Origin of the sequence: Mesorhizobium sp. C120A, from assembly GCF_030323105.1 — a bacterium.
GTDB lineage: Bacteria > Pseudomonadota > Alphaproteobacteria > Rhizobiales > Rhizobiaceae > Mesorhizobium.
Map to the genome: position 1 here is coordinate 3,237,679 of NZ_CP100476.1, position 230,686 is coordinate 3,468,364.

Consider the following 230,686-nt stretch of genomic DNA (forward strand, 5'->3'; position numbering starts at 1 on the left):
TCATCGCGCTTGTGACCGAACCCCTCTCGCAGGAGTTGGGTGTGTCTCTCCCCCTTGAGCGACGGGCGCCCGCTGCTGTGGCGCGCCACCCGCCAGATCGTCGCCTCTCTGATCGCTACCATCTTTACTCAACCTTCCTTGGCGGCCCTGCGCCAAAATCTCCATGCCTTGCGATATCGCTGGCGCGAACCACCACGAAAGCGCAAGTTTCAGTCCATGCCAAAGCTATCTTAGCGCCTATGCCCTTGCGGGGGAGATGGCCGGCAGGCCAGAGGGGGGCGCTGTCCCGCTGGCATTTCAGTTGACTAAAGTTTGCCCGGGTTGGACTGAGAGGGTGAGCTTGTTTGACCGAAAGGTCGCGTTTCTTCGCGCCCCCCTCTGGCTTGCCGGCCATCTCCCCCTCAAGGGGGGAGATTAGCTCACATCCATCAGTTCTCGGTGAGTTCCGCCGGCGCCGCTCTGTGTACCGGCATCGAGATCGGCGTGACGTGCAGATGCGGCTTCATCGTGCTGTCGGGGCAGCTGTCGCCGATCTTGGTCCATGAGGTGTTGTTGAGCACCAAGTCGCAGCGGGCCATATGGCTCTTGTCTGAAACCGTCAGGCAGGTGACCTGGCCGACCTGGTAGGACTTGCCATTGGCCAGGCACTGCTGGTCGGCAAGTGCCGCTGCAGGGGAGGCCATGGCAAATGCCAGGCCGATTGGACAAAGGAGGAATCGTAGTGCCATGGAACCCCAGCCGCCATGCTGATCTCTGACTGAATGGCGCGATTGTGGCGACATCAGGGTTTCGGCTGATATCAAGCCGGCAGCAGCGCCAGATCGATCGCCACCGGCACGTGGTCGGAAGGCTTTTCCCAGGCGCGCACATGCTTTTCGATCGAGGCCGAGGAAAAGCGGTTGGCCGCTTCGGGTGACAACAGCAGATGGTCGATGCGGATGCCGTTGTTCTTCTGCCAGGCGCCGGCCTGGTAATCCCAGAAGGTGTAGACGTCGGCGGCATCGGTGACGGCGCGCACCGCCTCGGTAAAGCCGAGATTCTTCAGTCGCCGGAAGGCCTGCCGGGTCTGCGGCTGGAACAGCGCATCGCCAAGCCAGTTCTCGGGGAAGCGCGCATCGACCGGCTCGGGGATGACATTGTAGTCGCCGGCCAGCACCAGCGCCTCCTCCAGAAGCAGCCGCTGCTCGGCCCAGCGATGCAGCCGCTCCATCCAGGCCAGCTTGTAAGGAAATTTCTTCTCGTCATCGATGGGATTGCCGTTGGGCAGATAGAGCGAGGCGACGCGCAGCGCGCCCTGGTCGGTCGAGAACACGCCCTCGATGAAGCGCGCCTGCTCGTCGGCGTCATCACCGGGCAGGCCTCTGATAACCTCGTCGAACGGAAGTTTCGACAGTAGGGCGACGCCGTTAAAGCCCTTCTGGCCATGGGTTTCCACGTTGTAGCCAAGCGCCTCGATCTCGGCGCGCGGGAACTGCTCGTCGACCGACTTGATCTCCTGCAGGCAGACGATGTCGGGCTGGCTTTCGCTCAGCCAGTGGGTGAGGTTGCCGATGCGGGCGCGAATGCCGTTTATGTTCCAGGTAACGATTTTCATGGGCGGCCTCAGGGATGTTCGGGCGAAAGACGTTCGACAAGCCCGATCGTATTGCCTGCCGGGTCCTTTAGAAAGGCCATCCACTCGCTTTCCCCCGCCGTTCCGAACGTGCCTTCGGTGTCGTTGTGGACGAGCGCCGGCGGTGCGGTGAAGGGAACGCCGGACGCTTTCGCCTCGGCGTGGAAGGCTTCGAGCCCGGCTATATCGAGATAGACGGTGCCGGCCGGAACGCCATCGGTGAACAGCAACCTGATATCACCGGCCATGATGAAGGCGATGCCCGGCGGATCGTAGCGGGCGTGAACGTTGAGGCCGAGCACATCGCGCCAGAAGGCCAGCGTCACGTCGAGATCGCGCCCGGCCGACAGTGCGACCTGACGGACCGCGCCGACGCCGGACATCTGCCTAGATGGAGAAACTGGTGCCGCAGCCGCAGGAGGCGACTGCATTGGGGTTGCGGATCTGGAACGATTGGCCCATCAGATCGTCGACGAAGTCGATCACCGAGCCGCCCATATAGACCAGCGACAAATCGTCGATCAGCACGGTGGCGCCGTCCTTTTCGATGGCGACGTCGTCGTCGTTGCGCGTATTGACCAGGTCGAACTTGTAGGAAAAGCCGGAGCAGCCGCCGCCCTCTACGGAGACGCGCAGCGCCGTCTTGCCGGCCTCGCCAGAGACGATTTTCGCGATCCGCCTGGCGGCGGACTCGGTCATCTCGACTTTCATGGCAGTCTTGGCATCAGCGCCCATGGGCGTCACCTTGCTTTCAGTTTCACATGATAGGTATGAAGCGGGAAGGGGCAAGTCAACTGCGGCGGCATCAGCCATGACAAATGAGCTTGGCGACATTGGGTTCGGCTATCGGCCGCGCGCGGCCTATGCCAGCGACCCAGCCAGGTCGCGCGGGCGGCTCTATGACGAGGTCGAGAGCCCGACTCGCACGCCATTCCAGCGCGACCGTGACCGTATCATTCATTCGACTGCCTTCCGCCGCCTGAAGCACAAGACGCAGGTGTTCGTCGCCCATGAAGGAGATCACTACCGCACCCGGCTGACGCATTCGATCGAGGTGGCGCAGATTGCGCGGGCTCTGGCGCGAGCGCTGCGCGGCGACGAGGATCTGGCCGAGGCGGTCGCCTTGGTGCACGATTTCGGTCACACGCCGTTCGGCCATACCGGCGAGGACGCGCTGAACGAGCGGATGGCCCAATGGGGCGGCTTCGACCACAATGCGCAGTCGCTGCGCGTGGTGACGCGGCTGGAGCGGCGCTATGCCGAGTTCGACGGGCTGAACCTGACCTGGGAAACGCTGGAAGGCCTGGTGAAGCACAATGGCCCGCTGACCGACGCCAAGGGAAAAGGGCTCAAAGGCCCGGTGCCGCAGGCGATCCGCGACTATTCCGAGTTGCACGACCTCGAACTCGACCATTTCGCCGGCATCGAGGCGCAATGTGCTGCGATCGCCGACGATATCGCCTACAACACCCATGACATCGACGACGGCCTGCGCTCCGGCTTCCTGACCTTGGACATGCTGGAAACGGTGGCGCTGCCGGGATCGATCCTGGCAAGCGTGCGCGCGCGCTATCCGGGCCTGGACGATGTGCGCACCGGCCATGAGCTGATGCGCCGGCAGATCACGATGATGGTCGAGGATGTCATTGTTTCCACCACCGCCAATCTTGAGCGCATCAAGCCTGACAGCGCCGAAGCGGTGCGGGCGGCGGGCGAAACGATGGTGACCTTTTCCGCTGACGTGGCGGCGACCGAGAAGGAATTGAAGACCTTTCTCTACAAGCATCTCTACCGGCATGACGAGGTGATGCGCGTGCGCACTCAGGCCGAGCAGATCGTGCGCGACCTGTTCGATGTCTATTACGCCGATCCGCGCGCCATGCCGGACGGCTGGCGGGAGGGGCTCGACCGGGCGGAGGACCGCATCAAGGCGCGCAGCGTCGCCGATTTCCTCGCGGGGATGACGGATACCTACGCCTTGAAGGAACACCGCCGTCTGTTTGACCATACGCCCGATTTAAGCTAGGGCGGGCGCGATTTGCCGGCCAATGAGCCGGTTCCCCTGCACAGTCCGCCAGAGCAAGACCCATGAACATCTTCGCCGATTTCAGCGCGCGAATCACAAAAGCCGTCGAAGCGCTTGATTTGAAAGACAGTAATGGCGTTTCGCCCGACCTGTCGCGCATCGCCGTCGAGCCGCCGCGCGACGCCAGCCATGGCGATCTCGCCACCAATGCGGCGATGGTACTGGCCAAGCCGACAGGGCACAACCCGCGGGCGCTGGCCGAGCGGCTGGTGGAAGTGCTGCGCAGCGACGCCGATGTTGCCGAAGCCGACGTCGCCGGTCCCGGCTTCGTCAATCTCCGGCTCAAGGACGCTTTCTGGCAGGCACATCTGACCGCGGTGCTCGGCGAGGGGCAAAACTACGGCCGCTCGACCATTGGTGGCGGCAAGAAGACCAATGTCGAATATGTCTCGGCCAATCCGACCGGGCCGATGCATGTCGGCCATTGCCGGGGCGCGGTTGTCGGCGACACGCTCGCCAATCTGATGGCCTTCGCCGGCTATGACGTCACCAAGGAATACATCATCAACGACGCCGGCGCGCAGATCGACGTGCTCGGGCGTTCGGCCTTCCTGCGCTACCGCGAAGCGCTGGGCGACGACATTGGCGAGATACCGGCCGGTCTCTATCCCGGCGACTATCTTGTGCCGGTCGGTCAGGCGCTGGCTGCCGAATTTGGCCGCAAGCTCTTGCAGATGCCCGACGATCAGTCGCTGGCAATCGTCAAGGACCGCACGATCGACGCCATGATGGTGATGATCCGCGAGGATCTGGCGTTGCTCAATGTGCATCACGACGTTTTCTTCTCCGAGCGCACGCTGCATGCCGACAATGCCAAAAAAATCCGCTCGGCGATCAACGATCTGACGCTGAAAGGCCATATCTACAAGGGCAAGCTACCGCCGCCCAAGGGCGAGAAGCCGGACGACTGGGAAGACCGCGAGCAGACGCTGTTTCGCTCGACGGCGGTCGGCGACGACATGGACCGGGCGCTGGTCAAGTCCGACGGCTCGTTCACCTATTTCGCCGCCGACGTCGCCTATCTCAAGGACAAGGTCGACCGCGGTTTCGTCGGCCTGATCTATGTGCTGGGCGCCGACCATGGCGGCTACGTCAAGCGGCTGGAAGCGCTGGCGCGGGCGATTGCAGGCGATGATCTGAAGCTGCAACTCACGGTGCTGCTGTGCAATCTGGTGAAGCTGTTTCGCGATGGCGAACCGGTTCGGATGTCGAAGCGGTCGGGCGACTTCGTGACCTTGCGCGAAGCGGTGGAGGAGGTGGGCCGCGATGCGATCCGCTTCATGATGCTCTACCGCAAGAGCGACGCGCCGCTCGACTTCGATTTCGCCAAGGTCACCGAACAGTCCAAGGACAATCCCGTGTTCTACGTGCAGTACGCTTCGGCGCGCTGTCATTCGGTGTTCCGGCAGGCGAGCGAGCAACTGGGCGAGGCCAATTTCGACCGCAACAGCCTGGCCGCGGCCTCGGCGTCGCTCACCGACGAGGGCGAGATCGGCCTGATCCGGAAGCTGGCTGAATATCCCCGGCTGGTCGAATCTGCGGCCCTTGCGCTGGAGCCGCACCGGCTGGCATTCTACCTCTACGATCTGGCTTCCAGCTTCCATGGACACTGGAATCGGGGCACCGAGAATGCCGACTTACGTTTTGTTAAGGTTAACGACCGACAATTGACTCATGCCAGACTAGGGCTGGTGCAGGCTGTTTCGGATGTTTTGACCTCCGGCCTGACGCTGATTGGGGCTGATGCGCCCACTGAGATGCGTTAGGTTTAACTAAAACACCTGTCACCATTTGCCCACATTGCGCTGGTAAGGGCCAACCCTACGCGACGTCCATGGCGTCCGAATGAGTGCGAGTTCGGGAACAATAATGGCAGACAGAACCCAGCTGAGAGTAGCCGACAACAACGACATCGCCGAAGATGATCCGTTCGCTGAACTGACCAGGATCATGGGTTTCGATCCGCGCCAGCCGGTCAAGCCGCAGGCGCCAGCCGTCGAGACGGCTGCGGACGAGGGCGATTTCGACATCGACCTCGAGAAGGAGTTGATGGGCGAATTCGGCGATGAAGTCGGTTCCATGGAGGCCAGCCAGCCAGCTCCCGAGGTTCACCAGCCTGCCGCTGAGCCCTACGAACCTGCTGCCGAGATTCGCGAGCCGGCTTTCGAAACCACCGATGCCGCGATGGACGATGCGCTGGCTGCTTCGCTGGAATATGATTTCGTCTTCGACGATGCCGCCGATCTGGATTTCGGCGCTGCCCCGCAGGCTGCGGCTGCTCCCGTTGAACCCTCGGTTGCCGAACCTTGGTTTGCCGAGCCCGCATTCGACGAAGCTGCATTCGATGACGATTTCGACAATGCCGTGGCCAGTTCACTGGAAAACGTATCGCCGCTCGAAGACGACCTGCCGATTGATGACGAGCTTGCCGCTTCGCTCGAGCAGGGGTTGCTGCTCGATGACGATGCGACCGTCGCCCATGCCGCAGATGTAGCCCAGGTTGCTGCTGCGCCCGCCGACGATGTCGCGTTCGACGATGATTTCGACAATGCCGTCTCGATGTCGCTGGAAGACGAGCTGACGCTGGACGGTCCTGCGCCGGCGCAGGACCAGTATGCCGCGCCAGTAGCCGAGGCGCCGGTCGTCGGAGTCGCCGACCACACTGTTGCCGACGAGGATTTTGCGGGTCATTTCGATGACGCGATGGCCGATGTCGACATGGACTTTGCGGCCCAGGATTTTGCAGCCCAGGATTTTGCGGCCGAGCATTTCGAGCCTCAGGCTTTCGAGGCTCAGCCTGTTGAGGCCGAGGATCCGGAAGAGCGCGATCTGGATGTCAGCGATCTGCAGGCCAGCGCGCCGGTTGAGATGGATGCGCCGGAAGTGAACGAGACGCCGGCCTGGACTGTGGAGGCCAGCCCCTCTCATGAGACTGCGCACGAAGCATTCGACGATTTCGATCTGAGCATCGATGATGCGCTTGCCGATCACGAGCCGGTTGCCGAGATCGCACCCACTCCGGTTCAGCCAACTCCGGTCGCACCAGCCTATGTGGCGCCTACCAATATGGCGACCCCGGCCGCTCCGGTCGCTGACGAACGGACGTTGGAAGATGAACTCAACGCGCTGCTTGGCGCCATGACCACACCACGCCCGGCGCCAGTCGCGCCGATTCCGGTCGTCACCGAGCCCACCAGGGCTGCCGCCATCGAGCCCGCCAGGACTTATGAGCCGGTTGCCCCGGTGCAGCGGTCCGTCGCAACGCCGGTCGCTCCGGTCGATAATCTCGACTGGGACCTGGACGAACACGCGCCGGCTCCTCAGGAGGCCCGGGCGGACGATGCCGATTTCGACGATCTGCTTGCCGGCGAACTCGAGGGCCATGAGCCCGAGATCGAGTTCGATGATCATGCCTTCGATGCGGCGCTCGCCAAGGGCATCGATCTCGGTAATGACACGGCAGCACCGGTCGCTGGCGATTGGCGCTCGACGCCGCCGGAGCCGGCGCGTTCGTGGAGCCGCGTGACTCCCACCCCGGCCCAGCCTTCCTTTGCAGCGCAGCCGCAACCTTCTTTTGCAGAAAAGCCGTCCATGCCGCCGGCGGCAGCGCCAAGCTATCGCGACCAGCCGGTTGCAGCTGCTGCCTATGTGGCGCCGACGCCATCGCGCCAGGCGCCGCCTCAGGCCTATGACGAGATGCCGGATGTCGAGACGGTCGATGTGCCGGAGCGTGTGGTGGCGATTGCCGACGACCTCGACATTCCAGAACTCAGCTTCGAGCAAGACGAGCCGGCCGCCTATGACGACATCGACGCCGAATTCGCCGGCATGCTCAACGAGATGAACGCGGTGGAAGTGGCGCCGCCCACTGCCGCACGCAGTGCCGGCTATGATGACGATTCCTACAGTTCCGGCTTCAGTTCGGGCCACGAGCTCGACCAGCGCGCCTATGCGGCGCGGCCAGCCGAAGTGCTTGCAGCCACGCAAGCTCACCACGCCGATGCCGCCGGCGGCTTCGACATGGACGATCTGCCCGGCAGCCAGCCGGTTTCGCAGGCCGACGATTTCGCGGTCGACGAACTCGACTACGATCCGGATCTGGACGAGGCAATGGCGGTGCCGGGCCTCGCCGAGCAGGAAGCCGCACGGCCGCGCAGGAGCGGCCTGCTGGTCGCGGGGGTCGTTGCTGCGGTTGCGATTGCCGGCGGCCTTGGCGCCTTCGCCTTGTCGTTCGGCGGAAAGGGCGGCAGCGATGCGCCGGTCATTGTCAAAGCCGACAACAGGCCGATCAAGGTCAAGCCCGAAAATCCGGGCGGCGCCGTGGTGCCGAACCAGGACAACAAGGTTTATGATGCGGTCGCCAAGGGCACCAAGCCGGCCGAGCCGGTTCAGGAGAAGCTGGTCACCAACACCGAAGAGCCGGTCGATGTGAAGGCGCAGGAGCCTGAAAGCCGCGTCGTCGATCTGTCGCCCGACGATACTGCCCCAGGCCCCAACGCTGCCGGCAACCCCGAAGCTGCCGTCAACCCCGAAGCTGCCGTCAACCCCGACGCGGCTGTCGCGCCGGCGCCAAAGTCCGAGGACCGCATCGCTCAGGTGCTGCAGGAAGCCGACAAGAACCCCGATACCGTCGCCGTTGCCCCGCGCAAGGTGCGGACCATGGTGGTCAAGCCCGACGGCTCGTTGGTGGCCCGCGAGGACTCGACGCCGGCCGCGCCACAGGTTGCGGCGACTGAGCCGCTTGACCCGGCGCCGCAGCACGTCGCCCCTTCGGCCGATGCCGAGCAGACCGGCACCGTGGCGCCTGCCGATCAGGCAAATAGCGACCAGGCAAGTGCCGAGACCGCCAAGCCGGTCAAGCCGGTGAAGCCGGCGGCCACGCCGAAGGCTGAGACCCAGTCCGCCAACACGCCGCAGACGGTTGCCGTAGCGCCGCAGCGCCCGTCCGACCAGCCGGTCGACGTGGTCGGCGAGGTCAAGCCCGACCAGGTTGCCTCCATCCCGGCGACGGCTTCGACATCGGGCGGTTCGTGGTCGATGCAGATCGCTTCGCAGCCGACGGTCGAAAGCGCCCAGGCCAACTACGCCGACCTGCAGCGCCGCTATGGAAATGTGCTCGCCGGTCGCACCGCCAACATCGTCAAGGCGGAGATCGCCGGCAAGGGCACCTTCTACCGTGTCCGGGTGCCTGCGCAATCGCGCAACGATGCGATCAATCTGTGCACCAGCTACAAGGCTGCCGGCGGCAACTGCTTCGTGTCTCGGTAAGGCCGGATCCAATTATCAGAGCCGGTGCGTTCCCAACGGTCGCGCCGGCTTTTTCATGTGGATGGGCGAGAGGTTGAGGCGCTTGCCGTCCGGGGAGATTCCCTTTGCCGGCGCGAAGCCCTAAACTGGTGGAATGACCGAATCAAAATCCATGATCCTCGGCTGTGCCGGGAAATCGCTGACCCGCGAAGAAATCCGTTTCTATCGCAATGAATGCCCGTGGGGCTTCATCCTGTTTGCGCGCAACATCGGCGAAACCGAGCAGATCCGCGATCTGGTCGCCGAAATGCGCGACTGTATCGGGCGCCCCGATGCGCTGGTGTTCATCGACCAGGAAGGTGGCCGGGTGCAGCGCCTGCGGCCCCCGCTGGCGCCGAACTATCCCGCCGGCGGCGCGCTCGGTGCATTGTGGCGCAAGGACCATGATGCCGGCACCCGCGCTGCCTGGCTGATGGCGCGGCTGCATGCCTTCGACCTGTTACGCTACGGTATCTCTGCCGATTGCCTGCCGGTGCTGGACGTGCCGATCGAGGGCGCCAGCGACGTCATCGGCGCGCGCGCCTATGGCAAGGAGCCGCGCCCGGTCATCGAACTCGGCCGCGCGGCGGCGGAAGGGCTGATGTCGGGCGGCGTGCTGCCGGTCATGAAGCACATTCCGGGTCACGGGCGCGCCTTTGCCGACACGCATTTCGAACTGCCTGTGGTCGATGCCTCGCTGAGCGACCTGCAGCGGCATGATTTCGCCCCGTTCCGCGAGCTTAGCCATCTGCCGATGGCGATGACGGCGCATGTCGTCTACAGCGCCATCGATCCGAACAACCCAGCGACCACCTCAGGCAAGGTCATCGACGAGATCATCCGCCGCGAGATCGGCTTCGACGGGCTGTTGATGAGCGATGACACCTCGATGAAGGCACTTTCTGGGGATTTCCCGACAAAGGCGGCCTCGATCCTTGCGGCGGGCTGCGATCTGGTCCTTCACTGCAATGGCGTTTTCGAGGAGATGGCAGGCATCGCATCGCGAACCACGGGACTTGAAGGGACGTCGCTGGAGCGCGCCAACCGGGCGCTGACCTATATAAGGGATCGCGACCGGGCCGACGAAACCGAGATACGCGCCGAGTTTGCCACCTATTTCGATGCGGTGGCCTAGAGACGGATGATTTCAGGTCTGTTCGACCTGAAATCTGAATCCGTCTCTAAATTAGATAGAGAGAGCATGATGTCGTCCGAAAACCGTTTCACACTTTTCGGCATCATGCTCTAACCAGAGGTAAAGGAACAAGTGGCGGAAACATTGGACAGCAAGGCTGCGAAGGCCGCACCGATGGACCGTCTGTGGGCCGAGAACGACGATTCACGGGTCACCGGCGACCCGTCGCTTGTCGTCGACGTCGCCGGGTTCGAAGGTCCGCTCGATCTCTTGCTGCATCTCGCCCGCAACCAAAAGGTCGATCTGTCGCGGATTTCCATCTTGGCGCTGGTCGAGCAGTATCTGACCTTCGTCGAGACGGCGAGGGCGCTAAGGCTTGAGCTTGCCGCCGACTACCTGGTGATGGCGGCGTGGCTGGCCTTCCTCAAGTCGAAGCTCCTCATCCCCAAGCAGCCCGGCGAAGAAGGCGAAAGCGGCGAGGAACTGGCCGCGGTGCTGCAGTTCCGGCTGAAGCGTCTGGAGGCCATGCGCGACGCCTCGGCAAGGCTGGTCAACCGCAACCGGCTCGGCCGCGACGTGTTTGCACGCGGCATGCCTGAGATGGTCATCGTCGAGAAGCGTAACGCCTATTCGGCCTCGCTCTACGATTTGCTCACCGCCTATGCGCAGCAGCGCCAGAAACAGGCGATCACCAATGTGACAATTGCCCGGCGTGGCGTGTGGTCGCTCAAGGATGCGCGCGATATCCTGACCCGGCTGATCGGCTCGCTGCGCGACTGGACGGCGCTGGACAGCTATCTGATCAATTACCTGACCAGCCCGGACGAACGGCGTACCGCGATTGCCAGCTCGTTTGCGGCGTCGCTGGAACTGGTGCGCGAAGGCAGCATCGAGATGCGACAGGACCAGGTGTTCGCGCCGCTCTATCTGCGCGGCCGCGCGCAACCAATCAAGGCAGTCGAGGTGGCATCATGAGCGAACGCGCCAACGCTTCGGTCATTCCGTTCAAGGTCGAAGAAGAGACCGAGGAGGGCATTATCGCCCAGGACCCGATTGATACCCTGCTTCTGAATCCTGGCGAACGGCTGCATATGGCCGAAGCCATACGCATGGCCGAGGCGATCGTGTTCGCCAGCGCCGAGCCGGTCAGCGAAAAGCAGCTCGCAGCCAGATTGCCCGATGGCATCAGCATTGCCGCTGCCATGGCTGAGCTGCAGCAGATCTATGCGCGGCGCGGCGTCAATCTGGTCCGGGTCGGCGATGCCTGGGCTTTCCGTACCGCCGGCGATCTCGCCTTCCTGATGAGCCGCGACACGGTGCAGCAGCGCAAGCTGTCGCGCGCGGCGCTCGAAGTGCTGGCGATCATCGCCTACCACCAGCCGGTGACGCGCGCCGAGATCGAGGACATCAGAGGCGTCGAGACCTCGAAGGGCACGCTGGATACGCTGCTCGAAACGGAATGGGTGCGCATGCGCGGCCGCCGCCGCACGCCCGGCCGTCCCGTCACCTACGGCACGACAGACACTTTCCTCGACCATTTCGCACTGGAGGATATCCGCGATCTTCCCGGCATGGACGAACTGAAGGGGGCAGGGCTGCTTTCCGGCCGAATGCCGTCGAATTTCGCCATCCCGTTGCCGCCGGCCGATCCGGACGCGCTGACCGAGGACGAGGATGCGTTGACCGACATCGATCTCGAGGAACTCGGCCTGCTGACGCCGCGCGTCACGGAAGATTGACCGCAAGCGGCTGTCAAAAAGCTGCATTGCTGCGGTAGATGCGCCGATTGGTAGCGGGCAGCTTTGCCGAAAATGCGTGACATAAGCCGCGCCTTCATAAACTTTGTCGCTGTTGTGTTTGAATCCCAACGCGAAAACGCATAGATCATCGCCAGGGAAAACATTCGAGAGAGAGTTACAATGGGTTCATTTTCGATTTGGCACTGGATGATCGTGCTGGTGATCGTGCTGCTGGTGTTCGGCCGCGGCAAGATACCCGAGCTGATGGGCGACATGGCCAAGGGCATCAAGAGCTTCAAGAAGGGCATGGCCGACGACGATACCGCCGAAGACAAGCGCACCGTCGAGCACCGCCCGGACGAGACCGTTTCGGCAGTGAAGGAAAAGGCCAGCAAGAGCTGAGCCGAAGGTTTGTTGCTTTTGCAAGTCGTTGCCCCAAACCGCTTCGCACTTTTGGGCGACAAGCACTAGTCGGAACTGATTGCCATGTTTGAAGTCGGCTGGACCGAAATGCTGGTGATCGCGATCGTCATGATCGTGGTCGTCGGACCCAAGGATTTGCCCAATATGCTGCGCACCTTCGGCCGCACGACGGCGAAGCTGCGTGCCATGGCCTCCGACTTCCAGAAGCAGTTCAACGAGGCGCTGAAGGAAGCCGAGCTCGACGACGTCAAGAAGTCGGTCGATACGCTGCGCGGCCTCAATCCGGCGGCCGAGATCCGCAAGCAGCTCAATCCGTTCGAACAGGCGGCAGCCGAGGTTCGCTCCGGCGTCGATGCGGTTATGAAGCCGAAGCCCGCCGTCGACCCCTCAACGCCGGCGGCAGAAACACCACAGGCGGCCGAGCCGCTCAAGAACGGCGCAACGGTGATGCCGGGTGTCAACGGACCGGAAACAGCGCCGGCGGCGCCGATCCTTCCGGCGATGACCGACGAGGCGGTGGTGACACCGGCTGCAGCAACGGCAGCGCCACGAAACGCGCGCGCCAAGGGGGCTGCGATATCAAAGGCCCCGGCAACCAAAACAACGGCAGCCAAGGCAGCACCGGCAAAGCCGGCGCCTGCGGCGAAGGTTGCGGCCAAGCCGTCAGCGGCGCCCGCCAAGGCTGCACCCGGAAAAGCCGCCACCAAGCCCGCTGCGGCACCGAAGGCAGTCGCAAAGGCTGAGCCGAAGCCTGCGCCGGCCACGAAGCCCGCGTCCAAGAAGACGGCGGGGGCCGCCAAGTGAGCATTACGGACAGCGAAAAGGACGAGATCGAGAAGTCGTCGGCTCCGCTGATGGAGCATCTGATCGAACTGCGCCGGCGGCTGATCTGGTCGATCGGCGGTTTCTTCGTCGCCTTCCTCGTCTGCTTCTTCTTTGCCAAGAAGCTGTTCAATCTTTTGGTCGTTCCGTTCAAGTGGGCCACGCAGTGGGCCGGGCTCGATCCGCACAAGGTCGAGCTGATCTATACGGCGCCGCAGGAATTCTTCTTCACCCAGGTCAAGCTCGCCATGTTCGGCGGCATGGTCATCGCCTTTCCGCTGATCGCCACGCAGATCTACAAATTCATCGCGCCAGGCCTCTACAAGAACGAACGCAACGCGTTCCTGCCGTTCCTTATCGCATCGCCGATCCTGTTCCTGATGGGAGCGTCGCTGGTCTATTTCTTCTTCACGCCGATGGTGATGTGGTTCTTCCTCGCCATGCAGCAGGCCGGCACCGACGACCAGGTGCAGATTTCGCTGCTGCCGAAAGTGTCGGAATATCTCAGCCTGATCATGACGCTGATCTTCTCCTTCGGCCTGGTGTTCCAGCTGCCGGTGGTGACCAGCCTGATGACGCGCGTCGGCATGCTGTCGTCGAAGGCGCTGGCCGAGAAGCGCAAATGGGCGATCGTCATCGCCTTCGTCGTCGCGGCGGTCCTGACGCCGCCTGATCCGATGAGCCAGATCGGTTTGGCCATCCCGACCATCCTGCTCTACGAGGTGTCGATCTGGGCGGCCCGGCTGATCGAGCGCGATCAGGTCAAGCAGAAGCTGGCGCGCGAGAAGCAGGAAGCCGCCGAAGCCGTGGCCGAAAAGGCGGCGGACGCGTCCTCAAAGCAGGCTCGTTCATAGGCTGTCGCGTTCGGGTATCCGCGTTAGCGGAAAAACGCGACAGCCGCTGACCCTCATCTTGCATCGATGAAGGATGCGGTTTACCCCCTCAGCCTTATTCTGAGGACGAACCAACCATGCTTGATATCAAATGGATTCGCGACAACCCGAAGGCCCTTGTCGAGGCGCTGGCCAAGCGCTCGTGGTCGGCTGACGAGGCGCAGTCCACGGCCGATGAGCTGATCAAGAAGGACGAAGCGCGGCGCGAGCACGTCACCGAGCTGCAGACCAAGCAGGAACGCCGCAACGCCGCCTCGAAGGAGATCGGCAACGCCATGCGTTCGGGCGACACGGCACTTGCCGAAAAGCTCAAGGCCGAAGTCGGCGATATCAAGACCTTCATCCAGAATGGCGAGGCGCGCGAGCGCGAGCTCGACAAGGCGCTGAACGATGCGCTGGCGGTGCTGCCGAATGTGCCGCTCGACGACGTGCCGGTCGGCAAGGACGAGCACGACAATGTCGTCAAGCATATCGTCGGCGAGGTGCCGACTCGGCCGAACTGGGTGAAGGAGCATTTCGAGATCGGCGAAGCGCTCGGCATGATGGATTTCGAGCGGGCGGCAAAGCTGTCGGGATCACGCTTCACCGTGCTGAAGAGCGGGCTGGCGCGGATGGAGCGCGCCATCGGCCAGTTCATGCTCGATCTGCACACGACCGAGCATGGCTATGAAGAAGTCATCCCGCCACTGATGGTGCGCGACGAAGTGCTTTTCGGGACCAACCAGCTGCCGAAATTCGAGGACGACCTGTTCTTCGTGCAGCATGGCGATGGCCGGCTCGGGTTGATTCCAACCGCCGAGGTCCCGCTCACCAACCTGGTGCGCGAAGAAATCACGGCCCATGAAAAGCTGCCGCTGCGCTATACGGCGCTGACGCCGTGTTTCCGCTCGGAAGCGGGCTCCGCCGGCCGCGACACGCGCGGCATGTTGCGCCAGCACCAGTTCTACAAGGTCGAGCTGGTCTCGGTCACCGACCAGGAGTCTTCGCTCGCCGAGCACGAGCGGATGACGCAGTGCGCGGAAGAGGTGCTGAAGCGACTGGAGCTGCCGTTCCGCACCATGGTCCTGTGCACGGGCGACATGGGGTTTGGCGCGCGCAAGACCTACGACATCGAGGTCTGGCTGCCGGGACAGAACGCCTATCGCGAAATCTCGTCCTGCTCGGTCTGCGGCGACTTCCAGGCCAGGCGCATGGATGCCCGCTACAAGGACCAGGATGGCAAGGGCAACCGCTTTGTGCACACGCTGAACGGTTCGGGCACCGCTGTCGGCCGTGCGCTGATTGCCGTCATCGAAAACTACCAGAATGAGGATGGCAGCGTAACCATTCCTGAAGTGCTGCGGCCTTATATGGGCGGTCTGGCGAAGATCGAATCGAAGTAATGCGCATCCTCCTGACCAATGATGACGGCATCCATGCCGAGGGCCTGGCGTCGCTCGAACGCATCGCCCGCACGCTGTCGGACGATGTCTGGGTCGTGGCGCCGGAGCAGGACCAGTCCGGCTACGCGCACTCGCTGTCGATCTCGGAGCCGCTCCGGCTGCGCAAGATCGGCGAGAAACACTACGCCGTGCGCGGCACGCCGACCGACTGCGTCATCATGGGCGTCAAGAAGATCCTGCCTGGCGCGCCGGACCTGATCCTGTCCGGTGTCAATTCCGGCGCCAACATCGCCGACGACGTCACCTATTCCGGCACCGTCGCCGGCGCCATGGAAGGCGCGCTGCTCGGCATCCGCTCGATCGCACTCAGCCAGGGTTATTCCTATGTCGGCGAGGACCGCGTCGTTCCCTATGAGACCACCGAGGCGCTGGCGCCGGCGTTGCTGAAAAAGCTCGTCGCCATGCCGCTGCCGGACGGCGTGCTGCTCAACGCCAACTTTCCCAACTGCCTGCCTGACGAGGTTGCCGGCACCGTCGTGACGTCGCAGGGCAAGCTGGTGCACAGCCTTTGGGTCGACGAGCGCCGCGACGGGCGCGGCCTGCCTTATTACTGGCTGCGCTTCGGCCGCGAGCCGGTCGAGGGCAAGCAAGGCACCGATCTCCATGCTCTGCACAACCGGCTCGTGTCTGTGACGCCGCTGCAGCTTGACCTCACCGCGCATGAAATCCGTGACCAACTGACCAAGGCGCTGTCTGAATAAGGTGTTCGCATGAAGAAGGTTCTGGCATGAACTTGCCGCTCGACGATCGCGAGGGTTTTGCCGCTTTCCTGCTGCGCCTGCGCGGCCAAGGCGCGGTGCCGAAGGCGCTGATCGCAGCCTTCGAGGCGACGCCGCGGCGCGGCTTCCTCAACGGCCAGTTCCATTCGATCGCCTGGTCGGACGGGATGCTGCCGATCGAGTGCGGCGAGGCGATCGAGGGCGCCGACCTGCAGGCGGCGGTGATTGCGGCCCTGGCAATAGAGCCCGGCAACCGGGTGCTCGAGATCGGCACCGGCTCGGGCTACACGGCAGCGGTGATGTCGCGGCTCGCGGCTCGCATCGTCAGCGTCGACCGCTACAGGACGCTGGCCGAGCAGGCCAGGCAACGCTTCGAGGCGCTCGGCATCGGCAATGTCATCGTGCGCCAGGCCGATGGTTCCAACGGCCTTGCCAACGAAGCGCCGTTCGACCGCATCGTAGCCTGGGCGGCTTTCGACAGCCTGCCGCGCTTCCTGCTCGACCAATTGTCGAGCGGCGGCATCGTCATTGCCCCGATCGGGCCGGAGGAGGGCGAGCAGGTGCTGGCCAAGCTGACCAAGGTCGGCAGCCGCTTCGAGCGCGAGGATATCGGCACCGTGCGCCTGCAGCCGATCCTGCGCAGCGTTGCGGCGGTTATTTAGGTGCACTGAAATCCAGGTGAGGCCGGCCTGCAAATGGCAGGTTCCTGCGCATCCGATGCTCACGTGTTTGAGTACGCTCCGCTCCGGCCTTCGCCGGCCGAAGCCGTCATAAATGCCTCCGCTCTATGAAGGCTACGGCCGGCGTAGGTTCTCAGAACCTGTCATTTTCGACTCGGGCCGATCTGAATCAACGCAGCTTCGGCGCATTCGAAAATGTTTTAAGAAAATTTGCGTCTGATTCTACGGGGTTAACCCGCCAGTAACATTAACGCGCTTTAATCATGACCAGTGTGTACCGGGTCTGTGCGGGTTAGTGCGATGCAATTCAGTGTTTTGAAGGCAAACGGGCGTACTCTGTCGCGGGGCTGCGCTGTCCTCATGCTAGCCGGAGTGGCGGCGGGGTGTAGCTCCCAAGTCTCGCGGTTCAATGGTGTCGACGACGTCTTCACCTCCTCGACCAACAATCAGCGCGCCATCATCGACAAGCAGAGCACCGCGCAGCCCTATCCGGGCGATGTGGCGGCCGAGCCGATCGCTGCGGCACCTGTCGATGGCAGCCATAACCAGTCGGTCAGCCGCTCCAGCCTGGAGCCAGTCACCGTCCAGCAGCAGCCGCCGCCGCCGAGCGCGCCCAAAGCTGCTCCGATGCGCACCGCTTCCGCGCCGGCGCTTGCACCGGCACCGCATGTCGACAGAACGACCACCGGCACCGTCCAGCCGGCGAGGCCGTTCAAGAATGCCGGTGACTCCGATCCGAAACCAGTTGCGGCTGGTACGCCGCATGCGACCGAGATCGTGGTCAGCGACGGCGAGACCATTTCCGGCATCGCTCATCGCTATCATGTGCCGGCCGACGTGATCATGAAGGTCAACGGCTTGAGCGCCACCAAGGGGCTGAAGACCGGTCAGAAACTGGTCATCCCGGCCTATGCCTATTCAAGCAAGGGGACGGAGCCGAAACTTGCCGACGGCAAGCCGTCAAACAGCCCCAAGGCGCCGGCGCCGGAGAAGGTCGCCGTACTGCCGCAGCAACCGAAACTCAAGGACGGCAAGTCCGCCGCGCAGGTTGACGCTTCGGCAGCGAACAAGCCGAAGACCGACAAGCCGGCGCAGACTGCCTCGGCCGCGCCAAAGGCCGGCGCGGGCACCTACACGGTCCAGTCGGGCGACACCATGTCCTCCATCGCCAGGAAGACCGGCGTCGGCGTCGTGGCGCTGAAGCAGGCGAACGGCATGCAGGACGGCCTGCTCAAGATCGGCCAGACGCTGAAGGTTCCGGCAGGTGGCACCGCAACGGTCGCCAGCGCCAAGCCGGCCAAAGTTGATCCGGTGACGACCGCGACCACCCAACCGGCGGCAAAGCCGACGGAGACACTCGCCACCTACACGCCGCCGAAGAAGGACGCCAAGGTTATCCAGCAGGCCGAGGACGACGATGCTGTTGCGCCCGATGCCACCGGCATCGGCAAGATGCGTTGGCCGGTGCGTGGCCGCGTCATCTCCAATTTTGGTGGCGGCAAGGATGGTGTCGACATCGCCGTGCCTGAGGGGACGCCGGTCAAGGCGGCCGAGAACGGCGTGGTCATCTATGCCGGCGACGGCCTCAAGGAATTCGGCAATACGGTGCTGGTGCGCCACGAAAACGGGCTGGTCACCGTCTATGGCCACGCCAGGTCGATCGAGGTGCAGCGCGGCCAGAAGGTCAAGCGCGGCCAGGAAATCGCGCTGTCGGGCATGAGCGGCACCACCGACTCGCCGAAACTGCACTTCGAAGTGCGCAAGAACTCGGCACCGGTCGACCCCTCTGGCTATCTCGAATAGTCGGGCGAATAGAACAATAAACGTTTTGCAGGCCGTCTGACCTCCAGTCCGGCCCGCCGGCTCAGCCCGCTCCGCAAGGGGCGGGCTTTTTCAGTGACCTGACGGAAATCAATCAGTCGTTCAGCGGCTTGCCGAGCCGGCCGGCCAAATCCTGGGTGAATTGCCAGGCGACGCGACCCGAGCGGCTGCCGCGTGTCGTTGCCCATTCCAGGGCGTCGGCGCGCAGCCGCTCCGGGTCGATGGTAAGCCCGTGATGGCTGGCATAGCTGTTGACCATGTCGAGATATTCGTCCTGCGAACATTTGTGGAAGCCGAGCCACAGGCCGAAACGGTCGGACAGCGAAACCTTTTCCTCGACCGCCTCGGACGGGTTGATGGCGGTCGAGCGCTCATTGTCGATCATGTCGCGCGGCAACAGGTGCCGGCGGTTCGACGTGGCGTAGAAGATGACATTGGCCGGGCGGCCCTCGACGCCGCCTTCAAGGGCTGCCTTCAGCGACTTGTAGGAGGTGTCGTCATGGTCGAAGGAGAGGTCGTCGCAAAACAGGATGAAGCGAAACGGCGCCGCCTTCAGCAGGCCCATCAGCCTGGGCAGCGTGTCGATATCCTCGCGATGGATCTCGATCAGCTTGAGCGGCAGGTCGGATTTGGCCTGGGCGTTGATCTGCGCATGCACGGCCTTGACCAGCGAGGATTTGCCCATGCCGCGCGCACCCCACAACAACACATTGTTGGCGGCATGGCCGGCGGCGAAACGTTCCGTGTTTTCGACCAGAATGTCGCGCACGCGGTCGACGCCGCGGATCAGGCCGATGTCGACGCGGTTGACCTTGCGCACCGGCTCGAGATAGCCGGGGTCGGCCTGCCAGACGAAGCAATCGGCAACCGCAAGATCGGTTTGCGGCACCGGCGGCGGGGCGAGGCGGGTGACCGCCTCGATCAGGCGGTCGAGCTTTTGGTTCAGGGCCTCGATGGTGCTGTCGGTCATGTCTCGTCTTTTATGTTTCCGCACGAACGTGCGTAGGGGCCGAAATCGTCTTGATCCGGGCGAGATAGAAACTGGTTCCAAGCTTTTGTTTGGGCATGATCTTTTGCGAAAACCACGCTCGTATTCCGGGAGCATGCTCTAACACGGGTCAACCGGCCGGAAAAGCAGCTGAAAGCCCGGCCGCGCAGTTGCATTGGTAACTTTACCCACTATATTCCGGCCAAATTTGGCGAGGCCGCCCTACGGCCTTCTTCGTAACCAGGAGTTCTTGATGTTCGTCACACCGGCATACGCCCAAGCTACCGGAACTCCGCTTGGTCCGTTCGGGGATATCGGCATGATACTCCCGTTCGTTCTGATCTTCGTGATCATGTATTTCCTCATCATCCGGCCGCAGCGCGCCCAGTTGAAGAAGCGCCAGGAGATGATCTCGGCCGTGCGCCGTGGCGACACGGTCATCACCGGCGGCGGCTTCGTCGGCAAGGTGACCAAGGTGATCGACGACAATGAGCTTGAGATCGACCTTGGCGGCGGCACCAAGGTGACGGCGCTGCGCTCGACGATCGCCGATGTTCGGGTCAAGGGCGAGCCGGTGGCCAACCAGAACGCCAAGAAGTAAGCCAGTTTCCCAAGCGGAGCGATCCGCGGGCAGAGCTCTGACAAAAGACGGCGTATGGTCCATTTTTCGCGCCTGAAAATGATCCTGATCTGGCTTGCTATGGCCACAATGCTCGTCGACGCGCCCAGTCTTCACGCTGCCGGCGCGGACGTGCTGCTTCGATTGGACGCGACCGATGTGATCGATCGCCGGTTGGAGGCGACGCGTGACGAAATCAGGACGCTGCTGCGCGATGCAAGGATCGGCTATACTGGTCTTGCTAAGTCGGGTCGGGCCGTTCAGGTGCATATCACCGACGCCGCTCAGGTCGGCGCGGCCAAGATGGCATTGGAGGCGGTGACTGATCCTGTCCTTGGCAGCGCTGGTCCGGTCCAGGAAGTGATCCTGGATGATACCGGAGCAGCGTTGCTCAAGTTCACGGTAACAGACACAGGTATCAAGTATCGGATGTCGATCGCGCTTGCGCAGTCGATCGTGGTCATTAAGAATCGCCTGCGTGATCTTGGTGTAGCCGACCCAGTAGTGCGGCCAGAGGGCGAAGACGGTATGCTGGTCCGGACCTCGGGCGTTGCGGATTTGCAAAGGCTGAGGAGAATTCTCACCCGAACCGGAATGCTGACTTTTCAGTGGGTTGATGAGTCGATGCCGGTCGCTGATGCGATCAATGGCCGGACGCCCGCTGGCTCGGTGGTGGTTTATTCGAAGGACGATCCACCGGTTCCCTATCTGGTTGAGAGCCGAACGATCGTTTCCAGTGACGACATTGTCAATGCTCAGGCGACTCCCAACTCCGTCACAAATGAGCCGGCGGTTTCGTTCACCTTCGATTCCAGGGCAACGGCACGCGTTGCGCAGGCGACCTCGCAGAATGTCGGCAAGCTATTTGCGATGATCCTCGACAACCAAGTGCTTTCGGTGCCAGTCGTCCGCGAGCCAATTCTTAACGGCCGCGGCCAGATATCGGGCAACCTTACAAAGGAGAACGCCGATGATCTGGCCTTGCTTTTGCGTTCCGGACCGATGCCTGCACAATTGAAAATAGTCGAGTAGCGCACGATAGCGCCCGGCGGTGATCAGAATTAGAATGGAACCGACAGAGGCGATTGACGCCGAAACCGCTGCCGGCGGCAGCGCCAAATTGACCTCAGCGCGCTCGACAATCGGCGAAGTGCGGGTTAAGGGCGAGCCGGTGGCAAATAAGAACGCCAAGAAATAACCGAATTGTCGGCGGAACGATCCGCCAGTACGCCCTGACGGACAACGCCATATGCTGTATTTTTCGCGCCTGAAGATGATCCTGATCTGGATCGCCGTGGCCGTCACATTCATCCTTGCCGCGCCAAATCTCTTCCCGGCCAGCACATTGGCGCAATTGCCCAACTGGGTGCCGAAGCGGCAGATGACGCTTGGTCTCGATCTGCAGGGCGGTTCGCACATCCTCTTGCAGATGGACCAGAACGACCTGGTCAAGGCGCAGCTGGAAACGACGCGCGACGAGATCCGCACGCTGCTGCGCGATGCCAAGGTGGGCTATACCGGCCTTGGCGGCACCGGCAGGACCGTACTAGTGCGCATCACCGATCCAACCCAGATCGATGCCGCCAAGGCGGCGCTTAAGCCGCTGACCGATCCGGTCGCCGCCGGCCTGTTCACCGGTGGCTCCATCCAGGAAATGTCCCTGGATGATTCCGAAGCCGGGCTGCTCAAATTCACCGTCACCGACGCCGGCATCAAATACCGCACCTCAGCCGCATTGGCGCAGTCGATCGAAGTCGTCGAGCGTCGCGTCAACGAACTCGGCACCACCGAGCCGATCGTGCAGCGGCAGGGCGACGACCGTGTGCTCGTCCAGGTGCCGGGCCTGCAGGATCCGCAAAGGCTGAAGGAGATCATCGGCCAGACCGCCAAGATGACCTTCCAGATGGTCGATACCTCGATGTCGGTGCAGGATGCGCTGAACGGCCGCCCGCCGGCAGGCTCCTCGGTGCTTTATTCGCAGGACGATCCGCCGGTTCCGTATCTGGTGGAAAATCGCGTCATCGTGTCCGGCGAGGATCTTGCCAAGGCCACCGCAACTTATGATTCCCGAAACAACGAGCCAGTGGTTTCGTTCGTCTTCAACTCGCGCGGTGCGACACGGTTCGGCCAGGCGACGCAGCAGAATGTCGGCAAGCCGTTCGCCATCATCCTCGACAATCAGGTGATTTCGGCGCCGGTGATCCGCGAACCGATCCTCGGCGGCAGCGGCCAGATTTCAGGCAATTTCACCGCCGAAAGCGCCAACGACCTCGCCGTGCTGCTGCGCGCCGGTGCGTTGCCGGCAAAGCTGACCGTGATCGAAGAACGCACGGTGGGCCCGGGCCTCGGCCAGGATTCGATCCATGCCGGCAAGGTCGCCGGCATCATCGGCTCCATTCTCGTCGTCGCCTTCATGTTCGTCGCGTACGGACTTCTCGGCTTCCTCGCCAACATTGCGCTCGCCGTGCACGTGGCGATGATCGTCGGGGTTTTGTCGCTGCTTGGCGCGACGCTGACCTTGCCCGGCATTGCCGGTATCGTGCTGACCATCGGCATGGCGGTCGATTCCAACGTGCTGATCTATGAGCGCATCCGCGAGGAGCGACGGGCCGGCCGTTCGGTCATCCAGTCGATCGACACCGGCTTCACCAAGGCGTTGGCGACCATCGTGGATTCCAACGTGACGTCGCTGATTGCCACGGTCGTGCTGTTCTATCTCGGCACCGGACCGGTGAAGGGCTTCGCCATCACCTATGCCATCGGCATCCTGACCACGGTGTTCACCGCCTTCACCTTCACCCGTCTGCTGGTGTCGATCTGGCTGCGCCGCGCGCGTCCGAAGGAATTGCCGCGTGCGCCGGTGACCTTCGTTCCGGCCGGCACGAAAATCCCGTTCATGGGCATCCGCCGCTGGACCTTCGCACTGTCCAGCCTGCTGTCTGTCCTCTCGGTCGTGCTGTTCATGACCGTCGACATCAATTACGGCATCGACTTCAAGGGCGGCTCGATCATCGAGGTGCAGTCCAAGCAAGGCGACGCCGATATTGGCGATATCAGAAGCCGGCTGTCGGAGCTAAACATCGGTGAAGTGCAGGTCCAGCAATTCGGCGCGCCGAACGACGTGCTGATCCGCGTCGGCACCCAGGATGGCGGCGAGAACGCCGAGCAGACCGTCATCGACAAGGTGCGCGGCGAGCTCCAGGACAATTACGATTTTCGCCGCGTCGAGGTGGTGGGTCCCACCGTTTCGGGCGAGTTGGCCAAGCAAGGCACGATCGCCATGATCATCGCGCTGATCGGCATCCTGGTCTATGTCTGGTTCCGCTTCGAATGGCAGTTCGCGGTCGGCGCGATCGTGGCGACGGTGCACGATGTGGTGATGACGCTGGGCTTCTTCGTCATCACCGGGCTCGAATTCAACCAGTCTTCGCTGGCTGCGATCCTGACCATTATCGGCTATTCGCTCAACGACACGATCGTCGTCTATGACCGTGTTCGAGAAGATTTGCGAAAATACAAACGAATGCCGCTGCCGCAATTGTTGAACAACGCCATCAACGAGACGCTTTCGAGAACGACGCTGACTTCGGTGACGACCATCCTGGCGCTGCTGGCGCTGGTGTTGTTCGGCGGCGAGGTGATCCGCTCGTTCACCATGGCGATGCTGTTCGGCGTCGTCTTCGGCACCTATTCGTCGATCTTCATCGCAGCGCCCTTGCTGATCCTGTTCAGGCTCAGGCCGCAGGGAGCGAGCGCCGATGAGGAGAAGCCGGTTGGTGGCGGCAAGGCCATGGCGACCTGACGGCTGCGCTGGTGGCAAAAGGCATCGTCATACGCGAGGCGCATTTCCCCGGACGGGCGCCGATCGAAGCCTACGGCAATGGCGGCTTCCGCTTCGCCGACATGTCGCATCGCGGCTCGCTTCTTTGCCTGCCCTCCGGCATCCATGGCTGGGAGCCGGCCGATCCGCTGGCCCTGACGGCGGCGGACTTTGACCTGCTGCTGGCCGAGGCCGACAAGGTCGAGATCCTGCTGGTCGGCACAGGCAAGGATTTGCGGCCCTTGCCGGCAGCACTTCGGGCGGCGCTGAAGGCGGCTGGCATTGGCTCCGACCCGATGTCGACGGGGGCAGCGGTGCGGACCTACAATGTGCTGCTTGCCGAAGACCGCGCCGTGGCCGCGGCGCTCATCGCCGTCGACTGACGTGACCGATACAGCTGACATCGTCATGGAGGCGGTGCGCGCCGGCGACCATGACCGCTATGTCAGCGCACTCTATGCACCGGCCGACAAGCGCGCGGCGCTGTTTTCGCTTTACGCCTTCAATGCCGAGATCGCGTCTGTCCGCGACCGCATCCACGAGGCATTGCCGGGCGAAGTGAGGCTGCAATGGTGGCGCGATGTCATCGCTGCTGAAGCCGCAGCCACAGGCAACCCGCTCGCCGATGCGCTGAAGGCGACGATTTCTGCCCATGGCCTGCCCAAAACTGCCTTCGACAACATGCTCGAGGCCCGCATCTTCGACCTCTATGACGATCCGATGCCGTCGCGCACCGATCTCGAGGGCTATTGCGGCGAGACGGCGGCCGCGCTGATCCAGCTGGCGGCGATGGTGCTCGATCCCAATCAGGCGCCGCGCTTTGCCGAACTGGCGGGCAGGGCCGGCTGCGCCCAGGCGATGACCGGCCTGTTGCTGCTGTTGCCGCTGCATCGCCGACGCGGGCAATGCTTCGTGCCGGCGGATATCCTTGCAGCGGCCGGCTCGTCGCCGGAGGAGTTCGTAAGCGGCGACGGCGGCCCCGGCGCTCAGCGCGCGGTGGCTGCGATGATTGCATTGGCGCAGGAGCATCTCCGCGCTTTCGAGCAAGGGGCGTCCGCACTTCCGGAAACGCTGCGTCCGGCGTTCCTGCCGCTGGCGCTGACCAGCGCCTATCTCGGCAAGATGGCCAATGGCCGCTCGCCGCTTGGTGGCGCAGCCCGGCTTTCGGCTCTGCGCCGGCATTGGCTGTTGCTCAGGCGCGCAACGCGGGGTTGGCCAGCGAGTTGACGTAAACGTCAATCGCGTTAGGACTCTGAGACTTGGCTATTCAGCAGCTTCCGATGTTTGCGCCGGCAGCCCTAGCCACTCCCGACAATCTGCCCGCGCGCGTGAGGTGATCGCGTGGCGCTTGGCCACCGTCTTGTCCTTGCCGCGCAGGCGTTTGCCTTCGGTCTTCGGTGCTTCCACCGGCGGGAACAGGCCGAAATTGACGTTCATCGGCTGGAACGAGCGTTTGCCCGGCTCGTCGTCGGAAACGATGTGGCCGCCGGTGATGTGGTTGAGCAAGGCGCCGAAGGCGGTGGTGAGCGGTGGCAGCGATGGCGCGTGGCCGAGCCGCTCGGCGGCGGCGAAGCGGCCGGCGAGCAGGCCGATCGCCGCGCTCTCGACATAGCCCTCGCAGCCGGTGATCTGGCCGGCAAAGCGCAGGCCCGGCCGCGACTTCAGCTGCAGCGAGGCGTCGAGCAAGGTCGGCGAATTGATGTAGGTGTTGCGGTGCAGGCCGCCGAGACGGGCGAACTCGGCGTTTTCCAGGCCCGGAATGGTGCGGAAGACGCGCACCTGCTCGGCATGCTTCAGCTTGGTCTGGAAACCGACCATGTTGTAGAGCGTTCCCAGCGCATTGTCCTGGCGCAGCTGCACCACGGCATAGGCTTTTACCGTCGGATTGTGGGCATTGGTCAGCCCCATCGGCTTCATCGGCCCGTAGCGCAGCGTCTCGACGCCGCGCTCGGCCATGATTTCGATCGGCAGGCAGCCGTCGAAATAGGGCGTGCCTTCCCACTGCTTGAATTCGGTCTTCTGGCCGTCGACCAGCGCCTGTACGAAGGCGAGATACTGGTCCTTGTCCATCGGGCAATTGATGTAGTCCTTGCCGGTGCCGCCGGGCCCAACCTTGTCGTAGCGCGACTGGAACCAGCAGGTGTCCATGTCGATCGTGTCGAAATGGATGATCGGGGCGATGGCGTCGAAGAAGGCCAGCGCGTCGGCGCCGGTTGCCTCGGCGATCGACTGGGCGAGCGACGGCGCGGTCAACGGGCCGGTGGCGATGATCGCCTGGTCCCATTCCGCCGGCGGCAAGCCCGGCACTTCCTCCCGCTCGATGGTGATCAGCGGGTGCGTTTCGAGCCTTTTCGTCACCGCGTCGGAGAAGCCGTCGCGATCGACGGCCAGCGCGCCGCCGGCCGGCACCTGATTGGCGTCGCCGGCGCTCATGATCAGCGAGCCGGCCAGTCGCATTTCGGCATGCAGCAGGCCGACGGCATTGTTCTCGGCATCGTCGGAGCGGAAGGAATTGGAACAGACGAGTTCGGCCAGCCCATCGGTCTTGTGCGCATCGGTGCCGCGCACTGGGCGCATCTCATGCAAAATGACGGGAACGCCGGCTTGTGCTGCCTGCCATGCGGCTTCGGAGCCGGCGAGGCCGCCGCCGACGATGTGGATAGGATTTTTGCTCATGAGCGCCGGAATAATCGCTTGGCGCGCCGTTTGCAATTGGCCGGTGCGAGCGTGGGTCATTGTCGTGCAACGACGGAGCTCGACTTTCTTATGTCCGCGGCGACGCTCTGATGGCGGCGTAAAGCGCCTCGATCGACTGCATGCGCAATTGAAAAGCCTGCCCAAAAACAACAACACCCGCCGCGGGAGGAGGTGCGGCGGGTGTCGTTTTTGGGGCCGATCCTCGGGAGGAGGTGGGGATCGGCCGTATTCGTCATCGCCGGGGAGGAGGTCGGCTTTGACGAAATTCTTTTCGCCGGATCGAGGGAGGCGAAATCCCTGGAAGGCGAACTGCGTTCACTTTGGAGACGAACTGCGTTCGGTTTGGAAACAGCGCCCGCCGCGGGAGGAGGTGCGGCGGGCGCCGTTTTGGTGGTCAACCCTCGGGAGGAGGTGAAGGCTGACCGTATCCGTCAGGGTCGGGGAGGAGGTCGACCCTGGCGAAATTCTGGTTAGATCGTCGCCCTGCGGGCGATGATCTTGATCTCGTCGCGGACGATGCCGAGATCATGGAGCTGACGGTTCGAAAGGCGACCCAGCTCGGTAACGGTGTCGCGGTAAACGCGCCAGTTACGATAGTTGCGGATCAGGTTCATTGTCGTTCTCTTTTTCAAAACTGGTTCGGACCATTTGCGATCCGAAGAGGATTAGACCGCCTTGCGGGCGACGTAGTGGATGTCGCTGCGGCTGATGCCGAGGTCGGTCAGTTCACGGTTCGACAGGCGGCTCAGCTCGGAGACGGTGTCCCGGTAGCGGCGCCAGTTGCGGTAGTTGCGGATCAGGTTCATGGTAGTGCTCGTTTCGTCTTTCTTCGGATCATTCCGTTTGTGTACGAACAGTAAATAGGCTGGGTTATATCGATTTAAAAGTGCTGTTGGCGCATGGCAGCAATGCAAATTGTGCAATGCAACATTAACGCGCGTTCACGGCTTCGTCATGAAGAAACCCGAATCGGAAAATGACGTTGCGTCAACGATTTGAGCGGATCGGCTGTCAGAAAGACCAAGCTGGGGGAGAAGCGGCATGGCGAGTTATTCGTCACGGGCGAGGGCCGATATCGGGCGGTGGCTGCAGGCTGGCCTGATCGACGCGAAGACGGCCGATGCGCTTAAGCGCGACATCGACGCAAACGAGCGCAAATCGCTGAGCTTCGGCACTATATTGGCCATGATGGCAGCGCTGCTGTTCGGCGCCGCGATCCTGCTCTTCGTCGCCGCCAACTGGGACGCGATCCCGCGGCTGGTGCGGGTCGCGGCGCTGTTTGCCGTCATTCTCGCCGGCTATGTCGGCGGCGCGGTGTTGAAGATGCGCGACCATGCGGCGATCGGCGAGGCGCTGTGGATCGTGGCCGCCGCGGCCTTCGGCGGATCGATCGCGCTGATCGGCCAGATGTACCATCTCACGGGTGACGAAGCCTCGGCCATCGTCACCTGGGGCATCGGCACGGCATTAGCCGCGGTGGCGTTGCGCTCGAACCCGCTGACGGTCGCTGCCGTCGGCATATCCGTTGCCTGGCTGTTCGTGCGCGCGTTCGACTTTTATGACCGCCCCGTATTTCCGGATTTCTTCGTTATCATGGCGCCGGTGCTTTTTGTCGTCTCGTTGTGGACGCGCAGCCAGCCGGCACGCCACCTGATCATTCTCTCGGTCATTTTCTATATCGCGGTGCGCGGCCTGGACCAGAACACGCTCGCCCTGGCTATTCCTCTCGTCGTGGTGTCGGCGCTGCTGTTTGCGGTTTCGATCTTCGCCGCTGGGCCGGCCGACCGGATCTTGCAGCTCGGCGGGCGGTTGCCTTTGCACGCCTTGATCGGCTTTCTCACCGGGCTGGCGATGATGCAGATCGAACTGGGCGATGACAACGCCTTCAGCAACGGCTTTGCCATTGCGTCGGTCATCGCACTGGCCGGCATTGCCGCGGCGATCATGCTGGGCGGGCGCGAGAGCAGGGGGCTGCGCTGGGTTGCCTATGCCGGCTTTGCCTTCGAGCTCGCCATTATCTATGTCGTGACCTTGCAGACGATGCTCGGCACGGCCGGCTTCTTCCTGGCTGCCGCAGTGCTGTTCGGCATCCTGGCTCTCGTCATCATCCGTGTGGAAAAACGCATGAAGGCCCCGGAAGGAGCGGCAGCATGATGTCGGGAAAGAAACTTGTCATCTCGGCGCTGGTCCTGGCGCTCGTCCAGATCGGCTTCCTGAGCTGGATCATCGCCGGCCGCGCGGCGATCCTGCGCAACGGCAAGGAGGTCTTGCTGAAAGTCGAGCCGGTCGATCCGCGCGATCTGCTGCGCGGCGACTATATTATCCTCGGCTATGAAATATCGCGCTTGCCGGTGAAGCTGATCGCCAACATCCCGGCCGGCCAGCTCGTGAGCGAGAACACGCCGATCGTGGTCCGGCTGAAGCCGGGTGCCGACGGCTATTGGCATGCGACCACGGCCTGGTTCGGCAAGGCTCCGACGCCGGCGACCGCCGACGAAGCCGATATTGTCGGCCAGGTCGCGCCGGGCTGGACGCTTGATCCTGAATCCACGATCGCACCGCAATACGGCATCGACCGCTTCTACCTACCTGAGGGCCAGGGCATGGCGATCCAGAACGACATGCGGGTGCGGCCATTCGGCGTGCGCATCGCGCTCGCCGCCAGTGGCCAGGCACAGATCAAGGCGCTGATGGACGGCGACAAGACATTGTTTGAGGAACCGCTCTACTAGAAGACATTACCCAGGGCATGGATTTCGGCAACGATCGATCGCTTCGCCCTCATGCAAACCAGACGGGCGAAGACAATGCCGATTACGGTGACGACGCGCGAAGATATCAATCTCGATGCCGTTTTGCGCGTCGCCTGGAGAAACGACACGGTCGAAATCGGCGACAAGGCCTTGCAACGCATTGCCGAATGCCGCGCCTCGTTCCTGAAACTCATTGAGTCCGATCCGCCGCCGGTCATCTACGGCGTCACCACCGCGATGGGCGAGCTGGCAAGCCGCAAGCTCGAACTTGACGAGCGCGACCGCCATGCGCGCATCAAGGCTTTTGCTGCCGCGACATCGTTCGGTGAGCCATTGCCTGAGCGCGTCGTAAGGGCGATCGTGTTGGCGCGGCTGACCAACTTTATCGAAGGCAATGCCGCGACCACGCCGCGCATGGCGCTGGCCGTTGCTGCAATGCTAGACGGCGGACCGATGCCGGTGGTGCCGTCGCAGGGGCAGGGCGGCGCCGGCGAGATCCTGGCGCTCTATCCGCTGTTTGCCGAGCTTACCGCTGGCCTGGAGCTCGAAGTGAAGGAGCGGGGCTCGCTGATCAACGGCTCGCCCTGCGCTGCCGCCCTTGTGGCGGACGCAGCACTTGCCGCGCGTCGTCGCCTCGCCATGGCGCACAAGGTGTTTGCGCTGTCGATCGAAGCCTTTCGTGCGCCGCTCGAGCATTATGATGCCGCGCTCGACGGGCTGTGGGGCGACGCGCACGAAGCGGCCGCCTTGCAAGGGTTGCGGCAATACCTGGTTGGCGCCGGCGACGGCCGGCGCAACTATCAGGCGCCGGTCAGCTACCGCATCGTGCCGCGCGTGCTCGGCCATGCGCACCGGGCGCTGACCGGCGCCGAGCAGGCGGCCACCGTCTCGCTTGCCTCGATCTCGGATAATCCGGTCTATATCCCGCCCGACGCGGCGCACCCGCTGGGGCGCTGCATCTCGACCGGCGGCTATCACAATGCCATGGCGACGCCGGCGCTCGACGATCTGGCGGCGATCTGGGCCGATCTCTGCCTGCTCTGCGACCGCCACGCCTCAAAGCTGCTGAACGGCAAGGTGTCGCTGCTGCCCGACCTGTTGATGACCGGGCGGCATTGGGCCGACAGCGACGGGCACGGCAATGTCGGCTATGTGCCGATGGCGATCACCGGCTATCTCGAACAGGCCAAACTCGCGGCGCAGCGCACCTTCATTCCGGGCACCGAATCGGCCGGCGCCGGCCAGGACGACGTCGCCACCACCGCATTCTTCGCCTGGACCAAGGAAGCGACGGCCGGCCGCTGCCTCGATGCGGCAATGGCGATGCTGGCGATGATCGCCTCGCAGGCCCTGTACGTGACTGAACGCGCCGCGCCGCCGGCATTGCAGGATTTTGTCGCGGATATCAGGAAGATCGTGCCGCCGGTCGACGCCGACCGGGTGCTGGGGCCGGAGCTGGCGAAATTGGCGGAGTGGTTTACCGGTCAAGTGTTTGAAGTGTAGGCCGTCGCCGCCAGTCCTCCTACGCCACGGCTTCGGAGGACACCCTTCGCTTTATCAAGCTCCTGGGTGGCCTGCCACCCGAAGCTCGATAGAGCGAAGGGTGGTGCGGATGAAGGGACTCGAACCCCCACGCCTTTCGGCACTGGAACCTAAATCCAGGGCGTCTACCAGTTCCGCCACATCCGCATTTGTCGGCAATCCCATGTAGCCATCATTCTGTCAATGTCGGGGCGAAAATGTCTGCCGTTGGGGCGGTCATTCGCTGCAACGCGAAGATGGTTGAAAATTGGCCTCGCCTGTGACAAAAGGCGTGTCAAATGTGACGGGACGCGCCGATCCGCTTCTGCAGAATGTGATAAGAAGTAGGAAAAACAAGAACTTATTCACATCTTGGAACGCAGTTTGGAAGAATTTGAGCCGTAATTTCGGTCAAATCGCCAGGTTCCGTACCAAAAGCCATTCCCGGCAAGATTGTACCGGCAGGCTGTGAACGGCAAGACGCCGTGGCAGCCTCTTTGGTGAAGATAAAGGTTTTACGATGCAGGTCACCGAAACGCTCAACTCCGGTCTCAAGCGCGAGATCAAGATCACCGTGCCGGCCGGTGATATGGAAGCCAAGCTGATGGCGCGGCTGTCCGACGCCAGGAACAAGGTCCGCATCAACGGCTTCCGTCCCGGCAAGGTGCCTGTGCAGCATTTGCGCAAGGTCTACGGCAAGTCGTTCATGGCCGAAGTGGTCAATGAGATCCTCAACGATTCGACCCGTTCGATCATCACGGGGCGCGGCGAAAAGGCCGCCATGCAACCTGAAGTGATCATGACGGAAGATGAGAAAGAGGCCGAGAAGATCCTGGCCGGCGGCGCCGACTTCGAATTCCGCCTCAACTACGAGGTCATCCCGGCGATCGAGATCAAGGATTTCTCCGACATCAAGGTGACGCGCCAGGTATTCGAAGTGCCGGACAGCGAGATCGACGAGCAGGTCCAGCGCGTTGCCGAATCGGCGCGCAGCTTCGAGCCGAAGACCGGCAAGGCCGCCGAAGGCGACCGCGTTTTGATCGACTATCTCGGCAAGATCGACGGCGAGGCCTTTTCCGGCGGCGCCGGCACCGACCAGCCGCTGGTTCTGGGTTCCAAGGAATTCATCCCGGGCTTCGAGGACCAGCTGATCGGCGCCAAGGCCGGCGACGAGAAGCAGGTCACGGTCACTTTCCCGGAAAACTACCAGGCAGCGCATCTGGCCGGCAAGGAAGCCACCTTCGACGTCACCGTCAAGGAAGTGTCCAAGCCCGGCGCGCTGGAAATCAACGACGAGATGGCCAAGAACCTCGGCCTGGAATCGCTGGAGCGCCTGCGCGACGTGGTGCGCGGCCAGATCGAGAACCAGTTCGGTTCGATGACCCGCCAGAAGGTCAAGCGCCAGCTGCTCGACCAGCTTGACGCGGCCTATTCGTTCGAGGCGCCGTCGAAGCTCGTCGATGCCGAGTTCAACAACATCTGGACCCAGGTCAACCGCGATCTCGAAGCCGCCGGCCGTACCTTCGCCGACGAGGAGACGACGGAAGAAGAGGCACGCGCCGAATATCTGCGGCTTGCCGAGCGCCGCGTGCGTCTCGGCCTGGTTTTGGCCGAGATCGGCGAGAAGGCCGGCGTCACCGTTTCCGACGAGGAACTGCAGCGCGGCCTGTTCGAGCAGGTGCGCCGCTACCCGGCCAACCAGCAGCAGGAAGCCTTCGAGTTCTATCGCAGCAATCCGGAAGCCCTGAACACGCTGCGCGCGCCGATGTTCGAGGAGAAGGTCGTCGACCATCTGCTCAGCCAGATCTCGGTCACCGACGTCAAGGTCAGCAAGGAAGAGCTGATGGCTGACGACGAAGAGGGCGATACCGCCAAGGCCAAGCCGGCGAAGAAGGCCGCTGCCAAGAAGGCCGACAAGGCTGAAAAGGCCGACGACGCGGAAGAGCCGAAGAAGAAGGCAGCCCCGAAGAAGAAGGCCGCCAAGGACGCCGAATAAGCGTCTGACGACAAGATCAGAAAAGGCCGCCCTCGAGGCGGCCTTTTTCGTTGTGGCGGATGTGCCTTGAGCCACCGCAGCCCACCTGAACCTTTGTACGGTCGACCTGTTCTACCTACCGGCCAGATTCTGTGGTACACAGGTGGCGCAATTCCATCTGGGGAGGAGCGGAGAATCTATTCTGCCGTGCAGGGCGCATGCTGGTGCTACCGGCATGTGCAGACCGTCTGAGGAAAATTTGACGATCAGGGAGGAATGCCATGCGCTTGGTTGCGTTTTTCGCCGTCGTTTCCGTTGCAACTTTCATCGCCAATCCATCGCGGGCACAGGACGCCGCGGCGGGCGAGAAGGTCTTCACCAAATGCAAGGTCTGCCACGTCGCAGACCAAGACACCAACAAGATAGGCCCTTCGTTGCATGGCGTTATCGGCCGGACGGCCGGCACGCATCCGGATTTTAAATATTCCGAAGCCATGATCGCGGCCGGCACATCCGGCGTCAAATGGGATGAGCCGACACTGACGACGTATCTTCACGACCCCAAGGCAATGGTCAAAGGGACGAAGATGGCGTTTCCCGGCCTCAAGAAGGACGAGGACGTCGCCAACGTCATCGCCTATCTGAAGCAATTTTCCCCGTAACCTGGCTCTTCGGCCGGCCAGAGCGTTTCACCGTTTCACGGAAACGGCGATCCGCTCGATCTCTTTGTTCTTACGCAATTCCGGGCGGAACCCCATACACTTTCCTGGAATTGCTCTAGGCTGCCCGGTTTCCATCGATGGTCGTCTCAAATGTCGGTCAAGGAAAGCCTCAAGGATACCGGCGTCCGCCTCTCGGAAGCGACGGCCAGTGATTTCTTTGCGCTCTTGAAGCCTCGGGTCATGGCCCTTGCCGTGTTTACCGCCTTCGTCGGTCTGATGGTGGCGCCCGGCGCGATGAACCCGGTCATCGCCGTGATCGCCATAGGTGCGATTGCGGTTGGAGCGGGAGCGGCCGGCGCGCTCAACATGTGGTACGACGCCGACATCGACGCGCTGATGTCGCGCACGTCAAAGCGGCCGGTTCCGTCGGGCCGCGTCACGGCCGGCGAAGCGCTCGGCTTCGGCCTGGTGCTTTCCGCACTTTCGGTCATGACGCTCGGCGTGCTGGTGGGCTGGCTTGCCGCGTCACTGCTGGCCTTCACAATCTTTTTCTACGTCGTCATCTATACGATGTGGCTGAAGCGCTCGACGCCGCAGAACATCGTCATCGGCGGCGCAGCGGGTGCCCTTCCTCCGATGATCGGCTGGGCGGCGGCCACCGGCGCCATCGGCATTGAAAGCCTGATCCTGTTCCTGATCATTTTCCTGTGGACGCCGCCGCATTTCTGGGCGCTCGCACTGTTCAAGGCCGGCGACTATGCCGCTGCCGGCATCCCGATGATGCCGAACGTGGCCGGCCAGGCCTCGACCAGAAGGCAGATCTTCGCCTATTCACTGCTTCTGGCACCGATCGGAGTGCTGCCCTGGGCGTTCGAATTTACGAGCGGGGTCTATGGGATTGTTTCGGCTGCGTTGGGCGCGGGTTTCATGTGGCATGCCTGGAACGCCCTGGTCATCCTCGACAAGGAGATGAAGCCGGCCAAGGCGCTGTTTGCCTATTCGATCTTCTATCTTTTCGCGATCTTTGCCGTGCTGCTTGCCGATACCATCGCGATGCGCGCGTTCATGTCAGCCGGAGGGTGACGGCATGACGCTGTGTTCGGAAACTTCGCCTTCCGGGAGCCTTTTGTAAGAACGGGCGACAAGCTCCAGTCAATGGAGTATATTGATTGCGGTGCAGGTCGCGGTTCGCGTGGCCAGTCATGCAGAACGGCAGCACCGTGAAACCGCGACCTTGCCGGACCTGGTCTGGAGGAACGGGCATGACAAGTTTTCACGTGATTGCAGGCGCCAGCGAAACGCTGGAACACACCAAAATCCGAAAAATCAGTGTTTCCGATCTTTTCGATGCGCTCAAGCGCGGTGTTGACGATTTTATGGTCAAACCGTCGCACATCGTCTTTCTCTGCCTGATCTATCCGCTTGTCGGCGTGGTGCTCGCTGCCTGGACTTCGGGCGCCAATGCGTTGCCGATGTTGTTTCCGCTGGTGTCCGGCTTTGCGCTGATAGGCCCATTCGCGGCGATCGGCCTCTATGAGATCAGCCGCAGACGAGAAGCCGGGCTCGACACCTCCTGGACGCACGCTTTCGAGGTCAGGAATTCTCCGGCCCTGCCAGCCATCGCCGCAGTCGGGATCATGCTGGTTGCAATCTTCATCGCCTGGCTTTTGGCGGCGCAGGTGTTCTACGAATATCTCTTCGGCCCGGCTCCGCCTGTATCGATTTCGGGCTTCATCAATGAAATATTTGCCACCGGACGCGGCTGGTCTCTGATTGTCCTGGGGCACGCCATCGGCTTCGTCTTCGCCGCGGTGGTGTTGTGCACGACGGTTGTCGCCTTCCCATTGCTGCTCGACCGCGACGTCGGCGCCTACGAAGCCATCCACACATCGGTGCGAGCGGTGCTGGCGAACCCGATCCCCATGGCTGTCTGGGGACTGATTGTCGCCGTCGCCCTGATCATAGGCTCGCTGCCGGTGTTTGCCGGGCTGGCGGTCGTGCTGCCGATCCTGGGTCACGCCACCTGGCATGTCTACCGCAAGGTTGTGGAGCCGCCATCGTCCCCGACGCGGGTCGGCCTCTGACCCTGCAGATCAGCTGATGGGAAGCTTCATCTCCGGTCTTTGACCGGAGATGAAGCTGTGCGTTAGGGCCCCGGTCCGAAGAAGGACAACCGGGTGAGAAGCGTGTAGTCCGCTTCGAAGAGCATCATCGCCACGAACACCAATATCAGAAGCGGCGGCAGGATGATCGCATAGGTCAGGGCCAGCCGCTCCCAGGCCATGTGCATGAACACGGCGACGATCAGCCCGGCCTTGAGGATCATGAAGATCAGGATCAGAGACCATCTGAGATAGCCGTGGATGCCGAGATAATCGACCATGTAGGAGCAGGCGCTGAGGATGAACAGCCATGCCCAGACCACCAGATAGAGCTTGATCGGATGTTCCTGATGAACCTCCGCGACGCCGGTCGATGGCCCTTCATGCGCATGATCAGAGTGCAGCGCGTGTTGCCCGAGGCCGTTTGCGGTTGCTTCAGCCATGTCAGCCTCTCACCAAAGATAGAAGAATGCGAAAATGAACACCCAGACCAGGTCGACGAAATGCCAGTAGAGCCCCATGATTTCGACGTTCTCGTAGCGACCCCTGCGGCTGGTGAAGAAGCCGGGACGACCGACGTCGTAGTCTCCACGCCAGACCTTTCGCGCCACGATGATGAGGAAGATCACCCCGATCGTCACATGCGTGCCGTGGAAGCCGGTGATCATGAAGAAAGTCGAGCCGAATTGTGCCGCGCCCCAGGGATTGCCCCACGGCCGTACCCCTTCGGTAATCAGCTTGGTCCATTCGAAGGCTTGCATGCCGACGAAGGTGGCTCCTAGCGCTGCCGTCAGAAGCATGAGGATTGCGGTTTTGCGGCGGTCGCGGCGATAGCCGAAATTGACCGCCATGGCCATCGTTCCGCTGCTCGATATCAGCACGAAGGTCATGATGGCAATCAGGATCAGTGGAATGTCCGAACCGCCGATGCGAAGCGCAAAGACCTCGCTCGGATTGGGCCACGGCACACGTGTGGAGACGCGCGCGGTCATGTAGGAGAGCAGGAAGCAGCCGAAGATGAAGGTGTCGCTGAGCAGGAAGATCCACATCATGGCCTTGCCCCAAGACACGTTCTTGAACGCGCGCTGATCCGAGGACCAATCGGCGGCGATGCCTTGCCAGCCTGCGGGCCGCGTCTCCGTTTGGCCGGTATGCGTCAGTGTCGTTTCTGCCATGCTCCTCGACCTCCTAGGTCAGCAACTGCCGGCAAATATCGATGAACGTCGCGGCCCAGCCGGCTAAAAGAGCGAAGATGGCGAGCCAGACGAAAAGCAGGAAATGCCAGTACATGGCGCATAATTCGACGCTGAGGCGAAGCCGTTCCGGCCGTGCCCCGTTCCAGGCGCCGGCGGTTGTCCTGCCCAGGCCCACCAGCCCTCCCACTATATGCAGGCCGTGCATCCCGGTTATCAGGTAGAAAAAACTGTTGGCCGGATTGGAGGCCAGAAAATAGCCATCGGCGGTCAGGTCCCGCCATGCCATGAGCTGCCCGATGAGGAAGGCGATCGCGGTGAGCCCAGCCGCGGCAAGGCCGAGCCTGACCGTGTCCATCCGGCGCTTGCGCGCCGCGATCGAGGCGCATTGCAGCGCAACGCTGCTCAGCACCAGCATGCCGGTGTTGAGCCAGAGCAGGCGTGGGATGGGCAGCGGCTGCCAGTCCGACAGCGCCATACGCATGAAGTAGGCGCTGGTGAACAGCGCAAACAGGCAGCCGACGACGGCGAGGAAGACACCGAGGCCGATCTTGGCGGTGGGCAGGCTCGATCGGTCGAAGGCGACAAAATCTCCTGCCACACCTTGCTCGAGCCATGGTTTCGCCATCAGCCGCTGATGCGAGAGCCACCAGCCGGCAAAACCGGCGATCACGAGCAGGAAGACCAGGATGACGCTCATGCCGGCTCCCTGGAGGGGCCGAACGTGCCCGGCATGTTTTGCGGAATGAAGTCCTCCTTCGCGCCCGGCACGCTGTAGTCATAGGCCCATCGATAGACGATCGGCAGATCCTTGCCGAAATTGCCATGCGCCGGTGGCGTCTGCGGTGTTTGCCATTCGAGTGTCGTGGCTCGCCATGGATTGCCACCGGCCTCGCGCCCATGGCGGATGCTCCAGATAAGATTGAACAGGAACACGATCTGGGCGAAGCCGACGATGAACGCCATGATGCTGATGAACGAGTTGAGGTGATGCGCCGACTCCGTCATGACCGTCACGTCGGTCAGTTCGGCATAGCGCCGCGGCACGCCCATCAGGCCGATGTAATGCATGGGAAAGAAGATCAGGTAGGCGCCGAGGAAAGTGACCCAGAAATGGAACCGGCCGAGCGTCTCGTTCAGCATCCGGCCGGTGACCTTCGGGTACCAGTGGTAGATCGCGCCGAAGATGACGACGATCGGAGCAACACCCATGACCATATGGAAGTGAGCGACGACGAACATCGTGTCCGACAGCGGGACGTCGACGACGACGTTGCCGAGAAACAGCCCGGTCAACCCGCCATTGACGAAGGTGACGATGAAAGCCATGGCAAACAGCATCGGTATGGTGAGGTGGATGTCGCCCCGCCACAGCGTCAGCACCCAATTGTAGACCTTGATCGCTGTCGGGATGGCAATGATCAATGTCGTGGTGGCGAAGAAGAAGCCGAAATAGGGGTGCATGCCGCTGACATACATGTGGTGCGCCCAGACCACGAAGCTCAGCGCGCCGATGCCAACGATGGCCCAGACCATCATCCGGTAGCCAAAAATGTTCTTGCGCGCATGCGTGCTGATCAGATCGGAGACGATGCCGAAGGCCGGCAGCGCCACGATGTAGACTTCCGGGTGGCCGAAGAACCAGAACAGATGCTGGAACAGGATCGGGCTGCCGCCATTGTGCTGTAGCTGTTCCCCCATCTCGACGACCGCGGGCATGAAAAAGGAGGTTCCAAGCGCGCGGTCAAGCAGCATCATCACGCAGGCGACGAACAGCGCCGGAAAGGCGAGCAGCGCCATGACGGTGGCGGTGAAGATGCCCCAGACGGTCAGCGGCAGGCGCATCATCGTCATGCCGCGCGTGCGGGCCTGCAGCACCGTCACGACATAGTTCAGACCGCCCATGGTGAAGCCGATGATGAACAGGATCAGCGAGACGAGCATCAGGATGATGCCCCATTCCTGGCCGCCAGGTGTGCCGGTCATGATGGCTTGCGGCGGATAGAGCGTCCAGCCGGCGCCGGTCGGTCCGCCGGGCGCAAAGAAGCTCGACACCAGCACCAGCACGGCAAGGAGGTAGATCCAGTAGCTCAGCATGTTGACATAGGGAAAGACCATGTCGCGGGCGCCGACCATCAGCGGGATCAGGTAGTTGCCGAAGCCGCCGAGGAAGAGTGCCGTGAGCAGGTAGATCACCATGATCATGCCGTGCATGGTGATGAACTGGTAGTAGGCCTCGGGGGTGATGAAATCGAACGTGCCGGGGAAGCCGAGCTGCAGCCGCATCAGCCAGGACAGCACCAGCGCGACCAGGCCGATGGCCGTTGCGGTCGCCGAATACTGGATGGCGATGACCTTGGCGTCCTGCGAGAAGACATACTTCGTCCACCAGCTGTGCGGATGGTAAAGCTCCATTTCCGCGACTTCGGCGGGCGGGACGGCATCTGCAGGCGTGATATCGACCATAGGCGGAGCACCTCCGTGCCCTTCAGCGGGACCCGACAGTTTCGAGTTTTGCCGCAACTTCTAGAGCTGACGCCGTCGCGTTGCCCGGCGCCTGTTCCACCGAGCCCGTCTGCTGCGGCGCCGACAACTGCGCGAACGTCTGCTGCTGGTCGAGCCAGGCCACATAGTCCTGCTCGGTATCGACCATGACGATGCCATGCATCATCGGGTGCCCCTGGCCGCACAGTTCGGCGCACAGAACCTGGAAGGTCCCGGTCTTGGTGGGGGTGAACCAGAAATAGGTGACCGAGCCCGGTATCATGTCCATCTTGGCGCGGAATTCCGGAACGTAGAAATCGTGCAACACATCGATCGAGCGCAGCAGCATCTTGACCGGCTTGCCGACCGGCAGATGCAGGTCGGCCGCTTCGACCACGACGTCGTCCTGGCCGCTGGGATCCTTGGCGATCACGCCCAGCGGATTTTCAGCGGTGACGTCGCGGGTGTCGGATGTGCCGAGTTTGCCGTCCTTGCCGGGCAAGCGGAAGCTCCACTGCCATTGCTGGCCGACGACTTCGACCACGGTTGCGTCGCTTGGAACGTTGACGAACCGGCTCCAGACAAACAGGCCGGGAACCAGCATGGCGGTAACACCCACTCCGGTGACGATCGTCAGCCACCATTCGAGCCGCTTGTTCTCCGGTTCGTAGGCCGCCTGGTTGCCTTCGCGGTGACGGAAGCGGAAAACGCAATAGGCCATGAATAGGACGACTGCGGCGAAGACGACGCCGGTAATCCAAAAGGTGATGATGATGGTGTTGTCGATATAGTCCCAATTCGAGGCAATCGGAGTCCACCACCATGGGCTCAGGAAGTGGAACAACACCGAGCCCACGACGATCAAAACGAGTACAACCACTATGGGCATGTCCCGTTCCTCCCGGTATTTCAGGGGGCGCGAAGCCGTCCCGGGAAAATACCAAGTGCATCATGCGTGATTTGCGATCGAAATTCTAGAGCCGGTTGTGGAAGGAGCGAAAAATTGCTTCTGCGGCGCCCGGACCTTGCTTCGTTGGTGACGCCGGAGCGACACCTGACCCCCAAATCAGGGAGGGCAGGGACTGGTTTGATTCGGCTTGCCTTGTTCCAGCGGGATCAAAGCGCCTTGATGATGATGCAGCCGGCCAAAAGCAGCACGACGCCGGCGAGCCGCATGCCGGAGACAAGCCGCTGCGGCAGGCGGAACCAGCCGAAGGTGTCGACGAAGATGCCGGCGACCTGCTGGCCGGCCACCGTCAGGCTGACGGCAGCTGCCGCTCCGATGACGGGGATGGCGGTGAACACGGTCGTGACATAGGTGGCGCCGGCAAAACCTCCGAGCCAGCCCCACCAGGGCATCGACGACAGGCCGGCGAGGCGAGGGCGGGGCGTCTTCGTCAGGGCAAGCGCGATCAGAAGCACCGCGGCCATGGCCAGCATCGCCACCAGGAACGAGATGGTGCCGACCGCAAACGGCGCGCCGCCAAGGTCGTGCCGAAGCAAGGCGTTTACAGCGCCTTGCACCGGAAGCACGGCGCCTGCCAGCAGCGCCAGTCCGATCCACCCTGGTCTTGAGGATGCGGTATTGTCGGCCGCGCCCTTCTGTCCCAGAACGATGAGGGCAGCCCCGGCAAGCAAGGCGAGCATGCCGAAGGCAGGCCCGGCTCGCAGTCCGGCGTCGGGGATCCCGAGCCAGCCGAACGTGTCGAGGGCGAAGGATGCAAGCATCTGCCCAGCGATGAAGAGCCCGACGGACACGACGGCGCCAAGGCGAGGGAACAGAAGAATGGTCGAAACAACGTAGAAGGCCGAAGCAATGCCGCCGATCGCATGCCACCATTCGGCTTGCCGAACGGCAAGCAGAGCCGGTGTCGTTCCGGTGAGGGCCGTGATCGACAACAGCACGATGGCGCCGACCGCGAGCTGAAGCGTGGTCGCGGCAAAGGGAGAGCCGACCGCCTTTGAAAGTTGGGCGTTGGCGCCAGCCTGCACTGCGAGCAGGCCACCGGCGACAAGCGCCAGAGGGATGAAGAGGATTTCCACGATCGTTTTCCTTGAATGCGGGGTGCGGCGGCTAGGGCATGATCCCAAAAAGTGGGTGCCGGGTTTTGGAAAAGATCATGCTCCAACAAAGGGTTAGGTCATGATGAGATTTCAACCAAATCTCATCACGATCTAAGCGGCAGCCGATGCTTCGGGCAGGGCGGGAACGGCAATGCCTCTGACAACTGCGGAGCGTCGGCCTATGGCGGCATACCAACGCGCCAGGTCTGGCGCGTCATCGAGGCTGAGGCCGAGCCTGGTGACGGCCGCGTTGATCCATGGCCATGTCATCACATCGGCGATGCCGTAGCTTTTGCCGACAATGTGCTCATGGTGCTTTAGCCGGCTATCGAGAACGCGGAAGACACGTCCGGTTTCGCGCTCAAAACGCTCGATCACGTAAGGGATTTTTTCCGGCGCGAAGACTTTGTAATTCCACAATTGGCCAAGCGTCGGGCCGACATGGGCCGCCTGGAACAAGGTCCAGGTCAGCGTATCGTCCGCTTCCTGCGCGCCCACCGGCTGAAGCTTGCCCGACCGTCGCGCCAGGTAGTGCAGGATGGCGCCGGATTCGAAGACCGTGCGGCGGGCGTCCCGGTCGACGATCACCGGGATCTTGTTGTTGGGATTGAGCGCCAGGAAATCAGGCTTGGTCTGGTCGCCCTTTTCGATGTCGACCAAGCGGACCGAGTAGGGCAGGCCGACCTCTTCCAGCATGATCGAGGCCTTGTGCCCGTTGGGTGTCTGGCAGGTGTAGAGTTCTATCGGCGTCATGGCTCTTCTCCGCGACCGTTCTTTCGTCGTCGGACTCCATATGGCGTGCGCGCATGCGCAGATCGACATGCCGATTCGCCCGCTTGCTCTGCGTTTTTGCACAGTGAAGCGTCATTTGACTCGCAGAGCGCAACGTTTTCTCTTATCTTTCTGCAAGAATGCACAGCTCACGCGATATCGACTGGGAAGATCTGCGCATGGTGCTGGCCGTCGCCGATGGCGCTTCGCTGGCGGCGGCGGCTCGGATCCTGGGCGTGAACCACACGACTGTGCTGCGGCGCGTCAACGCCTTCGAGGCGCGGCTGGGTATCCGCCTTTTCGATCGGTTGCCGACTGGTTATGCCCTCACCCCGGGCGGCGAGGAACTGCTGGGCGCGGCACGCACAATGGCCGAGACGGTCAATGAACTGGCGCGCAAACTGTCGGGGCAGGATCTCAGGTTCGAAGGCAGGTTGCGGGTCACCACCACCGACACGCTGATGGCGTCGGTGCTGCCGCCGATCCTGGCGGCGTTTCATAAGCTCCATCCCGGCATACGGGTCGAGGCGATGACGCAGAATTCCATCGCCAACCTGACGCAAAGGGATGCAGACGTGGCGATCAGGCCGGTGTCGCAACCGCAGGAAATCCTGGTGGGCCGGCGCATTTCGGGCGTCGCCTTCGCCGCCTACGCGACACGTTCCTACGCCGAAAAGCTACCCCCGGAGCCGAGACTGGGTGCGCTGCGCTGGATCGCGCCCGACGACAGCCTGGCCAACACCGGCGTCGCCCGCTGGATGCGGTCGTCGCTGCCCGATGTCGAGATCGCCATGCGCGCCGATTCCCTGGTGACGATGTCGCATGCGGCGGGCGCCGGAATCGGGGTTGCGGCGCTGCCCTGTTATCTCGGCGACAGCCTGCCCGGGCTTGTAAGGGTCGGAGGGCTGATCGAGGAGATCGGCTCGGCGCTATGGGTGCTGGTGCACGACGATTTGCGCCGCACGGCGCGCGTCCACGCCTTCACCAAATTCGTCTCCGGCGAATTGCAGCAGCGGCGCGACCTTCTTGAGGGCAGACTCGGCGCCGGAGCTTGAGACGCACGCCAGCTGACGCGCGGGCTCAGCTCCGCAAGAGGTTCCCAAGCTCGGCAACCGTCATCACGCGCCCGAACACCTTGCCTATGATGTCGAGGGTTGCATTGTGCGATGCCTCGTCCAGTCCGCCATTGGCGTCGCTGATGAAAGCCACCTTGTAGTCGCGCATGAAGGCGCTCCGCGCGGTGGATTCGCAGCAGACGCTGGTCACGGTGCCGATGATGATCACCGTGTCGACCCGGCCTGCGCCACGGATGTTGCGCAACACGGTCTCGAGCTGCGTGTTGTGGAAGGCATCGTAGCGGTGCTTTTTGATGACGACATCCCCAGGCAAGGGCGCAAGCGCGGCGACGATTTCGGCGCCGGCGCTGCCTTCCCGCATGCCTTTGGTTTTCAGCTTCGGCTGATAGCTGGTTCCAGCGGCGAGATATCGAAATGGTCGCTGAGCACATGCTGGGTGTAGATCACCGGGACGCCTTGCGCGCGGCAAAGCTCGACCACCTGCCGCATCGCCGGAATGCGATGGCGGGCCATGGCCACTTCCATGACGGCGCCCTCATCGACGAAGTCGCTTTGCATGTCGATGACCAGGAGGGCTGCGCGTGGCTTGTCGAACGGCCATGGTTCGTCGCCGGGCTGGGGCATTGCGTGTTTCCTGTTTCCGACGTTGATCAGGTGAGCAGCAGGCTCTTCATCGAGACATCGCAATTCCTGCCGATGACGATGTGATCGTGGATGGATGGAGAGATCAAGGTCGTGGCAATCTCGCAGCGAGTTCCGGGATTTGGTTTGGGCGACTTGACGCGTCCTCGCTTGGCCTACGGGTCGATGACCGCGATCGCATCGATCTCTATCAGGTAGCCGGGAGACATCACCGCTATCCCGACCACTACGTTTGCCGGCTTGTGATCGCCGAACAGCTCGATCTGGGCCGCTTCGATGATCGGCACGTGTTCGTCGCGTTTGTAATCGACGATGTAGATCGTGATCTTGCAGACTTGCTCGGGCCGAGCGCCGGCGGCAGCAAGCGCACGGCCAAGATTCCCGAACGCCAGGCGCGCCTGGACTGCGAAATCACCATGGCCAACGAGCTTGCCGTGTATGTCTTCTGGCTGCTGGCCCGAGACGAACACCAGCTTGCTTCCTGTCGCAACGACGACCTGGGAGTACATTTCCGGAATCGGCAGATCATTTGGATTTATGCATTCGAGCGTCATTGAATAGATCTCCTGCAATGGCTGACGGGAACTGGCTGCTTCGTATTCGCGAGTCTACGACATTGTCGCCGAAGCGGGCGCTTCCGTCACAATATCACTTCTACACCGCAAGCGTGGGCGTTTGAGCCAAGCCGGAATGTTGCTGATTGGCTCGCGAGCGGTGGCGTTTGGGTTGACGGCGCCGGCGAGCGTCGGGCTCAGATCAGCAGCAGGCCCTTCATCGAGGCATTGCCTTTCTTGCCGATGATGATGTGGTCGTGGACGGCGATGCCGAGCGGCTTGGCGCTGTCGATGATCTGCTTGGTCATTTCGATGTCCGCACGCGATGGTGTCGGATCGCCGGAAGGGTGGTTATGCAACTTCCTCTCGTTGTAAGTTATCTTATTGATATATATTGAAAAAACCCATATTTCCGAGAACGTTAGGAGCGGCGTCTGGGGGCGGTATTGGATGCCCCTCCGTCGCTAACCACGCTCACTCACCGCCGTTCATGCTGAATCGCTTTGACGCACGGCACGCCACTGTATGCTTTTGATCCCACATCTCGAGTTCCTCAATTGGGTACAATACCGCTTTGCCAAGTTTGACGTACGCGGGTCCAATCCTCTTGGCTCGCCAATTTCGCAGCGTTCCAAGAGAGATGCTGCCGCGATAGCGTTCCGACACTTCCTCAGCTGTTAAAAACTTCCTGTTGTCCATCAAGCTCTCCAAATGTCCGACGTCAGGAGCATATGAGCAGGCTCAAGCACGCTCCCAAGCGTTGGATCATGCCGTTGCGCGGCCATGGGTGGGTATGTGCGTCGGAAATGGAAGGTGCTGAGCGAAGGAGTAGAAGCAGCGGATATGGCTGGATAGAAATCGGATCAAGTGCCAACACGGTGTGAAGGTCGGTCGACCCGGGTCAGCGGGAAATGACGAGGGCTGTCTCCGTCACCTGCGGCCTCGACGCGTTCGTGCTTGGGTTAGACGTGCAAGTCGACGGGCTGGAATGAGGCATCGATACTTAAGGCGTTTTCAGACGCTTGTCGAAACTACGGAGACCGTGGAGCGCTGGCGGCCATATGTGGCGTTGGCACTTTGATGTGACGCTGGTTCCCCTGGGCCGAATGAACCGCGAACTACGAGCTGCCGATCCCCCTCGAAACTACGCCAGGACCTTCCGTCAAGACTCGCAAGCGTGGCCGAGAGCGCGCGGTGCGCATCGAATTGGCCGGCGGCCCTAAACCACCCCTCCGAGACTGCGCTGTCGCATTCGCGCGTGAAAAGGGTGAAGTGCGAACGCGCAAGCTGACTTAGATCGGAATTCCCCGCTGCTATCTCGCCCGCATGTGCGACGAGGGGCTGCTCATCAAGGTTGGCTATAGCATCTATCGCGTCATCGATCGAGCCAGTATGAGAGCATTGCTGACTTGTCAGCACTCGCTGGGCGTGAACGTAAGCACGAACGACGAATGCTGAAAATGCTGAACATTTTCAGGAAGCCGAGGGTGGAGACGGCTCTCCAATCTCGACGCCAAGCTGCGCGTCCAGATGCGCACCGAGGTCAAGGCAACACTGCATCAACGGCTCCGCTCGACGATCGTCTATGTCACCACGACCAGATCGGGGCTATGACGATGGCCGACAAGATCGTCGTCATGCACAACGGCGCAATCGAGCAGATCGGCGCGCCGCTCGAAGTCTACGATCGGCCGGCGAACCCGTTCGTCGCTCAATTTATCGGGAGCCCGGCCATGAACATCTTCCGGGGCAGGATGGATTCGCAAGGCCGATCGGTGGTCGAGACAGCCGAAGGGATCAGCTTGCCGGTGGCGAACGCGCCCGCCGGTCTGAGGGGACGCCAGGTCGTCTATGGCATTCGTCCGGAACACATTTCGCTTGACCCTAAAGGGCTGGGCGCGGAGATCGTCGTCGTCGAACCTACCGGGCCGGAAACGCAAGTGACGCTTCGCATGAGTGTGACCTGCCACTAAGTTTTTCCTCCCACATGGAGTTAGAGTCCGGCCTCGATTGAAGGACGGGCAGATGAAGCGGAAGCGATTTACGGAAGAGCAGATCATTGCGGTTCTGCGCGAGCATGAGGCTGGTGCCAAGGCGGGTGATCTGGCTCGCAAGCACCGGGTCTCCGAGGCGACACTGTGTAACTGGAAGGCGAAGTATGGCGGCATGGACGTGTCCGACGCCAAGGGCCTGAAGGCTCTGGAAGACGAGAACGTGAAGCTGAAAAAGCTGCTTGCCGATCAGATGCTGGAAGCATCGGCACTTCGTGAGCTTCTGTCAAAAAAATGGTAGGGCCCGCCGCCAAGCGCGAAGCCGTCGCGCATCTGCAGGCCGTCATGGGCCTCTCGGAGCGTCGGGCCTGTTCCTTCGTCGGCGCTGATCGGAAGATGGTCCGCTACCGGTCCCGGCGCCCACCGGAGACGGAGTTGCGCGTCAGGTTGCGCGACCTCGCCAACGAGCGCCGGCGCTTCGGCTATCGGCGGCTGTTCATCCTGCTGCGGCGGGGGCGAGCCGTCTGGCACCAACCGCATCTATCGGCTTTACCGGGAGGAAGGCCTGACGGTGCGCAAGCGAAGGGCACGACGCCGGGCGGTTGGAACACGCCCTCCGATCCTGATCGAGGCAAGGGCAAATGCGCGGTGGTCACTGGACTTCGTGCATTACCAGTTCGCCTGCGGCCGACGCTTCCGCGTGCTCAACATCGTCGACGACGTGACCCGCGAATGCCTTGCCGCGATCCCGGACACATCGATCTCCGGTCGCCGCGTTGCTCGCGAACTGACGGACCTCATCGTCCTGCGCGGCAAGCCGGACATGATCGTCTCCGACCACGGCACCGAGTTCACCTCGAACGCGATCCTCGCCTGGTCGAAGGATCATCGCGTCGAATGGCACTACATAGCGCCGGGCAAGCCCATGCAAAACGGCTACGTCGAATCTTTCAACGGGCGGATGCGCGACGAGCTGTTGAACGAGAGCCTGTTCTTCGGCCTCGACCACGCCCGCAGTGCCATTGCCGAATGGAGGGAGGACTTCAACACCGCGAGGCCGCACTCCTCGCTCGGCTACCAGACCCCGGCGGCTTTCGCCGGAACCCTCGCCGCAACCGGCTCCGACGCTTCGCTCTATGAGGGCTTCGCGTCTCCACCGGTTGCTCAACCCGCGCCCTACGGCGTAACAGAAACAGCCGAGGCTCTAATCGCCGCTGGATGACACTTCAGTGGCAGGTCAGGTGCAACCGAGTTCGTCGCCATCTTTCGCGAGCGGATAACGGCCGGCCCTGGCGACACCATCCTGGTCAAGCCGGACCCGCGGCTCTGTCGTCTCTTCGACGGCGAGACCGGCGAACGGCTGGCCTTGCACTGAGCCGGAGCCTCGGGGCAAATTCTGACGTGTAGTATCTAAAGCCTATTCGAATTCGGTCGATGCGAGACACACGAAACGCAAAAAAGGCCACCAACGGCCCGGGCAAGGGGATACCGCGCAGGATTGCCGCAATAGACGGCTGGGGCGAGGTGGCGGCGATCGGGTTGAAGATGGCGGGCGTTATCTGAACTATGCGCCAGGCTTGTCGTCGCCAGAGAACTGCACCATACCTCCTCCAGCGGCGGCGATCTGCATCATATCGGCAGTTTGGCGAAGCTTCATGCCTCGTATAAATAGCCGAGCGCCACTTTGCTTTGCTGCGGCTGCTAGCTGGATCAGGTCAAGCGTTGGTCGCAGAGAGGCGTCTATAACTAGGCCGCCGCCTACAGAGACAATCTTCACGAGTTCACTGGTTGGCCGTAGTTCAAAAGACATCGTGCGCTGCTCCCTGTGCGGCTTTAAGAATGACGGTCTTCCGACTGCTCTCTTTCGATGGTGACGCGCTGCTCTTCGCGCCTTGGGTCAAATAGGAGACGTTGCCCCGTCGATTTTGCTGGGGCCAGGTCCAAAAGCTTGTTTGAGGCACGCAAGAAAAACAGGAAATAAGGATCGGTGATAGTTAGCGCATCGCCATCCCATGAAAGCGGGCTGCTGCCGAGCTCGCCGGAAGCTGCGATTCCCTGCATTTGTTCAAGCGCCGATGTAATGCTCGAGCCCACTGGCGGCTCGGTCAGGCAAACTTCCCTCACGCGGGCAAGAATTTTGTCATAAGGGAGCGCAAGCTCGGCCGGATCCTTTGCAATCGCCAATAAGATTGATCGGTAGACGTCGCCCTTTGAGCCGTCGATGAAGTCGTGCTCTTTCCGCTCGGTGCCCCTTATTCTCGGGCCGGTGTGAAGAGATGTTAGCATTGTCGAAAAGTCAGTGAGAGACGAAGTGCGAAGCAGTGTTTCGTCCAAGAGCGTCGCGCCAACATCGACTCGCTTCAGGTCCTCTCTTGTCTCTCTCACATCCATCTCGAAACCTAAATTAAGGCAAATTGCTTGCATCAACTGAGGCGAACCGAACGCTTCAGCCGCCAAATGTCGCTCCACCTTCGGGGCGAGTTCGACGTTGAGAGCAGAAAAGCCCTTCTGCGCAATTTGCTGCAGTTCGTTTTGCGTCCAGTAAGCCAAATCAATCGCTGCGACACGCCCGCGTAACTCAGGGTTGCTTCGAACGACGTCGTCGGCGCGATGGGGAACCGACGCCGTAACTATATGTACGCCACTCTCGGCCGCAGCTTTTATCTGTCTGCCGATCTCGTCCCGAAACGCGGGATTAATATAATGAAAATCGTCGATGAAGACGGCGAAGCTGCTCCCCGCAATTTCCTTGATAACCTGCTGGAGGCCGTTGCGAGCGTAAGTTTTGGAATTGTCGCTACCCCAGCCGCGACTGCCCCCAAAGTCGGCCTGTCCACCGCCCTCGGCCACGAACGGGACCTTCAGCTTTCCGCCAGCACTGACAGAACTAGAAATTTCGTTGGACGTGCTATCGGACACGGTAGTTTCCGAGGCCGCGCCCATCCAGCTCAAGACCTTTTCCCACAAATCGTCCGGTGAGTTTATCGTGGCCCCGTTCACCGAAATCAGTTCCTCTTCCGGAATGACCTTTTTGACCAGAACCGTTTTGCCCGATTTTGAGGGTCCGGACACGGATATGATCATATTCGGCGTGTTGAAATTATCTCGGAGCTTTTGCTCCAATTTGTGGTCAGCGCGATCGACGTAAGTAACGGTAGGGATGTCGTTTGGAGTGAAGACCTGTTGAATTTTCATATTACGTTCTCCACGACCCAAAGTGGCGTCCGAGAAGGACGCTCGCATCTATATCTACCTGACGGGCGGCCCGATGAGGCTGCCTAATCCTTTGTGAAATTGAAGGCTGCCGGAGTGCATAAGCGAGCTGAGCTCAGCAACAAAAAGATCCGGCTTTTTGGAGAAACTCGCCAAGAGGATTGCGTAAACGGTGGCATAGTGTCGGTCGGTCTCAACAACGAAGACGTTCATGTCTGCCGGCACGATTTTGCCAATCCGTCGCAAAGCTGCCATGGATTTACGGCGACCAACATCGTCCCTTAGGGCCGGCTCAGAAAGATATACGAGGTATGAATACACGACACCTTCGGAAACGGATGCCGATAGGATGTCGTCCACAGTCGGTCTGGGAGCGGGCGGGGTGCTGTCTTGCAGCATCTGAAGCTGGCCAATCATTCCGAATAGGACCCGAAGGCCCGGTTCCGCGCCACCCATTTTTCTCTCCTCAAATCGCTTTGCAAAGGATGTCGAAAACGCCGTAGCCGGAGTACTCAATGACGTCTGGCACAAACGCCAATTTCAACTTATACTCGATCGCAAATGTACCCATGAACCGCTCGCCGTTGATGAAGCCGACCGCCTCAGTCGACGCTGACCAGTCGAGGTCGACGGGGAGTTTCGTCGCAACCGTAGTCTGCCCTGGGATAGGGGGGATCAGTGTTCCTGCCGGAACACGAGCATCAAGATAGTTCTGAAAGATCGTGGGAGAATTCTTGTCCTTTGAAATGAACTGGTCGGCCGTCCGGAATGTGTAGCCCTCGACGCCGCCAAGACGGTTCAAGAGGTCCCAGAGTTCAGTTGGCCCGGCGAGTGTCAACCGGCCCTCAATAAACCCATCTGCGGTTCGGGAAACCTTGTCGCCTACGACGGTGGCTCGGGCGCCCCTGTAGTGTTCCGGAACAACAAATCGCGGATCCTTGGAAACATGGTCTTCGTAAGTGACGAAACCGCCGACCACCTGCATTTCTGAAGGCATCCCCTCCGCAAGCGGTTGTCCGACATCGGGCTTTGTCACGCGAGAAATCCTCTTGATGCCATCAGGCCCCAAAATGTTGCGAAGAGTGAGCATCTTTCCAGCCATTTCGGCATGCTGCCACTCCAGGTCGGGAGTATCGGGTCTGCTTGTGCGGTAGAGCCGGAAAGTCCGCCCATTGGTCACCACGAAGTATATTGCCGCGATCTCGGGGTGAGCGGCGTATGTGTGCGCCTGTTCTGCGACATCAATTGTGAGCTCGGTCTGGGGAGACTTAACTTCCAGCACCCACCGCCCAAATGACGTCACTTGGCAGATATAGTCAGCCCTACCTTCCACCGCGCGGTCTTTCCCGGGCTTCTTTCGACCAAGGAAATTGTAGCCATAGCGAAGGGTCTTCTCTGTAATGATGGTGTTTTGAGTGCCATGGCGATAGCCAAGATCATGTAGAAATGGCCGCACGATCTCTTCGCGCACGTCCGTTTCATTCATGCTGTCAAAGTCAGGATTCAATGGAATAGCCCCCGCTAATCTTTGAATACACTGGTCCGTATTGATGGCGTTTGCCAGAGCACATCAGCTCTTTCCACTGGCAAATCGTGTCTTTGTTCTCGGTCGCCCGCGACCTTCACGGTTCTATTCGCCAAAGATCGACATGCCCGTCGTACACTTTGAAATGGTATCGCCAGTAGAGGCTGGCGATGAACGTCAGAAAGCCCACCGTAATTGGGTGACTTGCAACCGCCTTCATTTCCTAACCATCACACGCACAGCCGGGCGCCTTGTGGCATCGCTTCTGTCTCGAGATGCAACTATCGCCGCATGCCTTGCCGGCCGAGCACGTTTTGCAGCAGCCCTCGACCGGGATGGTCGACCAAGGAACATCTGTTGAAGGGTCCGGGCGCCTGGTGATCAACGCCGGATCAGCCGGCATCAAAATGCCGGCGATCGCCAACGCGGCGATGATACGAAACATAAGTGCTCCCCTCCCAAGGAAGCAAGATCAAAGCATTGGAATCGTCCTGTGTCGAGGTATTGGCCCGCTCTTTGCCTTTTTACAGAATTCTTCGGTGCGGTTGTTTGACACGATGAACTTCATGATTTCTCGGGAGCGCACATCCGCCATCTGAGCCGCTGCGTCGACGCTGACCCTAAGCTCTGCTGCAGCAAGCATTACGAAGTGCACCAAGCTGCCCGGGCCGGTGCCGAAATTGATGTCGCAGATGTTCTCGGCGACGTTCATCTTCGCAGCGATCTCAATGTTAAGATTGTTTATTGTTCGCGCGTCGCCAGCGCTTACGTCTAGCTGCGAGGAAGCCAAAACCGATGCTAGCAGGGCCTTTGCCCATACTCGTTTCATTATGTGGTTCCCTGAATTCTAAGCAGTGCTCCGGCTACGCGTAGCGTCAATCCATGTTGCGTCTCATGTGGATTCGCCGACAGTCAGAGGAAACCGGTGGAAATCACCGGAAAGCGATTGCAACACGCGCGACGGGAAGTTGAGCGAAAATCGCGCTGTGGGTCGAGTAATAAGCTATTGATTATACACTATAACGTGATGGTAGCGGGAGACCGCTACGTCGTGAGACCCACTATCCAGGAGGCGTTCTTTTGCTATCGTCGACATGCGGCGTGACAGCAAGTCGGAGCAATTTGTCCGAGGTAGTAGGGCGGGTCGTCCATAAAATCAGATAGTTACGGAAGACCGTGTGCAAAAATCGCACACGAAAGCTCTGCTTCTCTTCTTTTTTCGTCCCCACGACGTAGCCGCCCACAGCCCCGCTTCGGACGCTCGTTTGCCGACGATCGACCGCTCCAATACGGATGTTCCGCGGGATATCCTGGGTCGGCCCCGGCGTCTAGTCTGCCCGTATTCTTGAAGGCTTTCCGCAGGTTCTAATCGACCATCCGACTAAGGCCCCCGCCCCACGGCCCTCCTGGGCTAACTGAAGAATTCCATAGTCGGCCCCACTGAACCTTCCGAGGCCACGCTGCAAGGGCTTGGTACATCGGACAGCGGCCTGTGTTCTGGGGACCGGGCCAACCACGCTGCTGTCGACTGCTGGCGCTGTAGTGCTGAATCATAGGCGGCACTGAAGACGTTCGCTCGGCGGGCAATGGTATCACATCGTTTCCAGCTAATATAAGGGATAGCCGAAAATTTTCTTCGCACGTTAGTTGCGCCCGATATTGAACTGTAGCAAAGATAAGAAAGGCAACATCCTCATACTTACCGGGGGGTAAGTGAATTCCGTGACGCCGATAGTCGTCGGGCTGGACAGCGGCGTCATTTGCTTGACGCTGATGACGCAGTATTTGCGTCAGCCGGCCGACCCCGACGCCATTCGCCACGACCTTGGTCTGGGCGAGCGGGTCGCCGACCGCGTCGACATCGTGCGGGCGGCAAAGCGGCTGAAGCTTAAGGCCAGGATCGCCAGGCCGTCGCCAAAGCGGCTGGACCGGCTGCCGCTGCCGGCGATCATCGAAAAGACCGATGGCAGCTTCGCCATTCTGGCGGCACTGTCGCCCGGCAAGGTCTTGCTCCAGGATCCGCATACGGGAGCGCCGCAGGAACTGGGGCGGGCCGACTTCGAGGCGCTGTGGAGCGGCTATGTCGTCCTCGTCACCAGCCGCGCCTTCGCGCAAGGGTTTTCGCGCCGTTTCGATTTCTCCTGGTTCATTCCCGAAATCATCCGCTACCGCTGGATTTTCGCCGAGGTATTGCTCGCCTCGTTCTTCGTGCAACTGCTCGGCCTGATCTCGCCAATCTTCTTCCAGCTGGTGATCGACAAGGTGCTGGTCCACAACGGGATGACAACGCTGGAGGTGTTGATCATCGGCCTGTCGGCGGTGTCGATGTTCGAGGTGCTGCTCACCGGGCTTCGCACCTACACCACCATCCACACCACCAGCCGCATCGACGTGGCGCTGGGCGCCAAGCTGTTCCACCATCTGCTTGGCCTGCCGATCGCCTATTTCGAAGCCAGGCAGACCGGCCAGACCGTGGCGCGCGTGCATGAGCTGGAAAACATCCGCGCCTTCCTCACCGGCTCGGCGCTCACGGTTTTGCTCGACGTGCTGTTCCTGTTCGTCTTCCTCGCCGTCATGTATCTCTACAGCCCGTGGCTGACGCTGATCGTCATCTGTTCGATCCCGGCTTACGTCATCCTGTCGATGGCGGTGACGCCGGAGTTTCGCCGCCGCATCGAGGAAAAGTTCAACCGCGGCGCCGAGAACCAGACGTTTCTGGTCGAGTCCATCGTCGGTGTCGAAACGCTGAAGGCGATGGCGGTGGAGCCGCAGATGCAGCGCCGCTGGGAGGACCAGCTCGCCGGCTATGTCGGCGCCGGCTTCCGTACCGCCAGGCTCGCCAACTTCGCCTCCAATACTGCCCAACTCATATCCAAGGCGGTGATTGTCGCCACCATGTGGTTCGGCGCGCGCGCCGTAGTGTCAGGCGACATGACGGTCGGCCAGCTGGTCGCCTTCAACATCATGGCAGGGCGTGTTTCCGGCCCGGTGCTGCGGCTGGCGCAGCTGTGGCAGGATTTGCAGCAGGTGCGCATTTCCGTCGACCGTCTGGGCGACATCCTCAACGCGCCGGTCGAGATAGCAGGCGGCGGCGGACAGGGCTCGCTGCGCAAGATATCGGGCCATGCCGCCTTCGATCACGTCACGTTTCGGTACCGGCCGGGCGAGCGCGAGATCTTGAGCGACGTCTCGTTCCAGACCACGCCCGGCGAGATCATCGGCATTGTCGGTCCGTCCGGCTCCGGCAAGAGCACGGTGGCCAAGCTGTTGCAGCGGCTGCATGTGCCGGAGCGCGGCCGCGTGCTGATCGACGGTGTCGACCTGGCGCTGATCGATCCGCGCAGTCTGCGCCGCCAGATCGGCGTCGTGCTGCAGGAAAACATCCTTTTCCGCCGCACCGTGCGCGAGAACATCGCGCTGGCCGACCCGGCGCTGCCGCTGGAGCGGGTGATCCAGGCGGCAAAGCTGTCGGGTGCGCACGACTTCATCCTGCAGCTCAAATCCGGCTACGACACGGTGCTGGAAGAGCGCGGCTCCAACCTTTCCGGCGGTCAGCGCCAGCGCATCGCCATTGCCCGCGCACTCGTCACCAATCCGCGCATCCTGTTGTTCGACGAGGCGACGAGCGCGCTCGACTACGAGTCCGAATATGTTATCCAGCAGAACATGCGGCTGATGGCCAAGGGCCGCACCGTGTTCATCATCGCGCACCGGCTGGCGGCCCTGCGCGACGCCACCCGCATCATCACCATCGAGGCCGGCCGCATCACCGAGCAGGGCACGCATGACGAGCTGCTGCTGCTCAACGGCCGCTATGCCCAGCTCTACCGGCTGCAGGCCCAGCAGCGCCCGGCAGCCGAGGCGGCGGAGTAGGCGATGGGCCGCTATTGGCAAGCCATCAGGGAAGGCGTGGCCCGCGAGGCGGGAGACAAGCGCCGCCCCACGCTCAACCGCGACGAGCGCGCCTTCCAGGCAGCGGCGATCGAGATACTGGAAACACCGGCCTCGCCGGCCGCGCGCATCTTCTCGGCGCTGATCATGCTGTTTGCCGTCGCAGCACTTGCCTGGTCGTGGTTTGGCCGCATCGACACCTACGCCGTGATCCAGGGCAAGCTGATCCCGATCGGTAAGGTGCAGGTGATCGAGCCGCTGATCACCGGCACGGTCAAGGCGCTGCATGTCAAAGCGGGCGACCATGTCGCGGCGGGCGACGTGCTGGTCGAGCTGGAGCCGGCCGAATACGCCGCCGAGCGGCAGAAGAACGCCGGCAACCTCGCCGCGGCCGAAGTGTCCAAGGCGCGGCTGGAGGCGCTGGTCGAGGCGGTGGCCGACGGCACGCCGGCGACGGAATCTGCGTTTGTCGTGCCGGCAAATGCGCCGGCGCCGCTTGTCGCGCTGCAGCGCCTGCAGATGCACCAGTCGCTTGCCGCCTACCAGTCGGAGCAGGAAAGCCTCGAAGCCGAGATGGCGCAGAAGCGCATCGAGATCGAGCGCGCCGACAAGACGCTGGTCGAGCGGCGCAAGCTGGTCGCGCTCGCCGGCGACCGGCTGGATGTCTACAAGGAACTGGAGAAGCGCAAGGTCGGCATCAAGACCAGCACGATCGAGGCGCGGCAGGGCGAGCAGGACCAGTTGATGGCGACGGTGGCCGATGAGGGCCACATCGCCGAACTCGAAGCGACGCTCAGAACGCTCGCCGCGCAAAAGCGCGCCCGCCGCGACGCCTATCTCGACAAGGTCGCCACCGAGCTGATCGAGGTCGACCGCTCGATCGGCGTGCTTCAACAGGATCTTGCCAAGGCCGAACTGTTCGAACGCGCAAGCCGGCTGAAATCGCCGGTCGCCGGCCGCATCCAGCAGCTGGAGGTCAACACGCTTGGCGAAGTGGTGCAGACCGGCCAGAAGCTGATGGTGGTGGTGCCCGACGGCACGAAGCTCGAGATCGAGGCGATGCTGCTCAACCGCGACAAGGGTTTTGTGCATGAGGGGCAGGACGTCAGGGTGAAGCTGGAAGCCTTCCCCTTCACCCGCTACGGCACGCTCGACGGCAAGGTGCTGACCGTCTCCAACGACGCCATCCCCGCCGGCGCGCCGCAGATGCCGGCGGCCAGCGCCGACATAGCTCGTGACGCCTCCGGCCCGCTGGTGTTTCCGGTGCGCATTACGCTCAACGAGACGTCGATAAGGGTCGAGGGCAACGACGTGCTGCTGACGCCGGGCATGTCGGTGACGGCGGAGGTCAAGACCGGCAACAAACGGGTGCTGGAGTATCTGCTCGATCCGCTGATGGAAATGACGGACGAGGCGTTTCATGAGCGGTGAGGCGGAGACTTTGAAGCAAGCCGAAGGCGCAAAGCGGAGCCCTAAGCCGAGCATCGTTCATGTGCGGCTGCCTGAAGATGGAGACTGGGCGGCGGTACGGTCCCTTGTTCGCCAATTTCATCAGCGAACCATCTTTGCCGCTTTCCCGTTTTCCGAGAGCAAGTTCGACGAGCTTGAAAAGCAGGTCAGGAGTTCGCCGCCCAACGAGTGCGTGATCGTGGCCGAGGCAAGGGGCGAACTGGTCGGCCTGGCATGGTTTTCGGCCGGCGAATACATAATCGGCGAAGGCGGATTGATGACCACGACACACCTCATCGCCGTCGACACGCAACGCTGCAGCCGCTTCCTGTCGGCCAAAGTGTTCACGCGTCTGGTGCGCGGCATCGTGCTGTGGTCGAAAAGCCGCAACGCCAAGCACGTCCTTATCCATGTCACAACGGGCACGGCGATCAAGGAGACGGACCGCCTGTTGCGAGCCGGTGGTGCGAGGGTGCTGGGAGGTGGATATGTCATTGATGTGTAGCGCAAAAGACTGCGGGGGGCTGTCCGCCCCGTGCGTCGATGCAAGAATCCTCGAGAGTATAAGTCCGATCTATTGACTTGAGGTCGCATCGGGCCTTAGCCTGTACATGACAACGTCGCGCACTTAAGTCTCTCGGGAGGAGGAGACTTGGTTTATACGGCGCATTGGAGCTATCTGATGTATATCCGGCTAGCGGACGTTTCGTGTTTATCCATGGGCAGGGGGGGATGATGCGCGAGTCCCGGGGTGGTTGTTGCCAATGCGTTTTGTATTGAACGAGACATCGATCCATTTGGCGGGGCGAGATCTGCTGAGGTCTGTATCAGGGAAGGTCGAGGCTAAGACTGGCTGCCTGCGGTGGGTGCTGGACTTTCTGCTCGATCGCCATTGGCGATCGAGCATTCCATAAGCGGTGAACGTTGTAATTGCGTTTGGCCTGATCCACGTTTGTGACAGTGCGGCACTGTCGAATGGCGGCCGAAGCATCGTGCTATCTCGACTGAGGGGCTTCCCATGTTCGTTTGGGTTTCAGTCGAGTTTCAATCAAACGGACACGCGAGGGCTGCGGCTCTTGTTTGGCATCCATCTAATTCTGATCGTATCAGCTAGAGCAGGAAATTTTGCACAGATCATGACAAGAAAATCTAACGGCATAATGGTATTACTATTCATGTTGTGTATGGCTGTTAGCATGACTATTTCTGTGCTAAAATTGTACGAATCTCAATACTCAGACTGGTATAAACTTATATTTTACACCTCTGGATTCACTGCAATTGCCATTTTTCCTTTCAGTATAGGGAGCTTTCTCATTTCCGTCGCGTCGAGGTTTTTATTAAAAGATGCATCTTACAGACACATATTAATGAATAGCCCTATTTATAGGTTAATATGGAAAGAAATAAGGACAAAATACGAAAATGAAAGTTGAACGAATTAAATCTGGCGGAGGCATCTATGGCAGAGAAGACATTTAAGTCCTTTCAGGCACAAGAATTTGGTTTTTACGCGCAGGGATTAACTGTTGGGCTTAGTGTAGGATATAATGCTAACAGCGGGCTGTCCGTTAGCGCAATCCACTCCGTGTCTGCTGGTGTAGCTGCGTATTCTTCCGTTGGATTCACTGTTGGGTTTACGAGCGGGCTCCATTTTCAAAAAAATGTTGGCGTCGGTTTTGGTGTCCCGACTGGAGCGCCTTCCCCTGTCGATGTGGGAGGATTTTACAATTTTGTTGACAAGAGCGTCACTGGACAAATCGGACTCGGTCTACCTGACTACGCCACGATAGGATTTTACGGCATAGCCAAAGAAGAAGATATACCGTACGCGCCTGAGGTTCCAGCGGCGCGCGTTTCGTCGGCGCTATTGATTGATCGTAGTCCTACCGTGCCACTTGGGTATGAGACTAATATGCTTGACGCTTTGTCGGTGGTTCCGGGAGGCTATAACGTTGTTGGGCAGGGTTTACTAGATCGGTACAACGCTTCAAATGCGGCGCGTGCTGCAAATGCGGCAAAAGCCGAAGCGCAAGCTGCACATAGTCTGGACGCGCGCGATGATGCGGCTGCCGCGCGTGCAGCGGGCATCGCGGCCACCACCAACGTTTCCGGCTTTGCGAGTTACAGGGGCGAAGCCGCTATCAGCGAGGCGTCGCGGCGCGCGGCTGCGAGCGTTGCCGCCACGAGCAACGTTTCCGGCTTCGCGGGCTACAGGGGCGAAGCCGCGATCAGCGAGGCGTCGCAGCGCGCGGCAGCGGGCGTTGCCGCCACGACCAACGTTTCCGGCTTCGCGGGCTACAGGGGCGAGGCCGCTATCGGCGAAGCGTCGCAGCGCGCCGCAGCGGGCGTTGCCGCCACGACCAACGCTTCCGGCTTCGCGGGCTACAGGGGCGAGGCCGCTATCGGCGAGGCGTCGCAGCGCGCGGCAGCGGGCGTTGCCGCCACGACCAACGTTTCCGGCTTCGCGGGCTACAGGGGCGAGGCCGCTATCGGCGAAGCGTCGCGGCGTGACGCCCTAGGCCAACAGGCAGCCTTGGGTCGCGTACACGACGCGCGCGAGGACCGGGATGCAGCGCGAATGGCGGCTGACGACCGTGACGCGCGGGCGCCGGATAGAGTGGCCACACCTGGCACTTCTGCCAAACCGACTTACAGTCCGACGCCCCACAAAGTTAGTTATGAGCCCCCGGCGTATTCTCCGTATTCTCCTGATTTTCTTGGAGGTGTGCCGCTTGGAACGATAGCCTATACGCCAACCCCGGTTGTTGATCTGGCGACCGGGGTGCTTGCTATGCCGACTCCGGACTATACTCCAGTTACACCGACCACAATTCTCAATTACATCTATACTCCATCTGCTGTGGCGAAGCCTCGCGCAAAGCGCGCGCCTGCCACAAAACCGGCCGCACGCCGTGTGGCCCCTCCCATAGTTGCCCCTGCACTGATTTACGTCCCCGGCATGGGCTACACAGACCGCTCCGCCCCGATTGACAAAGTCGGCGCGGTTGCTCAGCAGGCATTGGCGGATGGATTGTCGCCTGCGGCAGCTCGGGCGAAGGCTCTAACATACGCAGCTCAGCAAAATTATAATGTAAACGACCCGAACTTGAACAAGCGGGTTACCAATGTAACTGGCGTAGGCAAGTCCGATCATACGAGCAATGCGAGCCCCGGCGGCAAAGGAAGCGGCGTTGATAACTCCGGTGGCTATAATACCACTGGCAATGACCGTCACGGCAATTACAGCAGCAGCGCAGCCAGCCACGCCGGGGCGGGTGGCCGAGCCGGCAAACCCGTTCTGCTCGATCTGTCCGGCAATGGTCTGTCTGTCGACACGCTTTCGACCTCCTCGCAGTTCCTCGATCTCGATGGTGATGGCTATCAGCACCGCACTGCCTGGGCGGGCGACGGGAATGGTGTGCTGGTGCTCGACGCCGATGGCGACGGCAAGGTCAGCCGCTCCAGCGAATTTGCCTTCACTGAATGGGACCCCACGGCGGCGAGCGATCTCGACGCGCTGAAGAGCGTCTTCGACACCAATCACAACGGCCTGCTCGACGCCGGCGACGCCCGCTGGTCGGATTTCAAGGTGGTGGTCAATGGCCAGCTTGTCTCGCTGGCTTCGCTGGGCATTGCCTCGATCGGGCTGACGGCGACCGGCAGCGGCCAGAATTTTGCCGATGGCTCGTCCATCACCGGTACGGCGACCTATACGAAGACTGATGGCAGCACGGGCGCTGTCGGCAATGCCATTCTGGCGTCGGACGCCAATGGCTACATCCTCCAGAGCACCACCGTCACCAATGGCGACGGCTCGAAGACCACCACGCTTGGCGGCTATGACAAGGACGGCACGCTGGCGTTCCGGAACCGCATCACGGTGAGCGCCGATGGCCTGTCGAAAACGACGCAGTTCGACAATGACGGCAACGGCACCTATGAGACCTCGCAGACCGATGTCACGACCGTTACGGCGGGCGTGCGGCAGCGCGTCGTCACCGATTTCAACACCGACGGTTCGGTCGCTGAGCGCACGACAACGACAACCAGCGCCGACAAGATGACGGTGACGACTGCGCTCGACCAGGATGGCGACGGCACCGCCGACCAGACGCAAGTCTATGTCAGGAGTGCCAACGGCTCGACGGGAACCACGGTTTCAGAAAACAGCGTTAACGGCACTTTGCTTCGCAAGGTGGTGACATCGGCGTCGGCCGATGGCCTCACCAAGACAGTGCAGAGCGATTCCACCGGTAGCGGCGTTTTTGATCTGACCAGTACCGAGACAACGGTTATTGCCGGCGACGGCACGCGCACCAAGACAGTTGCTGAAACCAGCAGCGGCGGTACGCTCATCGACAAGGAGCAGACCGTCACCAGCGCCGATGGCCGCACACGCACTGTCTCGCACGACCGCGACGGCAGCGGCACCTATGAAACCCGAGATGTCACCGCCATCACTAATGGCGCTGGTGGCGCTTCGGTCACCACGGTTTCCACCTACAGTTCGACCAATGCGCTGCTCGGCAAGACGGTCGTTACCACCACCGCCGACGGCCTGAGCAAGACGGCCTCGACCGATCTCAATGGCGATGCGCTGAATGACAGCGTCTCGTCGGATGTGACGGTGGTTGGCAGCGGCGGCAGCCTGGCGCAAACGCAGCAGGTCAAAGGCCGCGACGGCACCTTGCTGTCCAGCACCATCACCAACACGAGCGCCGACCGCAAGACGATCTCCATCGTTTCGGATGCTGATGGCGATGGCCACAACGATGCCGTCAAGACCATCGAGGTCGATGGCGCCGGCGTAACCACGTCAATCGTCAGCATGTACAATGCGGATGGTTCGCTGGTCGGCAAGACCTTCGATCAGGTCTCGGCTGATGGCCTGTCGCTGACCAGCAAGGCCGATATAGACGGCGACGGAACCTACGACAAGGTCGTCACCGACGTAACGACCACAGATGGTTCCGGCAATCGCACGCGCACCGTCACGACCAGGAGCGCCAATGGCACGTTGATCGGCAGTTCGGCCATCACCACCAGCGCCGACAGCCTGACGCAGACGACGAAGGACGACATCAACGCCGACGGCATCGTCGACCGCACCACGGTGCAGGCCACGGTGCTTGGCGGCGATGGTAGCCGCACGGTGACCGCGACGACGACCAGCACCAGCGGCGCTGTTCTGGCCAAGACCGAGGCGAAGACAAGCGCCGACCGGAAGACGGTCACCACCAAGATCGATGCCGATGGCGACACCAAGATTGACCGCACGCAGATTGCCACCACCAACAGCGATGGCAGTCAGATCGTCACCATGTCCGACACCGACAGCAACGGCGTGCAGCACGCCAAGTCGGAAACGACGGTTTCCGCCGATGGCCTGACCGTAATCGACAAGCAGGACGTCAATGGCGACGGCGTCTACGACGATATCACTCAGGCCGTCACCGTCATCGGGTCGAATGGCACCCGCACCACGACAACGTCGGAGACGTCAAGCAACGGCACGCTGGTGTCGAAGACGATCGGCGCCGCTTCGGCAAATGGTCTGGTCGTCGATATCCAGGTCGATTCCGATGGGAATGGCACCGTCGATGGCAAGGCGAACGACACCACCGTGCTCAATGCCGACGGCTCGAGGACACGCACCGTGTCGTCGCTGGCCGGCAACGGCGCCCTGATCGGCAAAACAACCACCACCACCAGCGCCGACGGCCTGACCAAGACGGTCTCGACCGACCTGAATGGCGATGGACTGTATGATATCGTCTCTTCGGATATGACGGTTATCGGCGCCAGCGGCAGCACGTCGCAAACCCAGCAGCTCAAAAGCCGCGACGGCACGTTGCTGTCCAGCGCAACCGCCAGCACCAGTGCTGACCGCAACACCGTTTCGATCTCCACCGACGCTGATGGCGACGGTCACGTCGATACGCTCAAGACCATCGTGGTCGGCAGCGATGGCGTCACGCGATCGACCGTCAACATGTTCAATGCCAACGGCTCGCTCAGGGGCAAGCAGGTCGACGTGATTTCTGACGATCGCCTTTCGCGGAGCAGCTATGTCGACCTCGACGGCGACGAGAACGCCACCCAGTCGGGTAACTATGAGGTGACGACAAACGATGTGACGACACTGGATGCGTCCGGCAACCGGACGCGCACCGTGTCGGCTTTCGATGTCGCCGGCGCGGCGGTCGCAAAGACGGCCACGACGACGAGCGCAGATGGCCTGGCCCAGACGGTGCGCGAGTATATCGACAATGATCTAACAGCGGACCGAACAACGGTGAGGGCGACCGTGCTTGGGGCGGATGGCAGCCGTACGGTCACGGCCACGGAAACCAGCGCCAATGGCGCCCTGCTTGCCAAGACCGAAGTGAAGATCAGCGCCGATCGCAAGACGGTAACGACCAAGATCGATGCCGACGGCGACACCAAGATCGACCAGACGCAAATCGATGTCGTCAATGCTGATGGCAGCATGGTTACCACCGTGTCCGACACCGACAGCAACGGCGTACAGCATGGCAAGCGGGAGACCACAATTTCGGCCGACGGCCTGACCGTGACCGACAAGCAAGACGCCAATGGCGACGGCGTCTATGATGCAATCAGCCAGGCTGTGACCGTTATCGGCGCAAACGGGACGCGCACGACGACCACCACCCAGACATCGGCCAATGGCACATTGCTGGCCAGGACCGTCTCCGCCGTATCGGCGAACGGCCTGAGCATCGACGTGCAGATCGACGCTGATGGCAACGGCATTGTCGAAGGCAGATCCAGCGACGTCGTTGTTCTCAATGCGGATGGTTCGAAAACCCGGACGGTCTCGGAGCTGACTGGCACCGGCGCGTTGGTCGACAAGACAACGACCACCACCAGCGCCAATGGGCAGGTGGTGACGGTGTCGACCGATCTCGATGGCGACGGACTTGTCGACATCGTGTCGTCCAATGTGAAGCTCCTCGGATCCGGCGGCAGCACGAGTGAGACGCTGCAGGTGAAAACCCGTGATGGTTCGCTGCTGTCTTCCTCCACCACCAGCACTAGTGCCGACCACAGGACGATTACGGTCGCCACCGATGCTGATGGCGATGGCCATCTGGATTCTGTCAAGACCATCGTCGTCGATGGCGCGGGCGTCACGACATCGACCACCAGCCTGTTCAATCCGGACGGCTCGCTTGTCGGCAAAACCCTCGACCAGATCTCGCCCAGCGGCGCGTCAGTGACCAGCAAGACGGATCTGGACGGAGATGGCATTTATGACGTCGTGGTCACCGATGTGACGGCATATAACGCCAATCATACGCGCACACTGACGACAAGGAGTGCTAACGGTACGCTGATCGCCAGCACCACGACTGTGGCCAGCGCCAACGGACTGACCAAAACAGCGGCTGACGACATCGATGGCGATGGGTTGGCCGACCGCTCTACAACGACGGCGACCGTACTCGGTCCGGATGGCAGCACAACGGTCACCACATCGACCGCGGCCCGTAGCGGCGCACTGCTTGCCAAGGCGGAAGAAACGACCAGTGGCGACAGCAAGACGACCACGACCAAAATCGACTTCAATGGTGACACCAAGATCGACCAGACACAGATCGACGTGCTGAATGCCGACGGCAGCCAGGTCACCACCATATCCGACACGGATCGCAATGGCGTCCAGCATGCCAAATCGGAGACGACAATTTCGGCCGACGGCCTGACAGTAACCGACAAGCAGGATGTCGATGGCGACGGCGTCTACGATTCGATCACCCAGGCGGTGACGGTCATTGCCTCGACGGGCACCCGCACCACGACGACGTCGGAGGCGTCAAACAACGGCACGCTGCTGTCGAAGACAATCGTCGCCAAATCCGCGAACGGATTGAGCACCGATGTCCAGGTCGATGCCGATGGCAACGGTACCGTCGAGAGCAAGTCCAGCGACGTCACCGTCCTCAGTGCGGATGGTTCGAGGACCAGGTCTGTCTCGGCGCTTGGTGGCACAGGCGCCTTGATTGGCAAGACCGTTGTAACGACTGCCGCCAATGCCCTGTCGTCGTCAACCCAGGTCGATAGTGATGGCAACGGCAGCATCGACCGGACCACGATCGCTGCCTCGGCTCTAGGGGCAGATGGGTCGAAGACAGACTCTACTCTGGTCAAGAATGCCAACAACGCCACAATTTCGACCGTAGTGCGGATCACCAGCGGGGACGGCAACACGATCAACACCGCAACCGACCTCAACGGCAACGGAACCACCGACGAAACCAGCCTGATCGTCCTCAACGCCAATGGCTCCACCACACAGACTGACCGCACCTATGCAGTCGGCATTCTGACCTCATCGGCAACGCTGACAATCAGTGCCAATGGTTTGTCCAGCACGCTGGCAGCCGATCTCGACGGCAACGGCACGATCGACCAGTCCACCATCGATGTCGTCGTGCTTAACGCCGACGGCAGCAAGACCGAGACCATCACGGATATCGACGCTGCCGGCGCCGTGAAAGACAGGACCATCGTCGTCACCAGCGCCAATGGTCTCTCGAAGACAGTGACCTGGGCAGGTGCCGGCACGACCACCAGCCGCTCCAAGACCGACGTCACCGTGCTCAACGCCAATGGCAGCACGACCGAGACTGTCGACTACAAGAAGGCGAACGGTTCGCTTGAAAGCCGGACTGTCACCACGGTGAGCTCCGACAAACTGACGACGACGGTTACCAGGGACGTGAACGGGGATGGCGCGGTCGATCTGACGACCACTTCTGTCGAGGCTGCAGACGGCAGCGTGACGATAACGACAATCGGGCCGGACACGACGACCAATGCGTTTGGGACCGGCGCCTACACGACGGCGCCGTCCACCACTAGCAAGACGACAACGATCAGCGCCGACGGGTTGAGCACCGTAACACAATACGGGTCGACCTCAGTCGACTACATGCCGCTGGCCTCGGACAAGACCACCAGTGATACAGCAATCGGGATCGACGGATCGACGATCCAGACGATCAAAACCTATCAAGCGGGTTCAGGGTGGATGGGCCAACCTCTTCCGCTTGTTCTGAGCGACCAGACCAAAGTAACGACCGCCGGGAACAGGCTTTCGGTGACCAAAGAGTGGGACTTGAACGGTGATGCAACCTACGACCGAAAGGAAACTGACGTCGCGGTTTTGAACGCCGATGGTTCAACGGTTTCTACCGTCAGCAAATTCGAGGGTGCCACGCTGGCCAGCACCTTGGTCACGACGGCGAGCGCCAACGGTCTGTCGGTCACGACGAACTGGGACATTTTCGGAGCAGATCCGTTCAGCCAGGATGCGACCGATGTGACCACGGTCAATGCCGACGGCACGAAGACGCGCACCGTCACCAACCTCAAGGCCGATGGTTCGCTGCTCTCCAAATTTGTCACCTCGACAGGTGTCGATGGGAGGGTTGCGACCACCCAGGAAGACATCGACGGCGTGGTTGGCTTCGATCGCACCACGATAGATGACGTCAGGAAAATGGCCGATGGAGGAATTGTCGAAACCGTTAGCAGGCTCACCACCGCGGGAGTGCTGCTGGACCGCGAGATCACGACGACGAGCGGCGATGGCAGGACGATTACGACCAGCCGCGATGCGGATGGAGACGGCACCGTCGATCAGACGGAGGTCACGACGAAGGCAGTCGACGGCTCGGCAACGACCACAATCACCGATTTCAGCGCGGCAAATCACAAGACGAGCATAACCAAGATCTCGACCAGCGCGGACGGATTGCTGACGACATCGGAGTGGGATTTCGATGGCAACGGAACCGTTGACCAGAAACGCCAGGTGAATCGCGCCAATCTTGGAAATGGCATAGCCGAGACCAAGACCATCGATGTGGTCACGCCTGCCAATACGTTCATCAACAAGACGACGACCTATGCCAGTGAGGATGGCCGCACTAGTTGGACTGGCGTGGACTATGACGCCACCGGCGGCGGCTTCGACAATCTGCACAGCACGATTGTTGCGGCGGACGGATCCATGACGGACGGCTTTTACAACAGGCGAAACGACGTCGCTTTTCTTATTACGGGCGTCGTCTACTACAAGCAGGCAATCGCCAAGCAGATTATCGTTCAGACCAGCGCGGATGGGCTGACGACGAAATATTACTACGACTACAATGAAAGCGGCGCCAGTCCGGTAAACGTGGCCGCTCCAAATGTCGCGGGCTACGAAACCACCGCTATTTCGCATCAGCAAATCGATGGCTCGGTCGTCACTGAGATTCTGGACCATACGCAATGGAACGGAGCTGTCACCGGCAAGGGCACCATCACCGTCAGTGCTGACGGCCTGACCACAACGCTGCTCAAGGACGCCGATAACAACGGCACCTATGAACACCGGGAAACGGCTGTCACCCGCATCGACGGATCGATCCGCAAGGTCGTCACCGACTACAACGCCAGCGGCGTCGTTACGCAGACCGTGACCACGGATGTCAGCGCCGATGGCCAATCGACCTCGGTGGTAACGGCGAACGCCACCACCGGGACGGGCACCGTCACGGGTCCATCAGGCGTCCAGTTTATGGCGACCGGCACGACCAACGACACCATTACCGGCAGCGTCGGCGACGACTACATCCAGGGCGGTGCGGGCACTGACACGCTCAATGGCGGTGCGGGCGACGATCTTCTCGATGGCGGCACCGGCGCCGACACGATGAATGGCGGCGCGGGCAACGACACCTACATTGTCGACAATGTAGGTGATCAGGTTGTCGAGGCAGCGAGCCAAGGCACGGATACGGTGCTGAGTTCCGTCACCTACACGATCTCCGACGCGGATGTAGAGAATCTCACGTTGATCGGCACGGATGCCATCAATGGCACGGGCAATAACTCGGCCAACGTGCTGACCGGCAATTCCGCCAACAATATCCTCAATGGCGGAGCTGGCAATGACACGTTCTATGGTGGCGCGGGCCATGATGCCTTCGTTGGTGCTGCCGGCAATGACATTTTCTATGGCGGCACCGGAAATGACTATGAGAACGGCGGCGCCAACGACGACACGTATATCTTTCAACGTGGCGACGGCAGTGACACGATCGACGACGAAGACCATATCGCGACGTCCTTGCAATCCGATGTCAATGCAGCGTTAGCGCTAGGCGTCGACGCCAACCACACTGTCAACACATGGGTCGGCGGCTATTATTGGCAAACCAGCACGAGCCTCCTTCTGAAGCGCATCGAGACCGGCAGCGACACGTTGGTCCTGCAGGGCGTGGGCGCCGGCGATTTGTCGTTTTCCTGGACTGGTTCGGACAGCGGCAATCTCCTGATCAGCATCGCGGGTGGCCCCGCGGGCGACAGCATTAATCTCATTCAGCAGCGTTTCGCCGGTCATGTCGAAAAGCTGACGCTCGACGGCCTCAGCACCATGAATCTCAACGTGGCTGTGTCGGCGGGTGCCACCGTCAACGCCGGCACCGGCTCCAACATCATTTTCGGTCTATCCGGGAATGAGACGTTGATCGGCAACTCCGGAGCGGACAGGGTCTATGGCGGTGCTGGCAATGACGTTCTCGCGGGCGCTGCAGGAGACGACACACTCGTTGGCGGTCTTGGCAGCGACTTGATGGACGGCGGCGACGGCAGCGATCAGATGATCTTCCGCCGTGGCGATGGAGCCGACACGGTGATTGATTTCAACATGGTGGTAACAACCGCCCAAGCAGATAAAGATGCCGCGCAGGCGCTTGGCATCTATCAAGGCGGCATCATGGGCACCTGGATCGGGGGCTATGCCTGGGATACCGGCAGCAGCAGCTTGCTGAAGCTCGTCGCGTCGTCCGGGACCGACACACTGGTGCTCCAAGGCGGCATCAAGGCCGAGGATCTTTCCTTCTCCTGGATCGGGGCTACCAATGAAAATCTCTACATCACCATAGCGGGTGGCCCCGCGGGCGACGCCATACAGATCGCCGAGCAGGCCCTTTCCGTTTCGAAGATCGAAAAGATCACGCTCGACGGGCTCGGCACGATGAACCTAAACGTCGCCTCGGGCGCCGGCGCAACGCTCAATGCCGGCACCGGTTCCAACCTCATCTTCGGTCTCGGTGGCGGCGAACAGCTGTGGGGCAATTCCGGGACTGACGTCATTTACGGCGGCGCTGGTAACGATTCCCTCTTGGGAATGGATGGCGACGACACGCTGGTTGGAGGGGCCGGCAGCGACTATCAAAACGGTGTGGCCGGCAGCGACCGCTACGTGTTCCGGCGCGGTGACGGGAACGACACCATCGAAGACTTCAGCATGGTCGCAACGAGCGCGGCAGCCGACACCGCCGCGGCGCAAGCTTTGGGTGTTTCCCTCAACGGCGTCAACGGCTACACCAATACATGGATAGGGGGCTATCTCTGGCAAACGAGCACCAGCAGCCTGCTGAAACTGGTGGCATCTTCCGGCAGTGATACACTTGTCCTCGAAGGCGGTATCAAAGTCAGCGACATTGCCTTCTCTTGGACAGGCGTAGGCAACGATAACCTGCTCATGAGCATCGCCGGTGGGGACAGCATTCAGCTGAACCAGCAAAAGACCGATGCCGCCAAAATCGAAAAGATTTCCATTGAGGGTGTCGGCACGCTGAACCTTTTTGTCGCCGGTGCACTCGGCGCGACGGTCAACGGCAGCGGAGAGGCCGATATTATTTTCGGTCTCGCTGGCGGCAACGAAACGCTCAACGGCAATGCCGGCAACGATGTCTTTTACGGGCGCACCGGAAACGACAGCATGGTCGGCGGGACCGGCAACGACGTTTACAATTTTGGCGGGGGCGGAGGCGCAGACACGATCACCGAATCCGGCGCCTATAATGACAATGACGAGCTGGATTTCGGCACTGGCATCGACTGGAACGAGCTCTGGTTCAGCCAGCAGGGTAACAACCTGGTTGTCTCGGTGTTGGGCACAACCGACAAGGTGACAGTCAACGGCTGGTTCGCCGGTCCGGGAAATGTCGTCGAGACGATCAAATCGGGCGACGGCAAGGTGCTAAGCCATTCCGACGTGGCAACATTGGTCGCCGCCATGGCAAGCTTCGATCCGGCCACGTCGCCGACGGGGTCGGGTATCCAGCCCGGTGATCCGCGGCTCGGCGATCCGAACCAGATCGGTACCGTTGCGTCAGCTATGCAGCACTCCTGGATGGCAGCTTGAGACGCAGAGAGAGGTGTGTTGGTGCTTGGGGAGATATGTCGGTAAGGCACGCGTTGTAAGTGACATGTTGCCTGTGGTAGGCGAGCATACTCCCTGTATGCTCGCCTAGACATGTCGACGGCGATCGGCAACATGTCATTGACTCCGGAGTCCCGCGCGCCGTTGAAATGCGGTTCGGATTGTCCCTTGATGTAGGTCTTCTGAACTTGCGGTGTCGTTTTGCAGCCTGAAAATGAAGGACGCCGGTTTCGGCCCGAAATACAGGGGTTGCGCGGACTGGCCGTCGGTCTGGTGGTCGTCTTTCACCTGTGGCCCCATGCTCTTCCCGGCGGATATATCGGCGTCGACGTCTTTTTCGTCATCTCGGGCTATCTGATCACCGGCCTGCTGGCGCAGATGGCGTTGCGCGACGGCCGGATTTCACTGATCGAATTCTACTCGCGACGGGTGCGACGGTTGTTGCCGGCAGCAACCCTGGTGCTGCTGGTCGCATTGCTGGGCACGCTGCTTTTCATCTCAAAGGCGCGCTGGGAGGAAATAGGCAACCAGATCGTGGCGAGCGCTCTTTATGTCGAGAACTGGCGGCTGGCCTCGATTGCGGTCAGCTATCTCGAGGCCGACACCTTGCCGAGCCCGGTGCAACACTACTGGTCGCTTTCCATCGAAGAGCAGTTCTACATCGCCTGGCCGTTGGTGATGATCGGCGTGATCTGGCTGGCGCGCCGCCGTGACCTTCCGCTGAGGGCCTGCTTGATCGGGGCGTTGTCGCTCATTTTCGCGGCATCACTTGTTGCCTCTGTCGTTTTGACGGCGACGGATCCGGCCCAGGCCTATTTCGTCAGCCATACCCGCCTGTGGGAATTGGCGCTGGGTGGTCTGCTGGTGCTGACCGAACACCAGTTTCGACTGGCGGCACTCACTAGACAGTGGCTGGCGATTGCCGGCATCCTGGGCATCGTTGCGTCCGCCTTGCTGTTTTCCGCTGCAACTCCATTTCCCGGCGTCAGTGCGTTGTTGCCGACCTTGGCCACAGTGCTGGTCATCCTGGCTGGCGAGGTTGAAGTCGGCCGGTTTCGTGGGCTCGATTCGTTGCCACTTCGTTTCATCGGCGATCGCTCCTACTCGGTCTATCTATGGCATTGGCCGCTGATCACCATCTCCCAGGCGCAGGGTCATTCGCTGACCCTTGCCGGCGGTTTCGGCCTGATTGCGGCGACCCTGCTTCTATCGGATCTGTCCTATCGATATGTTGAGCAGCGCTACCGGCAAGCCCGGGGCGGCGCCTGGTGGAAGCCGCTGGGATACGGCACCGCGGCGGTTCTCACATGCGTGGCCGCATCCGGCAGCCTGCTGCTCTTTCTGAAGACCGAACGCATCGACACCGCGCTGATCGGCACGCCTTCCTACCCTGGGCCCGCCGCTCTCGTCTCCGGCGCCGTGGTCCCGGACGGTGTGAACCTTCTGCCGCCGCTGGCCCGGCTGAGGCGGGACGTGCCGGTCGTGTATGCAAGGAAGTGCCACCAGGAGGAAAGCTCGGAGCCCAAACGATGCTCTCTAGGCGATCCCACGGGTGCGAAAACAATGGTTCTGGTGGGAGATTCTCATGCAGCCCAGTGGGTGCCGGCACTGGACAAGATCGCAAAGGACCGCAACTTCAAACTGGTTACCTTTACAAAATCCGCCTGCCCATTCACCCGCGTGGCCATCACGGCGGATGGCAAACCCAACGTCTTATGCGCGCAGTGGCACGAAAAGGTGCTGGCCGAGATCCTAAAGCTGAAACCGGATCTGATCTTCACCAGCCAGTCCAATTACGGAGCGGTTCAGCAAGACGTGATGATCGAGGGGCTGCGAAGTCTCTGGAGCGGGCTGACGGACGCCGGCTCGCAAATCGTTGCCATCCGCAACACGCCCTTTATGAAATTCGACCCGGGCGATTGCCTGAGTTCGACGCCAACGAAATGCGTCACCAAACTGAGCGATATAGAGCGGAGCAACGTGTTGGCGCTGGCCGCGGAGGGACAGAAAAATGTGGGCGCTATCGATATGGTCGATGCCATTTGCGGGCCGCAACTATGCCCGGCAGTTGTCGGCAACATCATTGTTTGGCGGGACAGTCATCATCTGACCGCCAGCTACTCGCTTGCCCTGGCACCCTATCTCGCAGCGAAGGCGGGGCTTTGAGAGAAGTCTCGCGGTCTCGGATCGGAATAGTGGCTGGTGATGGTGGGCTGGGCAAATTAGTAAGCAAAATTAAATAATCGCATGTACAAAAATCGCACACCAAAGTTCTGCTTCTGTTTTTTGGTTGTGCTCACGACTTAGCCTTCGACAGCTCTTTTGGGACGATCTCCTGCCGACGATATTGGCCGCCCCCAATGCGGATGATCGAAGCCCTCACCTGGGCATTCGAGTCGGAAGAGCGCTACATCGCAAGACCGACTATTGAGGAGGCGTTCTTTTGCTATCGTCGGCATGCGGCGTGACAGCAAGTTGGAGCCATTGTCAGGGGCAATGATGGATGGGCGGATAGATAAGTAATATCAGATAGTTGCGGGAGACCGTGTGCAAAAATCGCACACGGAAGTTCTGCTTCTCTTCTTTTTCGTTCCCAGGACGGCGCCGCCGACAGACCCATTCGGACGTTCTTTTGCCAACGATATTGTGTCGCAATAGTCGTTTGAGTACAAACAACCCGACAGGTTCATGTCGCATGCTTTATACGTTAAGGGATTCTTGGATCAGCTGCAGCAGACCCAGATCCTCGAAGGAGTCGATGCCATCAGATCCGGTCTTGCCTCGGCATTTACCCGGGTTTTCCTGCCAATGTTGGTTTTGCGCTCATCCTTTCCTGCGCACGTCGATGCGGCCTTGCCGGGCGCCGCGCATCCGCTTCTCTCCAGGCGGCTGGCAGGTCCCCAGCATGTCCTCGATGTGCCGCGAACGAGCGGCGGCCGCCAGCAAAGGTCGAAGCGATTCTAAGAAGCATTTGCGCAGCAGTTATCTCAGGGTAAGGTTTGGAAGGAATACGACTTCACCCAAGCCCTTGGCCGCTCGCGGGCGTTGTAGATGAGTGCGGATCTCGTCGGGGGCGCGTTCGCCAGGCTCCCGAGCAGGTCGTCGAGACCTTGCGCGCCTTGTGTGTCGCCGGCGCGCGTGCGCACGCCGACCTGTTCGAGGAAGCTCAGGTCCGCCTGCGGCGAACTGGGGTCGACCTCTCGCGCGACGACGATCACCTGCCGCGGACCGAAGCTGTTGGCCCGCAACCCCGATGATCGGTGTTGGCGGCAGTTTCTCCATGGACTGGAACCGGTTTCCCATCATATGTCGGATCGAATAATCTGGTCCAATAAGCAAGACGTCGACATCGACCGGGCGCGCACCGAGGTTTTCGACAGCGATATCGATCGTCGCGCCCGGCTTGAGGATCGGTGCATTGAACGGCGCAAGTGTGCGTTGACCCTCGCCGCTGACCGAGAAAGTGACGTCGGCGGCGCCTCCGCCTAATGGCGACGCCTCCGTGAGGCGAGACAGGCTCGTGGCGCGGAACACTGCTGCAATGTTGGACTTTATCTGCGAAAGCCTGTCGTCCGGGATGCCACCCTCAAGACCGATTGAGTGCGGCTTCAAGCGAGGATCGGACGAGATGCGGCCATCGGCGCCTAGGAACCAGAGCCGGGGTGCAGTGCCAGTCAGTGTGCCGGGGTATAGTTCGGACTCCGAGGCAACGAGCAACCTGAGCGCACCTTCCTCGCCTGGCGAGACAAGGTTCAAGTTCAACGGCAGAGACTTGTCTTCAACGATTTTTGTTATCTCTGCCTTCGCCGTCTCGTTCGCAGCGGCAAAGGCCGGCGCCGCGGATGGCTGAAAGGCGATCGATGATTCGAACTCTATCGGCATTTCGATCGGCCGCGCGAATGTGCCTGGACCGAGCGCGGCCAAATCTATCGCCGGGAGTCCGGCGTGCTCGATGGGCGTGAGTTCCGCATTTAGTGTCGAGGCCTGCGTTACGCGCAGATAACCGATGGCCGTTTCTGTGCCGGCATTCGGGTCCGGCAGGACGGCAAGCACCGCGTCACGTTCCAGCCCTTGCAGCCTTCCGGCGGCAACCGTCGCCACATCATCGGCCACCCGGATCTGCCACTGCTGGATGCGCGATTGCGCCACCGTCCCAAAAACTGTTCGGTCGAGATCGCCTTCGAACAAGGGGGTCGGTCGTTGGCGATTGGATACAGCGTAGAAATGCATCACCCCTTCAGCCAGCTGGCGATAGGTGATGCCGGGGTTCTTGGCCAGCACATCGACAATTGCGTATGTAAAAAGACCATAGGTCTTCATCCCCGGCGCACGCGTGGGGAGTTGCAATTCCGGTGTCGGCTCGACTGTCTGCGCAGCGAAAAACGCCGCCATGCCGCCGCTGGTCGCGGTTGTGGCGCCGAATTCCGCGCTGCCGATCGGTTGCTCCCGCTCTGGGGAAGGCGATCCGTTCGTATCGACCACCGGTTCAGGCAGCCAGCGTTCCTGTTCGTCGGCCGATCCGCCGGGGCCGCTGCGCGTTGCGCTGCTGGACTGACACGAATCGAAGACGACGAACACAAATGCACCAGCGCGACGGATCCTGTCGATGTGCTGGCCGATCTCATCGTCGATCACGGCGTTCGGATACCGTCCGTCCTTCGGCGGCTGCGTGTCGGCCGGAAGAAATACCTCATCGCGCTGGTCAGGCTCGGTCGTGTCGATGCCCACCCGCTGGCGCGAGCCATGGCCGGAAAAATGGAGATAAACGAAATCGTCGGGCTTTACTTCATCCGCCAGCCTGTCCATGGCCGACAGGATTACTTGACGCTCGGGAAGGCCATCGGCCGCAGGCACGCCGTTGGCGAGAACGACGATATTCTCGCGGATGAACCCTAACCCCGGTGTGCCGAGCAGGTAGTCGCGCAACAGTGCCACGTCGTTGGCGGGGCCTTTGAGTGATTTTTTAGGGCCGAGCCCTGGATAGTCGCTCACGCCGATGAGCAGCGCACGGTTGATGCCGGCTGCGCCGGCAGCGGGGGAAAGCAGTCCACCAATCAGCACCAGAACCGCTAAGAGGAAACCCGAACGGCGTTGCCTGTCATGCATTGGATCGCTCCCGCTCAATTGGGTCGCACGATGGCGACGTCGCCATCGAGTACATAGTGCTTGATATGGTCTTGCTCGAAGCGCACCCACTGCTTGTCGCCAATCTTTGCCACCTGGAATCGGACTTTGGCGCCGACCGCTGGAAAGTTCTCGCGGCTACGCAACGAGTACTTTTTTCCCCGACACTTGGCGGTTCATGGATATAGACAGGCGCTGGGTCCGCCCCAACTGCGATCTGCGTGCCTTCGGCCAGGTCGCGCCACTCGATCTGTTCGTCGACGATGTTTGGATCATTGTCGGGGTCTTCCTTTGGGGTAGGTACCCCACCGGGCATCACGAAGAAAAGCTCACCTTGCTCGAAGTTGTAGCCGCCCACATCGATGCCAGCAGCCACGTCATTGGATTTTGCGTTGGCCGATGGCAACTTGCCAAATTGTGGCTTTTGCACCGGGGTTTCTGCAGCCTGCGAGAGAAAATATCCAAGTTCGGTTCCCGACAAATAGCCGTCGCCATTGGAGTCCGCCGTCTTGCCTTCATATCTCGCCTTGCCGGTGATCGCCTCGGCAAAGAGCTGAGCGAATTTGCCGTCGTCGGCCACCTTCTGGCCGACGCCTCCGGAGGTGATGATCTCTCGGGTAGGATTCTCCATCTCAATGCTGCGCGCTCTCGTCGCGCCGGACCTGGTGTCTGCGAAGATCGTGGCGGCAAAACAGCTGTCCAGCACCAACATGACGTGGTGCGAACGCATCTCGCGCAGAATCGTACCGAAGGATCGTATCGGCATGGCCGCTCCGTAGAAGTCGCGCAACGTCGCGTTCAACGTCGTCTTGACGTCCAGATTGATTACAGGGGCGTCCTTGCCGAGGAGATAGCCTTCGCCGTTGATGGTTACCCCGTGGCCGGCAAACCAGATGACGACACGGGCGTCTTCCTGGTATCCGTACTTGTCGACGAACGCCTGGACCCGTTCGCGTAGCGCTTTGCCGCTCAGATTGTGGTCGATCTGGTCGATCTGGAACCCCTGTTGCGCCAGCGCAGCGCTCACAATGTCGGCGTCAGCCGATACTTTGGGCAGGTCTGTCTGGAAATCATAGTCCCCGTTGCCGATAATCAGGGCATAGCTGTTCTGGTAGATTCCAATCGGCTTTGTCTTGTCGGGAAAAAGTTTTACATCCTGAGCATTTGCAGTCGATGCAATGAGCAAAGCCCCCAACAACACAGACAGTGTTGCGGCAAGAAATTTTTGCATCTTACCCCGCCCTCATCAAGACCTTCGCCCGTACGGCTCTTGCGACGGACGCAAAACGGCAGCATCATTCCAGTTGAGGGTAGAACAGTCAACAACTGGGGTGCATTGATGACGACCGGGAGGTATTTTGCAGCCGCGCTTGTGATGGCGATTTTCCATTTTTCAATTCTCGGCCTTATCTTGGCCATACCAGCGGCAGCGCAGGAACAATGCGGCGAGGCAACAGTTGGCAAATGTTTTCCTGAGTATTCCGCAATAGCCACGCTCACTGCGATCGACCATGGCTACGCAGCCATAGCGGCGAGGGGCATCGAACTCAGTCTGCTGCGCATCGATGCGAGTGGACTGAACGTCGAGGCGAGCTCTCTGCCGCGGCCGCGTTGGTTGACGTCGGCGGCCGACGCCCCCACGATCAACCGTCTCGTCGCGGGGCCTAACGGCAGTGCGTTGGCGGTGGGCTGGGCCGCAATCGGGTCATCCGAAGATCTGCGCCAAGTGGGCGTGTTGGGACTGATCGCGTCGAACGGCAGCGTGACATGGTCGGAGCCAGTGAGCCTGGATCAGGAGGGCGCGACGATCCTGCATTCGGCAACCTATGACGCCGCTGCGAAACGGTTTGTGATCGTCGGCAGGGTAACCAACGGCAATGACAGCGGCACCTGCGAGAAATGGGCGCAAGCAATCGTCTTTTCTGTTGCGGACACATCGGCGACGACCGTTCCCGCAACCATTAAACGCTTCGGCAGCACCTCCGCTGGGCCGCATAATCGAATAGCCCTGCTCGACATAGTGGCGGGGGCGAACCCTGGAGAATTTGTCGGGGTCGGATTCGCCGCCGACAAGGCCGAGGAAGGCGCCGGCTGCCAGGACAATGCGATCGCCGTGAAGATAAAGGATGCGGGCGGAACATGGCAGATCAGCAAACCCTACGTCCTTTCCGGCAGCAGCGCGGGGGAGGTCGCGAACGCCGTCGCGCCCGCAGGACCACGACAATACGTCTATGCCGGCAGCGGGTTCGACATGGCCGCCAAGGCAAAGGCCGCAATGGTCGGCACGTTCGGGTTCGGCAACGAAGACAGCTGGATCGAGATGCATCCCTATCGCGATCGCAAGGATACGCGCGGCGGCGACCGCTATCGCGCAGTCGTTCCGATGCGCTGGCCCGGCAAGGTGCTGGTCGCAGGGTCGGCTTCGTTCAGCAAGGATGGTCGCAACCAGGGTCTGTGGCGCGTGATTTCGATCGACCAGAAGCCGGCTGGTGATGCGCAGTATCTAACCGAGGATGACGGATCGGACATCCTGGCAGTGGCGCGCGGCCGCGACGGCCGTATCTTGGCGGCCGGCACCCATGGCGGCGGCGATGATAAGATCGGCTGGCTGGGCATGGTCGTCGACGAGCAATTTGCAGCGTCGCGGCGAGAGCCGGACAAGTCGTTGAAGCTCGTCAGCGACAGCGATGTTGCCGCACACTCGGTAGCGATCGGAGAGCGAGACATAGCATCAGGAACCGGCTTCCGGCAGAAAGGAGCCAAAGCCGGTTTGGCGATGGATACGCACCTTAACTTTACCCGCGAGGTGGATTTGACGGCGTCGGCTTTGCCCGTTGGAGGGAACGTCGATCTGGCCTTGATCGACAGCCAGGGCAAACCGATCGCGCAGTCAATGAACCTCAACGACGCAGGCGAGTATTTGCACGCCCACCTGACACCGGGCGACTACCGCCTGATCGCACTCGCCTCCACCAACGTCGACGAGTATGAGGTGCGCCTGTCGCAAGCCAGCATCGAGGGCGAGGTGTTGAGCGAGCTTACGGCGCTCGATCCCGACACACGAACGGCCCTGAGCGACGAGCTCGAAGGCGCGGGCTATGGCGTTGCCGCCAATCCCGCGATCACGCTCGGTGGGGACACGGTTCGGGCCTTGCTTGCGTATTTTAATACATTCCAGACCGATCTTGAGCCGGGCGCGATCAATCAATTTATCGCCGACGCAACAGCCGGCCCTGACGGCCAGAATTGAAGGCATCGGCCGGTTAGTCGAGCCAGAATGATGCCTGGTCCTGCTTGCCATCTGCGTCGCGGACGAGGACCTCGATCTGTCCGCGTTGCGCGATCGCAGCCTGAAGTTCGCCAGTGCGCGTCGCCGCATGCACCTCGCCCTCGATCGTCCAGTCATAAGGGGGGCGTCCGCCGGAGACGCGCATTGGCAAGGTTGCAGTACCATCGGCTCCCCGCTGTCCAACGATTTCCGTTCCCGTCTTGGGAAATTCAATCCGAACGGTTGACGATGCCACTGAGGCCAGCGGCGGCCCAAATCTGCGAAGACGTGGGGGCAAGTCGCGCGGGCTGGCGAGGGCGCCAAGTGGCTTTCTTCCGGCGCCTGCTCCGGTAGCCGGCACCGGAAGCTCCTCGAAGACGCGCATAACCAGAGGCGCCGCAACCGTCACGCCATAGGCGCCAAGCAAAGGGGCGCCATCCGGCCTGCCGATCCACACGCCGACGGTATGCAACCTGTCCGAAACCAACCGTCCAAGCATCGCGAAACCCATAAGACGTCCCCGTCTTGAAGCCGACCCGCCGCGATCCGTCGCGCGCTTCGAGGCGAGGGCGGCCGGCCGGTGGCGGTACGTCGGCAAGAATGTCGGCTACGGCATTGGCAGCTGCCGGCTCGAAGAGATCGCCCAGCGTAACCTCCGGGTCTGTCGTGGCAAACCGCAGACGCTTCAGTTCTCCCTCATTGGCGAAGGCGGAGAACATCCAGACGAGTTGCTCCAGCGAGACGCCAACGCCACCCAGTGCGACAGCCAGGCCGGCCTCGGAGTCCGATGCACCGAGGCGCAGTGGCGAACCCACCGTGCGGAAGCGGGCCAGAAAGGCGGGAACGCCGATCTTGTCCATCAACAACACAGGCACCGTGTTTTTCGACAACAAAAGCGCCTGCCGGATGGAGATGTCGCCTGCATATTCCCCATCCGCATTTGCTGGGCGGTATCCGGCGATGTCGATTGGCTGATCGGCTACGATCGTATCGGGATGCACGAGAAGCTTCTCAAACGCCATCGCATAGATGAAGGGTTTGAGCGCCGAACCGGGCGAGCGGATCGACCGGACCAAGTCTACATGGCCTTGGCGGCTCTCGTTTGTCTGGTCACCCGACCCGACATAGCAAATCACCGCGCCATCGCTGTTGCGCATGACTATGATGGCGATGTTCACCCCAGGCTCCCAATCGCGCAGCGCCGTCCTTGCTACCTGCTCCAGGGCAGTTTGTAGATGTTTGTCGAGAAGCGTGGATATCCCGGCGTCGGTTGTCAACGTTGGCTTCAGCCGCAGTGCGAGATGGGGTGCCAGTCGCGGCAGGCCTTCCGCGCGTACGCCAAGAGGCTGCGCGGCGGCGGCCAGGCGCGCCGCTTTCGGCGACGACCGAACGTCGCGCAAGCGTCGACAGCACGTGGTTGCGCGCGGCGAGCGCGGCCTTGGGCGCGCGATCGGGTCGCCGGGTTTCCGGAGCCTGCGGCAATGCCACCAGAAGCGCCGACTGTTCCAGGGTGAGTTCTGTCGGCTCCTTCCCGAAATAGGTCAGTGACGCGGCGCGGATGCCCTCCAGATTGCCACCATAGGGCGCTAGCGTGAGGTACGCGTCGAGAATCTGTTCCTTGGACAGCACACGCTCGAGCTTGATGGCTCTCAGGCTCTCGCGCAGCTTGGAGCTGACCGTCCGCGGGCTTGGGTCGAGCAGGCGAACGAGTTGCATGGTAAGCGTGGAGCCGCCGGAGACGACGCGGCCTTCGCGCAACGTGAGCAGACCGGCGCGCGCCAGCGCGAGAAAATCAACGCCGCGATGCGCGTAGAAGTTCTGATCTTCGTAAGCCAGAAGCCGTTCCAGGTGACGAGGATCGACAGCGCTTGACCTGGCGTATAGTCGCCACTTGTCGTCTTGTGATTGGAAGCCGTTCAGCAGCTCGCCGTCGGCCGCGTAGACAAGACTTGAACGATCGTCGAGCTTGCTCAGCGAGGGCAGCGTGACGCTGCGAACCGACAGCTCTAATGCCGTCAGCAGGCACACCACCGCAAAGATGCCGTTGGCGAAAACGCGGGCGAGAGTGCGTAGCGCTCTCATCTGGCTGTGCCGGGGCCATCGACCTCAAAGCGCAACTGCTGGCTGATCAGGGTATCGCCGGGGAGGTCGAGCCGCTCGATTGTCGTCGGGTGGAAACAGGAACGACCCCGCGGCGGCGACGCTGACAATGAACCCCTGGCGAAGCACGATCGTGTTTGGAGCGACCTCTGGCGCGACCTCTGTTTCGCTGCCGCTGATGTCGGCACCATCCTGTTCCGGGCCGGCGGCGGCTTCACCATCTTCTTCGACTTCGGACTCGTCCGCGTCATCTGCGGCAGCGTCGTCGGCAGGTGCGTCCTGGCCGACGGTCGGCTTGCCCAGGTCAGGCACGACAATGGACTTCCACCCCTGCGGCTGTGCATCCATGGATCGGACAGATCCGAGCATTTCGAGTTTGCGCAGATCGCCGTTCAGAACGATACCGGACAGGTCGGGGGATACCATCGTGAACGCGCTTGGCAGCAAAGCTTCCAACATCAGTGGATTGTCGCTGGCGCCGAGATCACCGCTCGCCTTCAGATCGCCGAGCACCGAAGCGTTCGCCTCGACCACAACGACGATCCGCTCGCCCACGCTCAGATGGTCGTGGCTGATGTCAATTTCCTTTCCCGTCTTCTGCCGGAAGAAGCGGCGGCGCAGACTCTCGGGGGCAGGGCGCTGCCATCGGCGTCGATGAGGTTGCCGCTCAATGTAAAAAACGCCTGCGAGTCCGGACCTGAGATCCTCGCGACCGTAATGTCGTGCAGATCACTATAAGCGACTGGATCGCTTTCCAGAATGCCGTCGCCGCGCTCCTTGATCGTGACCACATTGTCTTCGCTCAATTCGAGGTCGGCGACTTTCAACGGCTGCGGGTCCGTCGCCTTCAGGTCGGCGATCGAGCGGGCAAGCCAGCCTCGCGTCTTGAGATCGAGTGGCTTGTCTCGCTTCAAGAAAGACTCTGCCACCGGTTTCAGCAACGCAGCGTCCGCATCCGCGTTTGCCAGCATGCTGAGCGCGACGGCCTTGCGATAGTCGTCGAGATCGCCCAGATAGTCGCTAGGCTTGGCATAGGCCGTCGTCAGGGTCTCGGCGGGATTGACTTTTTTGCCATACTGCGACTGCACCGCCAGCGTGACCAGTTGCGAGAACACGCCCTCGGACGGGGGATCGTCAGCACTATCGGCGCCACCGCAGCCGCCAATCTCCTCCAACTGGGAACTGTCGAGCCTGTCCTCTTGCGCGAGTAGCAGCATCGCATAGCGGGCTTCGAAAGAGCAGATGATGGTGAGATCGTCATCGAGCGACTTTTTGCGGATCGCATCTGCAATACGCGCACTGATATAAGCGAGCGAATTACGGATGGCGTCCTCCGACACCGCATATCCCTTGCCTTGAGCGCGGATCAGGAAGTCAAGCGCCGAGGCGTTGCGCAGCAGCCCGTTGCGACCGGCATATTGGGACTTCTTGCTGTCGAACCCAAGTTCGGTCGGAAGAAATTCGCCATCCGTGCGATAGGGTACAAAAACACCATCAACCATCTGCAAGGCCTGGATGCCCTCGATGTCGGCTTGGACGCGTTGTTTGGCTGCCGCATCGACGTCACCGGCCGATGTCTGCAGGCCGACCATTCCGAGCCACGTCAATTTGTCGAGCACCGGTTCGGCATCGGCTGGATCGGGTGAGCCTGAACTTGCGAGACGCAATTCGTCCCCCTTGCTCGCCATGCGCATGACGACTTGCACCGTCGCCGGATCGTAACGTCCGTTGACCACGCCCTCAAGCTTGCGCTGGATATCTTCTGGACTGGAGCCGAGCGGGAACGGTGGCAAGGTCTCCTGTGCGACGATCGCACTCGGGCGCACGTCAAGTGTCCACGTTCGACGCCGCTCTTCAGGGGGCAGCGCATCGGGCTGCCCAACGGCGGCTATGTCCAGGGCGAGTTCCATGAGCCGCCTTTCGACGTCTGCGGGATCTCAAGGCGCAAGGACAGGTCTTTCGGGTGTCCCTGCGGCGCGCTGACAAGGAACGCACCTGCCGCATCCTTAGGGAGCGGCGTGCCGGTCGAGCGCCGTGATGTTTGCCGCTATGCCCCCTTCGCCCCTTCAGCGTCAGAGCATAGTCGCCCGGGATTGTTGGCCACGCCGAGGTTTTCAATGCCGTAGCGGCAGGATGGGTTTGTCACCGGACAACAGGAACTCAGGCGTACCGAGGCTGGTGACGAGAAGATTGCGCACCGCCACGGTATGTACAGCCGTGGAAATACGGTTGGTGGACCAGGCTACGACGTAGACTTTGAGCGAACCCGTCTGCAACTGCGTGCTGGCGAAGGTGAAGGACGCACGCCCATTCTCGAACTTCACCGGACCCATGCCCGCCGCTACGATGTGCCTGGAACTGTAATTGGACAGCGCCTGTCGGCCCGGCCTGTCGCCGCCTTCCCTCAGCAGGCGCCCATAATTGTCCATGATGCGCAGCGACATCTTCTCGCGACCGAAGAAGGCTGTCGCGATGGCGTCAAAACGCGCCGCGTGGTTGGTGAGACCCAGCAGGCCTTCGTCGACGACGAATGCCACCGCGAATGCCTCCTGTCCCTCCGGCTGTACACAGTCGCCATTCTGCCCGGACAAGCAGGCCTCAAAGGTCAGCGGCTCGCCGGGCCGGATGTAGTCGTTCTCCAACGGCACGTCGCGCCGAATGGACACACCGAAAACAGCGCTTGCGTTGGCGACTTCAAAATAGGTCGCGCCGATGGCGCGCGCCGGGCCGATCTGGCGGAGCTGGCCTCCAGGTTCGGCCCTGAAGGCCGTGGCAAGTGCGTGCAGCCCTTTGCCGGCCCATTCGGGCTTCGCCTTGATTGTGACCTTACCAGCAGTCAGATCGTGCTCGGACCAATCCAAGACATCGCCATCGGCGATGGCGATCAGAACTTTGCCGGACTCGAACGGCCTGTCCACCAGCAGTTCGATGTCTTCGCCCGGCTCGTAGCGTTCCTTGGTCGCGGACAGCACGAAGAGGTTCGGTTCCAGGTCTTCGACCGAAGTCTGTGCCACACCTGTGTTGAAACGCACGGAAGCCGATGCGGACGACGACTTGTCCTTTACCGATACGATGTAGCGGCCGTCGGAAAGGCCTGGCGCAAGATTTTCCAGCACAACGTGGCCGGCACACCCATTCCGTGCGCCGAAAACTTTTGCCGTCTGCTCTATCCTTATCTCACGCGTCGCAACCGGCTCGCGCGGACGGGACACGACATGTTGCCAGACGCCGTCGACATTTTCCCATGAATAGGATTCACGCTCGCGCCAGACGGTGACAACGAGATCGCGGCCGAGGACCAGCGAGCCATCTCGACCTACGATCGCCAGATCCAGGTCGAGCTTGTAGCTGTTTGTCGTTGTCGGGGTCACGCGCGGCAATGCCGAAATGCCAAGCGTCACGTCCGACGGAGGGACGGGCACGGGAAACTGGCCTGAGGCCAGCGGCCCTGAACTGTCAAACAGCGTAACCTCGACATTGGCAGCCAATGGCTTCGTCGAAATCGGCAGAGTCACCCGGTCGAGCGACAATGCCAGCACGCCATTCTCATCTGTATAGTCGATGAAGCTTCTTGAGACTGTCGGTAGTCCTTTGTCATCGAATTCACCGAAACTCAAATCGCCATGGCAGGCGCCGGGCGGCGTTTGCTGCGGCGATACACGGACCATGACCTCCGCCTTCAATCCCGCCGCCATCCCCTGGTTCGTACCTTCGGAACCGTAGAGATACTGGGCCCGTACCTGGCCCTCAATCCGCGCCTTACCCTTATCGGCCGCGGTCACCCTCAGCGAGGTTGCGCTATCGCTTCCGAAGTCCAGCCGTACACGATCCGGTTTGATCGGGCCGATTTCTATGCGGCTTTCAGCAAGGCGTTGGTCTCCCGACATCAAGGCGATCATCGCGGGACCAGGTTTGGCGGCGGCGGGAATTTTGATCGGCGCCATGAACGCTCCAGCCGCCCATTGGGAAGGTTCGATCTTTTCCGACAAGACCGGATAATCTGAGATTTCCAGGCGCAACTCGGAGGCGACATTGGCCGGATTGGCGACCGTGCGGTCCCGCAGCAGACTGAATACTTGCGCTTGCTCGCCAGGCTGGTAGATGCCGCGATCGGTATAGATGAATGCAGCTTCCCGGCCCTGTTCGAGCGTGTTGCCGACATTGAGCCGCGACAGGTCGAGCCGTTCCGAACCGAATTGAAGGAAATTGAAGTCTTTATCGGTGTCGGCAAGAATCGCCACGAGCGCGTTGCTGCTCGTGCCGCGAGTCAGACTTACCGGAAAGTGCACCACACCAAACTCGTCGGTCTTCGCCTCCGCAAGCAGCCGATTGCTTTGAGCGACCAATTGGACCGTGGCGCCTTCGACGGCTTCGCCAGTCTTCAGCGATCGCGCCACAACGCTGAAATCGTGTTGCCCCTCGTAGAACGACAGGCCAATATCGGAAATCACAAACCACTGCGCGGTATAGACTTCGCAATGGGTGTCATCCGGGTCGGTGCAATGAAATTTCTTTTCCGGACCTTCGCTGTCTATAGGCGCGACAAGTGCATAAACGCCCGGCACGTAAAGCTGCGATGTGTAGGAATCGGTATCGAACGCACCCGCCAGGTAGGTGCCGTTGATCGACAATAGAGGGTCGGACAGATCAGCGACCGGCTGCAGGGGCGGTATGGAGCTGATCCCTGCGGCATCCGTCGTGCTCTTGCGTGCTGGATCTCTCAGCCAAAGATCACGGTCGTCGAGAATGCGGCGGACCGGCACAAAAGTCTGCACGGTCGTGTTCCGTTCGTCAGGCTTGATCTTGCGCTTGGCCATGCCCGTCCACAAAACCTCGGAGAAGGTCTTCAGCAATGCCTGGTATTCCCGGTTCGGGATGCCGTTGCGAATATGGCCGAGCGCCAGATGCCGGTAGAGCGATCGGTCCACCAACCGGTGGATCTCGATCGGAAATTCTTCTTCAATGTTGGTCAGCGACACGGGCAATTCCCCGCGGCCGCTTCGGGGCAAGATGAACTCCCCATCGCCGAATCCGATGCGTTGTGGCAGCTCGGGAAGCTGGATGCTGAGGGCCTCGACAGGTCCCAATCTGGAGCCATCCGCTGCCGCCAGTTCGGGCAACAGCTGGACCGAGTAGGTTTTCCCGGCCCTCAGGCGCAAAAGGCACAGCATCGACCCTTCGGCGCGTGCGTCGAAGGATTCAGCGGGCAGCGCGTCCGAATCCAGAGAAAGTTTCACCGCGGCGCTATACTCGCGGCTGTTTTCGTTGAGGGCACGATCGAATCGGATGCAAACTCGTATGTCCGCGCCTTCGATCTGGTAGTCGACCGGGCTATTGCGTTCTGGGTACACGAGCGGGCGGAAATTCAAGCGCTTGTCACCGCCTTTCAGGTCGGCCTTGGCAAGCGGCGGCACGGTAGTCTGTATCTCACGATACACATCGTCCAAAAATGCGGCTGTTTCGGCCACATCCTTGCTGATGGCCGTCATGTCTGCTTCGGCTTGCTCACGTGTGCGCTGCAGCGTCTGGATACGGCCATTGGGCTTGTTCGGATCCGGCGCGACGAAGTCATCATCATCGGTCCCCAGCCGCGAAGCCTGCTCCAGCAGAAGCCGCGCCTCGTCTTGCTTTACCTTTGCCGCATCGAAGAGAGCCCGCTCGCGCTCCAGGCGGCTTCGCAGGTTCGATGATGCCAGCAGAAGGGCTTCGATCTTGTCGCCGTCGCTTTTGGCCAATTGCGAGCTCCGCACGGCGGCGGCCAGTCCGTTGCTGGCGGCCGAGTCCGAGCTGGCCCAGGCTTTGGCCAAAGCAAGCCAAGACTGCCCGTTGTCCTTGTCGAGCGATGTCAGTGATTCACTCAATCGAACGATCGCAGCGACATTGCCGGTCTTGCGCGCCTGGCTGAGTTCAGCCAGCAGGTCTACAACGGTCTCGCTCGGCTCGGCAGGCTTCAACGAGCGCATATACCCAGAGGCAAGTTCTACTAGGTCGGGATTTGTTATCTCCGCGTTGGCGCGGCCAGTAAGACCCAAGACTAAGGCAAATAACCAACATCCAAACCTGGTCATCGTCGTACTCCCACCCGCGTTATACGAGCCACCAAAGCGTGAAAGTGTCAACCGAAATGGCGAAGCGGGCGCGCTCGCAACGATTTGCAATGGTGCGCCGCTGGCCTATCGCCGCCGCGTCGAGGAGGATTTGGACGTGCTGCCGTTGCGTGGCCATGCGTCTTGCACCATCGACGGTCCCTATGACAGTTCCAATCGAACGGGGTGCGGCTGCAAATATCGCGGCTTGCATTGCAACTGGCAACGGCGCTTTTTATAGAGCAACGACGCCCCTTCAAAGGTCGAAAAATTGGAAATCTGAAAAACCACGTTGCTCCGCAACTACTTCGTGGTACCATAAAATTCATTGACATAAATTTACGGGCGTCAGCATTTGTGCACTGACGAGTGATGGAATCCGCAGGACACAGAGTTATCACGTTGTACAAGAGAAAATATATGTCTATCTCGTTTAACGAGTTTTGATGTTGTCAGCTATGCTTGGATCCGCCGGGGGGTCGAAATGCCAGGGTACCAAGTTAGACGAATAATTTTGATCGTATCAACTTTGTGCGGTGGAGTTCTATATTTCGGATGGTCAGGCGCGCAAACGCGGGACTACAAGGTTGATGAACGTCCCGCTCTCCCGTTCCCGCCGGGGGTCTCAGTCGAGTCTCAGTGCGGGGACGTAAATCACCTTCAAGACGTTGAACGGTATGACGGTTCACTCGGTGTGTCGCAGGACTACGTTCGCGCAAATGAGCCATCGACTGTTCAGCTGCAGTGGTTGAATGAGACATCGATTAGGTCCCGCCTTCCCAACGATTTTCCAGGAAACGTTTCCGGCCAGCGTTGGTGCACAGGCACTCTTATTACAGATACTTTGGTTTTAACCGCAGGGCACTGTTTCGAAATACAGGACAAATATGGTTGGACCTCTCCCTACAAGCGCGGGATCAACCATGAACGCATCTATGCGGAGCCGTCGGTCATTGCCACGTTGTTCGTGGCCAATTTCGAGTATCAGGTTGACAAGGACACCGGCCAGATCAGGACACCGAAGGTTTTTCCGGTCGTGCGGCTTGTTGAGCTTGAGCAGGGCAAATTGGACTACTCAATCGTCGAGCTCGGTCGCGACCCTGAGGGCAAATTGCCCGGTGATCGCATTGCGCCGGCCTCTTTGTCTCAGCAGGCGCCTCAAGAAGGCGACGTCGTGGGCATAATTCAACATCCTCAAGGCGAACCGAAGAAAATTGAAGCCGGCCGGCTGTTGAGCGCAGCAGGTAATACGTTGCTCTACGATGACATCGACACATGGGGCGGGTCTTCCGGAGCAGGCATCCGCGATGGAAGCGGTAAACTGATCGGCGTACATACCAATGCCGGGTGTACATCCACCAAGAACCACAGTGAGGGCGCCAACAAAGGCGTCAAAATTCGAGCGCTTGCAGCCGTGTCGGATCAGTTTTGACATAGCGAATGGCCGATCAATCCTCGGAGGCACCTTATGCGCAGTAAATACGTGAAGGGTATCGCTCTGTTTTTGTATTCTTCCGCCGTCGTTTTGTGCCCCGGGATGGCCGCGGCTGACGACAATGCGCTTTGGCAGCTGCGCGGCGTCGCCAACATCGCGCCAACATTGCAGATCGAGCTAGCCAAAGCTGGGGAGCCAATCTGGAAGACAATCGAGACAAAGGGCGGGGCGAGTCTTCGGCGGGTCGTGACGGAGACTTGTGGCGATCAACCACCTGCGGTTTCGGACTTTCTTCTGGCGGAAAGCGTGCGACTGAACGTGGCGAGCAATCCGGATACATTGGTGGCGGAGGGGAGTGCGGTAGCCGTGCCGTTCTGTCTGAAGGTGGAAAGGAATGTCGAGGTCACGATTGCCAAAGGGGATACTCCAGAGAAAATCATGAAAGACAATTACGGTGTTTTCGGAAGGAAGACACTGGACCGGTTCTATGACTTGAACGGTCCCAAATTCGGAGCAAACAGCTTTCATGAGTTTGCGCAGAAGCTGCCCATCGGCGAGACGGTAACCGTGCCTTGGGCATCGCAGATCAGAGTGTTCGCCGAACGCCCAGAATCGACACGAAGTCTGCCGGACCTTTTGAACGCGGCCCAGGACGCTACATCGGTCCTTCCGCAAATTGAAAACACGTTGGCGCCTGCGGTAGAGACGCAGAACCGGGAAGCATACCAATTCAGTGTCGTCAATTCGGTTGAATTCGAAAGTTCCACGCAGAGCTGCTCCACTGGCAACGGTGCCGCGTCGGCGGTGGACTTGGACTTACTGGCACAGCGATTTGCTATCCAAAAGGCGCAAAGCGATGCATTCAACTCATCGACGGCCAAATCGGCGACAGTCGGGATAATCGACACCGGCATCAGCGAGATCGGCGATAGTTTTTTCAAACTGGCGTTTTTCTCACCCAATCCTCGGGAGCTTGTCGGGACGCAAGATACTGACGACGACGTGCCGCAAAACAACTTTGTAGACGATATCTACGGTATCAATTTCAACTCGCGCAGTGGAGATGTCAGACCCTATCCGGACGATAGCGAGATCAGATCTCACGGCACTAAAATGTCAGCGATCATTCTTGGCGGCCCGAGAATTGCCACCGAATGGACAGGCAAGCCGACCGTGCCATTGATCAGGCTGAAAGTTGTGAATTTTGAGTCAGCGAGAGATCCGGGTGCGACCGTTGGAGCCGAAAACCTAGCTGGCGCAATCGGTTATCTGGCCGATCAAGGTGCAGACGTTATCAATATGAGCCTTTCCAGCGGCCAGAATATTTTTCCCGTTTCTCAGATGATCACTGCAAAACAGAATGTGCTTTTTGTTGTCGCCGCCGGGAACGCGAAATCAGGAGAAGGTCGAAATATCGACTTCAGTCCCCTGGTGTTTCCAGCTCGCTACGGCGGGCGGAGCGGTGATCATAAACGGACTGTCGTCACTGTTGGCGCTCACGATCTCCAGGGGGAAAAGGCCGCATTCTCCAACTATTCATCACAGTTCGTGGATCTGCTAGCGCCAGGTTGCTCAGTCCCGACACGCGACGATCAGGGTAACCCGGTAGAAGACAATGGGACGTCCCCCGCCGCCGCATCGGTTTCCTTCGTCGCCGCACTGCTGAATACGCTGGGCTTTGCCGACCCCGGCAGCGTGAAAAATCGGCTGTTGACCTCCGTCGATTTCAACGAAAAGCTCAAGGACACCGTATGGTCGTCTGGACGGCTTAACGTAATAAAGGCAATTAGTGTCTGGGATGATGTTATTCAGACAACGGATATGAAGTACAAGTTTGTGAAGATTAAAGACAGAGCATCTCTAAATAGATATTGCTCGGAATCGTCGTTGCGACCCGATATTGGCAGGGTAAGAAAAATAGTTCCGAATATCTCGACTGCCGCTGGCATCAAAATAGAATATTGGGTCGAGAACGACAACCTCATTTCGCGATTGCGCTGCCCTCAGATAGACATCCCTGCGGGTGACAGCATTGGCGATATCGGCGGCGAGGCAGGTCCGAGCCTGTCCGATGTCCAAGACATCACGTTCTCGGCTTTCAGCCCGGTCCATTGATGCCACTGCGGTTGACAAAAGCGCAACACCGGCCACGCCAGTGCAATGGGACTTGGCATCTGGTTCGAGCCGTGGGAGCCGGCGTGACTTGGCTGCTCGCGATTTCAATGGGTGCGTCATGGGCTCAAGAAGCCGAGCAGCCAAAGACCAGAATGAACGGTGAATACTTCCTTCAGCAACAAGGCGCGACCGCGCCGAGCGAACCCTACGATCCCCACAAAGCATTCAGCGCCTACAGGGTCACAAACGGAACAGAGGTCTTCGAAGGCACGCCTGTTATATTGCCGGAGGTTGTCAAAATTGTCTTCAAGGCTGAGGACGGATCGCCAGCTTTTTGCACCGGAGTGGCGGTCGCTGCCGATCGAATCTTGACAGCAGGCCATTGCGGCTGTGGTATCCCGGAAAGCTATAGTGTGCGATTTTTGAGCGCCCCCAATCTGAGCTCCGAGGATATAACGCTTGATCGCGCTCCCGTCGTTTTCCCGGGGTTCGATTGTATTCGCGAACTTGAACCGCAACCTGGCCGCGATCTTGCGGTGCTTTATCTCCAGATAGCTGGGGAAGACATCAAGCCGCCACCGATCGCGCAGATGACATTGCCTTTCGAGGGCACGACCGCTCGGCGCGCATTCATCGCGGGTTACGGCCGTACAGAAACTGGCGCGTTTCCAAACGGCTTGCTCGGCGCGTTCACGCCCATCAAGGACTATTTTTGCATCAGAGGCGGCTATGCCGGATCGCCTTGCGCCAGTTTTCGTGAGTTCGTGCTTTCAGACCTCATTTCTTCAGCAGTTCCGGGGGTTGATAGCTGCGATGGCGACAGCGGCGGCCCCGTATATTGGTTTGGAAAGACTATGGGACACGATGGCATTGAAGAGGTTCACAGATTTCTGATCGGCATAACCTCCCGCGGGCTATCGGGTGTACCGCAGTACGGCGCGACATCATGTGGCGGCGGCGGCATTTATTCCGTCGTCGGCCATGTCGATGTCCTGGCCTGGCTCAGCGTGAACGGCGCAACTTCAAGTGTCGGGCTCAATGCCCGCCACTTCGCTGAGGACGATGCAAGTCCAGCAGAGCAATAAGGCCAGCCGAAAAGAGTTTTGGAGAGCAACCAGTCTAGTCCGATCACTGTCCCGCACTCGCCTCGAGGCCAGCACAAAATGATTCCGGATTTGTCGGATGCATCAGAACAGAATTTCGCATGCAGGCATCGTAAGAGACGGAGCCATAGCCTGTATCGGCATCGGGAGAGGCGAATCTGGAGCTTGAGCGCTGGGGAGACGCGTTGCCGTCGGAATTGTTACCACCCGCCTGCTTTTCGACCTCAGCGTTGTAAGCACGAAGCGTGGCCAAAAGCTCAGCTTGCGCCGCGATCAACATTGTTTTGTTCTCGGCATCGGTTTTCCCGATCACCAGTGCCCGAACAGGGATGGAAATGACCACTTGAGCTGTTCGCAACACAAAATCGGCCAGTGCATTGGCCTCACTCGGCTTGCTAACGCTGACGGATTGCAGGCTGCCATCCTCGAATTTGATTTTCATGCTGCGAGTCACAAACGCTGAACGCTTGATCTCAAGCATCATGGCAGGGGCGGCGTTTGCCATGGTTACGCGTTGCGAGCCAAACAATTGCCACGCCGGACCGACAGGATCGCGATTGCGTTTCATGGTGACGAGCTTGTGAGTAAGAAGCGGCTTATAGAGAACGCCCTTGATGCCGTCAGACTTCGGTGGCGGATTTCGGTCTATGATATCGAGTCCATAATAGGGAAATTCCTTTTTGGCCTGAGGACGATATCCGGAACACAAATCGTTCTCCCACTTTGGGACGTACGGATCGTTGGCGGGCTCCAGAAACAGGCAATAGTCAAGGTCACGGAGCGCGGCGTTCACGCGTAGCATTTGCGTGCGATCGAACGGATCGACCTCAAAGCGAGCTGTCACCAATTTCTTATCAATGACGTCGACAGCCCCTCTCGTTCCTGCAGCCGCAGCAACAGTTGCCGCCGCGTCGACGATCTGGTTGGCAATGTCGAGGGTCTGGTCATGGTTCGATGTGGAAATTTGCTCCAAAAGCAGTCCGCCGCGCTTGTCTGGCCCCGTGTCACGCTGGATGTTGACCTTGTCCTCAGCCCAGGCTGACGCAAGAAAATCCAGACAGTAAATCCGTGTCGGGTCAGGCTGCGCCACAATCTCGACAGCTCCAATGTCGTATCGGGCTGGGGTGCCTTTTGCCGGGTCGGGGTCGGCTTCAGTGTAAGTCACGTCGAATTTCAAAACATGTTTCGGCAGCGCGTAGGCGCCAGCACTATTTTGGCAGGCGAAGCCGTTTTCACTTTTGTGATTTCCCTGTTCGAACGAAGTCGTTGTCAAAACTGGCTGACAGCCCGCCAACGACATAAACGCTGGGCCAATGGCCATCGATATGAAGCACCGAAGGACGCGAGCCAGTCGGTTGCGAATAGCTGTCATCTGGGCAACTCCCCGGCGATGTCATCGCAAACGCCCGGCGAGATAAACGCTGCCTCTCCCGATTGGTCGGTGATTGTAGGGGAGGGGAGCAGCCGCCCGTACCGCAGCCCGTAGTGCCAGTAATAATGGCCCCTGTGCCTTTGCTGATATTAGGCTTCGCCGCCCCTTTGTTCTTCTCGAACTCGATAAATTGGCCCTGCGCGACAAGCAACTTGTCTTCAGCATCCAAAAGCAGCTGGGATTTGCTGGCGCGGTCTATTTCCGCCTTGATCGTGACGCTTGGCAGCGAAACGACGCCATAGACAATATCAAGTGGGATCTCGACTATTCCTCGGACGGAGCCGGACCTTGCGAGGCAGAAGTTCTTCAGGACGCCGTTGTCGAACTCAAGGCCAATCCTGCTCTTGGCAAAGGCGACGCGATTCAGGCCCAGCGAAACGATAGGTGAAAGGTTCTCCAGATAGACGGTCTTCGTCTCTCGAAGCTGCCAGGTTCCAGGCCCGCCGGCGTCATCCTTGGTGTAGACGGAAAGTCCGTAGGGCAGACGGGGCCGATACAGAATTCCCCCACGGTCGGGCTTTTCCCGAAGCCATCTTTTTTGCCTGGTATGGGCAAGCTTCTGCGAGGGGAAGTTCGACGATATTCGATGAGGGTTGCTGCAGTAGGCTTCTGGAGAGGTTTCCTTCATCTCGAAACTGTAGTCATCGAGAACGAGGCAGAAGCCGAACGATTTGATCCGGTCGTTGACGGCCGCCATCTCTTCGGCATCGAGCGGATCGACCTCGAATCTTCCAAGCAGAACCGGATCGCCAGTTTGGACCGCTGCCCTTGGATTGAAATCCGGACTGCGGGAAAGCACCACGAAGATAGCCCGGATCAGCTTCCGGATAACGGTGGCAGATTGGTCAACTGCGTAAGATGCGACATAGTTGAGCATGCCGGAAGCTGAAGGCGTAGCCGCCGGACCTGTCGCATAGCTCACAGAGAGCGTGTCGTCAGCGAAGGCATTTGCAACATAGTCCAGACAGTAGGTGAAATGAGTGTCGGGATGCGAAATCGGAGTGAGATTGTCAAGGAAGGGTGCAGAGGCCGGATATTTGGAAATCTCGAATTGCCAAGTGGTCATGGATAGGGAGTACGATCCAGCCTCTGTGCTGCATCTGACTGTGTCAGATGTTTGCTTGTTCGCAGTTTCTCCTGGAACCAAGGACACGCGATAGGATTCTGCCACGTTGCAGCCAGCCAGAAAGCCAAACATAACAATCATGCAAATCGCGAGCGGAATGCCCAATCGTAGCTTTGCTCGAGCGGTCATCAAGGCGCCGTGCAATAGATTGTTTGTTTGTCGTTCCACAGCGAGACCGAAAAGCTGGTCCTCTCGTCAGCGGGAACGAAAACATTCTCGAGGCCAGGATTTGCGGTCGCGCCAGACCAATTTTCGGGCACGTTTGAGTCGAGGCAACGGTAGAAAACGACGGCGGTCTTGTACTGTGGCGATACAAATGGCACCGGATCGTAACCGCACAAGCTGGTCGAGACACCGGCTGGAGCGGTGCACGAAGCCTTGTTTTCGCACTGGGTGCGCATAGCTGCAGTGGCATTGCACCAACGGTCTAGCGATCCAGGGGCTTTCGCCTTGCCACGTGCCAGGACCTTGCCGATGGCGCGGCGGTCGCCGTAGATTGCCGACACGATATGGACACGCTTTTGCGCGGCCACAGCGACCGGCATAAGAAGAGCATACAACCCGGCGACAGCAGTGCGGGCATCCCGGTCATTTTTGATTGTTTGCAGATTGGTATCCGCGACCTTGTCAACGCCAATTGCGTCCGTGATGGCCTGCACATGGGTTTGCATCTTTCCGAGCAGATCGGGCGGCCATGACTTTGTGAACAGCGCTAGCAAATTCGTGAGCGACTTGCGGACATTTTCATCAGTCTTTGGCGCTGCGGCGACCGCCGCGACCATTTTCGCATCGAGACGCAATAGAGAGGCTGCCGCGTTCTTTCTTGTGAGCAGTTCGTCCGCTTGGTTCGCGGCCAGTATCAGCGCATCGGCATAGGCATCACCGGGCAGGGTCGCGCCGGCCTTATTGAATTCCTTGAGCTGAGCGGTCAGTTTGTCGACCAGCTCCTTGTCCGGATCCGGTCGGCTTTGCGCCTTGGCAAGCGCCTGGAGGACGTCAATAAGCATCGTCAACTGGGTGCTGCTAATGCCATCGGCAGCACCATCCACTTGGAGAGCTTTCGTCAGCTCGACCAGCTTCTTGGCAACCTCGGATGGTGGTTGCGTATCGCCGCTGCTGGGAGGACTTTCCGTTGGTGTTGAAGTCGGCGCCACAACGGGCGTGCCTGGCGGAGACACATTTCGCAAATTCGTTTGCGCCCACAAGGCCAAGGAACTCATATTCAACATCACCGTTGCAAGAACGATGGCAGTAAAAGTTCGACCGATTCGCATCCCACCCTCGAATCAACTAAGGGCAGAGCGTATTCTCGTGGGAGGTGAAAAAATCCACCACACTATAAAATCCACAGATAAATCATATTTTGACGAGGCCGGCAGAAATCTAGCCCTGCGACTGCGCCCTCGAAAATTGCGCAGTGTAAAATTCCGACCAATTGATTCCGACAAATCGAAAAACCTTAGAATATTTTCTGCGACGATTTAAAACAAACCCCGATTTTTCGACGGTCTCGGTGATGGCAACTCGCTGGCAGAAGACCTCGCGCGAGGGCCGCGACTATTACTCCGTCAAGCTCGACGGTCCCAGCTTCCCCGCTGCGGTCTATGCGAGCTTGGTCGAGGCCGACACCGAGGGCGACTTCTCGCTCATCTGGTCCCGCCGCACCGCAGAGTGATCCGACAAAACACGAAGCCCCGCCGCAAGGCGGGGCTTCGCCATGTTCAGGTCAGGCGCAGCCTAGGCCTCTGTCAGATGCAGCAGGTTACGCTTTGGCTCGCGCCTTGCGCGCCTTCGTCACGGGCGACTTGATTGCCACCGCAGTGGTTCTCGCTGCCGCTGCACGCACGGCCGGTTTGCGTTTTTCTGCCGCGGCAGACGTGGGCGTCGCCGCCTTGCGCCCGAGCCCTATTGATTTCGCCAGGGCCGAGCGGGTGGCCGCGTAGTTCGGCGCGACCATTGGATAGTCGGACGGCAGGTTCCACTTCTGCCGATATTGGTCGGGGGTCAGATCAAAATGCTGGAGATGCCGCTTGAGCGATTTGAATTTCTTTCCGTCTTCCAGGCAGATGATGAAGTCGGGCGTTACCGATTTCTTGATCGAAACTGCCGGCTCCTGTTTTACCGCAGGTTCTACCGCCGGCGTGCCGATGCCATTCAGGGCGGCATGGATGTCGCCGATTAGTTTCGGCAACTCGCCAACCGGTACTGGATTGTTCGATACATACGCCGCGACAATGTCAGCCGTTATCGATACGGGTATTCAGTTTGTTGCCTTGCTCCAGAGCAGTGGTCATATAATTTCCCTTTTTTGTCTCGGATGAATTGAGCGACGTTTGATCTTTCTGCCCTGCCCACGACGCAAATAGTACGTTTCTTCGTAAAATCCACCTCTCTTGTGCAACGTGACAAGAGTAAGTTTCGCTTCTGTCGTTCCATCGGCTGGGTGCCCTCGCCGATCTCATCTAAAGCGTGGAGATTCCCTCGCTTTCCCGCCCGTTCCAGCTGTGCCGAGCAGTGCCGCTGGCTCGCACCCTCGCTATAGAGTTTCTATCAACGCGCGGTGCATGATCGCAACCTGGGGGCGGGAAGGTTTCGAGGGGAACACGATCTGGCGTTTGAAGTTTGCTCATAAGGCAGCGCCTGCTTTGGCGAGCTTCGCCAACTCAAGCCTTGCGCCCTTCATCATCAGGATCAAGGCCTCGGCGAAGGAAGATTGTCGGTAGCGACGAAGAACGCGAAACCCGCCTGCGCAAGCGCTTGACTGCGGCGTCGGCGCTGGCGCACCGGCGGTAGTCTGCTGTTCGGGCTGTGTGCCGGCCGCTGCTCGCGCCAACTGTGGCTAGGTTCGCCGGCCCATCCGCTATTCACGTCGTTCAGCATCGAACGCCTGCCGACCCTTTGCAGACCACAATCTTTTTGCTTGTTCGCCTTCATCGCTTTGCAGCTTGGCGGCGATCCAAAGCATCGCGCCGTAGATGGTAGCGCGATCGTCATTGGTGAGCTCGACAATGCCTGCCTTGACGACGAGCCCGCCGAGCTCGATGAGCTGCCGTGTGCGCTTGCGACGCTCGACCTGCCAGGCGCGCATGTCATTGCGAGCCAGAGCCGCTTGCCGGCGATTGTGAGCTGCCTTGTTGCGCTGGAGCGCCGCGAGGGTTGCGCTGAGATGCCAGAGCAGTTCGCCGGGAGCCGCTCTCGAAAAACATCACCCCACGCTTTGCCCATGCCTCACGCTTTGAGGTGTCTTTCGTCTCGGTGATTGCGACCAGTGCGCCGGCCAGTTCGTCGGTGCTGAGCTGATCGGCACCGGTGGCGATCACCAGTTCGCCAAGTTGCTGCACCTTTCGCGTTTTGAGCTCTCGCGCTTTTTCTTCCAGCGCCTTCAGTTCGGCGTCGAAGTCTCGTGGTTTGCGCATGGCTGTCTCCATCTGACGTCAATGGGGCAATGATAGGCGAGCGCCTGCCGGAAGGCTTCAGCGTTGCCGAGACAGCCCGGGACGGGCTGGTCCATCCCGAGATTTTTTCGAGGGAGGGCGCGCTTATACGTCGTGCCGACGTGCGCTTTGCCGTGCAAATGATCTGGTCGCGATGGCGATCTATCATCTTCACGTCAAGGTCATTGGCCGCAAGGCAGGCTCAAGCGTTGTGGCGTCGGCCGCCTACCGCTCGGCTTCGCGGCTGCGTGACGAGCGCATCGAACGCAGCCATGATTTTTCAGCCAAGTGTGGCGTCGTTCATTGCGAGGTGATGCTGCCTGCGGATGCACCCGAAGCCTGGCGCGACCGCGAGAGGCTGTGGAACGATGTCGAGGCGTTCGAGATGCGCAAGGATGCCCAGCTTGCCCGCGAGGTCGAGTTTGCACTGCCGCGTGAACTCAGCCAGGCGCAAGGCATCGAACTGGCGCGCGACTTTGTTCAGGCCGAGTTTGTCAGCAAGGGCATGGTCGCTGATCTCAATGTGCATTGGGACAGTGCAGAGGATGGCAGTCCAAAACCGCATGCCCATGTCATGCTCACCATGCGGTCGGTCGACGAGAATGGCTTTGGCGCGAAGGTTCGAGACTGGAATGCTACCCAGTTGGTCGAGCGCTGGCGCGAGCGGTGGGCGGAACTGGCCAATGAACGCCTGGCCGAACTCGACATTGACGCCCGCATCGATCATCGCAGTCTGGAAGCGCAGGGCATTGCGCTGGAGCCGCAGACCCAGATTGGTGCACCGGCGCAACGCATCGAGGGCAGCGGCCTTGCTGCTGGTGACACTGAAGCAGATCGCGCCGACCTGCATCGCGAGATCGCGCGCAACAATGGTGTGCGCATCATTGCGGACCCATTTGTGGCGCTCGACGCCATCACGCATCAGCAATCGACCTTCACCCGAAAAGACATTGCGAAGTTCGCGCATCGGCACAGTGACGGAATCGAGCAGTTCAACGAGGTTGCGCGAGCCATCACCAACGCACCCGATCTGGTCGAGCTCGGCAAAGACGGACGCGGCGAAGACCGCTTCACCACCCGGCAGATGATCGATACCGAACAGCGCCTTCACCGCGCGGCGGAATTGATGGCGGGACAAGATCGTCATGCTGTGAGTGATACACATCGCGAAGCCGCACTGGCGCGCGCAGTGCAGCGCGGGCCTATTCTGTCAGGCGAGCAGGCCGATGCGCTTGCGCACATCACCGATGGTCACGGTCTTGGTGTCGTCGTCGGCTTTGCCGGAACCGGAAAGAGCGCCATGCTGGGCGTTGCACGCCAGGCTTGGGCAGCAGCAGGCTACGAGGTTCGAGGCGCCGCACTCTCCGGCATTGCAGCCGAGAATCTCGAAGGCGGATCAGGCATCTCGTCACGCACCATCGCCAGTATGGAACATGGCTGGGGACAGGGCAGGGATATGCTCACAGCGCGTGATGTCCTGGTGATCGATGAGGTCGGCATGGTCGGCTCGCGCCAGTTGGAGCGCGTGCTCTCCCATGCGGCCAACGTTGGCGCTAAAGTCGTCCTCGTCGGCGATCCGCAACAGCTACAGGCAATCGAAGCGGGCGCCGCATTCCGTTCGATCCATGAGCGTCATGGCGGCGTCGAAATCGGCCAGGTGCGCCGTCAGCGCGAGGACTGGCAGCGCGATGCCACGCGCGATCTGGCAACCGGCAGGATCAATGCTGCGATCAGCGCCTACGACGCGCAAGGCATGGTGCATCAGGCTGCAACGCGCGACGAAGCGCGAGGTGAACTCGTCGAGCGCTGGGATCGCGACAGGCAGGCGCATCCAGAGGCAAGCCGGATTATTCTCGCCCACACAAACGACGAGGTGCGCGCCCTGAACCAGGCAGCGCGCGAGCGGCTGCGCGTTGCTGGAGAACTCGGCGACGAAATGCAAGTGACTGTCGAACGCGGCCCAAGAAACTTCGCCAGCGGCGACCGTGTCATGTTCCTGCGCAACGAGCGCGGGCTCGGCGTCAAGAACGGCACGCTCGGCGTGATCGAAGAGGTCAACATACGAAGGATGACGGTTCGCACCGATGACGACAGATCGGTTCGCTTCGACCTGAAAGACTACGCGCACATCGACCACGGCTACGCCGCGACCATTCACAAGGCGCAGGGCATGACCGTCGACCGGACCCATGTGCTCGCCACGCCGGGCATGGATGCACATGGCAGCTATGTCGCCCTGTCGCGTCATCGGGACGGGATGGACCTGCATTACGGCAGCGATGATTTTGCCACACGCGACCGGCTCATCCGCACGCTGTCACGCGACCGCGCCAAGGACATGGCATCCGACTATGAGCAAGCCGATCCAGCTCAGAGCTATGCCGAGCGGCGCGGCATCACATTCCGCGAGCGCGTGGTCGAGATCGTGCGCCGGATCGTTCCAGAGAAGCTGCGCGTTAGGATCGGCGGACTGCTGGACGGGTTGCGCTCGCCCGGAGACGGCGAGCCCAGGCAGGAACGTGGGCCTGGGCCGGGAAGGGAGAGTGTTGGGATGCAGATCGGAGATGCAGGTCCGACGCCCGCCAGAGGAAATCTTGCCACCGGAGTGCCGCGCGACACGAATGTGCCGGTTGACGCGGAAGCGGCGTTGCGCAGCGCTCGTACGAAGGCGCTTGTTCGTCACGCGCGCGCTCTCGACGCGATATCGCACAACGGAGATGCGGACGGGAAGGGCAGTCCCGTCCAGATGCGCGAATTGAGGGATGCGCGCAGCGCTTTCGAGAAGGTTCGGCCTCATGGCTGGCGCGATGCCGAAGCGGCTTATGTGAAAAATCCCGAGCTGGTTCGTGAAGCAGGTGCCGGCCGCGTCAATCGAATCGTGCTTGCTCTCCAGCTTGAAACGGAAATCCGCACCGGGCTGGACATCGATCCCGGCCGCCGGGCCGACCGTTTCGTCGAAGGTTGGCAAAAGCTCGACCGGACGGGACGGCAGCAATATCAGGCCGGCGACATGTCCGGCTACAAGTCAACCCGCTTGGCCATGTCCGATATGGCCAAGAGCCTCGAACGCGACCCGCAACTTGAATCCTTACTGGCAAACCGCAAACGCGAGCTTGGCATCAACGTGGATCTGGGTCGCCGCCTGGGCGCGGAACTGGCCTTCAGCCATGGCATCGGTAAGGGGCGGGGGATTGGGATCTAAGGCATGCCGATTTGCCGTCGTTTCCACGCCGCAGACGGCTGAAGCGGCAAACCTGATTGCCTGCGGCATGAGTTCGTCCAGTCTGCCCCGCAGATATCAGCAAGGACCAGTGAGGTGCAGGAAAGCCATGTCCGAGCCGGATCGTATTATACGCCTCAAAACCGTCCTTGCCAGGACCGGCCTGTCCCGCTCGACCATCTATCGCAAGATCGCCGAAGGCACGTTCCCCGCTCAGATCAAGATTAGCATTAACGGGGCGGGCTGGCGGGAATCCGATGTCAATCGATGGATTGCTGATCCCATCGCATGGCGAAAACAGCGTCAGTTCTGATTGCGCGACAAACGAACGCCAGGACCGCCGCCGTTCTCCGGGATGAACTCTATTCCCGCTGCTTCGAATGTGTTCCGTAGTGCAGAAACGGTCGTCCCCTTTAGTTGTTCTCCCCGTTCAAAGCGGGCAACAGTATCAGGTGAGACCCCGGCATTTCGAGCCAAGTCTCTCGTCCCCCACCCAAGGGCAACGCGCGCCATCTTGCACTGGACGACGTTCATTTCGTAACGTCGATACGATTTGCGTTGATCTGCATCGTCACTTGAGATATCGTAACCCTGATACGATTATGGGAGTCGCTTACTGCGGCTGCTGATGGTGTTACGACCACCCTCAGCAGCCTTGCCACGCCCCAAGCTGTTAGGAGCTCGGATCATGACTGATTCCGACAATAGCACGACTTTGCCTTCCGTCACGACCAGTCGCCGCGATCGGCAGAACGCAAGTGAGCCTGGACATTTGGAGGATACAGACCCAGCAATTCTGCTGATGCGAGGCTGGTCGCGGGCACAGCACGTTTCGCACGTCCTTTGCCGACTTCAGCAGCGCCTAGAGAGGCGCGTTCTCGACGCTGCAGACCCAGAAGGGATAGATGAGAAGGTCGGTTATTCAATCGCTTGCCAAGCGGAGGTAGAGGCCACAACTGCGGCTCTAAAGCTTCAGGACAAACTCCCCCACATACAGGCGCGGTCGCTTCTTGGCGTCGTCGCCAAGCTTGAAATCATTGCCGGCGCAGATCGCGACATCGACGACCCCACAGACTTTCCCTGGCCGCATATTGCGTCGGCCCTCGAGGACCTGAAGGAAATAGCCGGGAGCCTGCCACTCGAACAGCCTCAGCGATCTGTCGTTCACGCGGACTGCAGGCATTATCAGGCGATAGCGGCCGGCTTCGTCGGTCTGCAAATGCATTGCGCTAGCCTGTGGTTGGGGCAGGGGCCTGCGTTGGGACAACATGGACCAGAATAAACTCATGCGTTGAAGGCGGCTGTGCGTCACTGAACGCGGGCTTGAAACATAAAGCTAGGCGATCTCTTTCGTGCCGATGCGCGATTCACGAAGCAATCTTGAACGAACGACCCGATTTGATCGATCCCCGGACGGGGCAGCTCTGCTGTAGCAAGATGCAGGGCAAATCGCCGGCCATTTGAGCAGCTCTTCATAACTCGGCCGAATGTAAGCGGACAGAGGTGGCGCCCCAACTAACGACCGGCACCGCAGGTTTACCCTAAACTGCCCGCGTAGAAGTTCCCGTCAAAACCAAGAAGGAACTCCCTCCATTGACTGAAGCGGCTAAGCGGGGGGGAGCGGCGCGAGTTGGAGGCGCGGTGGCGCTCGACCGGTCAAGCGCAGCCGCCACTGGCACGTTCACTTCACCTCAACCCTCGGCATCCTGGATCAACCAACTCGAGCGCTTCTTCGGTTTGCTCACCGAGCGCCAAATACGTCGCGGCGTGCACCGATCCACTGCAGAGATCGAAGTCGCTATCCACGCCTACCTTGAGGCTCACAATGCCAATCCGAAACCCTTCCGGTGGGGCAAGGCTGCCGATGACATAACCGCTACCGTCGACCGCTTCTGTAGCCGCACACTCCAAACAACCGCTACTTTGCGGCGAACTTCGGATTTAGGACAAAAATCTAGCGGCTGGCCGATTGGCGGCCAGGCGAATGAGGCTGTGATACTTCAGTCTGACCTGAGCGCCGTTGGCGTCATTATTTCTTGATGCAGATGAACTGCCTCCAAATATGGCCGACGCATCCACCTGACGATATGTGGAATGGTTTCATTTTCACAAGGTCGTAACCCTTCTGGCATGGTGCCTTAGTCCAGGGGTCCCACTTAGCCTCCGGAACGGCTTTATCCCCCCAGTCATAGGTGCACCCCATGGCATGAAAGCCTTCGCTGTTCCCGAGGGGCGGTTTGTCCCCGCGATAAACCGTGATCGCATAGGCACGAACCGTATCGAGTCGAGATTGAAGTGCACCAGCTAGCGCCGTGCTGTTGCTCAGATCTTGCTTCAGCACGGCGATGGCTTTGTCACGCGCCTCGATTTCTGCTGCTGCCTCACTCGAGAGCTGAGGGCTAAGAGCGGCGTCAGGCTGTAGGAACAGTCGAAAGGGGTATTTGGAGCGAGCGAGCGTGATCGTCAAATAGTCTGTATCAAAGATAAACTTCCCATCCACTATCTCACCGTGGCGACGACAATCGATGGTGAAGCTCGTTGCCGACACGTATTGCTGTCCATACTTAAGCGGTTGACCTCCCATTTGGGGACTGACGCACACAAGGTTTGGGGAGGAATTGATACTGGTGAGGGTGATTGGGTCACTGTCGGTCTTGTCCACCCGGATCGTCGCGGCGCTTGCAGAAACGACTGTCGGACGAATTGTCACTTGATGCTCGGCCAGTTCCATACAGGCATTGAAGTTCCCCAAGGCCGAAGTAACGACCTCACGGGAGAACGAATCGACCGCGAAGAACGACTGTGTTAACGATCCGTAACTTGAGCAGAAGAGTTTTGCCTTCTGGTATTTGTCTGTGACTCCGGTATCGGAGCCGAGTGGGATACCCTCAAAGAGAATATCGACCTTGGAGGTAAAGTTGAAATCGTTTTTGACGTTCGAGCCATCGCACATTTCTGTGCGAAGCTTCTCATATTGAGCGCTCCGCTGCTGTTCGTATGAAAGATTGGCTGTCGAAACCCTATATACATCCACGCATCCAGATGCGATGTCAGTTTGAGCAAACGCTTGGGTTGCAAAAACTGGAAGTAACGCCGTCACGATCCACTTGACCATATTCTCCCCCGAATTGCAAAAATGCACGTCTGCATACTAGCATAGGTTGTCGAGAATGACAGGCCGGATAACAATAAGGCCGCTTGTGGCAAATCCGCGTTGTAGGATCGAGCGACTGGAATAAGTATGGCCCATCTGCGATCTTTTCAACAAGCGATAGCGTGTCTATGAACACGTCGGGCATATGCCACGGAGTTCTTCGAGAACGGCAAACGATTAATCTCCTGCCGGCATGCTTTCAACAATTGGCTAGTGTGGGCGTCTCAGGCTAATGGTAACCGCCCCGTGGAAACACTATCGCCGCCGATGATCCTGTATACCAAGGACCGAAAGGTCGTCTATAATTCGGCGACCGTTCCACCCAACGACTTACTGAAATGCACTTTTCTGAATACCGACGCTCGGATCAATGTCGAGGATTTCGGCAAGCCGAACTCAATATCGAAAGCTTGGCTCGCCTATTTACACTCCGACGTCACCTGGCTTGAGCCAACTCCGAGCTCGTCCCTGGGCAACCTATCTCCTACAGCGTGGATTTTTCCAAGTGTTCAATTGGCGACACGGTGGATATCGCCGGCTATCCTGGGAAGACCCATTACTTCAGCGATGGTAGAGGAGATACGTCGGGCGGAAAATTGGTCGTGTCGGCTGGCAAATTAATTCGACTGAGTGAGGCACAGATGGCCGTCGAGACCTCAAATCTTTCCAAGACTGGGAGTAGCGGAAGCCCGCTTTTCACTGAGGATGGGCGTATTATGGGATTACATTGCAATGGGAGCGCACTGCCGAAGTTAGATGATCCGGAAACGGCGCGCACGATTTCATTCATACTGAATCATGATGGGCTCAAGAAAGTATGGGCCGCATTTCCGTTTTAGGTTGTCGGCGACCCGGCCGAAACTCCGAAGGAAGGAGTCATGCGTTCGAATCGCGTCGGGTGCACCCGACAAGATTCGAACCTGTGACCTCTGCCTTCGGAGGTCTGTTCCCAAGTTAAGTTCTCAACCTCTGCCAGCGATTACAGATCTGATGCCGGCGAGGAATAGAAATCGTCAGGCGGCTTCTTTGAATGCAGCTCTACGCTTCTTCTTCACCAGGATGTCGCGCACAAACTTGTCCCAGCGCGCCATGGCGGCACGCTTTTCCGGCATGTAATTCCAGCGATCGTAGCTCTTGGAACTAACATCCTGCAGGGTATGGTTCTGTAATCGGTCTCGGATCTCCTTCGAGAGCCCTGCCTTTCCGGCAAGCGTCTTCCAGGTTCGCCGGAGATCGCGGTTTGTGACGACGGGAATGACCTCTCGATCGCGTTGGCGCCACATGAACGAATAGAGCGTGCCATGGCTGACCGGCTTGGAGGGGTCGGTTGCCGATGGAAAAAACCAGCCAAATTCATTCGGCCTGATCGACCCGATTAGCTCGGCCGCGATCTTGGGAACGGGAATGGCGTGAGGCTTTCCATTCTTAGTATTGGACCAATCGATGATGCGTTCGGCCGCATCCCATTGATCGACGTGTAGCCGAGCGATCTCCTCGACGCGCTGGCCGGTCAGCATGAGAATTCTTACGGCACGTGTGTAAGGGGGGTGGACCGGCGCATCGGGAGATTCGAGCCAACGATAGAGACGGAAAAATTCCTCTTCGTCCAACCAGCGCGTTCCAACTTTTTTCGGTTCGGTTGGAATACCTGCAGCTGGATTGTAGACGAGACGAAAGCGACGGACCGAGGTTGAGCGGTAATCATGCTCGGATTTCAGCCCCCAACTGTAGGCCGATCGAATATAGCTGCGAACATGATCCGCCATGGACCGTTTGCCTCGCTGATAAATCGGGCGAATGAGGTCCCTGATCTCATCAGGCTCGACGTCGCGGGCAGGGCGGTTGCGACCGAGCGAATCGGCGATCTTGTTCAAGCCCTTTTCGGCCTCCTTCCATGAAGGTTTTGCATCTGCCTTGAGCGACGCGACGTAGGCCTCGAACAGATCCGCGACCGTGCCGGGTCTCGTGTCGCCCGCAATCTTAATGCTGCGTCCCTTCTGGATCATATCGGCGAAGTCGCGTTTGAAAATCTCCCGGGCCTGACCGAGGCCCATTGACGGATACGAGCCGAGCTTTTTCTTGAGACGCTTTTGGTCTCGCCACTGCTGGGCCATCCAGTCCGCCGTTACGCGAGTCGGCATTGGCTTTATCACTAAAACGAGGCGGCCTGTTCCGTGGCCCTCGCCATCGACAAGGTTCTGCTGCTTTCCAGTCTCCTCGACCTGCTTCAAAGCGCGGCGAATCTCTCCATCGGTAAGGCTTGGCACTGGGGTCTCCCGTAGGCTTTCGAGTGGGATCGGCTGACGGGTAGTAGGGGTCTGTGATTGGGATCAAAACGAGCATCGATCCCCCTAAAACCGACCCCAATATGTCACAATGTCCGACTCTGCGACAAGTCAAAAAAGCAATAGGTATCAACATGCTGCAGCGTGATCGTGCGTGATCGAAAAGATACGAGTGGGATGATTATGCACCAGGATGACGGCGCTGGCCGACAGTTCCAGCGCGCGCTTGATCACTTCGCGCGGATAGACCGGCGTGTGGTCCACGGTGCCGACCTGCTGTACCTCGTCGGCGATCAGCACGTTCTTCTTGTCGAGGAACAGGATGCGGAAATGTTCGCGGTTCTCGAACGCCATCGCCGAGCGGCAGTACGCAAGAAGCTGCGTCCAGTTGGACAGCACCTCGCGGTCGCGAACCTCGGTCCGCGCCATGCGCTGCGCGGCAGCGGCAATCACCTTCAGGTCGACCGCCACGGCGGGGCCGATGCCCTTCACCTCCTGCAGCAGCGCCACCGGTGCGCCAAGCACTTCGCCAAAAGTGCCGAAGCGCGCCAAAAGCGCCTTGGCGATCGGCTTGGTGTCGACGCGCGGGATCAGGCGAAACAGCAGCAGTTCGAGAAGTTCGTAGTCGGGCAGGGCGTCCGCGCCGCCGGCAACGAAGCGCTCGCGCAAGCGGTCGCGATGGCCGTGATAGTGTGGCTTGTCCGTCGATTTGTCTCTTGGTGCCTTGTCCTTCGCCGGTGGTTCAAGCCACCGCTCGGAGAAGAACCCCCGTTCGTCGTCACCGCTGTTCCCCATCGACCCCCCACACTCCCCGAAGGCTTCGACGGCAGATTAGAGCGGTAAGCAGCGCGCGGTCGAGTTTTTTCGGCGACGGCCTCAAAGCCGCGGCTTGAGGCGATCTTGTTTTCAGCTGACCGGCGGCAGGCCGGGGCGGTCGAGCTTGTTTGGCGACAGGGTGAAAATCTCGCAGCCAGTTTCGGTGACGCCGATCGTGTGTTCGTACTGCGCCGACAGCGAGCGGTCGCGCGTCACCGCCGTCCAGCCGTCCGACAGCACTTTCACATGCGGCCGGCCAAGATTGATCATGGGCTCGATGGTGAAGATCATGCCCGGCCGCATCTCGACGCCTTCCGAGGCGGTGCCATAGTGCAGGATGTTGGGTGCGTCGTGGAACAGCTGGCCAACGCCGTGGCCGCAGAAATCGCGCACCACCGAGCAGCGCTCTGCCTCGGCATAGGTCTGGATGGCGGCGCCGATGGCGCCGGTGCGGGCGCCGGGCCGGACCGCCGCGATGCCGCGCATCAGGCACTCGTGGGTGACTTCGAGCAGGCGTTCGGCGGCGCGCTTGATGGTGCCGACGGGATACATGCGCGAGGAATCCCCGTGCCAGCCGTCGAGGATGTAGGTGACATCGATGTTGACGATGTCGCCATCCTTCAACGGCTTGTTGTCTGGAATGCCGTGGCAAACGACGTGGTTGATCGAGGTGCAGGACGATTTGGTGTAGCCGCGGTAGTTGAGCGTCGCCGGTAGCGCGCCTTGGTCCATGCCGAATTCGAAGACGAAACGGTCGATGGTCTCGGTGGTGACACCCGGCTGGACCATCGGCACCAGTTCATCGAGGCAGCGCGCGGTGAGATCGCAGGCCTTGCGCATGCCGGCAAATCCTTCTTCGGCATAGAGGCGGATCTGGCCGGTATTCCTGAGGGGTGCCGTGGCGGCGTCGAGATAGGTGACCATAGTGTCCGTTTGCCTGTAAGCGGGCGGCGCATACCAGCCCGTTAGAAAATTTCCTCAGATTTGGCACTGCAAGCCGCAAGGTTCAAGGAAGAACTGCCGGCAATGGACTGATACTGGCGATATTCCTAGCTTGCGCGGCCGCTCAGATGACATCCAGGTGCGCGATCTCCTCCGAATGCCGAGATCGCACTGACGACACATTTTCGCGCAAAAGCAGCCAAAGCAACTTTTGACGACGAACGGCGTTGCTGTGGTCGACGCCAGTTCGGGAGATATAGAATGGACAGATTGCAATTCGAGGTGCCGGTGCGCATCGCGCCCGCGCCCGGGCTGCCGGTAGAGGAAATATACAGCGTCGAACAGGCGCTGGATATCCTGCATGACTGGCCAAAGAAGCGACAGGGCAAGGTCTATGAGGCGGCGTTCAATGCCTGCTTCGGGGCCACGGTGGATGTGGTCAAGACTGAGGATGCCTGGCGCGCCTTCATGGCGTTTTGCCGGGTCAGTGGCCTGCTGGCCAGGGATATGATGGTTACGGCCAAGCGCGCCGGCGAGGCGAGGGGCCTGAGGGTCTAGAGTTCTGCTTGGCCTGGAGGCCGGCCAACCGACTCGTTCCAATCGGCGCGGACTCCGCGGCGTTAAGGTTCCGTTTCCGACTTCACAGCTAGGCATGAGCCATAGAGCAGCGTCTGATTCGTTGCGTCGGTTTCATGGTGCAGAACATGTCTTCAGCCAATGTGCGTACCTTCCCGCTAGATCGGCAGACCGTGCTGGTGCGCGAGGTCGCCGCAAGGCTGGGCAGACTGCACGGCGACACGGCCACGTCGTTCTGGAAGGCCACGGCGCGCGAACTCCTCGACAAGGCGGTCGCGGCCGGCTGCGATGCGGCTTCGGCGGCCAACGATGTCCGCCGGTTTTTTGCCGCGGTCCAGGACGAGATGCATTTCAAGGCGGACGATGCCGCACCAGGGCAGCGCCGGACGCGCACCCGCCCCTAGCCTCAAAACACACGCGCTCATCATTGTGTGGCCAACCGTGGACCGGTCTTGGCGTCGACGGATCTCGGGTCCTACGCTGTCGATTGTGCCGTCCCAGCCACGGCGAGCGCCTTGTTGAACGCGAGACAGGCGATGAAATACTGGTCGCGCTCGGCCCTGGCGACGTCGGTCATCGCCAAGGAAATCGTCGAGCGCTATGGCGGGACTATCATGCCGGAGAACCTGCCTGACGGATGGCTTTTGCAGATGGTGGGATCGACGCGGTTTAGCGCAAGGCGTCGGCCTCTCGGCCATCCCTGTGCCGACCCGATCCGAATCGGCTATGCCTGCGCGATGCAGGAAACGTCTCTCTACATCCCGGTGAAGCGGTTTCTCGAGAGCCTGGAGTTCACGGTCAAGGGCGAAGTCGGCGACTGCGATATCGTGGCGGTGCGCGACGGCGAGCCGCCTGTGCTGGTCATCTGCGAACTGAAATTGCAGTTCAACCTCGAACTGGTGCTGCAAGGTGTCGATCGCGCCGCGGCATGCGACGAAGTGTGGCTGGCGGCGCGCATGTCGGCGCGTGGCAAGGGCCGCGAGCACGACCGCCGTTTTCGCGCGCTGTGCCGGCGGCTCGGCTTCGGGCTTCTGGCTGTCAGCGGCAAGGGGGAGGTCGAATTGCTGCTCAGCCCGGCGGCTCTGCCGCCGCGCCGCGATCCGAAGCGCCGCTCCCGGCTGATGGAGGAACACCGGCGCCGGCGCGGCGATCCGGTGGTCGGCGGCGGTTCGCGCGCGCCGATCATGACCGCCTACCGGCAGGATGCGCTGGCCTGCGCCGCAGCCATGACCGACGGGCCGAAACGCCCGCGCGATCTGAAAGCGATTTCGCCACGCGCGCCCAGCATCCTCTTGGACAATGTCTATGGCTGGTTCGCCAGGGCCGAGCGCGGCGTCTACGCGCTGACCGAGGGTGGCCACGCGGCGTTACAGCGCTGGCCGCAGGTAGCGCACGACCAAGGGTGAGTGCCGGAGATTGCCGCGAGCAGGCGCCGAGGGAAACCTCGGCACGGCAGCCGCTGTTCGCCGTTTCAACCGATTCGCCGCGCCACCGTTCCAGCCGCTGCTAGTTCGGCGGCTGCCGCGAGGCTTCTTGTTTTCCTGAAAGATCTGGTACGCCCAAGGGGAATCGAACCCCTGTTACCGCCGTGAAAGGGCGGTGTCCTAACCGCTAGACGATGGGCGCGCTCAGACGAAGCGGCTTATAATTGCGTTGTTGCCAACCGGCAACCCATCAGCCGCCAGATGCCAAAACTTTTTTCAAGAGGGGCGAAAACGGCCAGTTTGGTGAGCCAGCCCAGGTTTTCTGCCCTCGCGTCATTGCACATCTTTGGAGATTAGCCTGAACGCCCCGCGCAGTCGTCATCCTATGGTCTGCGCTGCGTCGCTGCGCGCCTTGCTTCGCCATAGGATGACGAAGTCGCGGGTGCCTCGGCTAATCTCGAACGTCGCTGATAGCTAATCGGGAAAAACGGCAGGCTGCTAACGGCCCCTCGGCCCGTTTGCCGAATGGGGATGCTAACCCCGCCGGCGGCAGCGCCAATTCCAGTCGCGCTCGGGGCCGACGTCGACGTGAACGGATTCGGTATGGCAGTAGGTGCCGACGCCGCCGCGGCCGGGCATGGTTCGGATGTAGCTCGCCAGTTCCCATTTGGAGACGCCGGGAACCTGGATGTCGGCGGCGGCGCAATACATGTGCAGCGAATTCTTGGCGCCGTTGGCGCGCCGGTTGCGGGCCGGGTCGCGGTAGCCTGATGTGACCATCATCTTGCGGCCGTAATGGCCTTCGATGGTCTTCAGCACACGCACCAGCGACGGCTTCAGGCAGGCGACGTCGACGCTCTCGTTTTGCTTCAACAGGCCATTGGGCGCCAGCCGGGCGAGGCCGGCGGCGGAGGCCACCTGATAGGCGCCGCCCGAACCCTCGTCCTCGTTCAGGTCGACGTCGCTTTCGTCGTCGAGGCCGGATTTGCGCTTGATCTCGAACAGCGCCGTCTGGCGCACCCCGGGCAAGGCATCGCTGCCGGTGATGTGGTTGCTCTCGTTGCCAAGCGAGGCAAGCTGCAAGGGCTTGTCGGCGGAATTGGCTGACGCTAGCGTGATGATCGGCTTTGCCGGGACGGCCTTCTGGGAAGCAACCGCAGGCTGTTCGCCCGAGCGCGAGTTGACCAGCGGAGCAGGTGCCGCGGAGGTTGGCGTGGTGCTGAACAGTGAGGCCAGGAAGCCCTTCTTCGGCGTGTCGATCTGCTGGGGCGCGGCGGTCACGTAGACCTCGTTGGTCGCGGGTGCCGCTGCCGTCGCTTTCGGTGCGGTCACGCCGGCATCGGCGGCGGCGATCTTCTGCGCCACGGCGTCCGTTGCGGCCGCGGTCTGTGCTGACTGCTGCAGCGACTGCGGCGTCTGGCCGACAATGGTTTCGGAGCCGGCGGGAACATTGACCGGGAAGCCGGTGCCGGGCTTGGCCACCGGCACATAGGCGACCTGCTCGGGCAGTGTCGCATCGCCCGCTGCCGTCATCATCATCTGCGGCCCGGTGGATGTGACCTGCACGGTCGAATCGCCCGGCGCCGCAGGGCTGGCGCCGGAAGCCGCGGCGATGTCAGAAGCGGTCGCGTTGTAGCCAGGCATGCCGACGGACATTGTGGGGTCGCCAGCGGAGGTGCAGGACGCCAGAAGCACGGAGAAAAGCGCTGCCGCTATAGTGCGACCTTCTCTCCCCGCGAGACGCGATCCTGCTGATTTCAAAACTAAATTCCCCCTCGGTGTCCGGTCGGCCTGCTATTGGTGCGGCGTCGAAACGTTCACATCCAATAACCTTGTGTTCCCAAACCGGAAACGAGACTTGTGTCAATTCTGCAAGCCTCTGAATTATTTGCTCGTTGGAGGCCAATTGAGGCTTCTTGAAGGTTGACGACACCATTTCGCCCCGTTTTGCCGGCTCGTCAACTCACCAGACATTACATTCCGTTACACACAGGCACCTGCAAAAGGTGCCGGCCGTTACACGCGCACCTTCACATAGGTGCCGGGGGCATCACCCAGGGTTTTCATATGCTTGCCCGGTTTGCGGGCCGGAACGAGGGTGTCGTCCTGGGTTTCAATCCAGTGCTGCCAGTGCGTCCACCAGGAGCCGGGATGCTCCACCGCCGAGGCGAGCCACTGGCCAAAATCGCCTGTCGGTTTGCCGCCGGTCCAGTACTGGTATTTCTTGGCTGCCGGCGGGTTGACCACACCGGCAATGTGGCCGGAACCAGCCATCACAAACTCGACGTCGCCGCCGAAATATTGCGAGCCGAGAAACACCGAAAGGGCCGGCGCGATGTGATCTTCCTTCGACGCCAGGTTGTAAACCGGGATGGTGACGTCGGCCAGCGACACAGTGCGGCCGGCGAGTTCCATCACGCCACGAGTCAGATTGTTCTCGAGATAACAGTTGCGCAGGTAGAAGGAGTGGTTTGCAGCCGCCATGCGGGTGGAATCGGCGTTCCAGTAGAGCAGGTCGAAGGGCAGGGGATCCTTGCCGCGCATGTAATTGTTGATGACATAAGGCCAGATCAGGTCGCCCGAGCGCAGCATGTTGAAGGCGGTCGCCATCTTGGTGCCGTCGAGGTAGCCCTTTTCGTTCATCGATTTCTCGACCGCTGCCACCTGGTCCTCATCGACGAAGACTTTCAGGTCGCCGGCATGGGTGAAGTCGACCTGCGTGGTGAAGAAGGTCGCCGATTTGATGCGGTTGTCGCCTTCCTGTGCCAGCAGTGCGAGTGCGGCCGCCAGCAGCGTGCCGCCGACGCAATAGCCGATGGCGTTGACCTCTTTCTCGCCGGTCGCCTTCTCGATCATGTCGAGGCCGTATTGCAGGCCTTCCCGTATGTAAGCTTCCCAGCCCTTGGCGCCGTGCCGCTCGTCGGGATTGATCCAGGAGATGACGAACACGGTATGGCCTTGCTCGATCGCCCAGCGGATGAAGGACTTTTGCGGGTTGAGATCGAGGATGTAGAACTTGTTGATCCAGGGCGGGCAGATCAGCAGCGGGCGCTTGAGCACCGTCTCCGTCGTCGGATCGTACTGGATGATTTCGGCGACATCGCTGCGCCCGACCACCTTGCCGGGAGATGTCGCGACGTTCTTGCCGATCTCGAAGGGCGAATAGTCAGCTTGTCTCAGCTTCAGGTCGCCCTTGCCGGCGGCGATGTCTTCGGCCAGCATCTTCATGCCGCGCACCAGGTTTTCGCCATTCGAGGCAACGGTTTCTCGAAACAGCTCCGGATTGGTCAGGATGAAGTTCGACGGCGAGATGGCATTGGACACCTGCTTGACGTAGAAGCTGGCCTTATGGCGGGTGTGATCGTCGAGGCCTTCGGCGTGCTCGACCAGGTCGGCCGCCCACCGCGAGGTGACGAGATAGGCCTGTTTGAGGAAATCGAAGAAAGCGTTGCGACCCCATTCGGGGTCTTGAAAACGCTTGTCGCCGCGCTCGGGCTTGACCGCATCGTCGGGCGCCTCGGCATTCGGGCTAACCTTCTGGATGGCGTTGCCCCAGACCGTCATGTAGCCGGCGAACAGTCGCGTCTGCGCTTCCAGCGCGCGTTGCGGGTCGGCCAGCCAATATTCGCTGAGCTTGGAAAAGGTTTTTACCATGTCGACCACGGGTTCGGCGACATGATCGCGCACCTCGCCCTTTTCGCGCGGCTCGGCCCAGGCGGAGGCGGCTTTGCCGGCCTGCTCGACCATGCGCGCCATGTTCAACGCGAAGCGTTCCGGGTCTTTCACCAGATATTGCTCGACGGTCGAAGATTGATCATCTTCCGCTTTGCTCGAATCAGGTGTTTTGGACATGGCTCGCGGGGTTCCTCCCGAGGCGTTTTCTTGACATATTATCATGGGACATCTGACCGGGTCCAATGCGCTGTACCCCGGCTGCCAGGAAAACAATATGACGATTAACACCGGCGAGACCATTTTTTCGGGGGCAGGCCGCTTTTGCCGCATCGCGGTTGCAATCGCCTGTCTGGCGCCAGGGCTGCTGGCGGCAAGTGGCTGCACGAGCGCCAACACCGGCAACGGGATGAATGTCGGCCTGACCCAGGGCGCGCAGGACACCGGCTCTTATCCCAATCTCAACATCCCACCGCAGGTGGCGGCAAAGCAACTCACCCCTGAGGAGACGCAGGCCAAGCTTGCCCAGTTGAAGGGCGAACAGCAGGGGCAAGTGGCCAAGGGCGGCGGCGGTGCCCCGTCCACCAGCCCGGCGGCGCTGAATTCGCTGGCGAAGAACCATGGCAAGGACACGCTGAAGCAGATCGAAGCCAAATGCGATCCCGCCCTCGACCCTACCTGCAAATAAGGCTATATCGCGCGCCGAAAGCGGTCTTTGCCAAGGGCGCCTAGCCAAGCCAACTGTGCTGAAGCCAATCTTAAATCGTCTGGAACTGACATGGAAGAATTTCACAAGGTCCGCCGGCTTCCGCCCTACGTGTTCGAGCAGGTCAACCGGCTGAAGGCCAGCGCCCGTTCGCGCGGCGCTGACATTATCGACCTTGGCATGGGCAATCCCGACCTGCCGACTCCGAAGGCGATCGTCGACAAATTGTGCGAAGTGGTGCGCGATCCGCGCACGCATCGCTATTCCTCCTCGCGCGGCATCCCAGGTCTGCGCCGCGCCCAGGCCGCCTATTATCAGCGCCGTTTCGGCGTGAAGCTCAATCCCGACACGCAGGTGGTGGCGACGCTCGGTTCGAAGGAAGGCTTCGCCAATATGGCGCAGGCGATCACCGCGCCGGGCGACGTGATCCTGTGCCCCAACCCGACCTATCCGATCCATGCTTTCGGCTTCATCATGTCGGGCGGCGTCATCCGTTCGCTGCAGGTCGAGCCGGATGACGGCTTCATCCCGGCGCTCGAGCGCGGTGTCCGTCATTCGATCCCGAAGCCACTGGCATTGATCCTCAACTATCCGTCTAACCCGACGGCGCTGGTCGCCTCGCTCGATTTCTACAAGGACGTGGTCGCCTTCGCCAAGAAGAACGACATCATCATCCTGTCGGACCTTGCCTATTCGGAGATCTATTTCGACGGCAATCCGCCGCCTTCGGTGCTGCAAGTGCCGGGCGCCATCGATGTCTGCGTCGAGTTCACCTCGATGTCGAAGACCTTCTCCATGCCCGGCTGGCGCATGGGCTTTGCCGTCGGCAATGAGCGGCTGATCTCGGCGTTGACGCGGGTGAAGTCCTATCTCGACTACGGCGCCTTCACGCCGATCCAGGTGGCGGCGGCGCATGCGCTGAATGGCGACGGCGCCGACATCGCCGAAGTGCGCGAGGTCTATTTGAAGCGCCGCGACGTCATGGTCGATGCCTTCAGCCGCGCCGGCTGGACCATTCCGGCACCGGCTGCCTCGATGTTCGCCTGGGCGCCGATCCCGGAGCCGTTCAAGCATCTCGGCTCGCTTGAGTTTTCCAAGCTCCTGATCGAGCACGCCGACGTGGCGGTGGCGCCGGGCATCGGCTTTGGCGAGCATGGCGACGATCACGTCCGCATCGCGCTGGTCGAGAACGAGCACCGGATCCGGCAGGCGGCGCGCAACATCAAGCGCTTCCTGGCGTCCAGCGCCAAGCAGCCGAACAATGTGGTGCCGCTCGCCGCGCATCGCTAAAGTCGCCGCACATCTTATTCGAGTAGATTTTTGAGGGGCGTCGCCGGGCATGGCTGAAGCGTTGCGTGTTGGAATTGCGGGTCTGGGTACGGTCGGCGCCTCGGTGGCGCGCGTGCTGCGCGACAAGGCAGCGGAGCTGACGCGCCAGTGCGGACGCGATGTCATCGTCACGACCGTTTCCGCGCGCGATCCCAAGCGCGACCGTGGCGTCGACCTCAGCGCCGCCAAATGGTTCGACGATCCGATCAAGATGGCGCAGGCCGCCGATATCGACGTCTTCGTCGAACTGATCGGCGGCGACGAAGGGGCAGCGCGCGCGTCGGTCAAGGCAGCACTTGAAGCCGGACGTCATGTCGTCACCGCCAACAAGGCGCTGTTGGCCAAGCACGGCGTGGCGCTTGCCGAAATCGCCGAGAAGAGGGGCGTGCTGCTCAACTACGAGGCGGCAGTTGCCGGCGGCATCCCGGTCATCAAGACGATGCGCGAGGCGATGGCCGGCAATTCGGTCACCCGCGTTTTCGGTATCCTCAACGGCACCTGCAACTACATCCTGACCCGCATGGAGGCCGAGGGCATCTCCTTCGACGAGTGCCTGAAGGACGCGCAACGGCTGGGCTACGCCGAAGCCGATCCGACTTTCGATATCGAGGGCCATGACACGGCGCATAAATTGTCGATCCTGACCAGCCTGGCCTTCGGCACCAGGATCGCCGCCAACGACATCTACATGGAAGGCATTTCCAATATCAGCCAGGCCGATATCCGCGCCGCGGGCGACCTTGGCTACCGGATAAAATTGCTCGGCGTCGCGCAGCGCACCGACAGCGGCATCGAACAGCGTGTGCACCCGACCATGGTGCCGACCGCGTCGGTGATCGCACAGGTGCATGGCGTGACCAATGCGGTGGCCATCGACACCGACATTCTGGGCGAGCTGCTGCTCTCCGGCCCCGGCGCCGGCGGCAACGCCACCGCGTCCGCCGTGGTCGGCGATATCGCCGACATTGCCAAGAGCCGGCCGGGCTTCCAGCACGGTCCGGTGTTCGGCCTGCCGGCCAAGGAACTGCGGCCCTACAAGAAGGCGCAGATGCGCAGCCATGCCGGCGGCTATTTCATCCGACTGACCGTGCATGATCGCATCGGCGTCTTTGCCGCGATCGCCAAGCGCATGGCCGACAACGACATTTCGCTGGAATCGATCGTCCAGCATGCCGTCAGCGGTGAGACCGACGCGCAAAAGACGGTGATCCTGGTCACCCACGAGACGACGGAAGCAGCGGTGCGCAAGGCTGTCGACGGCATCACCAAGGACGGCCACCTCACAGACAAGCCGCAGGTTATCCGCATCGAGCGTGCGGGCTAGGCCAAGTCATTTTTCTCCTTTAACCGATTGATGCTGCTGCTGAAAAGTGGTTTCAGACGCCATAATGCTCTATCTCTTTGATTTGGAGCCGGATTGAGATTTCAGGTCGAACCCACCAATCATCATCGGGCTCTGGCGGAGGCGTGAGTCGCGAGATCAAGGCGTCACCAGGATGTGGAAAAGTTTTGAGACTTTCCTGTTTAGCCGTCGCATATTGCCGGAAATGACAATCTATAGATTACGCCTCCTATGACGGGCGACAAACGCTTCTTCCTCGATGTCAGGCAGTCGGCGACCGGTGTTTCCTGGGAACACCGGTTGAGCGAGCGGCAGGACATGACTGCGCTCGCCATAGCGCAGGGCCACGGCGTGCCCGACATTGTGGCGCGCGTGCTCGCCGGGCGCGGCGTGACCGCGGACCAGGCCGAGCGCTTCCTCGATCCGACGATCCGCAATCTGTTGCCGGATCCGGCTTCGCTGACCGACATGGGCAAGGCTGCGACCCGCATCGCCGAAGCGGTCATGGCCAAGGAGAAGGTGGCAGTCTTCGGCGACTACGATGTCGACGGCGCCGCCTCTTCGGCGTTGCTCAAACGCTTCCTGACGCATTTCTTGGTGCCTTCGGAGATCTACATTCCCGACCGCATCTTCGAGGGCTACGGCCCCAATCCGGAGGCTATGCGCGAACTGGTCTCGCGCGGCGCGACGCTGATCGTCACCGTCGATTGCGGCACCAACAGCGCTGTCTCCATTGATGCCGCCAAGGCCGCAGGCGCCGATGTGGTGGTGCTCGACCACCATCAGGTCGGCGGCCCGCTGCCGGAGGCGACCGCGGTCGTCAATCCCAATCGCGAGGACGACCTTTCCGGGCAAGGCCATCTGTGCGCCGCCGGTGTCGTCTTCCTCACTCTGGTGCAGACGGCGAGGGTCCTGCGCAGCCGATTGCCCGACGCAGCGCCACCGGACCTGTTGTCGTTGCTCGACTTGGCGGCGCTGGCCACGGTTTGCGATGTGGTGCCGCTCATCGGCGTGAACCGCGCTTTCGTCGTCAAGGGACTACAGATGGCGCGGCAGCAGAAGAATGAGGGGCTCGCCACACTGGCGCGGGTGTCCCGCATTGGTGAGCCGATAAGCACCTTTCATCTCGCCTATCTGATTGGGCCGCGCATCAATGCCGGCGGCCGCATCGGCGATGCAGCACTTGGCAGCCGGCTGCTCGCCACCGACGATCCGGTTGAGGCCAGGACCATTGCCGAGACACTCGACCGGCTCAACCAGGAACGCCAGCAGATGGAGCTGGAGATGCTGGCAGCGGCGCGCGCCGAGGCTGACGCCGAACTTGCCGGCGGCAACGGGCCGGCCATCATCGTCACCGCCAGCACCAATTGGCATCCCGGCATTGTCGGCTTGATCGCCTCGCGGCTGAAGGACCATGCGCGGCGGCCGGCCTTCGCCATCGCCTTCAACGCCAATGGCATCGGCACCGGATCCGGCCGTTCGGTGTCGGGCTTCGATCTCGGACGGCTGGTGCGCGCAGCCGCCGATGCCGGGCTGATCGTCAAGGGCGGCGGCCACGGCATGGCCGCCGGCATCACGGTGGAACGCGCCAAGCTCGGCGAACTCCGTGCTTTCTTCGAGGAGCGCGCGGCGGCCGAAGTGTTCCGGCTGCAGGACGAAGAAAGTCTGGCCGTCGACGGCGCGCTCGCCGCCGAGGGCGCGACGATTGCTTTGCTCGATGCACTGGAAAAGGCCGGGCCTTTCGGCGCCGGCCATGTCGCGCCGGTGTTCGCGCTGCCGCGCCATCGGCTGGCCGACGCGCGGGCCGTCGGCACCAACCACATCCGGGCCGATCTGCAGTCGGAAAGCGGCGGCCGCATCCAGGGCATCGCCTTTCGATCCGTCGATACCGCGCTGGGCGAATTCCTGTTCAAGAACAGGGGCAACACGATCCATGTAGCCGGCTCGCTGTCGGGGAATTATTGGAACGGCAACCGCACGGTGCAGTTCCGCATCACCGATGCAGCCAAAGCCTGACATTGCCGAATTGGTTTAAGCGAGAACCGTCTGCAGCCGCTTCAACTCGCTGATCTGCGCCATCGTCGCCTGGTAACCGACGCTGATCGCCTCATCCGCGCGGTGGAATTCGGTCAAGCCGATATGGCTGAGTTTCGGTTGCAGCGACATGTCGGGCGGATCGCCCGCCAGCCTTGCGCGTGAAATCCGGTCCTGGATGATGTTGAAAGCTTCGACCATGACGCCGGTGATGCCGAGACGGCTCTGGTGCGGCTGGTGGTCGGGGCTGGCCTGGCCTGGCCGGGGCGCGTCCTTCTCGATGAGCAGTTCGCCGGCGCTGTGCTTGATGACGGCGGCGCGGCCGAACAGATCGTAGTGAAGGTTGACCGCGACGACCAGCGGCTGCTCGTAGGCGCGGCAGACCGAAACCGGAACCGGGTTGACCAGCGCGCCGTCGACCAGAATGCGGCCGTTGCAATTCACCGGTTCGAACACGCCGGGCAGCGCATAGGAAGCCCGCATCGCGGTGATCAGCGAACCGCTGGACAGCCAGATCTCATGGCCGGTGCGAATTTCGGCGCCAACGGCGACGAAGGGTTTCGTCAGATCCTCGAAGCGGATGCCTGCCATGTGCTCGCGCAGCCTGACGTCCAGTTTCATGCCGCCGAACAGGCCGCTGCCGCGCAGATTGAGATCGAGCAGGCCGAAGATGCGCCGCTTGGTCAGGCTGCGGGCGAACTCCTCGAGTTCGTCCAGCTTGCCGGCGAGATAGCAGCCGCCAACCAGCGCGCCGATCGAGGTGCCGGCGATCATTGAGACTTCGATGCCGGCTTCGTCGAGCGCGCGCAGCACGCCAATGTGCGCCCAGCCGCGTGCGCAGCCGCCGCCCAGCGCGAGCGAAATGCCTGTCTTGCCCGCGGGTTGCGGGTCAGGCACCCCGCCGGACGATGAGGGGCCATTGGCCTCCCGCACGTCCGGTCTGCTACGCAATGACGCCCACTCGAGCATCATGATCTCCCTTGTCCCGCGTCCGTTCTACAGGAAGGACGTTTGAGAATAGTGAATATGAGTGGTTTGCGACTGTTGAATGGTTCACGCGGGCTTCCGATACGTTTTTTCCGCATCGAACAGCGGCGTGCTGCCATCGCCGGCAAGCGTTGCCTTGCCGCCGATTAGCCCCACCGTCCGATAAAAACATGAACGCCGGCCGGTGTGACAAGTTGCGTCGTGGCCCAACACTTTGACGCGCAACCATATGGCGTCCTGGTCACAATCCGTGAGCATCTCGACGACGGTCTGAAAATTGCCTGATGTTTCGCCCTTCTTCCACAGCGTGCTGCGCGAGCGCGACCAGTAGTGCGCGATGCCGGTTTCGAGCGTCAGCGCCAGCGCCTCGGCATTCATATGCGCGACCATCAGCAGCATACCGTCAGCGGCGTCGGTGACGACGACGGTGACCAGCCCGGCAGCATCGAAGCGCGGGGAAAACACCGCGCCTTCTTCGAGAGCCTTCTTGTCTGATGGAGCCTTGGGAAATGTTAGTGCCGACATCGCCGGTCCTTGATCTAGCGATGCCGGCGAGGGGCTTACGCCCCGAGGCCGCGCACCATGGTGACGAAACGGACCTGTTCCTCGGGCGTGTCCTTGAACACGCCGGTGAAGGTCGAGGTCAGCGTGGTGGAGCCCTGCTTGCGGATGCCGCGCATGGCCATGCACATATGCTCGGCCTCGATCATGACGGCGACACCGCGCGGATTGAGCACGTCCTGGATGACGCCGGCGATCTGTGCGGTCATGGCCTCCTGAGTCTGCAGGCGATGGGCGAAGATATCGACGACGCGCGCGATCTTGGACAGGCCGACGACCTTGCCATCCGGGAGGTAGCCGACATGCGCCTTGCCGATGATCGGCACCATGTGGTGCTCGCAATGCGAGTGGAACTGGATGTCCCTGACGATGACGAGATCGTCATAGCCGGCGACTTCCTCGAAGGTGCGGCCGAGTTCTTCGGCCGGGCACATGTCATAGCCGTTGAACATTTCGAGAAAGGCCTTGGTGACGCGCTTGGGCGTGTCGATCAGGCCCTCGCGGTCCGGATTGTCGCCGGTCCAGCGCAACAGCGTGCGCACGGCGGCCTCGACCTCGGCTTCGCTCGGCCTGTCGGTGACCGGCTTGTCCAGATAGTCGGAAGGGGGCATTATTTTCTTGATGACGGCATCCATAAAGGCGTCTCCCGTAGTTCCTCTCTCAGGAGGAACGAGTTGAACGGACCACAACCTTTCGAGTGCTGAAAACTCGCCCTGTTTCCAGCCCGCAAGCGGCGTGAACGAAATGGGCAAGGACGATGGCTTTGCGTTGCCTTGTCGATACCCGACTGCCAGCATTATATATGGTCGTGCGCAGCGAATGAAAGACGCTACAGCGGCAATCGCTGTTCGCTTGGCGGCGACGGATTGGAAAAATATGATTGACGACGTCTACAATGCGAAAATTCTGGGTTTTGCCGGAAATATCGCGCGCATCGGCCGCCTCGATCATCCGGATGCGAGCGCCAAGGCGCATTCCAAACTGTGCGGCTCGACTGTGACCGTTGACCTCAAGATGAACAATGGCGTCGTCACCGATTTCGCCCATGACGTGAAGGCCTGCGCGCTCGGCCAGGCCTCGTCCTCGATCATGGCTCAACATGTCATCGGCGCCAGCGCCGACGAATTGCGCGCGGTGCGCGAGACCATGCTGAAGATGCTGAAGGAAAACGGCGCGCCGCCGCAAGGCCGCTTTGCCGATTTGAAATATCTGGAGCCGGTGCGCGACTACAAGGCGCGTCATGCCTCGACCATGCTGACCTTCGATGCGGTCGTCGATGCCATAGGCCAGATCGAGAAGAAGCGCGCGGAAGAAGCGGTGTGACATAGCGCAGACTTCGCGCAGGCCATGACGGAGGAAGTGCTTGCATTGGTTGATGGTGGCTTTGGGCGTTGCGGTTTCGCTGGTGACGAGTGGCTATGCTGCCGGAGAAGAAAGCGCTTCGCAGCAGAAGGCCGCCACCTATCTCTTTGACAAGCTGGCTGGCTGCTGGAATATCACAGTCGGCGACGGATCAGTGATCACGATCACGCGCGTCCAAATCAGCCTGAACCGGGATGGTTCGCTGGCGGGACCGCCAAAGGTACTCAACCCCGCGACAGAGCCACAGGGCAAGATGTTCAATCAAAGCGCAGCTCGGGCAATTGCCCGTTGTGCGCCCTTCACTGGCCTTGCCGCTTATGTCGACAGCTACCAGGCTTGGCGCGAGATCACTGTCAATTTCGACGCCCGAGACATGTCATCCACCCCGCAGCAGAAATAGAAGCCGGACGCTAAGATTACGCCGGCTTAGGTCTGCAGTGTCTGCGCCCGTCTGCTTTCGGCAAATTCGCTTCTCACCCAGTCGGCAAACGCCTTGACCGGTTCCGGCAGTCCTTCAAACTCTTGGCGACCAGCCAGTAGGCGCCGGATGCGACATCAATGTCGAACGGCTTGATCAGCGCGCCGGATGCAATCTCCTCGCCGATCTGCAACAGGTCGCCCAGTGCCACGCCGTGGCCGAGCAGGGCGGCCTGCTTCGACAGCGACACATCCGCCAGCATAGGGCCGCGCGCCGGAATGGCGTCGGCGGCGACGCCGGCTGCCTCGAACCAGCGCGCCCAGCCTTGACGATTCTCCTCGTGCAACAGCGTGTAGCGGGCAAGGTCGAGCGGCTTTTCGAGGGCAGGGCCCGATGCCAGCAAGGTGGGCGACAGGACCGGTGAATCGACGGTCGAGGCTAGCCATTCGGCCTCGCTGCGCGGCCATGAGGTGGCGCGCGCGCTGAAGCGCAAGGCGAGTTCGGGCTGATCGCTGCGGAACTCGATCGGCCTTGGGTCGACTTCGAGGGAAACGTCGATATCGGGCCGCAACTGGCTGAAGCGGTTGAGCCGCGGCAACAGCCATACCGAGGCCAGCGACGGCTCGACACTGACGCGGACCACCGACTGCGCCGGGGCAGCCACCAGGTCCGAAACCAGCCTGTCGATGTCATCGAAACTCCTGACCAACTGATCGAGCAGGCGCTGGCCGGCCTCGGTCAACTCGACGCGGCGGTGATGGCGGTGGAACAAGGGCTGGCGCAGGAACTGCTCGAGTTCGCGGATCTGCCGACTGATGGCGGCCTGCGAGACGAACAGCTCCTCGGCGGCCCGGCTAAAGCTCAATTGCCGACCGGCTGCCTCGAAACTTCGCAACGCCGTCAGGGGCAACCGTCCGCGCTTCAATTCGCATAACCCGAAGTTATCCGAACCGGAAATTATACTCGTTTGAAGGCGAAGGCCAGCGGGCGTCTAATCCGCTCTTAGAGGAGACACGGACATGATCCAGTTTCTGGAAATCTTTGGCGATGTGATGCGGATCGCGACGTTTCAATGGCGTGGCGACAGGCAGCATCATGTGCAGCGCACCGAGCAAAGGCCGGCCACCCGCTGGGCGGCTCCAGCGGAGCGGCATCCCTTTCGCCGCTCGCGACCCTGAAGCCGACAAAGAGGCGAGTGAGTGAAGAGGATTGCGTTTGCCGGCCGAAGCTCACATCTATCGGTTTGGAAACGCAAGCTGACCCGGAAGCCGGTTTCGGGTCGCGTTCGGAAAGAGACTGCGGTGGGCGACCAGCATCGGCATGTGCATGCCGCCGGACGGACCCGGCGCGGGCGCAACTGGCCCGGTCCGTGGCGCAAAACACCCGGCCGCATTTTCGGCACGTCGCTGGTGCGCCTCTATCAACTGACGCTGTCCGGATTTGTCGGCAATTCCTGCCGGCATCTGCCGACCTGTTCCGAATACGCGCATGAGGCGATCGCCCGCCATGGTCTGTGGGCCGGCGGCTTCATGGGGCTGTTCCGCGTGCTGCGCTGCGGCCCTTTCGGTTCGCATGGCATCGATCGCGTGCCGGAGGTACTCGATCAGCGCTATGTCTGGTTCATGCCATGGCGTTATTGGCAGATCGGCAGGAAGCGCGGCGAGGCCTGACGGCGGGCGCGCTGGTCCCTGATCCAGATCGCCAGCGCGGCATTTCTTTACAATCCGGTAAGGTTAACAACGGGCTGCACAAAGACTGCGCATTTGAGTCAAAATCGAGCCAAGACACTTGGCTAAGCGCCTCCTGTTCATTCCCAGGAGAGCCCACATGCGTCGGATCGAAACCCATCCCTTCATCACTGCCGCGGTCCTCTTCCTGCTGGCCTGGTTTCTGGGATTTCCGATGCGGGCGCAATCGGCTCCGCTTGGCGATGTCGCCTGCACGCTTATCCAGGACGCGGCGAGCGGCGAGACGCTCTATCAAAGCGGCGTCTGCGACCAACGCGTCAGCCCGGCGTCGACCTTCAAGGTGCCGCTGGCGCTGATCGGCTACGACAGCGGTATCCTGAGCGATGCGCATACGCCGACCTGGGACTACAAGCCTGAATTCAGGGCCGTGAGCCGCGACCACAAAGCCGTCGACCCGACGATCTGGGAGCGCGACTCGATCGTATGGTATTCGCGCGAGATCGTGCGCCGGCTCGGCGCAAAAAGCTTTGCCGGCTACGTCTCGAAATTCGGCTACGGCAACATGGATGTCTCGGGCGATGCCGACAAGGACAACGGGCTCACGCAATCCTGGATAAATTCCTCGCTTGAGATATCGCCGGTCGAACAGACAGCCTTCCTGCGCCAGCTGCTCGCCGGCAAGATGCCGGTTTCTGCCAAGGCGCATGAGATGACCCGAGCCATCCTGCCGACTTTCCAGGCCGGCGGCTGGACGGTGCGGGGCAAGACCGGCAGCACCAGGCTGGGAAACAGCAAGGACAAGCGCGCGCTGGGCTGGTTCGTCGGCTGGGCCGAAAAGGGCGGCCGCCCGATCGTCTTCGCCCGGCTGGTCGTCGACACCAAGCCGATCGACATGCCGAAAGGCCCGGCGACACGCGCGGCGTTACTGAGGGAGTTGCCGCAACTGGTGAAGTGAACTTGCTTTAGCTTCAAGTGCTCCGGCGGGCACGAAGGATGTGGCCGCCGGAATTCCTTGTCTCCGCCTTTGGCGTCTGGAGAAGCGGCCGGCGATGTCGCTGCTTTCCAGATCTTCGATCTCATCGAAGCCGAGCTCGCGCAGCGATTGCGCCAGTGCCGCGGGCACGAAGAAGCTGATCCAGGGCTCTCCGGCAGCGGCGACGCGCGCCGCATGGAAAGAGAGGGCAGCCTGTCCAGCCGCATCGCGGTTCTCGGCCGGCTCGCTGTAGTCGAAGACGACCTCCGAACCGGGCATGCCGGCAATCCAGGACAGGGTGCTGAAGATTGCGTCCTGGCTCAGATACGGAACGACACCCAGCCAGATGAAGAAACTGGGCTCGGTCTGCCGCAAACCGGCCGATGCCAGTTCATCCGCGGGGCGCTGGCGTTCGAAGTTGACCGGCACGAACATGGTGGCCCGCGGTTCGGCAAGACCAGCATCGGCGATGCATTTCCGTTTCCAGGCCTGTGTCGCCGGGTGATCGACTTCGAACACCGCGACATCAGGGTACGGATTGCGCAGCGAGAAAGTGTCGAGGCCGGCGCCGAGCACCACCACTTGCTGGACGCCCCGGCGCACCGCCGCAGCCAGCCAGTCCTCGGCGAGGCGAGCGCGCGCTGCCACGAACAGGCGCATGCGCCGGCTGCGCTCATCTTCCTGCTCGAGCTCCTGCACCGTCGGTGCGGCATCGCCCAGTATCGCACTCGCATATGGGTCGCGAAACAGCGCCGCCTGCTGCGAGAACTGGTGGAGGGCCCGCATGCGCGCGACGCCCAAGGCGGTTCGGCTGGGTTTTGCGTCTTCCATGCCGGGGATTCCAACCTCGTGTCGGGGAAATTCGCAAGCCTGTGCGACTGGCCTGCGACATCTGTCGCGCCATTTCCTGACAGCTGCGCCAACGACGGCTCTTTACCTGATGCCGCGTGGCCTCTAAAACCCGCCCGCTGCCGGATGCCTCCGGCTTCACACCACGACCACCCGCGCTCGTTTGCGGGACTGGATAGGAGATACAAATGCTGAATTCCGTTTCCCTGACATTTCCCGATGGCTCCGTTCGCGACTATGACGCGGCGATGACCGGTGCAGGCCTCGCCGAATCGATCTCGAAGTCGCTGGCCAAGAAAGCCGTCGCCTATGCCATCGACGGCACCGTTCGCGATCTTTCCGACCCGCTTGGCAAGTCCGGCAAGGTCGAGATCATCACCCGCACCGATCCGCGCGCGCTGGAGCTCATCCGTCATGATGCAGCACACGTGCTGGCGGAGGCAGTGCAGGAACTGTGGCCGGGAACGCAAGTGACCATCGGGCCGGTAATCGAGAACGGATTCTATTACGACTTCGCCCGCAACGAGCCGTTCACGCCTGACGATTTCCCGGTGATCGAAAAGAAGATGCGCGAGATCATTGCGCGCAACAAGCCGTTCACCAAGGAAGTCTGGTCGCGCGACAAGGCGAAAAAGGTCTTTGCCGAGAAGGGCGAGCGCTACAAGCTCGAGCTGATCGACACCATTCCCGAAGACCAGGATCTCAAGATCTATTCCCAGGGCGAATGGTTCGACCTCTGCCGCGGCCCGCACATGGCCTCGACCGGCCAGATCGGCAACGCCTTCAAGCTGATGAAGGTGGCCGGCGCCTATTGGCGCGGCGATTCGAACAACCCGATGCTGACCCGCATCTACGGCACGGCATGGGCCGAGCAGGCTGAACTCGATGCCTACCAGACGATGCTGGAAGAGGCCGAGAAGCGCGACCACCGCAAGCTCGGCCGCGAGATGGACCTGTTCCATTTCCAGGAAGAGGGGCCGGGCGTCGTCTTCTGGCACGCCAAGGGCTGGAAGATGTTCCAGAATCTGGTCAACTACATGCGCCGCCGCCTCGACGAGCAAGGCTACCAGGAGGTCAACGCACCGCAGGTTCTCGACAAGAGCCTGTGGGAGACGTCGGGCCACTGGGGCTGGTATCGCGATGCCATGTTCAAGGTGACGGTGGCCGGCGACGACACCGACGACGACCGCGTGTTCGCGCTAAAGCCGATGAATTGTCCGGGCCACGTGCAGATATTCAAGCATGGGTTGAAATCCTATCGCGATCTTCCCGTAAAGCTTGCGGAATTCGGCAATGTGCATCGTTACGAACCGTCCGGCGCCTTGCACGGGCTGATGCGCGTGCGCGGCTTCACGCAGGACGATGCGCACATCTTCTGCACCGAGGAGCAGCTGGCCGCGGAATGCCTGCGCATCAACGATCTAATCCTGTCGACGTACGCCGATTTCGGCTTCGACGATGTCAGCGTGAAGCTGTCGACGCGGCCGGATAAGCGCGTCGGCACCGACGAGGCCTGGGATCATGCCGAGGCGATCATGGGCAACGTGCTGGATACAATCAGGACGCGCTCGGGAAACCGCATCAAGACCTCGATCAATCCGGGCGAGGGCGCTTTCTACGGGCCGAAATTCGAATATGTGCTGAAGGACGCCATCGGCCGCGAATGGCAGTGCGGCACCACGCAGGTCGACTTCAATCTGCCGGAACGCTTTGGCGCCTTCTACATCGGTTCGGATTCGGAAAAGAAGCAGCCGGTGATGGTGCATCGCGCCATCTGCGGTTCGATGGAACGCTTTCTCGGCATCCTGATCGAGCATTATTCCGGTCATTTCCCGCTGTGGTTCGCGCCGCTGCAGGTGGTTGTGGCGACGATCACCTCGGATGCTGACGACTATGCGCGAAAGGTCGTCGCACAGTTGAAGGCGGCAGGACTTTTGGCCGAACCGGATCTGCGCAACGAGAAGATCAACTACAAGGTGCGTGAGCATTCGCTGGCCAAGGTTCCTGTGATCCTCGTATGCGGCAAGCGCGAGGCGGAAGAGGAGACGGTCAACATCCGCCGGCTCGGCTCGCGCGATCAGGAATCGCTCAAGCTGGCCGACGCGCTGAAGCTGCTTTCCGACGAGGCTGTTTCGCCCGACCGCAGGCGCAGCGCGGCCTGAGCAATCAATATTTCGGAGAAATGGCGGTGGAGCGATCCACCGCCATTTTCACATGCCTGTCACGCCAACCTTGTAACGAGCCCCCATGCTCAAGCTGAAGATACGGGAAAGGCCGTTTCCCGAACTCTCCTACGCCAATGCGAGCCAGCCGGCGCTGACGCGCTGGTTCATCCATTCCATTGAAGGTCTGTCGGGGCGCGACCGGTATGCCGCGCTCTATGATTTCTGGCGCCGCCAGGTGGCGCCGACCGGCGAGCGGGTGTTCAGCCGCATGCTGCAGCTGATCGACGTCAAGGTCCGCAGCACCGATCAGTGGCCGCCGGCAAAGCTGCCGGACACACCGCTGGTGATCGTAGCCAACCACCCGTTCGGCATTGGCGACGGCATTGCAGTGCTGTCGCTGGTCGAGCAGCTCGGGCGTCCGTTCCGCGTCATGATCCACAAGGATCTGCTGAAGGTCCGCGAAATGGAACCGTACTCGCTGCCGATCGACTTTTCCGAGACCAAGGACGCGGTGAAGAACAACATGGCGGTGCGCCACGAGGCAGTGCGGCTGTTGAAAGAGGGCGTCACCATAGTGGTATTTCCGGCCGGCGGCGTCGCCACCGCGCCGAGAGGCTTTGGCCGGGCGCGCGACCTGCCGTGGAAGATGTTTCCGGCGCGCCTCGTGCAGGACGCCAAGGCGTCGGTGGTGCCGATGCATTTTTCCGGGCAGAACGGCCGGCTGTTCCATCTGGTCAGCGGCCCGATGAACATGGGGGAGCGCGAAGGAAGGCTGGCGAAATTCGTCGGCAAGGCGTCGCTGACGTTGCGCCTTTCAATGCTCATCCGCGAATTCGCGCGGCTGTCCGGCAAAGCGATCGACGTTCGCGTCGGCAACGTACTGCGCTGGGATGAGCTGGAGCCGCTGCGCGACCGCAAGACCTTGCTTGATCGCCTTCATCGCGGCGTCTTCGATCTGGCGCCCGACGCACCGCGCAGCCGCGTCCACTTCCTGCAGCGCCGCCTGCGCAAGGCCGCCTGACGTAGCCCTGAACTACCACTTCAACTGAGAGCCAAACCGAGGCCAATGGGCGCGCCGGTCAGTCGGCGCCTTCCTCGGGATCGATGGCCGAGGCTTCGGTGGCCAGGACCTCGATCTCCTGGTTCTGTCCGGCAACGACGGTGAAATCCTTCTGGTAGATGCGGTCGCGGTTCTTGGCGATGATGGTGTATTGGCCCTCGGCCAAGACCATCGAGGCGAAGGCGCCGACGGCCTCCTTGATCGGATCGCCGGATTCGTTGAGCAGCGACCAGGATGTATCAGCGATGGCCTCGCCGCCGGTCTCGCGCACCAGCTTCATGGTCTCCTCCGCCGCGCGATGCTCGACGGTGGCTTCGGTCAGCTTGCCGGCCTCGACGCGGATGTCGGAGCGAATGACGGCATTGACCGCGCCATAGGTGGAGACGACATGGTAGACACCGGCGTTGAGCCGGACGACGCTGTTCGGCTCGACATCGGGAATGATCAAAGCGCGGTCGCCATTGGCCTCGGCGGTGCCCTCATAAATGGAGAAGCGCAGTTTTTTCGGCGGAATACGCACGCCGCCCGACAGCACCGCGTCGAGCTTGAGGCCGCCGGCATCGAGCACCAGGCTTTCGCGCCTGGCGTCCTTGCCGACGGTGATGCGCTTGGTGGCGCCGGCGCGTCCGTATGAGGCGTGGACCAGATAGCTGCCGGGTTCGAGCTGGAACACGGCGCTGCCGCCATGCGCGGAAGCCACCATCGGCAGCTTGCCGTCGCCGGCGGCCTCGGGCTTGAAGACGCGCCAGACGATGCCGCGCGTGATGTCGGCGCCCTTGTCGGTCAACTGCGCCGACAGCGTTATGGCACCGCCGCCACCGAGTGCCAGCGGCGTCTCGCCCTTGGGCGGTGCATAGCTCGAAATATCGGGGAGTTTCAGATTGCCGATGCCGTCGGCATTCTGCGCCATGGCCATCGAGGCCGGCGCAAACAGCGCTACGGCGAGCCAAATCAGGAAAAGGCGCGATGTCCCCTCAAACATGCCTTGCGTTGAAGCCCAAGGCGGTGGCAATTTCAAGGCTTAAGAGTCCGACCGCCTTGGCAACAGGTTCTTTCGTCGGCGCGCCCGCGCCAATGCCCGAGCCGCCCCGATCCGCAATGGCGCGCTTCAGCTCAAAATCGAGTGCTTTAGGAGACCTGGCCCCCATGGCGTCGCCGATCATCGACTTCCTGCTGACCCGAAACTCCGCACCGATTCCTGAATTGAAGGAACCGGCGCCCAGCGATGGCGATATCGCGACCATGATCGCGGCTGCAAGCCGGGTGCCCGATCACGGCCGGCTGGAGCCGTGGCGCTTCATCCTTTATCGCGGCGAGGCGCGCGTCGAGATCGGCAGGAAGCTGGCGGCGCTCGCCGAACAGCGCGAAGGACCGCTGCCGGAAAACCGCCGCAACCAGGAACTGGCTCGGTTTTCGCGTGCGCCGCTGGTGATCGGCGTGGTCTCGAGCCCGAAGGACAATCCAAAAATCCCGCAATGGGAAATGTTCCTGTCCGGCGGCATGGCGGCGATGAACCTGATGATCGCAGCCAATGCGCTGGGCTACGGCACCAACATGATCAGCAACTGGTATTCCGACGTGGCGGAGGGCAGGGCGCTGCTGGGAGTGGCGCCACAGGAACGTGTTGTCGGCTTCGTCCATATCGGCTGCTATCAGGGACCGGCGCCGGAACGGCCGCGGCCCGATCCGGCAAAGCTCTATGCCGATTATGCGGGGCCGTGGAACGGCTGACACCCGAAAGCGATTCCCCTTTATTTAAACACAGGCTAAGACAGCGGCTTCGGCGATGCGTTGGGGGTTGGCGCATCGACCATGGGGATTTTTTGGGGGTCGCCGGCGACATGAAGAAACGAGACTCGCTGCGAACCCGGCTGCGCTATGGGTTTGACAAGAGCATGGCGGCCGGGCTGATCGGCTGGCTCGCCGTCGCTTCGCTGCTGATCATCATCGCCGCCGCGGCTTTTCTTGCGGTGACCCGCATCGCGCCGGAGGGCGGCGAACCACTGAACTTCTTCGAAGCATTCTGGGAATCGCTGATGCGCACGCTCGATTCCGGCACGATGGGCGGCGACACCGGCTGGGCCTTTCGTCTCGTCATGCTCTTTGTCACGCTCGCCGGCATCTTCGTCGTGTCGGCCCTCATCGGCGTGCTCAGCGCCGGCGTCGACAGCAAGCTCGATGAATTGCGCAAGGGCCGTTCGCGGGTGCTGGAGAGCGACCACACCATCATCCTCAACTGGTCGCCGTCGATCTTCGACGTCATCTCCGAACTCGTCATTGCCAATGCCAGCCGCCGCCATCCGCGCATTGTCGTCATGGCCAATATGGACAAGGTGGCGATGGAGGACGAGATCGCCGCCAAAGTCGGCAGACTGGGCAATACACGCATCGTCTGCCGCAGCGGCGACCCGACCGACCTCTACGATCTGGCCATCGTCAACCCGCAGACCTCGCGCTCGATCATCGTGCTGTCGCCGGACGGCGACGACCCGGATTCGCAGGTGATCAAGACGGTGCTGGCGCTGGCCAACGACCCGAACCGGCGCACGGCGCCCTATAACATCGCCGCCGAGATCCGCGACGGAAAGAACGCCGAGGTTGCCCGCGTCGTCGGCGGGGCCGAGGTACAGCTTGTCCTGGCCGACCAGCTGATCTCGCGCATCGTCGTGCATTCGAGCCGGCAGTCGGGTCTCAGCGGCGTCTATTCGGAGTTGCTCGATTTCGACGGCTGCGAAATCTACACGACAGGACAGGCGGACCTCACCGGCAAGACCTTCGGCGAGGCGGTGATGGCTTATGAGCATTGCGCGCTGATCGGGCTCTGCGACCAAACCGGGCGCGTCAATCTCAACCCACCGTCGGAGCTGGTGATCGGCAAGGACATGCGCGCCATCATCATTGCCGAGGACGATGCCGCCATCAAGCTGGGAAGCGCGGCGGCCAAGATCGATACCGCGGCGATTCTTCGCCATCAGCCCATTGAGGCGAAGCCGGAGCGCACGCTGATCCTTGGCTGGAACCGGCGCGGTCCGATCATAACCTATGAACTGTCGCGCTATGTCGCGCCTGGTTCGATCCTGACCATCGCCGCCGATACGCCAGGCCTCGAACAGGAAGTTGCCGGGCTGCCGGTCGTCGGCGACAATCTGTCGGTTTCCTGCCGGATCACCGACACGTCGAGCAGCACAGCACTGGCAAGCCTGGACGTGCCTTCCTACGACCACGTGCTCGTCCTCGGCTACAGCGAGACCATGGCAGCGCAGCCCGCCGATACGCGCACGCTGGTGACGCTGCTGCATTTGCGCAAAATCGCAGACGATGCCGGCACGCATATCTCGATTGTCAGCGAAATGATCGACGTGCGCAACCGCGAGTTGGCGGCGGTGACCAAGGCCGATGACTTCGTCGTCAGCAACCGGCTGGTCAGCCTGATGCTGGCGCAGGCATCGGAGAACCAGAATCTCGCCGCGATCTTCGATGACCTGCTCGACGAGGAGGGCTCCGAAATCTACATGCGTCCGGTCGGCCACTATGTCGCCATCGATCAGCCGGTGACGTTCTGGACGATCGCGGAATCGGCGCGGCTGCGCGGCGAGATCGCCATCGGACATAGGCGCGTTCGCGCTGCGCAGAGTGATGAGCGGGCTCTGGGCGGCGTCACCGTCAACCCGTTGAAGTCGCAAGCGCTGGCCTACCTGCCTGAGGACCGGGTCATCGTGCTGGCGCGGGACTAAACCCCGACTGCCTTGGCGCGAGCCAGAAGCCGTTCGGCGAGCCTGAGATGCGGCCGGTCATACATCTTGCCGTCAATGCCGACCACGCCGGGATTTCCGGCCGCCTCGAAGGCCGCGACGATGGCCTGCGAGCGTTGCACTGCCTCCGCCGATGGCGTGAAGGCGGCGTTGATGACCGGCACTTGCGCCGGATGGATCGCCATCTTGCCGGTAAAGCCGTCACGCTCGGCCTCCGTGCATTCGGCTTCGAAGGCGGCCATGTCGCGAAAGGCGGGGAAAACCGTGTCGATCGCCGCGACTTCAGCTGCGCCGGCGGCAAGGATGGTCATGGTGCGGGCAAGGCGGAAGACATCGGTGTAGCGGCCGTTGTCGTCGCGCGCAGCCTGCGCGCCGATCGCCGCCGACAGATCTTCGGCACCCCAGGTGAGGCCGGCAAGCCTGGCGCTTGCCCCGGCATAGGTCGCGGCGGCCAGCAACCCAGCAGCGGTCTCGGTAATGATCGGCAGGATCTTGATCGCGCCATCCGGCAATCCGTTTTCGGCCTCATGTACGCGGAGCTTTACGGATAGCTGCTGGACATCCTGGCCGCTGTTCGACTTCGGCAGCATGATGCCGTCGGGTTTGACCGGAACCAGGGCGGCCAGATCATCGTCGGTCAACCCGGTCGATAGGTCGTTGACTCTGATATAGATGGCGGAGCTTGTCTGCTGCCTGTTGCCGGCAATAAAGCGTGCTGCGATGTCGCGTGCCGACGGCTTGTTTTGTGGCGCCACGGAATCCTCAAGGTCGACGATGACCACGTCGGCGCCGGCGCCAAAACCCTTCTCCAGTTTCTTTTTGGAATCCCCGGGCACAAACAGCAGCGAGCGCATCAGGCCGCCTTTTTCATCATCATCGCCTGGCGCGTGCATTTGGCAACGAGCACATCGTTCTGATTGTAGGCGTGATGCTCGAACTCGACGATGCCGCGGTCCGGCTTCGATTTCGAGTCCCTGACTGAGAGCACCGTCGTTTCGACACGGATGGTGTCGCCGTGGAAGACCGGGTGCGGAAACACCGTCTCCTTCATGCCGAGATTGGCAATTGTGGTGCCGACGGTGATGTCATTGACGGAAATGCCGATCATCAGGCCGAGCGTGAACAGCGAATTGACCAGCGGTCTGCCCCATTCGCTCTTGGCGGCGAAGTCGAAGTCGATGTGCAGCGGCTGCGGGTTCAGCGTCATCACCGAGAACAGCATGTTATCGCTTTCGGTGACGGTCTTGCGCAGCGTGTGCCGAAAGACATGTCCGACGACGAACTCTTCGAGATAAAGCCCGGGCATCGTTTTTCTCCTCCGCTGCCTGACGGTTGATAGGCGCTGCCCATGCCACCCGCAAGCCAGTTAATAAACATGGTGAACCGTTCGTAAACCATTTCTGCCTAGGGTCATTCCTGGGGCCGGAAGCTTTCCGGCAAGGGGCGTAGCAGGCAGTATGGTTGTCTCGCATTTTCTCAAATGGATCTACACCGCGAGAGTTTCGGAGCGCGCCGCGGCGGCGAGCGCGCTGGCCCGCGCCTACGTCAATTCCGACCTGCCTTTCGAAGACCGTTGCGCGGCCGAAGCGGCGCTGACGCTGCTGCTCGACGACGCCTCGTCGAAGGTGCGGCTGGCTATGGCCGAAGCGCTGTCGATGAGCCATCACGCGCCGCTGCAGATCATCAGCGCGCTTGCCTCCGATCAGCCGGAAGTGGCAGCCCTGGTGCTGGCGCGCTCCCCGCTGCTGACGGACGCCGACCTGATCGACCGCGTCGCGGCCGGGCACAAGGCGACGCAAAAACTGATCGCCGACCGGCCGGTCGTTTCGATGGCGGTTGCCGCGGCGATCGCCGAGATCGGCGAACCGGAAGCGTGTGCGGCGCTGCTCGCCAATGACGGCGCCGATATCGCGTCGCTCAGCTTCCGCCGCATGGCCGAGCGGCATGGCCATATCGCTCATTTGCGCGAGGCAATGGTCACGGATGTGCGGCTGCCGGCCGACTGCCGGCACATGCTGCTGGTCAAGCTCGGCGAAACGCTTAAGGCTTCGCCGCTGGTGATGGCGCTGATGGGGGCGGCCAGAGCCGAGCGGGTCACGCGCGATGCTTGCGTCAAGGCTTCGGTGCGGCTGGTCGAAGGCACGCGCACTGAGGAACATGCGGCACTTATCGAACATCTGCGCCTGCGCGGCGACCTGACCGCAAGTTTCATCATCCGTGCCATTGCCCACGGCAAGGTCGACTTTTTCGGCTCGGCCCTGGTTGCGCTCAGCCAGCAGTCGGAGCAGCGGGTGCGGGCCTTGCTCGCAGGCGGCCAGGACGTTGCGTTGCAGGCGCTCTTCCGCAGCGCCGGCCTTGCCGCTTCCACCCATGGCATCATGCTGCGCGCGCTCAAGATCTGGCGCGAAGTCGCCAACGGCAAGCGCCTCGCCGGCGTGCAGGAAGTCAGCTGGCTGATGCTGAAGGAACTCGGAGGTCAATCCACTGAGGGCGATCTCGCCGGCCTGGTCAAGTCGATCCATCTCGACGCGCTGCGGGAAAACGCGCGCGGGCATGCGCTGGCGATAGCCGCGGCCTGACGCCCTAGCCACGATCCCTGGTGAAGAAATCCGGGAAATCCTCGATCGCGGCGGCGATGATGCGCAGCGAGGCTGCGATCTGCAGCATATCCGCACCGCCGCTGCGCTCTGAAAGGCTGGCTGCATATTGCCGGGCCACAGTGACAGTTGCTGTCTGTGGATCGCCGGTTGCGCGAAAGAGCAGTTCACGCGCGAGGCCGCGCAGGAAATTGGCGATCGAGAGCGCGGTGTCGGTAGGAGTGGACGGCCTCTGCTGCGCGGCGCGCAGGCGCAGGATTTCGAGGCCGACGGTAACGGCGGCGACCCCGCCGCCCAGGATCGCATCGCCTTTCCTGCCGGCATTCTGCAAGAGCGGCATCAGCTGGTTGATGCGGTCATAGGCCAGGCTCTCGAAGGCCGAACGCCGCGGTACCCGCTCGTGCAGACACAGCCGCGCCAGATCCTCGCGCATGGCGCGCACGATGCGGTTGGCCGCGCGCCATGGATCGACCGGCAGCACCACGATGAAGACGCCGATGGCCAGCAGGATGCCGACCAGCACCGACGCCGAGCCGGCGAAGAACGGGCCTGGGGCATAGGTCATCGCCTGATGCGGGCTGAGGAAGGCGAGGAAATTGATTGCAAACGCCGTCGCCACGCCGACGGTGCGTGGATTGGCCATGCCCAGCGCCGTCGGTACCAGGATCGGCACGACAAACAGCGTGAACCAGCCGAAGCCGGGCAGGGCAGGCAGCGCGACCTGGCCGACAAGGAAGGCAAAGGGCAAAGCCAGCAGCGTTCCCTTGAAGAAGCCCCAGGACACCCGCACCGGGTCAGGCCGCGCGGCGAAAAGACTGGAGACGACGGCAACGAGGATGACGGTGCCGGCCGCGTCGGACCATTTCGTCGTCAGCCAGAAGGCGGCGACCGCCAACGTGGCAAGGCCGGCGCGTATGGCATTGCGCGAAGCCCCGGGATAATCGCGGTGCACCACCAGCGCAGGCGGCTGCCTGTTGCTCCGGCTGGGGCCCGTCACCGGTGCGCGCAGGGCGTCGAGGCCGCGCAGCACCTGCTTGAAGGCTTCGGCGAAATCGGCGGCGATGGTGAGGCGGGTTATGGTGCCGACCCTGTCGTCGCCCTGATCGGTCGAGGCGTCGGGCATTTGCCGGGCCTTGCCGGCAATCGCGTCGAGCCGCGTCACCCAGGGCGACGTGTCGTCCAGCGCCTCGGGCGTCGCTGCCAGCTCGCTGACCAACGACTGCAGTTCGGAGCGTACCGGAATGAGCGCTGCGTTTTTCGGCGCGGCATGCGAATGCAGCGCGCGCGCCGCCGACAGCGCCGAGAGAAGCTGACCGATGGTTAGGCGGACCGGATGGGCGCGGGTGGCGAAGCTCGGTGCTTCGAGCCGGGCATAGGCGCGCATCTCGGCCAGCATCTGGGCGTCGGTGATCAGCTTGCGGTGCAGGCCGGCCAGCGTCGCCGGGTCGCCACCGGAAAAAGCGCCGCCTGCATAGGTTGCAAGGTCGAGGATGCTGCGCTTCAGCCTGGAGATGATGGCGTCAGCGGCCAGCTTGGGCAGGATCAGCCGGCTGGTCAGGCCGGCGCAGACGATGCCGAGCACGATCTCGGCGCAGCGCGCGACAGCGAGATCGACGACCACGTGCGGCTGGCCGAAAGCCGGCAGCCCAATGATCATCGCGGTATAGCCGGCAAGTGCGGCGCCATAGGCTTCCGGATTGCGCAGCAGCGACGAAACCAGCGTGCACAGCCCAATCCAGACGGATAGCGCCGTGACCAGCAGCCAGGGATTGGTGCCGAAAACCGAGGTGATGCCGATCGCCGCAAGTCCACCGGCCAGCGTGCCGAGCAGCCGGTAAAAACCTTTCGCCAGCACCATGCCGGCGACCGGCTGGGCGACGATGAAGACCGTCATCATCGCCCATTGCGGGTGGTGGAGTTTCAACGCGTAAGCAGCGAGAAGCGCGATCAGACCGGCCGAAACCGTGCGCAGGGCGAAAATCCAATCCGAGCGCGTCGGCTGCGTCAGGCCCGCCAAACTGGTTTCGAAGTAGCTCTTCAGCCGCGCCCGGATCACAAGCTGGTCTCCGTATCGGAAGTGCAGGCTAGAGCAATTCCAGGAAAAGTTTGAAACGGTTTTCCGCCCGGAACTGCGTCAAAACGAAGAGTCGGCCGGCGCTCAGATATCCAGCACTTCCGTCGCGGCGAATTCGGCGCGTTCCTGGATGAAGCGGAAGCGGGCTTCCGGCTTGGTGCCCATCAGCGCGTCGACAGCATCCTTGGTCGCCGCCACGGCGTCGATGACATCGACCCGGAGCAGCGTGCGCTTCCTCGGGTCCATGGTGGTTTCCTTGAGCTGCGCGGCCATCATTTCGCCCAAGCCCTTGAAACGGCCGATCTCGACCTTGGCGCGGCCGGTGAATTCGGTGCGCAACAGCTCGTCCTTGTGCGCATCGTCCCTGGCATAGGCAACCTTGCCGCCTTGCCGGATCGAATAGAGCGGCGGCACCGCCAGATAGAGATGGCCGCCATTCACCAGGTTCGGCATTTCCTGGTAGAAGAAGGTGATCAGCAGCGAGGCTATGTGAGCGCCGTCGACGTCGGCGTCGGTCATGATGATCACGCGGTCGTAGCGCAAATCCTCGTCGCGGTATTTCGAGCGCGTGCCGCAACCGAGCGCCTGAATCAGGTCCGAAATCTGCTGATTGGCGGCTAGCTTGTCGTTGCCGGCGCTGGCGACGTTGAGGATTTTTCCGCGCAGCGGCAGCACCGCCTGGCTGGCGCGGTCGCGCGCCTGCTTGGCCGAGCCGCCGGCCGAGTCGCCTTCGACGATGAACAGTTCGGCGCCCGCGGCGGCATTCTGCGTGCAGTCGGCGAGCTTGCCGGGAAGGCGCAGCTTGCGCACCGCGCTCTTGCGCGACACTTCCTTTTCCTGGCGCCGGCGCACCCGCTCGTCGGCGCGCGCAATCACCCATTCCAGCAGCTTGGAGGCTTCCTGCGGATTGTCGGCCAGCCAGTGGTCGAAGGGATCGCGGATGGCGGTCTCGACAATGCGAATGGCTTCGATCGTTGCCAGCCTGTCCTTGGTCTGGCCGACGAATTCCGGCTCGCGAATAAACACCGACAGCATGCCTGCCGCCGAGATCATCACGTCTTCGGAGGTGACGATCGAGGCGCGCTTGTTGCCGACCAGGTCGGCATAGGCCCGAAGCCCGCGCGTCAGCACATTGCGAAAGCCGGCCTCATGCGTGCCGCCTTCGCCGGTCGGGATGGTGTTGCAGTAGGAGTTGACGAAGCCGTCACCGCCGAACCAGGTCACCGCCCATTCCAGCGAACCGTGGCCGCCCTGCTTCTCGCTCTTGCCGGCGAAGATTTCGCGGGTCACCTGGAAATCATCGCCGAGCGATGCCTTGAGATAGTCCTTCAAGCCGCCGGGGAAATGGAACTCCGCCTTGGCCGGCGTCTGGTCCTTTTCCTTGATCAGCGATGGGTCGCAGCTCCAGCGGATCTCGACGCCGCCGAACAGATAGGCTTTCGAGCGGGTCATGCGATAGAGCCGCGCCGGCTCGAAGGCGGCGCCCTTGCCGAAAATCTGCTCGTCGGGATGGAAGCGGATTTTGGTGCCGCGCCGGTTGTGCACTTCGCCGAGCTGCTCCAGCCCGCTCACCGGAACGCCGCGCGAGAACCTTTGACGGTAAAGCTGGCGACCGCGCGCGACTTCGACTTCGAGATGGTCCGACAGCGCATTGACGACCGAGACGCCGACACCGTGCAGACCGCCGGAGGTCTCATAGACCTTGCTATCGAACTTGCCGCCCGAATGCAGCGTCGTCATGATGACTTCGAGCGCCGGCTTCTTGAATTTCGGATGCGGATCGACCGGGATGCCGCGGCCATTGTCGGTAACGGTCAGAAACCCGTCGGCCGACAGCTCGACATCGATGAAGGTGGCATGGCCGGCGACCGCCTCGTCCATCGAATTATCGATGACCTCGGCAAACAGATGGTGCATCGCCTTGTCGTCGGTGCCGCCAATATACATGCCGGGACGGCGCCGCACCGGCTCCAGCCCCTCCAGCACCTCGATGTCGGCGGCGCTATAGCCCTCGCTGCCGTCCTTGGTCGCGGCAGGACGCTTCGTGGCCTGCACCAGCGGGTCGGTCGGGCGCGAAGGTGTCCGAGCCGGTTGGGGCTGCTTTTCCAGATTGCCGAAAAGATCGTTGTTGTCGTCCATGCCTACCATAGAATCCGTGCCGCGAATCACCCGTCGATACTGCCACGCTTTTCGGCGCCAAGCGACGGAAGTTCCTGTTACGTTCGGGGATTAAACCCTTCTTATCCTAAAACCTTTCGATAACCAAGCCGGCGGAAATAGGTCCGTGCGGAGCGGCCGCGATTCCTGAATCTTTAACAAAGCGGCCTAGCGTCGCTCCAACAAAACAAAAGACCACGAATGTCAGGGGTTGGTTGTGAGGGGCAAGGCCATAACGATGATTGGCATCGCTGCCGTCTTCGGCGCGATTTCAATCTTTGCCGCGGATTTCTGGGTGAAAAGCCAGGCCAAGGCCGGTGCCGAAGAGAAAACGGCGTCGATCCCGGCGCCCGCCGTCCCCAAGGTCGTCTTCAAGACCATAGTGGTGGCCAACGCGCCGCTGCGTTACGGCATGGAGCTTGACCGGGCGCAGCTCAGCGAAATCCCATGGTCCGAGGATTCGGTGCCGCAGGGCGCGTTCACCACAGTCAATGCATTGCTCGCCGAAGGCAGCCGCGTGGTATTGTCGCCGATCGAGGTCAACGAGCCGGTGCTGATCAGCAAATTGTCGGGGCCGAACGGCCGCGCGACGCTATCAAACATGATGACGCCCGGCATGCGGGCGGTGACAATCCGCACCGACGAGATCGCCGGTGTCGGCGGCTTCGTCATGCCGGGCGACCGGGTCGACGTGGTGCTGACACGCGATGCGGGCGAAATCCAGGAAGTGGCCAAGAACGCGCAGGGCGCTGCCGGATCGACCGTTACCTCCGAGATTGTCGTCTCCGACGCCAAGGTGCTGACCGTGGGGCAGGGCGCCGACGAGCGCCAGACCACACCGCAGATCGCCAATTCCGTCACCATCGAGGTGACGACCGAAGGCGCGCAGAAAGTGGCGCTTGCCCGCACCGTCGGCACCTTGTCGCTGTCGCTCCGCTCGGCCGCAGACGGAGGGGCCGCCAGGGACGGCGTCACCACCATCTCGTCCTTCGGCGGATCGGTCGCCTCCGGCGTCCAGGCCGCTGCCGGCGCGCTGTTCACTGCCGCGACCAAGGAGCCTGAGAAGCCGAAATTCAAGACGATCATCGTGACGCGCGGCACGCAGGTCGAAGAATACCAGGTTCCTGCGCGGGACCAGCAATAACTGCCGGTGGGGACCGGGCGAGGGACGGGACAGATGTCGGGACTTCATGCATTTCGAACTACGAAAGGGCTGCGCCCAATGCGGGCGCTTGCGGTGGGGGCTTGCCTGGCCGCGGCCGCAATGCTCGGCCTCAGTGCGCCAGCCAAGGCCGACAACGATATCGTCCATGTCTCGTCGACAACGAATGCGTCGATCAAGGTAGCCAAGGGCAAGCCGAAGACGGTCATGACCAATGCCGCCTTCTACCAGATCGTCATCGGCGATCCGGAGATCGCCAACGTCAATCCGCTGACCGACAAATCCTTCTATGTGCTGGGCAACAATCTCGGCACCACCGGCATCGCGCTGTTCGACGAGAACAAGCAGCTGGTCGGCACCGTCGACATCGAGGTGACGCTGGACACCGACCAGCTGGCCAGCACCATTCGCGCCAGCGTGCCGGACGCAAAGATCAAGGTCGGCTCGGCCAATGGCCGCGTCGTGCTGTCGGGCGAGGCCGATGACGCGGTCGCCGCCGAGAAGGCAAGCAAGATCGCCAGCCGCTTCTCCGGCAATGAAGAAGTGATCAATTCGGTCAACATCTCGTCCTCGCAGCAGGTTCAGCTCAACGTTCGCTTCGTCGAGATCAATCGCCAGGCCGGACAGGATCTCGGCGCCAAATACAGCGCCAATTTCGCTTACGGCATTGGCGGGCGCGACGTCACCCTCGATCCTGGCACGGTGCCGGGAGCCGGCAATGGCGAGATCATCGGCCGGCTGCTGTCCAACGGCCTGTCGATCGACGTCGCCATCAAGGCGCTGGAGGAACGTGGTCTCGCCAGGCGGCTGGCCGAGCCGAACCTGATCGCCCGCTCGGGCCAGACGGCAAGCTTCCTCGCCGGCGGCGAGTTCCCGATCCCGGTCTCCGAGGACAATGGCAAGATTTCCGTCAGCTACAAGAAATACGGCGTCAGCCTCGACTTCACGCCGACGGTTCTCAAGGACGGGCTGGTGAGCCTCGACATCGCGCCGGAAGTGTCCTCGATCGACGCTTCGGCCTCCTACAATATCGGCAATATCTCGGTCCCGGGCTTTATCGTGCGCCGCGCCAAAACATCCGTCGACCTGAAGAATGGCCAGAGCTTCATGATCGCCGGCCTGCTGCAGTCACAGAACGACATTACCACATCGCGTCTTCCCGGCCTCGGCAAGCTGCCGGTGCTCGGCTCGCTGTTCTCCTCCAAATCCTATCAGCGGCGCGAGACCGATCTGGTGATCATCGTCACCCCCTATCTGGTCAAGCCGGTCGACCCGTCGAAGAAGCTGCTCGAGCCGACCGACGGCACGCAGCCGGCCAGCAATGTCGACTATTTCCTCAACAACACCGAGGAAGTGAAATCGTCCGAAGCCAATCGTGCAGTGGCAATGGCCAGCGGCAGTACGGCACAGCCGGCCGCGGTCACCACCGTCGGGCATTTCCTCGACCTGCCGAAGGATTGAAGCCATGCGCGTGGAATCATGCATCGCCCTGCTGATCGCCGGCCTCGCCGGCGGCTGCACCAGCGACGACTATGTCCGCTCCGAGGGACCGACGATTGCCGCCGGCAACGCACAGGCCGCCAATACGGCCATGCAGATGGTCGATCCCTGGAAATACGGCGTCCAGAACACCAGGCTGCTGGTGCCGGCGCAGCGCAGTGAGGCGGCGGTCAACGCCGCCGACCAGGCTGCTGCCGCCAAGGCCGTGCAACCGACAGCGACAACCGATTGATTTGCCCGGTGATTTGACCGGGAATGACCTGACAGGCTGACAAAATGGCAAGCGGCATAAAGACCAAGAAAATCCTGCTGGTGTCCAGCGACCGGACCTTTGTGCAGGATACGCGCACCGCGTTCGCGGCCTCGGAGGTGATCCAGCTTTCGACCGTCGAGAAGAACATTACCGAACTGCGCGGCGAGGTCCAGGAAGCCGATTTCGGCGCGCTCATCGTCGACATGGATGCGGCAAAGCTGGAAGAGATCGAGTCGCTGCAGCGCATCATGCGCCGGCTTGAAGGCCGCGTTCCGGTGGTCGTCGTCACCCAGGAATTCAACGCAGCCGCAGTGCGTATCCTGGTGCAGCTCCAGGTCGCCGATTTCCTGGTCAAGCCGATCACCACCGCCGATCTGGTGCGGTCGGTCGTGCGCGCGCTGCAAGGGCCGGGGCGCGAAGAAAACACCGAGTCGCAGATCTATACCTTCATGCCGGCCGCCGGCGGCGTCGGCACCACGACGCTGGCGCTGCAGACCGCTTTCCAGCTGCATCATTCGGTGACGCGCGGCGCGTCGACCTGCGTGGTCGACCTCAACTTCCAGCAAGGCGCCTGCGCCGAATATCTCGACCTCGAGCCGCGCTTCGACATCACCGAAATCGAGAACCAGCCCGAGCGCCTCGACCGTCAGCTGCTGGACGTGATGCTGTCCAAGCATGCGAGCGGGCTCTGCGTGCTGGCGGCGCCAACGCATCCGTCGGAAATGCGCTCGTTCAAGACCGATGTCGTGGTGCGCATGCTCGATCTCGTTTCGGCCTATTTCGACAACGTCGTCATCGACATGCCGCGCACCTGGTTTCCGTGGACGGAAACGGTGCTGCTCGGCTCCAACAAGCTTTACATCGTCGCCGAAATGACGGTGCCGTGCCTGCGCCATACGCAGCGGCTGATCCAGGCGGTCTACGAGACGGCAGGCAAGGAAGTGAAGCCGAACGTGATCGTCAACCGTTTCGAGCAGAAGATGTTCGACAACGGCATAAAGCAGGCGGATGTCCAGGAAATCCTCGGCGAGCATTTCGTCGGCGGCATCTCCAACAATTACCGGCTTGTGCGTGAAGCGGTCGACCGCGGCGTGCCGCTGCATGAGATCGACCCGAACGCCAATGTCGTCAACGATCTGAAGAGGATCATCCTGCCGGAAGAAGCCGTGGTGACGCCGGAGAAATCGCGCTCGCTGTTCGGCATCGGCAGGGGCCTCCTGAAGAGGAAAGCCGGATGACCAGCCGCTTCTCGACCCTGCAGAACCGTGACGTCCGCGCGCTGAAGCCGGCCGAGGCGGCGCCGGTCGCGCATCACGCCGTGGTCATCCCGACGAACCGCAAGGCCTTGCCGCCGAAGCCGGAGACAACACCGGGAAAAAGCGCCAACAAGGTGCTCGATGCCCGCGTGCGCATCCACCGGCTGCTGCTCGAGGAAATCAACCTGGTCGCGCTGGAGCGCCTGCCCAAGGATGAGATGCGCCGGCAGGTGCAGGAGTTCGTGTCGGAAAAGACCCGCCAGGAGCGTATGGCGATCAACACCGTCGAACTTGAAGCGCTGGTCGATGACATCGTCGATGAGATGGTCGGCCTCGGCCCGCTGGAACCGCTGCTCAAGGACCCCGACATCAACGACATCCTGATCAACGGCCACCAGAACTGCTTCGTCGAAAAACGGGGCAAGCTGCAGCAGGTCCATATCCCGTTCAAGGACGAGGCGCACCTGTTGCGCATCGTCAACAAGATCGTCGCCGCCGTCGGCCGCCGGGTCGACGAATCGCAGCCGATGGTCGATGCCCGCATGCTCGACGGCTCGCGCTTCAACGCCGCCATTCGCCCGGTCGCCGTCGACGGGCCGCTGGTGTCGATCCGCAAGTTTTCAAAGAACAAGCTCGGCCTGCACAAGCTGGTCGAGTTCGGCGCCATCACCCAGAACATGGCCGAGGTGCTGGCGGCTGCAGTCCACGCCCGCAAAACGACCATCATCTCGGGCGGTACCGGCACCGGCAAGACGACGATGCTCAACGCATTGTCAGCCTTTATTCCGGAAGACGAACGGTTGATCACCATCGAGGACGCGGCCGAACTGCAGCTGCAGCAGCCGCATGTCGCGCGCATGGAAACGCGCCCCGCCAACATCGAAGGTCATGGCGAGCTGAAGCAGCGCGACCTGGTCAAGAACGCGCTGCGCATGCGTCCCGACCGCGTCATCCTCGGCGAGTGCCGCGGCGAGGAGGCCTTCGACATGCTGCAGGCGATGAACACCGGACATGAAGGCTCGATGGCGACCATCCACGCCAACACGCCTCGCGACGCCATTTCGCGCCTCGAGCAGATGCTGGGCATGACCGGCATGCCGATGACGGTGCAGTCGATCCGCAGCCAGATCGCCAGCGCGCTCGACCTTATCGTCCAGCTGACGCGACTGTCGGACGGCAAGCGCAAGGTGACCAGCGTCGCCGAGGTGACCGGCATGGAAGGCGACGTCATCCAGATGCAGGAGATATTCCGCTTCGTGCGCACCGGCATGGAGGCCGACGGCAAGATCCTCGGTCACTACGAGGCGACCGGCATTCGCCCGCGTTTCCTCGAGGACCTGCGCAATATGGGCATTGAATTCCCCGGCAAATATTTCGAACCCGGCCGGCCGCAGGAGTAGCCTTGTGTTCGAGAATTTCAGTCCGATCTATGTCGTCTATGCCGCGGCAGCGCTGACCGGCATCATGATCGCCGAAGGCTGCTATCTGCTCTATGCCGGCCGCAGCGACAAGCGCCTGGCTATCAACCGGCGCATGAAGCTGCAGGAAAACAAGATCAGCCAGGAACAGGTGCTGATCCAGCTGCGCAAGGAACGCGGCCTCGATTCCGGCACGTCATTCTTCTCGCCCGACCGTTTTCGCGCGCTGCGCACGCAGTCGGGCATGGTGATGCCCTTGCCGAAATTCCTGACGATGACGACGGGCGTGGCGCTGGCGATGATGCTCGTCGCGCTCTGGTACGGCCTGCCGCTGTTGCTCGCCATTTTGCTGTTTGTGGTGCTGACAGCGCTGCTGCCGGTAATTGTGCTGCGTTCCAAGCGTGCCCGGCGGGTGAAGCGTTTCGGCGTGCAGTTGCCGGAGGCGCTGGAATTGATCACGCGCGGCTTGAAGGCCGGGCATCCGGTTCCGGTGGCGATCTCGATGGTGTCGCGCGAGATGCCCGATCCGATCGGCACCGAATTCGGCGTTATCTCCGACGAGGTGACTTATGGTTCCGACCTGGTTTCGGCGTTGAATTCACTGTTTGATCGCGTCGGCCAGGAGGATCTGCCGCTGTTCGTCACCGCGGTTTCCATCCAGACGAGTTCGGGCGGCAATCTGCGCGAGATCCTCGACGGGCTGTCGACGACGATCCGCGAACGCGGCAAGCTGCGCCGCAAGGTGCGCGCCATTTCGACCGAGGGTCGTATGTCGGCCTATATTCTGACGGCGGTGCCGGCGCTGCTGTTCGCCGCCATCATGGTGATGATGCCGCAATTTTATCAAAGCGTCTGGGATGTGCCGAAGACCTGGTATCTGCTGGGCGGTTCGGTGACATGGCTGATGCTGGGCAACATCATCATGTTCAAGATGTCGAACTTCCGGTTCTGAGATGGAGCAGGCGATCCAGTTTCTTGCCTCGCTGGCGCCGACGTCGCTGATGCCGGTAGCCGCGCTGCTGCTGGCATTGGGCGGCAGCGCGGTGGCATGGCCGCTGGTGGTGGCCAAAGGCGACCGCAACGATCTCAAGCGCCGGCTCAAGATCGACGACAGCAAGACTCCCCAACAGGCCGAGGTGGCGCCGAAGAAGAACCAGAGCGTCGTGCGCGAGAAGGCGGTGAAGCGGGCGCAGGAATTCTACGCCAAGAGCGATCCGGAAAATGTCGCCCGGTTGCGTATGAAGCTGATCCAGGCGGGCTATATGGAGCCGCGCGCGGTCGGCACATTCTTCCTGATCCGCTTCGCCTGCCTGGTGGGCGCAGCGATCGGCGCGTTCCTGGTCAACCATTGGATGGGCAGCGCCGATTCCACCGCGACCAGCCGCTGGACCTTCATCATCCTGTCGGGAGCCGCCGGCTATTTCGTGCCCGGCCTGGTGCTCAGCCAGAAGGTGCGGGAAAAGATGCGCGAATACCGCAACGGCTTTCCCGACTTCATGGATTTGATGATCGTCTGCTCCGATGCCGGCATGAGCATGGAGGCCGGCATCGAGCGCGTCTCGAAGGAACTGGCCAAGACCTATCCGTCGCTGAGCCAGAATCTGCAGCTGGTGTCGCTGGAACTCAGGGCCGGCCGCAGCCTCGACGATGCATTGAAGGCGCTCGCCGACCGCCTCAGCCTGGACGAGGTGCGCTCCTTCGCCACGCTCTTGCAGCAGTCGAAGGAACTCGGCACCAGCCTCGCCGGGGCGCTGCGCGTGTTCTCTGACGAAATGCGCCACAAGCGCATGTCGTTGGCCGAGGAGAAGGCACATGCCTTGCCGGCCAAGATGTCGGTGCCGGTGGTGGTGTGCATCCTGCCGGTGGTGCTGATGATCGCCGTCATCCCGATCATCGTCAAAATGACGGCGGTTCAGTAGATACCAAGGCAGTAGATACCAAGTGGCCGCCCGGCGGCTTTCTGCGGTTACTCACTTCAACTACGCTTCGCCTGGATGTCATATCCGGCCGGTTTGGCCGCTCTCCTTCGGCAAAATCCGCAAAAAGCAAAATGAGTGAGCCGTCCATGCGAATAGTCTTGTGCACCGCCTTCCTCGGCCTCGCCGCGGCCAGTCTGTCGCCGGCCTCGGCCGCGGCCGACGATTGCGGCGACGCTGCCGCTCTGGTGCAGCAGGCATATCCCAAGGCCCAAAAGAGTGCCGATGGCGCCTCCTTCACGCTCGAACCTCATACCAGCATCGCCCAGACGCTTTGGGATGGCGATGCGCCATTCGGCGTGGTCTGCAAGATCTGGCCCGCCCATGACGACCTGTTGTTGGTCGCCGTGCCGCTGATCGACAGCTCCCAATCCAGCGACGACGGGCATGTCGGCGATGTCGAGCTTCTGGTCGTCGACAGGAAGACCCGGCAGGTGCGCCAGCGCGTGCTCCAGCCCGGGCTGATGACCGATGATGCCGTCGGCATCCGCGAGATCGACTTCGATACCGGGCGCTACAGATTGGCGCCCGATGTCGGCGCCTTCGGCCTGCGCATCGACATGGCAAGCCATTCGCAGCCGAATCCTTTCAGTGAAACCGACCTGCGGCTCTATGCCCTTGACGGCGGTGCTCTGCGCCTGGTGCTCGACGGCATCATCGTGGCCGGCTTTGGCGGCGAAGGCGACACCAATTGCGCGGGATCCTTTCAATCCAGCCGGGTCAGCCTGGCGATGAGCCCGGCGAGACATCACGGCTATCACGACATCACAGTGTTCGAGCGGTTGGACACCGACAATCCGTCTGTCGACAAGAATGGCGAGTGCCAGTCCCATCCCGGCAGGTTCATGAAACGAACCTACCGGCTGCGCTACGACGGCAGGCGCTATCAGTTTCCGGCGGGGCTCAAGGCGCTGGAGCCGGAATAGGCTTCGGTTGGTTAATGGCTTCTGTGCCCGAAACCAAATTTTAGGCGCGTTTCCGCACTGAAGTTTAATCGCCCTATTGTAGTCTGCTTCCTCAGAGAACGACCCGGTAAATCGGGCGATTGGGGCCAGGGGCATGCGTCACAGAAGTTTCACGGCAATGGCCGCGCTAGCGGCGGTCTTGATGGTCGGCGGCTGCACGACCGACAACGTCGACAAAACCAAGACCACATCGATCCAACCGGTGGCAAAAGACGTCAGCACCTCCGACCTTGCGCAAGGCAAGGCGCAGTTCCGCGAGGCCAATTACGGCCTTGCCGAACAGCATTTCCGCAAGGCCGTGGAACTGAAGGCCGACAGTGCCGAGGGATGGATGGGGCTTGCCGCCACCTATGACGAACTCGGCCGCTTCGACTTCGCCGACCGCGCCTACGACCAGCTTTTGAAGGTTGCCGGGCGCAAGCCGCAGATTGTCAACAATATGGGCTATTCGCAGCTGCTGCGCGGCAACAAGAAGAAGGCGAGGGCGCTGCTCATGGAAGCAAGGGCCGGAATGGCCGACCCGAGCGTGATCAACGCCAATCTGGTGCTGCTCAACAAGGGCTGAGACTCTTCGCGGGGGCGGCAGTCGACGCTTTGTAAACCCTGTCGGCAGCTTGCTTTGAAACCGGCAGAAAACCGGTATCTCCGGCCGGTTGCATGCCTATGATGCGCCACAAATCGAAGATCCCGAAGGTTGCCGCTCATCCATGCTGGATTTCAGTTCGCTATTGCTGGCGGCTGCGCTGTCGGGCACATGCCTGAGCGTCACCATGTTTGTGATCTGGTTCACGGCGCCGCGTGCACGCTTCGTGCTGACGGTTGCGTGCGGCATTCTCGTCCTTGTCGCCCACGTCATCGTCTTCTGGCGCTACACGAGGGAGCCCAGTCCGTTGCTTTGTCAGGCAGCGTTGGCGCTGCTCAGCCTCGGTTTCCTGGCGCTTTCACTTTCGGCCATGCAATATCTTGGTGTGCGCAATTACAGCCGCGCTGTCCTGCCGGCCATGCTCGCGATCGCTGTCTGCGCCGGCGTGACCTATCTCGGTTTCGATGGTGTCGGCTTCATCCTCACCTATGCGACGGTAACAGTGCTGCTCGCCTCGATCGGGATGATGTTCTGGATCAAGGGCGGTCATGATCGCGGCATTCTGCTGGTCGTTTCGGCGCTAAGCGGCGTCTGCGGCGTATCCTTCGGGCTCTGCGGCGCTGTGCTTCTGGTCAAGGGCCAGTGGGTGCTCGGCGTCGCGCCCGACAATTGGGCCGAGCGGTTGAATTCGGTCGTGGCGGTCGCCTGCATGACGGCTCTCGGCGCGCTGACGCTGTCGCTGCATCATCTGCAGGCACAGATCGAACTGAAGGCCGAGACCCTGACCGACCCGTTGACCGGTCTGATGAACCGGCGGGCTTTGAACTCGCTTTATCGCGAGCGCGTCTTCGGCCCGTTCATGTCGGTCGCCATGTTCGACCTCGACCACTTCAAGCGAACCAACGACGTCTATGGCCATCCCGTCGGCGATCGGGTGCTCTGCCGTTTCGCCGCAGTCATCAAGAAGTATGACAGGGTTGGCGTCGACGCCTTCCGGCTGGGCGGCGAGGAGTTCGCGTTGGTCATGTCTCGGATGACCGAAGACAAGGCCTACGATCTCGCCAGCAGGATCGGCGTAGCCTTCGGCACGGAAGTGGTGCCCACGCCGCGTGGGCCGTTGCGCAGCAGCGTCAGCGGCGGCATTGGCTTTGGCAAGGAGGACGGCAGCAGCCTCGAGGACGTCCTGGCCGAGGCCGACAAAGCGCTTTACGCGGCCAAGCACGCGGGGCGGAACCGCGTGCTTGTTCTGAACCGGGTAAGCAAGGCCGATGGGCCGGCCTTGCGTTCAGCTTGATCGGCTAAGCTTTATTCGGCGGCGCCGAGATATTCCGACAGCGGCGGGCAGGAGCAGACGAGGTTGCGGTCGCCGGCGACATTGTCGATGCGCGAGACCGGCGGCCAGTATTTGGCCGCTGTATCGACATCGTCGGCGGGGTAGGCCGCTTCCAGCCGCGAATAGGGGTGGGTCCACTGGCCGGCAAGGGTTTCGGCCGCCGTGTGCGGGGCATTGACCAGCGGGTTGTCCTCGAGCGGCCATTCGCCCTTCGCCACTTTCGCTGCCTCGCCGGCGATGGCAATCATCGCCTCGCAGAACCGGTCGAGTTCGCGCTTGGGCTCGGACTCTGTGGGCTCGACCATCAGCGTGCCGGCGACAGGGAACGACATGGTCGGCGCGTGAAAGCCGTAGTCGATCAGCCGCTTGGCGATATCATCGACGCTGATGCCGGCGCTCTCCTTGAGGACGCGCGTGTCGAGGATGCATTCATGCGCGATGCGATCGTGCCTGCCCTTGTAGAGAAGCGGGAAGTGCGGCGCGAGCCGCGTCGCCACATAGTTGGCCGAGATGATCGCCGTCTCCGTCGCCTGCTTCAGGCCGGCGGCGCCCATCATGCGGATGTACATCCAGGTGATGGGCAGGATGGAAGCGCTGCCGAACGGTGCGGCCGACACGGCATGCGCCGAGCCTTCGGTGACATGACCAGGCAGATAGGGTTTCAGATGCGCCCTGACGCCGATCGGACCGACGCCCGGACCGCCGCCGCCATGCGGGATGCAGAAGGTCTTGTGCAGGTTCATGTGGCAGACATCGGCGCCGATATCGGCGGGCCGCGCCAGCGCGACCAGCGCGTTAAGGTTGGCGCCGTCGAAATAGACCTGGCCGCCATGTTCGTGGATGAGAGCGCACAGGTGGCGCGCGCCTTCCTCGTAGACGCCGTGCGTCGAGGGATAGGTGAACATCAGAGCTGCGAGATTCTTGGAATGCTCGTTGGCCTTGGCTCGCATATCGTCCATGTCGATATTGCCGTCCTCCAGGCAACGCACGACGACGACGCTCATGCCGGCCATCGCCGCACTCGCCGGATTGGTGCCATGCGCGGACTGGGGGATCAGGCAGATGGTGCGATGGCCTTCACCGCGCGCGCGGTGATAGGCGCGGATGGCGAGCAGGCCGGCATATTCGCCTTGGCTGCCGGCATTGGGCTGCAGGCTGACGGCGTCGAAGCCGGTGATCTCCGCCAGCCAGCCTTCCAGCTCGCCGACCATGGCGCGATAGCCGGCCGAATGGCTGGCCGGCGCGAAGGGATGGAGGTTGGCGACAACAGGCCAGCTGACCGGCATCATTTCGGCCGCCGCGTTGAGCTTCATGGTGCAGGAGCCCAACGGGATCATGGTGCGGTCGAGCGCCAAATCCTTGTCGGCTAGCCTGCGCAGCAGGCGCATCATGTCGGTCTCGGAGTGGTTTTCGCGGAAAACCGGCTGGGTCAGAAACTCCTTGCCGCGCGGCTTGCCGGGCATCGCGCCGGCCTCAGTAGCGCCGGACTTGGCGCCGAACAGGGCGGCGATAGCCTCGAGATCCGCCTCGGTCGAGGTTTCGTCGAAGGCGATGCTGATGCGGTCGGCATCGATGACGCGCAGCAGCCGGCCACCTTTTTCAGCGGCAGCGGCGATCGAAGCTGCCTTGCCCTTCACTTCGGCCGTCACCGTGTCGAAACGGCTTGAGCCGAGCACGGAAACACCAGCGGTTTTCAGGCCTGCTGCGAGGCCGTTGGCGAGCTCATGAATTCGGGCTGCGATCGCCTGCAAACCAGTAGGCCCGTGCCAGATCGCGTATGCGGTCGCCATGTTGGCAAGCAGCGCCTGCGCGGTGCAGATGTTGGAGGTCGCCTTGTCGCGGCGGATATGCTGTTCGCGCGTCTGCAGGGCGAGGCGATAGCCGGGACGACCCTTGCTGTCGATCGACTGGCCGACGAGGCGGCCGGGCATCAGCCGGGTCAGCTTGTCGGAGACGGCGCAATAGGCGGCGTGCGGGCCGCCAAAGCCCATCGGCACGCCAAAGCGCTGCATCGGGCCGACGGCGATGTCGGCGCCAAGCCTGGCCGGCGCTTCGGTCAGCGTGAGCGCAAGCGGATCGGCGATGAAGACGACCACGGCGCCGGTGGCGCGAGCCTTCTCGATCGCCGCCTTGTGGTCGCCATAGACGCCAAACGTGTCCGGCCAGGAGACCAGCAGGGCGGCGGTGTTGTCGTCGATGGTCTCGCCATCGATCTCGATGCCGAGCGGCTCGGCGCGGGTGCGCACGACGTCCAGCGTCTGCGGATGCGGCGTGCCGGCCAGCGCCACCTCGGTGCGCTTGTCGCGGTGATGGCGCAGCGCGATGCCGACCGCTTCGGCCACCGCCGTCGCTTCGTCGAGCAGGGAGGCCGAAGCCACCGGCAGGCCGGTCAATTCGGTGACCAAGGTCTGGAAGTTGAACAGCATTTCCAGGCGGCCCTGGCTGATCTCGGCCTGGTAGGGCGTATAGGCGGTGTACCAGGCCGGGTTCTCGAACAGGTTGCGCTGGATGACCGGCGGCACATGGACGCCGTGATAGCCGGCGCCGATGAAGCTCTTCAGCACCCTGTTTTTTGCCATGGTCGCCGACAATTCGGCCAGCGCTTCGGCTTCGCTCGCCGGCGCGGGAAGGGTCAGCGGCAGATCGAGGCGGATCGACTGCGGCACGGCCTGGCTGATCAGCGTCTCGACAGAGGGAACGCCGATCACGGCAAGCATGGCTCTGACATCGTTTACATCAGGACCGATGTGGCGGGCCGAGAAGGGGGTAAGTGCTGCGCTCATGGCAATAGGTCCTGATATCAACCGATATGGGCTTTGTAGGCGGCCTCATCCATGAGGCCTGCGAGTTGGCCTTCGTCGGCGAGCATCATCTTCCACAGCCAGCCGTCGCCGGTCGCAGCGGAGTTGACCAGCGACGGGTCCGAGGACAGCGCGCCGTTGGCGTCGGTGATCTCGCCATCAACCGGCGCATAAACATCGGATGCCGCCTTGACGGATTCGACGACCACGGCGGTGTCGCCCTTACTGAGTTTGGTGCCGATTTGAGGCAGTTCGACGAAGACGAGATCGCCAAGCTGTTCCTGCGCATAGTCGGTTATCCCGACGGTGGCGATGCCTCCCTCGACGCTCAGCCATTCGTGATCTTGTGTGAAATAGGTTTTTGCCATCGGAATTATCCTTTGCGGTAGCGATGAGGAGTGAAGGGCAAGGAACTGATATCGACCGGGATTTTCGTCCCGCGAACGTCGGCGAACAGTTTCGTGCCCGGCTTGGCCAAGGCCGTTGACACATAGCCCATGGCGACGGGATGGCCGGCCGACGGGCCGAAGCCGCCTGATGTCACGTAGCCGGCCGGATCGCCGTCGGCATCGAACAAAGCAGCGCCGGCGCGCACCGGCTGGCGGCCGTCCGGCTTCAGGCCGACGCGCTTTTGCGACGGCCCGCGCTCCAGGATGGACCGCAGCGCATCGGCGCCGATGAAGGACCCGCCGGCGCGGAGATCTTTGGGGATCGCCCACATCAGGCCGGCACTCGCCGGATCGATCTCCGGCGTGATGTCCTGGCCGTGCAGGCACAGGCCGGCCTCCAACCGCAGCGAGTCGCGGGCAGCAAGGCCGATCCACAACACACGCTCGTCCTCGATCAGTTTCGTGGCCAGAGCGCGCGCATCCGCCTCCGGCAGGCCGATCTCGAAGCCGTCCTCGCCGGTGTAGCCGGAGCGGCTCATGAACCAGTTTTGCTTCGGCTCGATGCCATGCATGAACAAGAGCGAGCCGGTCTCGATGCCGGCGCGGGACAAGGCAGCCCAGGCTTCGGGCCCCTGGATCGCCAGGAAGACGCGATCGAGCGCATCGACCTTCACGTCGAAATCGGTCGCCAGCGCACGCAAATGCTTCTCGTCCTCGACCGCATTCCCGGCGTTGGCGACCACCATGAAGCGCTCGGCGCCGAGCCGGGTGACGATCAGATCGTCGATGATCCCGGCGGCCTCGTTGAGGAAGAAGGTATATTTGGACTGTGAAATCTCAAGCGCGCCGGCATCGAGCGGACTGGCGCGGTTGAGCAGTGCCGCAGCGCCCGGTCCGCTGATCTCGAACAGCTTCATATGCGAAATGTCGAACAGGCCGGCATGTTCGCGGGTGTGAAGGTGCTCCTTCATCACGCCGGCCGGAAAGGTCAGCGGCATCGACCAGCCCGCAAAGGCGCCAAAGCGTGCGCCGGCGGCGGTGTGCAGATCTTCGAGAGGAAGGTGTTTGGTGTCGTCGCCCGTCATGTCATCTCCAGAGTCGCACGCAATCGGCCGCTGCTGGCGACCAGTCCGTGCCCCTCTGTCTGAAGCCTGAGAGACTCGCGCAACCGGAACTCTGTCGGCGACGCTTACACCTTCGGCGCGGGGGCAAGCCCCGACTTTCCAGAGTGTCTTTCCCGTCTACGGTTCTTTTGCCTGAGAGATTTCGGGCGATTTCCCCTTCGGCGGCAGCTCGCGCTGCTCTCTCCCGCAAACAGGTAGGACTCAAAACTTGAGCCCTCGACGCGCCATCCATAGCTTGTCGGCGACACCTTGTCACCTGCCAGCGACACGTAAAGCGCGGCGTCTTTACAGTCTTCGCTAACCACGCCGTTTGCCAGTTTTTCAAGACAATGGCGATATTCTGGGCTGACGGTTTGGCCGCAATTGCGTTGGGCACGGCGGATGGGGATTGACAGATGGGCGAACGGATCGGGAGCGCGCCGGTGGCGGGGCTGGCCTCGAAGGACCGCATCACGGCGGAAGATGTCGTCATGCTGCGTCGCGAAGTGTTCGCCGACGGCGTGGTGACGCGCGGCGAGGCCGAAGCACTGTTTGCGCTCGATGCGACAGCGACGGACAGGTGCCAGGAATGGCCTGAATTCTTCGTCGAGGCGGTTGCCGACTACATCGTCCATCAGGAAAAGCCGGCCGGCTATATCTCAGAGGACAATGCCGACTGGCTGATCAGAACGATCTCGCGCGACGGCATGGTCGACAGCCTCACCGAGCTGGAGCTTCTGGTGCATGTGCTGGAAAAGGCGAAATCGTCGCCCGGCCGGCTCTCCGCCTATGCGCTCGAGCAGGTCGCCAACGCGGTGGTCGACGGCAAGGGACCACTGATGCTCGGCGGCGCGCTGGTTCCCGGGCTGGTCGCCAAGGCCGAGGTCGATCTGCTGCGCCGCATCCTCTATGCCTATGGCGGCGACGGCAACATCGCCATCACCCGCACCGAGGCCGAAGTGCTGTTCAGGATCAACGAGAGCAGTGCTGCGGCCGACAACCACCCGTCCTGGAACGACCTGTTCGTCAAGGCGCTCGCCAATTTCGTCATGTGTTCGGCCGGCTACGAAGCGCCGACGCGCGATGTGGCGCTGCGTCGTGACAGTTTCCTGGACCAGGTCGAGCCCGAAATTGGTGGCTTCTTCAGCCGCATGGTGTCGGGCGGACTGGCCGGCATCATGGAAGCCTATCGTTCGCCCGGCGATATCGAGGCCGAATGGGAGTCGAAGAACCGTGCCGCCGAGGCACTCGCGCGCCGCGCCGAGACGATCGACGCCAGCGAGGCGAAATGGCTGGCCGATCGCATCGGCACCGACCGCCCGCTGCGTGACAATGAACGCGCGCTGCTGACGCTGATCAAACTCGCCTCGCCGGAGATACATCCGGCGCTCAAGCCACTGCTCGACAAGGTTGCTTAAGCCGCGCCGTTTTCTGCGACCGTTTTGCAGAGGACGATATTGGAGTGTCTTCAGGCCAATCGCCAAGTTCGGCCACGCGATCGAAACCGGCTTCCTCAGGCAAGCTCGGTTCGGTCGGAGTCAGATCGTGCTCGGTCAGAATGCGAGGCCATCAAATCCCGCCATACCAGTCATAGCCATTGTCTTCCCAATAGCCGCCGCGGCCGCCGCCGATATTGGCAAAACTGTCGACGAGCTCGATCTTGTAGAGATACTTCGGCATCTTGTAGCCGAGCTGTTGTTCGACGCGCACGCGCAGCGGCGCGCCGTTTTCGACCGGCAGCGGCTTGCCGTTGAGGCCGTAGGCGAGGATCGTCTGCGGGTGGCGGGCATCGATCAGGTCGATGGTGCCGTAATATTTGATTTCCCCGGAGAGGCTGCGATCGATCGTATCGAGGCAGTGGAACATGACATAGCGGGCCTGCGGCTTGACCACAGCCTGGTCGAGCACCAGCGACAGCGGGGTGCCGGTCCATTTGGCGATGCAGCTCCAGCCTTCGACACAGTCGTGGCGGGTGATCTGCGTGCGGCTCGGCATGTTCTCCAACTGCTCGCGGCTGAGCGACAGCGGCTTTTCGACCAGGCCCGTTACCTCCAGCCGCCAGTCGGCGAAATTGTTGGCGAGCAGGCCCTTGTAGGTGTCATCGTCGGGCGCGGTGACGCCGTTCGGCCGCTGCGGCTGGCGGATGTCGGCCTCGGTGAATTCCGGCGCCAGAGCATCGCGGCCGGCAAGCCAGCGTTGCGCGCGGTAGGTCAGGCCATTGGCGTTTTCGAGGAAACTGCGCAGGCCGTCGCCCATGCCGAGCTGGCTGTCGAAGGCATCGCAGCCCGACAACATGATGCCGGAAACGCCGAGGCCGGCGCCCGTCAGGAACTTTCGGCGGCTGATCTGGAATTTGGCCATCTCACGCACTCCTCTCGGTGTCGCCATGCCTTGGCGGATCGGTGCGGTACCAGCCGGTGATGATCGAGCGCAGTTCGTTGATCGGGCCGGCGGCGAGGATCATCATCATATGGACGATGAAAAAGCCGACCAGCAGCACCATCACCGTGAAATGGATGGTGCGCGCCGTCTGCCTTCCGCCGAGCAGTTCGTTGAGCCAGGGCAGCACCGAGTTCATGCTCGGCGACATGGCAAGGCCGGTGATGATCATGAGTGGCAACAGCACGAACAGTACGCCGCCATAGGCCATTTTCTGCAGCGTGTTGTATTCGCGTGTGTGGTGGAACCTGAGCTTGGCGTGCTCGATGATGTCCTGCGGCAGCCGCTTGAGATCGTCAAGGCGCGGCGCCAGATCGCGGCGCAGATGGCCGTTGACCAGGCTGGCGACCAGCCAGACGACCAAGGTGGTTGTCAGTATCCAGGCGAAGAAGAAATGCACAACGCGGGCGGTGCCGAGATCGTAATAGGACGGGATTGTCGCCCAGGACGGGAAGGCACGCGACGTTTGCTGCCGGGCCGGGCCCGACCAGCCGAGCACGCCTGTGGTGTCGAAGCGATGGCCGAAGATTTCGGTATAGCCGCGCGGGCCGGTGGCGGTGTTTTCGGCGCCGATGGCAAAGACGGTGTTGTTGTACTCGAAGCCGGATTGCTTGCCGATGTAGAGCTGCGGCCGGGCATTGAAGATCTGCAGGCCGGATAAAAGCAAGAAGAACAGCGAGATCGCCCACAGCCAGTGCGTCAGGCGGGTCCAGCGCGATTGCCGGTAGATCAGCGTCGCATCCTTCGTTGAGGCGGCATCGACGCCTGCGCCGGGCTGACTCATGGTAATGGTTTCCATCTTTTCCTCGCCTCCGGCTGCGCGATCCTGGGATGGCCGCGCTCGTCCTTGTCCTCCCAATACGTCGCTATCGAAAGCGATGTTTCATGCGGTCACGTTTTTATTACGGGCACGGGTTTATCGCGGGCACGGATACTCAATTGCCGAGGCTCACCGCGAGATTGACGACGGCGGCGACGATGACGGCGTTGAAGAAGAACGACAGGATCGAATGGACAAGCACCACGCGGCGCATATGCGAGGTCGTGATCGCGGTGTCGGCGGTCTGCGCGGTCATGCCGATCACCGTCGCGAAATAGAGAAAGTCCCAACCGTCCGGCCGTTTGCTGCCGGGAAAATCGAGGCCGCCGACCGGTATCTTCTTCTTGGTTTCGGCATCGATCGCGTCGCCGTCCATCCAGTAGACATGCGCATAGTGGAGGGCGGCCATGGCATGGATGGTGAACCAGCCAAGCGGGATCGACAGCATGGCGAAGCCGAGTTCGATGGGGTCGCGATCCTTGTGATTGATCAAAAGGAACAGCAGGACAATGGCCATGGCGACGATGCCGAGCGTGATGGCAAAGATGCCCAGCACTGGGAGGTCCAGTTCGCGCGCGTTCTTGCTGAGATAGCGGCCGGACAGCAGCGGCATCTTGGCGATGACGAGCGCGATGAAGACGACGAAGAAGGAATCGGCGGCAATCGAGATCGAATAAGCAAGCCGCGTGGAGACGGGGAGCGATCCAATCAAAGGCAATACCGCGGCAAATACGACCAGACCGACGGCTAGCGACACAAAGAACTGCTTGTGCCGCTGCAAGGGGTTATTCGGCGATGTGTCGGCCATAGCCCGACCTCGGATGATGCTTCACGTCTGGTCGGGTGTGACGGATTTCAGAGCCCGCCGCAAGATACGGTCGAGCTCACCCAGGAAACGCGAGCGATCCTGTGGCGCAAAGCTGGCATTGTAGCCCTTGCTCTCGCCGGTTTCGCGCAGATGCTGCTTCAAATCGCGCATTGCAACCGCCATGCCGATGGTCTCCGGCGTGAACGGCCGGCCGGTTGGCCCAAGCACATGCGCGCCGAGCGCCACGGTGCGAGCGGCAAGCGGGATGTCGGCGGTGATCACGATGTCGTTGGGTTTTGCGTTCTCGACGATCCAATCGTCAGCGGCATCGGCGCTTTTAGAGACGACGACGTTGCGAATCATCGGATCGCGCGACGGACGCAGCCCGCCATTGGAGACGTAGGTGACGACCACGCCATGGCGCTCGGCGACCTTCTCGACCTCGGCTTTCACCGGGCAGGCGTCGGCGTCGACGTAGATGGCGGGTGCCGGCATTATCTCTCCAAAACGGACATGGGGCCGGCATGTTACCCGGCCCCATGCCAGAAATCTCGTACTGTCAGGCCGGCAGCGCGCCCGACTTCTTCGCCGTCCAGGTGGCTATGTAATCCATCAGGCCGGGGTTGAGACAGTCATAGGGTTCGAGGCCGATCGATTTCAACTGGCCGCGAATGCCGTCCATGCGCTTGGGGTCGACACCGGATTCGATGATCGACGAGACGAAAGCGGTGAAGCCCGGCGGTGACCAGCCGTCTTCCTCGAAGCGCTCGGGATGGATGAAGGACAGACCCTTGAACGGATGATCGCGCTCGACCGGGCCGTGCATGTGGACGCCGCAACCGGTGCAGGCATGGCGCTGGATCAATGCTGCCGGATCGACCACCTTCAGCTTGTCGCCATTCTCGGTGACGGTGACGTCGCCAGTGCCGGCGACCGCCACGACCGAGAACACCGCGCCGTCCGGTTTCCAGCATTTGGTGCAGCCGCAGGCATGGTTGTGGGCGATCTGGCCCTTGACCGTCACCTTCACCGGCTTGCTGGTGCAGGCACAGACCAGCGTGCCGCCGGCAAAGCTTGCGCTTTCCTTCGGCAGGCCATTGTCGATTTTCGGATGCAGTTTCTCAGGCATTATCTTCCTCCCTTGTTGAACCCATGCAACTACAGTCGCTGGCCCTTCGGTCGGCGGCTTCTTCTCCTCAATAAACGACGACGCTCCTGATCGACTTGCCCTCATGCATGAGGTCGAAGCCCTTGTTGATGTCTTCCAGCTTCAGCAAATGGGTGATCATCGGGTCGATCTGGATCTTGCCGTCCATGTACCAGTCGACGATTTTTGGCACGTCAGTGCGGCCGCGTGCGCCGCCAAAGGCGGTGCCCATCCAGGTGCGGCCGGTGACCAGCTGGAATGGCCTGGTCGAAATCTCCTGGCCGGCGCCCGCAACGCCGATGACGACCGACTTGCCCCAGCCGCGATGCGAGGCTTCCAGCGCCTGGCGCATTACCTTGGTGTTGCCGGTGCAGTCGAACGTGTAGTCGGCGCCGCCGATCTGGTCGGCACCGCGCTTGGTCATGTTGACGAGGTGGGGGACGATGTCGCCGTCGATCTCCTTCGGATTGACGAAATGCGTCATGCCGAACCTCTCGCCCCATGCCTTCTTGTCGTTGTTGAGATCAACGCCGATGATCATGTCGGCGCCGGCCAGCTTCAGGCCCTGGATGACATTCAAGCCGATGCCGCCTAGGCCGAAGACCACGGCGGTCGCGCCTTGCTCGACCTTGGCGGTGTTGATGACAGCGCCAATGCCGGTGGTGACGCCGCAGCCGATGTAGCAGATCTTGTCGAAGGGGGCCTCGGGGTTGACCTTGGCCACCGCGATCTCGGGCAGCACGGTGAAATTGGAGAAGGTCGAGCAGCCCATATAGTGGAAGATCTTGTCCTTGCCGATCGAGAAGCGCGAGGAGCCATCGGGCATCAAGCCTTGGCCCTGCGTGGCGCGGATGGCGGTGCACAAATTGGTCTTGCGCGACAGGCAGGATGGGCACTGCCGGCATTCCGGCGTGTAGAGCGGGATGACGTGGTCGCCCTTCTTGACCGAGGTGACGCCCTTGCCGACATCGACGACAACGCCAGCGCCTTCATGGCCGAGGATTGCCGGAAACAGGCCTTCGGGATCGGCGCCCGACAAAGTGAACTCGTCGGTGTGGCAGATGCCGGTCGCCTTGATCTCGACCAGCACCTCGCCTTCGCGCGGTCCGTCGAGGTCGACCTCCATGATTTCCAACGGCTTTCCGGCGGCGACAGCGACAGCGGCGCGGGTTTTCATCAGGCAATTCCTCCCAAGGCGATTGGTCTTCAGGCTTTCAGGGTTTTTATACTGTTTCAACCCGATTTGGCGACCAAATATGGCGCAAATCTTGGCCCAGTCGTCGGCGAGCCCGATCTTCGCCTCTCGGCACGGGCCTGGCGGGCCGGGAGTGTCTTGATGGGTGCGCTGCCGGCAATGCTTGAGCCCGGCTGCCGAAGCCCATAAGAAGGACGAAAGACCCGAGGAAACGCCTTCGATGTTCACGAAAATCCTGATCGCCAATCGCGGCGAGATTGCTTGCCGCGTCATCAAGACGGCGCGCAGGATGGGGATTGCCACCGTCGCGGTCTATTCCGACGCCGATCGCGACGCCGTGCATGTCGAAATGGCCGAGGAGGCCGTGCATATCGGCCCATCGCCTGCCGCGCAAAGCTATCTCCTGCCTGAGAAGATCATTGCTGCCTGCAAGGAGACGGGCGCGCAGGCCGTGCATCCCGGCTACGGATTTCTGTCGGAGCGGGCCGCCTTCTGCGAAGCGCTTGAGGCTGAGGGCATTGTCTTCATCGGTCCAAAAGCCAGGGCGATCAAGGCGATGGGCGACAAGATCGAATCGAAGAAGTTCGCCAAGGCCGCTGAGGTGTCGACGGTTCCCGGCTGGCTTGGGGTCATCGAAAATGCCGACCATGCCGAAAAGATCGCCGGCGAGATCGGTTATCCCGTGATGATCAAGGCCTCGGCCGGCGGCGGCGGTAAAGGCATGCGCATTGCCTGGAGCCAGTCGGAAGTGCGCGACGGCTTCGACCGGGCGCGCTCGGAGGCGAAAAGCTCGTTCGGCGACGACCGAGTCTTCATCGAAAAGTTCGTCGTCGATCCGCGTCATATCGAAATCCAGGTGCTGGCCGACGCGCATGGCACCGCCCTCTATCTCGGCGAGCGCGAATGCTCGATCCAGCGCCGGAACCAGAAGGTTGCGGAAGAGGCGCCGTCGCAATTCCTCGATGCCAGGACGCGCAAGGCCATGGGCGAGCAGGCCGTGGCGCTGGCCAAGGCGGTCGACTACCAGAGCGCCGGCACCGTCGAGTTCATCGTCGATGCTGAAAAGAACTTCTATTTCCTTGAAATGAATACACGATTGCAGGTCGAGCATCCGGTGACGGAGCTTGTTACCGGCATCGACCTGGTCGAGCAGATGATCCGTGTCGCCGCCGGCGAGAAGCTGGCGATCGAGCAGAGCGACGTCAAGCTGAACGGCTGGGCGGTGGAAAGCCGGCTCTATGCCGAGGATCCCTATCGCAATTTCCTGCCCTCGATCGGCCGGTTGACGCGCTACCGGCCGCCGGAGGAGGGCAAGTTCGGCGATGTCTTCATCCGCAACGACACCGGCGTCACCGAAGGCTCCGAGATTTCGATGTTCTATGATCCGATGGTGGCAAAACTCTGCACCTGGGCGCCCACGCGTATCGAGGCCATCGATGCCATGTCGGAAGCGCTGGACAGTTTCGTCGTCGACGGCATCGAGCACAACATCCCGTTCCTGGCGGCGCTGATGCAGCATCCGCGCTGGCGCGAGGGGCGGATATCGACGGGCTTCATCGCCGAGGAATATCCTGACGGCTTCGCGCCGATCGTGCCCAATGGCGATGAAAAGGCAGTGCTGGCGGCGATCGCCACCGCGGTCGAGCTTCTGCGCCGCGATCGGCTTGACCGGCTGGGCGGGCGGCTGGCGCCGCATTCGGGCGCACTCAAGCGCGATTGGGTGGTGAAGCTCGGCGACGACTATCTCCAGGCTTCGATCATCGAGGGCATGATCTCCATTCCGATGGAAATCGATCTGTCGGTCGATGGCGGCAAAGCGCTGACCGTGGCGTCCGACTGGCGGCCGGGCGACCTCATCTGGCGCGGCACTGTCGGTGCCCGCAAGGTCACGGCGCAGATCAGGCCGGCGCCGAACGGCCTGCGCATTGCCTGGAAAGGCATGTCGGTGACGGCGCGCGCCATGCTGCCGCGCACGGCGGAGCTGGAAAGGCTGATGCCGGAGAAGGTGGCGCCGGACACGTCCAAGATGCTGCTTTGCCCGATGCCGGGCCTGGTCGTGTCGATCGCGGTTGCCGAGGGGCAGGAGGTCAAGGCCGGCGAGACGCTGGCCGTGGTCGAGGCGATGAAGATGGAAAACGTGCTGCGCGCCGACCGCGATCTTGTCGTGTCGAAGCTCAACGCCAAGCCGGGTGACAGCCTGGCTGTCGATGCGGTGATCATGGAGTTCGCCTAGAGATTGTTTGGAAATTCTACTCCGGCGGCCATCTGAAGGTGGTTTCTGCGCTTCCCGTGCTCACGGACCAATGGCCGCTGCGCTCCGGTTCTCGAAACCACCATCATTATGACTCGCCAGAGCGAATTTCGAACAATCTCTGAGCCGTGCGGCTGGGTACGGAAGCCTGTGGTCGGTGGTCATTTGTGCTGGACTGGCATCGCCCGGTCCGGGACAATACATCTCCATCGACTCAAAGCCCTTCGAGCAATTTGAAACATCATGGCGGATGACAAACTTCCACGCGATCCCCTGAGGCGCGAAGCAGCGCTCGCTGCTGCGCGCCCGGAGGCACCGGCGCGGCCGTTCATCCATCTGCGCGTGCATTCGGCGTATTCGCTGCTCGAGGGCGCCTTGCAGGTCGCCGCCGTTGTCGGTCATGCAGTCAAGGACGAGTGCCCGGCAATCGCAGTCACCGACACAAACAATCTGTTCGGCGCGCTGGAATTTGCCCAGAAGGCGGTGAAGGAAGGCATCCAGCCGATTATCGGTTGCCAGATCGATCTCGCCTTTTCCGGCGAGACCAGCGACGCGCAGCGCGACCGCCGCCGCCATGGTCCGGAGATGCACGCCGTGGTGCTGCTCGCCGCCACCGAGGCCGGCTACAGCAACCTCGTCAGGCTGGTCAGCCAGGTCTATCTGGAGACGCCGCCGGGCGAGCCCGTGCATCTGACGTCAGCAATGCTGGAAGGCCATAGCGATGGCCTGATCTGCCTCAGCGGCGGGCCGCGCGGCCCGATCGGCCGGGCGCTGAAGGAGGATCGCCGAGATCTTGCCGAGACGCGGCTTCTGGCACTCAAGGCGCTGTTCGGCGACCGGCTCTATGTCGAGCTGGACCGTGTTTCCGGTTATGACCGCGCTATCGAGAAATCATCGGTCGACCTTGCCTATATCCATGATCTGCCGCTGGTCGCCACGAATGAGGCGTTCTTCGCCGCCCGCGACGACTATGACGCGCATGATGCTCTGATCGCCATTGCCGAGGGTTCGGTGGTTGCCGCCGACAACCGTCGCCGGCTGACTTCGGACAATTTCCTGCGCAGCCAGGCGGATATGGCGCGGCTGTTCGCCGACCTGCCGGAAGCGATCGACAACACCGTCGAGATCGCGCTGCGCTGTTCCTATTATCCCAAGACCCGCAATCCGATCCTGCCACGCTTTACCGGCGGCGATGTCGCCGACAATGAGGTGGCGCTGAAAGCGGAGGCCGATGAGCTACGCCGGCAGGCGCATGAGGGGCTGGAGGCGCGGCTGGCTGCGCATGGGCCCACTTCCGGCTACACGGTCGAACAATACCGCGAGCGGCTCGATTTCGAACTCTCCATCATCGAGAAGATGAAGTTTCCCGGCTATTTCCTGATCGTCGCCGACTTCATCAAATGGGCCAAGGCGCAAGGCATTCCGGTCGGGCCGGGCCGTGGTTCGGGCGCCGGATCGCTGGTCGCTTATTCCACGACCATCACCGACATCGATCCGCTGCGCTTCTCGCTGCTGTTCGAGCGCTTCCTCAACCCCGACCGCGTGTCGATGCCCGACTTCGACATCGACTTCTGCCAGGACCGGCGCGAAGAGGTCATCCGCTACGTCCAGCAGAAATATGGCCGCGACCAGGTTGGGCAGATCATCACCTTCGGTACGCTGCAGGCGCGCGCGGTGCTGCGCGACGTCGGCCGCGTGCTGCAAATGCCTTACGGCCAAGTCGACAAGCTCTCCAAAATGGTGCCGCAGAACCCCGCCAATCCGGTCAAGCTGGCGGATGCCATCGCCAACGAGCCGCGCTTTGCCGAGGAGGCCGAGAAGGAGCCAATCGTGCAGACGCTGCTCGATATGGCGCAAAAGCTGGAAGGGCTCTACCGCCACGCTTCGACGCACGCCGCCGGCATCGTCATCGGCGACCGGCCCTTGTCGGAACTGGTGCCGATGTACCGCGATCCGCGCTCCGACATGCCGGTCACCCAGTTCAACATGAAATATGTCGAGCAGGCCGGGCTCGTAAAATTCGACTTCCTCGGCCTGAAGACGCTGACGGTGCTGGAGACGGCGGTGAAGCTGATCCGCCGGCGCGGCATCGAGATCGACCTGGCGACGATCCCGCTCGACGATCCTGAAACCTACGCCATGCTGTCGCGCGGCGAAGTGGTCGGTGTGTTCCAGGTGGAAAGTGCCGGCATGCGCAAGGCGCTGATCGGCATGCGGCCCGACTGCATCGAGGACATCATCGCGCTGGTGGCGCTCTACCGTCCCGGCCCGATGGAGAACATCCCGACCTACAACGCCAGAAAGCATGGCGAAGAGGAGATGGCATCGATCCATCCCAAGATCGACCATCTGGTGAAGGAGACGCAAGGCGTCATCGTCTACCAGGAACAGGTGATGCAGATCGCGCAGGAACTGTCGGGCTATTCGCTCGGCGAAGCCGATCTGCTGCGTCGCGCGATGGGCAAGAAGATCCGCGCCGAAATGGACAAGCAGCGCGAGCGTTTCGTCACCGGTGCGGTCGAACGCGGCGTCGGCAAGCCGCAGGCCGACTTCATCTTCGACCTTCTGGCCAAGTTCGCCGACTACGGCTTCAACAAATCGCACGCGGCCGCCTACGCCGTCGTGTCCTACCAGACCGCCTATCTCAAGGCGCATTACCCCGTCGAGTTCCTGGCGGCGTCGATGACGCTCGACATGGGCAATACCGACAAACTCGCCGATTTCCGCCAGGATGCGCTGCGTCTCGGCATCGAGGTGGTGGCGCCGTCGGTGATGACCAGCTTCCGCAATTTCGAGGTCGGCGAGAACCGCATTTACTATTCGCTGGCGGCCCTCAAGGGCGTCGGCGACGCTGCGGTCGAGCACATCGTCGCCATGCGCGGCGAAAAGCCGTTCAAGAATCTCGCCGATTTCTGTGAAAGGGTCGATCCCAAGATCGTCGGCAAGCGCGTCTTCGAAAGCCTGATCATGGCCGGCGCGCTCGACTGCTTCGGCCACGACCGCGCCCAGATGATGGCCGGCGTCGAACGGATGATGGGGCTGGCTTCGCTGGCGCAGCAGAATGCCATTTCGGGCCAGCACGACATTTTCGGCGCGTCGCTCGGCGCGCAGCAGCAGGCGCTCAATTTGCCGCAGACCGATCCGTGGCTTGCCGCCGACCGGCTGCACCGTGAATTCCAGGTCGTCGGCTTCTATCTTTCGGCGCATCCGCTCGACGAGTACAAGGCGGCCCTGCAGAAGATGCGCGTGCAGAACTGGGGCGAGTTCTCGGCTGCGGTCAAACGCGGTGCCGCCGCGGGCCGGCTCGCCGGCACCGTCACCACCAAGCAGGAGCGCAAGACCCGAACCGGCAACAAGATGGGCGTCATCGCCTTTTCCGACACATCTGGCCAATATGAAGCCGTGCTGTTTTCGGAAGGGTTGGCGCAGTATCGCGATCTGCTCGAGCCCGGACGTTCGGTGGTGATCACCGTTTCGGCCGAGGATAGGCCCGAAGGGGTCAATCTGCGCATCCAGACGGTGCAGTCGCTGGAGGATGAGGCCAGCCGTATCCAGAAGGCGCTGCGCATCTTCGTTCGAAATGACGGGCCTGCGTCGGCGATTCAATCGCAGCTTACCCAGCGTGGGGAAAGTCAGGTAAGCATTATCGTCATCAAAGAAGAGGCGCAGGGCGAGATCGAGATCGAATTGCCCAACCGCTACCGCATCTCGCCGCAGATCGCGTCGGCCATGCGCGCGGTGCCGGGTGTGGTCGAAGTCGAGCTCGTCTAGGCTGCGCTGATATACACGGCAATCGCATCGACGTCGGCCAGTGCATGACGGCATAAAGATGCTCTGGGCCTGACATTGCAGCCGATAGGGCCAGCGTGCGGGGCGTGGTTGACCTGACCTTCCTTTGAACCACATGCGTTGAGCAGAAACTTCAAAGGAACGCACAATCATGCCCAGCCGCGAACGCGTCGAAGCCTTCCTCAAGGAGGTGGTCGAAGGCAGCCACGTCAAAGCGATCGCCGACTTCTACCATGACGATGCCACCATGCAGGAAAATCTCGGCGTCCCGCGGCGCGGCAAGGAAACACTGATGGCGCATGAGCAGGCAGCACTCGATCGGATCGAGAAGATGCACACCCATCCTGTCCAGACATTCCTGGTCGATGGCGACAATGTCGCCATCCGCTGGACCTTCGACCGTGTCGACAAGGCCGGCACCGTGCGCCGGCTGGAAGAGGTGGCCCTGCAGCGCTGGCGTGGTGACCGGATTGCGGAGGAGCGGTTCGTCTACGACACCGCCTCGGCCTGGCGCCTCGTCGGGCCGGACGGCAAGGTGGTGGAGGGGTGACGATCACCGGGTCAGATCATGATGAGATTTGGTTGAAATCTCATCATGATCTAACCCTTTGTTGGAGCATGATCTTTTCCAAAAACCGGCACCCACTTTTTGGGATCATGCTCTAGACGGCCCCGGCTGGGACAGTTACGCACTTGGTGATGAAAGCAGCCGAGAAGGACGGATTGCAGCAAAGCTCAGCGATGGCGCGGCTGCGTGACCGGCTGCGCAAGCTCTATCACGGACGCACGCCGGCGGCGTTCCGGTTTCAGCTGGTGGCGGTCATCATCGACCTCGCCATCATCGCCTTCTTCGTTGCCACGCCGGTGCTCCAGGACAAGCCGTCATTCCTGTGGCTCGACTATACCGTCGCCGCATTGGTCGCCGCCGACCTGATTGCCCGGCTGTTAGCCTCCAACGACATGCTGCGGCTGATGAAACAGCCGACATCCTGGGTCGATGTCTTCATCCTTCTGACGCTGCTGATGCCGACGGCGCTGGCAAATCTGGCGTTCCTGCGCATCCTGCGGCTGTGGTCGCTGTCGCGCAGCGGCTCGCTGTGGCGGCATTTCGAGATGCGCGGGCTAAGGCCATGGCGCGAGGCGAGCCAGGCGGTCATCAACCTTTTGACGTTTCTCTTCGTCATCACCGGTTTCGTCTACACCTTCTTCTTCCGCTCCGGCGCCGGCCTCGAAAACTATGTCGATGCGCTTTATTTCACCGTTGCCACGGTGACGACGACCGGTTTCGGCGACATCGTGCTGCCGGGAATTGCCGGCAAGCTGACCGCAATCGTCACCATGATCATCGGCATCTCGCTGTTCGTCAGGCTGGCGACAGCGATCTTCCGACCCGCCAAGGTGTTCTTTCCCTGTCCGCAGTGCGGACTGCAACGGCATGAGCCGGACGCCGTGCACTGCAAGGCCTGCGGGCATCTTCTCAACATACCGGATGAGGGGAATTGACCGACCGCTACGAGGCCGCGACCTCGGCCGGCTTTGGCGCCTTGCGCTGCAGGTTGAGCAGGTTGCCCATCAGGATCAGCAGGGCGCCGCCGGCTGTAAAGATGTCGATCTGTTCGCTGTAGAGCAGCCAGCCGATCAGCGCCGACAGTGGCACGCGCAGGAAATCCATCGGTGAAATCACCGTAGCGTCGGCATAGGTGAGGGCACGCGCCATGCAGAAATGCGACGACATGCCGGTGAAGGCAATCAGCAGGATCCATGGCCAGAGTTCGAGCGGTGGGTTGCGCCATTCATAAAGCGCCGGGATCAGGCCGACCACTGACTGGATGATCAGCATCCAGAAGATGATGCGCACGACGCTGTCCGTGCGGGTCAGCGACTTGACCAACACCACCGATACGCCAAAGCACACGGCCGCGCCGAGAACGACGAGGTGACCCGGATCCATGGAGCCGACGCCGGGGCGAACGATGACCACCACGCCGATCAGGCCAAGCACGACCGCCGCAATTTTCGGGCGGGAGAGCCTTTCGCCAAGAAACGCCACCGCCAGGATCGCGGTCCAGATCGGCGTGGTGAATTCGACCGATATGAGGACCGCAAGCGGGATCAGCGTCAGCGCATAGAGCCATGCGGCCTGGCCCGTATAGTGGATGACATTGCGAGCGATATGGGCCAACGGGCGCTGCGTGCGCATTGCAGCGAATCCGCCGCTCATCATCACCAGCGGCAACAGGATGAAGAAGCCGATCACCGAGCGCAGTTCCAGCACCTGGAAGACGTTGAGCTCGGCGGTGGTTGCGCGGCCGGCGACTGACATCGCCAGAAACGAGGCGATCGACAGCGCCATCCAGAACGCGGCTTTGGGGATCGATGGGGAAGGTGCCATAGGCGCTATGTCGCAAGCCGGGACTTCTATCGCAACCGTTAGGCGACGCATTCGACTGGGCCAGACCCGTTGCAAAACAGCCATGCTGGAAGTGGAACCTGACGCAACGGCAGGCGTTGGTTCCCGGTATTGGCCAATTGCTGGACGCATCGTTTCTTCAACATCAACGGGGGAGAGATTCCGATGAAATCATTCGCGCGGTTTCTGCTAGCCGGCTGCCTGCTAACTGCAAGCGCCACGGCCGATGCCGACGAGGCGAATTTTCTCAGCTCCTTGCAAGGGAATTTCTCCGGCAAGGGGACAGTCAAGGTCACCACCGACGCACCGACGGTGAATGTGTCCTGCACCTTCAATTCCGACGCGACCTCGAGTTCATTGTCGCTTGACGGCAATTGCCGTGGTCTTGTCGTGGTGACGCGCGCCATCAGCGCCAATCTGAAGGCCCGCGGGGCGAAGTATACTGGCGTCTATGTCGGGTCGCGCACCGGGCCGGCACAGCTCGCCGGCAGCCGTTCCGGGAACGCGATCAGTCTCGGCATTCGCTGGGCGGCGGAGGTCAATGGCGATCGCAAGGCGCGGTTGACGGTCGAGAAAACCAGCGGCGACGGAATGCGGTTGACCGTTACCGACGTCGATCCGAAAACCTGCAACAACGTGGTGACGAGCCGCATCGATCTCAAGCGTATCTAAGCCGTCTCACTCCTCGATCGGCTCCGGCGGGTTGGCGTTGCGGCCTTTACCGAAGGTGTAGCCGGTTTCCACCGCCTTCTTGCCGAACTTGTCGCGCAGCGTATCGATGGCGCTTTCGGCCATGGCGCGCTTGCGCGAGCCGACGTCGACGAGATCGGGCGGATCGGCTTTCTCGTCATCCGAGAGATCGCTGACACCGATGCCGAGCAGCCGGTACTTTGTCCCGTCCGCCTCCTTGCGCAACAGCTCGAGACCGGTCTGGAAAATACGGTCGGCCAATCTGGTCGGATCGCCGAGTTGGCGGTTGCGGGTACGCAGCTTGAAATCCTGCGTCTTCAGCTTCAGCACCACGGTGCGCCCGGCAATGCCTGACTTCTTCAGCCGCGCCGAGACCTTTTCCGACAATCCCCTCAGCACTGGAACCAGTTCGCCCATTTCAGCTATGTCGGTGTCGAAAGTGGTTTCGGCCGACACACTTTTCGCATCCTGGTCGGGATCGACACGGCGGTCGTCCTGGCCGCGCGAGAGATGGTAGAGCCGGGTGCCCATCACGCCATAGCGGCGCATAAGATCGGCGCGCTCCATGCGCTGCAACTGGGCGATGCTGCGGATGCCGTCGCGTTCGAGCGTTGCGGCAAAAGCCTTGCCTACGCCCCAGATCAGCGTCACTGGCTGTTCGGCCAGGAAACCCAGCGCCTCGGCTTCGCCGATCACCGAAAAGCCGCGCGGCTTGCGGAAATCGGAGGCAACCTTGGCCAGGAACTTGCAGTAGGAAAGGCCGGCCGAAACGGTGATGCCGATTTCCTTTTCGACGGTCTGCGCAAAGCGCGCCAGCACCACCGCCGGCGGCATGCCGTGCAGGCGCTCGGTGCCGGCAAGGTCGAGAAACGCCTCATCGATGGAGAGCGGCTCGACCAGCGGCGTGAGCGCCTGCATCAAGGCGCGGACATCGCGGCCGACGCGGACGTATTTCTCCATATTGGGCGGGATGACGACCGCTTCCGGACAGGCTTCGAGCGCCTTGAACATCGGCATTGCCGAGCGCACTCCCTTGATGCGGGCGATGTAGCAGGCGGTGGAGACGACGCCGCGCTTGCCGCCGCCGATGATCAGCGGCTTGTCCTTCAGCGCCGGATTGTCGCGCTTTTCGATCGCCGCATAGAAGGCGTCGCAATCGATATGCGCCAGATGCAGCTGGTAGAGCTCGGGATGGCGGGTGAGTCGAGGGCTGCCGCAACGCTCACAGCGCCTGGTATCGCTGCGCTGAAAGGTCAGGCAGTCGCGGCAAAAACCGTGCTCGGGATTGTTGACAGGGGCCGCCATCGCTGCGAACATAAAGAGAACAGATGCAATGGTACGCCAGGACGGAAGCCGCCACAAGCGGTTAGCCGGGAGAGAACTCATGAGCACCACCATAGCGCCGCTGGCGCCTGACCTGTGGGCGGATTTCGAGGATCTTTTTGGCAAGCAGGGCGCCTGTTACGGCTGCTGGTGCACGCATTTCCGGATGGCGCCGGCGGTCCGACGGGCCAGCGACAAGCAGCGCAACAAGGATCATATCAAGGCGCGTATCGAGGCCGGACCGCCGCCGGGGCTTTTGGCTTTCGAGGACGGCATAGCGGTCGGCTGGATGCAGATCGGCCCGCGCGCCGACGTGCCCGAATGGAACAATCGGGGCAGGGGCTCGGCGCCGGTCGATCCAACCGACGCCGTAGATCCCGGCGTCTGGGCCATCTCCTGCTTCTTCATCCGCGCCAGCGCGCGCGGCCGGGGCGTCAGCCACCGCCTGGTCGAGGGCGGCATCGCTTTTGCCCGCCAGAACAAGGCGCGGCTGGTCGAGGCGTGTCCGATCGACGTGTCGCGCGATTCGCGTTCGATCGGACTGTTCGTCGGCTCGTCGCGTGTGTTTGAAAAGGCCGGCTTCGAGCGGCTTGTCGAACGCAAGGCCGGACGGCCGCTGATGCGGCTGGTGTTGTAGTCTAATTACCCGTCGGCGTTTGTTGATGTCCTGTGGAAGCTGTAGGTTGGTTTCATAGCAGACGAACGAAGCGTTCCTTTTTGGTCAAATGGAGAATTTTGTGAACCGTGTCTTGCCGCTTGCTTTCCTTCTCGCCCTCAGCGCTCCTGCCTTTGGCCAGGCTGTCGATGCCCAAGGTGCCAAGCAACTTTCCGATGAGCTCTCTCGCTATGTCGGCAAACAGGCGCTCAATGAAGGCATTTTGAAGATCTCAGCCGAGGAGGGTGCCTACAAGATCACCTTCGATGTGATGGCGCTTGTGGCGAAGATGCCGAAGCAGGATCTGAAGCGGTTCGATTTCCCGCCCGTCACGCTGCGGGTCAAACCGCGCAGCGACGGAGGCTGGGATGTCGCCTCGGATTTCTCTACGACTGGGTCCATCGAGGTAAATGGCCCAAATGGCCTGAACACCGGGCAAATCGTTGTCAAGGATGGCAAGTTCACGGGCGTCTATGACCCGGAACTGGCGGCATTTACCAGCGGCACCAGTTCGATTGCGGGCATGACGATGACGTCGCGCCAAGTCAGTCAATTGACCGATTTGAGCGTGGGGCTGGGCTCTTCCAAATTTGACGCCAGGAAGTCGGCCAACGGCGGCGTCGATCTTAATTTCACACAGGCGATGGCGGACTTCGTCGAAACGGTCAAAATCGATGACCGGTCAATCGCAGCGCTCCGGGCACCGGAGCTCGCTGTGAACGTGACCGCTAAGGCCATTCAGACCAAGCCGCTTCTGGATCTTTTGGCGTTCGCCGTCGCCCATGAGGACGAGGCCCGGCTGAAGGCCGATCAAGCAGAGTTCAAAACGCTTCTGCTCGGTGCGCTGCCGCTATGGGAACGGATCGATGGGACCTACGCATTCAAAAACCTTGCCATTGAAACATATGCCGGCAATTTCGGCGCGGCGCAGCTGAACACCGTTGTCGGCATGGACGGCATCACCAAGGACGGCAAGATCAGCTACGCATTCAAGGTTTCCGGCCTGACAATACCGCAGCAGATGCTGCCCAGTTGGACCGTTGCGTTGCTGCCGACGGATCTCGACCTGAATTTCGGCGGCGCCAACATCGATCTCGACAGTATGGCCAGGAAAACCATCGACACCCTCGATTTCAGCAAGGATCCACCGCTGCCGCCAGATTTCGGCGACGAGATTTCCGCCAATTTCCTGGCCAAGATACCAAAATTCGTTCTCGGGCACAGCACGGTGAAGAACGGCGACATCGAGGTCGCGATGGAGGGCGAAATGACGTTCCCCGGCAAGAAGCCGGATGCGAGCGTGACCGTCGACGTAACCGGCTACGACAAGATCGTTGAAACCTTGCAGGCGGCGGCTAAATCTGACCCGGAGGCCTCGCAGGCTTTCACAGGGGCGCTTGCGATTAAGGGATTCGCCAAGACGCTGCCGGACGGCCGTATCGAATGGGTGATCAACGCCAGGCATGATGGGTCGGTGACGGTCAACGGCGCGATGCTGAAGGGGCCTGATCCGGTCGTGGAAGACAACGCCGATCCGGATGCGATCCCTGGGACAGCAACGAAGCCTTGAGCACTGACCTCGGGGGCGGCTAACTCAGAGTCCCAGCGCGCTAGCAATCTTTGGCGCGGCCTCGTGCCAGTCCTCGACGGAGATGATGTCGTCCGGCACCGGCGGCAGGAAGGCGCGCAGCGAATTGTCGGCCATCAGGTGGAAGAGGTGGGCGTCGGCAACCGAGTTGCGTGCCGAGATGAGATTGGCGGGCTGGTCGTCGACAAAGGCTACCGGCCGCCCTTTGCTACCACGCAACTTAGCCACCGCGGGTCCCTTGGCCATCTCCGTGGTCAACAGCGGATAGGGCAGCCCGAGCGCATCGAGATGAGCGCGGCGGGCGGCGCGATGCCGGTGCGGCATGGCGGTCAAAAGGACGATCTCGACGCGGTCGCTGAGGCTGGCAAGCGCTTGTTCGGCACCGTCGGTAACGCTCTGCCAGTCGGCCTGCGTATCGAAGAAATCTCCGAGAAGTGCCGTCACCTCCGGCTGTTCGATCAGCCGGCCGCTCGCCGTTTCGGCAATGTTGCCGGTGAGACGGAAGGAGGCCAGGGTCAGGCCGAAGCCGCGCGATTTCAGGAAATGCGGAAACGGCCGGATGAATTCGAGCACGACATCGTCGACATCGAGGATCAGCAGAGGCCGGTCGTCGGCTGCAAGTTCGGCGATCTGGCGTGCCGTCTCGGGATCGTCGCTCATATCGAATGCTCATGGTCGTCGCCGCCAAGAGGCAGCGCGCGCAACGCCTTGCCGACTGAGGCCGGCGGAGTGTCGGTTTCCTCGGCAAAGCGCAGCAAGGTCGGCTCGTGGGCGAGGATGAACTGCAGCACGCCGGCAAGGAATCCCGGTTGGGCCGCGGCGCGGCGGATGGCGGACGCCTCGATGCCGGTGAGGGCCAGGAAGCGCGGCAGGAGTTCGGGGTCGGCGGCGACGAAGCCCAGTGCCTTCACGGCAATGGTTTCCGCTTCCTCGCGCATTGACGCTGCGTTTGCCATCACTACTTTCTCGTTGCGGAAATGAGTCTCTTTTCCGCAGTAATCGCAAGCGTCGCCTGCGGCAAGCCACAGCCCCGATCCAATGTGGTTTTCGAGGTGGAATCCGAATGGCTTTTGCCGCTTCGAGTTTCCATTTCGTCAATCATATTGCCTTAAGAGTGGGCGAGGGTTTGGTGTGCTTCGACAAGGGCGCATAGCGGCAGGGCTTCGGGCAGAAGCCTGGCCGGGACGGGAAATCGATGCCTAAGAAGGTCATGATCGTCGAGGACAACGAGCTCAATATGAAGCTCTTTCGCGACCTCATCGAAGCCAGCGGTTATGAAACGGTGCGCACGCGCAACGGGCTCGAGGCGCTCGATCTGGCGCGCCAGCACAGGCCCGACCTGATCCTGATGGACATCCAGCTGCCCGAAGTGTCGGGGCTGGAAGTGACGAAATGGCTGAAGGAGGACGACGACCTCCATTCCATTCCGGTCATCGCCGTCACCGCCTTCGCCATGAAGGGCGACGAGGAACGCATTCGCCAGGGCGGTTGCGAGGCCTACATCTCCAAGCCGATCTCGGTGCCGCGTTTCATCGAGACCATCAAATCCTATCTCGGTGATGCCTGATGCCTTCAGCCGGAGCCTTGTGACATGACCGCGCGGATCCTCGTCGTCGACGACATCCCTGCCAATGTCAAACTTCTCGAGGTTCGGCTGCTGGCCGAATATTTCGAGGTGTTGACGGCCTCCAACGGGCCGGACGCGATCGAGATCTGCGAAAACGGCAAGGTCGATGTCGTGCTGCTCGACGTGATGATGCCCGGCATGGACGGGTTCGAGGTCTGCAAGCGGCTGAAAAGCGATCCGGCGACCGCGCATATACCGGTGGTCATGGTGACCGCGCTGGGCCACGTTGCCGACCGGGTGCGCGGCCTCGAGGCAGGCGCCGACGACTTTCTCACCAAGCCGGTCAACGATCTGCAGCTGATGACGCGGGTGAAGAGCCTGGTCAGGCTGAAGTCGCTGACCGACGAGCTGCGGCTGCGCGCATCGACCACCCGCAACATCGGCATCGATGCGCTGTTGAGCCGCAGCTTCGCGTCGGAGGACGCCACGCCGAAGGTGCTATTGATCGACGAGCGCAAATCGTCGGTTGAGCGCATCCAGAAAATGCTGCGCGGCAGCGCCGAGCTCGACATTGCGACCGATCCGCATGCCGGCTTCTTCCAAGCCGCCGAGGCGCCCTATGAGTGCGTGCTGATCTCGACCGGTTTTACCGATTTCGATCCGCTGCGGTTGTGTTCGCAATTGCGTTCGCTCGACCGCACCCGCTTCCTGCCGATCATCCTGATTGCCGACGAAGGCGAGGAGGGCCGCATCATCAGAGGCCTCGAACTCGGCATCAACGACTATCTGATGCGGCCGATCGACCAGCAGGAGCTGACGGCGCGGCTGCGCACGCAGGTGCGCCGCAAGCGCTACAATGACCAGCTGCGCGCCAGCGTCACCCAGACCATAGAGATGGCGGTGACCGACGCATTGACCGGGCTGCACAACCGCCGCTACCTCGACAGCCATTTGCAGACGCTGTTCGACCGCGCCGTGGCGCGGCGGCGGCCTCTGTCTGTGATGATCACCGATCTGGACCGCTTCAAGACCGTCAATGACTCGCATGGCCATGATGGCGGCGACGATGTGCTGCGCGAGTTCGCAAGGCGGCTGCGCAAGAACGTCAGGGGCATCGACCTTGCCTGCCGCTTCGGCGGCGAGGAATTCGTCGTTGTGATGCCGGACACGGACGGCGCGGTGGCGGAGAAGGTTGCCGAGCGCATTCGCGCCGAAATCGCCCAGCTGCCCTTTGCCATCGGCCCTGAAGGCAAGGCGATCGAAGTCACGGTCAGCGTCGGCGTGTCATCGGTTCTGAAGGGCGCGGACACGGTCGCGGCGTTGATGAAACGTGCCGACGTGGCGCTCTACGAAGCCAAAAGTGGCGGCCGCAACCGGGTCGTCGCCAAGGCAGCGTAGGCTAGACCACCGATTATCCAGTCAATCGGATAGGGTTAGGAATTTACCTTAATCCAAGCGATTCGGCAGGCTTGGTTAAGAAACTATTGATTTTCAAACATTGTTGCGCAAATGTGCGGTGCAAGAACAAGGGCGATGCGGGCACGAGGGTAGACAGCCGCATCGCTTCGCCGAATACCCCATGATGCTCAGGTCCGCCGCATCTCCTGGGTCCGTGGGGTCGGCCGGCCGGCGCTGGCACATAGTGGCCTCCTCGTACCGCTGCCATACGCCGACCGGCCCCCTTTTTTGCCAAAAAATGAGATGAGCACTTCGCGCCAAACAGCGGAGGGTTCTGGCTTTTCGGGGCCTTGAATCAAAAACGCCGCCCGAAGGGGCGGCGCTTTTGACAGAGCGTATGAAAACCAGATTACTTGATCTTGGTTTCCTTGAACTCGACATGCTTCTTGGCGACCGGGTCGTATTTGCGGAACGACAGCTTGTCGGTCTTGGTACGGCTGTTCTTGCTGGTCACGTAGAAGAAACCGGTGTCGGCGGTCGACAGAAGCTTGATCTTGATGTTTGCGGCTTTGGCCATTGTATCAGTCCGTTATGTTCGTGGGGTTTTGGCCGCTGGAGCGGGGGAAAACACCCGGACGCGGGAAACTTGGCGCGACACATAAAGAACGTGCCCGGAAAGTCAAGCCCGACGCCTTGCCTCTGTCGTAAGCACATGAGTTGTCCGGATTAGGTAGCACGTGAGTTGTCCGGTTTTATCATCGGCGCGATGGAGGCTGAGGACGAGACGGACAGCATGGCTATGGGCCGGCGAATGCCGGGACGCAGCGAAGCGGCGGGTTGGGCAGGGTGGATTGTCACCCCCGCCCAATTCTTCGCAGGCTCAGGGCGTTCGAATCTCGAAAAACCAAGCAATTGGCTTTTCGTCCGCTACGGACCGCTTCTCACCTCACAACGGGAGAAGGTAAGGCCGGTGCTTCCCCTCAGCGGGGCCGGATTTCTAGGCTTCTTCCTTAACTGGAAGCGCTTTCTTCCAGTCCCCGGTGGTGTTCCACCAGCAATTCGGATTGGCGCGGTCGTCCAGGCCCTTGGAGCGGCTGGCGAGGATTGGCTGGATGCGGATCACCGGCTCCTGGTAGGAATGCGCCTGGAAAATCGCCTCGACGACGCGGGCGGCGAGCGCCTGGTCGTCGGGCAACTCGAACGAGACCTCGACGGTGCCGGGGCGGCGGCGCAGTTCGGTTTCGATGCCGGCGGCTGCACCTTCCAGCGGTCGGTAGCGTTCGATGCCGTGCGCGGTTTGATAGGCGTTGCGGTCGTATTTGCCCATTGCCAGCGGCGCGATCGCGACCACGGCGTCCATGATGCGGTCGACATCGGCTGCCGGGGCCTGGAAGCTGACAAGCAGCAGAAGCGTCATGCGCAGAGATGTGGTTTCAAAGCCGCTGTCGATCATCGCCGTATCCTCAAACTCGGGTTTTTTGGGACACCCTTTTAGCTGAGGTCTCCTGACACGGTTCTGTCAGCAGCGGCGACATCCCGTCAGGATTGCGCAGGCTGGCGGGCGAACAGGCTACCAGATCTTGCGGACCAGCCTGGCGCTGACCAAGGCGATATAGGCGGCAAAGAACAGGCCGAGCGACCAGCCGAAGCCGGAGGGCCCGAAGGCATCCATGCCGATGCCGATCGCCTGCGGGCCAAGCACCATGCCGACGCCGTAGCAGAGCACGAAGGCGGCATTGGCCGAGGCCAGTTCATGGCCGGAGAGCTGCGAGCCCAGATGGGCAAGGCCGATCGTGTACATGGCGGCCACCACGCCGCCCCAGACGAACAGAAGCGCCGCCATCAGGTGCCAATTGCCGGCGAAGAACGGCATGAAGATGGTGCCGGCAAGTCCGACCGTGGCACAGGCCAAAAGCAGATAGCGGCGGTCTGAGACGCGGTCGCTGATCATGCCGATAGGGATCTGCAACAGCACGTTGCCGAGGCCGATCATGGTGAGCAGGAGGGCTGCATCCGCCTCGGAATAGCCGATGCGGTTGCCATAGACGGGGAACAGCGCAAAGCCGCCGGTCTCGACGGCGCCGAACACCAGCACGGCGGCGGTCGCTGTCGGCACCAGCCAGATGTAGCGCAGGAAGTTGCTGGTTTCGCCGTCAACCACGATTGCGGGACTTTCATTCCGTGCGGCCAGCACCGGGATTGCGGCCAGCGCGACCAGGACGATGATGACGCCAAACGGCAAGAAGCCGGTGCTGCCGATATGGGCGAAGATCCATGGCCCGGCGGCGAAGCCGAGCGACAGCACTGTGGCGTAGATGCCGAGCACCAGGCCGCGCCGGCGCGGCGGCGCCGAGGTGCTGATCCAGAATTCCGACAGGATGAACAGCACCGTCAGCGCGATGTGCAGCACGACGCGTAGTGGGAACCACATCCAGAAGTCCGGCGCGAAGTGGAAGCCGACAAAGGCGAGCGCGCCGGCGGCGATCATGGCGATCATCGTCCAGGCGACGCCGAAGCGCATCGCCAGCGGCGTGGCCAGCGGGGCGCCGGCGATCGAGGCAAGGCCGGCGACCGCGGTGTTGAGGCCGATCATCGATGCCGAGTGGCCGCGGCTCTCGAGAATAACGCTGAGCAGCGGCATGCCGAGGCCTATGGCGATGCCGACGACGCTGATCGACGAGATCGCGGCGATCATCGGTAGCCAATGTACGCGCTCGTCGCCCTCTTGCTGGGTATCGACCGTCATGTGATGCCTGAATACTCTGTCTGTTTGATATTGCGTAATTCCGGACGGAAAACCGCGTCACACTTTTCCTGGAATTGCTCTAAAGAATTTCGCGAACGAAGCGGTTGCGGACAAGCCGGTAGAACGGCACGGACCCACCGGGTCGCAGGCGCGGATCGCCGGCAAGCCGCGTCTCCAGCTCCTGCAAGATCGTTCGGGTGATCTCGGGGATATCGGCCTCTCTGGCCTTGGCGAGCGGCAGCCAGACCAGTTCTTCCAGCTCATTGGTCGGGCCGCCACCCGGCAGTTCCACGGCGACATCGCTGCGCCAGGCGCTGAAGAAGCGGGTGTCGAAACGACGCACGCGATTGGGCGGGGTGATGGCGCGGGCAATGAAGCGCAGCGGCGCCAGCGAAGGCTGGACGCCGTGCTCGACAAAGCCCTGCCAGTCGCGTTTGTCGGTTGCGAACGAGCCTTTGCGGCCGATGAGCAGGCCGGCTTCCTCATAAGTCTCGCGGATGGCCGAGAGCGCGATGGCACGGGCCCGCGACGGGCTGATGCGGCCGACGCCGGCGGTCAGCCTGGCTTCTTCCTCCGGAAGCAATGGGGTGGCAACGGCAATGCGGCTGTCGGCCGAATCGGTGCGGCCGCCGGGAAAGACGAACTTGCCGGGCATGAAGGCGTGGCCTGCATGGCGCCGGCCCATCAGCACCAGAATCTCGTCGTCCTCGCGGTCGAGCAGGATCAGGGTGGCGGCATCGCGCGGGCGTATGGGCAGGCCGCTGTGGGCGGCTGCGCCACGGTCCATCCTGCTGACTTCCGCCTTGGTCATACCTTCCATGCGCAGGACCTAGCGGAAACTTCTGGCAAACGAAAGTGGCCTTTCACGGTCGGCATGTTGCGCCAGGCGACATTGCCCTGACGCAAACTAGGTTCCGGGATGCGGCTCGGTGCCGTCTTTTTCGCCGCCGAAGCCGTGCATATAGAGCGCCCATTGCAGTCCGATGACGGCGCCCTTGACCGGTTGCAGCAGAGCGACCGACAGCACGATGGTCAACGGCACCCAAATGGCGATGTGCTGCCACATGGAGAGCGTCGACGTCGCCTCGACGCCCATGAAGGCGCCGAGAACGATGTGGCCGACGATGACGATGACGAGATAAGCGGGCAGGTCGTCGGCGCGGTGGTGGTGGAACTCCTCACCGCACGCGGCGCATTTGTCGACGCTTTTGGTGAAGCCGGCGAATAACCTGCCTTCGCCGCAATGCGGGCAGCGGCCAAGGGCGCCGCGCTTCATCGCCGTCCACAGCGGGCGGGCGACTCGGCCCGAATGATGTTCGCCGCCGAAAACCTGCTTCTGGATTCCCATTTCGCTTGCCATTATCGTCTCCTGCCGCGCGACCCCGGGCGCGATTGCGACGCGCGGGCGCGGCCTTTTGCCTTGTGAAACGACCGTTTGGAGCCGGGCAGGGGCTTCGGGTCGGTCAGCATCTCGAAACGCATCGCGCCGGCCATAGGCGCCACCTCGATCAGGCGAACCTCGACGCGGTCGGCAAGCTGATAGCCCTTGCCGGTGCGTTCTCCGAACAGCGATCGCGCGGTTTCGTCATATATATAGTAATCGCCATCCAGACTTGACACCGGGATGAAGCCATCTGCGCCAAACTGCGGCAATTGGACAAATAGTCCCGATTTGGTGACGCCCGAAATGCGGGCGTCGAAGCGGCCGTCGATGCGCTCGGCGAGGTAGGCGGCGATCAGCCGGTCGACGGTGTCGCGCTCGGCCGCCATGGCGCGGCGCTCGGTGCCCGAGATCAGCACCGCGACGTCTTCCAGCCGCGTCTCTTCGTCCTGCGTCAGCCCGCCGGGGCCGAGCCCAAGTGCGGCAATCAGCCCGCGATGCACGATCAGATCGGCATAGCGGCGGATCGGCGAGGTGAAATGCGCGTAGCGCTTCAGGTTGAGGCCGAAATGGCCGATGTTCTTGGGCGAATATTCGGCCTGACTCTGCGAGCGCAGCACCACTTCGTTGACCAGCCCCTCATTGTCGGCGCCACGCACGCGCTCGAGAATGCCGTTGAACTGGGCGGGCCGCATCTGCGCGCCACGCGCCAGCGACAGGCCGAGCGACTGCAGGAACTCGCGCAGCGATTCCTGCTTGGCCAGCGACGGCGCATCGTGGACGCGGTAGACCAGCGCCTGCTTCTTCGCTTCCAGCGTTTCGGCGGCGGCGACATTGGCCTGGATCATGAATTCTTCGATCAGCTTGTGGGCGTCGAGCCGCTCCGGGACGATGACGCGGTCGACGGTGCCGTCCGGCTTGAGCAGGATCTTGCGCTCCGGCAGATCAAGCTCGAGCGGCTGGCGGCCATCGCGGCCGCGCTTCAGGATGGCGTAGGCGTCCCACAGCGGCTTCAGCACCGTATCGAGGATCGGGCCGGTCTTGTCGTCAGGAAGGCCGTCTATCGCGGCCTGGGCCTGCGGATAGGCGAGCTTTGCCGCCGATTTCATCATGACGCGGTGGAAGGTGTGACGCAGCTTGCGGCCATCGGCGGCAAAAATCATGCGCACGGCAAGCGCGGGACGGTCCTGGCCTTCGCGCAGCGAGCACAGGTCGTTGGAGATGCGCTCTGGCAGCATCGGCACGACGCGGTCGGGGAAATAGACAGAATTGCCGCGTTTCAGCGCCTCGCGATCGAGTGCGGTGCCATAGCGGACATAGGCCCCGACATCGGCGATCGCCACCGTGGCGATCACGCCGCCCGGGTTCTTCTCGTCGAGGTCGGGCGTGGCGAAGACGGCGTCGTCATGGTCCTTGGCGTCGGCCGGGTCGATGGTCACCAGCGGCAGGTCGCGCCAGTCCTCGCGGTGAGCAAGCGTCGCCGGTTTTACCGCCTCGGATTCGGCGATGACATCGGCCGGGAAGATATGCGGAATGTCGTGCGCGTGGATGGCGATCATCGAGACCGCCTTTTCGCTGGTCAGCGAGCCCAGCACCGCCAGCACTTTTGCGCGCGGCAAACCATACCGGGAGGCCCGCGCCGGCTCGACCTCGACAAGGTCGCCGTTCCTGGCGCCGTTCTGGAATTCCTTGTCGACGATCAGTTCGGGCTGGCGACGTTCGACCGGCTCGATTCGGAAGGTGCCGTCCCTCAGGATACGGAAGACGCCCAGCACGGCATCTGTCCGCTTCTCGAAAATCTTCATTACGCGGCCCGTATAGGCAGGCCCGGTCGCATCGTCGGTCGGGAAGGTCTTGGCCAGCACACGGTCGCCAATGCCCGGCTGCGGGCCATTGCCGCCGCGGGAGACGCGGATCGAGATGACCGGCGGTTCGCCGGTGCCGACGGCCTCCGCCGGATGCGCCAGCAGGATGCCGTCGCCGTCGCGGCCAAAAATGTCGAGTACGGCGACGTGCGGCAGAGCGCCGACGCGGGCCAGCCGCTTGCGCTCTTTGGTCAGGATGCCTTCGTCCTGCAGGTCGCGCAGAATGTCCTTCAGCCAGATGCGGTCGTCGCCGCGCAAGGCAAACGCCTTTGCGATGTCGCGTTTTCCCACGCGGTCGGGGTTCTCGGCGATGTAGCGCAGGATTTCGTCACGCGAGGGCCTGTAGTCGTCCTTGACCTTGGCCCTCGTGTCGGCGGTGCGCGGATCGCCGTGGCTTCTACCGGTGATCCTGCGCGCCACGCTGCTATCCCTTTTTCTTCGCCGCCGGCTTCTTGGTCGCCGACTTCTTGGCTGTGGTTGTCTTGGCAGTGGTTTTCTTGGCTGTGGGCGCCTTGGCGGCTGCCGCCTTGCGGAACGGCTTCTTGCCGCCGCCCTTGGCTTCCTTCTCGGCAATCAGCGCCACCGCGTCCTCGACGGTCACCGACTGCGGATCCTTGCCCTTGGGCAGTGTCGCGTTGACCTTGCCGTAGTTGACATAGGGCCCGTATTTGCCATCGCGCACGACGATCTTGCCGCCGCCATCGGGATGGTCGCCGAGTTCCTTCAGCGCCGCCGCAGCGCCGCCATTGCGGCCGCCCTTGCCCTTCAGCTGCTTCTCGGCGATCACGGTGACCGCGCGGTTGAGGCCGATCGAGAACACATCCTCTATGCTGTCGACATTGGCGTAGGTGCCATCATGCAAAACGAACGGACCATAGCGGCCAAGCCCGGCGGAGATCATCTTGCCGGACTCGGGATGCTTGCCGATGTCGCGCGGCAGCGACAGCAGCGCCAGGGCCTTCTCATGGTCGATGGAATCAGGCGTCCAGCCCTTGGGCAGGCTGGAGCGCTTGGCTTCCTTGCCGTCGCCGCGCTGGATATAAGGACCGAAGCGGCCTGAGCGCAGCGTGATTTCCTCTGCCGTGTAGGGGTCCTTGCCGAGCACCTTGGTGCCGTCCTCGCCCCCGCCATTCTCGCCATTCGGGTTGGCTGCGTCGCCGAGTTGGCGGGTAAAGGAACATTCCGGATAGTTGGAGCAGCCGACGAAGGCGCCGAACTTGCCGAGTTTCAGCGACAGATTGCCGGAGCCGCATTTCGGGCAGATGCGGGGATTCGAGCCATCCTCCCGCGCGGGGAACACCAGCGGCGCCAGTTCCTCGTTCAGCGCATCGAGCACGTCGGTGACGCGCAGTTCCTTGATGTCGGCGACGGCGCCGGAAAAATCTTTCCAGAAGTCGCGCAGCACGTCCTTCCAGGCGAGCTTGCCGTCGGAAATCTCGTCAAGCTTTTCCTCGAGTGAGGCCGTGAAGTCATATTCGACATAGCGCTCGAAGAAGCTTTCGAGGAAAGCCGACAGCAGCCGGCCCTTGGCCTGCGGCACCAGCCGGCGCTTGTCGATGGTGACGTAGTCACGGTCTTCCAACGTCTTCAGGATCGCGGTGTAGGTCGACGGACGGCCGATGCCGAGCTCTTCCAGCTTCTTGATCAGCGACGCCTCGGAGTAGCGCGGCGGCGGCTCGGTGGTGTGCTGGGTGGCATTGATCGCCTGACGGGCCAGCTGCTCGCCGGCACGGATCTCGGGCAGACGACGGTTTTCCTCGTCTTCGGCGTCGTCGTCCTTCTGGTCGGTGTAGGCGGCGATGAAGCCGTCGAAGCGAACGACGGAACCGACGGCGCGAAGCTCCGCGGTGCGGGCGCCATTGACCGCCTCGATTTCGACCGTGGTACGCTCGATCTCGGCCGACTGCATCTGGCTGGCGATGGCGCGCTTCCAGATCAATTCGTAAAGCCGCAGCTGGTCGGAATCGAGATACTGCCTGACCGAAGCCGGCGTGCGCATGAAATCGGTCGGGCGGACCGCCTCGTGCGCTTCCTGGGCATTCTTAGCCTTGGCTGTGTACTGGCGCGGCTTTTCCGGGAGGTATCGTGGGCCGAATTCCTTGGCGATGGTGTCGCGTGCGGCGTCGATCGCCTCCGGCGCCATCTGCACGCCGTCGGTTCGCATATAGGTGATCAGGCCGGTGGTCTCGCCGCCGATCTCCATGCCTTCATAGAGGCGCTGCGCCACTTGCATGGTGCGCGTCGCCGAAAAGCCGAGGCCCGACGATGCCGCCTGCTGCAGCGTCGAAGTGGTGAAGGGCGGGCCAGGATTGCGCCGCGTCGGCTTGGCTTCCACCGACAGAGCCTTGAAGGTCGCGCCTTCGAGCATGCCCTTGATATCGTCGGCCTGCGCCTTGCTGGCGATGTCGAGCTTCTGCAGCTTCTTGCGCTCGAACGCGGTCAGCCGCGCCTCGAAGCTGTCGTTACGTGGCGTGCCGAGGAGGGCAGCGATCTGCCAGTATTCCTCGCGGATGAAGCGCTCGATCTCGGATTCGCGGTCGCAGACCAGGCGCAGCGCCACCGACTGGACGCGGCCGGCCGAACGGGCGCCCGGCAATTTGCGCCACAGCACCGGCGACAGCGTGAAGCCGACGAGATAATCGAGTGCGCGGCGAGCCAGATAGGCATCGACCAATGGTGCATCGATCTGGCGCGGATTGGCCATCGCTTCCAGCACCGACGACTTGGTTATGGCATTGAAGACGACGCGGCTGACCGGCTTGTCCTTCAACACGCGCTTCTGCTTGAGCACCTCCAGCACGTGCCAGGAAATGGCTTCGCCCTCGCGATCCGGATCGGTGGCGAGGATCAGGCCATCGGCATCCTTGACCGCGTTGGCGATGTCGGTGAGACGCTTTCCGGACGCGGTGTCGACCGCCCAGGACATGGCGAAATCCTCGTCGGGACGCACCGAACCATCCTTGGCCGGCAGATCGCGGACATGGCCGAACGAGGCCAGAACCTTGAAGTTCTTGCCGAGATACTTGTTGATTGTCTTTGCCTTGGCCGGCGATTCGACGACGACGACGTCCATGAGGTCTCATATCAGCTGTGGGGCGGCAGAAGAATTCCGCTGCGTGACGCATTCAATTGGTCGCTCACATGGCCGCGCTTTTGCGATCGGTCAAGGGCAAGCGGCCAAAATGCGGAGGCGTGTGCCGCAATACACTCTTAGAGTGTATGGAGAAGATCACAAAATTTTTGTCTGGGAGGGTTCGTGTTTCGAGCCACCGGGAAATGCGCCGCGACCAGTTCGTGCTGCCCGTAAATGCCGAACTGGTCGCCGGGTCGCTTGGAGCCGGCGGCCAGCCGAGTCCCGCCGATGGGGTGCGGGATAGAGGTTCGGACGATCAGTCGGCCTTGACGATGTGCCAGACTTCGCCGACGCCTGTCACCGGCCTTCTTGTCCTTGATGAAGGTGTAGACCGGCTTGCCGTCATAGGCCCACATCTTGGTGCCGTCGGTGCGTTCGACGATGGTCCATTCGTCGTCCGCCTTGGCGCCATCCTCGGCCTTCAGCGGCGGCCAGTTGGTGGCGCATTTGTCATAGCAGTTGGTCTTGCCCTTCTCGTCCTTGTCATAGGTATAGAGCGTCATGCCATTGGCATCGGTGTAGATCTTGGTGCCACCGACTTCGGCTTCCTTCCACGCTTCGGCGGCGAAGGATGCGGCGGTGCTGAGCAGAAGGGCGGCCAGGCCGACAGTGATGCTTTTCATGGAAATCTCCCTGGTGATCCGACGAAGCGCGCAGAAATCGCGGCTTCGCTGTGTGAACGCTCGGCGAGGGGCATTTCTTCCCCCGCTTGGTCAACTTGGGATTGGCCGGTAACAATCCGTCCGCCGAACCGTATCTGTAGCCAAATGCCACACGATGGTGATTGGCGAACACGGTTTTGCACCGCTATATCGGCGCTAGGGAATCTGGAGTTCTGGAATGCCATTGGACATCGGCTATGTCAGCGCGGTCGGGGCGGGGGCGATCTCGTTCCTGTCGCCTTGCGTGCTGCCGCTGGTGCCGCCCTATCTCTGCTACATGGCCGGTGTGTCGGTTGACGACTTTCGGGGTGGCGATGCCGGCGTCACGGCCAAGGCCGGCGCCCGCGGCGCGCTCATCTATTCCTCGCTCGCCTTCGTACTCGGTTTCTCCACCGTATTCGTGGCGCTCGGCGCCGGCGCCTCGACCATCGGCCACTGGCTGCGCGTCTGGCAGGAACCGCTGGCGATGGCTGCCGGCGTGCTGATCATCCTGATGGGGCTGAATTTCCTCGGCATCTTGCGCATCCCGCTTTTGTCGCGCGAGGCGCGCTTTCAATCGCAGGGCAAGCCTGCCAGCATGGTCGCCGCCTATGTCATGGGGCTGGCCTTCGCCTTTGGCTGGACGCCGTGCATCGGCCCGGTGCTGGGGCCGATCCTGACCTTGGCCGGCGGCCGCGAGACGGTGGGCGAAGGCGCTCTTCTGCTTGCCGCCTATTCGCTTGGCCTCGGCATTCCGTTCCTGATTGCTGCCCTGTTCTCCGGCGCCTTCATGCGCTTCCTCGGCAAATTCCGCGTCCATATCGGCCGCGTCGAAAAGGCGATCGGCGCGCTGCTGGTCGTCGCCGGGGTGTTCTTCCTCACCGGCGGCGTGCAGACGGTGTCCTACTGGCTGCTGGAGACCTTTCCGCTGCTGGGCCGGCTGGGGTAGAGATCCGCTGATCGAGAGTGAACTGCCTCATCACCTCACCGGAATTTAACCGCATTGGTGCAGCATGCGCCAGATGCTACCACTCTGCGATTCCTGATCCCTTTCATACGGTTGCCATCCATGAGCCAGAGATCCTGCCTGTCCGTCATTCTCGCCGCCGGTGAAGGCACGCGCATGAAGAGCGCGATGCCGAAGGTGCTGCACCAGATCGCCGGACTGCCGATGGTCGCCCATGTGGTGAAAGCGGCCGAGGCCGCCGGCGCCCGCAGCCAGGCGCTGGTGATCGGCCATGGCGCCGATGATATGCACAAGGCGGCGGCGAAATTCGCGCCCAAGGCCGAGACCTTCGTGCAGGAGAAGCGGCTCGGCACTGCCCATGCCGTGCTAGCTGCGCGCGATGCGATATCAAAGGGTTATGACGATATTCTCGTGATGTTCGGCGACACTCCGCTGATCGACGCTGAAGCCCTGGTGACCGCGCGGCAAAAGCTTGCCGATGGCGCGGCCGTCGTGGTGATCGGTTTCCGTCCGCTCAGCCCGGCCGGCTATGGCCGGCTGATCGAAAAGGGCGGCAAGCTGACTGCCATCCGCGAAGAGAAGGACTGCTCCGCCGAGGAAAAGAAGATCGGCTTCTGTAATGCCGGCATGATGGCGGTGGCGGGCAAGCATGCGCTCGACCTGCTCGACCAGGTTGGCAACAAGAACGCCAAGGGCGAGTTCTATCTCACCGACATCGTCGAGATCGCCAGTGCGAAAGGGCTCGATGTCGTTGCCACCGAAACCAGCTTCGAGAGTGCGCTCGGCATCAACAACCGAGCCGAACTGGCGCAGGCCGAAGGCATCTGGCAGGTGCGCCGGCGCTACGAGGCCATGCGGTCGGGCGTAACGCTGATCGCGCCGGAAACCGTGTATTTCTCGCATGACACCGAAATCGGCGCCGATACGATCGTCGAGCCCAATGTCTGGTTCGGACCGGGCGTGAAAATTGCAACCGGGGCCAAGATACACGCTTTCAGCCACATAGAGGGCGCCACCATCGCCTCCAATTGCGACGTCGGTCCGTTCGCGCGGCTCAGGCCTGGCGCCGATCTGAGGCAAAAGGCCAAGGTCGGCAATTTCTGCGAGGTCAAGCAGGCGGTCATCGAGGAGGGCGCCAAGGTCAATCATCTGACCTATATCGGCGATGCCCGTGTGGGCGCGGGGGCCAATATCGGCGCCGGCACCATCACCTGCAACTATGATGGTTATTCAAAGTTCTTCACCGATATCGGCGAGGGTGCCTTTGTCGGCTCGAACTCGTCGCTGGTGGCGCCGGTTTCCATCGGCAAGGGTGGCTACATCGCCTCGGGCAGCGTCATCACCGAAAGCGTGCCGGACGATGCGCTGGCCTTCGGCCGCGCCCGCCAGAAGACCATTCCCGGGAAAGGCAAGGAATTGCGCGAGCGCTTTGCCTCGGCCGCTGCGGCGAAGAAAAAGGCCGGCACCGACCATTAACCGCCGAAGCAATTGAACAACCGAGGAATTGCGGTAACCGGATTGCAAGAGCGGTGTGTCATAGTGCATCGGGTTGAGAAGCGTTCCGTTACAGCAGACGAAACGCAAAGTGACTTTCGCGGCGGGCCGGCAATCCCTAGATAGCGCTGGTTTTCCATCGGGACTGGTTTTCCAGCGGGAATTGGGGGCAGGCATATGTGCGGTATCGTCGGAATTGTCGGCCAGAGCCAGGTCGCGCCGCTCATCGTCGATGCGCTGAAGCGGCTGGAATATCGCGGCTATGACTCGGCCGGTGTCGCCACGGTCGAGCATGGCCGGCTTGGCCGCCGCCGCGCCGAAGGCAAGCTGATCAACCTCGAACGCCGGCTGAAGGACGAGCCGCTCGATGGCACGATCGGCATCGGCCACACGCGCTGGGCCACGCATGGCGTGCCCAACGAGACCAACGCCCATCCGCATTTTTCCGACGGCGTCGCCATCGTTCATAACGGCATCATCGAGAATTTCGCCGAACTGCGCGACGAACTGATCCGCGACGGCTATTCCTTCTCATCACAGACCGACACCGAGGTCGTGGCGCACCTGGTGGCGCGCGAACTCGCCAAAGGGTTGAAGCCGATCGAGGCGGCGCATCAGGCGCTGAAGCGACTGGAAGGCGCCTTTGCTCTGGCCATCATGTTCACCGGCGACGAGGACCTCATCGTCGGCGCCCGCAATGGCCCGCCGCTGGCCGTCGGCCATGGCGATGGCGAGATGTTTCTGGGCTCCGACGCCATCGCGCTGGCGCCCTTCACCAATTCCATCACCTACCTTGAAGACGGCGACTGGGCGGTGGTGCGCCGCGATGGCGTCACCATCTTCGACATCGACGGCAAAGAGGTTGCCCGCAAGCGCCAGCAATCGCTGTCGACCAGCTTCATGGTCGACAAGGGCAACCGCCGCCATTTCATGGAAAAGGAAATCCATGAACAGCCCGAGGTGATCTCGCATACGCTGGCGCACTACGTCGATTTCGTCTCTGGCCTGTCGAAGCCGCTGGAACTGCCGTTCGACTTCGCCAAGATCGGCCGGCTGGCGATCTCGGCCTGCGGCACCGCCTATCTCGCGGGGTTGATCAGCAAATACTGGTTCGAGCGCTATGCGCGGCTGCCGGTCGACATCGATGTCGCCTCGGAATTCCGCTACCGCGAAATGCCATTATCCGCTGATGATGCCGCCTTCTTCATCTCGCAGTCCGGCGAAACCGCCGACACGCTGGCCTCGCTGCGCTATTGCCGCAAGGCGGGCATGAAGATCGGCGCCATCGTCAATGTGCGCGAATCGACCATGGCGCGCGAATCCGACGTCGTGCTGCCGACGCTGGCCGGGCCGGAGATCGGCGTCGCCTCGACCAAGGCTTTCACCTGCCAGCTTTCGGTGCTGGCCTCGCTGGCGGTGCGTGCGGGTGTGGCGCGCGGCACGATCTCGAAGGATGAGGAAAAGACGCTGGTGCGCGCTCTTTCGGAGGCGCCTCGCTACGCCAACCAGGTACTGAAGCTCGAAGAGCAGATCGAGCGCATCGCGCGCGAAATCTCGCGCTACAAGGACGTGCTCTATCTCGGACGCGACACCAATTTCCCGCTGGCCATGGAAGGCGCGCTGAAACTCAAGGAAATCTCCTACATCCATGCCGAGGGTTATGCCGCGGGCGAACTGAAGCACGGGCCGATCGCGCTGATCGACGAGAACATGCCGGTCATCGTCATCGCGCCGCATGATCGCATCTTCGAAAAAACCGTGTCGAACATGCAGGAAGTGGCGGCGCGCGGCGGCAAGATCATCCTGATCACCGACGCCAAGGGCGCGGCGCAGGTCAGCGTCAAGACGATGGAGACGATCATCCTGCCCGACGTGCCGGAAATCATCTCGCCGATCATCTATGCGCTGCCGATCCAGATGCTGGCCTACTACGCCGCCGTGTTCATGGGGACGGACGTCGACCAGCCGCGCAACCTGGCGAAATCGGTGACGGTGGAGTAGTCGGCGCTCATCGGGGGTCTAAAAAACTTCGCAGTTCCAAAGCGCCGTCCGCTTCACTAGTGTGGCGCTGCAACCCGCGTCCCCGGTGAACCATGTCCGATGCTCCCAGAACTTCAGGCATGACCCGGCTGAGGAACTATTTCCTCACAGGCTTTATCGTCTGCGCGCCGCTGGCGATCACCGCCTATATCGCCTGGTCGTTCGTCGGCTGGGTCGATTCCTGGGTGAAGCCGTACATTCCGGCGCGCTACAGCCCCGACACCTATTTGCCGTTTCCGGTGCCCGGCTTCGGCCTGATCGTGGCGCTCGTGCTGATCACGCTGATCGGCTTCATGACCGCCAACATCGTCGGTCGCGCCATCGTCAATTTCGGCGAACGGCTGCTTGGCCGTATGCCGCTGGTGCGCGGCATCTACGGTTCGCTGAAGCAGATTTTCCAGACGGTGCTGTCGAACAAGGGCGATATGTTCCGCCAGGTCGGGCTGGTCGAATATCCGCGAAAAGGCGTCTGGTCGCTGGTCTTCGTCGCCAGCGAGAAGGAAACCGAGATCAACCAGAAGCTCGACCATGCAGGCGACCCGATGATCGCCGTGTTCATGCCGTGCACGCCGAACCCTACCACCGGTTTCCTGATGTACGTGCCGAAATCCGACATCGTGCTGCTCGACATGACGATCGAGGATGGCGCCAGGCTGATCGTCTCGGCCGGGCTGGTGGCGCCCGAAGTCAAGCCGAAAATGGTGACGATGAACGGCCAGCCGATCGACGGAGATCTCGCCAACCCGCCGCTTGGTGCTTTGGCTCAGCCGGCACGCAAGAGCCGCACGGCCTCGTCGCGGCCGAACAAATAGAGCAGCAGCCGCAGCGCCTCGCCGCGCTCAGACTGTAGTTCCGGATCACGCGACAGGATCAGCCTTGCATCGTCGCGGGCTGCTTCGAGCAAGTCGGCGTGCACCTCGATGCGCGCCACCTGGAAGCCCGGCGTGCCGGACTGGCGGGTGCCGAGCAATTCGCCTTCGCCGCGCAGCTTCAGATCCTCTTCGGCGATCAGGAACCCGTCCTCGGTCTCGCGCATCACCGACAGCCGGCGCTTGGCCGTTTCGCCGAGCGGGTCCTTGTAGAGCAGCACGCAGGAAGAAGGCTTGTCGCCGCGGCCGACGCGGCCGCGCAACTGGTGCAGTTGCGCCAGGCCAAAACGTTCGGCATGCTCGATGACCATGATGGTGGCGTCCGGCACGTCGACGCCGACCTCGATGACGGTGGTGGCGATCAGGATGCGGGTTTCGCCGGCCTTGAGCGCGCGCATCGCCTCGTCCTTTTCGGCGCCCTTCATGCGGCCGTGGACGAGGCCGATGCGATCGCCGAACAAGGGCTGCAGCGAGGCAAAACGGTCCTCGGCCGACATCAACTTGATCTCTTCGGATTCCTCGACCAGCGGGCAGATCCAGTAGATCTTCTGGCCGTCGGCAACCGCGTCCAGCATGCGACCGACCAGTTCGTCCAGCCGTTCCAGTGGCAGCGTGACGGTGCGGATCGGCTGGCGGCCAACCGGCTTTTCCGTCAGCTTGGAGACGTCCATGTCGCCGAAGGCGGTCAGCACCAGAGTGCGCGGGATCGGCGTCGCCGTCATCACCAGCATGTCGGGGGCGTCGCCCTTGGCGGTGATGGCAAGCCGCTGGTGGACGCCGAAGCGGTGTTGCTCGTCGACCACGGCAAAGACGAGGTCGTGATAGGTCACCGTTTCCTGGAACAGCGCATGGGTGCCGACGACGATGTCGATGTCGCCGCTGGCCAGGCCCGCCAGCGTATCGGCGCGTTCGCGGCCCTTTTCGCGGCCGGTCAGGATAGCGACGCGCAGGCCGGCCTGTTCGGCCAGCGGCGTGATTGTCGCCAGATGCTGGCGCGCCAGGATTTCGGTCGGCGCCATCAAGGCCGCCTGGCCGCCGGCCTCCACCGCGCGCCCCATGGCCAGCAGCGCCACCACCGTCTTGCCGGAGCCGACATCGCCTTGCAGCAGGCGCAGCATGCGCTCGGGGTCGGCCAGATCGGCATTGATTTCGGCAAGCGCGAATTCCTGGCTGCCGGTCAATGAATAGGGCAGGGCTGCGCGCAGTTTCTCGACGATGCGACCGTCGCCGATGAGCGGCCGGCCCGACAGCCGGCGCACTTTTGCCCGCACCAATGCCAGCGAGACTTGGCCGGCGAGAAGCTCGTCATAGGCAAGGCGGCGCCATGCCACCCCCTCGATGGCGACATCGATCGGGTCCGCGGGATAGTGGATGCGGGCGAGCGCGTCGGCGAAGGCGGGGAAAGTCTGCTTGCGCATGAAGGCGCCGTCCTGCCATTCCGGCAATTCCGGCAGCCGGCCGAGCGCCTGGCCGATGGCGCGGCGCAGCACCTTGCCCGACAGGCCGGCGGTCAGCGGATAGACCGGTTCGACCAGCGGCAGTGTTTCCGCCTCGCTCACCAGGGCGATATGGTCGGGATGGACCATGGTCGGGCGGCCGTTGAACCACTCCATGCGGCCGGAGACGACGACATGCTCGCCCACTGGCATCGCTTTTTCGAGATAGGCGGCATGGGCGTGGAAGAAGATCAGGCCGATCTCGCCGGTGTCGTCATAGGCATAGACGCGGTAAGGCACCGACCGGTTGCCGCGCGGCGGCGGCTGGTGGCGGTCGATGCGCACGTCGAGCGTGACGATGGCGCCGGCCGGCGCAAGCGCGATGCCGGGACGATTGCGGCGGTCTATGACGGTGTGCGGCAGAACGAACAACAGGTCGCCGGCGCGCGCCGGCCGTTCGCCGAGATCGGCCGCCACCACCTTCTCGATCAGAGCGCCAACCTTGGGGCCGACGCCGGCAAGCGAAGTGATCGGGACGAAGAGAGGGTCGAGGAGGGAGGGGCGCATGGCTTCACTCTCCCCCCTGTGGGGAGGGTCGATCCGCGAAGCGGAGCGGGATGGGGGTAGGTGCGCGGCTAACTTTCGAGGAAGTCGGTAGGTCAGCGCCGCACCCCCACCCCGTCTCACTCGCTTCGCTTTGCGAAGCGTGCTCGCCGACCCTCCCCACAAGGGGGAGGGTGAAGTGCGGGCGGTGTCCGGCACCAGCGTTGTCAGGAGTGTTCTTCACACCCGGGATGTTTAGCCGCCCACCCGTGCGTTGCAAGGCTGACACCGCCCTCTATCCACGCTATATGCGCCGCACCAAGCAAGGATGCGGCACGATGACCGGGACGAAACGATCAAGCGAGGGGCTGGATATCAGGCGCCGCAAGCTGTTGTTCCGCTCCTGGCATCGCGGGATGCGCGAGATGGACCTTATCCTCGGTACGTTTGCCGACAACGAGATCGGCGCCTTGACCGGCGATGAAATCGACCAATATGAAAGGCTCCTCGACATCCCCGACACCGAATTCCTGCCCATGGTCACCGGCGAACGCCCGGTTCCCAGGAATATCGACTGTGCCGTCCTGCAAAAGATCTTGGCATCGCGCCGGACCATGACATTTTAAACGTGCAACCATGAGCCTCATTCCCAAAATCGGTCTGCCGAAAGGCCGTGCCGGCCAGTTCATCGTCGACGGCGTTGCCGATGGCTACGAAGCCTTTGCGCTGGTGCAGGCGATCCATGAGATTGCGCCTGACAAACCGGTGCTGTTCGTGGCGCGCGACGGCCAGCGCCTGCCGTCGATCATCGAGGCGCTGACCTTTGCCGCCCCCGGCCTGCCGGTGCTGGAGTTGCCGGCCTGGGATTGCCTGCCCTATGACCGCGTTTCGCCAGGCTCCGATGCCGCCGCCAAGCGGCTCGACGCCCTGACGGCGATGATCGCGCTGGCAAAAAAGCCGCATCGCGCGGTCATCCTGACCACTGCCAATGCACTGCTGCAGCGCATTCCGCCGGCCGATCTGGTCGAAGCGCAGACTTTCCACGCAAAGCCCGGCAACCAGATCGACATGAACGCGCTGGTGTCCCGGCTGGAGATTTCCGGCTTCGAGCGAGTGCCGACGGTGCGCGGTATCGGCGAATTCGCCGTGCGCGGCGGCATCCTCGACCTCTACGCGCCCGGCTGGACGGAAGCACTGCGGCTCGATTTCTTCGGCGACACGCTGGAATCGATCCGCGTCTTCGACGCCGCCACGCAGCGCACAACCGGCCAGCGCAAGTCGATGGCGCTGCAGGCGATGAGCGAAGTGGCGCTGATGCCCGAAACCATCAGCCGCTTCCGGCGCTCCTATATCGAAGCCTTTGGCGCGCCGCAGCGCGACGACGGCCTTTATGCGGCGGTGAGCGAAGGGCGGCGCTTTGCCGGCATGGAGCACTGGCTGCCGCTGTTCTACGAGCGGCTGGAGACAGTGTTTGATTATCTGCCGGATGCGCCTGTCATCTTCGACCATCTGGCGCACGAAGCGCTGGCTGAGCGTCACACGCTGATCCTCGACCACTACGAAGCGCGCCGCAAACAGGCCGACGCCGCCTTGAAGGACGCCGTGCCCTACAAGCCGGTGGCGCCGGACCTGCTCTATCTCTCACCGGAAAACCTCGTGGCGTCGCTCGGACCGCGCGAAGCCATCGACTTCACCGCCTTCGACGCGCCCGATGTCGGGGCCAAAAAGGTGTTCCATGGCGGTTCGCGCCACGGCCGCAGCTTCGCCGAAGAACGTGCCGACCCCAACGCCAACGTCTTCGACGTCGTCGTAAAACACATCGCCGACGAGCGCGCGGCGCGCCGGCGGGTCATCGTCGCCGGTTGGACCGAAGGATCGCTCGATCGGCTCGGCCAGATCCTGGCCGAGCATCATCTCGGCAATCTCGTGCCGGTGGCGACGTTGGCCGAAGCCGAAAAGCTCGAGCCGGGGCAGGCCGCCCTTGCGGTGCTGCCACTGGAATCCGGCTTCGAGACCGAACAGCTGGTTGTCGTCGCCGAGCAGGACATTCTGGGCGACCGGCTGATCCGCCGCTCGAAGCGCAAGAAGCGCGCTTCGGATTTCATTGCCGAGGCCTCGTCTCTGTCGGCCGGCGACATCGTCGTCCACGCCGATCACGGCATTGGCCGCTTCATCGGCCTGCGCACCATCGAGGCGGTCGGCGCGCCGCATGACTGCCTGGAAATCCACTATGCCGGCGACGACCGGCTGTTCCTGCCGGTGGAAAACATCGAGCTTCTGTCGCGCTACGGCTCTGACACAGCCGAGGCGACGCTGGACAAGCTCGGCGGCGGCGCCTGGCAGTCGCGCAAGGCGCGGCTAAAGAAGCGCCTGCTCGACATGGCCGGACAGCTGATCCGCATTGCCGCCGAGCGCCAGATGCGTACCGCGCCGCCCATGGTGCCGGCGGAAGGGCTTTACGGCGAGTTCTCGGCCCGCTTTCCCTATGAGGAGACCGACGACCAGCAGGGCGCGATCGATGCCGTCGTGGACGATCTCGGCGCCGGCAAGCCGATGGACCGGCTGATCTGCGGCGATGTCGGCTTCGGCAAGACCGAAGTGGCGTTGCGCGCCGCCTTCATCGCGGCGATGGAAGGGTTCCAGGTCGCGGTCGTGGTGCCGACGACGCTGTTGTCGCGCCAGCATTTCAAGACCTTTTCGCAGCGCTTCTCCGGCCTGCCGATCCGCGTCGGCCAGGCCTCGCGGCTGGTCGGCGCCAAGGAACTGGCGGAAACCAAGAAAGCCATCGCCGAGGGGCAGGTCGACATCGTCATCGGCACCCATGCACTGCTCGGGTCGGCGATCTCGTTCAAGAATCTCGGCCTGCTGATCATCGACGAGGAGCAGCATTTTGGCGTCAAGCACAAGGAGCGGCTGAAGGACCTCAAGACCGATGTCCACGTGCTGACGCTGTCGGCGACGCCGATCCCGCGCACGCTGCAGCTTGCCTTGACCGGCGTGCGCGAACTGTCGCTGATCGCCACGCCGCCGGTCGACCGCATGGCGGTGCGCACCTTCATCTCGCCTTTCGACCCGCTGGTCATCCGCGAGACGCTTCTGCGCGAACGCTACCGCGGCGGCCATTCCTTCTATGTCGTTCCGCGCATCAGCGATCTCGCCGAAATCCATGATTTCCTGCGCGAATCCGTCCCCGAGCTGAAGGTGGCGGTGGCCCATGGCCAGATGCCGCCGGGCGAACTCGACGACATCATGAACGCCTTCTATGACGGCCAGTACGACGTGCTGTTGTCGACCACCATCGTCGAATCCGGGCTCGACATTCCGACCGCTAACACGCTGATCATCCATCGCGCCGATATGTTCGGCCTGTCGCAGCTCTACCAGCTGCGCGGCCGCGTCGGCCGTTCCAAGGTGCGGGCATATGCGTTGTTCACGCTGCCGGCCAACCGCAAGCTCACCGACACGGCCGAGCGCCGGCTGAAGGTGCTGCAGTCGCTGGACACGCTTGGCGCGGGCTTCCAGCTCGCCAGCCACGACCTCGACATCCGTGGCGCCGGCAACCTTCTGGGCGAAGAGCAATCCGGTCATATCAAGGAGGTCGGATTCGAGCTCTACCAGCAGATGCTGGAGGAGGCGGTGGCCGAGGTGAAGGATTCCGGCGAGGTGCAGGATGGCGGCTGGTCGCCGCAGATCGCCGTCGGTACGGCGGTCATGATCCCGGAAAGCTACGTGCCGGACCTGCAGCTCAGGCTGGCGCTTTACCGCCGCCTTGGCGATCTCGAAAACACGGAGGAAATCGACGCCTTTGGCGCCGAGCTGATCGATCGTTTCGGTCCGCTGCCGGAGGAAGTGAAACATCTTCTCAAGATCGTCTTCCTCAAGGCGCTCTGCCGCAGGGCCAATGTCGAAAAGCTCGATGCCGGCCCCAAGGGCGTCGTCATCCATTTCCGCAAGCGCGAGTTTTCCAACCCGGTCGGGCTGGTCAAATACATCGGCGAACAGGGCTCGCTGGCCAAGATCAGGGCCGACCACAGCGTGGTCTTCATCCGCGACTGGCCGACGGCGGAAAAGCGCCTGGCGGGCTCGGCTGTCGTCATGACGCAGTTGGCGCGGCTGGTGGAGAAGGCCGCATAGCCCGCCGGCTACCATTCGCCAGCGCTTGAATTCCGGTCTAGAATAGGAAATCGGCTTCGTGTATGGAGCCGCGATCCCCATGTGGGGCAGGAATGGCGGGCAAAAGCCTGCTGGAAAAGGCGTTTGGGTGCAGCGATGACGAAATGGTCGCCGAATTCTTGGAGAGCGAAGCCGATCAAGCAGGTTCCTGCCTATCCGGACCTTGCCGCGCTGAAGAGCACGGAAGCCCAGCTCGCCACCTTTCCGCCGCTGGTTTTTGCCGGTGAGGCGCGCAAGCTGAAGAAGCAGCTTGCGGCTGTCGCTGCCGGTGATGCATTCCTTCTCCAGGGCGGCGATTGCGCCGAGAGTTTCGCCGAACATGGCGCGGACAACATCCGCGACTTCTTCCGCGTCTTCCTGCAGATGTCGGTGGTGCTGACCTTCGCCGGCGCGCAGCCGGTGGTGAAGGTCGGCCGTGTCGCCGGCCAGTTCGCCAAGCCGCGCTCCTCCGACAACGAGACCAAGGGCGAGGTGACGCTGCCGAGCTATCGCGGCGACATCATCAACGGCATCGAGTTCGACCCGAAGTCGCGTATTCCCGACCCGGCCCGCCAGGAGATGGCCTACCGGCAATCGGCGGCGACGCTCAACCTTTTGCGCGCTTTCGCCCAGGGCGGCTATGCTAGCCTGGAGAACGTGCACCGCTGGATGCTCGGTTTCGTCTCTGACAGCCCGCAGGGCGAGAAGTATGGCATGCTCGCCAACCGCATCACCGAGACGATGGACTTCATGAAGGCCGTCGGCATCACTTCCGAGACCAATTACGCGCTGCGCGAGACCGACTTCTACACCAGCCACGAAGCGCTGCTGCTTGGCTATGAAGAAGCACTGACCCGCGTCGATTCGACCTCTGGCGACTGGTACGCTACCTCCGGCCATATGATTTGGATCGGCGACCGCACCCGCCAGCCCGACCATGCCCATGTCGAATATTGCCGCGGCATCAAGAACCCGCTTGGCCTCAAATGCGGCCCGTCGCTGACGGCTGACGGTCTGCTGGAGCTGATCGACCTGCTCAATCCGGAGAACGAGCCGGGCCGGCTGACGCTGATCGCCCGCTTCGGCTCCGACAAGGTCGCCGACCATTTGCCGAAGCTGGTGCGCGCGGTGCAGAAGGAAGGCAGAAGCGTCGTGTGGTCGTCCGATCCGATGCACGGCAACACCATCGAGGCAGCCGGCTACAAGACGCGGCCGTTCGACCGCATCCTCAAGGAAGTGCAGACCTTCTTCGAGGTGCATCGCGCTGAGGGCACGCACCCCGGCGGCATCCATGTCGAGATGACCGGCAAGAACGTCACCGAATGCACCGGCGGCGCCCGCGCCATCACCGCCGAGGAGCTGCAGGACCGCTACCACACCCATTGCGACCCGCGCCTCAACGCCGACCAGGCGATCGAGCTGGCCTTCCTGGTGTCGGATCTCTTGAAGAAGAGCCATCCGGTGCAGCACAAGCAGGCGGTGAACGGCTAAGAGCCTGTTTTCAGAATTGAAATGATAAGCGCCAGAGAAATCCGGCGCTTTTTCGTTTGATCAACGCCCGCGTTCCCAGCGCAATCCGTTGAGCCGGGGATCATTGGCGAAGGCGGTTCTGGAAAACTCGATCCGCTTCTCCGGAAATTCTGAGATGGCCTGGACGCCGAACGCGCCGAGCCGGATGCGCCAGGTATGCGGCTCCAGCGGCTTGGCCTTGGCAAAACCGCGGCATGTCAGCAGCGCCACATTGACGCCCTTCGGGTCGCGCGCCGAACGGTAACGGATCGCCTCCAGCCCAGCCTCACGCGCGACATCGGCAATCACCTGGCTGGCGGCATAGTCGGTCGGATGCGTCCAATGGGCCCGATCGCGGTTGAGCGGCGGCCGCGTCAGGTCGATGGCATTGTCGGTACGGATCGCGGCGGCGAAGGCGGTGTATTCGGCGGCGTCGTGCGGCCATGGCGTCTCGGGCGAATCGGCGAAGAACAGCAGGCGGTAGAAGGCCATTTCGGCGACCGCCGTCATGATCGTCTTCGCCGCGTAGTAGACCCCCAGAGTGCGGCCGGCGCGGCGGAAGCGCGAGCCGTAGGGATAGATCGAGCCGTAGCGGAAGGGCGTCGCCAGCAGATAGTGGAGATGCCTGCATTCCATGGGGATCTGCGGCTTGGTCTCCTCGATCAGATCCTCGAGCAGCGCCTGTTCGTCCAGCGTGTCAACGATCTTCAGGGTCGAGACGCGGTGCTGCGCCTCGACCATGCGCCAGTATTTGCCGTCGAGCCGGACGGCTTCAGACGAGAGCGCGTCGGGAGTCCAGATAGGCAATGACATCGACAAGCCCGGTAATGGTGAGGATCTTTTCAAGCGGGCTGCCATCGAACGCGGTATTGGCGTTCTTCAGCCATGCCCGGGCTATCGTCTCGTCACCGCCGACAATGGCGTCGAGCGAACGGAACAGCCGCACGAACAGCACCGCGAGTTCGAACGGCTTGGTGCCGCGCTCCAGCAGGAATTCCTGCCTGCGCATGCGTGAAACCGTGGCTTCCGAGACGCCGATGATCGACGCAAGCACCCTGGCGGTTATATCCAGGAGTTCGGCGGCGCGCAGCGTGGCCTTGGTCAGAACCGCATTTTCGGCCGCCTTCGCGGTCAGATCAGGGGCGGCAGCATTGGGTTGTGTAACAGACATGGCCTCTCTCTTTCCATGGAAAATATAGTCCACGAAAATTCATATGGAAAGAGGCGGGATCCGATAAATTTGCCCGTGCCCGGGAATTGGCTGCACGCCGAAGCGTCAGTCTTTCTTGTATAGCAGCCAGTTCTTGCCGGTGCGGCCGGCCATTGTCGAGTGCCGGGTGACGCGGTTGCGCCCGCCAACCTTGGAGCGGTAGAGCGCCCGGTCCGCCTTGGTATAGAGATCCTCCGGGCTTTCCGCTTCGGAAGCCATGCAGATGCCCATGGAAACGGTCACCGTGCCGTAATTGGCGCCGGTCTGGCTGCTGGTGAACGGCGTCTGTTCGATCAGCACGCGGATGCGTTCGGCGATCTCGTAAGTGGTATCCTCGCTGGCGCCCTCGACGATCAGCGCGAATTCCTCGCCGCCGGTGCGGGCTACGAACATGTCTTCACGGATGCTGGTCTGGAAGATTTCAGCGACGATCTGGATGATCTTGTCGCCGACCGGGTGGCCGTAGCGATCGTTGACACCCTTGAAATGGTCGATGTCGGCAAGGATCAGGGCGTTGAACAGGATCCCCTTGTTGGAGGTGTAAATCGCCGTGATTTGCTTGTCGAAGGCGCGGCGGTTCCAGATATGGGTCAAGGGGTCGGTGTCGGCGAGCCGCTTGTACTCCTCAAGCTTCGACTTGACGCTCTCCAGTTCCGCCGTCTTGTCGCTCAGCGTGGTTGCAACCTGCTTGCCGTGGTCGAGGGTCGAGTTGGTGGCCGCCGCCATGGCGCTGGCGACCTTCTGCAGCAGATCCTGCGAAAGCAGGTTGCGGTTGGCGAGGCCACTCGATGTCTCATCGAGGATCTTGCCGTATTTCTCGATATGGCTACGTTCGCTGCGCAGCAGCAAGGCGATGTCCTCGAGTTCCCTGGCCAACACGTCGCGCGCCTGCTCGACAATGCCGGGACCGTGATGCTGGGCAAAGAAAGCGCGGCCGATGCGGTCGAGATCGTCCTGCGTCGGCTGGTTGCCCAGCGCGACGACGGCCAGGCCGAGTTCGCGATTGGTGCCTTTCAGTGCTTCGTAGAAGATTTCGTAATTGCGCGGCAGGCCAAGCACGCCGAGCTGACGCATGGTCGCCACAACGGCTGTTGCAATGTCGCTGTTTCGGTCGGTCTGGACGGCTGCCGGCTGCATGTTCTGTTCACTCTGCCTCTGGGACCCATCGCAGACCGTGCGAGATGCCGCCGACCGGAGAGTGCCAGCCGTATTTCGGATCATCCTGCGAAAGACACGTCCCCAATCGCGACATTCGCTTGGCAACGACCATAGATGCGCCGGCGCTAAAGTTTCCTTAATGTGCCGCCAGGTAACGCGTCCGTTCTACCGCAGGCTGCAGAAATGGTTTGCAAAGATCCTGAGGTCAGGTCCGAACACGGCCACCCCATGTCGCATTTGCCGGTGCCCGGCTGCGGCAAAACTGAAATCCTCTCGGCCAGCGGCGAAGCCCTGGACGATGGCTGGTGGAGGTAGGGATGAGCAACAACCACAGCGGATCTTGCCTGTGTGGAGCCGTGCGTTTCCAGACGCGAGGGCCGTTGCGCGGCGTCATTTATTGCCACTGTTCGCAGTGCCGCAAGCAGAGCGGGCATTTTTACGCCGCGACCAACGTCGCCGACGGCGACATCACGATAACCGGCGCCGACAACATCAGCTGGTACGAATCGTCTTCCTTTGCCAAGCGCGGCTTTTGCAAGATCTGCGGCTCGGTGCTGTTCTGGAAGCCGGGTCAGGATGCCTATGTCTCAGTTCTGGCCGGATCGTTCGACAACCCGACCGGGCTCGAAGGCCAATGCCACATCTTTGTCGGCGACAAGGGCGATTACTATACGATCGACGATGGACTGCCGCAGTTCGAGAAGTCGACGCCGACGATCAAGGTTGCGGAGGAGTGATTTTGCGGCGGCTGCCTTATTCCCTTGATCCAGCCATTGCGATATCCCCTGCCGGTGATTCGAAGGGGATGCGGCATGCAGCGGCTGATCGGTGCTTACTTCAATTCTGTGCGAGCCTTTCGCAAGCTCGCCGCCAGCGAAAGGGCATTTCAGCAGGAACTGATGCTGCTGGTGCTGGCGCTGCCGCTCGGCTGGTTCGTCTCGGTCTCGTGGCGCGGCTACGCGCTGTTGATCGGCGCGGTGCTGCTGCTCATCATGGTCGAAGTGCTGAACACCGGCATCGAGGCAGCCTGCGATGCCTTCAGTCGCGAGTTCAACGTCGACATCCAGCTCGCCAAGGACTGCGGCTCGCTGGCGGTGCTGATTTCGGTTGTTATCGTCGCCGGCGTCTGGGGAATCGCCCTCATCGAGCGCATCACAGGACTACCGATCTGATCTGAACGCTCCCATATGTTAGTCACCAAAGGAGACTGACGTCGTGGAAGCCAATTTTCTGCTGCTTGAAAGAGCCGGCCTGCCGGAAGACCTGCGCTGGCTGGCGGAAAAATATCCGCGCGAGACATGGCAGGGCCACGCCAACATCCACGGCATGGCAAACATGTGGCTGCAGCGGCACGACATGTTCCGAGAGCTGGGCGGCATGCTCACCAACTGCATTGGCGACTATCGCGAAGGCAGGCTGACGGCGCCGGATTTCGCGCGCTGGTTCGCGCCGCGGCTGAACCACTTTCTCGGCAATCTCGACGGCCACCACAATGTCGAGGACTACCAATATTTCCCGGCTTTCGCCAAGGCGGAGCCGCGCCTGAAGCGCGGCTTCGAAATCCTCGATGCCGACCATCACACCATTCATGAGGGGCTGGAGCGCAACGCCGAGACGGCGAACGCCTTCATCCGCACGCTCGAGGAGAGCGAGGACAGGCAGCGCTTCGCCGCCGACGCCTATGCGGACGAGAACAGCCGGCTGATCGCCATGCTGAAGCGGCATCTGGCCGACGAGGAAGATCTCATCATCCCGCTGATCCTCGATCGCGGCGACCGGGCTCTGGTCGAGGACGACGACTGAACCTTACGATGTGGTTTCGCTGTCGCGGGCGTCCTTGGCGCGCTCCTTGCCGGCGACGGTGCGGGCGATGAGCCAGGCAAGGATGGCGACACCCAGACCTATGGCAAGCGCGATCAGCAGCCGTTCGTGATGGAGCAGTGCCTTGCCTATCATCTGCTCGGCGCCGAGACCGAAGACGTAGCCGATGCCGCAGAACAAAGCCGCCCAGACCAGCGACGACACCGCGTTGAGGATAACGAAGCGCGCTACCGAAATGCTGGCGAAACCGGCCGCGATGCCGCCGACCAGGCGCAGGCCATAGATGTAGCGGTTGGACAGGACGAATATGTTGGGATGGGACGAGACGAGACGGTAGGCGTGGTTGAAGCCGGGCCTCGCCTTCAGTTTCAGCACCCTGGGATGGTCGGCAAAGCTGCGGCCGAGGACGAAGAAAAACGTGTCGCCGACGAAGGCGCCAATGGCGGCCGCGAGGAAAGCTTTCCAGAGGATGAAGACATGCTGATGGGCGAAGAAGCCGCCGAGGATGGCCGCACTTTCGCCTTCGGCGACACAGCCCAGGAAAACCGCGATCAACCCGTATTGCTCGATGAGGTGATGGACGATCCCGGTCATTGAGAGGTTTGCCGGCCCGACAGTTTTTCGTCTATGCGGTTCACCTGTTCGGCCAGGCGCGCAATGTCCTCGCGCACGCAGATGATCTGGCTGTGGCGCAGTTCGTCCAGCTTTTCATGCAGAGCCATGATCTCGATCTCGGCCTTGAGGTTGACCTCATAGTCATGCGCGGCGTCGATGCGGTCGCGCGCGGCCTGTCGGTTCTGCGACATCATGATCACCGGCGCCTGCAAGGCGGCGATCATCGACAGCACCAGGTTGAGGAAGATGAAGGGGTAGGGGTCGAACGAGTCTCGCCCGAGCAGCCACCAATTGGCGCCGATCCACAGCACCAGGAAAGCAATGAAGGACAGGATGAACGTCCACGAGCCGCCGATGCGGGCAATGGCATCGGCGATCCGGTCGCCGGCGCCCTGAAGGCCGGTGAGGCTGTCGTTGATATCCTGCGAGATGGGCTTGCGGTCGACAGTGCTCTGCAACACCCGCCGCTCGAGCTCGCTGAGGCCCTCCGGCGTTCGCTTCAGCCAGCGGTTGGCCAGTTCTGGCACGGTTTTGTGCATGGATGTCTCCATAGGAAAAGCGTCGGCTTGGCAGCCTCGTTTGCATATAGGAAGATGGCGTTTCGTCAAAAGCGCGGCGCGAGGATGCAGGATGCCCGATTTCGCGAAGATTCGCGCCCGTGCTGCAAAACGCAAAGGCGGCGACGCGGTGCTGACCTCGCTGCTCGGGCCGGCGCCTGACAATGCTGCCGTTGCCGACATTACGGACGATCGCATCCTGTCGACGATGGCCGAGCGGGTGTTTGCCGCCGGCTTCGTCTGGCGCGTCATCGAACAGAAATGGCCGGGCTTCGAGGAAGCCTTTCTCCATTTCGAGCCGAAACGGCTGTTGTTTCAACCTGATGACTTCTGGTACGACCTGACGGCTGATCAACGCATTGTGCGCAACCCGCAGAAGATCAAATCCGTCCGCGACAACGCCGCCTTCGTTGAGCGTGTGTCGAAGGAACATGGCGGTTTCGGCAAATTCCTCGCGGAGTGGCCTGACGACGACCAGGTCGGGCTGATGGCGTATCTCGGCAAGCATGGCAGCCGGCTTGGCGGCAACACCGGCCAGTATTTCCTGCGTTGGCTGCAATGGGACGCCTTCGTCATCTCGGCCGATATGGTCGCGGCTTTGCGTGACGCCGGCCTCGACATCGCCGAAAGTCCGACGTCGAAGAGGGATCTCGACAGGATTCAGGCGCAGATCAACAAATGGGCGCAGGAAACCGGCCTGCCGCGCCGGCACATCTCGCGCATTCTGGCGATGTCGATCGGAGAGAACCATTCGCCGCAATCGCTGCGGGAATATATGGGCGATGACTGATCACCGAATTGGTCCAAACGAACGCCATTGCCCGGGCAAATTTGCCGCGCTAAACCGCAGGCATGACCCAGAAGACCGCACCCGATATTCTGCGCATCGCCGTTGCCCAGCTCAACCCGACGGTCGGCGATGTCGCCGGCAACCTTGCCAAGGCGCGCGAGGCGAGGGCCGATGCCGCCCGCCAGGGCGCCGACATCGTGCTCTACACCGAGCTTTTCCTTGCCGGTTACCCGCCGGAGGACCTGGTGCTGAAGCCGGCCTTCCTCAAGGTTTGCGAGAAGGCCGCGCAAGACTTCGCCGGAGATACCGCCGATGGCGGGCCGGGCGTCATCATCGGCACGCCGCTGAAGCGCAAGAGCGGCACCCACAATTCGATCATCATCGCCGATGGCGGCAAGATCCTCGCCGAGCGCTACAAGCTCGATTTGCCAAACTATGGCGAGTTCGACGAGAAGCGCGTCTTTCAGGCCGGCCCCGAGGCTCAGGGACCCGTCAATTTCCGCGGTGTGCGCATCGGAATTCCGATCTGCGAGGACATCTGGGGCGACGTCGGCATCTGTGAAACCCTGGCCGAAAGCGGCGCGGAAATCCTGCTGGTGCCGAACGGCTCGCCCTACTACCGCGCCAAGATGGACGTGCGCCATCAGGTCGTTATCCGCCAGGTCATCGAGACCGGTTTGCCGATGATCTATGCCAATCAGATCGGCGGCCAGGATGAGCTGATCTTCGACGGCGCCTCTTTTGCCATAGGCGCCGACAAGACGCTTGCCTTCCAGATGAGCCAGTTCGAGGAAACTGTCGACGTCACCACCTGGAAGCGCAACCGCGTCGCCGCAGGCGCGCAAAACGCAGAAGAGTTCGACGGCTGGGTCTGCTCGGAAGGGCCGATGTCGAAAATCCCCGAGCGCGAAGAGGCGGACTACCGCGCCTGCATGCTCGGCCTGCGCGACTACGTCAACAAGAACGGCTTCAAGAACGTGGTGCTGGGTCTCTCCGGCGGCATCGATTCGGCGATCTGCGCGGCCCTTGCCGTCGACGCACTTGGCGAGGAGCGGCTGCGGGCGGTGATGATGCCCTACCGCTATACCTCGGAGGATTCGCTGAAGGATGCCGAGGATTGCGCCCGTGCGCTTGGCTGCCGCTATGACATCGTGCCGATCTTCGAACCGGTCGAGGGTTTTCTGCATACGCTGACGCAGCTTTTCGAGGGCACCAAGGAAGGCATTACCGAGGAAAATTTGCAGAGCCGCGCGCGCGGCACGATCCTGATGGCGATTTCCAACAAGTTCGGCTCGATGGTCGTCACCACGGGCAACAAGAGCGAGATGTCGGTGGGCTACGCCACGCTTTATGGCGACATGAATGGCGGCTTCAACCCGATAAAAGACCTCTACAAGATGCAGGTCTATGCGCTGTCGCGCTGGCGCAACAGCCATGTGCCGCCGGGCGCGCTCGGTCCCTCAGGCGAGGTGATCCCCAGGAATATCATCGACAAGGCGCCGTCGGCGGAATTGCGCGAGAACCAGACCGACCAGGATTCGCTGCCGCCCTATCCGGTGCTGGACGACATTCTGGAATGCCTGGTCGAGAACGAAATGGGCGTCGACGACATCGTCGCGCGCGGCCACGACCGGGCGACGGTGACGCGCGTCGAACATTTGCTCTACATTGCCGAGTACAAACGCCGGCAAGCGGCGCCGGGTGTGAAGATCACCCGTAAGAATTTTGGACGCGACCGCCGCTATCCCATCACCAACCGTTTCAGGGATCGCGGCTAAACATCTGATTAAATTGATGAACCTTGGGGGGCGCATGTTTATCAGCTATTTCAAGGGAACGCCTGAGTATCACATCCTGCGCTTCAAGAACGGCAAGATCAGGGAGCAGGGGCGCGGCATCTCCTTCTGGTACGGCACGTTCGGCACCACGATAGCGATGGTGCCGGTGACGTCGCTCGATAACCCCTTCATCTTCACCGAGACGACGGCGAATTTCCAGGATCTGGCAATCCAGGGGTCGGTCAGCTACCGCATCATCGATCCACTCAAGGCAGCCGAAGGTTTTGATTTCAGCGCCAAGCTCAGCCGTGCCGACGTCGTCGGCGACGGCCGGGAGAAGATCGCCGAGCGCCTGGTGCTGGCGATACAGAGCCGCGCCCGCGCGGTGGTTTCGAGCATGACGCTGGAGCAGGCGCTGGCCGAGGTGACCAAGCTCGGCGGCAATCTGGCCGAACTGCTGCGCAACGATCCGATTGCCGCGACCGCCGGCCTGTCGATCGAGGAGGTTCACATCACCTCGGTCCAGCCGACGCCGGAGATCCGCAAGGCGCTCCAGACCGAATATCGCGAGGCGCTGCAGCGCCAGGCCGATGCCGCGATCTATGGGCGCCGTGCCTGGGGCGTGGAGAAGGAGCGCGAGATCAAGCAGAGCGAGCTGGCGACCGAAATCGAGCTTGCCGAACGCAACAAGCTGCTGGTCGATACCGAGGCGCGCAACAAGCTGACGCTTGCCGAGGCGCAAGCCAAGGCCCAACAGCTCGAACTCACCGTCTATTCGTCGGCGCCGGCGCACGTGCTGACGGCGATGGCTTTCAAGGCCTGGGCGGAAAAGGGCGGTTCGGTCGGCAATCTGTCGATCACGCCTGATATGCTCACCAGCGCGCTCAGCCAGCTTTCCACTCCGAAAGCCGGGTCCTGAAAGGCAAGCTCGGGTGGCAAGCGACCAGAGCGGCAGGCCGATCGACCGGGTGATCGTCGTCACCCGCAAGACCGAGCTCGAGGAGCTGACGACGCGCTTTAACACGCAGGGACAGGCGCGCTTTTATCTCCGGCAGGCCGGCATGAATTTCGACCTGGTCAAGGCGGCGCATGACGTCTATCACCAGGCGCTCGACCGGGTGATGGGTTCGCTTCCCCAAGGCCTCAAACAGTTGCGGCTCGACCGCGAACTGGTCCCGCAGTTCGAATTCGGCTCCGACGCGGTGATCGCGCTCGGTCAGGACGGGCTGGTGTCCAACACCGCGAAGTACCTCCCGTACCAGCCGCTGATCGGCATCAACCCGAACCCGGCGCTTTTCGACGGCGTGCTGCTGCCGTGGAATGCCGACGATACCGAAAAGGTCCTCGGCCTGACGATCGCCGGCAAGGCGAAGCGCCAGGCGGTGGTGATGGCCGAAGCGCGCTCCAATGACGGACGCCGGCTGATCGCCTTCAACGATCTGTTCGTTGGCGCCTCGACGCATGTCTCGGCGCGCTACGAATTGACCTATGGCGGCAGGACCGAGCGCCAGTCGTCGAGCGGCATTATCATCTCCACGGGCGCCGGCTCTACCGGCTGGCTACGCTCGGTGATGGCGGGCGCCGCGGGACTGGCTGCGGCCTATGGTGACAACTCCGTGCCGACCGTGCCGCCGCAAGGCTATGACCGCGAAGGCGAACAGCTGTTCTTTTCGGTGCGCGAACCGTTTCCGAGCAACACGACCGGCGTGTCGCTTGTGCATGGGGTCATCACCCGCGACCGGCCGCTGGTGGTTTCTTCGCGGCAGAGCAGGGGCGGCGTCATCTTCAGCGACGGCATGGAGCTCGATTTCGTCGAGTTCAATTCCGGCACCGACGTGACCATCGCGATCGCCGACCAGAAGGCCTATCTCGTGGTGCCATAAGCGCGCCACGTGGGCAGCCAAATCACCGGCCGGACTGAATTCGGCCGCCCTCCATTCTTTGCGAGGCACCATGCCCGACTGTGAAATCAGCTTCGACATGTCACGGATCGATTTCCGGGCGACCTCCGATCTGTTGATGGCGAGTTATTGGGGCGCCGGCCGCAGCGATGACTTTCATCGCCGCGCTTTTGCCAACTCGTTCTGCACCGCGGCCTATATCGATGGGAACCAAGTCGGTTTTGGCCGGGCCATCACCGACCGTACGGTGTTTGCCTATCTCGCCGACATCATCATCTGGCCGCAGCATCGCGGCCAAGGCATTGGCTTGCAACTGGTGCAGGCGCTCATCGACCACCCTGAACTCAGCACGGTCTCGCACTGGAGCCTGTCGACCAGTGACGCGCATGGCCTTTATGAGAAGCTGGGCTTCAAGGCATCGATCGACGGCCGCTACATGCGCCTCGATCGCAACCCGGAATGAGGCATAGCGAGGGGGTTGACCGGCTGTTGTTGTAAAATATCCTCACTGGTTGGACCAGTTACGCTTTGCCACGTGCCCGGCCTTGGCGATCCTTCATGGCGTCTCTATAAGGACCGCTCCGCAAGTGTCTTGCGGGAGGTCTGAATGGCAGTATTTCACATGGTAATGCGAGGCCGCGAAGCCTAGGTCTCACCTGGCGTCCGGCGAAGGTTTGCCCTTCGCACCGATGCCGGGTCGAGTACAGGCTTCTGCCGATGCCGGTCGCCACCCGACAAACCGGGGCGCGCCGCAACCCATGCCGAACCTCCGCAGCCGGGCGAATGCCCAGCGCGGTTTTCAATTTTCAGACCTTACCGGGACCGGGCAGATTTGCGCCCGGATGACATCATGACTCGTTTTCGAATCGATCTGCGTGCAAGCGCCTTTCGCAGCGTTCTTGGCTTCACGCTCAGCCACTGGCGGCGCCAGCCGTGGCGGCTTTCGCTGATCATGGGCAGCTTCCTGCTGTCGACCCTGGCCGACGTCTTGACGCCGCTCTATTCCGGCCGGCTGGTCGACGCCGTCGCCAGCAGTGCGTTGGCTGACGATGTCGCGTGGAATGCGGCAATGGCGGCGTTCTTCGCGCTCATCGCTTTGGCGCTGACCGGCGTGGTGCTGCGCAACCTGGCTTTCATGGGCATTGTCGAGCTGACGCTGAAGATGATGGCCGACATCGCCGCCGACGCGTTCCATCGCGTGCAGCGCTTCTCAACCGACTGGCACGCCAACAGCTTTGCCGGATCGACGGTGCGCAAGGTCACGCGCGGCATGTGGGCTCTCGACCTGCTCAATGACACCATCCTGATTGCGTTGCTGCCGTCGGTCGCCATGCTGGTCGGCTCGACGTTGCTGCTCGGCTGGTTCTGGCCGCTGATGGGGCTGGTCGTGGCAGTCGGCTCGCTGCTGTTCATCACCGTGACGGCGCTGCTGTCGCTCGGCTATGTCGCGCCAGCGGCACGGCTCGCCAACAGCTGGGATACGCGGCTTGGCGGCTCGCTTGCCGATGCGGTGAGCTGCAATGCCGTGGTCAAGGGTTTCGGTGCCGAGACGCGCGAGGAGACGCGTCTTGCCAAGGTCGTCGCCAAATGGCGCGCGCGGACCAGCCGCACCTGGGTGCGCGGCACCATCAACGGCACGACGCAAGGCGCCATGTTGCTGGTGCTGCGGACGGCAGTAATCGGCCTGTCGCTGATGCTGTGGGCCTGGGGCCAGGCAAGTGCGGGCGATGTCGCCTTCGTGCTGACCTCGTTCTTCGTGCTGCAGGGCTACCTCAGGGACATCGGCACGCATATCCGCAATTTGCAGCGTTCGGTCAACGACATGGAGGAACTGGTCGATTTCCAGTCGCAACCGCTCGGCATCGAGGACCGGCCCGGCGCCAAGCCGATCCGGATCACGCATGGCCACATCGCCTTCGATAACGTCACCTTCCACTATGGCAGCCATCGCTTGCCGCTCTACCGCGACTTTTCGGTGGAGATAGCGGCGGGCGAGCGGGTCGGACTGGTCGGCCATTCCGGCTCGGGCAAGACGACCTTCGTGAAGCTGATCCAGCGTCTCTATGATGTCAGCGGCGGCAGGATACTGATCGATGGCCAAGACATCTCCCAGGTTGCACAGGCGTCGCTGCGCGCGCAGATTGCCATCGTCCAGCAGGAGCCCATCCTGTTCCACCGCTCGCTGGCGGAAAACATCGCCTACGCCCGTCCGGACGCCACGCAGGCCGAGATCGAGCATGCCGCCAAGCTCGCCAGCGCGCACGACTTCATCACCAGCCTGCCGAAGGGCTACGGCACGCTGGTCGGTGAACGCGGCGTGAAGCTGTCGGGCGGCGAGCGCCAGCGGGTGGCGATCGCACGCGCCTTCCTGGCGGATGCGCGCATCCTGATCCTGGACGAGGCGACATCGAGCCTCGATTCGGAATCGGAAGTGCTGATCCAGCAGGCGATGGAGCGGCTGATGGTTGGCCGCACGACGCTGGTCATCGCGCACCGTCTGTCGACGGTGCGGGCGCTGGACAGGCTGCTCGTGTTCGACCGTGGCAAGATCGTCGAGGAAGGCTCGCATGACGAGCTGATCCGGCTGAAGGGCGGCATCTACCGCCGCCTGTTCGAGCGGCAGGCGCTGGAACTGACCAAGGGCCTGGTGATCTGACCGGTTGAAACCGAGCCCATTTCGAGGCAGTCAGGATGGGCTTCGTTGTTTAAGCACCTAGTTGCGTCATCTATGGAGTTCAGGAGCAGTCTACTAATAAGTTGATGTGTCTGAAAATTGATCGCCGCAATGTTTTTGCGATTGCTTAAACTGTTTTCGACAGGCGAAAACAGTCGGGGATAAATCTCGAGGGGACTGTTTCCGTGCCGTTAATCGTCGGTAGTAGGAAGCGGAAACATTCAGGAGGGCTTTGGTGGCTTATTCAGTCCGGCACCAGGTATTTGTAAGTTCTACTTTTACCGACCTTAAAGATGAGCGCGCCGAGGTTATCCAGGCGATTTGGGAACTCGACTGTATCCCTACCGGGATGGAAGCCTTTGTCGCATCCAATGAGAGCCAATGGGACGTCATCAAGAGAGTGATCGACGAATGCGACTACTACGTCCTGATTATCGGTGGCCGATATGGATCGGTCGTTACGGATGAAGACATCAGCTATACCGAAAAGGAATATCGCTACGCTAAAAAATCCGGGATTCCAGTGCTTGCCTTCGTCCACGGAAAGCCAGAGGAAATTGCTGCCGGCAAGACAGAGAAGGATGAGGCTCCTCGGAAGAAACTGGAGTCTTTCCGTGCCGAGATCATGAACGACTATCCAGTTCGAAAATGGTCCAGCGCGTCGGAATTGGGCGGACTAGTCTCGCGCTCGCTAATTCGTGAGATCAAAATTAACCCACGCCCCGGCTGGATTAGAAATGACGGGTCATCTCCTATTGCGCTATTGGAGAAGATTAACGTGCTGACTGAAGAAAATATAAAGCTTCGAGGGAGTATTGAGAATAGCAAAGAATTTGAGATAGACGAATCACTTGAATCTGGAAAGGATAAAACAGCCGTACGGGGATATCGAACTATACGCAATAAGACTACATATGATGTTGAGGTGCTTCCTTGGAAAATTGAGGCATCATGGGATGTATTATTCCAAGACATTGGACCATCGTTGATAAATGAATCATCTGAAGAAAGCTTAAAGTCTATAATTTCAAGATTTCATTCGTGGGACAAATACGATCGCGAGAAAAATGAGGTAATTGGATCTCCGGCCGTAAACCTAGAGGCGTGGAATGAGATTTTAATCCAGTTTAGGGCACTAGGGTTGATTCAACCTGGTATTAAGAAGCGCGCGATTACAGACAAAGAGAGTTATTGGCGTATAACCCTCAAAGGGGATCGCCACTTGGTAAGCTTGCTTGCGAAAAGAAAGAAACCAAAACCAACAGATGCTGGCGATCTCGTAGCCTAGCCGACAACTGGTGCTAGCTCATCCGACCATCGGACGCTTGATCGCAAATAGCTCCAATCAGCCGGCATCGTACATTGATTGGGTAGGACTAGCCGGGCATTCGCTCGAATGGCTGGAGCGCGGGATCGATCGTGTCCCAGCTATGGCCGCGCACGGTGTAGGTGACCGCGTGCGGGTTGAACTGGCCGGGATCGTCAAGGCTGGTGGCGTGGATCGCCGTCAATTCCGGCATGGCGACGAAGGTCAGATAGAGCGGCGTGCCGCAGGTCGGGCAAAAGGCCTGGACCTTTTCATTGCCGCTGTCGGCGATCATCCGCCAGGTGCTTGGCTCGCCGGTGATCTTTACGTCAGCGCGCCGGCCGAAGGTCACATAGGAGCCATGGCCCGTGCCGCTGCGCTTCTGGCAATCGAGGCATTGGCAGTGGTTCTGAAAGATCGGCTCGTCGCTCGCCTCATAGCGGATCGCGCCGCAGGCGCAGCCGCCGGTATAGTGCCTGGTCATTGTCGTTCTCCCGCTGGTTGCTTCAGGCTGATTTCGGCTTGGCGAAGAGGTCGATGCCAGTGCCGGTTTCGAGGAAGGACTTCATGCTGGACAGCACGGCCGGCCAGCCCTGGCTGACGCCCTTGGCCATGCCGCTGCCGGCTTCAAGTTCGTCATGGCTGACGGTCAGCTTGACCATGGTGTCGTATTCCTCGATGGCGAACGTCACCCGGCTGTGCTTGGTCGGATCGTCGGCCTGCGAGGCGTTGGCCCAGCTCATGACCAGGCGGGTCGGCGGCGAGATTTCGACCACCTTGCCGACGAGTTCTACGGTCCGCTCGTCATTGGCGCGGATGTGTTCCCATTTCGAGCCGGGCTTCCAGTCGGAGACATTCTCGTGGCCCCAATAGCGCTTGGCGATATCCGGTTTGATGATGGCTTCGAACACCTTTTGCGGCGTCGAGCGGATATAAGTCACGTAGACAAAGCTGGTGGTTTCCCGGGTCATTCGTTCTCTCCTTCGAGTTCTTGCTTCAGGTCGTGCAGCAGGCTCAGCCGCTGCCGTTCGAATTTGCGCACCCACCGCTCGTAGACTTCGTGCAGCGGCACGGGGTTGATGAAATGCAGCTTTTCGCGGCCACGCTTGACGGTGCTGATCAGGTTGGCCGCCTCCAACAAGTCGATGTGCTGGGTCGCGGATTGCCTCGCCATATCGAGATTTTCGCAAAGCTGGCCCAGCGTCTGTCCGTTCTTCTCACACAGAAGATCGAGCAGCCTTCTCCGGGTCGGGTCGCCCAGCGCTTTGAAAACCTTGTCGGCGTCCATCGGTCTCACTCATCTTGAAGACACAATATGCAGGTAAATACCTGCATGTCAAGCCGCAACCAATCGTAACCTGAAAGGGGAGGGTCTGTCCGATTGTACGACAAGTCGCGAACTTCAACGGCTGCTTCCGTTAGACTCTGCCCAAGAGCTCATTTCGTTTGGGGTAAAGGGCCATGGCTGGGGATTTGGGGATGGCTTTGGTGTCACGTATCGGGAGTGATCCGGAGAATTCAGCCGTAAAGAGCAGTATCGTCGACTTTGAAGCCATCGTTGGGGATACTCAAAACTTCGCCCGTGCCGTTCGGCATCGAGCTGACACGCCTTACTAGGGATTCTCACATGGACAAAGCGACGACCATCATTGGAATAGACTGCAGCCCGCGCGCGTCCAGTAACTCAGGGCGGATGCTCGGCGAGGTTCTTCGCTCGCTGGAGAGAGAGCGGCGGGTGAAGGTCGTGGAACAGGTGCGCCTGGCCGATGAGCGTATCGACTGTCTCGGGTGCGAGCAGTGTTATCAAACGTTCGGATACCACTGCGACGGGATCGATCGTGTTCTGTCACTCATGAAAGAGTCGGACGTGATTCTGATGGCTACTCCCACCTGCTTCGGAATGCCGCCGGCGCTGGGCGTCGTCTTGCTCGACAGATCCGATCCCCTGTGGCGCGACGGACAACAGCTCAAAGGAAAACTCGGAGCGGTCATCGTCAACGGCGCCAGCGATCCCGCGGACGATCCGAGTGTGCGCCAATGCGCGGACAACATGGTCAAGCTTTTCGAACAGCACGAGATGCCTTGTGTCCAGCCGGTCCATTTGGGGGGAACGCTCGCGTATCCCGAGCAACGGTTTCCGGACCCGCTCCCCGCCGGGACGGCAGGCGTTCTCGAGCAATTGGCTGACGAGATCCGGCAGTGGGTCGGGGGCAGGTGATACCGGCACATCTCTTGTCGTCGATGTCGGATGGAGTCGGATCAATGGGCGCTGCGGGCGATACGTCGAATGGTATTGATGGGCAAGACCTGCGGGCGCATGGGAATGTGGCGCGGTCGCTGCGGAGTTGTGACTAGGCTCTAACGACGAACTTGTCGGGATCGGCGCAGAAATGGGCGATGATCTGGCAGAGGTCCGGCTCGTTGACCATGCGAACGGCCTCGGCCCCATTGACCCATTTGCGGGTGCGCGCGCGCTTTTCCTTCCAGCGGTCGGCAACGTGCTCGACCTGCAGCGGAAACACCAGCACTTCGCAAGGGACTTCCTCGCCGGACGCGAGGGCCTTGGCGTAGAAGTAACGACCGGCCTCGAAAAGCGAAATCTTGCCACGCAATCCGGCTTCCTCGCCCGCCTCGCGCGCCGCTGCCTCGCAGAGCGGCTCCCTGGCCTCGGGCCAGCCCTTCGGCAGCACCCAACGCCCGGTGTCTCGGCTGGTGATCAGCATGATCTCGACGCCGTCTTCGTTATTGCGCCATGGCAAAGCGGCAACCTGCAGGCGACAAGGCGAAGTGCCGAAGAGCTTGCGGACCCTTTCAGCCAGATGGTCGTGTGTCGCCGGTGTCGTCAGCATCAGTGAAAGCTACCCCAGCCCTCAGAATCGTTAGCCGCCGTATGAATCTTACCGACAAGTGTAAGTCTTAAAAGTAAAAAACATCACACCAACCGTCCAATCCGCCAACAGGCGTCGATTCGACAGAATAATGTGCCTTCCAGTGTCTGTTTCATAGCAGACGGGGCGGGTTTGGCCGTCTGGGCAGAAATGGGGCTGGCGCGAATCAGCCGGCGTGATCGTCGGCGATCGGCTTCTGGTAGGTGAAACCCATGTCCCAGGGAAAGTAGATCCAGGTGTCCTGGCTGACTTCGGTGATGAAGGTGTCGACCAGCGGCCGGCCTTTCGGCTTGGCGTAGACGGTGGCGAAATGCGCCTTGGGCATCATGGCGCGCACGATGCCTGCCGTCTTGCCGGTGTCTGTGAGGTCGTCGATGATCAGCACGCCCGCGCCATCATCGGCGAGCAGCGCCGGCGTGATCTCCTTCAGCACCTGCAATTGCCCCTGGCTGGTGTAGTCGTGATAGGAGGCGACGCAGACCGTCTCGATGACGCGTATGCCGAGTTCGCGTGAGATGATGGCAGCGGGAACCAGGCCCCCACGGGTGATGCAGACGATGGCCTTCCACTGACCCTTGTTGGCGCCGGCAAGCCGCCAGGCGAGCGCCCGGGCATCGCGGTGGAACTGGTCCCAGGAGACCGGAAAGGCTTTTTCGGGAAGGGACATTCTGCACTCCGCGCGCAACATTGTGGAATGCGCGCGGAATTAACTGGAAAGTCAGGGCATTGGCAAGGGCGGGGCCAGTCTGTGGAGTTACCGCGACAAAAAGGCCGCAACCGGCACGCTGCGCAACACGGTGCGCGTGACGCCGCCGAACAAAAGCTGACGCAGCCAGGAATGGCTGTAGGCGCCGAGCACCAGAAGGTCGGCTCCGGTCTCGGCGATCCGGGTCTGGATGACGTCATCGACCGAAGCATTACCCGATTTCTGCACCGACACGCTGACCGTTGCGCCATGCCTGGAGAGTGCCGCGGCGATCTCGGCGCCGGCGGCTTCCGGGTTGTCATCCAGCGTATCCGGCGGATCGATGACCAGAATGTCGGTCTTTTCGGCCTCGATGATGAAGGGCAGCGCGTCGAAGGCGGCACGCGCCGCCTCCTTGCTGCCGTTCCAGGCCAGCAGCACATGTTTGAATGTGGTGACCAACGGCCCCTCATGCGGCACCACCAGCACTGGCCGGCCGGCATCGTAAACCAGCGTGTCGACATCGGCGCTCGTGTCGCCCCCGATCTCGCGCTGCGCGGCAATAATCAGATCGGCGGCGCGCACGCTGGAAATACCCGTCAGCGCGCTGTCGCCGGAAAAGCTCTCGAGGCTGCGCCATTCGAAGGAAAGGCCGGAATTCTCGATCCGCCCAACGAAAAGCGCCTGCAATTTCTCGGCGCGCTCGCGGTTCATGTCGGCGGAGACCTGCAGGAACTCAGTGTCGGGGAAGCCGGTTGCCGAGGTGTAGGGAACGGGCAGCGCTTCGGCATGGATGCCGATGAGATGGCTCTCGAACCGGTCGGCAAGCGGGATGGCGCAGTCGAGCACGCGTTCGGCGTCCTGTTCGTTCTGCAATATGGCGACGATGGTCTTGAAGCGCATGCGAAATCCCTCAAATCTGCCAGCGCGTGCTGCGCCCGAGGGAAAACGTGGGAGTGCGGTGCTTGGTTCCGGCCCGGCGATGGTCCGCGAACCCAGGGTCAATTGGCGGCGGTGAAGCCGGCCACCATCGCCTCGACGTCCTTGCGTGCCGAATCCAGCGCCTCCTGGCTGCGGGCGCGGACCACCAGCTCCGTCCAGAATTTGCCGTCGCCATATTTCGGATAGGAGCCGATGATGGTGTCGGGATGCGCCTTCTGGATGTCGCCCAGGGGACCGCCGATCAGGCCTTCGCCGAACGGGCAATGGACGGTGGCCGACAGCATCTTGGTGCCGGCCTTCAGCGTCGGCACGACATTGTCGAGCATGGCCTGGAAAATCGCCGGCACGCCGGCCATGACATGGACGTTGCCGATGCGAAAGCCGGGCGCGACGGAGACCGGATTGTCGATATGGTCGGCGCCGCGCGGCATGCGCGCCATGCGCTTGCGGGCCTCGGTGTATTCGATGCCGCGCGCGGCATAGCTCTCGCCCAGCATGGCATAGGCCTTGGCGTCGTATTCGCACGGCACCCCAAAAGCCATGGAAACGGAATCGGCGGTGATGTCGTCATGCGTCGGGCCGATGCCACCGGTGGTAAAGACATAGGTGTAGCGGGCGCGTACGGCATTCACCGCAGCGACAATCTCGTCCTCCTCGTCGGGAACGATGCGCACTTCCTTCAGGTCGATGCCGATGGCCGTCATGATGTCGGCGAGGTGGCCGATATTTTTATCCTTGGTGCGGCCGGACAGAATCTCGTCGCCGATGACAAGCATGGCGGCAGTGACGATTTCAGGCATGGAAGGCTCCGGCAAACAGGCCCGTTGGCAGACAAGGTCGCCTGAGGCAGAAAGAAGGTCGCCTGAGATAGCGCGCCATCGAACTGGCGGCAATGCCGACACAAGCCGCCATCTGCCTTGCCGAGCGTTCGTCAGTGGGTGATGGTGCGCGCCGGTCCGCTTCCCGGGTGAAAACATGCTGGTATCGATTCTGCTTTGGCTTGTCGCCGGCCTGTCCGTGCTGGCTCTCGTCATCGTGGCCTGTCTGGTGGCCGCTACGCTCTGGATTGCCGCCAAGGCCGAAAGGCTGGTGCCGGCCAGCGGAAACTTCGTCGAGATCGACGGCAGCCGCATCCATTATGTCGAAACGGGCGAGGGACGGCCGATCCTGTTCGTGCACGGACTTGGCGCGCAGCTCCACCAGTTTCGCCACACGCTGTTTGAGCGCTTTGGCCCTGGCTACCGCCTCATTGCACTCGACCGGCCGGGATCGGGCTATTCTGTTCGCGCGCGAGGAGCCACCGGCCGTCTGCCTGAACAGGTCGAGATCATCAGGCGCTTCATCGAAACACTCGGGCTGGAAAGGCCGCTCGTGGTCGGGCACTCGCTGGGGGGCGCCGTCGCGCTGACCCTGGCCTTGGAGCATCCCGGCGCGATTTCCGGCATCGCTTTGCTGGCGCCGCTGACGCATCTGGAAGCCGGCGCCCGCGAGAAAGCGGGCCTGCTCTATATCCGTTCGCGGCTTTGGCGCTGGATCATGGCCTACACCGTCGCGATACCGACAAGCCTCAGATATGCGCGGCAGACACTGGAGTTCATCTTCGCGCCGCAGGCCGTTCCCGCCGACTACATGATCGATGGCGGCGGATGGCTCGGGCTGAGGCCAAGCCATTTCCATGCAACCTCCACCGATTTCGTAGCGGTCGAACAGGATCTTGGCCGCATCGAAGAGCGCTATGAAGAGATCGCCATGCCGGCCGGCATTTTCTTCGGGACAGCCGATCGCGTCATCGCCATGCGCATACATGGGGAGCCGATGAAGGACAGGATCGAAGGGCTCGATTTCGAGACGGTCGAAGGCCTCGGCCACATGCCGCAATTCGTCGAGCCGGACCGCGTCATCGCCTTCATCAAGCGCATTGCCGAGCGGGCATTCGCCGGCCAAGACCTCACCACAGCCTCACAACAATTTCACCGAACCATTCGGCTGATATCCGGTTTACCGTGTCGCACCCAAGGCGGCAGATACGGAGTAATTCAATGTACAGGAAAGTTTTTGCAGCATCCGTGCTGACGATCGGTCTTGCCACATCGGCGATGGCGCAGTCATCGCACGGCACGTATTCCAACCATTACAACTGGTGGCCGTTCGGGAACGAGCAGTCATCGACGGTCGACCAGAGCACCACTGGCAGCATCAATGTCGACGATAGCCAAGGCTATGGCGGCGCTACCGGGCCGTGCGCCTCCGACCCGTCAGGAACCTACGGAAATGTGAGGCCCAACGTGAACGATCAATATTGCGGCAAGTGATCAAGCCGCGGCTTCGACTGACCGGCAGGATGTCCCGCCTGTTTGTTTTGACGCAATTCCCTAGGGAATTGCTTAGGCGAGCATCCACGGCCGGCAGCGAAAGCTGAGGGGCAAGGATCAGTCGGAAACTTCGGTCTGCGGCCGGTCGCGGCCGTCGGCCAGTTCGTCGTGCCACTTGCCTTCGGCATCCTCATACTGGATGCCGTCCGTGGCGCCGGCGATCTGCTGTTCGGCCGAGGCGATCTCGGCGGCGCGCAGCGCATCCTGGTGGGTCGGGAATGTCTCCGAGAATGTCGAACCGACCTTGTAGGCCCAGCCCCCGTCATGCTCGACGATCTTGTAAGTCAGCTTCGCCATGAAATCCTCCGGTTCGTCCGTCCGCTCAATGCGGCCCGTTATTCAATGCTATCTGGGCTTCAATGCAGTTTGGCGTCTGGCAGCCGGTCTTCGGGAACCAGCACTTCCGATTCCTTGGCCGCTTCGATCAAGGCCCTGCGTGCATCGGCCGTCGAACGATAACCTTCCAGCACTTTGAGGCAAGTGTCGAGAGCATCACGATGGCGCGGGCCGCGATTGAGAGGCCACACCGTCATCAGGCACTCCGCCGCTTCCTGGGTGCTGCGGATCTGGCGATATTTGCCGACATGGCCGAGTTCGACCACGACCGGGGTTTCAAAAGGTTTGTTATCCATGATGGCCGCAACGCAAAGCAGCCAATATGGTTGCAAAAATGGCCGTCAGCCTGCGCCCAAACGTCTCACCAACCGCAATCGTTGGTCTCAGTAACCTCAGTCGTTGCGCAGCCAGTGGGCGTTGGCCCAGCCGGTCCGTCCGCCGATTTCGACCTGGTACCAGTTGCCCCGGCGGTCGAAAATCTCCGTGTGGTCGCCGTTGAACAATTGCCCGATCATGCGCGACGACGAGTTCGGCCGTGCGCGCACGGCGAGAAACCCGCTGCCGGTATCCAGATCGTAGTGCCTGGACAGGCCGTGCACCGTGCCTTCGCAATATTGCGCGCCGACCGGAGACGACGCGGCGAACGACAGTGCGACCACCAGAGCGGCTGCCGCCGGATAGATTGCCCTTGATGCCATGGACTTTGCTCCCAATCCGGCCGCCAAGGCGGCCTGCCCCCAGGGACTATAGCGGGCGGATTAACGCGAAGCTGCGGCAATCTGTCCAGCAGATGCGTTTGGCGCATCCGTCGGCGCTGCCTGTTCAGCCCTTCGTCCAATGCTGCATCGTCGTCACCGAGCGGGCGAGCTGTGGCGCGGGATGGATTTTCTCGCTGAAGGTGGCGGCGGCGCGCCAGCCCCAGCGCGGATCGGCGAGGAAGGCGCGGGCCAGCGCGACTATGTCGGCGCGGCCGTCGGCGACGATCGCCTCTGCCTGCGAGGGATCGTCGATCAGGCCGACAGCCCGTGTCGGGATGCCGGCGCCCTTGCGCACCGCTTCGGCCAGATGCACCTGATAGCCGGCGCCGGTCGGCAGCTTCTGCAACGGCGAATTGCCGCCGCTCGAACAGCAGATATAGGCAACATCAAGCGCCTTCAAAGCTTTGGCCACCTCGATCGCCTCTTCGACCTCGAAGCCGCCATCGACCCAGTCCTTCACCGACAGGCGGGCGCCAAGCATCAGGTTTGGAACTGCCTTCCTCACCGATTTGGCGATCTCGATGAGGAAGCGCATGCGGTTTTCCAGCGAGCCGCCCCAGCGGTCGGTGCGCTGGTTGGAAAGCGGCGACAGGAACTGGAAGATCAGATAGCCGTGCGCGGCGTGCAACTCGAGGAAGTCGAAGCCGGCGCGCTCGGCCCGCTTCGCGGCTTGAGTGAAGCGCTCGATAAGCTGCAGGATTTCATCCTCCTCCAGCGCATGCGGCACATTCCAGCCGGTGTCATAGGCGATGGCCGAGGCCGAGACGGTCTGCCAGGGATCCTCGCCCGGCTGCAATGGGCCGCCGCCTTCCCAGGGCTTTCGGTTGGAGGCCTTGCGGCCGGCATGGGCAAGCTGAATGCCGAATTTCGTTTCCGGCGCGGCGACGCGCCTTGCTGCATCCAGCGTGCGCCGGGCGGCCGCCTCGTTGTCGTCGGAATAGAGGCCGAGGCAGCCATGGGTGATGCGGCCGCGCCGTTCGACGTCGGTCATCTCGACGGTGACCATGCCGGCGCCCGACATCGCCAGGTTCATCCAGTGATAGAGATGCCAGTCGCTGGCCGAGCCATCTTCGGCGGAATACTGGCACATCGGCGCCACCGCGATACGGTTCGGAAAGGTCAGGCCGTCGAGAGCGATCGGCTGGAAAAGCGCTGCGGTCATCAAAAAACTCCGGAGAGGGACTGCAGCTATTTAGGCGATGGCAGTTGCCGGCACCAGACACGAGGCGGTGAAAGCGTCGCCGTTTCGGTTGCGCGCAAAACCGTTCGCGGTTACGCCATGGCGCCGACAGCTTGGAGCTCATCATGGAAGATCGTATCCGCATCCGCTCGGAGGAAGTCCTGTCCGACGACTGGGCGGTCCTGAAGAAGACTATTCTCGATTACCGTCGGCGCGACGGGCAGTGGGAGACGCAGATTCGCCAGACCTACGATCGTGGCGACGGCGCGGTGATCCTGCCTTTCGATCCCGAGCGTCAGACGGTGCTTCTGGTGCGGCAGTTCCGCTACCCCGCCTACGTCACCGGCCACCGCGAACCGCTGATCGAGGCCTGCGCCGGCCTGCTCGACAAAAACGATCCCGAAACCGCCATCCTCAAGGAGGCCGAGGAAGAGCTCGGCTATCGCCTACAGAACATCGAGCGGCTGTTTTCCCCCTATATGAGCCCGGGCAGCGTCACCGAACGGCTGTGGTTCTTCGTGGCGCGCTATTCACCCGCCGACCGCATCTCGGCCGGCGGCGGCGCGGCCGACGAGGGCGAGGACATCGAGGTTCTGGAAATGCGGCTTGATGAAGCGCTGGCCGGCATTTCAGACGGCCGCATCATCGATGCCAAGACGATCATCCTGATCCAGCATTTGAAACTGTACCCGATGAAGGGCTAGCTCGGCGAAGCTCGACGTGCCTCACTGCTGCGGGCAGGGTGGCCGTCCACTTCGCGGATGAAGTTGCGCAAGTTGCAAGGACACCGGAATGGCGCGTGGCGCAAAGGCATGGCTGAAGCGAAACAGCGCGCGGGCATCTCTCCTGTTGCTGAACGCCGCGCTGCTTGTCCGCTATCGCCGGTTGACCCAGCGTTTCCTTGAGCGAATGCGGCATCTGCCGAATTTTGCAGCCCCGGTGACGTTCACGGAAAAGGTCCACTGGCGCAAGATTTTCGATGACGATCCTCGCTTTATCGGCCTTCTCGACAAGCTCAAGTCCAAGGAAATCGTCAGGGAGCGGCTTCCCGGGCTCGCCATCCCGGAGGTGCTGTGGCAGGGCGACGATCCGCGCCAGATCCCCTTCGATGACCTGAAAATCCCATACGCCGTCAAATGCAACCACGGTTGCGCCATGAATGTCATCGTTCGCGATCCGGCCAACGCCGACCGGGAGGCGATCATTGCCGAGATGACGGAATACCTTGGCCAAACCTATGGCGCCCGCAAGCTGGAGCGCAGCTATGCGCACATAGAGCGGCGGGTTTTCGTCGAAGCGCTTGTCGGCAAGGACCAGGATTATGACCCGGTCGACTACAAATTCTGTGTGCTGGCTGGCCACGTCGCCTACATTGTCGTCGTCGCCTTCCGTTCCACGGTCAAGAATACCGCCCACCTGGATCGCGATTGGCGCCCGCTGAACATCGTCCAGGGCGCGATCGACTCGAGCCTGGAAATTCCCCCTCCCAAGAGCCTGGCGCGGATGATCGAGGCAGCCGAGGCGCTCGGCAGCGAGTTCGACATGGTGCGTGTCGATTTCTACGAGGAGGAGGGGGAGCCGATCTTCGGAGAATTCACGGTCTACCCACGCAGCGGCTTGCTGCAATTCGACCCGGCTGCCTTCGACCGCGAACTGGGCGCGCATTGGGATATTGGCGCGTCAGGTTACCTCAGTCGTTTGCCCAGCCGATTTGCCCAACGATACAAGGCGATGCTCGTCGCCGCCGGCTATCTCGACGTTTGAGATGGCTGCCTTGGGTGGCGTGCCACCCGAAGCTCGAAGAGCGAAGGGTGGTGCGGAGAACCCATACGATTAGAGATCGAGGCAAACTGATAGCTCAGCAGGTCAATAGCCGTGATTTCGAAGTGCTGCCTCAACTGAGCCGTAGCGGTCAATTTGCCCTGCTGGGATCAATCTTCGTGAGCCGCTGCCTGGTCTCGACCACGCGCCTTTGCGCAGATCGGATTCGGCAAGGCGAGATTCATAGCGACGCCGCAGTCTTCATCGAGCAAGTTTTCAGCGCGCTTCCTGCTGCGACTCGGCCGATTACCGCTAAGGTTACCGGCAAGCTCTCCCACGTCCGGACTGGGTCGAGATCATTTGAAGAACTCTTTCAGCTTGTTGAGTCGACTGTCGCCAGAGGCCTTCCGGCCTTCAGGACACGCCGCCTCGCCGATCGTATCCTGCTGGATAAAGCGAGGTTCTCAGCCACCATTTTCTCGCTGAGTACCAGCGCGAACTCGGTCTGTTTGATGCGCTGCTGAGCATCAGCGAGTTGCATCGTGAAAAGATCGGTTGCCATTGTTGATCCGGGATCCGCGAGATTCATGATTGCGTAACACATGGCGGCCGAAATCGTTCCTAGTTGTCGGGCGAAGCCGGTGCCGCAAAGGGCGGCTGAGTTTGAACTTCCGACCCGACCAGACGTCCGCGAGCGCCAAGGCATCGAGAGCCCAGTGATCGGAGGGCCACGACGAGCGGGCGCAACCCGACCACTTAAGTGATCAGCCTCGCTACAGCCTTGACAGGTACAGTCGCGGCCTCATCAAGGGGAGGTATCAATGGTCTCGGCGATTGGAAACCAACATCGGCAGGCAGCTGAAACTCGACCGAAACCCGCAAAGACAGAACCGGGCGAAGGATTTGCGCCAGGCAAAAGCGCAGACAGCGTAGGACATCGCGCCAAGGCAATGGCGGCAGAAAGTGGCGACACGGATTCTGGCGCCCAGGGGCGCGCCGCATCGACAATCGCCAGGATGGATATCACCGTTTTGGCTCCACAGAGCGAAGAGCCGCCTTTGGAGTAGCCCGGGCGGCCGTGCCGCTGCCTCAGTCCTTGTGCAGCACAACGCGCGCTGGCTACGCTCGGTGGCCATCGTCGTCTCGAAACACTTCGGGCGTTGCACTGCCGCGAGCCGCCTTCGCTGCTGGTCGAGGGGCTGTAACCCTTGGTGAGGCCGGCATCGCCTCGCCGGTCGTTGCGAGCCCACGATCGGGCGGCCAAGCGACCTTCCCTGTGTCGGTCTCTATTTGATACTAGGGGACGGCGGTTTCATCACGGGCAGTTGCAGCTGGTCAATGGTTGCGACGATGCCGGCGGCAATGGCTTCCGCCTCATGGATCAGTTCCGGACCATAGAGCCCATTGACCATCTCTTCGCTCGGCAGCACGCCAGGAGGACAGTGCTCTTCCATTGTGCGCCGGATGAGCGTCAGCGCTGCCCGGCATTGGTCGGCTTCGATCTTCATAGCTCTTCAAACATCCAATTCGTCTAAAATGTTCCGGAACTAATTTAGCGATAGCTAATTGAAGTCGTGGTTCTGCGAGTCAGTGCATGCGTCTGAAATTCATCAAGCCTATGGAACCCGAACTGGTCGACACGCCGCCGATGGGCGATGATTGGATTCATGAGATCAAATTCGATGGCTACCGCACCCAGGTCATCAAGGATGATGACGGGATTCGGCTGATCACCAAGAACGGTTATGATTGGACGGGCCGCTACATCCAACTTGCCGGTGAGGCGGAAGCGATCGAGGCGAAAGACTTCATCATCGACGGCGAGACCATTACGATCAATGAGGCTGGCCTATCCGACTTCCATGCGCATCAATCAGCCGCGACCAGCCGCAAGCCGTCGCGCGATCTGTATCTGCTAGCATTCGACCTCTTGCACCTGAACGGGCATGACTTGCGGAACACGCCGGTGGAAGACCGTCGCGAGATCCTCCGGGCGTTGATCCCGGACGGCGGCCGAATCCAGTTCAGCGAAGCGATGCCGGGCACTGGCGACGCCGTCTTTCATCTGGTCGACCAGGCTGGGCTTGAAGGTATCGTTTCAAAGCGGAAGGGCAGCAAGTATCGGTCGGGTCCGACGACGAACTGGCGCAAGATCAAGTGCTATGCCGAAAAGGAGATGGACATCATCGGCGTGCAGCGCGAGGCCGGCAAGCCTGCCATGGTGCTGATGGCCGACAAAGGCCACTATGCCGGCGGCGCCTTCGTCACCTTCAAGGCGGACAAGCGCCAGCGCCTATGGGACCGCGTGCAAGGCAAGATTGGCGGGCCGGCGCCGAAAGGGCTCAAGAGTGACAAGGCCGAATGGCTAAAGCCGGGCCTGGTCGGCCGCGTGCGGTTCCTAAAGGGCGAGGAGAAGCTTCGCCATGCCAAGCTGCTGGATTTCCGGGAGGAGACTTAGCCCGGAGGCTTGTCCCGGGGCTGTGCCGGTCCTGTCCCGTTCCACTGGATGAACTTCGCCCTCTGGCCGGTGATGGTCTCGATCGACTTCAACAGGGGTCCATGGACCTTACGTAGAGCTTGGTAGTGCTCGCCGTGGTACGCCAGGAGCGGCCCGACGATGCTCTTGTGCAGCGCTTCGGCTGCCGCCAGGAAGCGCTCGATTTCAGCCCGGGAAAGTTGTTCCGAAGGTTTGGTTCTGGCCATTGGCGCTCTCCATTGAGGGGTCGCCGCAACGAGGACTATAATCCTACATGCCGGACTGCCTGACAAGAGGGCTCGCCGGCCTTACCCCGCAGGTAGCAGTAGGGCGACGGCGCCAAGCGCAGCATCAGGAGCAACCACCAGCAAAGATGAGCAACGGCAGGCCCGGCGACCTCCTTTGGCACACGGGACAAACAAGAAGGTCGCCGAGCCTTACCGGCGCTGCTTTGTGAGGGAGACGACGCCGGATGAGATGAGAGTATGCGATCGTGCTAATCTCTGCGAACCATGCGAACGAAGGAAAGCCTTGTGGCACCGACGTTGAGATCAAGGTCGGCGGGGCGCTGATCGCTGCGGCAGGATTCTTCCAAAGCGGTAGTGAGTCCAGAGCGGAACATTAGCGTCGGCTAACGGTTAATTCGGCAGTGTTCCGAACCGTGATTGGTAGAGCGATGGTGACGTTTCATCTTGTCTATTTTTCCGGCCTGACGGCAGACCAGCTGCTAGGCAGCGCCGTTTCTATCCTGGCGTGTTTGCTGCTTTATAACGCTCTGGCTACGGACGCCTAACTGATAGGTCGGCCAGCGGCCCGGCATCCTTGGCAGCCGGCGATTGCCATCCCGATGCCAACTTCAAGACCTATCACGAGGCCAAAGACAAGCTTGCCGACGAAATCAATGGCGAGGGCCGGACAGGACGCCACACGTCCAGGCAGGGCTCTCTGAGGGCATTGGCGATGCCCGTTGCCTCAAGGTGGCGAGCTTTTTTAGTTAATAGGCCTCCGCGCTGGGCAATCTGTTCCGAGAGCTTCTGTGATGCCTCTATGACGTGGCAAACCTTGGAAAAGGTTTCCGTGGCAGGACCGGGGTACGATTCTAACCAACTAGGGCTGTATAGGCCACTAGCGCCCGACGATCCGGCTAATCATGTCGTCGTCAGGTGCGCTGTCGGTGAATTCCCGTAGGAGCGCCTTCGCGTGGTCTACCCAATGCTCTTCAGCCAGGTTCAGCTCCCGAACGGATCTCCTGAAGGTCTCGCACACCACATCGAAATCGAAGGCGTCAATGCTGTAGCCTTCCTCGTCATGGTCCATCGGCCGCCTCCCCCAATGGGGGAAACTGTACGGAATCGTACGAAGCAAGTGCAAGGGCATTCAAAAGCAATTGGCTGATGCCGCCCGATCGTTCCACAATGTGTTGCTAATATGCAGCACCGACTGAATCTCCGATCAGCGGCACTTGTGGTTGGTTCCAACAGCTGCGCGTTGACGGCAAGATGCCAAAGCCAACGACATGCGGGCGACGAAGATGGACAAGCGACAAAACACAAGAAATGTTGAGTTGGTCGGTCTTCTGGCCGTGCCGTTGTCAGTTCTAATCACGCTGCTGATAGCTGGAATGATCCTTTGCTGAAATGTTTGAGTGGCAAAAGGCTGGGGCGGGTTTTTCCCCTTTGAAAGAAGTCACGATGTCCCTATCCGTCGAACCCCCGATATTGCCAGAGGATAGCCCAGACCGTGAGGTGAACTGTGAAGTCGCATTAGAAGCCGCGTTTGCGGCCTTGGTGACTGCGTCAGAAGCGCAAGGTTGGACGCCACAGGAAACGGCTGCAACTCTTCTTAAAATCGCGACGGAGCATGCCCACCGGGTTGAGGCCGCTGCGGCCCCAGCCGGCTCCCAAGGGAGTGCTTGACCTGGCCCGCGCGGTCGGTCGCTACCGACAGGAGTGTTGCAGCAGGTATTCCAGCAAGAGTGTTAAACCTCTTCAGTTTTGTCCCTCTCCTCTGCCAATGCGCTTTTATCAAAGCCAAGCCCCAGTGGCATCGGCATGATAAGGTCTGTGAGTTGCGGCTTACACTCGAAGAGGATTGCCCTGGCCAATAGGTGGCCGGCTCGCAAAGGTCTTTGAGACGTTCTGCAGCCACATCCTCTATGCCGACATGCTCCATAGCGTATGAAGAGCTACCAGCACGCTTGTAATATAGCTTTTGATCGCTGCGGTGTGGTCGACGTTCCGACCGTGGCACGTCAATGACTATGAAACCGGCGTTTTGGTCGGCATTCGATGCAAGTCCGGCGACACGGATACCGTCGTTTTTCGGCTGCATTAGATCCCCAACTGCCGAGCTTACGACCGAAAGGGCTACAGGTTCGGGATTTGGGTCAAGCGCAGTTGCGCCGTCAGCCCCGTCACTGTTCTTACGGCAGCCAATACCGAACACCAAAACTCCAGCATGGCAGTTCCTGGCTTTGTATCCCGGCTCTACGGCTACCCGCGTCAGCCTTTTCTATGGTAGCCAGTGAGTTCTTACAGAACGAATCCTAAGCATTTCAATTTGGTGCGGACGACGGGAATCGAACCCGTACGATCAGAGATCGAGGGATTTTAAGTCCCTTGTGTCTGCCATTTCCACCACGTCCGCAGGCCAGCCCTTTTCAGACGCCAGCGAAAACCCGTCAAGCCATCTTTTGCCGAGTGTCGGACTCATGAAAGGTGGTTAGTGATGGCAAAACAGTTGGTTGTTGCCAAAATCTCAGTCGCCGAGAAGGCTCAGAATTTGTAGCTGAGATTGATACCGACCGCGTTCATCTTCACATCCTGATCGCGATCGTTGAAGGGTTCCGCCACGTCATAGTGCTCGGAGCCGAAATCGTAATAGCGATATTGCGCGCCGACGATGAATTTGTCGGTCAGCGCATAGTCAACGCCGGCGCCCAAGGTCCAGCCGACATTCGTGCGTGTGCCGGCGAACGACGCGCCCGCGACTTGCGAAGTTTCGATGCCGGCAAAGGCGACGCCGCCGACGCCGTAGACCAGCACGCGGTCCATGGCGAAGCCCGCTTTGGCGTTTACAGATCCGAACCACTTGATGTCCGTGCGGAATGTGCTTCCAAGGCCTGATACCGCCGTACCGTCGACGGCGGAATAATTGAGCTCCGCCTCGGCGCCGAGCACCGCCTGATCGAACTGCCACAGGCCGGCGACATGGCCGCCGACGAAACCGCCGTCAATGTCGGGCGAGATGGAAAACGGCGCGCCTTCTGTCACTGATATGTCGGACTGGCCCCAGCCGTAGCCGGCCTGCAGGCCGGCATAGTAGCCGGTCCAGTCGAAGCCTGGTTCGGTCATCGGCACCGCCATCGGGTCGGCGGCGAACGCCGGCGCGGCCAGAGCAATCAGAAATCCGGCACTGGCAATGGTCAGACAGCGCATCGAGTTCTCCGAAAAGGCGGTTAAGAAGGCGCCTTGCCGGAAGGTAATCCTATTCGTCGCAAAACGGAACCCATTGTTCAACAATCGGAAGCACCCGTTGCTGTGCTGGGGTGCTCTATTTTGGGGCGCTATTTGGCGTCGATGAAGTCCAGCGCCGCCTGACTATATTCGTCCGGCGCCTGCAGCATGGCGAAATGACTGGCGTTGGGCAGGATGATGAGCTTGGCGCCCGGAATGACGGAGGCCATGTATTCGGTGTGTTCGCGCTTGATCGCCTCGTCATGGTCGCCGGCAACGATCGCGGTCGGCGTGGTTATCTTGCCGAGCTGTTCCTTGGTCCAGGCCGGCTCCGACTCCCACATGTGGCTGATCTGCGCCACGAAGGCATCGTACTGGTCGGGAGTCTTCGACAGTTTCTTGTAGTCGCGGCCCGAGCGGTCGATATAGGCGGCAAAGGTCTTGTTGGTCAGCACACCCGGATCGACGCCATCGGTGGTGACGTTGGCGGCCTGCGCAAAGAGCCGTGTCAGCCGCTCCGGATGATGCAGCGCGATGTCGATGCCGATAATGCCGCCGTCGCTCCAGCCGACAAGAGCGGTCTTGTCGATCTTGAGATAGTCGAGCAGCGCAAGATAGTCCGACGCCATGAGGTCATAGCCGTAAGCTTGCTCGGTGCGGGTAGAACGGCCATGGCCGCGGCTGTCGGCGATGATAACCATGTGCGTCTTGGACATCGTCGCCACCTGGCTTGCCCAGATGTCGCCATGGCCAAGGCCCCCATGGATCAGGAGAATCGGATCACCGGCGCCGAAAACGGCATAGTACATCTGAATGCCGTTGACCGGCGCATATCCGCTCTGATCCGGTTTGGGCATCGCCGCCGGCTCCGGCAAGGTCTGCCAACGCTCCTCGGCGGATGCAAAGCCGGACGAGATCAGGAACAGGGTGACGAGGCTTTCAGGAACCGGATCATGACTTCACCTCAGGAGTTTCGGGCTCATCACAACAAAAACCCGCCTCGCGGCGGGTCGTCGGCGCAAACCAGCACCATAGCCAGAATGGTAGCATAAGTGGCGGCACAAGCCAAACTGAATGACCGCACCGCTGATGCCTGCCCTCGGGGTGAGCAGGTGCGGCGCATCCGCCCGGGCGAATTCTCATCAAGCGGATTTCGTCCGTG

At 61.7% G+C, this 230,686-nt stretch carries 198 protein-coding genes, 3 tRNA genes, 7 pseudogenes and 1 riboswitch (1 of these 209 cut by a window edge); of the genes and pseudogenes, 104 read left to right on the plus strand and 104 right to left on the minus strand.

The window, feature by feature from the left end; translation table 11 throughout:
- Positions 1-305: the 3' end of a transposase gene (locus tag NL532_RS15610; RefSeq protein ID WP_286488140.1), read on the plus strand. Its footprint begins 733 nt before the window's first position; only the last 305 of its 1,038 coding nucleotides appear in the window; the start codon falls outside the window, past its left edge; it ends in the stop codon at positions 303-305.
- Positions 306-428: 123 nt separating this feature from the next.
- Here the strand turns inward: NL532_RS15610 and NL532_RS15615 are convergent, their stop codons facing one another.
- From NL532_RS15615 to erpA, 4 genes are all read right to left on the minus strand, one after another.
- Positions 429-683 (minus strand): hypothetical protein, encoded by a 255-nt coding sequence (locus NL532_RS15615; RefSeq protein WP_245260192.1) that lies wholly within the window; start codon positions 681-683, stop codon positions 429-431.
- A gap of 116 nt (positions 684-799) precedes the next feature.
- Positions 800-1,594, minus strand: coding sequence for an exodeoxyribonuclease III (gene xth, locus NL532_RS15620; RefSeq protein WP_023667698.1), 795 nt, complete (start codon positions 1,592-1,594; stop codon positions 800-802).
- A gap of 8 nt (positions 1,595-1,602) precedes the next feature.
- Positions 1,603-1,995, minus strand: coding sequence for a VOC family protein (locus tag NL532_RS15625; RefSeq protein WP_023691101.1), 393 nt, complete (start codon positions 1,993-1,995; stop codon positions 1,603-1,605).
- 4 nt (positions 1,996-1,999) lie between these two features.
- Positions 2,000-2,347: an iron-sulfur cluster insertion protein ErpA gene (erpA, locus tag NL532_RS15630; RefSeq protein ID WP_031199080.1), complete on the minus strand. Its 348-nt coding sequence runs from the start codon at positions 2,345-2,347 to the stop codon at positions 2,000-2,002.
- Positions 2,348-2,423: 76 nt separating this feature from the next.
- On the opposite strand from erpA, the gene NL532_RS15635 reads away from it, so the two are divergent.
- The 13 genes from NL532_RS15635 to NL532_RS15695 all read left to right on the plus strand — a co-directional run bounded on the left by NL532_RS15635 (position 2,424) and on the right by NL532_RS15695 (position 18,640).
- Complete coding sequence (locus tag NL532_RS15635; protein WP_023688214.1) at positions 2,424-3,638, plus strand: deoxyguanosinetriphosphate triphosphohydrolase; 1,215 nt, start codon at positions 2,424-2,426, stop codon at positions 3,636-3,638.
- A gap of 62 nt (positions 3,639-3,700) precedes the next feature.
- Positions 3,701-5,464 carry an arginine--tRNA ligase gene (gene argS / locus NL532_RS15640; RefSeq protein ID WP_023744778.1) on the plus strand — a complete coding sequence of 588 codons (1,764 nt, stop codon included), beginning with the start codon at positions 3,701-3,703 and terminating at the stop codon, positions 5,462-5,464.
- A gap of 103 nt (positions 5,465-5,567) precedes the next feature.
- Positions 5,568-8,966, plus strand: a complete 3,399-nt coding sequence (locus tag NL532_RS15645; RefSeq protein ID WP_023829905.1) for an SPOR domain-containing protein — start codon at positions 5,568-5,570, stop codon at positions 8,964-8,966.
- 133 nt (positions 8,967-9,099) lie between these two features.
- The gene (gene nagZ, locus NL532_RS15650; RefSeq protein ID WP_023688217.1) at positions 9,100-10,119 is read left to right on the plus strand and encodes a beta-N-acetylhexosaminidase; all 1,020 of its coding nucleotides are present in this window, start codon (positions 9,100-9,102) and stop codon (positions 10,117-10,119) included.
- Between the two features lie 174 nt (positions 10,120-10,293).
- Positions 10,294-11,094 carry a segregation and condensation protein A gene (locus tag NL532_RS15655; protein ID WP_023667690.1) on the plus strand — a complete coding sequence of 267 codons (801 nt, stop codon included), beginning with the start codon at positions 10,294-10,296 and terminating at the stop codon, positions 11,092-11,094.
- Entirely contained in the window at positions 11,091-11,858 is a 768-nt protein-coding gene (gene scpB, locus NL532_RS15660; protein ID WP_023823016.1) for an SMC-Scp complex subunit ScpB, read from the plus strand. Before NL532_RS15655 ends, scpB begins: the two co-directional genes overlap by 4 nt.
- A gap of 180 nt (positions 11,859-12,038) precedes the next feature.
- Entirely contained in the window at positions 12,039-12,260 is a 222-nt protein-coding gene (locus tag NL532_RS15665) for a twin-arginine translocase TatA/TatE family subunit (RefSeq protein ID WP_023681650.1), read from the plus strand.
- 84 nt (positions 12,261-12,344) lie between these two features.
- Positions 12,345-13,085: a Sec-independent protein translocase protein TatB gene (tatB, locus tag NL532_RS15670; RefSeq protein WP_023829906.1), complete on the plus strand. Its 741-nt coding sequence runs from the start codon at positions 12,345-12,347 to the stop codon at positions 13,083-13,085.
- Positions 13,082-13,957: a twin-arginine translocase subunit TatC gene (gene tatC, locus NL532_RS15675; RefSeq protein ID WP_023667686.1), complete on the plus strand. Its 876-nt coding sequence runs from the start codon at positions 13,082-13,084 to the stop codon at positions 13,955-13,957. Before tatB ends, tatC begins: the two co-directional genes overlap by 4 nt.
- A gap of 116 nt (positions 13,958-14,073) precedes the next feature.
- Entirely contained in the window at positions 14,074-15,378 is a 1,305-nt protein-coding gene (gene serS / locus NL532_RS15680) for a serine--tRNA ligase (protein WP_023823014.1), read from the plus strand.
- Positions 15,378-16,139 carry a 5'/3'-nucleotidase SurE gene (surE, locus tag NL532_RS15685; RefSeq protein ID WP_023823013.1) on the plus strand — a complete coding sequence of 254 codons (762 nt, stop codon included), beginning with the start codon at positions 15,378-15,380 and terminating at the stop codon, positions 16,137-16,139. The genes serS and surE overlap by 1 nt, the downstream gene beginning before the upstream one ends.
- A 26-nt stretch (positions 16,140-16,165) precedes the next feature.
- Positions 16,166-16,819 (plus strand): protein-L-isoaspartate(D-aspartate) O-methyltransferase, encoded by a 654-nt coding sequence (locus tag NL532_RS15690; protein WP_023823012.1) that lies wholly within the window; start codon positions 16,166-16,168, stop codon positions 16,817-16,819.
- Between the two features lie 318 nt (positions 16,820-17,137).
- A complete protein-coding gene (locus NL532_RS15695; RefSeq protein WP_023823011.1) occupies positions 17,138-18,640 on the plus strand; it encodes a peptidoglycan DD-metalloendopeptidase family protein in 1,503 nt (500 codons plus the stop codon).
- 112 nt (positions 18,641-18,752) lie between these two features.
- Here the strand turns inward: NL532_RS15695 and NL532_RS15700 are convergent, their stop codons facing one another.
- On the minus strand, positions 18,753-19,628 hold the full coding sequence (locus tag NL532_RS15700) for an ATP-binding protein (protein WP_023823010.1): 876 nt from the start codon (positions 19,626-19,628) through the stop codon (positions 18,753-18,755).
- 271 nt (positions 19,629-19,899) lie between these two features.
- On the opposite strand from NL532_RS15700, the gene yajC reads away from it, so the two are divergent.
- The 5 genes from yajC (at position 19,900) to NL532_RS15725 (ending at position 25,312) form a co-directional block, all read left to right on the plus strand.
- Positions 19,900-20,247 (plus strand): preprotein translocase subunit YajC, encoded by a 348-nt coding sequence (yajC, locus tag NL532_RS15705; protein ID WP_023667680.1) that lies wholly within the window; start codon positions 19,900-19,902, stop codon positions 20,245-20,247.
- Positions 20,248-20,301: 54 nt separating this feature from the next.
- A complete protein-coding gene (locus NL532_RS15710) occupies positions 20,302-21,297 on the plus strand; it encodes a SecDF P1 head subdomain-containing protein (protein ID WP_023688225.1) in 996 nt (331 codons plus the stop codon).
- Between the two features lie 217 nt (positions 21,298-21,514).
- Entirely contained in the window at positions 21,515-24,067 is a 2,553-nt protein-coding gene (secDF, locus tag NL532_RS15715) for a protein translocase subunit SecDF (RefSeq protein ID WP_023829907.1), read from the plus strand.
- Between the two features lie 11 nt (positions 24,068-24,078).
- Positions 24,079-24,468, plus strand: coding sequence for an Mth938-like domain-containing protein (locus NL532_RS15720; RefSeq protein ID WP_023667676.1), 390 nt, complete (start codon positions 24,079-24,081; stop codon positions 24,466-24,468).
- Between the two features lie 25 nt (positions 24,469-24,493).
- Positions 24,494-25,312 carry a phytoene/squalene synthase family protein gene (locus NL532_RS15725; protein WP_023739010.1) on the plus strand — a complete coding sequence of 273 codons (819 nt, stop codon included), beginning with the start codon at positions 24,494-24,496 and terminating at the stop codon, positions 25,310-25,312.
- Between the two features lie 36 nt (positions 25,313-25,348).
- Here NL532_RS15725 and trmFO read toward each other — a convergent pair whose 3' ends face one another.
- From trmFO to NL532_RS15740, 3 genes are all read right to left on the minus strand, one after another.
- On the minus strand, positions 25,349-26,761 hold the full coding sequence (gene trmFO, locus NL532_RS15730; RefSeq protein WP_023818118.1) for a methylenetetrahydrofolate--tRNA-(uracil(54)-C(5))-methyltransferase (FADH(2)-oxidizing) TrmFO: 1,413 nt from the start codon (positions 26,759-26,761) through the stop codon (positions 25,349-25,351).
- Between the two features lie 491 nt (positions 26,762-27,252).
- Complete coding sequence (locus NL532_RS15735; RefSeq protein ID WP_023667673.1) at positions 27,253-27,396, minus strand: DUF1127 domain-containing protein; 144 nt, start codon at positions 27,394-27,396, stop codon at positions 27,253-27,255.
- A gap of 51 nt (positions 27,397-27,447) precedes the next feature.
- Positions 27,448-27,588, minus strand: coding sequence for a DUF1127 domain-containing protein (locus NL532_RS15740; RefSeq protein ID WP_006335194.1), 141 nt, complete (start codon positions 27,586-27,588; stop codon positions 27,448-27,450).
- Between the two features lie 235 nt (positions 27,589-27,823).
- Here NL532_RS15740 and NL532_RS15745 point away from each other — a divergent pair, with 235 nt between their 5' ends.
- The 3 genes from NL532_RS15745 to NL532_RS15755 all read left to right on the plus strand — a co-directional run bounded on the left by NL532_RS15745 (position 27,824) and on the right by NL532_RS15755 (position 31,038).
- Positions 27,824-28,936, plus strand: a complete 1,113-nt coding sequence (locus NL532_RS15745) for a DUF2157 domain-containing protein (protein ID WP_023667672.1) — start codon at positions 27,824-27,826, stop codon at positions 28,934-28,936.
- Positions 28,933-29,514 carry a GDYXXLXY domain-containing protein gene (locus NL532_RS15750; RefSeq protein ID WP_023697610.1) on the plus strand — a complete coding sequence of 194 codons (582 nt, stop codon included), beginning with the start codon at positions 28,933-28,935 and terminating at the stop codon, positions 29,512-29,514. Before NL532_RS15745 ends, NL532_RS15750 begins: the two co-directional genes overlap by 4 nt.
- A 75-nt stretch (positions 29,515-29,589) precedes the next feature.
- Entirely contained in the window at positions 29,590-31,038 is a 1,449-nt protein-coding gene (locus NL532_RS15755) for an aromatic amino acid lyase (RefSeq protein WP_031203520.1), read from the plus strand.
- A gap of 101 nt (positions 31,039-31,139) precedes the next feature.
- Here the strand turns inward: NL532_RS15755 and NL532_RS15760 are convergent.
- A tRNA-Leu gene (locus tag NL532_RS15760) sits at positions 31,140-31,224 on the minus strand.
- A gap of 352 nt (positions 31,225-31,576) precedes the next feature.
- Between NL532_RS15760 and tig the strand changes: the two genes are divergently transcribed.
- From tig to NL532_RS15780, 4 genes are all read left to right on the plus strand, one after another.
- Positions 31,577-33,052, plus strand: coding sequence for a trigger factor (tig, locus tag NL532_RS15765; protein WP_023697608.1), 1,476 nt, complete (start codon positions 31,577-31,579; stop codon positions 33,050-33,052).
- 260 nt (positions 33,053-33,312) lie between these two features.
- The gene (locus NL532_RS15770; RefSeq protein WP_023667668.1) at positions 33,313-33,693 is read left to right on the plus strand and encodes a c-type cytochrome; all 381 of its coding nucleotides are present in this window, start codon (positions 33,313-33,315) and stop codon (positions 33,691-33,693) included.
- A gap of 150 nt (positions 33,694-33,843) precedes the next feature.
- Positions 33,844-34,776: a heme o synthase gene (locus NL532_RS15775; protein WP_023710678.1), complete on the plus strand. Its 933-nt coding sequence runs from the start codon at positions 33,844-33,846 to the stop codon at positions 34,774-34,776.
- A 179-nt stretch (positions 34,777-34,955) separates the two neighbouring features.
- Positions 34,956-35,777, plus strand: a complete 822-nt coding sequence (locus NL532_RS15780) for a DUF2189 domain-containing protein (RefSeq protein WP_023667666.1) — start codon at positions 34,956-34,958, stop codon at positions 35,775-35,777.
- Between the two features lie 62 nt (positions 35,778-35,839).
- On the opposite strand, the gene NL532_RS15785 is transcribed toward NL532_RS15780, so the two are convergent.
- From NL532_RS15785 to NL532_RS15815, 7 genes are all read right to left on the minus strand, one after another.
- Positions 35,840-36,238 carry a cytochrome C oxidase subunit IV family protein gene (locus NL532_RS15785; protein WP_023667665.1) on the minus strand — a complete coding sequence of 133 codons (399 nt, stop codon included), beginning with the start codon at positions 36,236-36,238 and terminating at the stop codon, positions 35,840-35,842.
- 9 nt (positions 36,239-36,247) lie between these two features.
- Positions 36,248-36,970 carry a heme-copper oxidase subunit III family protein gene (locus NL532_RS15790; RefSeq protein WP_023667664.1) on the minus strand — a complete coding sequence of 241 codons (723 nt, stop codon included), beginning with the start codon at positions 36,968-36,970 and terminating at the stop codon, positions 36,248-36,250.
- Between the two features lie 13 nt (positions 36,971-36,983).
- Positions 36,984-37,688: a cytochrome c oxidase subunit 3 gene (locus NL532_RS15795; RefSeq protein WP_023667663.1), complete on the minus strand. Its 705-nt coding sequence runs from the start codon at positions 37,686-37,688 to the stop codon at positions 36,984-36,986.
- Positions 37,685-39,454, minus strand: coding sequence for a cytochrome c oxidase subunit I (ctaD, locus tag NL532_RS15800; RefSeq protein WP_023681631.1), 1,770 nt, complete (start codon positions 39,452-39,454; stop codon positions 37,685-37,687). Before ctaD ends, NL532_RS15795 begins: the two co-directional genes overlap by 4 nt.
- Before the next feature lie 22 nt (positions 39,455-39,476).
- Positions 39,477-40,361 (minus strand): cytochrome c oxidase subunit II, encoded by an 885-nt coding sequence (locus tag NL532_RS15805; protein ID WP_023667661.1) that lies wholly within the window; start codon positions 40,359-40,361, stop codon positions 39,477-39,479.
- 227 nt (positions 40,362-40,588) lie between these two features.
- Positions 40,589-41,515 (minus strand): DMT family transporter, encoded by a 927-nt coding sequence (locus NL532_RS15810; RefSeq protein ID WP_023829909.1) that lies wholly within the window; start codon positions 41,513-41,515, stop codon positions 40,589-40,591.
- 132 nt (positions 41,516-41,647) lie between these two features.
- A complete protein-coding gene (locus NL532_RS15815) occupies positions 41,648-42,289 on the minus strand; it encodes a glutathione S-transferase family protein (protein WP_031203521.1) in 642 nt (213 codons plus the stop codon).
- Positions 42,290-42,447: 158 nt separating this feature from the next.
- Between NL532_RS15815 and NL532_RS15820 the strand changes: the two genes are divergently transcribed.
- Complete coding sequence (locus NL532_RS15820) at positions 42,448-43,362, plus strand: LysR family transcriptional regulator (protein ID WP_023729890.1); 915 nt, start codon at positions 42,448-42,450, stop codon at positions 43,360-43,362.
- A gap of 25 nt (positions 43,363-43,387) precedes the next feature.
- Here the strand turns inward: NL532_RS15820 and NL532_RS15825 are convergent, their stop codons facing one another.
- The 5 genes and pseudogenes from NL532_RS15825 to NL532_RS15845 form a co-directional block, all read right to left on the minus strand.
- Positions 43,388-43,744, minus strand: coding sequence for a cysteine hydrolase family protein (locus NL532_RS15825; protein ID WP_023729889.1), 357 nt, complete (start codon positions 43,742-43,744; stop codon positions 43,388-43,390).
- Positions 43,745-43,755: 11 nt separating this feature from the next.
- Entirely contained in the window at positions 43,756-44,007 is a 252-nt protein-coding gene (locus NL532_RS15830; RefSeq protein ID WP_023729888.1) for an isochorismatase family protein, read from the minus strand.
- A 173-nt stretch (positions 44,008-44,180) separates the two neighbouring features.
- Complete coding sequence (locus NL532_RS15835) at positions 44,181-44,579, minus strand: RidA family protein (protein WP_023681625.1); 399 nt, start codon at positions 44,577-44,579, stop codon at positions 44,181-44,183.
- Positions 44,580-44,776: 197 nt separating this feature from the next.
- Positions 44,777-44,938, minus strand: a pseudogene (locus NL532_RS15840) (JAB domain-containing protein); the annotation flags it as partial.
- A 115-nt stretch (positions 44,939-45,053) separates the two neighbouring features.
- Entirely contained in the window at positions 45,054-45,278 is a 225-nt protein-coding gene (locus NL532_RS15845) for a helix-turn-helix domain-containing protein (RefSeq protein ID WP_023829910.1), read from the minus strand.
- 798 nt (positions 45,279-46,076) lie between these two features.
- Between NL532_RS15845 and NL532_RS15850 the strand changes: the two are divergent.
- The 3 genes and pseudogenes from NL532_RS15850 to NL532_RS15860 form a co-directional block, all read left to right on the plus strand.
- Positions 46,077-46,546: pseudogene (locus tag NL532_RS15850) on the plus strand (TOBE domain-containing protein); the annotation flags it as partial.
- A 58-nt stretch (positions 46,547-46,604) separates the two neighbouring features.
- Positions 46,605-47,792 (plus strand): annotated as a pseudogene (locus NL532_RS15855) (IS3 family transposase).
- Between the two features lie 212 nt (positions 47,793-48,004).
- The gene (locus NL532_RS15860) at positions 48,005-48,133 is read left to right on the plus strand and encodes a hypothetical protein (RefSeq protein ID WP_023829915.1); all 129 of its coding nucleotides are present in this window, start codon (positions 48,005-48,007) and stop codon (positions 48,131-48,133) included.
- Positions 48,134-48,403: 270 nt separating this feature from the next.
- Here NL532_RS15860 and NL532_RS15865 read toward each other — a convergent pair whose 3' ends face one another.
- The 4 genes from NL532_RS15865 to NL532_RS15880 form a co-directional block, all read right to left on the minus strand.
- On the minus strand, positions 48,404-49,765 hold the full coding sequence (locus tag NL532_RS15865) for a hypothetical protein (protein WP_023829917.1): 1,362 nt from the start codon (positions 49,763-49,765) through the stop codon (positions 48,404-48,406).
- Positions 49,766-49,819: 54 nt separating this feature from the next.
- A complete protein-coding gene (locus NL532_RS15870) occupies positions 49,820-50,239 on the minus strand; it encodes a hypothetical protein (RefSeq protein ID WP_023829918.1) in 420 nt (139 codons plus the stop codon).
- Positions 50,240-50,249: 10 nt separating this feature from the next.
- On the minus strand, positions 50,250-51,290 hold the full coding sequence (locus tag NL532_RS15875) for a type I restriction enzyme HsdR N-terminal domain-containing protein (RefSeq protein WP_286488141.1): 1,041 nt from the start codon (positions 51,288-51,290) through the stop codon (positions 50,250-50,252).
- Positions 51,291-51,780: 490 nt separating this feature from the next.
- Positions 51,781-52,020 (minus strand): hypothetical protein, encoded by a 240-nt coding sequence (locus NL532_RS15880; RefSeq protein WP_155923880.1) that lies wholly within the window; start codon positions 52,018-52,020, stop codon positions 51,781-51,783.
- 1,001 nt (positions 52,021-53,021) lie between these two features.
- On the opposite strand from NL532_RS15880, the gene NL532_RS15885 reads away from it, so the two are divergent.
- From NL532_RS15885 to NL532_RS15905, 5 genes are all read left to right on the plus strand, one after another.
- Positions 53,022-55,181 carry a type I secretion system permease/ATPase gene (locus NL532_RS15885; RefSeq protein WP_023829921.1) on the plus strand — a complete coding sequence of 720 codons (2,160 nt, stop codon included), beginning with the start codon at positions 53,022-53,024 and terminating at the stop codon, positions 55,179-55,181.
- Positions 55,182-55,184: 3 nt separating this feature from the next.
- Positions 55,185-56,630, plus strand: a complete 1,446-nt coding sequence (locus NL532_RS15890) for an HlyD family type I secretion periplasmic adaptor subunit (RefSeq protein WP_023829922.1) — start codon at positions 55,185-55,187, stop codon at positions 56,628-56,630.
- Positions 56,620-57,153 (plus strand): GNAT family N-acetyltransferase, encoded by a 534-nt coding sequence (locus NL532_RS15895; protein WP_023829923.1) that lies wholly within the window; start codon positions 56,620-56,622, stop codon positions 57,151-57,153. The genes NL532_RS15890 and NL532_RS15895 overlap by 11 nt, the downstream gene beginning before the upstream one ends.
- 1,410 nt (positions 57,154-58,563) lie before the next feature.
- Positions 58,564-69,882: an SPM autocatalytic domain-containing protein gene (locus NL532_RS15900; protein WP_286488142.1), complete on the plus strand. Its 11,319-nt coding sequence runs from the start codon at positions 58,564-58,566 to the stop codon at positions 69,880-69,882.
- A 267-nt stretch (positions 69,883-70,149) separates the two neighbouring features.
- Positions 70,150-72,066: an acyltransferase family protein gene (locus NL532_RS15905; RefSeq protein WP_353654663.1), complete on the plus strand. Its 1,917-nt coding sequence runs from the start codon at positions 70,150-70,152 to the stop codon at positions 72,064-72,066.
- 816 nt (positions 72,067-72,882) lie between these two features.
- On the opposite strand, the gene NL532_RS15910 is transcribed toward NL532_RS15905, so the two are convergent.
- Both NL532_RS15910 and NL532_RS15915 read right to left on the minus strand, forming a co-directional pair.
- Positions 72,883-75,006: a caspase family protein gene (locus NL532_RS15910; RefSeq protein ID WP_286488144.1), complete on the minus strand. Its 2,124-nt coding sequence runs from the start codon at positions 75,004-75,006 to the stop codon at positions 72,883-72,885.
- The gene (locus tag NL532_RS15915) at positions 74,999-76,255 is read right to left on the minus strand and encodes a caspase family protein (protein WP_286488145.1); all 1,257 of its coding nucleotides are present in this window, start codon (positions 76,253-76,255) and stop codon (positions 74,999-75,001) included. The genes NL532_RS15910 and NL532_RS15915 overlap by 8 nt, the downstream gene beginning before the upstream one ends.
- Positions 76,256-76,363: 108 nt before the next feature.
- On the opposite strand from NL532_RS15915, the gene NL532_RS15920 reads away from it, so the two are divergent.
- The gene (locus NL532_RS15920) at positions 76,364-78,274 is read left to right on the plus strand and encodes a hypothetical protein (RefSeq protein WP_155923783.1); all 1,911 of its coding nucleotides are present in this window, start codon (positions 76,364-76,366) and stop codon (positions 78,272-78,274) included.
- 13 nt (positions 78,275-78,287) lie between these two features.
- Here NL532_RS15920 and NL532_RS15925 read toward each other — a convergent pair whose 3' ends face one another.
- The 6 genes from NL532_RS15925 to NL532_RS15950 all read right to left on the minus strand — a co-directional run bounded on the left by NL532_RS15925 (position 78,288) and on the right by NL532_RS15950 (position 86,460).
- Positions 78,288-78,548, minus strand: coding sequence for a hypothetical protein (locus NL532_RS15925; RefSeq protein ID WP_286487366.1), 261 nt, complete (start codon positions 78,546-78,548; stop codon positions 78,288-78,290).
- Entirely contained in the window at positions 78,523-79,470 is a 948-nt protein-coding gene (locus NL532_RS15930) for a penicillin-binding transpeptidase domain-containing protein (RefSeq protein ID WP_286487367.1), read from the minus strand. The genes NL532_RS15925 and NL532_RS15930 overlap by 26 nt, the downstream gene beginning before the upstream one ends.
- Complete coding sequence (locus NL532_RS15935) at positions 79,403-80,374, minus strand: transglycosylase domain-containing protein (RefSeq protein WP_286487368.1); 972 nt, start codon at positions 80,372-80,374, stop codon at positions 79,403-79,405. The genes NL532_RS15930 and NL532_RS15935 overlap by 68 nt, the downstream gene beginning before the upstream one ends.
- A 24-nt stretch (positions 80,375-80,398) precedes the next feature.
- Entirely contained in the window at positions 80,399-80,947 is a 549-nt protein-coding gene (locus NL532_RS15940; protein WP_286487369.1) for a hypothetical protein, read from the minus strand.
- Between the two features lie 2 nt (positions 80,948-80,949).
- Entirely contained in the window at positions 80,950-82,302 is a 1,353-nt protein-coding gene (locus NL532_RS15945) for a hypothetical protein (RefSeq protein ID WP_286487371.1), read from the minus strand.
- 204 nt (positions 82,303-82,506) lie between these two features.
- Complete coding sequence (locus NL532_RS15950) at positions 82,507-86,460, minus strand: MG2 domain-containing protein (protein ID WP_286487372.1); 3,954 nt, start codon at positions 86,458-86,460, stop codon at positions 82,507-82,509.
- Positions 86,461-87,172: 712 nt separating this feature from the next.
- On the opposite strand from NL532_RS15950, the gene NL532_RS15955 reads away from it, so the two are divergent.
- From NL532_RS15955 to NL532_RS15965, 3 genes are all read left to right on the plus strand, one after another.
- A complete protein-coding gene (locus NL532_RS15955) occupies positions 87,173-87,910 on the plus strand; it encodes a trypsin-like serine peptidase (RefSeq protein ID WP_196813836.1) in 738 nt (245 codons plus the stop codon).
- A 36-nt stretch (positions 87,911-87,946) separates the two neighbouring features.
- On the plus strand, positions 87,947-90,028 hold the full coding sequence (locus tag NL532_RS15960) for a S8 family serine peptidase (RefSeq protein ID WP_023828698.1): 2,082 nt from the start codon (positions 87,947-87,949) through the stop codon (positions 90,026-90,028).
- An 83-nt stretch (positions 90,029-90,111) separates the two neighbouring features.
- Positions 90,112-91,113 carry a trypsin-like serine protease gene (locus tag NL532_RS15965; RefSeq protein ID WP_196813835.1) on the plus strand — a complete coding sequence of 334 codons (1,002 nt, stop codon included), beginning with the start codon at positions 90,112-90,114 and terminating at the stop codon, positions 91,111-91,113.
- Positions 91,114-91,156: 43 nt separating this feature from the next.
- On the opposite strand, the gene NL532_RS15970 is transcribed toward NL532_RS15965, so the two are convergent.
- The 3 genes from NL532_RS15970 to NL532_RS15980 all read right to left on the minus strand — a co-directional run bounded on the left by NL532_RS15970 (position 91,157) and on the right by NL532_RS15980 (position 94,963).
- On the minus strand, positions 91,157-92,404 hold the full coding sequence (locus NL532_RS15970; protein ID WP_286487373.1) for a hypothetical protein: 1,248 nt from the start codon (positions 92,402-92,404) through the stop codon (positions 91,157-91,159).
- Complete coding sequence (locus NL532_RS15975; protein WP_286487374.1) at positions 92,364-93,629, minus strand: hypothetical protein; 1,266 nt, start codon at positions 93,627-93,629, stop codon at positions 92,364-92,366. The genes NL532_RS15970 and NL532_RS15975 overlap by 41 nt, the downstream gene beginning before the upstream one ends.
- Before the next feature lie 188 nt (positions 93,630-93,817).
- The gene (locus NL532_RS15980) at positions 93,818-94,963 is read right to left on the minus strand and encodes a hypothetical protein (protein ID WP_155923779.1); all 1,146 of its coding nucleotides are present in this window, start codon (positions 94,961-94,963) and stop codon (positions 93,818-93,820) included.
- 242 nt (positions 94,964-95,205) lie between these two features.
- Here NL532_RS15980 and NL532_RS15985 point away from each other — a divergent pair.
- Positions 95,206-95,364: pseudogene (locus NL532_RS15985) on the plus strand (DUF736 family protein); the annotation flags it as partial.
- A gap of 87 nt (positions 95,365-95,451) precedes the next feature.
- On the opposite strand, the gene NL532_RS15990 reads toward NL532_RS15985, so the two are convergent.
- The gene (locus tag NL532_RS15990; protein WP_081730934.1) at positions 95,452-95,949 is read right to left on the minus strand and encodes a Ros/MucR family transcriptional regulator; all 498 of its coding nucleotides are present in this window, start codon (positions 95,947-95,949) and stop codon (positions 95,452-95,454) included.
- A 282-nt stretch (positions 95,950-96,231) separates the two neighbouring features.
- On the opposite strand from NL532_RS15990, the pseudogene NL532_RS32400 reads away from it, so the two are divergent.
- A pseudogene (locus tag NL532_RS32400) lies at positions 96,232-96,446 on the plus strand (DUF932 domain-containing protein); the annotation flags it as partial.
- A gap of 103 nt (positions 96,447-96,549) precedes the next feature.
- On the opposite strand, the gene NL532_RS16000 reads toward NL532_RS32400, so the two are convergent.
- A complete protein-coding gene (locus NL532_RS16000) occupies positions 96,550-96,777 on the minus strand; it encodes a conjugal transfer protein TraD (RefSeq protein ID WP_031202881.1) in 228 nt (75 codons plus the stop codon).
- Position 96,778: 1 nt separating this feature from the next.
- Positions 96,779-97,105, minus strand: a complete 327-nt coding sequence (locus NL532_RS16005) for a conjugal transfer protein TraD (protein WP_023828690.1) — start codon at positions 97,103-97,105, stop codon at positions 96,779-96,781.
- 172 nt (positions 97,106-97,277) lie between these two features.
- On the opposite strand from NL532_RS16005, the gene traA reads away from it, so the two are divergent.
- Both traA and NL532_RS16015 read left to right on the plus strand, forming a co-directional pair.
- The gene (gene traA, locus NL532_RS16010; protein WP_023828689.1) at positions 97,278-100,325 is read left to right on the plus strand and encodes a Ti-type conjugative transfer relaxase TraA; all 3,048 of its coding nucleotides are present in this window, start codon (positions 97,278-97,280) and stop codon (positions 100,323-100,325) included.
- A gap of 127 nt (positions 100,326-100,452) precedes the next feature.
- Positions 100,453-100,656, plus strand: coding sequence for a helix-turn-helix transcriptional regulator (locus NL532_RS16015; protein ID WP_023828688.1), 204 nt, complete (start codon positions 100,453-100,455; stop codon positions 100,654-100,656).
- Here NL532_RS16015 and NL532_RS16020 read toward each other — a convergent pair.
- Together NL532_RS16020 and NL532_RS16025 are read right to left on the minus strand one after the other, a co-directional pair.
- Positions 100,647-100,877 carry a helix-turn-helix domain-containing protein gene (locus tag NL532_RS16020; RefSeq protein ID WP_245270216.1) on the minus strand — a complete coding sequence of 77 codons (231 nt, stop codon included), beginning with the start codon at positions 100,875-100,877 and terminating at the stop codon, positions 100,647-100,649. The genes NL532_RS16015 and NL532_RS16020 overlap by 10 nt on opposite strands.
- 430 nt (positions 100,878-101,307) lie before the next feature.
- Complete coding sequence (locus tag NL532_RS16025; RefSeq protein ID WP_023828687.1) at positions 101,308-101,568, minus strand: hypothetical protein; 261 nt, start codon at positions 101,566-101,568, stop codon at positions 101,308-101,310.
- A gap of 416 nt (positions 101,569-101,984) precedes the next feature.
- Here NL532_RS16025 and NL532_RS16030 point away from each other — a divergent pair, with 416 nt between their 5' ends.
- Entirely contained in the window at positions 101,985-102,383 is a 399-nt protein-coding gene (locus tag NL532_RS16030) for a hypothetical protein (protein WP_196813833.1), read from the plus strand.
- On the opposite strand, the gene NL532_RS16035 is transcribed toward NL532_RS16030, so the two are convergent.
- The 4 genes from NL532_RS16035 to map all read right to left on the minus strand — a co-directional run bounded on the left by NL532_RS16035 (position 102,373) and on the right by map (position 107,522).
- Positions 102,373-103,458 carry a hypothetical protein gene (locus NL532_RS16035; RefSeq protein ID WP_023828686.1) on the minus strand — a complete coding sequence of 362 codons (1,086 nt, stop codon included), beginning with the start codon at positions 103,456-103,458 and terminating at the stop codon, positions 102,373-102,375. The genes NL532_RS16030 and NL532_RS16035 overlap by 11 nt on opposite strands.
- Positions 103,459-104,510: 1,052 nt before the next feature.
- The gene (locus NL532_RS16040; RefSeq protein WP_023828685.1) at positions 104,511-105,764 is read right to left on the minus strand and encodes a tyrosine-type recombinase/integrase; all 1,254 of its coding nucleotides are present in this window, start codon (positions 105,762-105,764) and stop codon (positions 104,511-104,513) included.
- A 147-nt stretch (positions 105,765-105,911) separates the two neighbouring features.
- Positions 105,912-106,577, minus strand: coding sequence for a JAB domain-containing protein (locus NL532_RS16045; RefSeq protein ID WP_023828684.1), 666 nt, complete (start codon positions 106,575-106,577; stop codon positions 105,912-105,914).
- Positions 106,578-106,688: 111 nt separating this feature from the next.
- Positions 106,689-107,522, minus strand: coding sequence for a type I methionyl aminopeptidase (gene map / locus NL532_RS16050; RefSeq protein WP_023705982.1), 834 nt, complete (start codon positions 107,520-107,522; stop codon positions 106,689-106,691).
- Positions 107,523-107,801: 279 nt separating this feature from the next.
- On the opposite strand from map, the gene NL532_RS16055 reads away from it, so the two are divergent.
- The 3 genes from NL532_RS16055 (at position 107,802) to NL532_RS16065 (ending at position 109,522) form a co-directional block, all read left to right on the plus strand.
- Positions 107,802-108,098, plus strand: a complete 297-nt coding sequence (locus NL532_RS16055; protein ID WP_023667653.1) for a DUF982 domain-containing protein — start codon at positions 107,802-107,804, stop codon at positions 108,096-108,098.
- Positions 108,099-108,244: 146 nt separating this feature from the next.
- On the plus strand, positions 108,245-108,520 hold the full coding sequence (locus tag NL532_RS16060) for a DUF6074 family protein (protein WP_023681621.1): 276 nt from the start codon (positions 108,245-108,247) through the stop codon (positions 108,518-108,520).
- 333 nt (positions 108,521-108,853) lie between these two features.
- Positions 108,854-109,522, plus strand: a complete 669-nt coding sequence (locus NL532_RS16065; RefSeq protein ID WP_023828683.1) for a DUF2161 domain-containing phosphodiesterase — start codon at positions 108,854-108,856, stop codon at positions 109,520-109,522.
- Between the two features lie 145 nt (positions 109,523-109,667).
- Here NL532_RS16065 and NL532_RS16070 read toward each other — a convergent pair.
- From NL532_RS16070 to phaC, 3 genes are all read right to left on the minus strand, one after another.
- A tRNA-Glu gene (locus tag NL532_RS16070) sits at positions 109,668-109,742 on the minus strand.
- 332 nt (positions 109,743-110,074) lie between these two features.
- Positions 110,075-111,196 carry a D-Ala-D-Ala carboxypeptidase family metallohydrolase gene (locus NL532_RS16075; RefSeq protein WP_245259993.1) on the minus strand — a complete coding sequence of 374 codons (1,122 nt, stop codon included), beginning with the start codon at positions 111,194-111,196 and terminating at the stop codon, positions 110,075-110,077.
- Between the two features lie 360 nt (positions 111,197-111,556).
- Positions 111,557-113,392 (minus strand): class I poly(R)-hydroxyalkanoic acid synthase, encoded by a 1,836-nt coding sequence (gene phaC, locus NL532_RS16080; RefSeq protein ID WP_023681617.1) that lies wholly within the window; start codon positions 113,390-113,392, stop codon positions 111,557-111,559.
- 97 nt (positions 113,393-113,489) lie between these two features.
- Here phaC and NL532_RS16085 point away from each other — a divergent pair, with 97 nt between their 5' ends.
- The 4 genes from NL532_RS16085 (at position 113,490) to recJ (ending at position 118,605) form a co-directional block, all read left to right on the plus strand.
- Positions 113,490-113,900, plus strand: coding sequence for a hypothetical protein (locus NL532_RS16085; RefSeq protein WP_023667627.1), 411 nt, complete (start codon positions 113,490-113,492; stop codon positions 113,898-113,900).
- Between the two features lie 90 nt (positions 113,901-113,990).
- Positions 113,991-115,208, plus strand: coding sequence for an LL-diaminopimelate aminotransferase (locus tag NL532_RS16090; protein WP_023681615.1), 1,218 nt, complete (start codon positions 113,991-113,993; stop codon positions 115,206-115,208).
- Positions 115,209-115,257: 49 nt separating this feature from the next.
- A complete protein-coding gene (locus tag NL532_RS16095; RefSeq protein WP_286487375.1) occupies positions 115,258-116,571 on the plus strand; it encodes a homoserine dehydrogenase in 1,314 nt (437 codons plus the stop codon).
- Between the two features lie 249 nt (positions 116,572-116,820).
- The gene (recJ, locus tag NL532_RS16100) at positions 116,821-118,605 is read left to right on the plus strand and encodes a single-stranded-DNA-specific exonuclease RecJ (protein ID WP_023828682.1); all 1,785 of its coding nucleotides are present in this window, start codon (positions 116,821-116,823) and stop codon (positions 118,603-118,605) included.
- Positions 118,606-118,620: 15 nt separating this feature from the next.
- On the opposite strand, the gene NL532_RS16105 is transcribed toward recJ, so the two are convergent.
- The 3 genes from NL532_RS16105 to folE form a co-directional block, all read right to left on the minus strand.
- Positions 118,621-119,592: a patatin family protein gene (locus tag NL532_RS16105; protein ID WP_023667624.1), complete on the minus strand. Its 972-nt coding sequence runs from the start codon at positions 119,590-119,592 to the stop codon at positions 118,621-118,623.
- 84 nt (positions 119,593-119,676) lie between these two features.
- A complete protein-coding gene (gene hisI / locus NL532_RS16110) occupies positions 119,677-120,135 on the minus strand; it encodes a phosphoribosyl-AMP cyclohydrolase (RefSeq protein WP_023688273.1) in 459 nt (152 codons plus the stop codon).
- A 35-nt stretch (positions 120,136-120,170) separates the two neighbouring features.
- Complete coding sequence (gene folE, locus NL532_RS16115; RefSeq protein ID WP_023667622.1) at positions 120,171-120,806, minus strand: GTP cyclohydrolase I FolE; 636 nt, start codon at positions 120,804-120,806, stop codon at positions 120,171-120,173.
- A 241-nt stretch (positions 120,807-121,047) separates the two neighbouring features.
- On the opposite strand from folE, the gene NL532_RS16120 reads away from it, so the two are divergent.
- Both NL532_RS16120 and tolA read left to right on the plus strand, forming a co-directional pair.
- Positions 121,048-121,494 (plus strand): iron-sulfur cluster assembly scaffold protein, encoded by a 447-nt coding sequence (locus NL532_RS16120; protein ID WP_023688274.1) that lies wholly within the window; start codon positions 121,048-121,050, stop codon positions 121,492-121,494.
- A 40-nt stretch (positions 121,495-121,534) separates the two neighbouring features.
- On the plus strand, positions 121,535-121,933 hold the full coding sequence (tolA, locus tag NL532_RS16125; RefSeq protein WP_155923776.1) for a cell envelope integrity protein TolA: 399 nt from the start codon (positions 121,535-121,537) through the stop codon (positions 121,931-121,933).
- Between the two features lie 26 nt (positions 121,934-121,959).
- On the opposite strand, the pseudogene NL532_RS16130 reads toward tolA, so the two are convergent.
- A pseudogene (locus NL532_RS16130) lies at positions 121,960-122,876 on the minus strand (LysR substrate-binding domain-containing protein).
- 94 nt (positions 122,877-122,970) lie between these two features.
- Here NL532_RS16130 and NL532_RS16135 point away from each other — a divergent pair.
- The 3 genes from NL532_RS16135 to blaOXA all read left to right on the plus strand — a co-directional run bounded on the left by NL532_RS16135 (position 122,971) and on the right by blaOXA (position 124,594).
- Positions 122,971-123,129, plus strand: coding sequence for a hypothetical protein (locus tag NL532_RS16135; RefSeq protein WP_023667618.1), 159 nt, complete (start codon positions 122,971-122,973; stop codon positions 123,127-123,129).
- Positions 123,130-123,252: 123 nt separating this feature from the next.
- Positions 123,253-123,621: a membrane protein insertion efficiency factor YidD gene (gene yidD / locus NL532_RS16140; protein ID WP_023667617.1), complete on the plus strand. Its 369-nt coding sequence runs from the start codon at positions 123,253-123,255 to the stop codon at positions 123,619-123,621.
- Positions 123,622-123,778: 157 nt separating this feature from the next.
- Positions 123,779-124,594 carry a class D beta-lactamase gene (gene blaOXA, locus NL532_RS16145; RefSeq protein WP_023828681.1) on the plus strand — a complete coding sequence of 272 codons (816 nt, stop codon included), beginning with the start codon at positions 123,779-123,781 and terminating at the stop codon, positions 124,592-124,594.
- Here blaOXA and NL532_RS16150 read toward each other — a convergent pair.
- Entirely contained in the window at positions 124,562-125,413 is an 852-nt protein-coding gene (locus NL532_RS16150) for an SAM-dependent methyltransferase (RefSeq protein WP_245270214.1), read from the minus strand. The two genes, blaOXA and NL532_RS16150, sit on opposite strands and share 33 nt — an antisense overlap.
- A 236-nt stretch (positions 125,414-125,649) precedes the next feature.
- Here NL532_RS16150 and thrS point away from each other — a divergent pair, with 236 nt between their 5' ends.
- The gene (thrS, locus tag NL532_RS16155) at positions 125,650-127,623 is read left to right on the plus strand and encodes a threonine--tRNA ligase (RefSeq protein WP_023688279.1); all 1,974 of its coding nucleotides are present in this window, start codon (positions 125,650-125,652) and stop codon (positions 127,621-127,623) included.
- A gap of 85 nt (positions 127,624-127,708) precedes the next feature.
- Positions 127,709-128,647: a lysophospholipid acyltransferase family protein gene (locus NL532_RS16160; RefSeq protein ID WP_023688280.1), complete on the plus strand. Its 939-nt coding sequence runs from the start codon at positions 127,709-127,711 to the stop codon at positions 128,645-128,647.
- Positions 128,648-128,705: 58 nt separating this feature from the next.
- Here the strand turns inward: NL532_RS16160 and NL532_RS16165 are convergent, their stop codons facing one another.
- Both NL532_RS16165 and NL532_RS16170 read right to left on the minus strand, forming a co-directional pair.
- Complete coding sequence (locus tag NL532_RS16165; protein WP_023695450.1) at positions 128,706-129,668, minus strand: RgsD C-terminal domain-containing protein; 963 nt, start codon at positions 129,666-129,668, stop codon at positions 128,706-128,708.
- Positions 129,661-129,849 (minus strand): hypothetical protein, encoded by a 189-nt coding sequence (locus NL532_RS16170; RefSeq protein WP_155923774.1) that lies wholly within the window; start codon positions 129,847-129,849, stop codon positions 129,661-129,663. The genes NL532_RS16165 and NL532_RS16170 overlap by 8 nt, the downstream gene beginning before the upstream one ends.
- Between NL532_RS16170 and NL532_RS16175 the strand changes: the two genes are divergently transcribed.
- Positions 129,833-130,417, plus strand: coding sequence for a nitroreductase family protein (locus NL532_RS16175; protein ID WP_023723386.1), 585 nt, complete (start codon positions 129,833-129,835; stop codon positions 130,415-130,417). The genes NL532_RS16170 and NL532_RS16175 overlap by 17 nt on opposite strands.
- A 110-nt stretch (positions 130,418-130,527) precedes the next feature.
- Positions 130,528-132,420 carry a CASTOR/POLLUX-related putative ion channel gene (locus NL532_RS16180; protein ID WP_023828680.1) on the plus strand — a complete coding sequence of 631 codons (1,893 nt, stop codon included), beginning with the start codon at positions 130,528-130,530 and terminating at the stop codon, positions 132,418-132,420.
- Here NL532_RS16180 and NL532_RS16185 read toward each other — a convergent pair.
- Complete coding sequence (locus NL532_RS16185; protein ID WP_023710650.1) at positions 132,417-133,292, minus strand: HpcH/HpaI aldolase/citrate lyase family protein; 876 nt, start codon at positions 133,290-133,292, stop codon at positions 132,417-132,419. The genes NL532_RS16180 and NL532_RS16185 overlap by 4 nt on opposite strands.
- Positions 133,292-133,804, minus strand: coding sequence for a MaoC family dehydratase (locus NL532_RS16190; protein WP_444848965.1), 513 nt, complete (start codon positions 133,802-133,804; stop codon positions 133,292-133,294). Before NL532_RS16190 ends, NL532_RS16185 begins: the two co-directional genes overlap by 1 nt.
- A 91-nt stretch (positions 133,805-133,895) precedes the next feature.
- Here NL532_RS16190 and NL532_RS16195 point away from each other — a divergent pair, with 91 nt between their 5' ends.
- Positions 133,896-135,017, plus strand: a complete 1,122-nt coding sequence (locus NL532_RS16195; RefSeq protein WP_023710649.1) for a DUF2336 domain-containing protein — start codon at positions 133,896-133,898, stop codon at positions 135,015-135,017.
- Positions 135,018-135,021: 4 nt separating this feature from the next.
- On the opposite strand, the gene NL532_RS16200 is transcribed toward NL532_RS16195, so the two are convergent.
- Together NL532_RS16200 and parE are read right to left on the minus strand one after the other, a co-directional pair.
- A complete protein-coding gene (locus NL532_RS16200; RefSeq protein ID WP_023710648.1) occupies positions 135,022-137,091 on the minus strand; it encodes an FUSC family protein in 2,070 nt (689 codons plus the stop codon).
- Positions 137,092-137,193: 102 nt separating this feature from the next.
- Complete coding sequence (gene parE / locus NL532_RS16205) at positions 137,194-139,248, minus strand: DNA topoisomerase IV subunit B (protein WP_023710647.1); 2,055 nt, start codon at positions 139,246-139,248, stop codon at positions 137,194-137,196.
- 256 nt (positions 139,249-139,504) lie between these two features.
- On the opposite strand from parE, the gene cpaB reads away from it, so the two are divergent.
- The 10 genes from cpaB (at position 139,505) to NL532_RS16255 (ending at position 149,673) form a co-directional block, all read left to right on the plus strand.
- On the plus strand, positions 139,505-140,410 hold the full coding sequence (cpaB, locus tag NL532_RS16210; RefSeq protein WP_023710646.1) for a Flp pilus assembly protein CpaB: 906 nt from the start codon (positions 139,505-139,507) through the stop codon (positions 140,408-140,410).
- Positions 140,411-140,530: 120 nt separating this feature from the next.
- Entirely contained in the window at positions 140,531-141,889 is a 1,359-nt protein-coding gene (locus NL532_RS16215) for a type II and III secretion system protein family protein (RefSeq protein WP_023821414.1), read from the plus strand.
- Between the two features lie 4 nt (positions 141,890-141,893).
- A complete protein-coding gene (locus tag NL532_RS16220) occupies positions 141,894-142,160 on the plus strand; it encodes a hypothetical protein (protein WP_023667602.1) in 267 nt (88 codons plus the stop codon).
- Between the two features lie 44 nt (positions 142,161-142,204).
- Complete coding sequence (locus NL532_RS16225) at positions 142,205-143,419, plus strand: CpaE/TadZ family protein (RefSeq protein ID WP_023681597.1); 1,215 nt, start codon at positions 142,205-142,207, stop codon at positions 143,417-143,419.
- The gene (locus NL532_RS16230; RefSeq protein WP_023667600.1) at positions 143,416-144,837 is read left to right on the plus strand and encodes a TadA family conjugal transfer-associated ATPase; all 1,422 of its coding nucleotides are present in this window, start codon (positions 143,416-143,418) and stop codon (positions 144,835-144,837) included. The genes NL532_RS16225 and NL532_RS16230 overlap by 4 nt, the downstream gene beginning before the upstream one ends.
- Positions 144,838-144,841: 4 nt before the next feature.
- Positions 144,842-145,807 (plus strand): type II secretion system F family protein, encoded by a 966-nt coding sequence (locus tag NL532_RS16235; RefSeq protein WP_023688292.1) that lies wholly within the window; start codon positions 144,842-144,844, stop codon positions 145,805-145,807.
- 1 nt (position 145,808) lies between these two features.
- Positions 145,809-146,774 (plus strand): type II secretion system F family protein, encoded by a 966-nt coding sequence (locus NL532_RS16240; protein WP_023828679.1) that lies wholly within the window; start codon positions 145,809-145,811, stop codon positions 146,772-146,774.
- Positions 146,705-147,757 carry a PA3715 family protein gene (locus tag NL532_RS16245; RefSeq protein WP_245270211.1) on the plus strand — a complete coding sequence of 351 codons (1,053 nt, stop codon included), beginning with the start codon at positions 146,705-146,707 and terminating at the stop codon, positions 147,755-147,757. The genes NL532_RS16240 and NL532_RS16245 overlap by 70 nt, the downstream gene beginning before the upstream one ends.
- A gap of 133 nt (positions 147,758-147,890) precedes the next feature.
- A complete protein-coding gene (locus tag NL532_RS16250) occupies positions 147,891-148,361 on the plus strand; it encodes a tetratricopeptide repeat protein (RefSeq protein WP_023828677.1) in 471 nt (156 codons plus the stop codon).
- Positions 148,362-148,503: 142 nt separating this feature from the next.
- On the plus strand, positions 148,504-149,673 hold the full coding sequence (locus NL532_RS16255) for a GGDEF domain-containing protein (protein ID WP_023828676.1): 1,170 nt from the start codon (positions 148,504-148,506) through the stop codon (positions 149,671-149,673).
- Positions 149,674-149,684: 11 nt separating this feature from the next.
- On the opposite strand, the gene gcvP is transcribed toward NL532_RS16255, so the two are convergent.
- From gcvP to gcvT, 3 genes are read right to left on the minus strand one after another with little or no spacing between them, the layout of a single operon-like run.
- On the minus strand, positions 149,685-152,495 hold the full coding sequence (gene gcvP / locus NL532_RS16260; RefSeq protein ID WP_023828675.1) for an aminomethyl-transferring glycine dehydrogenase: 2,811 nt from the start codon (positions 152,493-152,495) through the stop codon (positions 149,685-149,687).
- Between the two features lie 17 nt (positions 152,496-152,512).
- On the minus strand, positions 152,513-152,881 hold the full coding sequence (gene gcvH / locus NL532_RS16265) for a glycine cleavage system protein GcvH (protein ID WP_023725711.1): 369 nt from the start codon (positions 152,879-152,881) through the stop codon (positions 152,513-152,515).
- Between the two features lie 5 nt (positions 152,882-152,886).
- The gene (gene gcvT, locus NL532_RS16270) at positions 152,887-153,987 is read right to left on the minus strand and encodes a glycine cleavage system aminomethyltransferase GcvT (protein ID WP_023828674.1); all 1,101 of its coding nucleotides are present in this window, start codon (positions 153,985-153,987) and stop codon (positions 152,887-152,889) included.
- A 149-nt stretch (positions 153,988-154,136) separates the two neighbouring features.
- Positions 154,137-154,223, minus strand: a riboswitch (glycine riboswitch).
- 198 nt (positions 154,224-154,421) lie between these two features.
- On the opposite strand from gcvT, the gene NL532_RS16275 reads away from it, so the two are divergent.
- On the plus strand, positions 154,422-155,423 hold the full coding sequence (locus NL532_RS16275; protein ID WP_023828673.1) for a hypothetical protein: 1,002 nt from the start codon (positions 154,422-154,424) through the stop codon (positions 155,421-155,423).
- Positions 155,424-155,574: 151 nt separating this feature from the next.
- On the opposite strand, the gene NL532_RS16280 is transcribed toward NL532_RS16275, so the two are convergent.
- The 6 genes from NL532_RS16280 to NL532_RS16305 all read right to left on the minus strand — a co-directional run bounded on the left by NL532_RS16280 (position 155,575) and on the right by NL532_RS16305 (position 160,396).
- A complete protein-coding gene (locus NL532_RS16280; protein ID WP_023828672.1) occupies positions 155,575-156,366 on the minus strand; it encodes a molybdopterin-binding protein in 792 nt (263 codons plus the stop codon).
- Between the two features lies 1 nt (position 156,367).
- On the minus strand, positions 156,368-157,243 hold the full coding sequence (locus tag NL532_RS16285; RefSeq protein WP_023691148.1) for a cytochrome b/b6 domain-containing protein: 876 nt from the start codon (positions 157,241-157,243) through the stop codon (positions 156,368-156,370).
- A 136-nt stretch (positions 157,244-157,379) separates the two neighbouring features.
- The gene (locus NL532_RS16290) at positions 157,380-158,072 is read right to left on the minus strand and encodes a DUF1345 domain-containing protein (RefSeq protein ID WP_023688301.1); all 693 of its coding nucleotides are present in this window, start codon (positions 158,070-158,072) and stop codon (positions 157,380-157,382) included.
- A gap of 21 nt (positions 158,073-158,093) precedes the next feature.
- Positions 158,094-158,567 (minus strand): YaiI/YqxD family protein, encoded by a 474-nt coding sequence (locus NL532_RS16295; RefSeq protein ID WP_023695438.1) that lies wholly within the window; start codon positions 158,565-158,567, stop codon positions 158,094-158,096.
- A 64-nt stretch (positions 158,568-158,631) separates the two neighbouring features.
- Positions 158,632-159,201 carry an S-(hydroxymethyl)glutathione synthase gene (gfa, locus tag NL532_RS16300; RefSeq protein ID WP_023691150.1) on the minus strand — a complete coding sequence of 190 codons (570 nt, stop codon included), beginning with the start codon at positions 159,199-159,201 and terminating at the stop codon, positions 158,632-158,634.
- A 67-nt stretch (positions 159,202-159,268) separates the two neighbouring features.
- Positions 159,269-160,396 (minus strand): S-(hydroxymethyl)glutathione dehydrogenase/class III alcohol dehydrogenase, encoded by a 1,128-nt coding sequence (locus tag NL532_RS16305; RefSeq protein ID WP_023828671.1) that lies wholly within the window; start codon positions 160,394-160,396, stop codon positions 159,269-159,271.
- Positions 160,397-160,634: 238 nt separating this feature from the next.
- On the opposite strand from NL532_RS16305, the gene NL532_RS16310 reads away from it, so the two are divergent.
- From NL532_RS16310 to NL532_RS16325, 4 genes are all read left to right on the plus strand, one after another.
- Positions 160,635-162,647: an acetyl-CoA carboxylase biotin carboxylase subunit gene (locus NL532_RS16310; RefSeq protein ID WP_023828670.1), complete on the plus strand. Its 2,013-nt coding sequence runs from the start codon at positions 160,635-160,637 to the stop codon at positions 162,645-162,647.
- A gap of 261 nt (positions 162,648-162,908) precedes the next feature.
- Entirely contained in the window at positions 162,909-166,436 is a 3,528-nt protein-coding gene (gene dnaE / locus NL532_RS16315) for a DNA polymerase III subunit alpha (protein ID WP_023729858.1), read from the plus strand.
- Positions 166,437-166,605: 169 nt separating this feature from the next.
- Positions 166,606-167,004: a nuclear transport factor 2 family protein gene (locus tag NL532_RS16320; protein WP_023667583.1), complete on the plus strand. Its 399-nt coding sequence runs from the start codon at positions 166,606-166,608 to the stop codon at positions 167,002-167,004.
- 149 nt (positions 167,005-167,153) lie between these two features.
- Complete coding sequence (locus tag NL532_RS16325; protein ID WP_023667582.1) at positions 167,154-167,957, plus strand: potassium channel family protein; 804 nt, start codon at positions 167,154-167,156, stop codon at positions 167,955-167,957.
- Positions 167,958-167,964: 7 nt separating this feature from the next.
- Here the strand turns inward: NL532_RS16325 and NL532_RS16330 are convergent, their stop codons facing one another.
- Positions 167,965-168,846 (minus strand): DMT family transporter, encoded by an 882-nt coding sequence (locus NL532_RS16330; RefSeq protein ID WP_023681579.1) that lies wholly within the window; start codon positions 168,844-168,846, stop codon positions 167,965-167,967.
- A gap of 183 nt (positions 168,847-169,029) precedes the next feature.
- Between NL532_RS16330 and NL532_RS16335 the strand changes: the two genes are divergently transcribed.
- Positions 169,030-169,536 (plus strand): hypothetical protein, encoded by a 507-nt coding sequence (locus NL532_RS16335; protein WP_023828669.1) that lies wholly within the window; start codon positions 169,030-169,032, stop codon positions 169,534-169,536.
- A 6-nt stretch (positions 169,537-169,542) separates the two neighbouring features.
- On the opposite strand, the gene NL532_RS16340 is transcribed toward NL532_RS16335, so the two are convergent.
- Positions 169,543-170,871: a DNA polymerase IV gene (locus NL532_RS16340; RefSeq protein WP_023734461.1), complete on the minus strand. Its 1,329-nt coding sequence runs from the start codon at positions 170,869-170,871 to the stop codon at positions 169,543-169,545.
- 67 nt (positions 170,872-170,938) lie between these two features.
- On the opposite strand from NL532_RS16340, the gene NL532_RS16345 reads away from it, so the two are divergent.
- Positions 170,939-171,514, plus strand: coding sequence for a GNAT family N-acetyltransferase (locus NL532_RS16345; RefSeq protein WP_023822976.1), 576 nt, complete (start codon positions 170,939-170,941; stop codon positions 171,512-171,514).
- A gap of 100 nt (positions 171,515-171,614) precedes the next feature.
- Positions 171,615-173,102 carry a hypothetical protein gene (locus NL532_RS16350; RefSeq protein WP_023822975.1) on the plus strand — a complete coding sequence of 496 codons (1,488 nt, stop codon included), beginning with the start codon at positions 171,615-171,617 and terminating at the stop codon, positions 173,100-173,102.
- A gap of 24 nt (positions 173,103-173,126) precedes the next feature.
- Here NL532_RS16350 and NL532_RS16355 read toward each other — a convergent pair whose 3' ends face one another.
- Positions 173,127-173,780: a hypothetical protein gene (locus NL532_RS16355; protein ID WP_023822974.1), complete on the minus strand. Its 654-nt coding sequence runs from the start codon at positions 173,778-173,780 to the stop codon at positions 173,127-173,129.
- Complete coding sequence (locus NL532_RS16360) at positions 173,777-174,076, minus strand: DUF3572 domain-containing protein (protein WP_023822973.1); 300 nt, start codon at positions 174,074-174,076, stop codon at positions 173,777-173,779. The genes NL532_RS16355 and NL532_RS16360 overlap by 4 nt, the downstream gene beginning before the upstream one ends.
- A 239-nt stretch (positions 174,077-174,315) precedes the next feature.
- Here NL532_RS16360 and NL532_RS16365 point away from each other — a divergent pair, with 239 nt between their 5' ends.
- Positions 174,316-174,687, plus strand: a complete 372-nt coding sequence (locus tag NL532_RS16365; RefSeq protein ID WP_023667574.1) for a response regulator — start codon at positions 174,316-174,318, stop codon at positions 174,685-174,687.
- 24 nt (positions 174,688-174,711) lie between these two features.
- Positions 174,712-176,085 (plus strand): PleD family two-component system response regulator, encoded by a 1,374-nt coding sequence (locus NL532_RS16370; RefSeq protein WP_023828668.1) that lies wholly within the window; start codon positions 174,712-174,714, stop codon positions 176,083-176,085.
- Between the two features lie 409 nt (positions 176,086-176,494).
- On the opposite strand, the gene rpmG is transcribed toward NL532_RS16370, so the two are convergent.
- From rpmG to NL532_RS16410, 8 genes and pseudogenes are all read right to left on the minus strand, one after another.
- Positions 176,495-176,662, minus strand: coding sequence for a 50S ribosomal protein L33 (gene rpmG, locus NL532_RS16375; RefSeq protein ID WP_006201775.1), 168 nt, complete (start codon positions 176,660-176,662; stop codon positions 176,495-176,497).
- A gap of 420 nt (positions 176,663-177,082) precedes the next feature.
- The gene (locus tag NL532_RS16380; protein WP_023753314.1) at positions 177,083-177,538 is read right to left on the minus strand and encodes a YqfO family protein; all 456 of its coding nucleotides are present in this window, start codon (positions 177,536-177,538) and stop codon (positions 177,083-177,085) included.
- A 117-nt stretch (positions 177,539-177,655) separates the two neighbouring features.
- A complete protein-coding gene (locus NL532_RS16385) occupies positions 177,656-178,831 on the minus strand; it encodes an MFS transporter (protein ID WP_023828667.1) in 1,176 nt (391 codons plus the stop codon).
- 79 nt (positions 178,832-178,910) lie between these two features.
- Positions 178,911-179,651: an NUDIX hydrolase gene (locus NL532_RS16390; protein WP_023828666.1), complete on the minus strand. Its 741-nt coding sequence runs from the start codon at positions 179,649-179,651 to the stop codon at positions 178,911-178,913.
- Positions 179,652-179,738: 87 nt separating this feature from the next.
- Entirely contained in the window at positions 179,739-180,191 is a 453-nt protein-coding gene (locus NL532_RS16395; RefSeq protein WP_027050375.1) for a DUF983 domain-containing protein, read from the minus strand.
- Entirely contained in the window at positions 180,191-182,497 is a 2,307-nt protein-coding gene (gene rnr, locus NL532_RS16400; protein WP_023828665.1) for a ribonuclease R, read from the minus strand. The genes NL532_RS16395 and rnr overlap by 1 nt, the downstream gene beginning before the upstream one ends.
- Positions 182,498-182,501: 4 nt before the next feature.
- The gene (topA, locus tag NL532_RS16405; RefSeq protein ID WP_023828664.1) at positions 182,502-185,150 is read right to left on the minus strand and encodes a type I DNA topoisomerase; all 2,649 of its coding nucleotides are present in this window, start codon (positions 185,148-185,150) and stop codon (positions 182,502-182,504) included.
- A gap of 316 nt (positions 185,151-185,466) precedes the next feature.
- Positions 185,467-185,833, minus strand: a pseudogene (locus NL532_RS16410) (COG4315 family predicted lipoprotein).
- A 217-nt stretch (positions 185,834-186,050) separates the two neighbouring features.
- Here NL532_RS16410 and NL532_RS16415 point away from each other — a divergent pair.
- The 4 genes from NL532_RS16415 (at position 186,051) to NL532_RS16430 (ending at position 191,164) form a co-directional block, all read left to right on the plus strand.
- Positions 186,051-186,800 carry a cytochrome c biogenesis CcdA family protein gene (locus NL532_RS16415; RefSeq protein WP_023828663.1) on the plus strand — a complete coding sequence of 250 codons (750 nt, stop codon included), beginning with the start codon at positions 186,051-186,053 and terminating at the stop codon, positions 186,798-186,800.
- A gap of 120 nt (positions 186,801-186,920) precedes the next feature.
- Positions 186,921-188,294: a bifunctional UDP-N-acetylglucosamine diphosphorylase/glucosamine-1-phosphate N-acetyltransferase GlmU gene (gene glmU / locus NL532_RS16420; protein ID WP_023828662.1), complete on the plus strand. Its 1,374-nt coding sequence runs from the start codon at positions 186,921-186,923 to the stop codon at positions 188,292-188,294.
- 195 nt (positions 188,295-188,489) lie between these two features.
- On the plus strand, positions 188,490-190,313 hold the full coding sequence (gene glmS / locus NL532_RS16425; RefSeq protein ID WP_023825645.1) for a glutamine--fructose-6-phosphate transaminase (isomerizing): 1,824 nt from the start codon (positions 188,490-188,492) through the stop codon (positions 190,311-190,313).
- Between the two features lie 92 nt (positions 190,314-190,405).
- A complete protein-coding gene (locus tag NL532_RS16430) occupies positions 190,406-191,164 on the plus strand; it encodes a DUF502 domain-containing protein (protein WP_027050381.1) in 759 nt (252 codons plus the stop codon).
- On the opposite strand, the gene recG is transcribed toward NL532_RS16430, so the two are convergent.
- The gene (gene recG, locus NL532_RS16435) at positions 191,116-193,224 is read right to left on the minus strand and encodes an ATP-dependent DNA helicase RecG (protein WP_286487379.1); all 2,109 of its coding nucleotides are present in this window, start codon (positions 193,222-193,224) and stop codon (positions 191,116-191,118) included. The two genes, NL532_RS16430 and recG, sit on opposite strands and share 49 nt — an antisense overlap.
- A gap of 314 nt (positions 193,225-193,538) precedes the next feature.
- On the opposite strand from recG, the gene NL532_RS16440 reads away from it, so the two are divergent.
- The 3 genes from NL532_RS16440 to NL532_RS16450 all read left to right on the plus strand — a co-directional run bounded on the left by NL532_RS16440 (position 193,539) and on the right by NL532_RS16450 (position 198,843).
- Positions 193,539-193,826, plus strand: coding sequence for an FAD assembly factor SdhE (locus NL532_RS16440; RefSeq protein ID WP_023681561.1), 288 nt, complete (start codon positions 193,539-193,541; stop codon positions 193,824-193,826).
- Between the two features lie 10 nt (positions 193,827-193,836).
- Positions 193,837-197,334: a transcription-repair coupling factor gene (gene mfd / locus NL532_RS16445; protein WP_023828661.1), complete on the plus strand. Its 3,498-nt coding sequence runs from the start codon at positions 193,837-193,839 to the stop codon at positions 197,332-197,334.
- 135 nt (positions 197,335-197,469) lie between these two features.
- Positions 197,470-198,843 (plus strand): class II 3-deoxy-7-phosphoheptulonate synthase, encoded by a 1,374-nt coding sequence (locus tag NL532_RS16450; RefSeq protein ID WP_023738961.1) that lies wholly within the window; start codon positions 197,470-197,472, stop codon positions 198,841-198,843.
- 60 nt (positions 198,844-198,903) lie between these two features.
- On the opposite strand, the gene NL532_RS16455 is transcribed toward NL532_RS16450, so the two are convergent.
- The 3 genes from NL532_RS16455 to NL532_RS16465 all read right to left on the minus strand — a co-directional run bounded on the left by NL532_RS16455 (position 198,904) and on the right by NL532_RS16465 (position 201,208).
- A complete protein-coding gene (locus NL532_RS16455) occupies positions 198,904-199,674 on the minus strand; it encodes an RES family NAD+ phosphorylase (protein WP_023828660.1) in 771 nt (256 codons plus the stop codon).
- On the minus strand, positions 199,634-200,032 hold the full coding sequence (locus NL532_RS16460) for an MbcA/ParS/Xre antitoxin family protein (RefSeq protein ID WP_023681556.1): 399 nt from the start codon (positions 200,030-200,032) through the stop codon (positions 199,634-199,636). The genes NL532_RS16455 and NL532_RS16460 overlap by 41 nt, the downstream gene beginning before the upstream one ends.
- 105 nt (positions 200,033-200,137) lie before the next feature.
- Complete coding sequence (locus tag NL532_RS16465; RefSeq protein ID WP_023828659.1) at positions 200,138-201,208, minus strand: GGDEF domain-containing protein; 1,071 nt, start codon at positions 201,206-201,208, stop codon at positions 200,138-200,140.
- A 338-nt stretch (positions 201,209-201,546) separates the two neighbouring features.
- Here NL532_RS16465 and NL532_RS16470 point away from each other — a divergent pair, with 338 nt between their 5' ends.
- From NL532_RS16470 to NL532_RS16480, 3 genes are all read left to right on the plus strand, one after another.
- Positions 201,547-201,966 (plus strand): GFA family protein, encoded by a 420-nt coding sequence (locus NL532_RS16470; protein ID WP_023667555.1) that lies wholly within the window; start codon positions 201,547-201,549, stop codon positions 201,964-201,966.
- Between the two features lie 75 nt (positions 201,967-202,041).
- Positions 202,042-202,401, plus strand: a complete 360-nt coding sequence (locus NL532_RS16475) for a diacylglycerol kinase (protein WP_023667554.1) — start codon at positions 202,042-202,044, stop codon at positions 202,399-202,401.
- A 43-nt stretch (positions 202,402-202,444) separates the two neighbouring features.
- Complete coding sequence (locus NL532_RS16480) at positions 202,445-203,032, plus strand: hemerythrin domain-containing protein (protein WP_023825640.1); 588 nt, start codon at positions 202,445-202,447, stop codon at positions 203,030-203,032.
- A 3-nt stretch (positions 203,033-203,035) separates the two neighbouring features.
- Here NL532_RS16480 and NL532_RS16485 read toward each other — a convergent pair whose 3' ends face one another.
- Together NL532_RS16485 and NL532_RS16490 are read right to left on the minus strand one after the other, a co-directional pair.
- On the minus strand, positions 203,036-203,644 hold the full coding sequence (locus tag NL532_RS16485; RefSeq protein ID WP_023695416.1) for a DedA family protein: 609 nt from the start codon (positions 203,642-203,644) through the stop codon (positions 203,036-203,038).
- On the minus strand, positions 203,641-204,204 hold the full coding sequence (locus NL532_RS16490) for a DUF1003 domain-containing protein (RefSeq protein WP_023681550.1): 564 nt from the start codon (positions 204,202-204,204) through the stop codon (positions 203,641-203,643). Before NL532_RS16490 ends, NL532_RS16485 begins: the two co-directional genes overlap by 4 nt.
- Before the next feature lie 91 nt (positions 204,205-204,295).
- On the opposite strand from NL532_RS16490, the gene NL532_RS16495 reads away from it, so the two are divergent.
- The 7 genes from NL532_RS16495 to NL532_RS16525 all read left to right on the plus strand — a co-directional run bounded on the left by NL532_RS16495 (position 204,296) and on the right by NL532_RS16525 (position 212,653).
- Positions 204,296-205,012, plus strand: coding sequence for a DNA-3-methyladenine glycosylase I (locus NL532_RS16495; protein ID WP_023681549.1), 717 nt, complete (start codon positions 204,296-204,298; stop codon positions 205,010-205,012).
- 62 nt (positions 205,013-205,074) lie between these two features.
- Positions 205,075-206,790, plus strand: coding sequence for an NAD+ synthase (locus NL532_RS16500; protein WP_023725738.1), 1,716 nt, complete (start codon positions 205,075-205,077; stop codon positions 206,788-206,790).
- A gap of 34 nt (positions 206,791-206,824) precedes the next feature.
- Positions 206,825-207,709: an SPFH domain-containing protein gene (locus NL532_RS16505; protein ID WP_023701171.1), complete on the plus strand. Its 885-nt coding sequence runs from the start codon at positions 206,825-206,827 to the stop codon at positions 207,707-207,709.
- Positions 207,710-207,722: 13 nt separating this feature from the next.
- On the plus strand, positions 207,723-208,673 hold the full coding sequence (locus tag NL532_RS16510) for a diacylglycerol kinase catalytic domain-containing protein (RefSeq protein WP_196813832.1): 951 nt from the start codon (positions 207,723-207,725) through the stop codon (positions 208,671-208,673).
- 70 nt (positions 208,674-208,743) lie between these two features.
- The gene (locus NL532_RS16515; RefSeq protein WP_023828657.1) at positions 208,744-209,154 is read left to right on the plus strand and encodes a GNAT family N-acetyltransferase; all 411 of its coding nucleotides are present in this window, start codon (positions 208,744-208,746) and stop codon (positions 209,152-209,154) included.
- Between the two features lie 387 nt (positions 209,155-209,541).
- Complete coding sequence (locus NL532_RS16520) at positions 209,542-211,347, plus strand: ABC transporter ATP-binding protein (RefSeq protein ID WP_023828656.1); 1,806 nt, start codon at positions 209,542-209,544, stop codon at positions 211,345-211,347.
- A gap of 253 nt (positions 211,348-211,600) precedes the next feature.
- Positions 211,601-212,653: a DUF4062 domain-containing protein gene (locus NL532_RS16525; protein ID WP_031202866.1), complete on the plus strand. Its 1,053-nt coding sequence runs from the start codon at positions 211,601-211,603 to the stop codon at positions 212,651-212,653.
- Positions 212,654-212,741: 88 nt separating this feature from the next.
- Here the strand turns inward: NL532_RS16525 and NL532_RS16530 are convergent, their stop codons facing one another.
- Genes NL532_RS16530 through NL532_RS16540 form a run of 3 tightly spaced genes read right to left on the minus strand, consistent with a single transcriptional unit; the run spans position 212,742 to position 213,959 of the window.
- Positions 212,742-213,155, minus strand: a complete 414-nt coding sequence (locus NL532_RS16530; protein WP_023828654.1) for a GFA family protein — start codon at positions 213,153-213,155, stop codon at positions 212,742-212,744.
- Positions 213,156-213,177: 22 nt separating this feature from the next.
- Positions 213,178-213,642, minus strand: a complete 465-nt coding sequence (locus NL532_RS16535) for an SRPBCC family protein (RefSeq protein ID WP_023828653.1) — start codon at positions 213,640-213,642, stop codon at positions 213,178-213,180.
- Positions 213,639-213,959 (minus strand): ArsR/SmtB family transcription factor, encoded by a 321-nt coding sequence (locus tag NL532_RS16540; RefSeq protein ID WP_023828652.1) that lies wholly within the window; start codon positions 213,957-213,959, stop codon positions 213,639-213,641. The genes NL532_RS16535 and NL532_RS16540 overlap by 4 nt, the downstream gene beginning before the upstream one ends.
- Before the next feature lie 339 nt (positions 213,960-214,298).
- Here NL532_RS16540 and NL532_RS16545 point away from each other — a divergent pair, with 339 nt between their 5' ends.
- On the plus strand, positions 214,299-214,889 hold the full coding sequence (locus NL532_RS16545; RefSeq protein WP_023805291.1) for a flavodoxin family protein: 591 nt from the start codon (positions 214,299-214,301) through the stop codon (positions 214,887-214,889).
- A gap of 133 nt (positions 214,890-215,022) precedes the next feature.
- Here the strand turns inward: NL532_RS16545 and NL532_RS16550 are convergent, their stop codons facing one another.
- The 4 genes from NL532_RS16550 to NL532_RS16565 all read right to left on the minus strand — a co-directional run bounded on the left by NL532_RS16550 (position 215,023) and on the right by NL532_RS16565 (position 217,986).
- A complete protein-coding gene (locus NL532_RS16550) occupies positions 215,023-215,520 on the minus strand; it encodes an NUDIX hydrolase (protein ID WP_023667541.1) in 498 nt (165 codons plus the stop codon).
- A 205-nt stretch (positions 215,521-215,725) separates the two neighbouring features.
- Positions 215,726-216,226 (minus strand): xanthine phosphoribosyltransferase, encoded by a 501-nt coding sequence (gene gpt / locus NL532_RS16555; RefSeq protein ID WP_023667540.1) that lies wholly within the window; start codon positions 216,224-216,226, stop codon positions 215,726-215,728.
- An 87-nt stretch (positions 216,227-216,313) separates the two neighbouring features.
- A complete protein-coding gene (locus NL532_RS16560) occupies positions 216,314-217,147 on the minus strand; it encodes a universal stress protein (RefSeq protein WP_023828651.1) in 834 nt (277 codons plus the stop codon).
- 98 nt (positions 217,148-217,245) lie between these two features.
- Positions 217,246-217,986: a competence/damage-inducible protein A gene (locus NL532_RS16565; RefSeq protein ID WP_023825634.1), complete on the minus strand. Its 741-nt coding sequence runs from the start codon at positions 217,984-217,986 to the stop codon at positions 217,246-217,248.
- 175 nt (positions 217,987-218,161) lie between these two features.
- On the opposite strand from NL532_RS16565, the gene NL532_RS16570 reads away from it, so the two are divergent.
- Both NL532_RS16570 and NL532_RS16575 read left to right on the plus strand, forming a co-directional pair.
- Complete coding sequence (locus NL532_RS16570; RefSeq protein ID WP_023828650.1) at positions 218,162-219,259, plus strand: alpha/beta fold hydrolase; 1,098 nt, start codon at positions 218,162-218,164, stop codon at positions 219,257-219,259.
- Complete coding sequence (locus NL532_RS16575) at positions 219,226-219,498, plus strand: hypothetical protein (protein WP_023825632.1); 273 nt, start codon at positions 219,226-219,228, stop codon at positions 219,496-219,498. Before NL532_RS16570 ends, NL532_RS16575 begins: the two co-directional genes overlap by 34 nt.
- 117 nt (positions 219,499-219,615) lie before the next feature.
- Here NL532_RS16575 and NL532_RS16580 read toward each other — a convergent pair whose 3' ends face one another.
- From NL532_RS16580 to NL532_RS16595, 4 genes are all read right to left on the minus strand, one after another.
- Entirely contained in the window at positions 219,616-219,855 is a 240-nt protein-coding gene (locus NL532_RS16580) for a DUF2188 domain-containing protein (RefSeq protein WP_023667535.1), read from the minus strand.
- 59 nt (positions 219,856-219,914) lie between these two features.
- The gene (locus tag NL532_RS16585; RefSeq protein ID WP_032891817.1) at positions 219,915-220,193 is read right to left on the minus strand and encodes a DUF982 domain-containing protein; all 279 of its coding nucleotides are present in this window, start codon (positions 220,191-220,193) and stop codon (positions 219,915-219,917) included.
- A 93-nt stretch (positions 220,194-220,286) separates the two neighbouring features.
- The gene (locus tag NL532_RS16590; RefSeq protein ID WP_023825631.1) at positions 220,287-220,592 is read right to left on the minus strand and encodes an SH3 domain-containing protein; all 306 of its coding nucleotides are present in this window, start codon (positions 220,590-220,592) and stop codon (positions 220,287-220,289) included.
- 124 nt (positions 220,593-220,716) lie between these two features.
- Positions 220,717-221,814, minus strand: coding sequence for an NADH:flavin oxidoreductase/NADH oxidase (locus NL532_RS16595; protein WP_023701165.1), 1,098 nt, complete (start codon positions 221,812-221,814; stop codon positions 220,717-220,719).
- Positions 221,815-221,957: 143 nt separating this feature from the next.
- On the opposite strand from NL532_RS16595, the gene NL532_RS16600 reads away from it, so the two are divergent.
- Together NL532_RS16600 and NL532_RS16605 are read left to right on the plus strand one after the other, a co-directional pair.
- The gene (locus NL532_RS16600) at positions 221,958-222,536 is read left to right on the plus strand and encodes an NUDIX domain-containing protein (protein WP_023753305.1); all 579 of its coding nucleotides are present in this window, start codon (positions 221,958-221,960) and stop codon (positions 222,534-222,536) included.
- 88 nt (positions 222,537-222,624) lie between these two features.
- Positions 222,625-223,596, plus strand: coding sequence for an ATP-grasp fold amidoligase family protein (locus NL532_RS16605; RefSeq protein WP_023753304.1), 972 nt, complete (start codon positions 222,625-222,627; stop codon positions 223,594-223,596).
- A 370-nt stretch (positions 223,597-223,966) separates the two neighbouring features.
- Here the strand turns inward: NL532_RS16605 and NL532_RS16610 are convergent, their stop codons facing one another.
- Positions 223,967-224,155 carry a hypothetical protein gene (locus tag NL532_RS16610; RefSeq protein WP_023688348.1) on the minus strand — a complete coding sequence of 63 codons (189 nt, stop codon included), beginning with the start codon at positions 224,153-224,155 and terminating at the stop codon, positions 223,967-223,969.
- Between the two features lie 724 nt (positions 224,156-224,879).
- Positions 224,880-225,101, minus strand: coding sequence for a hypothetical protein (locus tag NL532_RS16615; RefSeq protein ID WP_023681532.1), 222 nt, complete (start codon positions 225,099-225,101; stop codon positions 224,880-224,882).
- Positions 225,102-225,187: 86 nt separating this feature from the next.
- On the opposite strand from NL532_RS16615, the gene NL532_RS16620 reads away from it, so the two are divergent.
- Complete coding sequence (locus tag NL532_RS16620; RefSeq protein WP_023667527.1) at positions 225,188-226,051, plus strand: ATP-dependent DNA ligase; 864 nt, start codon at positions 225,188-225,190, stop codon at positions 226,049-226,051.
- Here the strand turns inward: NL532_RS16620 and NL532_RS16625 are convergent.
- The 5 genes from NL532_RS16625 to NL532_RS16645 all read right to left on the minus strand — a co-directional run bounded on the left by NL532_RS16625 (position 226,048) and on the right by NL532_RS16645 (position 230,381).
- On the minus strand, positions 226,048-226,296 hold the full coding sequence (locus NL532_RS16625; protein WP_023695401.1) for a hypothetical protein: 249 nt from the start codon (positions 226,294-226,296) through the stop codon (positions 226,048-226,050). The two genes, NL532_RS16620 and NL532_RS16625, sit on opposite strands and share 4 nt — an antisense overlap.
- 898 nt (positions 226,297-227,194) lie before the next feature.
- Entirely contained in the window at positions 227,195-227,386 is a 192-nt protein-coding gene (locus NL532_RS16630) for a hypothetical protein (protein WP_023667524.1), read from the minus strand.
- Positions 227,387-228,629: 1,243 nt separating this feature from the next.
- A tRNA-Leu gene (locus NL532_RS16635) sits at positions 228,630-228,715 on the minus strand.
- Between the two features lie 128 nt (positions 228,716-228,843).
- On the minus strand, positions 228,844-229,506 hold the full coding sequence (locus NL532_RS16640) for an outer membrane protein (protein WP_023753303.1): 663 nt from the start codon (positions 229,504-229,506) through the stop codon (positions 228,844-228,846).
- A 128-nt stretch (positions 229,507-229,634) separates the two neighbouring features.
- Complete coding sequence (locus NL532_RS16645) at positions 229,635-230,381, minus strand: alpha/beta fold hydrolase (RefSeq protein WP_155923772.1); 747 nt, start codon at positions 230,379-230,381, stop codon at positions 229,635-229,637.
- Positions 230,382-230,686 lie beyond the last annotated feature (305 nt).

What these genes read in the sequence shown, in the direction of transcription:
- NL532_RS15615 (WP_245260192.1), bottom strand. Translation starts at nt 683, where the DNA reads ATGGCCTCCCCTGCAGCGGCACTTGCCGACCAGCAGTGCCTGGCCAAT.
- xth (WP_023667698.1), bottom strand. Translation starts at nt 1,594, where the DNA reads ATGAAAATCGTTACCTGGAACATAAACGGCATTCGCGCCCGCATCGGC.
- NL532_RS15625 (WP_023691101.1), bottom strand. Translation starts at nt 1,995, where the DNA reads ATGTCCGGCGTCGGCGCGGTCCGTCAGGTCGCACTGTCGGCCGGGCGC.
- erpA (WP_031199080.1), bottom strand. Translation starts at nt 2,347, where the DNA reads ATGGGCGCTGATGCCAAGACTGCCATGAAAGTCGAGATGACCGAGTCC.
- NL532_RS15635 (WP_023688214.1), top strand. Translation starts at nt 2,424, where the DNA reads ATGACAAATGAGCTTGGCGACATTGGGTTCGGCTATCGGCCGCGCGCG.
- argS (WP_023744778.1), top strand. Translation starts at nt 3,701, where the DNA reads ATGAACATCTTCGCCGATTTCAGCGCGCGAATCACAAAAGCCGTCGAA.
- NL532_RS15645 (WP_023829905.1), top strand. Translation starts at nt 5,568, where the DNA reads ATGGCAGACAGAACCCAGCTGAGAGTAGCCGACAACAACGACATCGCC.
- nagZ (WP_023688217.1), top strand. Translation starts at nt 9,100, where the DNA reads ATGACCGAATCAAAATCCATGATCCTCGGCTGTGCCGGGAAATCGCTG.
- NL532_RS15655 (WP_023667690.1), top strand. Translation starts at nt 10,294, where the DNA reads ATGGACCGTCTGTGGGCCGAGAACGACGATTCACGGGTCACCGGCGAC.
- scpB (WP_023823016.1), top strand. Translation starts at nt 11,091, where the DNA reads ATGAGCGAACGCGCCAACGCTTCGGTCATTCCGTTCAAGGTCGAAGAA.
- NL532_RS15665 (WP_023681650.1), top strand. Translation starts at nt 12,039, where the DNA reads ATGGGTTCATTTTCGATTTGGCACTGGATGATCGTGCTGGTGATCGTG.
- tatB (WP_023829906.1), top strand. Translation starts at nt 12,345, where the DNA reads ATGTTTGAAGTCGGCTGGACCGAAATGCTGGTGATCGCGATCGTCATG.
- serS (WP_023823014.1), top strand. Translation starts at nt 14,074, where the DNA reads ATGCTTGATATCAAATGGATTCGCGACAACCCGAAGGCCCTTGTCGAG.
- surE (WP_023823013.1), top strand. Translation starts at nt 15,378, where the DNA reads ATGCGCATCCTCCTGACCAATGATGACGGCATCCATGCCGAGGGCCTG.
- NL532_RS15690 (WP_023823012.1), top strand. Translation starts at nt 16,166, where the DNA reads ATGAACTTGCCGCTCGACGATCGCGAGGGTTTTGCCGCTTTCCTGCTG.
- NL532_RS15695 (WP_023823011.1), top strand. Translation starts at nt 17,138, where the DNA reads ATGCAATTCAGTGTTTTGAAGGCAAACGGGCGTACTCTGTCGCGGGGC.
- NL532_RS15700 (WP_023823010.1), bottom strand. Translation starts at nt 19,628, where the DNA reads ATGACCGACAGCACCATCGAGGCCCTGAACCAAAAGCTCGACCGCCTG.
- yajC (WP_023667680.1), top strand. Translation starts at nt 19,900, where the DNA reads ATGTTCGTCACACCGGCATACGCCCAAGCTACCGGAACTCCGCTTGGT.
- NL532_RS15710 (WP_023688225.1), top strand. Translation starts at nt 20,302, where the DNA reads ATGGTCCATTTTTCGCGCCTGAAAATGATCCTGATCTGGCTTGCTATG.
- secDF (WP_023829907.1), top strand. Translation starts at nt 21,515, where the DNA reads ATGCTGTATTTTTCGCGCCTGAAGATGATCCTGATCTGGATCGCCGTG.
- NL532_RS15725 (WP_023739010.1), top strand. Translation starts at nt 24,494, where the DNA reads ATGGAGGCGGTGCGCGCCGGCGACCATGACCGCTATGTCAGCGCACTC.
- trmFO (WP_023818118.1), bottom strand. Translation starts at nt 26,761, where the DNA reads ATGAGCAAAAATCCTATCCACATCGTCGGCGGCGGCCTCGCCGGCTCC.
- NL532_RS15735 (WP_023667673.1), bottom strand. Translation starts at nt 27,396, where the DNA reads ATGAACCTGATCCGCAACTATCGTAACTGGCGCGTTTACCGCGACACC.
- NL532_RS15740 (WP_006335194.1), bottom strand. Translation starts at nt 27,588, where the DNA reads ATGAACCTGATCCGCAACTACCGCAACTGGCGCCGCTACCGGGACACC.
- NL532_RS15745 (WP_023667672.1), top strand. Translation starts at nt 27,824, where the DNA reads ATGGCGAGTTATTCGTCACGGGCGAGGGCCGATATCGGGCGGTGGCTG.
- NL532_RS15750 (WP_023697610.1), top strand. Translation starts at nt 28,933, where the DNA reads ATGATGTCGGGAAAGAAACTTGTCATCTCGGCGCTGGTCCTGGCGCTC.
- NL532_RS15755 (WP_031203520.1), top strand. Translation starts at nt 29,590, where the DNA reads ATGCCGATTACGGTGACGACGCGCGAAGATATCAATCTCGATGCCGTT.
- tig (WP_023697608.1), top strand. Translation starts at nt 31,577, where the DNA reads ATGCAGGTCACCGAAACGCTCAACTCCGGTCTCAAGCGCGAGATCAAG.
- NL532_RS15770 (WP_023667668.1), top strand. Translation starts at nt 33,313, where the DNA reads ATGCGCTTGGTTGCGTTTTTCGCCGTCGTTTCCGTTGCAACTTTCATC.
- NL532_RS15775 (WP_023710678.1), top strand. Translation starts at nt 33,844, where the DNA reads ATGTCGGTCAAGGAAAGCCTCAAGGATACCGGCGTCCGCCTCTCGGAA.
- NL532_RS15780 (WP_023667666.1), top strand. Translation starts at nt 34,956, where the DNA reads ATGACAAGTTTTCACGTGATTGCAGGCGCCAGCGAAACGCTGGAACAC.
- NL532_RS15785 (WP_023667665.1), bottom strand. Translation starts at nt 36,238, where the DNA reads ATGGCTGAAGCAACCGCAAACGGCCTCGGGCAACACGCGCTGCACTCT.
- NL532_RS15790 (WP_023667664.1), bottom strand. Translation starts at nt 36,970, where the DNA reads ATGGCAGAAACGACACTGACGCATACCGGCCAAACGGAGACGCGGCCC.
- NL532_RS15795 (WP_023667663.1), bottom strand. Translation starts at nt 37,688, where the DNA reads ATGAGCGTCATCCTGGTCTTCCTGCTCGTGATCGCCGGTTTTGCCGGC.
- ctaD (WP_023681631.1), bottom strand. Translation starts at nt 39,454, where the DNA reads ATGGTCGATATCACGCCTGCAGATGCCGTCCCGCCCGCCGAAGTCGCG.
- NL532_RS15805 (WP_023667661.1), bottom strand. Translation starts at nt 40,361, where the DNA reads ATGCCCATAGTGGTTGTACTCGTTTTGATCGTCGTGGGCTCGGTGTTG.
- NL532_RS15815 (WP_031203521.1), bottom strand. Translation starts at nt 42,289, where the DNA reads ATGACGCCGATAGAACTCTACACCTGCCAGACACCCAACGGGCACAAG.
- NL532_RS15820 (WP_023729890.1), top strand. Translation starts at nt 42,448, where the DNA reads ATGCACAGCTCACGCGATATCGACTGGGAAGATCTGCGCATGGTGCTG.
- NL532_RS15825 (WP_023729889.1), bottom strand. Translation starts at nt 43,744, where the DNA reads ATGCGGGAAGGCAGCGCCGGCGCCGAAATCGTCGCCGCGCTTGCGCCC.
- NL532_RS15830 (WP_023729888.1), bottom strand. Translation starts at nt 44,007, where the DNA reads ATGCCCCAGCCCGGCGACGAACCATGGCCGTTCGACAAGCCACGCGCA.
- NL532_RS15835 (WP_023681625.1), bottom strand. Translation starts at nt 44,579, where the DNA reads ATGACGCTCGAATGCATAAATCCAAATGATCTGCCGATTCCGGAAATG.
- NL532_RS15845 (WP_023829910.1), bottom strand. Translation starts at nt 45,278, where the DNA reads ATGGACAACAGGAAGTTTTTAACAGCTGAGGAAGTGTCGGAACGCTAT.
- NL532_RS15860 (WP_023829915.1), top strand. Translation starts at nt 48,005, where the DNA reads ATGCGAGACACACGAAACGCAAAAAAGGCCACCAACGGCCCGGGCAAG.
- NL532_RS15865 (WP_023829917.1), bottom strand. Translation starts at nt 49,765, where the DNA reads ATGAAAATTCAACAGGTCTTCACTCCAAACGACATCCCTACCGTTACT.
- NL532_RS15870 (WP_023829918.1), bottom strand. Translation starts at nt 50,239, where the DNA reads ATGGGTGGCGCGGAACCGGGCCTTCGGGTCCTATTCGGAATGATTGGC.
- NL532_RS15880 (WP_155923880.1), bottom strand. Translation starts at nt 52,020, where the DNA reads ATGAACGTCGCCGAGAACATCTGCGACATCAATTTCGGCACCGGCCCG.
- NL532_RS15890 (WP_023829922.1), top strand. Translation starts at nt 55,185, where the DNA reads ATGGGCCGCTATTGGCAAGCCATCAGGGAAGGCGTGGCCCGCGAGGCG.
- NL532_RS15895 (WP_023829923.1), top strand. Translation starts at nt 56,620, where the DNA reads ATGAGCGGTGAGGCGGAGACTTTGAAGCAAGCCGAAGGCGCAAAGCGG.
- NL532_RS15900 (WP_286488142.1), top strand. Translation starts at nt 58,564, where the DNA reads ATGCTTGACGCTTTGTCGGTGGTTCCGGGAGGCTATAACGTTGTTGGG.
- NL532_RS15910 (WP_286488144.1), bottom strand. Translation starts at nt 75,006, where the DNA reads ATGCATGACAGGCAACGCCGTTCGGGTTTCCTCTTAGCGGTTCTGGTG.
- NL532_RS15915 (WP_286488145.1), bottom strand. Translation starts at nt 76,255, where the DNA reads ATGCAAAAATTTCTTGCCGCAACACTGTCTGTGTTGTTGGGGGCTTTG.
- NL532_RS15920 (WP_155923783.1), top strand. Translation starts at nt 76,364, where the DNA reads ATGACGACCGGGAGGTATTTTGCAGCCGCGCTTGTGATGGCGATTTTC.
- NL532_RS15935 (WP_286487368.1), bottom strand. Translation starts at nt 80,374, where the DNA reads ATGAGAGCGCTACGCACTCTCGCCCGCGTTTTCGCCAACGGCATCTTT.
- NL532_RS15945 (WP_286487371.1), bottom strand. Translation starts at nt 82,302, where the DNA reads ATGGAACTCGCCCTGGACATAGCCGCCGTTGGGCAGCCCGATGCGCTG.
- NL532_RS15950 (WP_286487372.1), bottom strand. Translation starts at nt 86,460, where the DNA reads ATGACCAGGTTTGGATGTTGGTTATTTGCCTTAGTCTTGGGTCTTACT.
- NL532_RS15960 (WP_023828698.1), top strand. Translation starts at nt 87,947, where the DNA reads ATGCGCAGTAAATACGTGAAGGGTATCGCTCTGTTTTTGTATTCTTCC.
- NL532_RS15975 (WP_286487374.1), bottom strand. Translation starts at nt 93,629, where the DNA reads ATGACCACTTGGCAATTCGAGATTTCCAAATATCCGGCCTCTGCACCC.
- NL532_RS15980 (WP_155923779.1), bottom strand. Translation starts at nt 94,963, where the DNA reads ATGCGAATCGGTCGAACTTTTACTGCCATCGTTCTTGCAACGGTGATG.
- NL532_RS16000 (WP_031202881.1), bottom strand. Translation starts at nt 96,777, where the DNA reads ATGCGCGCCTGGCAGGTCGAGCGTCGCAAGCGCACACGGCAGCTCATC.
- NL532_RS16005 (WP_023828690.1), bottom strand. Translation starts at nt 97,105, where the DNA reads ATGCGCAAACCACGAGACTTCGACGCCGAACTGAAGGCGCTGGAAGAA.
- traA (WP_023828689.1), top strand. Translation starts at nt 97,278, where the DNA reads ATGGCGATCTATCATCTTCACGTCAAGGTCATTGGCCGCAAGGCAGGC.
- NL532_RS16015 (WP_023828688.1), top strand. Translation starts at nt 100,453, where the DNA reads ATGTCCGAGCCGGATCGTATTATACGCCTCAAAACCGTCCTTGCCAGG.
- NL532_RS16020 (WP_245270216.1), bottom strand. Translation starts at nt 100,877, where the DNA reads ATGAACGTCGTCCAGTGCAAGATGGCGCGCGTTGCCCTTGGGTGGGGG.
- NL532_RS16025 (WP_023828687.1), bottom strand. Translation starts at nt 101,568, where the DNA reads ATGCATTTGCAGACCGACGAAGCCGGCCGCTATCGCCTGATAATGCCT.
- NL532_RS16035 (WP_023828686.1), bottom strand. Translation starts at nt 103,458, where the DNA reads ATGGTCAAGTGGATCGTGACGGCGTTACTTCCAGTTTTTGCAACCCAA.
- NL532_RS16045 (WP_023828684.1), bottom strand. Translation starts at nt 106,577, where the DNA reads ATGGGGAACAGCGGTGACGACGAACGGGGGTTCTTCTCCGAGCGGTGG.
- map (WP_023705982.1), bottom strand. Translation starts at nt 107,522, where the DNA reads ATGGTCACCTATCTCGACGCCGCCACGGCACCCCTCAGGAATACCGGC.
- NL532_RS16055 (WP_023667653.1), top strand. Translation starts at nt 107,802, where the DNA reads ATGGACAGATTGCAATTCGAGGTGCCGGTGCGCATCGCGCCCGCGCCC.
- NL532_RS16060 (WP_023681621.1), top strand. Translation starts at nt 108,245, where the DNA reads ATGTCTTCAGCCAATGTGCGTACCTTCCCGCTAGATCGGCAGACCGTG.
- NL532_RS16065 (WP_023828683.1), top strand. Translation starts at nt 108,854, where the DNA reads ATGCAGGAAACGTCTCTCTACATCCCGGTGAAGCGGTTTCTCGAGAGC.
- NL532_RS16075 (WP_245259993.1), bottom strand. Translation starts at nt 111,196, where the DNA reads ATGTCCGTCGGCATGCCTGGCTACAACGCGACCGCTTCTGACATCGCC.
- phaC (WP_023681617.1), bottom strand. Translation starts at nt 113,392, where the DNA reads ATGTCCAAAACACCTGATTCGAGCAAAGCGGAAGATGATCAATCTTCG.
- NL532_RS16085 (WP_023667627.1), top strand. Translation starts at nt 113,490, where the DNA reads ATGACGATTAACACCGGCGAGACCATTTTTTCGGGGGCAGGCCGCTTT.
- NL532_RS16090 (WP_023681615.1), top strand. Translation starts at nt 113,991, where the DNA reads ATGGAAGAATTTCACAAGGTCCGCCGGCTTCCGCCCTACGTGTTCGAG.
- NL532_RS16095 (WP_286487375.1), top strand. Translation starts at nt 115,258, where the DNA reads ATGGCTGAAGCGTTGCGTGTTGGAATTGCGGGTCTGGGTACGGTCGGC.
- recJ (WP_023828682.1), top strand. Translation starts at nt 116,821, where the DNA reads ATGACGGGCGACAAACGCTTCTTCCTCGATGTCAGGCAGTCGGCGACC.
- NL532_RS16105 (WP_023667624.1), bottom strand. Translation starts at nt 119,592, where the DNA reads ATGCTCGAGTGGGCGTCATTGCGTAGCAGACCGGACGTGCGGGAGGCC.
- hisI (WP_023688273.1), bottom strand. Translation starts at nt 120,135, where the DNA reads ATGTCGGCACTAACATTTCCCAAGGCTCCATCAGACAAGAAGGCTCTC.
- folE (WP_023667622.1), bottom strand. Translation starts at nt 120,806, where the DNA reads ATGGATGCCGTCATCAAGAAAATAATGCCCCCTTCCGACTATCTGGAC.
- NL532_RS16120 (WP_023688274.1), top strand. Translation starts at nt 121,048, where the DNA reads ATGATTGACGACGTCTACAATGCGAAAATTCTGGGTTTTGCCGGAAAT.
- NL532_RS16135 (WP_023667618.1), top strand. Translation starts at nt 122,971, where the DNA reads ATGATCCAGTTTCTGGAAATCTTTGGCGATGTGATGCGGATCGCGACG.
- blaOXA (WP_023828681.1), top strand. Translation starts at nt 123,779, where the DNA reads ATGCGTCGGATCGAAACCCATCCCTTCATCACTGCCGCGGTCCTCTTC.
- thrS (WP_023688279.1), top strand. Translation starts at nt 125,650, where the DNA reads ATGCTGAATTCCGTTTCCCTGACATTTCCCGATGGCTCCGTTCGCGAC.
- NL532_RS16160 (WP_023688280.1), top strand. Translation starts at nt 127,709, where the DNA reads ATGCTCAAGCTGAAGATACGGGAAAGGCCGTTTCCCGAACTCTCCTAC.
- NL532_RS16165 (WP_023695450.1), bottom strand. Translation starts at nt 129,668, where the DNA reads ATGTTTGAGGGGACATCGCGCCTTTTCCTGATTTGGCTCGCCGTAGCG.
- NL532_RS16175 (WP_023723386.1), top strand. Translation starts at nt 129,833, where the DNA reads ATGGCGTCGCCGATCATCGACTTCCTGCTGACCCGAAACTCCGCACCG.
- NL532_RS16170 (WP_155923774.1), bottom strand. Translation starts at nt 129,849, where the DNA reads ATGATCGGCGACGCCATGGGGGCCAGGTCTCCTAAAGCACTCGATTTT.
- NL532_RS16180 (WP_023828680.1), top strand. Translation starts at nt 130,528, where the DNA reads ATGAAGAAACGAGACTCGCTGCGAACCCGGCTGCGCTATGGGTTTGAC.
- NL532_RS16185 (WP_023710650.1), bottom strand. Translation starts at nt 133,292, where the DNA reads ATGCGCTCGCTGCTGTTTGTGCCCGGGGATTCCAAAAAGAAACTGGAG.
- NL532_RS16195 (WP_023710649.1), top strand. Translation starts at nt 133,896, where the DNA reads ATGGTTGTCTCGCATTTTCTCAAATGGATCTACACCGCGAGAGTTTCG.
- parE (WP_023710647.1), bottom strand. Translation starts at nt 139,248, where the DNA reads ATGGACGACAACAACGATCTTTTCGGCAATCTGGAAAAGCAGCCCCAA.
- cpaB (WP_023710646.1), top strand. Translation starts at nt 139,505, where the DNA reads ATGATTGGCATCGCTGCCGTCTTCGGCGCGATTTCAATCTTTGCCGCG.
- NL532_RS16215 (WP_023821414.1), top strand. Translation starts at nt 140,531, where the DNA reads ATGCTCGGCCTCAGTGCGCCAGCCAAGGCCGACAACGATATCGTCCAT.
- NL532_RS16220 (WP_023667602.1), top strand. Translation starts at nt 141,894, where the DNA reads ATGCGCGTGGAATCATGCATCGCCCTGCTGATCGCCGGCCTCGCCGGC.
- NL532_RS16225 (WP_023681597.1), top strand. Translation starts at nt 142,205, where the DNA reads ATGGCAAGCGGCATAAAGACCAAGAAAATCCTGCTGGTGTCCAGCGAC.
- NL532_RS16230 (WP_023667600.1), top strand. Translation starts at nt 143,416, where the DNA reads ATGACCAGCCGCTTCTCGACCCTGCAGAACCGTGACGTCCGCGCGCTG.
- NL532_RS16240 (WP_023828679.1), top strand. Translation starts at nt 145,809, where the DNA reads ATGGAGCAGGCGATCCAGTTTCTTGCCTCGCTGGCGCCGACGTCGCTG.
- NL532_RS16250 (WP_023828677.1), top strand. Translation starts at nt 147,891, where the DNA reads ATGCGTCACAGAAGTTTCACGGCAATGGCCGCGCTAGCGGCGGTCTTG.
- NL532_RS16255 (WP_023828676.1), top strand. Translation starts at nt 148,504, where the DNA reads ATGCTGGATTTCAGTTCGCTATTGCTGGCGGCTGCGCTGTCGGGCACA.
- gcvP (WP_023828675.1), bottom strand. Translation starts at nt 152,495, where the DNA reads ATGAGCGCAGCACTTACCCCCTTCTCGGCCCGCCACATCGGTCCTGAT.
- gcvH (WP_023725711.1), bottom strand. Translation starts at nt 152,881, where the DNA reads ATGGCAAAAACCTATTTCACACAAGATCACGAATGGCTGAGCGTCGAG.
- gcvT (WP_023828674.1), bottom strand. Translation starts at nt 153,987, where the DNA reads ATGACGGGCGACGACACCAAACACCTTCCTCTCGAAGATCTGCACACC.
- NL532_RS16275 (WP_023828673.1), top strand. Translation starts at nt 154,422, where the DNA reads ATGGGCGAACGGATCGGGAGCGCGCCGGTGGCGGGGCTGGCCTCGAAG.
- NL532_RS16280 (WP_023828672.1), bottom strand. Translation starts at nt 156,366, where the DNA reads ATGGCCAAATTCCAGATCAGCCGCCGAAAGTTCCTGACGGGCGCCGGC.
- NL532_RS16285 (WP_023691148.1), bottom strand. Translation starts at nt 157,243, where the DNA reads ATGGAAACCATTACCATGAGTCAGCCCGGCGCAGGCGTCGATGCCGCC.
- NL532_RS16290 (WP_023688301.1), bottom strand. Translation starts at nt 158,072, where the DNA reads ATGGCCGACACATCGCCGAATAACCCCTTGCAGCGGCACAAGCAGTTC.
- NL532_RS16295 (WP_023695438.1), bottom strand. Translation starts at nt 158,567, where the DNA reads ATGCCGGCACCCGCCATCTACGTCGACGCCGACGCCTGCCCGGTGAAA.
- gfa (WP_023691150.1), bottom strand. Translation starts at nt 159,201, where the DNA reads ATGCCTGAGAAACTGCATCCGAAAATCGACAATGGCCTGCCGAAGGAA.
- NL532_RS16305 (WP_023828671.1), bottom strand. Translation starts at nt 160,396, where the DNA reads ATGAAAACCCGCGCCGCTGTCGCTGTCGCCGCCGGAAAGCCGTTGGAA.
- NL532_RS16310 (WP_023828670.1), top strand. Translation starts at nt 160,635, where the DNA reads ATGTTCACGAAAATCCTGATCGCCAATCGCGGCGAGATTGCTTGCCGC.
- dnaE (WP_023729858.1), top strand. Translation starts at nt 162,909, where the DNA reads ATGGCGGATGACAAACTTCCACGCGATCCCCTGAGGCGCGAAGCAGCG.
- NL532_RS16320 (WP_023667583.1), top strand. Translation starts at nt 166,606, where the DNA reads ATGCCCAGCCGCGAACGCGTCGAAGCCTTCCTCAAGGAGGTGGTCGAA.
- NL532_RS16325 (WP_023667582.1), top strand. Translation starts at nt 167,154, where the DNA reads ATGAAAGCAGCCGAGAAGGACGGATTGCAGCAAAGCTCAGCGATGGCG.
- NL532_RS16330 (WP_023681579.1), bottom strand. Translation starts at nt 168,846, where the DNA reads ATGGCACCTTCCCCATCGATCCCCAAAGCCGCGTTCTGGATGGCGCTG.
- NL532_RS16335 (WP_023828669.1), top strand. Translation starts at nt 169,030, where the DNA reads ATGAAATCATTCGCGCGGTTTCTGCTAGCCGGCTGCCTGCTAACTGCA.
- NL532_RS16340 (WP_023734461.1), bottom strand. Translation starts at nt 170,871, where the DNA reads ATGTTCGCAGCGATGGCGGCCCCTGTCAACAATCCCGAGCACGGTTTT.
- NL532_RS16345 (WP_023822976.1), top strand. Translation starts at nt 170,939, where the DNA reads ATGAGCACCACCATAGCGCCGCTGGCGCCTGACCTGTGGGCGGATTTC.
- NL532_RS16355 (WP_023822974.1), bottom strand. Translation starts at nt 173,780, where the DNA reads ATGAGCGACGATCCCGAGACGGCACGCCAGATCGCCGAACTTGCAGCC.
- NL532_RS16360 (WP_023822973.1), bottom strand. Translation starts at nt 174,076, where the DNA reads ATGGCAAACGCAGCGTCAATGCGCGAGGAAGCGGAAACCATTGCCGTG.
- NL532_RS16365 (WP_023667574.1), top strand. Translation starts at nt 174,316, where the DNA reads ATGCCTAAGAAGGTCATGATCGTCGAGGACAACGAGCTCAATATGAAG.
- NL532_RS16370 (WP_023828668.1), top strand. Translation starts at nt 174,712, where the DNA reads ATGACCGCGCGGATCCTCGTCGTCGACGACATCCCTGCCAATGTCAAA.
- rpmG (WP_006201775.1), bottom strand. Translation starts at nt 176,662, where the DNA reads ATGGCCAAAGCCGCAAACATCAAGATCAAGCTTCTGTCGACCGCCGAC.
- NL532_RS16380 (WP_023753314.1), bottom strand. Translation starts at nt 177,538, where the DNA reads ATGATCGACAGCGGCTTTGAAACCACATCTCTGCGCATGACGCTTCTG.
- NL532_RS16385 (WP_023828667.1), bottom strand. Translation starts at nt 178,831, where the DNA reads ATGACGGTCGATACCCAGCAAGAGGGCGACGAGCGCGTACATTGGCTA.
- NL532_RS16390 (WP_023828666.1), bottom strand. Translation starts at nt 179,651, where the DNA reads ATGGAAGGTATGACCAAGGCGGAAGTCAGCAGGATGGACCGTGGCGCA.
- NL532_RS16395 (WP_027050375.1), bottom strand. Translation starts at nt 180,191, where the DNA reads ATGGCAAGCGAAATGGGAATCCAGAAGCAGGTTTTCGGCGGCGAACAT.
- topA (WP_023828664.1), bottom strand. Translation starts at nt 185,150, where the DNA reads ATGGACGTCGTCGTCGTCGAATCGCCGGCCAAGGCAAAGACAATCAAC.
- NL532_RS16415 (WP_023828663.1), top strand. Translation starts at nt 186,051, where the DNA reads ATGCCATTGGACATCGGCTATGTCAGCGCGGTCGGGGCGGGGGCGATC.
- glmU (WP_023828662.1), top strand. Translation starts at nt 186,921, where the DNA reads ATGAGCCAGAGATCCTGCCTGTCCGTCATTCTCGCCGCCGGTGAAGGC.
- glmS (WP_023825645.1), top strand. Translation starts at nt 188,490, where the DNA reads ATGTGCGGTATCGTCGGAATTGTCGGCCAGAGCCAGGTCGCGCCGCTC.
- NL532_RS16430 (WP_027050381.1), top strand. Translation starts at nt 190,406, where the DNA reads ATGTCCGATGCTCCCAGAACTTCAGGCATGACCCGGCTGAGGAACTAT.
- recG (WP_286487379.1), bottom strand. Translation starts at nt 193,224, where the DNA reads ATGCGCCCCTCCCTCCTCGACCCTCTCTTCGTCCCGATCACTTCGCTT.
- NL532_RS16440 (WP_023681561.1), top strand. Translation starts at nt 193,539, where the DNA reads ATGACCGGGACGAAACGATCAAGCGAGGGGCTGGATATCAGGCGCCGC.
- mfd (WP_023828661.1), top strand. Translation starts at nt 193,837, where the DNA reads ATGAGCCTCATTCCCAAAATCGGTCTGCCGAAAGGCCGTGCCGGCCAG.
- NL532_RS16450 (WP_023738961.1), top strand. Translation starts at nt 197,470, where the DNA reads ATGACGAAATGGTCGCCGAATTCTTGGAGAGCGAAGCCGATCAAGCAG.
- NL532_RS16455 (WP_023828660.1), bottom strand. Translation starts at nt 199,674, where the DNA reads ATGTCATTGCCTATCTGGACTCCCGACGCGCTCTCGTCTGAAGCCGTC.
- NL532_RS16460 (WP_023681556.1), bottom strand. Translation starts at nt 200,032, where the DNA reads ATGTCTGTTACACAACCCAATGCTGCCGCCCCTGATCTGACCGCGAAG.
- NL532_RS16465 (WP_023828659.1), bottom strand. Translation starts at nt 201,208, where the DNA reads ATGCAGCCGGCAGCCGTCCAGACCGACCGAAACAGCGACATTGCAACA.
- NL532_RS16470 (WP_023667555.1), top strand. Translation starts at nt 201,547, where the DNA reads ATGAGCAACAACCACAGCGGATCTTGCCTGTGTGGAGCCGTGCGTTTC.
- NL532_RS16475 (WP_023667554.1), top strand. Translation starts at nt 202,042, where the DNA reads ATGCAGCGGCTGATCGGTGCTTACTTCAATTCTGTGCGAGCCTTTCGC.
- NL532_RS16485 (WP_023695416.1), bottom strand. Translation starts at nt 203,644, where the DNA reads ATGACCGGGATCGTCCATCACCTCATCGAGCAATACGGGTTGATCGCG.
- NL532_RS16490 (WP_023681550.1), bottom strand. Translation starts at nt 204,204, where the DNA reads ATGCACAAAACCGTGCCAGAACTGGCCAACCGCTGGCTGAAGCGAACG.
- NL532_RS16495 (WP_023681549.1), top strand. Translation starts at nt 204,296, where the DNA reads ATGCCCGATTTCGCGAAGATTCGCGCCCGTGCTGCAAAACGCAAAGGC.
- NL532_RS16500 (WP_023725738.1), top strand. Translation starts at nt 205,075, where the DNA reads ATGACCCAGAAGACCGCACCCGATATTCTGCGCATCGCCGTTGCCCAG.
- NL532_RS16505 (WP_023701171.1), top strand. Translation starts at nt 206,825, where the DNA reads ATGTTTATCAGCTATTTCAAGGGAACGCCTGAGTATCACATCCTGCGC.
- NL532_RS16515 (WP_023828657.1), top strand. Translation starts at nt 208,744, where the DNA reads ATGCCCGACTGTGAAATCAGCTTCGACATGTCACGGATCGATTTCCGG.
- NL532_RS16520 (WP_023828656.1), top strand. Translation starts at nt 209,542, where the DNA reads ATGACTCGTTTTCGAATCGATCTGCGTGCAAGCGCCTTTCGCAGCGTT.
- NL532_RS16530 (WP_023828654.1), bottom strand. Translation starts at nt 213,155, where the DNA reads ATGACCAGGCACTATACCGGCGGCTGCGCCTGCGGCGCGATCCGCTAT.
- NL532_RS16535 (WP_023828653.1), bottom strand. Translation starts at nt 213,642, where the DNA reads ATGACCCGGGAAACCACCAGCTTTGTCTACGTGACTTATATCCGCTCG.
- NL532_RS16540 (WP_023828652.1), bottom strand. Translation starts at nt 213,959, where the DNA reads ATGGACGCCGACAAGGTTTTCAAAGCGCTGGGCGACCCGACCCGGAGA.
- NL532_RS16545 (WP_023805291.1), top strand. Translation starts at nt 214,299, where the DNA reads ATGGACAAAGCGACGACCATCATTGGAATAGACTGCAGCCCGCGCGCG.
- NL532_RS16550 (WP_023667541.1), bottom strand. Translation starts at nt 215,520, where the DNA reads ATGCTGACGACACCGGCGACACACGACCATCTGGCTGAAAGGGTCCGC.
- gpt (WP_023667540.1), bottom strand. Translation starts at nt 216,226, where the DNA reads ATGTCCCTTCCCGAAAAAGCCTTTCCGGTCTCCTGGGACCAGTTCCAC.
- NL532_RS16560 (WP_023828651.1), bottom strand. Translation starts at nt 217,147, where the DNA reads ATGCGCTTCAAGACCATCGTCGCCATATTGCAGAACGAACAGGACGCC.
- NL532_RS16565 (WP_023825634.1), bottom strand. Translation starts at nt 217,986, where the DNA reads ATGCCTGAAATCGTCACTGCCGCCATGCTTGTCATCGGCGACGAGATT.
- NL532_RS16570 (WP_023828650.1), top strand. Translation starts at nt 218,162, where the DNA reads ATGCTGGTATCGATTCTGCTTTGGCTTGTCGCCGGCCTGTCCGTGCTG.
- NL532_RS16575 (WP_023825632.1), top strand. Translation starts at nt 219,226, where the DNA reads ATGTACAGGAAAGTTTTTGCAGCATCCGTGCTGACGATCGGTCTTGCC.
- NL532_RS16580 (WP_023667535.1), bottom strand. Translation starts at nt 219,855, where the DNA reads ATGGCGAAGCTGACTTACAAGATCGTCGAGCATGACGGGGGCTGGGCC.
- NL532_RS16590 (WP_023825631.1), bottom strand. Translation starts at nt 220,592, where the DNA reads ATGGCATCAAGGGCAATCTATCCGGCGGCAGCCGCTCTGGTGGTCGCA.
- NL532_RS16595 (WP_023701165.1), bottom strand. Translation starts at nt 221,814, where the DNA reads ATGACCGCAGCGCTTTTCCAGCCGATCGCTCTCGACGGCCTGACCTTT.
- NL532_RS16600 (WP_023753305.1), top strand. Translation starts at nt 221,958, where the DNA reads ATGGAAGATCGTATCCGCATCCGCTCGGAGGAAGTCCTGTCCGACGAC.
- NL532_RS16605 (WP_023753304.1), top strand. Translation starts at nt 222,625, where the DNA reads ATGGCGCGTGGCGCAAAGGCATGGCTGAAGCGAAACAGCGCGCGGGCA.
- NL532_RS16610 (WP_023688348.1), bottom strand. Translation starts at nt 224,155, where the DNA reads ATGGCAACCGATCTTTTCACGATGCAACTCGCTGATGCTCAGCAGCGC.
- NL532_RS16615 (WP_023681532.1), bottom strand. Translation starts at nt 225,101, where the DNA reads ATGAAGATCGAAGCCGACCAATGCCGGGCAGCGCTGACGCTCATCCGG.
- NL532_RS16620 (WP_023667527.1), top strand. Translation starts at nt 225,188, where the DNA reads ATGCGTCTGAAATTCATCAAGCCTATGGAACCCGAACTGGTCGACACG.
- NL532_RS16625 (WP_023695401.1), bottom strand. Translation starts at nt 226,296, where the DNA reads ATGGCCAGAACCAAACCTTCGGAACAACTTTCCCGGGCTGAAATCGAG.
- NL532_RS16630 (WP_023667524.1), bottom strand. Translation starts at nt 227,386, where the DNA reads ATGGACCATGACGAGGAAGGCTACAGCATTGACGCCTTCGATTTCGAT.
- NL532_RS16640 (WP_023753303.1), bottom strand. Translation starts at nt 229,506, where the DNA reads ATGCGCTGTCTGACCATTGCCAGTGCCGGATTTCTGATTGCTCTGGCC.
- NL532_RS16645 (WP_155923772.1), bottom strand. Translation starts at nt 230,381, where the DNA reads ATGCCCAAACCGGATCAGAGCGGATATGCGCCGGTCAACGGCATTCAG.